General features: G+C 42.4%; 223 protein-coding genes, 7 tRNA genes, 3 rRNA genes and 24 pseudogenes (2 of these 257 only partly in view). 107 read left to right on the top strand and 150 right to left on the bottom strand.

Annotation, left to right across the window (positions count from 1 at the left end):
• On the top strand, positions 1–580 hold the 3' end of the coding sequence (locus AC4MDD_RS02635) for an efflux transporter outer membrane subunit (RefSeq protein WP_491882252.1). It extends 830 nt beyond the left edge of the window; only the last 580 of its 1410 coding nucleotides appear in the window; the start codon falls outside the window, past its left edge; the stop codon is at positions 578–580.
• Positions 581–604: 24 nt separating this feature from the next.
• Here the strand turns inward: AC4MDD_RS02635 and AC4MDD_RS02630 are convergent, their stop codons facing one another.
• From AC4MDD_RS02630 to orn, 6 genes are all read right to left on the bottom strand, one after another.
• Entirely contained in the window at positions 605–1021 is a 417-nt protein-coding gene (locus AC4MDD_RS02630; RefSeq protein WP_491882251.1) for a hypothetical protein, read from the bottom strand.
• Between the two features lie 259 nt (positions 1022–1280).
• The gene (locus AC4MDD_RS02625; RefSeq protein ID WP_212749327.1) at positions 1281–1655 is read right to left on the bottom strand and encodes a hypothetical protein; all 375 of its coding nucleotides are present in this window, start codon (positions 1653–1655) and stop codon (positions 1281–1283) included.
• Between the two features lie 26 nt (positions 1656–1681).
• Positions 1682–2269 carry a DUF6036 family nucleotidyltransferase gene (locus AC4MDD_RS02620; protein ID WP_004983475.1) on the bottom strand — a complete coding sequence of 196 codons (588 nt, stop codon included), beginning with the start codon at positions 2267–2269 and terminating at the stop codon, positions 1682–1684.
• A gap of 260 nt (positions 2270–2529) precedes the next feature.
• Positions 2530–3333 carry an enoyl-ACP reductase FabI gene (locus tag AC4MDD_RS02615; protein WP_491882250.1) on the bottom strand — a complete coding sequence of 268 codons (804 nt, stop codon included), beginning with the start codon at positions 3331–3333 and terminating at the stop codon, positions 2530–2532.
• A gap of 144 nt (positions 3334–3477) precedes the next feature.
• Entirely contained in the window at positions 3478–4212 is a 735-nt protein-coding gene (locus AC4MDD_RS02610; RefSeq protein WP_058952676.1) for a Bax inhibitor-1/YccA family protein, read from the bottom strand.
• A gap of 153 nt (positions 4213–4365) precedes the next feature.
• Positions 4366–4920 (bottom strand): oligoribonuclease, encoded by a 555-nt coding sequence (orn, locus tag AC4MDD_RS02605; protein WP_004697635.1) that lies wholly within the window; start codon positions 4918–4920, stop codon positions 4366–4368.
• Between the two features lie 124 nt (positions 4921–5044).
• Here orn and rsgA point away from each other — a divergent pair, with 124 nt between their 5' ends.
• The 4 genes from rsgA to secB all read left to right on the top strand — a co-directional run bounded on the left by rsgA (position 5045) and on the right by secB (position 7359).
• Positions 5045–6103 (top strand): ribosome small subunit-dependent GTPase A, encoded by a 1059-nt coding sequence (rsgA, locus tag AC4MDD_RS02600; protein WP_004983468.1) that lies wholly within the window; start codon positions 5045–5047, stop codon positions 6101–6103.
• A 97-nt stretch (positions 6104–6200) separates the two neighbouring features.
• The gene (locus tag AC4MDD_RS02595; RefSeq protein ID WP_004697633.1) at positions 6201–6608 is read left to right on the top strand and encodes a rhodanese-like domain-containing protein; all 408 of its coding nucleotides are present in this window, start codon (positions 6201–6203) and stop codon (positions 6606–6608) included.
• A gap of 19 nt (positions 6609–6627) precedes the next feature.
• Complete coding sequence (gene grxC / locus AC4MDD_RS02590; RefSeq protein WP_004697632.1) at positions 6628–6882, top strand: glutaredoxin 3; 255 nt, start codon at positions 6628–6630, stop codon at positions 6880–6882.
• A 27-nt stretch (positions 6883–6909) separates the two neighbouring features.
• The gene (secB, locus tag AC4MDD_RS02585) at positions 6910–7359 is read left to right on the top strand and encodes a protein-export chaperone SecB (RefSeq protein ID WP_004697631.1); all 450 of its coding nucleotides are present in this window, start codon (positions 6910–6912) and stop codon (positions 7357–7359) included.
• A gap of 60 nt (positions 7360–7419) precedes the next feature.
• On the opposite strand, the gene AC4MDD_RS02580 is transcribed toward secB, so the two are convergent.
• Positions 7420–7809 (bottom strand): cytochrome b562, encoded by a 390-nt coding sequence (locus AC4MDD_RS02580; protein WP_004697630.1) that lies wholly within the window; start codon positions 7807–7809, stop codon positions 7420–7422.
• 77 nt (positions 7810–7886) lie between these two features.
• The gene (gene coaBC, locus AC4MDD_RS02575) at positions 7887–9161 is read right to left on the bottom strand and encodes a bifunctional phosphopantothenoylcysteine decarboxylase/phosphopantothenate--cysteine ligase CoaBC (RefSeq protein WP_491882249.1); all 1275 of its coding nucleotides are present in this window, start codon (positions 9159–9161) and stop codon (positions 7887–7889) included.
• A 111-nt stretch (positions 9162–9272) separates the two neighbouring features.
• On the opposite strand from coaBC, the gene radC reads away from it, so the two are divergent.
• Together radC and AC4MDD_RS02565 are read left to right on the top strand one after the other, a co-directional pair.
• A complete protein-coding gene (gene radC, locus AC4MDD_RS02570) occupies positions 9273–9965 on the top strand; it encodes a RadC family protein (RefSeq protein ID WP_205667588.1) in 693 nt (230 codons plus the stop codon).
• A gap of 75 nt (positions 9966–10040) precedes the next feature.
• On the top strand, positions 10041–10952 hold the full coding sequence (locus AC4MDD_RS02565) for a bestrophin family protein (RefSeq protein ID WP_004983451.1): 912 nt from the start codon (positions 10041–10043) through the stop codon (positions 10950–10952).
• 67 nt (positions 10953–11019) lie between these two features.
• Here AC4MDD_RS02565 and AC4MDD_RS02560 read toward each other — a convergent pair whose 3' ends face one another.
• Positions 11020–11871, bottom strand: coding sequence for a PHP domain-containing protein (locus AC4MDD_RS02560; RefSeq protein WP_491882248.1), 852 nt, complete (start codon positions 11869–11871; stop codon positions 11020–11022).
• Positions 11872–11915: 44 nt separating this feature from the next.
• On the opposite strand from AC4MDD_RS02560, the gene AC4MDD_RS02555 reads away from it, so the two are divergent.
• From AC4MDD_RS02555 to mnmC, 4 genes are read left to right on the top strand one after another with little or no spacing between them, the layout of a single operon-like run.
• Entirely contained in the window at positions 11916–12530 is a 615-nt protein-coding gene (locus AC4MDD_RS02555; RefSeq protein ID WP_086210480.1) for a septation protein IspZ, read from the top strand.
• Between the two features lie 29 nt (positions 12531–12559).
• Entirely contained in the window at positions 12560–12862 is a 303-nt protein-coding gene (locus AC4MDD_RS02550; RefSeq protein WP_178928810.1) for a YciI family protein, read from the top strand.
• Positions 12863–12866: 4 nt separating this feature from the next.
• Positions 12867–13370, top strand: a complete 504-nt coding sequence (locus AC4MDD_RS02545) for an SH3 domain-containing protein (protein WP_491882247.1) — start codon at positions 12867–12869, stop codon at positions 13368–13370.
• Between the two features lie 30 nt (positions 13371–13400).
• Positions 13401–15314: a bifunctional tRNA (5-methylaminomethyl-2-thiouridine)(34)-methyltransferase MnmC2/FAD-dependent 5-carboxymethylaminomethyl-2-thiouridine(34) oxidoreductase MnmC1 gene (gene mnmC, locus AC4MDD_RS02540; protein WP_491882246.1), complete on the top strand. Its 1914-nt coding sequence runs from the start codon at positions 13401–13403 to the stop codon at positions 15312–15314.
• Between the two features lie 101 nt (positions 15315–15415).
• Here mnmC and AC4MDD_RS02535 read toward each other — a convergent pair whose 3' ends face one another.
• Positions 15416–15730, bottom strand: a complete 315-nt coding sequence (locus tag AC4MDD_RS02535) for a rhodanese-like domain-containing protein (protein WP_004983438.1) — start codon at positions 15728–15730, stop codon at positions 15416–15418.
• A 91-nt stretch (positions 15731–15821) separates the two neighbouring features.
• Here AC4MDD_RS02535 and AC4MDD_RS02530 point away from each other — a divergent pair, with 91 nt between their 5' ends.
• The 3 genes and pseudogenes from AC4MDD_RS02530 to AC4MDD_RS02520 all read left to right on the top strand — a co-directional run.
• Positions 15822–16310, top strand: a complete 489-nt coding sequence (locus tag AC4MDD_RS02530; protein WP_004697619.1) for a YajQ family cyclic di-GMP-binding protein — start codon at positions 15822–15824, stop codon at positions 16308–16310.
• Positions 16311–16338: 28 nt separating this feature from the next.
• Entirely contained in the window at positions 16339–16839 is a 501-nt protein-coding gene (locus AC4MDD_RS02525) for a DUF4442 domain-containing protein (protein WP_436906126.1), read from the top strand.
• A gap of 137 nt (positions 16840–16976) precedes the next feature.
• Positions 16977–17213 (top strand): annotated as a pseudogene (locus AC4MDD_RS02520) (nuclear transport factor 2 family protein); the annotation flags it as partial.
• Between the two features lie 139 nt (positions 17214–17352).
• On the opposite strand, the gene AC4MDD_RS02515 reads toward AC4MDD_RS02520, so the two are convergent.
• A complete protein-coding gene (locus AC4MDD_RS02515; RefSeq protein WP_005402020.1) occupies positions 17353–18507 on the bottom strand; it encodes an RNA-guided endonuclease InsQ/TnpB family protein in 1155 nt (384 codons plus the stop codon).
• Positions 18504–19118 carry an IS607 family transposase gene (locus AC4MDD_RS02510; protein ID WP_005402019.1) on the bottom strand — a complete coding sequence of 205 codons (615 nt, stop codon included), beginning with the start codon at positions 19116–19118 and terminating at the stop codon, positions 18504–18506. The genes AC4MDD_RS02515 and AC4MDD_RS02510 overlap by 4 nt, the downstream gene beginning before the upstream one ends.
• Before the next feature lie 44 nt (positions 19119–19162).
• Here AC4MDD_RS02510 and AC4MDD_RS02505 point away from each other — a divergent pair.
• A pseudogene (locus tag AC4MDD_RS02505) lies at positions 19163–19432 on the top strand (nuclear transport factor 2 family protein); the annotation flags it as partial.
• A gap of 73 nt (positions 19433–19505) precedes the next feature.
• On the opposite strand, the gene AC4MDD_RS02500 reads toward AC4MDD_RS02505, so the two are convergent.
• Genes AC4MDD_RS02500 through AC4MDD_RS02490 form a run of 3 tightly spaced genes read right to left on the bottom strand, consistent with a single transcriptional unit; the run spans position 19506 to position 21274 of the window.
• On the bottom strand, positions 19506–19928 hold the full coding sequence (locus AC4MDD_RS02500; protein ID WP_004697616.1) for an acyl-CoA thioesterase: 423 nt from the start codon (positions 19926–19928) through the stop codon (positions 19506–19508).
• Between the two features lie 17 nt (positions 19929–19945).
• Positions 19946–20377 (bottom strand): thioredoxin TrxC, encoded by a 432-nt coding sequence (gene trxC, locus AC4MDD_RS02495; RefSeq protein WP_279045053.1) that lies wholly within the window; start codon positions 20375–20377, stop codon positions 19946–19948.
• On the bottom strand, positions 20378–21274 hold the full coding sequence (locus AC4MDD_RS02490) for an alpha/beta hydrolase (protein WP_436906124.1): 897 nt from the start codon (positions 21272–21274) through the stop codon (positions 20378–20380). It abuts the gene before it with no gap.
• A 124-nt stretch (positions 21275–21398) separates the two neighbouring features.
• Here AC4MDD_RS02490 and AC4MDD_RS02485 point away from each other — a divergent pair, with 124 nt between their 5' ends.
• The 3 genes from AC4MDD_RS02485 to AC4MDD_RS02475 all read left to right on the top strand — a co-directional run bounded on the left by AC4MDD_RS02485 (position 21399) and on the right by AC4MDD_RS02475 (position 23740).
• The gene (locus AC4MDD_RS02485) at positions 21399–21734 is read left to right on the top strand and encodes a protein tyrosine phosphatase family protein (protein ID WP_176538309.1); all 336 of its coding nucleotides are present in this window, start codon (positions 21399–21401) and stop codon (positions 21732–21734) included.
• A complete protein-coding gene (locus AC4MDD_RS02480; protein ID WP_279045049.1) occupies positions 21727–22152 on the top strand; it encodes a protein tyrosine phosphatase family protein in 426 nt (141 codons plus the stop codon). Before AC4MDD_RS02485 ends, AC4MDD_RS02480 begins: the two co-directional genes overlap by 8 nt.
• A gap of 211 nt (positions 22153–22363) precedes the next feature.
• On the top strand, positions 22364–23740 hold the full coding sequence (locus AC4MDD_RS02475) for a dihydrolipoyl dehydrogenase (RefSeq protein ID WP_279045058.1): 1377 nt from the start codon (positions 22364–22366) through the stop codon (positions 23738–23740).
• A 580-nt stretch (positions 23741–24320) separates the two neighbouring features.
• Here the strand turns inward: AC4MDD_RS02475 and rrf are convergent.
• The 8 genes from rrf to AC4MDD_RS02435 all read right to left on the bottom strand — a co-directional run bounded on the left by rrf (position 24321) and on the right by AC4MDD_RS02435 (position 33028).
• A 5S ribosomal RNA gene (gene rrf, locus AC4MDD_RS02470) occupies positions 24321–24435 on the bottom strand.
• Positions 24436–24610: 175 nt separating this feature from the next.
• Positions 24611–27504 (bottom strand): 23S ribosomal RNA (locus tag AC4MDD_RS02465).
• 435 nt (positions 27505–27939) lie between these two features.
• Positions 27940–28015: transfer RNA gene (locus tag AC4MDD_RS02460), tRNA-Ala, on the bottom strand.
• Positions 28016–28082: 67 nt separating this feature from the next.
• Positions 28083–28159: transfer RNA gene (locus AC4MDD_RS02455), tRNA-Ile, on the bottom strand.
• A 61-nt stretch (positions 28160–28220) separates the two neighbouring features.
• Positions 28221–29758 (bottom strand): 16S ribosomal RNA (locus tag AC4MDD_RS02450).
• Together the 16S, 23S and 5S rRNA genes with 2 tRNA genes alongside form the textbook arrangement of a ribosomal RNA operon.
• A 437-nt stretch (positions 29759–30195) precedes the next feature.
• Complete coding sequence (locus tag AC4MDD_RS02445) at positions 30196–31269, bottom strand: DUF6670 family protein (protein ID WP_279045024.1); 1074 nt, start codon at positions 31267–31269, stop codon at positions 30196–30198.
• A gap of 27 nt (positions 31270–31296) precedes the next feature.
• Positions 31297–32127, bottom strand: coding sequence for a CDP-diacylglycerol--serine O-phosphatidyltransferase (gene pssA, locus AC4MDD_RS02440; protein ID WP_087011599.1), 831 nt, complete (start codon positions 32125–32127; stop codon positions 31297–31299).
• Positions 32128–32170: 43 nt separating this feature from the next.
• Positions 32171–33028 carry a 23S rRNA (adenine(2030)-N(6))-methyltransferase RlmJ gene (locus AC4MDD_RS02435; RefSeq protein WP_004691214.1) on the bottom strand — a complete coding sequence of 286 codons (858 nt, stop codon included), beginning with the start codon at positions 33026–33028 and terminating at the stop codon, positions 32171–32173.
• Positions 33029–33143: 115 nt separating this feature from the next.
• On the opposite strand from AC4MDD_RS02435, the gene AC4MDD_RS02430 reads away from it, so the two are divergent.
• The gene (locus tag AC4MDD_RS02430) at positions 33144–33746 is read left to right on the top strand and encodes a 2OG-Fe(II) oxygenase (protein ID WP_279045027.1); all 603 of its coding nucleotides are present in this window, start codon (positions 33144–33146) and stop codon (positions 33744–33746) included.
• 72 nt (positions 33747–33818) lie between these two features.
• Positions 33819–34346: a hypothetical protein gene (locus AC4MDD_RS02425; RefSeq protein ID WP_004691217.1), complete on the top strand. Its 528-nt coding sequence runs from the start codon at positions 33819–33821 to the stop codon at positions 34344–34346.
• Between the two features lie 84 nt (positions 34347–34430).
• Here AC4MDD_RS02425 and AC4MDD_RS02420 read toward each other — a convergent pair whose 3' ends face one another.
• The 5 genes from AC4MDD_RS02420 to AC4MDD_RS02400 all read right to left on the bottom strand — a co-directional run bounded on the left by AC4MDD_RS02420 (position 34431) and on the right by AC4MDD_RS02400 (position 39032).
• The gene (locus AC4MDD_RS02420; RefSeq protein WP_004691219.1) at positions 34431–34688 is read right to left on the bottom strand and encodes a DUF2789 family protein; all 258 of its coding nucleotides are present in this window, start codon (positions 34686–34688) and stop codon (positions 34431–34433) included.
• A gap of 105 nt (positions 34689–34793) precedes the next feature.
• Complete coding sequence (locus AC4MDD_RS02415; RefSeq protein ID WP_004691222.1) at positions 34794–35054, bottom strand: DUF2789 family protein; 261 nt, start codon at positions 35052–35054, stop codon at positions 34794–34796.
• A gap of 173 nt (positions 35055–35227) precedes the next feature.
• Positions 35228–36214, bottom strand: a complete 987-nt coding sequence (locus AC4MDD_RS02410; protein ID WP_004691225.1) for a malate dehydrogenase — start codon at positions 36212–36214, stop codon at positions 35228–35230.
• 169 nt (positions 36215–36383) lie between these two features.
• Positions 36384–36977, bottom strand: coding sequence for a ribonuclease T2 family protein (locus AC4MDD_RS02405; RefSeq protein WP_491882590.1), 594 nt, complete (start codon positions 36975–36977; stop codon positions 36384–36386).
• A gap of 87 nt (positions 36978–37064) precedes the next feature.
• Positions 37065–39032: a lytic transglycosylase domain-containing protein gene (locus AC4MDD_RS02400; RefSeq protein ID WP_491882245.1), complete on the bottom strand. Its 1968-nt coding sequence runs from the start codon at positions 39030–39032 to the stop codon at positions 37065–37067.
• Positions 39033–39341: 309 nt separating this feature from the next.
• On the opposite strand from AC4MDD_RS02400, the gene miaB reads away from it, so the two are divergent.
• The 4 genes from miaB (at position 39342) to AC4MDD_RS02380 (ending at position 42963) form a co-directional block, all read left to right on the top strand.
• The gene (gene miaB / locus AC4MDD_RS02395) at positions 39342–40799 is read left to right on the top strand and encodes a tRNA (N6-isopentenyl adenosine(37)-C2)-methylthiotransferase MiaB (protein ID WP_491882244.1); all 1458 of its coding nucleotides are present in this window, start codon (positions 39342–39344) and stop codon (positions 40797–40799) included.
• Between the two features lie 38 nt (positions 40800–40837).
• Positions 40838–41914 (top strand): PhoH family protein, encoded by a 1077-nt coding sequence (locus tag AC4MDD_RS02390; RefSeq protein WP_004977846.1) that lies wholly within the window; start codon positions 40838–40840, stop codon positions 41912–41914.
• 57 nt (positions 41915–41971) lie between these two features.
• Positions 41972–42451, top strand: a complete 480-nt coding sequence (ybeY, locus tag AC4MDD_RS02385) for an rRNA maturation RNase YbeY (RefSeq protein ID WP_151836985.1) — start codon at positions 41972–41974, stop codon at positions 42449–42451.
• 101 nt (positions 42452–42552) lie between these two features.
• Positions 42553–42963, top strand: coding sequence for a hypothetical protein (locus AC4MDD_RS02380; RefSeq protein ID WP_490768215.1), 411 nt, complete (start codon positions 42553–42555; stop codon positions 42961–42963).
• Between the two features lie 170 nt (positions 42964–43133).
• Here the strand turns inward: AC4MDD_RS02380 and AC4MDD_RS02375 are convergent, their stop codons facing one another.
• Together AC4MDD_RS02375 and AC4MDD_RS02370 are read right to left on the bottom strand one after the other, a co-directional pair.
• Entirely contained in the window at positions 43134–45281 is a 2148-nt protein-coding gene (locus tag AC4MDD_RS02375) for a TonB-dependent siderophore receptor (RefSeq protein ID WP_491882243.1), read from the bottom strand.
• Positions 45282–45570: 289 nt separating this feature from the next.
• Positions 45571–46416: an energy transducer TonB gene (locus AC4MDD_RS02370; protein WP_436906033.1), complete on the bottom strand. Its 846-nt coding sequence runs from the start codon at positions 46414–46416 to the stop codon at positions 45571–45573.
• A gap of 148 nt (positions 46417–46564) precedes the next feature.
• On the opposite strand from AC4MDD_RS02370, the gene AC4MDD_RS02365 reads away from it, so the two are divergent.
• The 7 genes and pseudogenes from AC4MDD_RS02365 to AC4MDD_RS02335 all read left to right on the top strand — a co-directional run bounded on the left by AC4MDD_RS02365 (position 46565) and on the right by AC4MDD_RS02335 (position 51642).
• A complete protein-coding gene (locus AC4MDD_RS02365) occupies positions 46565–46888 on the top strand; it encodes a helix-turn-helix domain-containing protein (protein ID WP_162622378.1) in 324 nt (107 codons plus the stop codon).
• A gap of 37 nt (positions 46889–46925) precedes the next feature.
• A pseudogene (locus AC4MDD_RS02360) lies at positions 46926–47318 on the top strand (transposase family protein); the annotation flags it as partial.
• Positions 47319–47640: 322 nt separating this feature from the next.
• Positions 47641–48318 carry a hypothetical protein gene (locus tag AC4MDD_RS02355; RefSeq protein WP_004977854.1) on the top strand — a complete coding sequence of 226 codons (678 nt, stop codon included), beginning with the start codon at positions 47641–47643 and terminating at the stop codon, positions 48316–48318.
• Between the two features lie 155 nt (positions 48319–48473).
• Complete coding sequence (locus AC4MDD_RS02350; protein ID WP_234951107.1) at positions 48474–49184, top strand: DUF3108 domain-containing protein; 711 nt, start codon at positions 48474–48476, stop codon at positions 49182–49184.
• A gap of 90 nt (positions 49185–49274) precedes the next feature.
• The gene (locus AC4MDD_RS02345) at positions 49275–49850 is read left to right on the top strand and encodes a xanthine phosphoribosyltransferase (protein WP_004691243.1); all 576 of its coding nucleotides are present in this window, start codon (positions 49275–49277) and stop codon (positions 49848–49850) included.
• 398 nt (positions 49851–50248) lie between these two features.
• Positions 50249–51055 carry a sensor domain-containing diguanylate cyclase gene (locus AC4MDD_RS02340; RefSeq protein WP_436906301.1) on the top strand — a complete coding sequence of 269 codons (807 nt, stop codon included), beginning with the start codon at positions 50249–50251 and terminating at the stop codon, positions 51053–51055.
• Between the two features lie 212 nt (positions 51056–51267).
• Entirely contained in the window at positions 51268–51642 is a 375-nt protein-coding gene (locus AC4MDD_RS02335) for a hypothetical protein (protein ID WP_005401257.1), read from the top strand.
• A gap of 29 nt (positions 51643–51671) precedes the next feature.
• On the opposite strand, the gene AC4MDD_RS02330 is transcribed toward AC4MDD_RS02335, so the two are convergent.
• Entirely contained in the window at positions 51672–53006 is a 1335-nt protein-coding gene (locus tag AC4MDD_RS02330; RefSeq protein ID WP_201953753.1) for an IS4 family transposase, read from the bottom strand.
• Between the two features lie 114 nt (positions 53007–53120).
• Complete coding sequence (wrbA, locus tag AC4MDD_RS02325; protein ID WP_005401258.1) at positions 53121–53714, bottom strand: NAD(P)H:quinone oxidoreductase; 594 nt, start codon at positions 53712–53714, stop codon at positions 53121–53123.
• 115 nt (positions 53715–53829) lie between these two features.
• Between wrbA and AC4MDD_RS02320 the strand changes: the two genes are divergently transcribed.
• Positions 53830–55080 (top strand): YihY family inner membrane protein, encoded by a 1251-nt coding sequence (locus tag AC4MDD_RS02320; RefSeq protein WP_436906093.1) that lies wholly within the window; start codon positions 53830–53832, stop codon positions 55078–55080.
• Between the two features lie 109 nt (positions 55081–55189).
• On the opposite strand, the gene AC4MDD_RS02315 is transcribed toward AC4MDD_RS02320, so the two are convergent.
• Positions 55190–56125, bottom strand: a complete 936-nt coding sequence (locus AC4MDD_RS02315; protein ID WP_491882242.1) for a DMT family transporter — start codon at positions 56123–56125, stop codon at positions 55190–55192.
• 104 nt (positions 56126–56229) lie between these two features.
• Between AC4MDD_RS02315 and AC4MDD_RS02310 the strand changes: the two genes are divergently transcribed.
• Positions 56230–57036, top strand: coding sequence for an AraC family transcriptional regulator (locus AC4MDD_RS02310; RefSeq protein ID WP_491882241.1), 807 nt, complete (start codon positions 56230–56232; stop codon positions 57034–57036).
• Positions 57037–57097: 61 nt separating this feature from the next.
• On the opposite strand, the gene AC4MDD_RS02305 is transcribed toward AC4MDD_RS02310, so the two are convergent.
• The 4 genes from AC4MDD_RS02305 to AC4MDD_RS02290 form a co-directional block, all read right to left on the bottom strand.
• Positions 57098–57742, bottom strand: a complete 645-nt coding sequence (locus tag AC4MDD_RS02305) for a fumarylacetoacetate hydrolase family protein (protein WP_491882240.1) — start codon at positions 57740–57742, stop codon at positions 57098–57100.
• A 42-nt stretch (positions 57743–57784) separates the two neighbouring features.
• Entirely contained in the window at positions 57785–58282 is a 498-nt protein-coding gene (locus tag AC4MDD_RS02300; RefSeq protein WP_004691260.1) for a YcxB family protein, read from the bottom strand.
• A gap of 262 nt (positions 58283–58544) precedes the next feature.
• Positions 58545–58621, bottom strand: a tRNA-Arg gene (locus AC4MDD_RS02295).
• 254 nt (positions 58622–58875) lie between these two features.
• Positions 58876–59904, bottom strand: coding sequence for an IS701 family transposase (locus AC4MDD_RS02290; protein ID WP_491882239.1), 1029 nt, complete (start codon positions 59902–59904; stop codon positions 58876–58878).
• A 68-nt stretch (positions 59905–59972) separates the two neighbouring features.
• On the opposite strand from AC4MDD_RS02290, the gene AC4MDD_RS02285 reads away from it, so the two are divergent.
• Positions 59973–60653, top strand: coding sequence for a hypothetical protein (locus tag AC4MDD_RS02285; RefSeq protein ID WP_491882238.1), 681 nt, complete (start codon positions 59973–59975; stop codon positions 60651–60653).
• Positions 60654–60718: 65 nt separating this feature from the next.
• On the opposite strand, the gene AC4MDD_RS02280 is transcribed toward AC4MDD_RS02285, so the two are convergent.
• The 3 genes from AC4MDD_RS02280 to AC4MDD_RS02270 all read right to left on the bottom strand — a co-directional run bounded on the left by AC4MDD_RS02280 (position 60719) and on the right by AC4MDD_RS02270 (position 61024).
• Positions 60719–60795: transfer RNA gene (locus tag AC4MDD_RS02280), tRNA-Arg, on the bottom strand.
• Positions 60796–60843: 48 nt separating this feature from the next.
• Positions 60844–60920 (bottom strand) — tRNA-Arg (locus AC4MDD_RS02275).
• A 14-nt stretch (positions 60921–60934) separates the two neighbouring features.
• Positions 60935–61024, bottom strand: a tRNA-Ser gene (locus AC4MDD_RS02270).
• Between the two features lie 264 nt (positions 61025–61288).
• On the opposite strand from AC4MDD_RS02270, the gene rnr reads away from it, so the two are divergent.
• The 5 genes from rnr to AC4MDD_RS02245 are packed head-to-tail and all read left to right on the top strand — an operon-like array spanning position 61289 to position 67459.
• On the top strand, positions 61289–63727 hold the full coding sequence (rnr, locus tag AC4MDD_RS02265) for a ribonuclease R (protein ID WP_213063781.1): 2439 nt from the start codon (positions 61289–61291) through the stop codon (positions 63725–63727).
• Between the two features lie 58 nt (positions 63728–63785).
• Positions 63786–64667: a VanW family protein gene (locus AC4MDD_RS02260; protein ID WP_436906091.1), complete on the top strand. Its 882-nt coding sequence runs from the start codon at positions 63786–63788 to the stop codon at positions 64665–64667.
• A 52-nt stretch (positions 64668–64719) separates the two neighbouring features.
• Positions 64720–66762 carry a M3 family metallopeptidase gene (locus AC4MDD_RS02255; protein WP_436906094.1) on the top strand — a complete coding sequence of 681 codons (2043 nt, stop codon included), beginning with the start codon at positions 64720–64722 and terminating at the stop codon, positions 66760–66762.
• 52 nt (positions 66763–66814) lie between these two features.
• A complete protein-coding gene (locus AC4MDD_RS02250; RefSeq protein WP_171262515.1) occupies positions 66815–67027 on the top strand; it encodes a YheV family putative zinc ribbon protein in 213 nt (70 codons plus the stop codon).
• Between the two features lie 12 nt (positions 67028–67039).
• Positions 67040–67459, top strand: a complete 420-nt coding sequence (locus AC4MDD_RS02245) for a hypothetical protein (protein ID WP_004691270.1) — start codon at positions 67040–67042, stop codon at positions 67457–67459.
• A 424-nt stretch (positions 67460–67883) separates the two neighbouring features.
• On the opposite strand, the pseudogene AC4MDD_RS02240 reads toward AC4MDD_RS02245, so the two are convergent.
• A pseudogene (locus tag AC4MDD_RS02240) lies at positions 67884–68423 on the bottom strand (TRAP transporter large permease subunit); the annotation flags it as partial.
• A gap of 146 nt (positions 68424–68569) precedes the next feature.
• Positions 68570–68945: pseudogene (locus tag AC4MDD_RS02235) on the bottom strand (TRAP transporter large permease subunit); the annotation flags it as partial.
• 34 nt (positions 68946–68979) lie between these two features.
• On the opposite strand from AC4MDD_RS02235, the gene AC4MDD_RS02230 reads away from it, so the two are divergent.
• Together AC4MDD_RS02230 and AC4MDD_RS02225 are read left to right on the top strand one after the other, a co-directional pair.
• Positions 68980–69285, top strand: coding sequence for an IS630 transposase-related protein (locus AC4MDD_RS02230; RefSeq protein WP_000122230.1), 306 nt, complete (start codon positions 68980–68982; stop codon positions 69283–69285).
• A gap of 47 nt (positions 69286–69332) precedes the next feature.
• Entirely contained in the window at positions 69333–69827 is a 495-nt protein-coding gene (locus AC4MDD_RS02225; RefSeq protein ID WP_005265831.1) for an IS630 family transposase, read from the top strand.
• Between the two features lie 3 nt (positions 69828–69830).
• On the opposite strand, the pseudogene AC4MDD_RS02220 reads toward AC4MDD_RS02225, so the two are convergent.
• The 5 genes and pseudogenes from AC4MDD_RS02220 to AC4MDD_RS02200 all read right to left on the bottom strand — a co-directional run.
• Positions 69831–71054 (bottom strand): annotated as a pseudogene (locus tag AC4MDD_RS02220) (TRAP transporter large permease subunit); the annotation flags it as partial.
• Between the two features lie 182 nt (positions 71055–71236).
• Positions 71237–71809 carry a rhombosortase gene (rrtA, locus tag AC4MDD_RS02215; RefSeq protein WP_004977887.1) on the bottom strand — a complete coding sequence of 191 codons (573 nt, stop codon included), beginning with the start codon at positions 71807–71809 and terminating at the stop codon, positions 71237–71239.
• A gap of 71 nt (positions 71810–71880) precedes the next feature.
• A complete protein-coding gene (locus AC4MDD_RS02210; RefSeq protein WP_436906287.1) occupies positions 71881–72918 on the bottom strand; it encodes a hypothetical protein in 1038 nt (345 codons plus the stop codon).
• 520 nt (positions 72919–73438) lie between these two features.
• Positions 73439–73825, bottom strand: a complete 387-nt coding sequence (locus AC4MDD_RS02205; protein ID WP_078389882.1) for a protein YgfX — start codon at positions 73823–73825, stop codon at positions 73439–73441.
• Positions 73826–73830: 5 nt separating this feature from the next.
• On the bottom strand, positions 73831–74088 hold the full coding sequence (locus AC4MDD_RS02200) for an FAD assembly factor SdhE (protein ID WP_436906286.1): 258 nt from the start codon (positions 74086–74088) through the stop codon (positions 73831–73833).
• Positions 74089–74280: 192 nt separating this feature from the next.
• Between AC4MDD_RS02200 and AC4MDD_RS02195 the strand changes: the two are divergent.
• Positions 74281–74922 (top strand): annotated as a pseudogene (locus AC4MDD_RS02195) (acyl-CoA dehydrogenase family protein); the annotation flags it as partial.
• Positions 74923–75052: 130 nt separating this feature from the next.
• On the opposite strand, the gene AC4MDD_RS02190 reads toward AC4MDD_RS02195, so the two are convergent.
• Entirely contained in the window at positions 75053–76207 is a 1155-nt protein-coding gene (locus tag AC4MDD_RS02190) for an RNA-guided endonuclease InsQ/TnpB family protein (protein ID WP_005402020.1), read from the bottom strand.
• Positions 76204–76818, bottom strand: coding sequence for an IS607 family transposase (locus AC4MDD_RS02185; RefSeq protein WP_005402019.1), 615 nt, complete (start codon positions 76816–76818; stop codon positions 76204–76206). The genes AC4MDD_RS02190 and AC4MDD_RS02185 overlap by 4 nt, the downstream gene beginning before the upstream one ends.
• A 38-nt stretch (positions 76819–76856) precedes the next feature.
• Between AC4MDD_RS02185 and AC4MDD_RS02180 the strand changes: the two are divergent.
• Positions 76857–77411, top strand: a pseudogene (locus tag AC4MDD_RS02180) (acyl-CoA dehydrogenase family protein); the annotation flags it as partial.
• Positions 77412–77445: 34 nt separating this feature from the next.
• Here AC4MDD_RS02180 and AC4MDD_RS02175 read toward each other — a convergent pair.
• The 31 genes and pseudogenes from AC4MDD_RS02175 to AC4MDD_RS02025 all read right to left on the bottom strand — a co-directional run bounded on the left by AC4MDD_RS02175 (position 77446) and on the right by AC4MDD_RS02025 (position 94610).
• On the bottom strand, positions 77446–78237 hold the full coding sequence (locus tag AC4MDD_RS02175; RefSeq protein ID WP_436905718.1) for an alpha/beta fold hydrolase: 792 nt from the start codon (positions 78235–78237) through the stop codon (positions 77446–77448).
• A gap of 131 nt (positions 78238–78368) precedes the next feature.
• Positions 78369–79859 carry a flavin-containing monooxygenase gene (locus tag AC4MDD_RS02170; protein ID WP_436905717.1) on the bottom strand — a complete coding sequence of 497 codons (1491 nt, stop codon included), beginning with the start codon at positions 79857–79859 and terminating at the stop codon, positions 78369–78371.
• A gap of 195 nt (positions 79860–80054) precedes the next feature.
• The gene (gene rplQ / locus AC4MDD_RS02165) at positions 80055–80420 is read right to left on the bottom strand and encodes a 50S ribosomal protein L17 (protein ID WP_004691290.1); all 366 of its coding nucleotides are present in this window, start codon (positions 80418–80420) and stop codon (positions 80055–80057) included.
• A gap of 18 nt (positions 80421–80438) precedes the next feature.
• On the bottom strand, positions 80439–81446 hold the full coding sequence (locus AC4MDD_RS02160) for a DNA-directed RNA polymerase subunit alpha (protein ID WP_004691292.1): 1008 nt from the start codon (positions 81444–81446) through the stop codon (positions 80439–80441).
• Between the two features lie 16 nt (positions 81447–81462).
• Positions 81463–82089, bottom strand: coding sequence for a 30S ribosomal protein S4 (gene rpsD, locus AC4MDD_RS02155; protein ID WP_004691294.1), 627 nt, complete (start codon positions 82087–82089; stop codon positions 81463–81465).
• Positions 82090–82101: 12 nt separating this feature from the next.
• A complete protein-coding gene (gene rpsK / locus AC4MDD_RS02150) occupies positions 82102–82488 on the bottom strand; it encodes a 30S ribosomal protein S11 (protein ID WP_001040166.1) in 387 nt (128 codons plus the stop codon).
• A gap of 19 nt (positions 82489–82507) precedes the next feature.
• A complete protein-coding gene (gene rpsM, locus AC4MDD_RS02145; protein WP_004691296.1) occupies positions 82508–82864 on the bottom strand; it encodes a 30S ribosomal protein S13 in 357 nt (118 codons plus the stop codon).
• Positions 82865–82971: 107 nt separating this feature from the next.
• On the bottom strand, positions 82972–83088 hold the full coding sequence (rpmJ, locus tag AC4MDD_RS02140) for a 50S ribosomal protein L36 (protein ID WP_000867907.1): 117 nt from the start codon (positions 83086–83088) through the stop codon (positions 82972–82974).
• A gap of 19 nt (positions 83089–83107) precedes the next feature.
• Entirely contained in the window at positions 83108–84427 is a 1320-nt protein-coding gene (secY, locus tag AC4MDD_RS02135) for a preprotein translocase subunit SecY (RefSeq protein ID WP_171054269.1), read from the bottom strand.
• Positions 84428–84472: 45 nt separating this feature from the next.
• A complete protein-coding gene (gene rplO / locus AC4MDD_RS02130; RefSeq protein ID WP_004691300.1) occupies positions 84473–84913 on the bottom strand; it encodes a 50S ribosomal protein L15 in 441 nt (146 codons plus the stop codon).
• Positions 84914–84916: 3 nt separating this feature from the next.
• A complete protein-coding gene (rpmD, locus tag AC4MDD_RS02125; RefSeq protein ID WP_004691302.1) occupies positions 84917–85093 on the bottom strand; it encodes a 50S ribosomal protein L30 in 177 nt (58 codons plus the stop codon).
• A gap of 6 nt (positions 85094–85099) precedes the next feature.
• Positions 85100–85597 carry a 30S ribosomal protein S5 gene (gene rpsE, locus AC4MDD_RS02120; protein WP_004691304.1) on the bottom strand — a complete coding sequence of 166 codons (498 nt, stop codon included), beginning with the start codon at positions 85595–85597 and terminating at the stop codon, positions 85100–85102.
• 2 nt (positions 85598–85599) lie between these two features.
• Positions 85600–85950 carry a 50S ribosomal protein L18 gene (gene rplR, locus AC4MDD_RS02115; protein ID WP_004650473.1) on the bottom strand — a complete coding sequence of 117 codons (351 nt, stop codon included), beginning with the start codon at positions 85948–85950 and terminating at the stop codon, positions 85600–85602.
• Positions 85951–85964: 14 nt separating this feature from the next.
• A complete protein-coding gene (gene rplF / locus AC4MDD_RS02110; protein ID WP_004691306.1) occupies positions 85965–86498 on the bottom strand; it encodes a 50S ribosomal protein L6 in 534 nt (177 codons plus the stop codon).
• Between the two features lie 13 nt (positions 86499–86511).
• Positions 86512–86907: a 30S ribosomal protein S8 gene (gene rpsH / locus AC4MDD_RS02105; RefSeq protein ID WP_004691308.1), complete on the bottom strand. Its 396-nt coding sequence runs from the start codon at positions 86905–86907 to the stop codon at positions 86512–86514.
• 12 nt (positions 86908–86919) lie between these two features.
• A complete protein-coding gene (gene rpsN, locus AC4MDD_RS02100) occupies positions 86920–87225 on the bottom strand; it encodes a 30S ribosomal protein S14 (protein ID WP_004691309.1) in 306 nt (101 codons plus the stop codon).
• A 9-nt stretch (positions 87226–87234) separates the two neighbouring features.
• Positions 87235–87771 (bottom strand): 50S ribosomal protein L5, encoded by a 537-nt coding sequence (rplE, locus tag AC4MDD_RS02095; protein ID WP_004691311.1) that lies wholly within the window; start codon positions 87769–87771, stop codon positions 87235–87237.
• A gap of 15 nt (positions 87772–87786) precedes the next feature.
• On the bottom strand, positions 87787–88104 hold the full coding sequence (gene rplX / locus AC4MDD_RS02090; RefSeq protein WP_004691313.1) for a 50S ribosomal protein L24: 318 nt from the start codon (positions 88102–88104) through the stop codon (positions 87787–87789).
• 9 nt (positions 88105–88113) lie between these two features.
• Positions 88114–88482, bottom strand: coding sequence for a 50S ribosomal protein L14 (gene rplN / locus AC4MDD_RS02085; protein WP_004657680.1), 369 nt, complete (start codon positions 88480–88482; stop codon positions 88114–88116).
• 92 nt (positions 88483–88574) lie between these two features.
• Positions 88575–88832: a 30S ribosomal protein S17 gene (gene rpsQ, locus AC4MDD_RS02080; RefSeq protein ID WP_004691314.1), complete on the bottom strand. Its 258-nt coding sequence runs from the start codon at positions 88830–88832 to the stop codon at positions 88575–88577.
• Entirely contained in the window at positions 88829–89026 is a 198-nt protein-coding gene (gene rpmC / locus AC4MDD_RS02075) for a 50S ribosomal protein L29 (RefSeq protein WP_004650482.1), read from the bottom strand. Before rpmC ends, rpsQ begins: the two co-directional genes overlap by 4 nt.
• Positions 89026–89439: a 50S ribosomal protein L16 gene (gene rplP / locus AC4MDD_RS02070; RefSeq protein ID WP_004691317.1), complete on the bottom strand. Its 414-nt coding sequence runs from the start codon at positions 89437–89439 to the stop codon at positions 89026–89028. The genes rpmC and rplP overlap by 1 nt, the downstream gene beginning before the upstream one ends.
• Positions 89379–90195: pseudogene (rpsC, locus tag AC4MDD_RS02065) on the bottom strand (30S ribosomal protein S3). The gene rplP and the pseudogene rpsC overlap by 61 nt, the downstream one beginning before the upstream one ends.
• Before the next feature lies 1 nt (position 90196).
• Complete coding sequence (rplV, locus tag AC4MDD_RS02060; RefSeq protein WP_004691320.1) at positions 90197–90526, bottom strand: 50S ribosomal protein L22; 330 nt, start codon at positions 90524–90526, stop codon at positions 90197–90199.
• 9 nt (positions 90527–90535) lie between these two features.
• Entirely contained in the window at positions 90536–90811 is a 276-nt protein-coding gene (gene rpsS / locus AC4MDD_RS02055) for a 30S ribosomal protein S19 (RefSeq protein ID WP_004281508.1), read from the bottom strand.
• Between the two features lie 19 nt (positions 90812–90830).
• Complete coding sequence (rplB, locus tag AC4MDD_RS02050; protein WP_004691322.1) at positions 90831–91655, bottom strand: 50S ribosomal protein L2; 825 nt, start codon at positions 91653–91655, stop codon at positions 90831–90833.
• A gap of 11 nt (positions 91656–91666) precedes the next feature.
• Positions 91667–91987 (bottom strand): 50S ribosomal protein L23, encoded by a 321-nt coding sequence (rplW, locus tag AC4MDD_RS02045; protein WP_004691323.1) that lies wholly within the window; start codon positions 91985–91987, stop codon positions 91667–91669.
• Complete coding sequence (gene rplD, locus AC4MDD_RS02040) at positions 91984–92586, bottom strand: 50S ribosomal protein L4 (RefSeq protein WP_004691326.1); 603 nt, start codon at positions 92584–92586, stop codon at positions 91984–91986. Before rplD ends, rplW begins: the two co-directional genes overlap by 4 nt.
• Before the next feature lie 11 nt (positions 92587–92597).
• A complete protein-coding gene (gene rplC / locus AC4MDD_RS02035; protein WP_004691328.1) occupies positions 92598–93236 on the bottom strand; it encodes a 50S ribosomal protein L3 in 639 nt (212 codons plus the stop codon).
• 60 nt (positions 93237–93296) lie between these two features.
• Complete coding sequence (gene rpsJ / locus AC4MDD_RS02030) at positions 93297–93608, bottom strand: 30S ribosomal protein S10 (protein ID WP_000070912.1); 312 nt, start codon at positions 93606–93608, stop codon at positions 93297–93299.
• Between the two features lie 264 nt (positions 93609–93872).
• Positions 93873–94610, bottom strand: a complete 738-nt coding sequence (locus tag AC4MDD_RS02025) for a type 1 glutamine amidotransferase (protein WP_078390007.1) — start codon at positions 94608–94610, stop codon at positions 93873–93875.
• 161 nt (positions 94611–94771) lie between these two features.
• Between AC4MDD_RS02025 and AC4MDD_RS02020 the strand changes: the two genes are divergently transcribed.
• The 6 genes from AC4MDD_RS02020 to AC4MDD_RS01995 all read left to right on the top strand — a co-directional run bounded on the left by AC4MDD_RS02020 (position 94772) and on the right by AC4MDD_RS01995 (position 101517).
• The gene (locus AC4MDD_RS02020) at positions 94772–95980 is read left to right on the top strand and encodes a PLP-dependent transferase (protein WP_491882237.1); all 1209 of its coding nucleotides are present in this window, start codon (positions 94772–94774) and stop codon (positions 95978–95980) included.
• Positions 95981–95988: 8 nt separating this feature from the next.
• On the top strand, positions 95989–97572 hold the full coding sequence (locus AC4MDD_RS02015; protein ID WP_491882236.1) for a helicase HerA-like domain-containing protein: 1584 nt from the start codon (positions 95989–95991) through the stop codon (positions 97570–97572).
• Positions 97573–97721: 149 nt separating this feature from the next.
• Positions 97722–98930: an NO-inducible flavohemoprotein gene (gene hmpA, locus AC4MDD_RS02010; protein WP_078390009.1), complete on the top strand. Its 1209-nt coding sequence runs from the start codon at positions 97722–97724 to the stop codon at positions 98928–98930.
• Between the two features lie 89 nt (positions 98931–99019).
• Positions 99020–99469, top strand: coding sequence for an RrF2 family transcriptional regulator (locus AC4MDD_RS02005; protein ID WP_004977913.1), 450 nt, complete (start codon positions 99020–99022; stop codon positions 99467–99469).
• Between the two features lie 103 nt (positions 99470–99572).
• Positions 99573–100433, top strand: coding sequence for a ribosome biogenesis GTP-binding protein YihA/YsxC (gene yihA, locus AC4MDD_RS02000; protein WP_004977914.1), 861 nt, complete (start codon positions 99573–99575; stop codon positions 100431–100433).
• A 139-nt stretch (positions 100434–100572) separates the two neighbouring features.
• Positions 100573–101517: a metal-dependent hydrolase gene (locus tag AC4MDD_RS01995; protein ID WP_078390011.1), complete on the top strand. Its 945-nt coding sequence runs from the start codon at positions 100573–100575 to the stop codon at positions 101515–101517.
• 54 nt (positions 101518–101571) lie between these two features.
• Here AC4MDD_RS01995 and AC4MDD_RS01990 read toward each other — a convergent pair whose 3' ends face one another.
• Both AC4MDD_RS01990 and AC4MDD_RS01985 read right to left on the bottom strand, forming a co-directional pair.
• Entirely contained in the window at positions 101572–102831 is a 1260-nt protein-coding gene (locus AC4MDD_RS01990; protein ID WP_279043855.1) for a dicarboxylate/amino acid:cation symporter, read from the bottom strand.
• A gap of 230 nt (positions 102832–103061) precedes the next feature.
• Positions 103062–103934, bottom strand: coding sequence for an acyl-CoA thioesterase (locus AC4MDD_RS01985; RefSeq protein ID WP_395442551.1), 873 nt, complete (start codon positions 103932–103934; stop codon positions 103062–103064).
• 291 nt (positions 103935–104225) lie between these two features.
• Between AC4MDD_RS01985 and plsB the strand changes: the two genes are divergently transcribed.
• From plsB to AC4MDD_RS01955, 6 genes and pseudogenes are all read left to right on the top strand, one after another.
• Positions 104226–106799, top strand: coding sequence for a glycerol-3-phosphate 1-O-acyltransferase PlsB (gene plsB / locus AC4MDD_RS01980; RefSeq protein WP_491882235.1), 2574 nt, complete (start codon positions 104226–104228; stop codon positions 106797–106799).
• A 324-nt stretch (positions 106800–107123) separates the two neighbouring features.
• The gene (locus tag AC4MDD_RS01975) at positions 107124–107564 is read left to right on the top strand and encodes a hypothetical protein (protein WP_491882234.1); all 441 of its coding nucleotides are present in this window, start codon (positions 107124–107126) and stop codon (positions 107562–107564) included.
• A 160-nt stretch (positions 107565–107724) separates the two neighbouring features.
• Positions 107725–108312: pseudogene (locus tag AC4MDD_RS01970) on the top strand (tetratricopeptide repeat protein); the annotation flags it as partial.
• Between the two features lie 266 nt (positions 108313–108578).
• Positions 108579–109241: an IS1595 family transposase gene (locus tag AC4MDD_RS01965; protein WP_152875444.1), complete on the top strand. Its 663-nt coding sequence runs from the start codon at positions 108579–108581 to the stop codon at positions 109239–109241.
• 96 nt (positions 109242–109337) lie between these two features.
• Positions 109338–109661 carry a helix-turn-helix domain-containing protein gene (locus AC4MDD_RS01960; protein ID WP_335999030.1) on the top strand — a complete coding sequence of 108 codons (324 nt, stop codon included), beginning with the start codon at positions 109338–109340 and terminating at the stop codon, positions 109659–109661.
• 37 nt (positions 109662–109698) lie between these two features.
• A pseudogene (locus AC4MDD_RS01955) lies at positions 109699–110091 on the top strand (transposase family protein); the annotation flags it as partial.
• Positions 110092–110753: 662 nt separating this feature from the next.
• Here the strand turns inward: AC4MDD_RS01955 and AC4MDD_RS01950 are convergent.
• Positions 110754–111569 carry an NAD-dependent epimerase/dehydratase family protein gene (locus tag AC4MDD_RS01950; RefSeq protein WP_491882233.1) on the bottom strand — a complete coding sequence of 272 codons (816 nt, stop codon included), beginning with the start codon at positions 111567–111569 and terminating at the stop codon, positions 110754–110756.
• Positions 111570–111602: 33 nt separating this feature from the next.
• Here AC4MDD_RS01950 and recG point away from each other — a divergent pair, with 33 nt between their 5' ends.
• Together recG and AC4MDD_RS01940 are read left to right on the top strand one after the other, a co-directional pair.
• A complete protein-coding gene (recG, locus tag AC4MDD_RS01945; RefSeq protein WP_491882232.1) occupies positions 111603–113648 on the top strand; it encodes an ATP-dependent DNA helicase RecG in 2046 nt (681 codons plus the stop codon).
• On the top strand, positions 113635–114282 hold the full coding sequence (locus AC4MDD_RS01940; protein WP_491882231.1) for a ComF family protein: 648 nt from the start codon (positions 113635–113637) through the stop codon (positions 114280–114282). The genes recG and AC4MDD_RS01940 overlap by 14 nt, the downstream gene beginning before the upstream one ends.
• Here AC4MDD_RS01940 and AC4MDD_RS01935 read toward each other — a convergent pair whose 3' ends face one another.
• The 4 genes and pseudogenes from AC4MDD_RS01935 to AC4MDD_RS01920 all read right to left on the bottom strand — a co-directional run.
• Complete coding sequence (locus AC4MDD_RS01935; protein WP_491882230.1) at positions 114283–114687, bottom strand: NUDIX hydrolase; 405 nt, start codon at positions 114685–114687, stop codon at positions 114283–114285.
• Positions 114684–114842: pseudogene (locus tag AC4MDD_RS01930) on the bottom strand (TIGR00730 family Rossman fold protein); the annotation flags it as partial. The pseudogene AC4MDD_RS01930 and the gene AC4MDD_RS01935, both read right to left, overlap by 4 nt.
• A 19-nt stretch (positions 114843–114861) precedes the next feature.
• A protein-coding gene (locus AC4MDD_RS01925; protein WP_100607965.1) for an IS4-like element ISAba1 family transposase occupies positions 114862–115952 on the bottom strand; the annotation gives its coding sequence in 2 pieces (ribosomal slippage) (positions 114862–115412 and positions 115412–115952; 1092 coding nt in all).
• Positions 115953–116022: 70 nt separating this feature from the next.
• Positions 116023–116472: pseudogene (locus AC4MDD_RS01920) on the bottom strand (LOG family protein); the annotation flags it as partial.
• 152 nt (positions 116473–116624) lie between these two features.
• Between AC4MDD_RS01920 and AC4MDD_RS01915 the strand changes: the two are divergent.
• On the top strand, positions 116625–117638 hold the full coding sequence (locus AC4MDD_RS01915) for a CorA family divalent cation transporter (RefSeq protein ID WP_491882229.1): 1014 nt from the start codon (positions 116625–116627) through the stop codon (positions 117636–117638).
• Positions 117639–117719: 81 nt separating this feature from the next.
• Here the strand turns inward: AC4MDD_RS01915 and AC4MDD_RS01910 are convergent, their stop codons facing one another.
• From AC4MDD_RS01910 to dxs, 9 genes are all read right to left on the bottom strand, one after another.
• Positions 117720–118007 carry an STAS domain-containing protein gene (locus tag AC4MDD_RS01910; RefSeq protein ID WP_395442549.1) on the bottom strand — a complete coding sequence of 96 codons (288 nt, stop codon included), beginning with the start codon at positions 118005–118007 and terminating at the stop codon, positions 117720–117722.
• A gap of 11 nt (positions 118008–118018) precedes the next feature.
• Positions 118019–118654 carry an MlaC/ttg2D family ABC transporter substrate-binding protein gene (locus AC4MDD_RS01905; RefSeq protein WP_491882228.1) on the bottom strand — a complete coding sequence of 212 codons (636 nt, stop codon included), beginning with the start codon at positions 118652–118654 and terminating at the stop codon, positions 118019–118021.
• 20 nt (positions 118655–118674) lie between these two features.
• Entirely contained in the window at positions 118675–119349 is a 675-nt protein-coding gene (gene mlaD, locus AC4MDD_RS01900) for an outer membrane lipid asymmetry maintenance protein MlaD (protein WP_224468200.1), read from the bottom strand.
• Positions 119349–120128: a lipid asymmetry maintenance ABC transporter permease subunit MlaE gene (gene mlaE, locus AC4MDD_RS01895; protein WP_491882227.1), complete on the bottom strand. Its 780-nt coding sequence runs from the start codon at positions 120126–120128 to the stop codon at positions 119349–119351. Before mlaE ends, mlaD begins: the two co-directional genes overlap by 1 nt.
• Positions 120125–120943: an ABC transporter ATP-binding protein gene (locus tag AC4MDD_RS01890; RefSeq protein WP_004691369.1), complete on the bottom strand. Its 819-nt coding sequence runs from the start codon at positions 120941–120943 to the stop codon at positions 120125–120127. Before AC4MDD_RS01890 ends, mlaE begins: the two co-directional genes overlap by 4 nt.
• Positions 120944–121344: 401 nt before the next feature.
• Positions 121345–123267: a DEAD/DEAH box helicase gene (locus tag AC4MDD_RS01885; protein WP_004977947.1), complete on the bottom strand. Its 1923-nt coding sequence runs from the start codon at positions 123265–123267 to the stop codon at positions 121345–121347.
• A 729-nt stretch (positions 123268–123996) separates the two neighbouring features.
• Positions 123997–125298 (bottom strand): IS4 family transposase, encoded by a 1302-nt coding sequence (locus AC4MDD_RS01880; RefSeq protein WP_039891156.1) that lies wholly within the window; start codon positions 125296–125298, stop codon positions 123997–123999.
• A 120-nt stretch (positions 125299–125418) separates the two neighbouring features.
• Positions 125419–126249, bottom strand: coding sequence for an inositol monophosphatase family protein (locus AC4MDD_RS01875; protein ID WP_004691373.1), 831 nt, complete (start codon positions 126247–126249; stop codon positions 125419–125421).
• Positions 126250–126365: 116 nt separating this feature from the next.
• Entirely contained in the window at positions 126366–128267 is a 1902-nt protein-coding gene (gene dxs, locus AC4MDD_RS01870) for a 1-deoxy-D-xylulose-5-phosphate synthase (RefSeq protein ID WP_491882226.1), read from the bottom strand.
• 305 nt (positions 128268–128572) lie between these two features.
• Between dxs and ribA the strand changes: the two genes are divergently transcribed.
• Complete coding sequence (ribA, locus tag AC4MDD_RS01865; RefSeq protein WP_004691377.1) at positions 128573–129175, top strand: GTP cyclohydrolase II; 603 nt, start codon at positions 128573–128575, stop codon at positions 129173–129175.
• Positions 129176–129234: 59 nt separating this feature from the next.
• Here ribA and hemN read toward each other — a convergent pair whose 3' ends face one another.
• Positions 129235–130599 (bottom strand): oxygen-independent coproporphyrinogen III oxidase, encoded by a 1365-nt coding sequence (gene hemN / locus AC4MDD_RS01860; RefSeq protein WP_491882225.1) that lies wholly within the window; start codon positions 130597–130599, stop codon positions 129235–129237.
• Between the two features lie 266 nt (positions 130600–130865).
• On the opposite strand from hemN, the gene hemF reads away from it, so the two are divergent.
• From hemF to aroE, 3 genes are all read left to right on the top strand, one after another.
• A complete protein-coding gene (gene hemF / locus AC4MDD_RS01855; RefSeq protein ID WP_491882224.1) occupies positions 130866–131807 on the top strand; it encodes an oxygen-dependent coproporphyrinogen oxidase in 942 nt (313 codons plus the stop codon).
• 286 nt (positions 131808–132093) lie between these two features.
• Entirely contained in the window at positions 132094–132300 is a 207-nt protein-coding gene (locus AC4MDD_RS01850; RefSeq protein WP_491882223.1) for a hypothetical protein, read from the top strand.
• A gap of 100 nt (positions 132301–132400) precedes the next feature.
• Positions 132401–133189, top strand: a complete 789-nt coding sequence (gene aroE / locus AC4MDD_RS01845; RefSeq protein ID WP_491882222.1) for a shikimate dehydrogenase — start codon at positions 132401–132403, stop codon at positions 133187–133189.
• A gap of 43 nt (positions 133190–133232) precedes the next feature.
• Here the strand turns inward: aroE and AC4MDD_RS01840 are convergent, their stop codons facing one another.
• Positions 133233–135650, bottom strand: coding sequence for a hypothetical protein (locus AC4MDD_RS01840; RefSeq protein WP_078389969.1), 2418 nt, complete (start codon positions 135648–135650; stop codon positions 133233–133235).
• A gap of 231 nt (positions 135651–135881) precedes the next feature.
• Between AC4MDD_RS01840 and AC4MDD_RS01835 the strand changes: the two genes are divergently transcribed.
• Both AC4MDD_RS01835 and AC4MDD_RS01830 read left to right on the top strand, forming a co-directional pair.
• Positions 135882–137705 (top strand): acyl-CoA dehydrogenase C-terminal domain-containing protein, encoded by a 1824-nt coding sequence (locus tag AC4MDD_RS01835; RefSeq protein ID WP_005401305.1) that lies wholly within the window; start codon positions 135882–135884, stop codon positions 137703–137705.
• A 210-nt stretch (positions 137706–137915) separates the two neighbouring features.
• A complete protein-coding gene (locus AC4MDD_RS01830) occupies positions 137916–138677 on the top strand; it encodes a substrate-binding domain-containing protein (protein WP_005401306.1) in 762 nt (253 codons plus the stop codon).
• Between the two features lie 123 nt (positions 138678–138800).
• Here the strand turns inward: AC4MDD_RS01830 and hchA are convergent, their stop codons facing one another.
• A complete protein-coding gene (gene hchA, locus AC4MDD_RS01825) occupies positions 138801–139670 on the bottom strand; it encodes a glyoxalase III HchA (protein ID WP_005401307.1) in 870 nt (289 codons plus the stop codon).
• A 424-nt stretch (positions 139671–140094) separates the two neighbouring features.
• On the opposite strand from hchA, the gene AC4MDD_RS01820 reads away from it, so the two are divergent.
• On the top strand, positions 140095–140952 hold the full coding sequence (locus AC4MDD_RS01820; RefSeq protein ID WP_490747354.1) for a hypothetical protein: 858 nt from the start codon (positions 140095–140097) through the stop codon (positions 140950–140952).
• A 78-nt stretch (positions 140953–141030) separates the two neighbouring features.
• Here the strand turns inward: AC4MDD_RS01820 and hemW are convergent, their stop codons facing one another.
• Positions 141031–142185: a radical SAM family heme chaperone HemW gene (gene hemW / locus AC4MDD_RS01815; RefSeq protein WP_005401309.1), complete on the bottom strand. Its 1155-nt coding sequence runs from the start codon at positions 142183–142185 to the stop codon at positions 141031–141033.
• Between the two features lie 124 nt (positions 142186–142309).
• Between hemW and AC4MDD_RS01810 the strand changes: the two genes are divergently transcribed.
• Entirely contained in the window at positions 142310–142771 is a 462-nt protein-coding gene (locus tag AC4MDD_RS01810) for a DMT family transporter (protein ID WP_005401310.1), read from the top strand.
• Positions 142772–142872: 101 nt separating this feature from the next.
• Entirely contained in the window at positions 142873–144174 is a 1302-nt protein-coding gene (locus tag AC4MDD_RS01805; RefSeq protein ID WP_155115835.1) for an MATE family efflux transporter, read from the top strand.
• Positions 144175–144229: 55 nt separating this feature from the next.
• On the opposite strand, the gene AC4MDD_RS01800 is transcribed toward AC4MDD_RS01805, so the two are convergent.
• Positions 144230–144439, bottom strand: a complete 210-nt coding sequence (locus AC4MDD_RS01800) for a DUF1737 domain-containing protein (protein WP_005401312.1) — start codon at positions 144437–144439, stop codon at positions 144230–144232.
• A 193-nt stretch (positions 144440–144632) separates the two neighbouring features.
• On the opposite strand from AC4MDD_RS01800, the gene AC4MDD_RS01795 reads away from it, so the two are divergent.
• Positions 144633–145931, top strand: a complete 1299-nt coding sequence (locus AC4MDD_RS01795) for an ABC1 kinase family protein (RefSeq protein WP_005401313.1) — start codon at positions 144633–144635, stop codon at positions 145929–145931.
• A gap of 129 nt (positions 145932–146060) precedes the next feature.
• Entirely contained in the window at positions 146061–146315 is a 255-nt protein-coding gene (locus tag AC4MDD_RS01790; protein ID WP_005401314.1) for a type B 50S ribosomal protein L31, read from the top strand.
• Between the two features lie 121 nt (positions 146316–146436).
• Here the strand turns inward: AC4MDD_RS01790 and crcB are convergent, their stop codons facing one another.
• Complete coding sequence (gene crcB, locus AC4MDD_RS01785; RefSeq protein WP_005401315.1) at positions 146437–146814, bottom strand: fluoride efflux transporter CrcB; 378 nt, start codon at positions 146812–146814, stop codon at positions 146437–146439.
• 389 nt (positions 146815–147203) lie between these two features.
• On the opposite strand from crcB, the gene AC4MDD_RS01780 reads away from it, so the two are divergent.
• Positions 147204–147536, top strand: coding sequence for a HopJ type III effector protein (locus tag AC4MDD_RS01780; RefSeq protein WP_004691410.1), 333 nt, complete (start codon positions 147204–147206; stop codon positions 147534–147536).
• A 218-nt stretch (positions 147537–147754) separates the two neighbouring features.
• Here the strand turns inward: AC4MDD_RS01780 and AC4MDD_RS01775 are convergent, their stop codons facing one another.
• The gene (locus tag AC4MDD_RS01775) at positions 147755–148315 is read right to left on the bottom strand and encodes a hypothetical protein (RefSeq protein ID WP_005401316.1); all 561 of its coding nucleotides are present in this window, start codon (positions 148313–148315) and stop codon (positions 147755–147757) included.
• A 175-nt stretch (positions 148316–148490) separates the two neighbouring features.
• On the opposite strand from AC4MDD_RS01775, the gene AC4MDD_RS01770 reads away from it, so the two are divergent.
• Positions 148491–149132 (top strand): class I SAM-dependent methyltransferase, encoded by a 642-nt coding sequence (locus AC4MDD_RS01770; protein WP_491882221.1) that lies wholly within the window; start codon positions 148491–148493, stop codon positions 149130–149132.
• 65 nt (positions 149133–149197) lie between these two features.
• On the opposite strand, the gene AC4MDD_RS01765 is transcribed toward AC4MDD_RS01770, so the two are convergent.
• Positions 149198–149671 (bottom strand): Holliday junction resolvase-like protein, encoded by a 474-nt coding sequence (locus tag AC4MDD_RS01765; protein ID WP_005401318.1) that lies wholly within the window; start codon positions 149669–149671, stop codon positions 149198–149200.
• A 123-nt stretch (positions 149672–149794) separates the two neighbouring features.
• Here AC4MDD_RS01765 and AC4MDD_RS01760 point away from each other — a divergent pair, with 123 nt between their 5' ends.
• From AC4MDD_RS01760 to AC4MDD_RS01740, 5 genes are all read left to right on the top strand, one after another.
• Positions 149795–150439: a ParA family protein gene (locus tag AC4MDD_RS01760; protein ID WP_004977991.1), complete on the top strand. Its 645-nt coding sequence runs from the start codon at positions 149795–149797 to the stop codon at positions 150437–150439.
• A gap of 137 nt (positions 150440–150576) precedes the next feature.
• Positions 150577–151698 (top strand): AI-2E family transporter, encoded by a 1122-nt coding sequence (locus AC4MDD_RS01755; RefSeq protein WP_005401319.1) that lies wholly within the window; start codon positions 150577–150579, stop codon positions 151696–151698.
• 145 nt (positions 151699–151843) lie between these two features.
• On the top strand, positions 151844–152395 hold the full coding sequence (sodC, locus tag AC4MDD_RS01750) for a superoxide dismutase family protein (RefSeq protein ID WP_005401320.1): 552 nt from the start codon (positions 151844–151846) through the stop codon (positions 152393–152395).
• A gap of 217 nt (positions 152396–152612) precedes the next feature.
• Positions 152613–154763 (top strand): YccS family putative transporter, encoded by a 2151-nt coding sequence (gene yccS / locus AC4MDD_RS01745; RefSeq protein ID WP_005401321.1) that lies wholly within the window; start codon positions 152613–152615, stop codon positions 154761–154763.
• 114 nt (positions 154764–154877) lie between these two features.
• Positions 154878–155177: a DUF3817 domain-containing protein gene (locus AC4MDD_RS01740; RefSeq protein WP_004977999.1), complete on the top strand. Its 300-nt coding sequence runs from the start codon at positions 154878–154880 to the stop codon at positions 155175–155177.
• A gap of 117 nt (positions 155178–155294) precedes the next feature.
• Here the strand turns inward: AC4MDD_RS01740 and craA are convergent, their stop codons facing one another.
• Together craA and AC4MDD_RS01730 are read right to left on the bottom strand one after the other, a co-directional pair.
• Complete coding sequence (gene craA / locus AC4MDD_RS01735) at positions 155295–156524, bottom strand: chloramphenicol efflux MFS transporter CraA (RefSeq protein WP_010327630.1); 1230 nt, start codon at positions 156522–156524, stop codon at positions 155295–155297.
• A 248-nt stretch (positions 156525–156772) separates the two neighbouring features.
• Positions 156773–157135: a pirin-like C-terminal cupin domain-containing protein gene (locus tag AC4MDD_RS01730; RefSeq protein WP_005401324.1), complete on the bottom strand. Its 363-nt coding sequence runs from the start codon at positions 157133–157135 to the stop codon at positions 156773–156775.
• 254 nt (positions 157136–157389) lie between these two features.
• On the opposite strand from AC4MDD_RS01730, the gene AC4MDD_RS01725 reads away from it, so the two are divergent.
• Positions 157390–158052 (top strand): IS1595 family transposase, encoded by a 663-nt coding sequence (locus tag AC4MDD_RS01725; RefSeq protein ID WP_491882220.1) that lies wholly within the window; start codon positions 157390–157392, stop codon positions 158050–158052.
• A 219-nt stretch (positions 158053–158271) separates the two neighbouring features.
• On the opposite strand, the gene AC4MDD_RS01720 is transcribed toward AC4MDD_RS01725, so the two are convergent.
• Together AC4MDD_RS01720 and AC4MDD_RS01715 are read right to left on the bottom strand one after the other, a co-directional pair.
• A complete protein-coding gene (locus tag AC4MDD_RS01720; RefSeq protein ID WP_004978014.1) occupies positions 158272–158643 on the bottom strand; it encodes a hypothetical protein in 372 nt (123 codons plus the stop codon).
• A 142-nt stretch (positions 158644–158785) separates the two neighbouring features.
• Positions 158786–160195 (bottom strand): FAD-binding oxidoreductase, encoded by a 1410-nt coding sequence (locus AC4MDD_RS01715; protein ID WP_004978025.1) that lies wholly within the window; start codon positions 160193–160195, stop codon positions 158786–158788.
• A 364-nt stretch (positions 160196–160559) separates the two neighbouring features.
• On the opposite strand from AC4MDD_RS01715, the gene serA reads away from it, so the two are divergent.
• From serA to AC4MDD_RS01700, 3 genes are all read left to right on the top strand, one after another.
• Positions 160560–161792 (top strand): phosphoglycerate dehydrogenase, encoded by a 1233-nt coding sequence (serA, locus tag AC4MDD_RS01710; RefSeq protein ID WP_004691438.1) that lies wholly within the window; start codon positions 160560–160562, stop codon positions 161790–161792.
• A 138-nt stretch (positions 161793–161930) separates the two neighbouring features.
• Entirely contained in the window at positions 161931–162806 is an 876-nt protein-coding gene (locus tag AC4MDD_RS01705; protein ID WP_005401326.1) for an EamA family transporter, read from the top strand.
• A 178-nt stretch (positions 162807–162984) separates the two neighbouring features.
• Positions 162985–163857 (top strand): EamA family transporter, encoded by an 873-nt coding sequence (locus tag AC4MDD_RS01700; protein ID WP_005401327.1) that lies wholly within the window; start codon positions 162985–162987, stop codon positions 163855–163857.
• A 41-nt stretch (positions 163858–163898) separates the two neighbouring features.
• Here AC4MDD_RS01700 and AC4MDD_RS01695 read toward each other — a convergent pair whose 3' ends face one another.
• The 3 genes from AC4MDD_RS01695 to truB all read right to left on the bottom strand — a co-directional run bounded on the left by AC4MDD_RS01695 (position 163899) and on the right by truB (position 166223).
• Positions 163899–164357 (bottom strand): hemerythrin domain-containing protein, encoded by a 459-nt coding sequence (locus AC4MDD_RS01695; protein WP_004978028.1) that lies wholly within the window; start codon positions 164355–164357, stop codon positions 163899–163901.
• 158 nt (positions 164358–164515) lie between these two features.
• Entirely contained in the window at positions 164516–165283 is a 768-nt protein-coding gene (locus AC4MDD_RS01690) for a sulfite exporter TauE/SafE family protein (protein WP_005401328.1), read from the bottom strand.
• A gap of 34 nt (positions 165284–165317) precedes the next feature.
• The gene (truB, locus tag AC4MDD_RS01685; protein ID WP_005401329.1) at positions 165318–166223 is read right to left on the bottom strand and encodes a tRNA pseudouridine(55) synthase TruB; all 906 of its coding nucleotides are present in this window, start codon (positions 166221–166223) and stop codon (positions 165318–165320) included.
• A 154-nt stretch (positions 166224–166377) separates the two neighbouring features.
• Between truB and AC4MDD_RS01680 the strand changes: the two genes are divergently transcribed.
• From AC4MDD_RS01680 to AC4MDD_RS01670, 3 genes are all read left to right on the top strand, one after another.
• Positions 166378–167409, top strand: a complete 1032-nt coding sequence (locus AC4MDD_RS01680) for a lipase secretion chaperone (protein WP_005401330.1) — start codon at positions 166378–166380, stop codon at positions 167407–167409.
• A 66-nt stretch (positions 167410–167475) separates the two neighbouring features.
• Positions 167476–168429 carry an esterase/lipase family protein gene (locus AC4MDD_RS01675; RefSeq protein WP_010327633.1) on the top strand — a complete coding sequence of 318 codons (954 nt, stop codon included), beginning with the start codon at positions 167476–167478 and terminating at the stop codon, positions 168427–168429.
• 173 nt (positions 168430–168602) lie between these two features.
• Positions 168603–168812, top strand: a complete 210-nt coding sequence (locus AC4MDD_RS01670) for a hypothetical protein (protein ID WP_005401332.1) — start codon at positions 168603–168605, stop codon at positions 168810–168812.
• Here the strand turns inward: AC4MDD_RS01670 and AC4MDD_RS01665 are convergent.
• Together AC4MDD_RS01665 and AC4MDD_RS01660 are read right to left on the bottom strand one after the other, a co-directional pair.
• A pseudogene (locus tag AC4MDD_RS01665) lies at positions 168809–169282 on the bottom strand (IS630 family transposase); the annotation flags it as partial. The gene AC4MDD_RS01670 and the pseudogene AC4MDD_RS01665 overlap by 4 nt on opposite strands.
• Positions 169283–169299: 17 nt before the next feature.
• Positions 169300–169647, bottom strand: a complete 348-nt coding sequence (locus tag AC4MDD_RS01660; RefSeq protein WP_039890557.1) for an IS630 transposase-related protein — start codon at positions 169645–169647, stop codon at positions 169300–169302.
• A gap of 35 nt (positions 169648–169682) precedes the next feature.
• Between AC4MDD_RS01660 and AC4MDD_RS01655 the strand changes: the two are divergent.
• Positions 169683–170462: pseudogene (locus AC4MDD_RS01655) on the top strand (esterase/lipase family protein); the annotation flags it as partial.
• Positions 170463–170520: 58 nt separating this feature from the next.
• Here AC4MDD_RS01655 and rplS read toward each other — a convergent pair.
• The 4 genes from rplS to rpsP all read right to left on the bottom strand — a co-directional run bounded on the left by rplS (position 170521) and on the right by rpsP (position 172637).
• The gene (gene rplS, locus AC4MDD_RS01650; protein WP_004691454.1) at positions 170521–170895 is read right to left on the bottom strand and encodes a 50S ribosomal protein L19; all 375 of its coding nucleotides are present in this window, start codon (positions 170893–170895) and stop codon (positions 170521–170523) included.
• Positions 170896–171035: 140 nt separating this feature from the next.
• Positions 171036–171776, bottom strand: coding sequence for a tRNA (guanosine(37)-N1)-methyltransferase TrmD (gene trmD, locus AC4MDD_RS01645; RefSeq protein ID WP_005401335.1), 741 nt, complete (start codon positions 171774–171776; stop codon positions 171036–171038).
• Positions 171777–171802: 26 nt separating this feature from the next.
• Entirely contained in the window at positions 171803–172351 is a 549-nt protein-coding gene (gene rimM, locus AC4MDD_RS01640) for a ribosome maturation factor RimM (protein ID WP_005401336.1), read from the bottom strand.
• A gap of 28 nt (positions 172352–172379) precedes the next feature.
• Positions 172380–172637 (bottom strand): 30S ribosomal protein S16, encoded by a 258-nt coding sequence (rpsP, locus tag AC4MDD_RS01635; protein WP_004718284.1) that lies wholly within the window; start codon positions 172635–172637, stop codon positions 172380–172382.
• A gap of 462 nt (positions 172638–173099) precedes the next feature.
• Between rpsP and AC4MDD_RS01630 the strand changes: the two genes are divergently transcribed.
• Complete coding sequence (locus tag AC4MDD_RS01630) at positions 173100–174032, top strand: IS5-like element ISAjo1 family transposase (protein ID WP_005401337.1); 933 nt, start codon at positions 173100–173102, stop codon at positions 174030–174032.
• Between the two features lie 214 nt (positions 174033–174246).
• Here the strand turns inward: AC4MDD_RS01630 and ispH are convergent, their stop codons facing one another.
• A complete protein-coding gene (gene ispH, locus AC4MDD_RS01625) occupies positions 174247–175197 on the bottom strand; it encodes a 4-hydroxy-3-methylbut-2-enyl diphosphate reductase (protein ID WP_004978047.1) in 951 nt (316 codons plus the stop codon).
• A 134-nt stretch (positions 175198–175331) separates the two neighbouring features.
• Here ispH and gmk point away from each other — a divergent pair, with 134 nt between their 5' ends.
• From gmk to bfr, 6 genes are all read left to right on the top strand, one after another.
• On the top strand, positions 175332–175955 hold the full coding sequence (gene gmk, locus AC4MDD_RS01620; RefSeq protein ID WP_005401338.1) for a guanylate kinase: 624 nt from the start codon (positions 175332–175334) through the stop codon (positions 175953–175955).
• 77 nt (positions 175956–176032) lie between these two features.
• Positions 176033–176314, top strand: coding sequence for a DNA-directed RNA polymerase subunit omega (rpoZ, locus tag AC4MDD_RS01615; protein ID WP_004978050.1), 282 nt, complete (start codon positions 176033–176035; stop codon positions 176312–176314).
• A 223-nt stretch (positions 176315–176537) separates the two neighbouring features.
• Complete coding sequence (locus AC4MDD_RS01610; RefSeq protein WP_005401339.1) at positions 176538–178637, top strand: RelA/SpoT family protein; 2100 nt, start codon at positions 176538–176540, stop codon at positions 178635–178637.
• A gap of 69 nt (positions 178638–178706) precedes the next feature.
• On the top strand, positions 178707–179090 hold the full coding sequence (locus tag AC4MDD_RS01605; RefSeq protein ID WP_004691470.1) for a RidA family protein: 384 nt from the start codon (positions 178707–178709) through the stop codon (positions 179088–179090).
• Positions 179091–179245: 155 nt separating this feature from the next.
• A complete protein-coding gene (locus AC4MDD_RS01600; protein ID WP_010327639.1) occupies positions 179246–179440 on the top strand; it encodes a bacterioferritin-associated ferredoxin in 195 nt (64 codons plus the stop codon).
• A gap of 251 nt (positions 179441–179691) precedes the next feature.
• Positions 179692–180156: a heteropolymeric bacterioferritin subunit Bfr gene (bfr, locus tag AC4MDD_RS01595; protein WP_004691472.1), complete on the top strand. Its 465-nt coding sequence runs from the start codon at positions 179692–179694 to the stop codon at positions 180154–180156.
• Positions 180157–180312: 156 nt separating this feature from the next.
• Here the strand turns inward: bfr and AC4MDD_RS01590 are convergent, their stop codons facing one another.
• The 13 genes and pseudogenes from AC4MDD_RS01590 to AC4MDD_RS01530 all read right to left on the bottom strand — a co-directional run.
• Positions 180313–181245 carry an IS5-like element ISAha2 family transposase gene (locus tag AC4MDD_RS01590; RefSeq protein ID WP_010327640.1) on the bottom strand — a complete coding sequence of 311 codons (933 nt, stop codon included), beginning with the start codon at positions 181243–181245 and terminating at the stop codon, positions 180313–180315.
• A gap of 33 nt (positions 181246–181278) precedes the next feature.
• Positions 181279–181464, bottom strand: a complete 186-nt coding sequence (locus AC4MDD_RS01585) for a hypothetical protein (RefSeq protein WP_010327641.1) — start codon at positions 181462–181464, stop codon at positions 181279–181281.
• 317 nt (positions 181465–181781) lie between these two features.
• A pseudogene (locus tag AC4MDD_RS01580) lies at positions 181782–182129 on the bottom strand (hypothetical protein); the annotation flags it as partial.
• Positions 182130–182744: 615 nt separating this feature from the next.
• Positions 182745–183305, bottom strand: a complete 561-nt coding sequence (locus tag AC4MDD_RS01575) for a TPM domain-containing protein (protein ID WP_005401342.1) — start codon at positions 183303–183305, stop codon at positions 182745–182747.
• Positions 183299–184372: a TPM domain-containing protein gene (locus AC4MDD_RS01570; protein ID WP_005401343.1), complete on the bottom strand. Its 1074-nt coding sequence runs from the start codon at positions 184370–184372 to the stop codon at positions 183299–183301. The genes AC4MDD_RS01575 and AC4MDD_RS01570 overlap by 7 nt, the downstream gene beginning before the upstream one ends.
• A 46-nt stretch (positions 184373–184418) precedes the next feature.
• Entirely contained in the window at positions 184419–185009 is a 591-nt protein-coding gene (locus tag AC4MDD_RS01565) for a LemA family protein (RefSeq protein WP_005401344.1), read from the bottom strand.
• Positions 185010–185157: 148 nt separating this feature from the next.
• On the bottom strand, positions 185158–186036 hold the full coding sequence (locus tag AC4MDD_RS01560) for a metal-dependent hydrolase (protein WP_005401345.1): 879 nt from the start codon (positions 186034–186036) through the stop codon (positions 185158–185160).
• 222 nt (positions 186037–186258) lie between these two features.
• Complete coding sequence (locus AC4MDD_RS01555) at positions 186259–187680, bottom strand: FAD-dependent oxidoreductase (RefSeq protein WP_005401346.1); 1422 nt, start codon at positions 187678–187680, stop codon at positions 186259–186261.
• 72 nt (positions 187681–187752) lie between these two features.
• Positions 187753–192228 (bottom strand): glutamate synthase large subunit, encoded by a 4476-nt coding sequence (gene gltB / locus AC4MDD_RS01550; RefSeq protein ID WP_171054262.1) that lies wholly within the window; start codon positions 192226–192228, stop codon positions 187753–187755.
• 447 nt (positions 192229–192675) lie between these two features.
• Complete coding sequence (locus AC4MDD_RS01545) at positions 192676–193515, bottom strand: hypothetical protein (protein WP_005401348.1); 840 nt, start codon at positions 193513–193515, stop codon at positions 192676–192678.
• 7 nt (positions 193516–193522) lie between these two features.
• A complete protein-coding gene (gene aroB, locus AC4MDD_RS01540) occupies positions 193523–194608 on the bottom strand; it encodes a 3-dehydroquinate synthase (protein WP_005401349.1) in 1086 nt (361 codons plus the stop codon).
• A gap of 30 nt (positions 194609–194638) precedes the next feature.
• Entirely contained in the window at positions 194639–195121 is a 483-nt protein-coding gene (locus AC4MDD_RS01535; protein ID WP_265937476.1) for a shikimate kinase, read from the bottom strand.
• An 88-nt stretch (positions 195122–195209) separates the two neighbouring features.
• Positions 195210–196487 (bottom strand): annotated as a pseudogene (locus AC4MDD_RS01530) (type IV pilus secretin PilQ); the annotation flags it as partial.
• 56 nt (positions 196488–196543) lie between these two features.
• Here AC4MDD_RS01530 and AC4MDD_RS01525 point away from each other — a divergent pair.
• Complete coding sequence (locus AC4MDD_RS01525) at positions 196544–197494, top strand: IS481 family transposase (RefSeq protein ID WP_490738195.1); 951 nt, start codon at positions 196544–196546, stop codon at positions 197492–197494.
• A 10-nt stretch (positions 197495–197504) separates the two neighbouring features.
• Here AC4MDD_RS01525 and AC4MDD_RS01520 read toward each other — a convergent pair.
• The 5 genes and pseudogenes from AC4MDD_RS01520 to AC4MDD_RS01500 form a co-directional block, all read right to left on the bottom strand.
• A pseudogene (locus tag AC4MDD_RS01520) lies at positions 197505–198251 on the bottom strand (AMIN domain-containing protein); the annotation flags it as partial.
• Positions 198252–198315: 64 nt separating this feature from the next.
• A complete protein-coding gene (locus AC4MDD_RS01515; protein WP_005401352.1) occupies positions 198316–198843 on the bottom strand; it encodes a pilus assembly protein PilP in 528 nt (175 codons plus the stop codon).
• On the bottom strand, positions 198843–199580 hold the full coding sequence (locus tag AC4MDD_RS01510; RefSeq protein ID WP_491882219.1) for a type IV pilus inner membrane component PilO: 738 nt from the start codon (positions 199578–199580) through the stop codon (positions 198843–198845). The genes AC4MDD_RS01515 and AC4MDD_RS01510 overlap by 1 nt, the downstream gene beginning before the upstream one ends.
• On the bottom strand, positions 199577–200233 hold the full coding sequence (locus tag AC4MDD_RS01505) for a PilN domain-containing protein (RefSeq protein WP_005401354.1): 657 nt from the start codon (positions 200231–200233) through the stop codon (positions 199577–199579). Before AC4MDD_RS01505 ends, AC4MDD_RS01510 begins: the two co-directional genes overlap by 4 nt.
• Positions 200233–201291 (bottom strand): annotated as a pseudogene (locus tag AC4MDD_RS01500) (pilus assembly protein PilM). The gene AC4MDD_RS01505 and the pseudogene AC4MDD_RS01500 overlap by 1 nt, the downstream one beginning before the upstream one ends.
• A 166-nt stretch (positions 201292–201457) precedes the next feature.
• Between AC4MDD_RS01500 and ponA the strand changes: the two are divergent.
• The gene (ponA, locus tag AC4MDD_RS01495; RefSeq protein WP_491882218.1) at positions 201458–203986 is read left to right on the top strand and encodes a penicillin-binding protein PBP1a; all 2529 of its coding nucleotides are present in this window, start codon (positions 201458–201460) and stop codon (positions 203984–203986) included.
• A gap of 31 nt (positions 203987–204017) precedes the next feature.
• Here ponA and AC4MDD_RS01490 read toward each other — a convergent pair whose 3' ends face one another.
• From AC4MDD_RS01490 to AC4MDD_RS01445, 10 genes and pseudogenes are all read right to left on the bottom strand, one after another.
• Positions 204018–204824 (bottom strand): putative RNA methyltransferase, encoded by an 807-nt coding sequence (locus tag AC4MDD_RS01490; RefSeq protein WP_039890567.1) that lies wholly within the window; start codon positions 204822–204824, stop codon positions 204018–204020.
• A gap of 69 nt (positions 204825–204893) precedes the next feature.
• Positions 204894–206012, bottom strand: a complete 1119-nt coding sequence (gene mraY, locus AC4MDD_RS01485) for a phospho-N-acetylmuramoyl-pentapeptide-transferase (protein WP_004691502.1) — start codon at positions 206010–206012, stop codon at positions 204894–204896.
• Entirely contained in the window at positions 206013–207422 is a 1410-nt protein-coding gene (locus AC4MDD_RS01480; RefSeq protein ID WP_005401358.1) for a UDP-N-acetylmuramoyl-tripeptide--D-alanyl-D-alanine ligase, read from the bottom strand. It lies immediately after the preceding gene.
• Between the two features lie 9 nt (positions 207423–207431).
• Entirely contained in the window at positions 207432–208928 is a 1497-nt protein-coding gene (locus AC4MDD_RS01475) for a UDP-N-acetylmuramoyl-L-alanyl-D-glutamate--2,6-diaminopimelate ligase (RefSeq protein WP_005401359.1), read from the bottom strand.
• A 7-nt stretch (positions 208929–208935) separates the two neighbouring features.
• The gene (ftsI, locus tag AC4MDD_RS01470; protein ID WP_010327652.1) at positions 208936–210759 is read right to left on the bottom strand and encodes a penicillin-binding protein PBP3; all 1824 of its coding nucleotides are present in this window, start codon (positions 210757–210759) and stop codon (positions 208936–208938) included.
• A gap of 12 nt (positions 210760–210771) precedes the next feature.
• A complete protein-coding gene (gene ftsL, locus AC4MDD_RS01465; RefSeq protein ID WP_004691506.1) occupies positions 210772–211104 on the bottom strand; it encodes a cell division protein FtsL in 333 nt (110 codons plus the stop codon).
• Positions 211104–212027 carry a 16S rRNA (cytosine(1402)-N(4))-methyltransferase RsmH gene (rsmH, locus tag AC4MDD_RS01460; protein WP_004978100.1) on the bottom strand — a complete coding sequence of 308 codons (924 nt, stop codon included), beginning with the start codon at positions 212025–212027 and terminating at the stop codon, positions 211104–211106. Before rsmH ends, ftsL begins: the two co-directional genes overlap by 1 nt.
• Before the next feature lie 187 nt (positions 212028–212214).
• A pseudogene (locus tag AC4MDD_RS01455) lies at positions 212215–213234 on the bottom strand (sulfate ABC transporter substrate-binding protein).
• Between the two features lie 252 nt (positions 213235–213486).
• Positions 213487–214383 (bottom strand): annotated as a pseudogene (locus AC4MDD_RS01450) (sulfate ABC transporter substrate-binding protein).
• A 2-nt stretch (positions 214384–214385) separates the two neighbouring features.
• Positions 214386–215444, bottom strand: a complete 1059-nt coding sequence (locus AC4MDD_RS01445) for an RNA-guided endonuclease InsQ/TnpB family protein (protein ID WP_005401363.1) — start codon at positions 215442–215444, stop codon at positions 214386–214388.
• A gap of 20 nt (positions 215445–215464) precedes the next feature.
• Between AC4MDD_RS01445 and AC4MDD_RS01440 the strand changes: the two are divergent.
• The 5 genes and pseudogenes from AC4MDD_RS01440 to tnpA (AC4MDD_RS01420) form a co-directional block, all read left to right on the top strand.
• A pseudogene (locus AC4MDD_RS01440) lies at positions 215465–215626 on the top strand (transposase); the annotation flags it as partial.
• A 76-nt stretch (positions 215627–215702) separates the two neighbouring features.
• Positions 215703–216131: an IS66-like element accessory protein TnpA gene (gene tnpA / locus AC4MDD_RS01435; RefSeq protein ID WP_005401365.1), complete on the top strand. Its 429-nt coding sequence runs from the start codon at positions 215703–215705 to the stop codon at positions 216129–216131.
• Positions 216132–216166: 35 nt separating this feature from the next.
• Positions 216167–216463 (top strand): IS66 family insertion sequence element accessory protein TnpB, encoded by a 297-nt coding sequence (gene tnpB, locus AC4MDD_RS01430; RefSeq protein WP_491882217.1) that lies wholly within the window; start codon positions 216167–216169, stop codon positions 216461–216463.
• Positions 216464–216537: 74 nt separating this feature from the next.
• Positions 216538–218163, top strand: a complete 1626-nt coding sequence (gene tnpC, locus AC4MDD_RS01425; RefSeq protein ID WP_491882216.1) for an IS66 family transposase — start codon at positions 216538–216540, stop codon at positions 218161–218163.
• 32 nt (positions 218164–218195) lie between these two features.
• Positions 218196–218459 (top strand): annotated as a pseudogene (gene tnpA, locus AC4MDD_RS01420) (IS200/IS605 family transposase); the annotation flags it as partial.
• Positions 218460–218531: 72 nt separating this feature from the next.
• Here the strand turns inward: tnpA (AC4MDD_RS01420) and AC4MDD_RS01415 are convergent.
• Entirely contained in the window at positions 218532–218774 is a 243-nt protein-coding gene (locus tag AC4MDD_RS01415; RefSeq protein WP_039890574.1) for a hypothetical protein, read from the bottom strand.
• A gap of 101 nt (positions 218775–218875) precedes the next feature.
• Positions 218876–219516 (bottom strand): annotated as a pseudogene (locus AC4MDD_RS01410) (transposase); the annotation flags it as partial.
• Between the two features lie 409 nt (positions 219517–219925).
• On the opposite strand from AC4MDD_RS01410, the gene AC4MDD_RS01405 reads away from it, so the two are divergent.
• The 5 genes from AC4MDD_RS01405 (at position 219926) to AC4MDD_RS01385 (ending at position 223482) form a co-directional block, all read left to right on the top strand.
• A complete protein-coding gene (locus tag AC4MDD_RS01405; protein WP_039890577.1) occupies positions 219926–220210 on the top strand; it encodes a hypothetical protein in 285 nt (94 codons plus the stop codon).
• A gap of 148 nt (positions 220211–220358) precedes the next feature.
• Positions 220359–221867: a glutamate--tRNA ligase gene (gene gltX / locus AC4MDD_RS01400; RefSeq protein ID WP_005401371.1), complete on the top strand. Its 1509-nt coding sequence runs from the start codon at positions 220359–220361 to the stop codon at positions 221865–221867.
• A 92-nt stretch (positions 221868–221959) separates the two neighbouring features.
• A tRNA-Glu gene (locus AC4MDD_RS01395) sits at positions 221960–222035 on the top strand.
• 152 nt (positions 222036–222187) lie between these two features.
• Positions 222188–222529, top strand: a complete 342-nt coding sequence (locus AC4MDD_RS01390; RefSeq protein WP_005401372.1) for a hypothetical protein — start codon at positions 222188–222190, stop codon at positions 222527–222529.
• A 149-nt stretch (positions 222530–222678) separates the two neighbouring features.
• On the top strand, positions 222679–223482 hold the full coding sequence (locus AC4MDD_RS01385; protein WP_491882215.1) for a DUF4198 domain-containing protein: 804 nt from the start codon (positions 222679–222681) through the stop codon (positions 223480–223482).
• 67 nt (positions 223483–223549) lie between these two features.
• Here the strand turns inward: AC4MDD_RS01385 and ettA are convergent, their stop codons facing one another.
• Positions 223550–225211 carry an energy-dependent translational throttle protein EttA gene (gene ettA / locus AC4MDD_RS01380; protein ID WP_491882214.1) on the bottom strand — a complete coding sequence of 554 codons (1662 nt, stop codon included), beginning with the start codon at positions 225209–225211 and terminating at the stop codon, positions 223550–223552.
• Between the two features lie 295 nt (positions 225212–225506).
• On the opposite strand from ettA, the gene AC4MDD_RS01375 reads away from it, so the two are divergent.
• The 4 genes from AC4MDD_RS01375 to AC4MDD_RS01360 all read left to right on the top strand — a co-directional run bounded on the left by AC4MDD_RS01375 (position 225507) and on the right by AC4MDD_RS01360 (position 228848).
• Positions 225507–226784, top strand: a complete 1278-nt coding sequence (locus AC4MDD_RS01375; protein ID WP_491882213.1) for an O-acetylhomoserine aminocarboxypropyltransferase/cysteine synthase family protein — start codon at positions 225507–225509, stop codon at positions 226782–226784.
• A 320-nt stretch (positions 226785–227104) separates the two neighbouring features.
• Positions 227105–227980 (top strand): SDR family NAD(P)-dependent oxidoreductase, encoded by an 876-nt coding sequence (locus AC4MDD_RS01370; RefSeq protein WP_238893368.1) that lies wholly within the window; start codon positions 227105–227107, stop codon positions 227978–227980.
• Positions 227981–228015: 35 nt separating this feature from the next.
• Entirely contained in the window at positions 228016–228435 is a 420-nt protein-coding gene (locus AC4MDD_RS01365; RefSeq protein ID WP_491882212.1) for a hypothetical protein, read from the top strand.
• Between the two features lie 95 nt (positions 228436–228530).
• Complete coding sequence (locus AC4MDD_RS01360; RefSeq protein WP_491882211.1) at positions 228531–228848, top strand: hypothetical protein; 318 nt, start codon at positions 228531–228533, stop codon at positions 228846–228848.
• Positions 228849–228905: 57 nt separating this feature from the next.
• On the opposite strand, the gene AC4MDD_RS01355 is transcribed toward AC4MDD_RS01360, so the two are convergent.
• Positions 228906–230686: the 3' portion of a Tex family protein gene (locus tag AC4MDD_RS01355; protein WP_491882210.1), read on the bottom strand. Its footprint extends 571 nt past the window's final position; the window shows 1781 of its 2352 coding nt (coding positions 572–2352); its start codon lies beyond the right edge, outside the window; its stop codon occupies positions 228906–228908.

The following is a 230686-nucleotide window of genomic DNA, read 5'->3' as shown; positions in this document are numbered from 1 at the left end:
TTTACCTGCCGACATCTTGTCGCGCCGTCCAGACTTAAAAGCGGCTGAGCTTCGTTTACGTGAAAGCTTAGCGACCAAAGATGCCACCACGGCGAGCTATTATCCTTCGATCAGTTTGACTGGGAATCTTGGTTCAAGCAGTACCTCACTCACCCAACTGCTGAAGAACCCAGCCCTAACCTTAGGTGCAAGTTTAAGTCTGCCGTTCTTGCAATATAACGACATGAAACGTGACCTTGCGATTAGTCAATTAGACTATGAAAAAGCCATCGTGCAATATCGTCAAACCTTGTACCAAGCTTTTGCCGATGTGGAAAATGCCCTGTCTGCGCGAACTGAGTTGAGCCAACAAGTACAATTGCAACAGCGTAATTTAGAACTTGCTGAGAAAGTGGAACGGTTGACCCAAGTGCGTTATCGCTATGGAGCTGTGGCTTTAAAAACTTTTTTGGATCAACAAGAAACCACGCGCACTGCGCGCTTAACGTTGGTCAATACCAAACAAAGCCAATACAACGCCTATGTGACGTTGATGCAAGCCTTGGGTGGAAGTCCTGTAAAAGAACTAGCAAAACAATAGTCCTCGCGCTATTGTTTTGTTCTCTTATTCTTTCACCAGATCTGGATTATTCTGGATCTGGTGAATACATTTAATATTGTCCTGATCATCAAAAACAACTTCATACGAAAGTTGCTGACCATCGAAATACATCTCGGCTGGAGAGCCAATCACTTCCCATAGACCAATCGAGGCAATATCCGCAGTCGTGTGCCATAACGTACGGCTGATTCTGGCTGCTTTTGAGTAGCCCTGTTGGAAAGTATAAATCTCTTTATGTTCTCCATTGACGTTTTCTGAGGTGACTGGTGCACCCAATTCAGAAATCACATAATTACGGTGTTTTCCAACCTCTAAAACTGTCAAATTCTTTTTATGCGGCTGGTTACTCGCCATCACCGCGGCACAACCTTGAAGTGAAAGAAGAGTGACTAATCCAAAAACAACAGTTATTTTTTTCACGCTTTAACCTACCCCGAAAGCTCAAAATTATATGCTTATTGACTTTATCTTTAGAATTTTAATTCAACAAAAACTAGGATTTATTAGCATATAAAATATTAGATGACAAATGATTAGGTATATTTTTCGATATGTTTATAAATATAGTTAATTATTAAATTGAGTATCACATTAAAATTTTTAGCTATAAATTGTTGTATAGTCGCAGTAATATATGCATAAATAAAAAAGCACCTCATAAGGTGCTTTAATTTATTGCTTAAGTATGTTTATAGTGTCTCGTTTGATATTCGAGAAGTTCTCGAACTTGTTGTTTCAGGTCTTCTGCTAACCCCCAGTTTTGAGCCAACTTATCACAATTTTTGACTTTAACTGGTGTGAAACTAAACTTCGCTTTAAGTTCTGTCAGTACATTTCGTAGTTTTGCTTTAAGCTCTTGAGAAACACAATTAAAGCGCATTAATTTATCTACTATATAACCAGCAGCTTTTGCAGAGAATTCAGATAAATGTTTCACTTGAGGTACGAAATTTTCATGCCACATAGCTAAAGCAACAGTCTTGACATCTTCAAAAGATACTAAACTGAACTCACTACTGACCAATCTATCAAAAACTTCTTGTGTACGTTTCATTGTTACAAACCTACGATGATTAATAATCATACTTCCTCTATGCATCTTATAGCATAGTCTACGTTCTTTTGCAAACTATCAGGCGTAGGACTGTAATACACAGCATCTCTTGCTACACGTTGAAAGTCTTCTAAACTAAAACGTTCTGCTTTATAAAGTGAAATAATATCTTTTAAATCATCTTCCGCCAATCTAGATAGCTTAGATACAGCAATATCAACCGCACTCACTAAGAATATATGTAATACACTGTCCTCACTTACTAAAGGTATAGCATTTTCTTTGTAATCAGGACCTAAGGATGGCAAACCAATATTAAAATTTATATCAAAATCTAGGCTTGACTCACCTGCCTCTGGATCATCAAAATAGACAGGATCAAGCTCTAAAATTATGCTGTTGATATCAAGTTTGTTTGCAGCGATTAATTCTGCATCTAAATCATTACTTCCACGTGCATTTGTATACAAGTGAACTGCACAACCTCCAAATATATAAGCAGTTATTGAACCAGCAACTAAGTCTCTGTGATTGTCTTTGATTAATTGAGCCAAATCATTGAATAGTTCAAAAATAGCCTTTGCTAAAGGTGTTTCAGTGTGTAGAGTGACCATGCGCTATCTCTAGATGAAGTATATGAGTTGACATTTTTCTTGTAAACTCAATCAAATTTTAAATCTTTTGAAAATGATTATCAACGTTTCAGCTCTTTAGTTTTAATAAATTTTTATTTTATAAAACAACAAATTAAATTAACTTTAAAGCAACAATATTAGGAGCTTAACATATTGCTATAATTTTTAGAGTCTCGCTACCATTTTGAAAACAAAGCCGCTATAAAAGCGGCTTTATCATATAACTTGAATCAGTCTAATTACTCATCGAGCATCAAGTCTGGGCTCATCCCCACAGTGTTGAAACCTGCATCGACATACATGATTTCACCAGTAATACCATTTGCCCAAGGTGAGCAAAGAAATAATGCGGCATTACCCACATCTTCAATGGTCACATTACGTTTAAGTGGTGAAATTTTTTCGTTTACATCTAACATTTTGCGGAACGATTTAATACCAGATGCCGCCAAAGTACGAATTGGGCCTGCTGAAATCGCATTCACACGAATCCCTTCTGCACCCAAACTAGAAGCCAAGTAACGTACGCCTGCTTCTAATGATGCCTTCGCCATCCCCATCACGTTGTAGTTTGGCATCACACGCTCAGAACCTTGGTAAGTCAAGGTCAATAAGCAACCTTGACGAGCTAAAAGTAATGGCTTCGCAGCACGCGCCATAGCAATAAAGCTATATGCACTGATGTCATGTGCCACTTTAAAACCATCACGATCCGTTACATCGGTAAAGTCACCATCTAAAGTATGCGCAGGTGCAAAACCAATCGAATGCACCACACCGTCTAAACCATCCCAATGTTTTGCCAATTCAACAAAAGTTTGTTCAATTTCAGCATCGACAGCCACATCACATGGTAGAACAATCGTTGAGCCAAATTGTGCTGCAAATTCATCTACACGTTTTTTCAGTTTTTCATTTGGATAAGTAAACGCAAGTTCCGCACCTTCACGGTGAAGCGCTTGAGCAATACCAAATGCAATTGATAATTTACTTGCAATACCCGCTACTAAAAAACGCTTTCCAGCCAATAGTCCTTGTGCCATGTGACTCTCACTCAAAATAATTTATCTGCATAATGCCAAGTTTAAGTTGAAACCGAAATTGCATAATGCGCCTTTTTTCAATTCATCAACATTCAATAACAAATACGCCCCAATGAAGGGGCGTATTTATTAAAACTAGGGAGATTAGTCGTCGCCACGCAACATGCTGAGTAGGCGTAGAAATGAATAGTACATCCACACCAAAGTTGCTAGTAGCGCAATACCACACAGCCATTCCATCGCTTTCGGAGCGTGTTGTGCCGCAGCACTTTCAATCAAATCAAAATCTAGAATTAAGTTCAGTGATGCAATCACTGCAACAAAAGCGGCAAAACCTAGGCCTAATAAGTTGTTTTCAAATAAAAATGGAATGCTTGAACCAAAAGCCAAACGCATAACCATTTGCACCACAAACACAATCGCGATGGCAATCGATGCCGACATCACTACCGATTTGAATTTTTCAGTGGCACGAATAATTTGAAAACGATACAGGCCAAACATCACTAAAGTGGTGACAAAAGTTGCCAAGAGCGCTTGTAAAGGTACACCCGGATATTTCAATTGGAAAATGACCGACACCCCACCTAAAAAAGCACCTTCAAACAAGGCATATGGAATGGCAAGGGTACGTGCGGTATTTGGTTTAAAAGTTGCAATCAGGCCTAAAATTAGACCACCAATCGCACCGACTAAGGTTGCAGCATAGGCTAGCGAAATATTTAAGGTCATGAAACAGTATAAAAACAGTGCTATACCGACCACAGCCGCAATCACTGTAAGTAATACAGACTTCTGAATAGCACCTTGAACAGTCATCGGTTGACTATAGTCCGCATGTGTTTCCACGCGGTTCAAAATAGGGTTATTACTTTGCATAACTCAACTCTTTGTTATAATTTAATTAATTTACTTTATCATAAAGCTTGTTTTAAACTTGTATAGCAAAAAAGTGTTTCTTTTTTCTACACAAATACCCTCAGCTCTATTCGATTTCAATAAAAAAGAGGCTAGCGCCTCTTTCTTTACTACTTATTTATTCATAATAAAAAAGTATTCACGATAATACTTCAGTTCCGCAATCGAATCACGAATGTCATCCATCGCTAAATGTGAAGCATTCTTTTTCAAGCCACTCATAATTTCTGGACGCCAGCGTTTTGCCAACTCTTTTACCGAAGACACATCTAAATTACGGTAGTGGAAATACTGTTCCATTTCAGGCATTAAACGGTGTAAAAAACGGCGGTCTTGGCAGATTGAATTGCCACACATTGGTGAGCTTTTTGGATTGACCCATTTCTTTAGAAATTCTAAAGTTTGCTGCTCAGCATCTTGCGCAGTCAATTTACTGCGACGTACACGTTCAATTAAGCCTGATTGACCATGTTGGCGAGTGTTCCACTCATCCATTGCATTCAGTACACGGTCTGGCTGATGTACAGCAAGCACAGGCCCTTCAGCTAAAATATTTAAGTTATCATCCGTCACAATTGTAGCAACTTCAATAATTTGGTCATTATCAGTATCGAGACCTGTCATTTCAAGGTCAATCCAAATCAAACGCGTATCAGCGGTGCTGCTCATAAATGTGCAATCTTATTCGGCTTAAAAACGATGATAGTAGCAAATTAATTGCTTCGATGCTGTAACTGATACCCTGCTTCGTGCTATTTTTGCCATCTTGAATTCATGGTTTTTTAGGATATGAATGGCTTTAATTCGTAAACGTCGTTTAACTGAACAGCAACAACGCCGCATTCAGAAACAACAGCAAACACGTCAAGAAGATATCGACACTTCAAATGACTTAGAAGGCTTGGTGGTACAACACTACGGTCGTCAGCTTGAAGTGCAAGCCCTTACGACTCCAGACCCACATCCCATCAAACCGACGGTACAAGCAGGTGAACCTGAACCGTTTTGGAAACCAATTGAACTCGGCAGCATTTGGCGCTGTCATACACGCACCAACCTCGAACTACTGGTCACAGGTGATCGTGTCAAATGGCAAGCCGACCCAAATACGGGGCTCGGGATCATCAATGCCATACAGCCACGTCAATCACTACTGACTCGTCCAGACCGTTATCATAAAGTAAAACCTGTCGCTGCCAATATCAGCCTGATTGTGATTGTATTTGCGCCACTGCCTGAGCCAGCACCAGGTCTGATTGACCGTTATTTGGTGGCCTGTGCCGATGCCAACATTCCAGCACTTTTAGTGCTGAACAAAACCGATTTGCTCAAAGACAATGACCCGATTTTAGCGTTGATTGCGGAATATCAAGCCTTAGGCTATGAAGTGATGCAAACACAAGCCGATGGTGATTTAACAGCACTGACTCAGCGTTTAAAAAATGAAACTGTGGCTTTTGTTGGCCAATCTGGCGTTGGTAAAAGCACGCTGATTAATGCCATCGTGCCAGACGCTGCACAGAAAACCAATGTGATTTCTGAAAACTCAGCCCTAGGGCAGCACACCACGACCTCTACCCGTTTGATTGGTTTTGGCGAAGGCGCTTCGCTGATTGACTCACCAGGAATTCGTGAGTTTGGTTTATGGCACTTAGATGCGGACAAAGTACAACGTGGCTTTCCTGAAATTGAAAACTTGTTGGGCTACTGTCAGTTCCGTAACTGCACCCATAAACATGAAAAACAATGTGCTTTACGCTTAGCTGCGGCAAATGGTGAAATTTTAACGCGCCGTTTAGACAGCTATTTACGTCTGATTGATGAAATTGCTGAAGCTCAGCAAAAAAATTAATTTTTATTCAACCTTAGCCCTTGAAGCGGTGATTTTGATCACCATATTTTATAAGCTATACTCTCTAGCAATTTTTGAATTGTAATTTAGGTGACTTGTGGAACGTTGGTTCGAGTTTATGGGGAATCACCCCTTCTTATTTGGAACACTTGCGGTATTGGTTGTTTTGTTTTTCGTACTTGAAGGACAACGCAATGGTCGCAAAATTTCACCACAATCTTTAGGTATTTTAGTGAAAGCTAAAAATGCCATGTTGATTGACTTACGTGATGCCAAAGATTTCCGTGAAGGTCATATCAGTGGAAGTCGCAACATTCCCTACAGCCAAATTACAAAACATGCTGAAGAGTTAAAAGCTGCAGATCGTCCACTCGTCTTCATCTGTAATTTAGGCCAAGTGGCAGGTACTGCTTTACAACAAGTTGCACATACTGACAGCTATCGTTTAGATGGCGGGATTAGCAACTGGAAGGCTCAAGGCTTACCACTGGTTAAAGCTAAATAATTTGCACAAGGAGAAACTCATGGCTCAAGTCACTATTTACTCAACGACTGTATGTCCATATTGCGTTCGCGCAAAGCAGCTCCTTGAGCGTAAAGGCGTTGAATATAAAGAAATTAATTTATCTAAAGAAGCGCCAGAAGTCCGCATTGAATTGATGCAACGCACCAATCACCGTACGGTTCCACAAATTTTTATTGATGACCAATTTATTGGTGGTTTTGATCAGCTTTATGCTTTAGAGCGTGAAGGCAAACTCGACCAACTATTGGCATAATTAGCTCAGCATATTAAGGATTAGAAAATGAGTGAAGCTCAACCACAACTTGCTTTAGAACGTATTTACACAAAAGATATTTCTTTTGAAGTCCCTGGGGCGCAAGTTTTTACCAAAGAATGGCAACCAGAGTTGAACATCAACTTATCATCTTCTGCTGAAAAAGTTGATCCAACTCACTACGAAGTTTCACTTAAAGTGGTTGTACAAGCAAACAATGCAGGCGACACGGCGTTTATTGTCGATGTTACTCAAGCGGGTATTTTCCTTGTAGATGGTGTTGAAGAAGAACGTCTTCCGTACATCTTAGGTGCATATTGCCCAAACATCTTGTTCCCGTTCCTTCGTGAAGCGGTGAATGATATGGTGACTAAAGGCAGTTTCCCACAATTGTTACTTACACCAATTAACTTTGATGCTGAGTTCGAAGCAAATATGCAGCGTGCTCAAGCAGCCGCTGTTGAAGGTCAAGCTTAAAACTTTAAGCTCTTCATACATAAAAAAGACCGCTTTTGCGGTCTTTTTTATTGTACTGAATTATTTAAATGCTTTATGGCCTTGCTGCTTAATAGCCTCAAACTTGGCTGAACTTTGTTTAGCTTCCGCAAGTTTCCCTGCCTGTACCAAATGCTGAGCATGTTCAATTTCTTGGGTTAATGCATCAAACTTTTGTTCATATTGTTTCACTTTAACACTGTCTTTGGGTTGTTTCACCAAAGTGTCAGGCTTGTTTTGCTTGGCAGTTGCCGCGGCTTTTTGCATTTCAGTTAATGCGGTATTCGCCTCTGTGGCAGTCTTGGCTTGAGCAAAAGCTTTTGAGTTTTTCGCCAAAGATTTCATCGCACCTTCTAGCACTTCCGACGCTTGTGCAAGTCCTGCCAAACATAAACCACTGCTCAACAGCACAACCTTTAATAATGTTTTCATTCTTATTCCTATGAGTTTGCAAAAAAAATGCAGCCTAAGGCTGCATTGAATATCGCAAAAATTAAGACCGATGTAAATTAAAAATCATCATCACTTTCAGGGTCTCGATGTAAAGCATCGTGAATCGCTTCAACCAACTGCAAAGCAATTTCTTGTTTCGATGCTTTTTCCAAATCGCGCTTGTCCATTTTATAGCTTTCTGCAAAAAAGACCGTCATCGCATTTTCATCAGACGCAAAACCAATATCAGGACGTGACACATCATTACAGGCAATCATATCGAGCTTTTTCGCCACCAATTTACCTGCGGCATACTCCTCGACATTGCGTGTTTCTGCTGCGAAACCCACCATGAACGGGCGTTTATCTTGCTGTGCAATGGTCGCCACAATATCAGGGTTTTTGATTAAAGAAACATTGAGCTCGTCCCCTGCTTTCTTAATCTTATGCTCTGCAACTTCTGCGACACGATAATCAGCAACAGCGGCTGTCGCGATAAACACATCACAGCCTTCATCTAACATTTGCATGCTGGTATCCAGCATTTTCATGGCAGATGAAACATTGATTCGGCGTACACCGTTCGGTGTGTCTAAGCTGACAGGACCTGCAATTAAAGTCACTTTGGCTCCTGCCGCATAACAGGCAGCAGCAATAGCAAAGCCCATTTTCCCTGTACTGTGGTTGGAAATATAACGCACAGGATCAATCGCTTCACGCGTTGGCCCAGCAGTAATGGTGACTTTTTTACCCGCCAGCATCCCAAATTTTTCAGCCATGGCACGCTGCGCTTTATGGAAGTATTCTGTCACTTGATGTGCCAAATCCTCAGGCTCAGGCATACGGCCTAAACCGACATCACCACAAGCTTGCGCACCTGCATCTGGCATGATTACATGCACGCCATCTTCCACCAAAGTCGCTAAATTACGCTGTGTGGCTTTTGCCGCCCACATTTGTTGGTTCATGGCTGGTGCGACCCATACAGGGGCTTTGGTGGCTAAATATAAAGTAGAAAGCAGATCATCGGCTAAACCCGCAGCAAACTTTGCGATGGTGTTGCAACTGGCAGGCGCAACCAAGAGTAAGTTTGCCCAACGTGCCAGCTCAATATGCCCCATGCCCGCTTCAGCTTCAGGATCGAGAAGTGCGGTATGGACAGGGTTGCCCGACAAAGCTTGAAAAGTTAGCGGCGTAATAAAAGCCTGTGCACCTTCGGTCATCACCACACGGACTTGAAAACCCGCATCTTTTAAACGGCGAACCAAAATGGCACTTTTATAGGCAGCAATACCACCCGTAACAGCTAAAAGGATATTTTTATTTGGAATTACACTGAGATCAAAGCTCACGAACAGGCTACCTTTCTGTTGCAGTGGCGCTCACAATAGCATTAAATAGTCTCGTACCCAATCATCGATTGGGCCCTGTTTCTCAGATTAAGAATAAAAAAGTATTAAATAATGCACTTATCCATAAAAAAATGGCCCGAACAAGAGCGGCCACGTGAACGCTTATTACAACAAGGGCCTGCCAGCCTCTCCGATGCAGAACTGCTTGCTATTTTCATCCGTTCGGGTTCAACGCAACATTCTGCGGTCGAATTGGCACGTCTTTTGTTGCAACATTTTGGCAGTCTGAATGCGGTTTTTGATGCTGAACTGCCCGAGCTCAGCCAATTTCACGGCATTGGTCCGACCAAGTATTCACAATTAATGGCCGTCAAAGAATTGGGGCGACGCTACAGTAGCCAGGAACTCAAGCAACAAAAGTTGGAACTCAATCATTCAGCTCAATTGCTCAAGTTTTTACAGTATGAATTTTCAGGCGAGAACCAAGAAGTCTTTGCGGTGCTCTGCTTGGATGCACATTTAAGAAAAATAAATTTTAAAAAATTGTTTTTTGGCGCAGTCAATTCTTGTGAAATATCGATCAATCAATTGCTCCGTTACTGTATTGCTCAACACGCTACCTTTATCGTGATTGCACATAATCATCCACTTGGAAAAGCTCAACCCTCCACGGCGGACATCGAACTGACCAAGCGCATTCTTCAAGCCAGTCAGCTCGTGGATATTCAACTGATTGATCATTTCATTTTATCACCCGAAGGTGCTTTTTCTTTTGCTGAACACGGTCTGATCCAATCCATTTAAATATGCAGACAAATGATTGACAAATACGGTGACAAATATGAAGATCAAGCAAAATTGTAAAAGAATTCTAATCACATGATTGTGCGTGATCAGCCCAGTATTTTTAAGGTGCTTTTTTCATGGCGTGGCACCATTCTTCCCAAAGTTTTACCCCCTTTGGGCGTGGTCATGTTGGTCTCTGCCATTATTGGCATTTTGTCCTATGTCGGCTATTTCCACTTCCCTGAACTGCCTTTGGTCGGCTTCACCCTCATTGGGGTGGTACTTTCCATTTTCCTCGGCTTTAAAAATAGTGCCTGCTATGATCGTTGGTGGGAAGCGCGTAAATTATGGGGTATTTTAATTGCCAATTCACGTCACTTTGACCGCGACTGTCGTATCTTGACTCAAGGTCGGCGTGAACGTGTGATTCAACATGTGATTGTGTTTGCCAATGTTTTACGTGACCGTTTACGCCATCAAACAGCCAATCCAACAGAACTGGTAGAAACTAGTGGCTTAAGTCAAAATGCGCTGACTCAGCTGTATCAACAAGCCAATGCCCCGCAGTACACGCTTAGTCTGATTCAGTGGGAGTTGATGCAAGCATTAAAAGAAGGTGAAATTAGCGACATTGTCTATGCGCAGTTGAATCAGCACGTTGCTGACTTGAGTGTGGTGCAAACTGGCTGTGATCGTATTGCGACAACACCGCTACCTTTTGCCTACTCTGTATTACTCAATCGTACGGTATATTTTTTCTGTCTCATTTTACCGTTTAGCTTAGGCTCAACCTTGGGTATTTTCACCCCGCTCTTGGTTGGTGTGTTGGCCTATACCTTCTTAGGACTCGATGCTTTGAGCTCGGAAATTGAAGAACCTTTCGGAACGCAAAGTAATGACTTGCCGCTGGACTCGATGGTACGGACTATCGAAATTGAACTGCTTGGAACTTTAGGTAAACCTACCCCTCCCCCCATTCAAGCACAAGACAATAACTTACTCTAATCAAGCGCACGCTGACCTTCTCTTATGCTAGATAACTCTTGGAGAAGGTGGGAATGACCAGTACTCTTTAAACAAAACTTTCCCAAATCCCCACTTGCCCGTCTTTAACTCTGGGAATATTGCCCAACTTAATCCACGGCATATTGTCGCCATGAAAGTCACTACCGACCGATACTTTTAAACCGTGCTCAGCAATCATCCTATCCACCATTTGGCGGGTAGATGTTGGTTCAACATTGGGGGGCAATTCAACCGCATCCCCACCAAACTGCGCAAATATTTCAATCAGATAACGAATGTTCGTAGCAGATAAGTCATACCGTGTCGGATGCGCCAATACGGCAAAACCGCCACTGGCATGAATCACCTGAATGGTTTCTTCTAAGCCCAGTCCATCAAATTTCACGTAGGCTTTTTTGCCTTCCTTAATATATTTATCAAACGCTTGTTGCGCACGACTCACATACTTTTTTTCAACCAAGGTCTTGGCAATATGGGTTCGAGTCACACGGTCAGGCATCTGTTCAACTTTCGCCAAAACATCGAGATAAATATCTTCACCAATCAGTGGAATCAATAAATCACAAATTTCTTTGGCGCGGCGCGCGCGGATTTGTTTTTGCTGTTCAAGACATTTTTGTAGTGGCTTTAAATCTTGCATATTCAATGCAACCACATGCACGCCATAGTTTTTCTTAGTCGAGGGTCTCGACCACTGACTGGAAATTTCTACACCTGAAATAATACGCATCGCATGCGACTTTGCAGCCAACTCTGCTAAAGCAAGGCCATCCATGGTGTCATGGTCTGTCAAAGCCAAGGTATGAATACCTTTTTCTGCTGCAGCATCAACCAATTGCTTCGGTGTGAAAGTGCCATCAGAAATATTGCTGTGAGTATGTAAATCTACGCCTTCCATCACTTATACTAGCTATTTATTTGAACAGATTTAGATACTCTAACATGAAAGCACTTTTAGACTTTGTGCCGCTGATCATTTTCTTTTATTTATATAAAACTGTAGATCCGAAAAATACTGATCACCCATTACTTCAATTGATTGGTTCTGCTGGGGGTGTCGATAATAATAATATTCTTGTAGCCACCACAGGTTTAATTATTTCGATGCTGATGGTTTACGGCGCACTGTTCTTCATGCAAAAGTTCCGTTTAGACAAACAACAGTGGATTGTGTTGTTTATGACGGTTATTTTCGGCGGTGTTACCTTAATGCTGTCAGATGACTTTTACATCAAACTTAAAGCGGCCTTGCTGAACATTATTTTCTCAGGTGCTTTCTTACTTTCTCCTTATTTTGGCAAAGAACGTAAACCGCTGATCAAACGTTTGTTCGGCCCAATCTTCAATTTAACCGACGCAGGTTGGAAAAACTTAAACTTTGCATGGGCTGCTATGTTTGCCCTCATGTCTTTTTTACACGTATTTTTCGCATTTTTATTTATGGACGGAAAATATTGGGGAGAATTCACGGCTTTTGGTGACATGATCGTGATGTTTTCCTTTATCATTATTCAGTTTATTGTATTGCGTAAATACTTTAAATCTTCTGAAGAGTAATTTAGCCAGAACATACATCGAGAACTCTTATGCCGCTATTCGTCGTCACATGTACCGATCAAGAAGGTACAGTCGAAAAACGTCTTGCCACACGTCCAGAACATCTTGCTCGTTTACAAAAGCTCGATGATGAAGGTCGTTTAATTGTTGCAGGAGCGATGCCGAAAGATCCAAGCAATCCACAAGCAGGCTTTTATGGCAGTACAATCATTGTTGACTTTGACTCACGTGAAGCACTCGATGTCTGGTTACAGGAAGAGCCTTTCTTAAAAGCAGGGGTTTATCGTCAGATTGATGTTAAACCATTTAATAAAGCATTCCCTCAAGGATAAGGTCATGCGCGTTGTTGTCACAAGCTTATTGGGCTTATCTCTTCTTTCTTCTATGGCGTGGGCTGTTGAAACCGCTCCTGCCCCGAGTGTAGCCCCTGCTGTACCAGCAACGACTGCCGTACCTGTTCAAGTGCAAGGCAGTACAACTCAGCCGAAAATCATTCCTGCGGTGGCCACAGTTAGTCCAACAGGCCAACCGCAAGAAGCCAAACCACTCACCGCTGAACAACTGGCTAAGAACAAAGCATTGCAAGATGCCAAAGTCAAAGCACTGGTCAAAGACCAAGCTTCACGTCTTGCACAATTGGAAAAAGCCAACCTTGATGCTTTGGCGCAAAACCAAGAGCTACAACTCAAAAATGATAGCCTCGGTGTACAAGTTCAAGTCTTACAAAGCGAACGCAGTGCGCAAATGTTCCTCTACGGCGCAGCAACCATCGCTGTTGGTGTATTACTGGGTTTCTTAATTGCCAGTTACGTTTATACCAAACGTCGTCGTCAGTGGTAAGCTAAGCCCTATTGAAAACAATAGGGTGCTGTGGTTGTGTCGCGTGCAATTCAAACTGCCGATTTAGAATGGCAACAGATTGATGGCATAGATGTGCCAGTCTCAAAACAATTTGGCGATGTCTATTTTTCCAAGGACAATGGTCTACTCGAAACTCGCCATGTGTTTTTAAATGGCAATGATTTACCTGAGCGTCTGTCCAATCTTCAGCCCTTTGAATATTTTAGTGTTGGTGAAACAGGCTTTGGCACAGGGCTCAACATCTTAGCGCTTTGGCAACTTTGGCAACAGGTGCGCCCAAATAACCACAGCCACCTTCATGCCATTTCAGTTGAAAAATTTCCGCTGTCTAAAACGGATCTAATACGCGCACTCAATGTCTGGCCTGAACTCAAACCGATTGCCGATCAACTAATTGCACAGTACCCGTACCCGATTGCAGGTTGTCATCGCCTGTGCTTCCCTAAGGAACGTTTCAGCCTTGACCTTTGGTTAGGCGATGCCCACGATGTTTTCCCCAGTATGGCAAAAACCAGTCGCGTTAACGCATGGTTCCTCGATGGTTTCGCACCTGCCTGTAACCCAGACATATGGGAAGAGCAAGTACTGAATCACATCGTTCGCCTATCTGGTATTGGAACGACATTTTCTTCATTTAGTGTCGCAGGCGTGCTCAAACGTGGTTTAACGCAGCATGGTATTTCTATTTCACGTCCGCGTGGCTATAAGCATAAACGCGAAATGCTGAAAGCCATCTGGTTAGCTGCTGAACCTGAAAACACATCAGACGCTATCGATACCCAATCAGTATTAAATCAAAATCGACCTGATCAAGTACTACACGCTTTTAAACAACGCCAAATTGCTATCATTGGCGCAGGGATTGCAGGTTTAAGTAGTGCATGGGCCTTTGCTGAGCGCGGGCACCAAGTCACGCTCTACGACCAATCTGAGCCACTTGCAGGAGGTTCAGGCAATCCTCTGGCCTTACTCAACCCCAAACTTTGTCCAATTGAACAAAGTCATGAGCATTTAATGACTTTGGCTTGGCAACATGCTTTACAGCACTATCCCAAGTTTCAGGCTTTTCGCCCCATTCAAGTACATCAACTGGCACTGAAAAAAGCCGAAGACTTACTCGATCTCGAACAACAATACCCTGCGGGTCTTCTGACAGCAGAAACTGCTGCTGATTCTGCGTTAATCACTGAATATCCAAGTCTGAATCTAACTGAAGCTGGCGCTGTCTCACCACATCAGCTCAGAGATCAAATCTTAGCGCATCCGCTGATTCAGTTCGTACAAGCCAAAATTACTCAAATCCATCCAGAGCACAATGAACTTTTCAATGAACAAGCTCAATCTCTTGGTCAATTTGATTACGTGATTGTCTGTTGTGCACGCCAGACGGCAGCTTTCTTTGAGCAATATCCTGTGCTGAAGCCCATTCGCGGACAAGTCAGTTGGGTGGAGAATACTGCGCAACCTTTAGCCCTCAATCAAGCTTATAGCTATGGCGGCTACTGTATGCAGCTTGATGCTCAACAATTCATTCTAGGTGCATCTTTCTATCCCAATCGAGATGACAGCGATGTTTTACTTGAAGACCATGTGCATAACTACGAGCTTATCCACAGTATCTTTCCACATTATGCACAATCACTTCCTGATGTGACGACTTGGCAAGGCCGTGCATCCGTTCGCGCGCAAAGTTTGGACTATTTTCCAGTCCTTGGAAAAATGTCTGAACAGACTGAAATTTATAGCTTTGCGGGCTTGGGTTCTAAAGGCTTTTTGTTTGCGCCTTTATGTAGTGAAATTTTAGCGGCACAGATACTAAAAGAGGCCTGCCCTGTTCCTGAGTCACTGCTACAAAAGCTCAGTCCGACCCGATTCCATAAAAAGCTCAAAGCCAAAAAGCCTTATTTTAAAGCGCAGTCTTAGTTCTGCTTATGACTCAAGTACAGCATATGGCGCTATAAATAGAGAAATGTAAATTTCTAAGACATTAAAAAAGCGCCTTACGGCGCTTTTTTTGCTTCTGCTTAATTACTTTGTTCTAAGGCTAAACCAGCATCACGAGCAGCACGGGTACCACCCATTAAAATCACATACTCACGCGCACTGTCAAAACCTTCGAGTAACTCTGCAGCACGTGGCGCTTTACTACCGCCACCACATAAAATGTAAATCGGTTGATCCGTCGACACTTGAGTAAGGCTTTGTGCTGAAAGTTCTGTGATTGGCTGATTAATCGCCCCTTTCACGTGTGCTTCAGCATAAGCACTTGAATCGCGTACATCCCAGATGATCGCATCCTCTGGGAACTCAAATGTTGTAATTTCTTGTTTACGGATCATTGCGCACTCCTTTGATGTAAACAACACTTGGCAAATGAAGAAAACATCCCTAGCATCTCAGATATTCTTTCCATTTGTAAAGGTTTAATCCATGCCATCTTTTGATATTGTTTCAGAATTAGAAATTTTTGAAGTAAATCATGCCGTTCAGAACACCCAAAAGGAAATCGCAACCCGTTTCGACTTCCGTGGTCAGGACGTTTCAATTGAACTCAATGAAAAAAACAAAGAAATCAAAATTTCAACTGAAAGTGATTTCCAGTGTGAACAAGTGTACACCATGTTAGAGAACCATTTCTTTAAGCGTAAAGTCGATATTCAAGCGCTTGATCCACAAAAAATGACTGCTTCAGGTAAAAATGTACTTCAAGTGGTGAAATTAAAAGACGGACTTGACTCAGATACCGCAAAAAAAATTAACAAGGCCATTAAAGAAAGCGGTATTAAAGTGCAATCTTCAATTCAAGGCGACAAAATTCGTGTGACTGATAAAAAGCGCGATACATTACAGCAAGTAATGACCTTTTTAAAAGAACAACAATTTGGTCTGCCTTTACAGTTCAATAACTTTAAAGACTAATACTCTTGTTTGATCATTTGAGGTAACTATGCCAAAGGCCAATCGCTTATCAAAACTTGTAAAAACCACGTCACGCTTGCCGAAAGCATTACGTACGCGATTATGGAATCAAGCTTTTGGTCGCATAGTTCCCATGGTCGGCAGTGCCAATATTCGTTATTTACAAGTCAGTCATAGCGAAGTCGTGGTCAAAATCGAAAATCACCGTGCCATGCAAAACCATATTGGTCAACTGCATGCCTGTGCCATGGCCTTAATTGCTGAAACGGCAACGGGTTTTGTAACAGGGATGAATGTACCTGATCATTGCATCGTTCTGATTAAAAGCATGCACGTTGACTTTAAACGTCCGAGTAAAGGTGCCATGACAGCGACAGCCACCTTAACACCAGAACAACAGCAGGTGATGCAAACCACCGCTAAAGGTGAAACTTTAGTTTCTGTGACAGTAATGGATGAATCGGGTGAAGCACCCGTTCAATGTGAAATGTTATGGGCGTGGCTCGACAAAGCATCATTAAAAAAGTAAAAATGTAAATATAACTTACTGTTTGGTAAGTATAAAATTTACAACAACACGCTAAAGCTGCGACTAAAACTTACTATATCTTTGTTTCGACTCAGCTCAAAATCATGCTACATAACATGAATATTTGAGCTGACTTGATGAAAAAAATACTAATTTTAGCGACTGCCTTATTTTCTTTGGGGCTGGTGGCCTGCCAACAGCACAACCCAGCCAACTCATCGGTTTCAACAACGCCGAGTCACCATTCTGCCTCTGCCCTGACTGAACAAAATAAAAAAATTATAGTGGACTTTTATGAAGGCGTTTTTAGCAAACATCAGGTTCAAACCTATTCAGACCGCTATATTGGTACACAATACATTCAACATAATCCGTTATTTAAAACCTACTTAAACCTACTTACGTGGGTTTAATGTTTAATTCCTACTTCATCATCAAGAACCAATTGCTATTGCGCTTGGGATTACCTCAATTCCATAGGCTGTCACGGTGTAACTCACCGCCATTGGTGGCTTATGTAGCCACCAATTCTTTATCTGCATGTTTTAGAATATTGATGGCAGCATTAATATCCCTGTGATGCAGGGTGTTACATGAACATCGCCACTCACGCATTGCAAGTGTCAGGTTTTGGTTTAATTCACCACAATTCGAACACATCTTGCTGCTTGGAAAGAATCGTCCAACAGAAAGTATTGATTTGCCATGCTGTTTAGCCTTGTAAATCAACTGTCGCTTGAACTCATAAAAGCCCATATCCGATATGGCTCTTGAGAGCTTACGGTTTTGTACCATACCTTTCACATTTAAATCCTCAATCGCAATCAGATCGAATCGCTTAACTAAATCAGATGTGACTTGATGAAGATTGTTTTTTCTCAAGCATGATATTTTGTAGTGCAAACGAGAGAGCTTGGTTTTCGCTTTTTCTCTGTTTTGACTACCTTTCTTTTTACGGCTAAAAGACTTAGCAAGTCGTCTTAACTTGGCAAGCTGTTTCTTTAGTGGCGCACTTGATGGAACAACCTCGCCATTAGATAAAGTGGCAAGACTGGAAACACCTAAATCAATACCAACAGATAAACCTGTTTTGGGGTGAAGTTTCTCAGGCTGATTTAATTCAACAGCAATCGAAGCAAACCACTTACCACCCTGTTTAAATATTTTCGCTGATAATATTTTTCCTTGATAACGCAAATCCTCAGTCATTTTTACCCAACCCAAGTTTGGGATACTAATTTTTCTATCTTTAATGCTGAATTGGTCATTTGATAATGAGAAGCGATCATCTACGCCTTTTTTTCTAGGCTTTGGATATTTGGATTGACCATTAAAAAAACGATCAAATGAACTACCCAATTGCTTAATCGCAAGTTGTGGCGCACATTTGGTCACTTTAAGCATGAAAGGGTATTTCTCACGCTTGAACGAGTTTAAGTGCTTTCTTATTTTAGCTTCGGATGGTTTATTTAGAAGTTTTTTATCCACCTGAACGCCATAATAGTCACACTGATCTCTATATTCCTTATCTGCTTTATATTGACGTTGCCATTCTTTTAAAGCCCAATTATACGACAAACGAGCAACACCACTCGCTTGAGCGAAATGACTTGCTTGCTTATTATTTGGCAGTAATTGGATTACATGCCCTCGTATGAATCGGCTCATAGTGCGTCTTTGACTGCCTGTATTAACTTTTGGTTTTTCTTACTACGACTACCATATAATCTTGCCGAAAACACTGTAATGATTTCCAAAACATCTTGAGCAAGTTCTTCCTCAAAAGACAAATTTTCACCCTTATTAAGAATGACGATCTCCACGCTTTTAGCTTCACATAAGGCAAAAACCAACTCAGCACCAAACCGCAATAAGCGATCTTTATGCGTTAAAACCAAACGTCCGATTTCATCATTCATGATTGCTTCTAGCAGCTTATTTAAGCCTTTTTTTCTATAGTTCATACCCGAACCAAGATCGGAGATTAATTCAAACGTCCAACCTTGATTTGCACAGTACATTTCAAGAACTTGTTGCTGTCGAATTAAATCTTCTTTTTGGTCATGACTCGATACCCTTGCGTATGCAATGGTTTTCCTTTGAAGTTGACTATCGGGCTTGTGTATTTGCTCAGGCGTGATCTTACTCAGATCATATCGTCTATGATTTTTAGGGGTTCGATCTGCAACCAAAGTGCCTTCTTCATCCCAACGCCTTAATGTTTGAATGGAAACACCTAATGTTTTAGCTGCAACGCTAATGCTTACATATTTACTCATGTTGTATATAATAGTATAGAAATAAGTAGATTTCAATTAGCAGTTACAAACCCTATGTTGCAGACGGCAAAGCGCCTTTTGTAAACTACTTCACCCAGTACTTTAAAGAACATCCTGATGCAAGAAACACCATCAAGCGTGTCGTAGCCGAAGGTGATTTGGTGGTGCTCCATGTACATTCCACTCAAAATGCACAAGATCGTGGTGAGGCCGTTGTCGATATTTTCCGCGTCGAACAAGGCAAAATTGTAGAACATTGGGATGTGATACAAAGTATTCCCGCGGAGTCCGCCAACCGCAATACTATGTTTTAATCCATCGGACTGCATTGAATAGCAATAAAAAGCCAGTGATTACACTGGCTTTTTTTGCAGACCAACTCAAGCTTTAGTTGGATTGGCTTGCAAGAAACTTTTCTTTAACATCCGCTGGAATCTGACGTTTATTGCCTTTGACATCAACCGCAACAAAGGTAAATACACCTTCAGTCACACGTACAGGTGGACGTGAACTGTCATGACTATCCCACACTTCAATTTCCATCTGAATAGACGTATTGCCCACTTTTAACAGTTTGGTATAACAACTGATGACATCGCCAACTTTCACTGGGACTAAGAACGTCATCTGATTAATTGAAATCGTTGCACAGCGTCCCTTACTAAAACGCTCTGCGTGAATTGCACCCGCCAAATCCATTTGTGACACAATCCAACCACCAAAAACATCTCCACTCCAGTTGGTATCGGCTGGCATTGCAATTGTCTGAAGAGACAACATCCCTTCTGGTTTCACATGAATCTCTGACACGTTGACTCCAATTTTCGTTATGACTGGGCTTGCAACTGTTGATCTAACCATTGTTGCAATTGTGGCGCACGGAGCGCACCGCTTATTCTAGCAATTTCCGTGGTTTTATTCATTAAAACCAAGGTCGGAATGCTGCGTACATTAAATGCACTGCTCAATCGCGGAGACTCTTCGGTATTTATTTTAGCAAAAATAACCTGCGGATTTTGCTTGGCCACTTCAGCAAAGTGCGGAGCCATCATTTTACATGGACCACACCACTCTGCCCATAAATCAATAAACACTGGCAAATCGCTATGGCTAATGTACTGGCTAAAATTCTGCTCATTCAATTCAATCGGCGCCGCAGGTAACAGCGCTGCGTGGCATTGGCCACAGCTCGGATTGGCACTCAATTTCTCTTCAGGCACACGATTTTTGGCCAAACAAGTAGGACAGACGATAATCATTTAGTTGACTCCAATATGTTGATGTAAGAATTCTAATTGGGTCGAAATGGCTTTTTCAAACCAACTGGCATGATAAATATCAAAATGCTGCATCTCCCATTCATGATATTGAACAAAAGGGGCAATATTGGTCGCGGCTTCACGACTGGATTCAATCGGAATTAAACTATCATGCTTGGCGGCAATGAAAAGTACAGGAATATTAATTTGTCTGACATTTTGAATCGGACGATAACGAATTAAATTAAAAAATAATCGGGCAGGTATCTCACCACTCCAATAATAATCAGGATTAATAATCGAACGATAACCCAAATACGCATCTTGCGTCGGTAAAAAACATAACTCTCGTGGATCAACCACAGGTAAAGTGGTCGGAGATATCCCCACTTTTCCACCCATATAATCTTGGCTCGATAGTTTTAAGGCTTTAGGGAACTGTTGCAAAGGATATAACTTAGCACTTGCTGCCCCATCTACAAAGGGTACTTGCGCCATCACTGCCTGTACATTCTTGAATTCTGCTGCAATATCGAGCACATAACCGCCACTGAGCGCCGTCCCCCACAGCACGATCCGTCGACTATCGATCGACTTACGTTCTTTGAGGTGGTTAATCATGGTCTGCCAATCTTCAAGCTGCTTCTTAATCGAGACCAACTCTCGTGGACGTCCAGTACTCCCGCCCCAATAACGGTAGTCAAATAATACGACTGCATAACCCGCTTGTGCAAAACGTTGTGCAAATTGGATCAGTTTGAATTGGCGAAGCCCAGCCAAACCATGGGCCATCACAATCACTGCTGGTTTCTCTTCGGTTTTCGGACGATAAAAATCCGCAGCAATGACCTCTTGGCCACTTTTGACATATAGCGGTTCAACGGTATAGGCGTGCATACCTGCTCCATTGCGTTATTTTATGGTTGTAATCGCTTATAAATATTTCAACAGCATAGGCTGAGCTTTCAGCTTAATGCTATCATAAAGCATATCTCGATTAGTTTAATTTTGGAGTGACAGCATGAGCGAAAATGTAGGCTTTGCAGGTCAAATTGGCCCAGAACATTTGGTTCAAGTGGTTGAAAAAGGGTTTAAATCTGTGATCAATAACCGCCCAGATATGGAAGGTGGTTCAGAACAACCAACCAGCGCTCAAATTGAAGAAGCAGCACGTGTTGCAGGCCTAGATTATGTCTATCAACCTGTGGTTGCAGGGCAAATCACAGAAGTGGATGTACGAACTTTTGCCAATCATTTCAATGAGCTACCAAAACCTGTTTTAATGTTCTGCCGTACAGGCAATCGCTCAAACAACTTATACCAACTAGCGAAGCAAATGGACCTGTTAGATGACTAAACGGTTGTTTAAAAGTGTCATCTGCACTGCTCTGATTTTAACGAACAGTGTATTGTGGGCGGCAACGAATAACCTGAGTCAAGCACTCAGCCCACAGCTCAGTATTTCAGGGGAAATGACCCAAGACAAGTTTCAACGGTTGATAAAACAAGGTTTTAAGTCGGTCATAGTCAATCGACCAGATCAAGAACAAGGTAATACCGTTCGCGTTGATCAACTGCGTAATATTGCGGAACAGTCCAAAGTCAGCGTAATTTACCAACCGGTTACCAGCAGTAAAATTTCTGAAACAGACGTGGTCGAATTTGCTAAATATTATAATGAATTGCCCAAGCCTATTTTAATGGTCTGTAAGAGTGGTGCTCGCTCTAGTCTGCTGTTCAATCAGGCAAAACAACGAGGATTACTCCATGAATAAACTGTTGCTGCTTTTACTCTGCTGTACCTTAATGACAGCATGTAGTTCAATGAATGTACGTCCTACCGTTGGGGTAAGCGTTGGTACTGGCTTATAAGTCAAATGAAAGTAAAGACGGCATCTAGTGCCGTTTTTTTTTACAAAATATAATCATCTACAGCCCTGAATATGTTAACTATAGAGTATGTCTCGCTTAGATAAACGTTTGCTTATGTATGATCTGATTATTATTGGGGCTGGAACTGCGGGTATCGCAGCCTACCAACAAGCCGTGAAGTCCACACAAAATCTATTAATCATTAATGATGGGCCATGGGACACCACTTGTGCACGTGTCGGCTGTATGCCCTCAAAAGTCCTGATTTCTACAGCAAATCGTATGCATGATATTCAACATGCGGATCGTGTCGGATTGCAAGTAGAGTCAAAAATAGACAATAGTCAGGTCATGCAACACGTACAAAAACTCCGTGATCGCTTTACCCACAACACCCTTAAAACCGTAGAGAGCTGGCCTGAGTCTCATAAAATTCAGGGCCGTGCTCGCTTTGTCGATTCAAAAACGGTCGAAGTTAATGGGCAACACTACCAAGCCAAAAGCTTTATTTTAGCTGTAGGCTCCACACCTAGCTTTGACCCAGCATGGAAGGATGAACTTGGTGATCGTCTCATCACCTCCGATCAAATCTTTGAACTCAATGCTTTACCCAAATCTTTAGCGGTGATTGGGAGCGGAGTCATCGCGATTGAACTTGCGCAAGCCATGCAACGACTTGGCGTCAATACCACAGTCTTTGCACGTAGTCGTAAAGTCGGCGTTCTGACCAGCCCGAAATTGCAGCAGTTGGCACAAACAGAAATTAGCACTGAACTTGAGATCAAGTTCGAAGTTTTACCCACTAAAATTAAGTATATAAACGATCAAGTTGAAATTAGTTTTATTGAAAATGGTCAGCCTAAAACACTCAACGTTGATTACTTACTGGTTGCCACAGGACGAAGTAGTCTTTTAAATACCCTTAAACTCGAAAATATCGATACCTCATTCACGGACTTAAAACATTTACCTGTTGATCCTGAGACCAAACAACTCGCCGACTATCCGATTTTTATCATTGGCGATGCACATACTGATACTCCATTACAACATGAAGCCGCTCACGAAGGTAAAGTTTCGGTCAAAAATGCATTGAACTTTCCCACTATAGAATCATGTAAGACCCTAACGCCTTTAGGTATCGTGTTTAGTAGCCCAGAAATGGCAATGGTTGGACAAAACTTTAAGCAACTACAAAGTGCACCTATCGATTTTGTCATAGGCGAAGTATCTTATGCTAAACAAGGACGTGCATTGGTTCTGGGTAAGAACCATGGGGCCATTGAGATTTATGTGGATAAAAGCAGCCGAAAACTACTGGGTGCTGAATTACTCACAGAGTCTACTGAACATTTGGCCCATTTACTGGCATGGATGATTGCAGAACAGCTCACTGTCGATGAAATTTTAGAAAAACCATTTTATCACCCAACCCTTGAAGAGGGTTTACGAACGGCATTAAAACATGCACGTCGACAGCTAGATACCTAAACTGCGAAATTCATGATTCATGTTCTTTTAATAAGGTTTTCTGTGTGCAATTAAACGATTTCATCAACGCTGGGCAGCAAGCTATAAACCATTCGCTGCATACGTTGATTTAATTACAAGACACACGCTTGGTAGATTTGCGGTAAAGTTCTTATTTTAGTGCGTAACTTAACTAATCTAAAACACATTAATGCCCCTAATAAACTATGAGTTGTAATATATTTATTTTCATCTCAGGAATAGCTATTTTCTCCAAATAATTGCTTAATTACTGAATAATTCCACAATATTCTTACTTTTGTTTAGAGAATAAATTTATTGCCACTATAGAAAGCATGCCAATCAAATAGTTTAGTGAACATTAAGAAAACTTAAAAGGTGCTCTATAACTTCTTGTAAATAAGACATAAAAAACCAGCAAATGCTGGCTTTTTTACCATTTTACCATTTATGCCCTTATAGATAGCTTATTTTCTGCTCTTTTCATCTGGTTACTTCTTCTTATTTTTCCCTATTTTCAACCTTCCTGCATAAAAAAATCCCCCTATCTCATTTGAGTTAGGGGGATTTAGAATTAATGAGCTGGCGATGACTTACTCTCACATGGATAACTCCACACTACCATCAGCGCTAAGAGGTTTCACTTCTGAGTTCGGGAAGGGATCAGGTGGTTCACTCTTGCTATTGTCGCCAGCACAACTGTTTATGACTATTCGTTGGGTCTAACCTCAGAGCAGTGCTCTTCGTGCCTAACTTTCATCAAATGAGTTATTAACAGGTATATTTGAGTTGGATATTTTATCTAGCTTTATAACTAAATCAAGTTGTTTGCAGTGATTTGAACCACAACACCAACTGTTTGGGTGTTGTATAGTCAAGCCTCACGAGCAATTAGTATTGGTCAGCTTCACATATCACTATGCTTCCACATCCAACCTATCAACGTCGTAGTCTTCAACGGCTCTTTAGAGGACATAAAGTCCTAGGGAAATCTTATCTTGAGGTAGGCTTCCCGCTTAGATGCTTTCAGCGGTTATCCCTTCCGAACATAGCTACCCGGCGATGCGACTGGCGTCACAACCGGTACACCAGAGGTTCGTCCACTCTGGTCCTCTCGTACTAGGAGCAGATCCTCTCAAATTTCCAACGCCCACGGTAGATAGGGACCGAACTGTCTCACGACGTTCTAAACCCAGCTCGCGTACCTCTTTAAATGGCGAACAGCCATACCCTTGGGACCTGCTTCAGCCCCAGGATGAGATGAGCCGACATCGAGGTGCCAAACACCGCCGTCGATATGAACTCTTGGGCGGTATCAGCCTGTTATCCCCAGAGTACCTTTTATCCGTTGAGCGATGGCCCTTCCATACAGAACCACCGGATCACTAAGACCTACTTTCGTACCTGCTCGACTTGTGGGTCTCGCAGTTAAGCGCGCTTTTGCCTTTATACTCTACGCGTGATTTCCGACCACGCTGAGCGCACCTTCGTACTCCTCCGTTACTCTTTAGGAGGAGACCGCCCCAGTCAAACTACCCACCAGACATGGTCCTCGTCCCGGATAACGGGACAGAGTTAGAACCTCAATATTACCAGGGTGGTATTTCAAGATTGGCTCCACCGAAACTAGCGTCTCGGTTTCAAAGCCTCCCACCTATCCTACACAAGTAAGATCAAAGTTCAATGTCAAGCTGCAGTAAAGGTTCACGGGGTCTTTCCGTCTAGCCGCGGGTACACCGCATCTTCACGGCGAATTCGATTTCACTGAGTCTCTGCTGGAGACAGCGCCCCCATCATTATGCCATTCGTGCAGGTCGGAACTTACCCGACAAGGAATTTCGCTACCTTAGGACCGTTATAGTTACGGCCGCCGTTTACTGGGGCTTCGATCAAGAGCTTCGCTTACGCTAACCCCATCAATTAACCTTCCAGCACCGGGCAGGCATCACACCCTATACGTCCACTTTCGTGTTTGCAGAGTGCTATGTTTTTAATAAACAGTTGCAGGGGCCTGGTTTCTGTGGCTGCCAATAGCTCAAGGAGTAAATCCTATCACCGTCGGCAGCGTACCTTCTCCCGAAGTTACGGTACCATTTTGCCTAGTTCCTTCAGCAGAGTTCTCTCAAGCGCTTTGGTCTACTCGACCTGACCACCTGTGTCGGTTTCGGGTACGATTCCTATGTAACTGAAGCTTAGAGACTTTTCCTGGAAGCATGGTATCAGCCACTTCACTGTACAAGTACAGCTTGCTATCAGTTCTCAGCATACAGTACCCCGGATTTGCCTAAGATACATGCCTACAACCTTCCACCTGGACAACCAACGCCAGGCTGACTTAACCTTCTCCGTCCTCTCATCGCATTACATAGAAGTATTGGAATATTAACCAATTTCCCATCGACTACGCCTCTCGGCCTCGCCTTAGGGGTCGACTCACCCAGCCCCGATTAACGTTGGACTGGAACCCTTGGTCTTTCAGCGTGCGAGTTTTTCACTCGCATTGTCGTTACTCACGTCAGCATTCGCACTTCTGATACCTCCAGCATACTTCTCAATACACCTTCATCGGCTTACAGAACGCTCCCCTACCACTTGCAATAAATTGCAAATCCGCAGCTTCGGCATATAGTTTTAGCCCCGTTACATCTTCCGCGCAGGCCGACTCGACTAGTGAGCTATTACGCTTTCTTTAAAGGGTGGCTGCTTCTAAGCCAACCTCCTAGCTGTCTATGCCTTCCCACATCGTTTCCCACTTAACTATAATTTTGGGGCCTTAGCTGGCGGTCTGGATTGTTTTCCTCTTGACTACGGACGTTAGCACCCGCAGTCTGTCTCCCGGATAGTACTCATTGGTATTCGGAGTTTGCATCGGTTTGGTAAGTCGGGATGACCCCCTAGCCGAAACAGTGCTCTACCCCCAATGGTATTCGTCCGAGGCGCTACCTAAATAGCTTTCGGGGAGAACCAGCTATCACCGAGTTTGATTAGCCTTTCACCCCTATCCACAAGTCATCCCCTGGCTTTTCAACGACAGTGGGTTCGGTCCTCCAGTTAGTGTTACCCAACCTTCAACCTGCTCATGGATAGATCACCCGGTTTCGGGTCTACACCCAGCAACTAAACGCCCTATTAAGACTCGATTTCTCTACGGCTCCCCTATGCGGTTAACCTCGCTACTGAATGTAAGTCGCTGACCCATTATACAAAAGGTACGCAGTCACCGAACATGTCGGCTCCCACTGCTTGTATGCATGCGGTTTCAGGATCTATTTCACTCCCCTCACAGGGGTTCTTTTCGCCTTTCCCTCACGGTACTGGTTCACTATCGGTCAGTCAGGAGTATTTAGCCTTGGAGGATGGTCCCCCCATATTCAGACAAGGTTTCACGTGCCCCGCCCTACTCGACATCATCATATCAGCCCTTTCGTGTACAGGACTATCACCCACTATGGTTGCACTTCCCAGAGCATTCCACTAAAACTGATATGACTTAATGGGCTTTTCCCCGTTCGCTCGCCGCTACTGAGGGAATCTCAATTGATTTCTTTTCCTAAGGGTACTGAGATGTTTCACTTCCCCTCGTTCGCCTCGTATGACTATGTATTCATCATACGATACCTGCCTTATGACAGGTGGGTTTCCCCATTCAGAAATCTCCGGATCACAGGATATTTGCCGCCTCCCCGGAGCTTATCGCAGGCTATTACGTCTTTCATCGCCTCTGACTGCCAAGGCATCCACCACATGCACTTAATTACTTGACTATACAACCCCAAACAGTCGTTAATCCCTACAAGTAGGATTAAGACAGTCTATGATGATTTCTCATCACTTCCTTACAGTTTGTTGTTCTGTGTACTTAAACACTGTACAGCTTCAATTCAATTCACATACCAAAACGCTTGATTCAGTTAATTTCGCTAGTAACTCATTTCTTCAATCTTCATCAATCAGTAATAAATCACTGTTAATGTCGATCTTAAAAACGAGTATGAACAAATTATTTCAACTCAAATATATTCTGTTAATGATTTTTCCAGCCTTCGTCAGGTCAGGAAACTGTGATAAATCACAGAAGTTAATAAGTTATCTACTTACTAATTTCTGTAATCCAACCTATCTGCGCGAAGCATAGCTTCTTGCTTAAATTTCAAGGAAAAGCCTTAAAGCAGTGCTTTAAGTTTTCTATTCTTAAAATTTGGTGGAGACTAGGAGAGTCGAACTCCTGACCTCCTGCGTGCAAAGCAGGCGCTCTACCAACTAAGCTAAGTCCCCAGCTTATCAATAAGTCAATGTTTCTGTTTTCTGTATTCAGCATTTAACAATGCTTGTTAGTCAGATTTGGTGGGTCTGACAAGACTTGAACTTGTGACCCCACGCTTATCAAGCGTGTGCTCTAACCAACTGAGCTACAGACCCTCAGATACATCGTCATGAAGAACAACTTGTTGTGGATTCTTACCAATCGTCAATCTTTCGTTAAGGAGGTGATCCAGCCGCAGGTTCCCCTACGGCTACCTTGTTACGACTTCACCCCAGTCATCGGCCACACCGTGGTAAGCGTCCTCCTTGCGGTTAGACTACCTACTTCTGGTGCAACAAATTCCCATGGTGTGACGGGCGGTGTGTACAAGGCCCGGGAACGTATTCACCGCGGCATTCTGATCCGCGATTACTAGCGATTCCGACTTCATGGAGTCGAGTTGCAGACTCCAATCCGGACTACGATCGGCTTTTTGAGATTAGCATCCTATCGCTAGGTAGCAACCCTTTGTACCGACCATTGTAGCACGTGTGTAGCCCTGGTCGTAAGGGCCATGATGACTTGACGTCGTCCCCGCCTTCCTCCAGTTTGTCACTGGCAGTATCCTTAAAGTTCCCGGCTTAACCCGCTGGCAAATAAGGAAAAGGGTTGCGCTCGTTGCGGGACTTAACCCAACATCTCACGACACGAGCTGACGACAGCCATGCAGCACCTGTATGTAAGTTCCCGAAGGCACCAATCCATCTCTGGAAAGTTCTTACTATGTCAAGACCAGGTAAGGTTCTTCGCGTTGCATCGAATTAAACCACATGCTCCACCGCTTGTGCGGGCCCCCGTCAATTCATTTGAGTTTTAGTCTTGCGACCGTACTCCCCAGGCGGTCTACTTATCGCGTTAGCTGCGCCACTAAAGCCTCAAAGGCCCCAACGGCTAGTAGACATCGTTTACGGCATGGACTACCAGGGTATCTAATCCTGTTTGCTCCCCATGCTTTCGTACCTCAGCGTCAGTATTAGGCCAGATGGCTGCCTTCGCCATCGGTATTCCTCCAGATCTCTACGCATTTCACCGCTACACCTGGAATTCTACCATCCTCTCCCATACTCTAGCTTCCCAGTATCGAATGCAATTCCTAAGTTAAGCTCAGGGATTTCACATCCGACTTAAAAAGCCGCCTACGCACGCTTTACGCCCAGTAAATCCGATTAACGCTCGCACCCTCTGTATTACCGCGGCTGCTGGCACAGAGTTAGCCGGTGCTTATTCTGCGAGTAACGTCCACTATCCTAGAGTATTAATCCAAGTAGCCTCCTCCTCGCTTAAAGTGCTTTACAACCAAAAGGCCTTCTTCACACACGCGGCATGGCTGGATCAGGCTTTCGCCCATTGTCCAATATTCCCCACTGCTGCCTCCCGTAGGAGTCTGGGCCGTGTCTCAGTCCCAGTGTGGCGGATCATCCTCTCAGACCCGCTACAGATCGTCGCCTTGGTAGGCCTTTACCCCACCAACTAGCTAATCTGACTTAGGCTCATCTATTAGCGCAAGGTCCGAAGATCCCCTGCTTTCCCCCGTAGGGCGTATGCGGTATTAGCATTCCTTTCGGAATGTTGTCCCCCACTAATAGGCAGATTCCTAAGCATTACTCACCCGTCCGCCGCTAGGTAATGTAGCAAGCTACATCACCCCGCTCGACTTGCATGTGTTAAGCCTGCCGCCAGCGTTCAATCTGAGCCATGATCAAACTCTTCAGTTAAAAATCATTAGTAGCTTATGGCTACAAATCTTGGCTCATCAATTTTCTGACAAATATTTCTCAAATAAACTTCGAGTAATTTCTACCATCAATCAATGAAATATTTTCGATCGATCAATTAGTAAAAATCCACACAAGTTGTTCTTCATAATCTCTTAATGATCTTCTTGCTGATTCGTCATCAGCAAGCTAGGTCGGCTATACTACTCTCTTTCAAGAAGAAGTCAACTGGTTTTGTTAATTATTTTTAAACTTATTCAAGACTCTCAGATTCTACCACTTGGGCTAAATCCTTGTTTCTTAACAAGTTTTAATCAACATCACCGCCGATGGATGTGCATTCTACAGTATTTCCAAACCAACACAACCCCCTTTACTCAATTTTTTATAAAAAAACTCCCACTTGTTTATTTATTCAGCAAAATATCGCTTTTTTCTTATTTTTTGAGTGAAAAGGGAACAATTTCTCCAATTTCATTTCGGTTTTTTTCTTGCGATTTTTTTTCTTGCCACTTTAATGCACGACAATCCACATATTCACAATAACCACTTTCGCCCTGTTCCTCATAATTATCCAGTTTGAGTTGATATTTAAAGCTACCTACATAACCCGCAGCCAAACCAAATTTAAAATCACCACGACTTTGAGCGTAAATATGAATGTTATGTCCCTGCTCATCTTGATAATGCCATTCAAACTCTCGCGGTAAATACATTTTTTGCCCATTGGGAGTTTTCACAGCAGGATAAACACGATGAACTTGAAAGCGCACCATCCGATCAAACATATGGGTTTGTTGTTTGTGCAAATCACGTATATAGATACGTGACTGTACAATTCGATTAAACGAATCCCGAATTTGTTCTAGCAATAGCTGGCGCTGATCCAGCAGATTAATGACTTGATATGTGAAAAAGGCCAAGGGTAAATAACTAAAGTCGATACTGCGCGCGTATTCAAAAGCCCCTAACTGGTCAATGTCATAGCGCTGTTCTTTATATTTAATTTCTCCCTGACATCGACACAATACGGACCAATGCTCGGCAAGACCAAAACGCAATTTGGTGAAATGTGAAATCAGCGGTGTTGTTGTTATTTCAATTTCAAAACTCAATTCGGTGTCTTTTCTTTGAATTTGAAATTTTGGGAAGGTTCCCATGAGCTGTTCTTTATTGGCAAATTTAAATGTTTTTTCTTGAAATGAACATTCCGCAGAAATTGAATAACGGTTCAGCTGCCCTGCCATATGTGGACTACTGCTGGCCAATACCGTAGCAGTATCTAAAGGTGTAGTTCTGATTGCACTGTTATTGCGAAACATAGGCGTATTGGGCTGACCAATCATGCTCAAAAAATTTAAATAATGTAATGGTGCAGGAAGATTGGGAATGGTTAAAGCTTGATGAATAATTTTATATTTTTTATTGGGTGGATGATAAGCAGGGAGTGACCGTGAAGGAGTCTGATTAAGTTGTTTAGACTGATCGAGAAAATCTTGAAACAACCACATATCATACTCCTTCTACATATCATTAACTCATGATGGGCTGTGCTGACGTCGTGCTAAAAACGTAGTAATAAAGCCAGATAATGCATAAATCAAGGAAATGACCAAAATACCGACAGGAATATTGTAAGTCATTGCAGCAAAAATAAAGACCGCGATAGGAAGGACAAAAAATGGTACTCGCTTACGATCTACCGTTTTAAATGAATAATATTTAATATTCGAAATCATGAGGAGTCCGACAGACACAATCACTGCTGCGCTGATGGCTTGAATACCCCGCTCACGAATATCAAAAATTTCTGGGAAATCTAGTCCGACCCAAACCAATGAAATAATAATAATGGCAGCAAGTGGACTAGCTACACCAATAAAGTAACGCTTATCGACCACACCGATTTGCACATTAAAACGTGCTAAACGGAACGCAGCACAGGCGGTGTAGACAAAACAACACGCCAAACCAATACGACCGAGCGAATCCAAACTCCAGCTATACATCAAAATAGCGGGTGCAACACCGAACGCCAATAGATCCGATAAAGAATCATACTGCTCACCAAAAGCACTCTGCGCACCAATGGCTCGTGCAACGCGGCCGTCCAAGCCATCCAACAAAGCTGCCAAGAAAATGGCATAAATCGCTTGCTGGAAGTTGCCATTCATACTGGCAATGATGGAATAAAAGCCTGACAACAACGCTGCCGTTGTAATCAGGTTCGGCCACAAATAAATACCTCGACGTTTTACTTTTTGACCTTCCTGTGTGTGCTCTTCTTCTTCCACCTCGAAAGTAATCCCATCAAAAGTAGGCGTACTGCGGGGTGAAGATTCGCTTTCAGGTTTATTTATATTTGTCATTCTCTGTCGATCCTAATGTAGCCTTTTCTCTTATAGTCTATCTTTATTCGCCAACTAACCAACGAACAGCAGCATGACCACCATTTTCACTCATACGCAAATGTGGGAATAACCATTGTAGTGCTTCATCTGCATCTTCAGAAAACTTCCAAGGTGGGTTAATCACCAACAGACCACAACCGTTTAAGCCCACAGGGGTATCATCTGGCCAAACACATACTTCACAGATCAACTGACGGCGAATACCGGTTTTAATCATTTTCTTTTCAAAACGGTCAATCATTGCTCGGTCTTTGATTGGATACCAAATTGCAAACACACCCGTTGGCCATTTTTTATATGCAGTCGCTATGAGATCAACCAATTGAGGGAAATCTTTACGCTCTACTTCGTAAGGTGGATCAATCATCACCAATCCGCGTTTTTCTTTGGGTGGAATAACGCCAAATAGCCCTTCATACGCATCGCGCTCATGTAAGCCTGCGCGTTTATCACGAACGTTGTAATACAACTGTTGGAATACATCACGCTGCATTTCAAAAATGGTGGCTTTATCGATTTCGCGCATGCCTTCCAGTGCAAACCACGGCGAACCTGGATAAGCGCCCTTACCTGAACCTTCACGCATTTTTTCAACAATTTTTAAATACTGCTGAACACCTTCAGGCGCATTACGCTTAATCGAGTCATCAAGTTTTACTAAACGGTGAATACCATTTAAGAACTCACCCGACTTTTGTGCTTCTGAAGTCGATAAATCATATTTACCAGCACCGCCATGCGTATCAATATAACGATACGGTTTATCTTTTTGATTGAGGCGAGTCAAAATCTGAAGCAAAAGGACATGCTTCATGACATCTGCAAAGTTACCTGCATGGAAGTGGTGACGGTAATTCATGTTTCTATCATTCCTAAAATCAATGAGTATTTTAGCATGAAAAATAGTTTCGTTCAGATTGCTTTCATACACTAGAATAACCGTGGCTTTTCTTTGTCTTTTTTAGGTTAATGTAATGGAAGCAGTTCTTCTCCCAAAGTCTTGGAATGTTGATCAAATCCTAGATGATTTAGATCAACATGGTTTTGCCACCATTGATGACGCCTACTCTAATGACTATATACATCAACTCATTGAAGAATGTACTTCGAACTTAAACCGCTTTCGTGAAGCCGCTATTCAAAACGGTGTCATCAGCAAGATCCGTAGTGATCACATTTTATGGCTCAATCCCGAGCTCGTTATTTCCAATCATCATGTTCAAGCCCTTTATAGTTTGGGTCAGGAACTAAATCGTGCCTTTTATCTTGGTATTCGAGACGTAGAAGCACATTTTGCTTGCTATAACGCTGGCGAGTTTTATGCCCTACACCGTGATAATCCTCAAGGCAAAAATGGCCGCATGATTTCTACGGTTTATTATTTACACGAAGACTGGCAAGACGATTGGGGCGGTGAACTTCATCTGCAAGATAAAAATGACATTTGGCATGTGCTACAACCCAAACCGAATCGTATTGCGCTGTTTCAAAGTGACTTACTGCATGAGGTCTTAGAAGCTAAACATCAGCGTTTATCGATTACTGGATGGTTACGGAGTGACAGTACAATCCTGTGATTCAAGCAAAAAGACTTTAAATTGTAAGAAGTATCCTCATATACTGAACATCAATTGATGAGGATGTAACCGATGCGTGCCAGCAGTCAACAAATTATTCAGCGTATTGGTGAAACAGATCAACTCTACCTACAAGGCAATAGCCCTGAATTAGCCCTTGAGCGCGCTGATTTGCGCTTACAGTTAGTCACACTGAGCCAACTGCGCCAAGAGCAAGTCCACTTTTTACAAGAAGCAGTAGTATTACTTGAGCAAGGTCGAATTGAGTTTGAGGAAATGCCTCTGTCTTTGTACCTCAATTTGTCTTTGCACCTTGCTAAGGCTTATATGTTGTACTTTGAAATTACCAAAGAAGATCGCTTTGCGTTGATTACACAGCAAATTTTAAAACCACTGACCAGCTATGGTCAGGGCGATATTTACCTGTTTTTGGCCTATGCCTCGGTCAGTAGAAAAGAGTCAGCATTGGCACGACACTGGCTTGGTAAATATGCGAAAAGCACCGAGTTTGATTTCGTTTTACTGCGTGAACATGCCGCTTTTGTTGACCTTCATCAAGAAGATTGGTTTATCAAGCTGATGCAAAGTAAATTACACTAAAATGCACAAATAAAAAACGCCTGAAATCAGGCGTTTTTTTATGGGTCAATTCTACTATTCAAATGACAACGGCATAAAATCAATTTAGGCAGTTTGAAGTTTATAAGCATCAAGATGTAGCTGTTGATTGAGTTCATCAACCATAATCGCCCAATCATCATCTTGAACCAAATGACTGATTAATAGCGCACGTTGTGCGGAATTCCAAAACGGTGCGTCGTGTAAAGATTGATGAGCAGGAAGTTGATGCGTACGAATATACAACTCGATGGCAGCCGCACTATTGGCGAGTCCCAGTTGCGAAAATAAAAGCTCTAAGGATGGTTTATGTTGACTGAGCATCTCGGCCTCCTTATCAATACTATTGTCAATTATTATTGAATTAACTTATATGTATTTTCTAAAAAAACCTAGTCATAAAACTAGGTTTGTTGTTTCAATTTGTGATTATAAATGACACGAACCTGAAAGCGTATGTTCTGTATGCAATTGTTCATTTAACAGGTCGACCACCATTGCCCATTCATCATCTTTTTTCCAATTACTGATAATGAAGTCATGCTGTGCTTTTGACCAAAAGGGTGCTTTATGTAATGGAACGTCTGAAGTAAGTTGGTGTGTTTCAATAAACTGATCGATTGCTTCCGCACTCGCATCAAGCCCCAATTGTTCAAATAAAAGTTCTAAAGTCGGTTGTTGGTCAAACATCATTGTTCTCCTCAAGCCCTGATCATGCCCTTTTAGAATAAACCTTTGCCCATCTACGCTCAGTTGTATCTACATCACAGCATGTTATTTTTTGTTCAATAAACACCCCATATAAAAAAGCACCCCAAATGGAGTGCTTTTTCAAAACAGATCTTAAACCGATCGGTTTTTAATTATTTAAGCATGTCAGCAATTGCTGCGCGCTCTTCTTCAAGTTCTTGAAGAGTTTTGTCCATACGCTCACGGCTGAACGCATCGATTTCTAGGCCTTCAACACGTGTGTATTCGCCATTTTCGCAAGTTACAGGAACACCGTACATTACGCCTTCAGGAATACCATAAGAACCGTCAGAAGGAATACCCATCGTTACCCATTCGCCATTTGTGCCAAGAGCCCAATCGCGCATATGGTCGATAGCAGCGTTCGCAGCTGAAGCAGCTGAAGACAAACCACGCGCTTCGATAATCGCAGCACCACGTTTACCAACAGTTGGAAGGAATACATTCGCGTTCCAGTCAGCATCGTTGATTTTGTCTTTTAAGCTTTCGCCGTTTACAGTTGCAAAACGGTAGTCAGCATACATCGTTGGAGAGTGGTTACCCCAAACAGTCATGTTTTTGATGTCTGCTACAGCAACACCCGCTTTTTGAGCAATTTGAGTCAACGCACGGTTGTGGTCAAGACGTAACATTGCTGTGAAGTTTTTCGCTGGAAGATCTGGAGCAGATTTCATTGCGATGTAAGCATTTGTATTTGCAGGGTTACCTACAACAAGTACTTTAACGTCACGGCTAGCAACTTCGTTTAGTGCTTGACCTTGACCGATGAAGATTTCACCGTTCACTTTCAATAAGTCAGCACGTTCCATACCAGGACCACGTGGACGTGAACCAACCAATAACGCGTAGTCAGCATCTTTAAATGCAACTTTTGGATCATCAGTACCGATCATGCCAGCCAATAATGGGAAAGCACAGTCGTCTAATTCCATCATTACGCCTTTAAGCGCAGCTTGAGCTTTCTCAAAAGGAACTTCTAACAATTGCAGAATAACTGGTTGGTCTTTACCTAACATTTCGCCACTAGCGATACGGAATAATAGGCTATAACCGATTTGACCAGCAGCGCCAGTAACGGCAACGCGAACAGGTTGCTTCATGTACTTATCTCCATTTGAGGAACGTTATATGATTAAATAGCTGTTCTATCTAATCTTAATAATCATAAACGGCAAAGATTGTACTCCAATACTTTGGCAGATGCATGTAAAAGAGAATGAATTCCAACAAAAGTATGATAGGAAATATAAATTAATTTAAGGAAAGAGATTAGTAAGAACCCTTGATCGCAAAAGAATTTGGGCAGTTTTCTTGTATATTCTCTGCACAGCCTTTGTACTGACCATTGGGTTTATAACAAACTTTGACTTCGGTCAAAATATTGGTTTGACGGTGAGTACGGCAGCTAAAACGTAACCCGCTTGCAGGCAGTCCAGGATTCAAACGTTGGAACTGTCCACGTAAGCTATGCAGTTGCGCGGTTTTATTTTCAGATGAAGTCAAATCTGCAGGGATTTTTAAACGTTCTGCATAATTAATCACGTTACGGAAATATTGACTGGCACTCATCGGCACACACCCCCCAATCTCTGCCCACAACTGACGACGTGCATGCTCATCGGGCATGACCCTAGCCACCACTTTAGTTTGAAGCGGAGACAATACAGCTGAAGACTTGGTCTGACACTCTCGTATCGTGGTTTCAGGGTACAAGCCTGTAATATTGAGTGAATAGCCTTCCAAACATTTCCGTTTCTTTGAGCCTTGGTTATCGAACAAACACACGGCGGGTGTCATTTGAACTTCCATCACATAGCCAAACACGGTCGGTGTTGCATGGGCTGATGTCGCAAAAAACCCCATAGCAATGCCGCTGCTGATCAACAGCAGAAGCTTTTGCGTTAAGACTGATTGGGATGACATCAAAACCATAAAATGCCTAGGCCTTTATTATTGACTTCTAAATGGAATATTTTGCATGCGCTGGGTGATTGACTGTGGGCCCTGTCCAAGCAGAACACCATAATGTGTCGCATTACTCATGACATGCTTAACGTAATCGCGAGTTTCAGTCAGAGGAATACTTTCTGTGTATTGATCCGCCGCAATCGGCTGATTATCAGGCTGCCAACGGCGCGCACGATTTGGCCCTGCGTTATAACCTGCTGTGGCAAGTACAGGACTGTTGCTTAATTGGCTTTGAATCATGGACAAGTAGAATGTGCCATAACGAACATTGGTATTCATATCACTCAGTGCAGCAGGATTATAGGTTTCACCCATTTGTCTAGCGACTAGTTTTGCCGTATCTGGCATGATTTGCATCAAACCACCTGCCCCCACATGCGAGCGAGCATGGGTAACAAATCGGCTTTCTTGGCGCATTAATCCATACGCCCATGCAGGATCTATGCCTGCATTGCGACTATGGCTGACCACATAGCTTTGATGCGGCATGGCATAACGATAACTGTAGTTATGTTGCTTGACGGTTCGATCGGCTGCATAGATCGCGCGGTCATACCATCCCATTTCGGTTGCACGTTTGGCAGCAGCCAAAATTAAGCCATCATCTTGTTTTAAATACGCTTGTCGAACTGCCCAATTCCATTCACGGTTGACATAATTGTCTGGCGCATTGACGTTGCGCAGTGCAAAAGCGCGGCTAAAGTGAATATCTTGGCTCAAACGCTGCGCATCCGCATTGCTCGGTTGGGTATTGGCTGGAATCGTTTGATAACGCTGACCAATACGATCTTTTGCCAATAAGTTATGATAATCGTCACCTACTGACAATTTTTTGAAGATCTCGCGCGCCAGTGCTTTTGACTTTGCATCACCACGTTGTTCTGAAGCTCGGGCTAGCCAATATTGCCAGCGGTCTTCTTGTTTCTGCGTCACACTCATGCCATCAATGGCACGAATGACACTCTCCCATGCACCGAAACGAATGGCTTGGCGTGCATAGATTTCAGCTTCTTCTTCACTCAGTGCTAAACCATAACTCCGATCGAAGGCTTGCAACACTTCCACATTAAAATTGTTTTTCATAACGGTTGTGCCACCGATATACCCCACAGCGCGATACAACGCTTTTTGCACCGACTCAGGTGTTCCTTCTGCAGCACGCTTGACCGACGCCAGTGCAGTATTTAGATCACTGTCGGCTAAACGGCCAATGGCATAAATTAAATACGCTTGATCTGCCGCCGACGCTTTCGGTGCTGACCAGAGATAGTTCAGCGGATCGGCTTGAATGCTATTCAGCTGGGCCAAAGACAGATTCATGTCAATGGTCTGTGCAGTTGCAATCGCTTGACCTGACTGCCCTGCACGTAGCTGCGCCCATAAACGTTGTTGTTTGTCTTGTTCCGTCATCAGTGGACTAGACAACATCATGCGCCCTAGCCCCGTACAAGACTCAGGCTGTGAATTGGTCGTGAGCCAAACATCTTTATATTCAGCAAAAACCAAAGGGTCGCCAGACTTGGCACGGACTTGTGCTATAGCACAACTTTCTGCGCGATCTGCATTGGACACATAGGCCAATACCGGCTGCGCAGAAGTAAAGTCGGCCATTTTGACTTTTTCTTCGATGTAATCTGCTGCTAACTTCTCAGCCATAGCAGATTGGGGATAGCGCTGTGCAAATCCGACAATATTCGCAGCAGGTTGCAATGCCAAATTACTGTTAAGCACCCAGTATTCAGGATAATAACCCAGTACATCACCCTGCATACTGCTTTGATATTGTTGTAATAAACCAACATTGCCTGCATTTGCTGCACGCAAGGCATCATTAAACTGTTCATCTGCGGCATGTGTCAATGCCGATAGACCTAAGGCAGCCACACCCAACGCAAACACTTGATAATATTTATTCTGTAATCGTTTTAACATGGGTTTGCCTTCAGTCATCTTTGGATTGCCTAGTCTCGTCTCATCATTTTCATTAGTTTAATAACTCATAACAGACTCTATTGTTCTCTTATGTAACCTTATGATTAGACAATATTAATTTTCCTGCATTTTCGCTTCACAAATCAATCTTTTTAGCTTCAGATTTAAAGCTATAAGTTTATTCAGATTTCCTGCTAAAATATGCGCCTTTCGTAGATTTCACATGGTGTTTGATCGCCCCTTTTTGTCGCCAGCCAAGCTCTGCTTTCGCCGCCACAGATACCGATCAGACACAAAAACCTAGATTTATCCCCCTTAGGAGCCTACATGACGGTTCAAACCTTCATTCCAAATGGTGCCCAAGCTGCCTCAGAAAACACTGTTACCCAGCCACAGCACACCCCAGCCATCGATGGATCAGTTAAAAAACTGTATATCGAAACGCAAGGGTGTCAGATGAATGAGTATGACAGTCACCGTATGGCAGACTTACTTGGCGACTCGCACGGTTATGTGCTGACCCAAGATCCGAAAGAAGCCGATATTCTACTGATGAATACCTGCTCGATTCGTGAAAAAGCCCAAGAAAAAGTGTTCTCTGAATTGGGTCGCTGGCGCAAGCTGAAAGACAAAAATCCAGACCTGATCATTGGTGTCGGTGGTTGTGTGGCCTCTCAAGAAGGTGACAACATTCAAAAACGTGCCAACTATGTCGACATGATTTTCGGCCCACAGACCTTGCACCGTTTGCCACAAATGCTGGATCAGCACTTTGATCAAATCGAAAAACCCAAGAAAGAAAAAATCAAATTGGTGGATATTTCTTTCCCTGACATTGAAAAATTCGACTTTTTACCTGAACCGCGTGTGGAAGGTTACAAGGCTTTTGTTTCAATTATGGAAGGTTGTTCAAAATATTGTTCATTCTGTGTGGTGCCCTACACTCGTGGTGAAGAAGTTTCTCGCCCATTGGATGATGTTTTAGCAGAAATTGCGACATTAGCCGAAAAAGGCGTACGTGAGATTTCTTTATTGGGTCAAAACGTGAATGGTTACCGCGGTGAAACGTTCGAAGGCAATATCTGTACTTTTGCAGACTTGTTACGTCTTGTTGCAGAAATCCCGGGGATTGGGCGTTTACGCTACACCACTTCACATCCGCTTGAATTTAATGATGACTTGATTGAATGTTACCGCGACCTACCGCAAATGGTGTCGCATCTGCATTTGCCTGTACAAAGTGGCTCAAACGATGTATTGCAAGCCATGAAGCGTAACCACACCATTGATGTGTATATCGACAAAATTGCCAAATTACGCAAAGTCCGTCCAGATATGCATTTATCCAGTGACTTCATCATTGGCTTCCCGGGTGAAACCGATGAGCACTTTGAAGAAACCTATCAATTCATCAAAGATATGGACTTCGACCATTCCTACAGTTTTGTCTATTCAAAACGTCCGGGTACACCTGCGTCTGACCTTGAAGACACCACCTCTGAAGACGTGAAAAAAGAACGTTTATCCAAAGTCCAAAAGTGGATTAAGCAATCGAGTATTGACAAGACCGATGCCATGCTCGGCACCATTCAACGCGTTTTGGTCGAGAAAGTTTCAGACAAAGATCCAAACCTACTGATTGGCACGGCGGATAACACTCGTTATGTGAGTTTTATTGGTGATGCAGCATGGGTCGGACGTTTCGCTGAAATCGAAGTGACAGAGATTAAAACTTTGAATTTTGTTTATGGTGAACTCTTGAATCTTGAGCCTGACGTGGCGTAATGTAAGGGAATAGATTCTGACTACTTAAAGGAATTCTCTTGACTGCAGCGATTCGACGTACAGTAACTTTTCCTGGGGTTTCAATAGAACGTTTAAAGAGCATGCTCGGTGCTTATAACGGTCATTTGAAACAAATCGAACAGCGTTTAGATGTCACTATTTCCCATCGAGGTGATGCATTTTATGTCGATGGTGAAATGGATGCAGTTGAGAGAGCCGAAGGTCTGCTCCATCGCCTGCATGAAGAAGCAGAAAATACGGCACAAATCAGTGCCGATACCTTACACCTCATGATTCAAGGCAGTCAGACTGACCGTGAATTGCAAGAAGACCTCGACGGGCAAGAGCACACTGGTTTAGATGAAGTGTGGCTCCAAACCCGTAAAGGTCGTATCAATCCACGCGGTGCCAACCAAAAGCGTTATGTGCAGCGTATTCTACAAAGTGATATTTCTTTTGGTATTGGACCTGCGGGTACAGGTAAAACCTATCTCGCAGTTGCGGCCGCAGTCGACATGCTAGAACGTAATGAAATTCAACGGATTTTATTGGTTCGTCCTGCCGTTGAAGCGGGTGAAAAACTCGGCTTTCTACCGGGTGATTTAAGCCAGAAAATTGATCCGTATTTACGCCCACTCTACGACGCCTTGTATGAAATGCTTGGCTTTGAAAAGGTAGCCAAACTGATTGAACGTCAGGTGATTGAAGTGGCACCACTGGCTTATATGCGTGGTCGAACTTTAAACCACTCTTTCGTGATTTTAGACGAAGCGCAAAACACCACGCCTGAACAAATGAAAATGTTTCTCACACGTTTAGGCTTTGGTTCGCGTGCGGTGATTACAGGCGATATCACACAGGTCGACTTACCACGTGGTCAGCAATCTGGTCTGGCGCATGCTTTACGCATCATCGACAAAATCAAAGAAATTCACATTACCCGCTTCCACTCTCGTGATGTAGTACGTCACCAATTAGTGCAAAAAATTGTTGAAGCTTATGAGGGATGGGATGCTGAACAACATCGCTTAACGGCTGAAGCTCGTGCTGAACGCAAAGCGCGTCAAGAGGCCTTAGTTGCTGAAAATGATGCCGCTGCCGATGCTCAGCATTAAGTTAAAGTCTGCGGGCATTTTAAAATGCCCGCAGATATCATTATTTAAGGATCTATTTTGAAACTGAGTCTTTCTCTACAACAGGACTTTCAAGCACCTGATTTGGTCTTGAAACGTGGCTATATCAAAAAAGTTGTAGAAACTGTTTTACGTCATATTGGCACACAAAGTAACTGTGAAATTGGCATTGCTTGTGTCGACCATGACGAAAGTCATAAATTGAATTTGGAATATCGCGGCAAAGATAAATCAACCAATGTATTGTCTTTCCCGAGCGACTTACCCGATGAAATGGCGCAAATCCTTGACTCATTTCCTATTGGTGATTTGGTCATTTGTATTCCTGTGGTGCTGTTAGAAGCGAAAGAACAAAACAAAGCGCCACTGACGCATTTCACCCATATGCTGGTCCATGGCACTTTGCACCTCATGGGCTATGACCATGAAACGTCAGAAGCAGATGCTGAAGAAATGGAAGGTATCGAAATTGAAATTTTGGCTAAACTTGGTTTTGAAAACCCTTATTTAGAACAATAGCTATTAGATCTGAAACAACTCACCCGATTCATCTCGATGTGTCGGGTTTATTTATGCTAAAAATAATACAAGATGAAAAAATAGATGAAGAGATTATAAAAATGCATACACCAATTTCAAAACTACTCTGCATTATCGCCCTATCTTGCACTACACCACTTTATGCCAAGAGCAATGATAAAAATCAAACATCCTGTCAAGAAGTGAAGTTTCAAGACACTGCTCAGGCGTGGGCTGGACATTATTATTTGCAGGGTGTTATGGAGGTCGGTTCCGAGCTTTTACTAGAGACCAACGGTAAATTTAAATGGTACTTAGCTGTCGGCTCTTTAGATCAATATGCTGAGGGGACATGGTGGAAAAATGGCAACTGCATTGGTTTAAAGGCTCTGCCGAAATATAGCAAGCATTTAGAAATCTTTCCTACCCGCCTAGATGTGGAAGAGTCTCATTTAACTGTGACTTGGATCGGTGGACGTCAAGACGGTGCCTATGTACGCGCAACCCAATAAACTGAGCGAACCCAAATAGCATAACAACTTAAAACCAATATACGGCCATTTAAGTCTGAAAATGAGAACATGCTTACTCAAGTCAAGACAGCATGTGAATAAGCCGAGACTTATCCACATTTTAATAAAAAACGGCTATTAATAAGCCGTTTCTGTATTTCTCAAGATTTTTAGAATTGATAGCGGAAAGTTAGCGTTGCATTACGTGGTGCACCATATACCATACTATTTTTACCTAAGCCTTCGTAATATTTCTCATCAAACAAATTGTTCACATTCAGTTGAAGTTTAATATTTTGATCAACTTGATAAGCTGCCATCAAGTTCGCCAACACATAGGCATCTTGCGTAATGCGCCCCGCAGCCTCATCTTTATATGCCTCGCTCTTATAGTTTAAGCCACCACCTAAACTCCATTTATAGAGTGTATATTTGGTAAATAGATTGGCTGAAGTTCTCGCAGCAGTCGTTTGTACTTTTTTGCCATTCGCATCTTCGACATTAAAATGAGCGACACCAAAACTCATGTCCCAGTTATTGGTAATTTTACCATCTAGTTCTATTTCAAACCCTTTACTCTCTACACTATCTGTACTGCTATAGACATCTTTGAATTCATCGCCAATCTTAATTGATCCAATTTTCTCAGCCACATTATCTTGCTGGGTTAAAAATACCGACATTGATGCATTAAGTTGTTTGTCAAAAAACTCTCCCTTCAAGCCCGTTTCATAGCTTTTACCTTCACGTGGGTCAAGATATTGCTGATTCGCGTCTTGCTTATTTTCTGGTTTAAAAATCTCGGTATAACTTGCATACCATGAGTAATCTTCTAAGAAGTCGTAAATCAATCCTGCGTATGGCGTCACTTTATTATTATATTTACGATTGCCATTGCCATCCTCACTTTCATACTCCCAGTTAGATACACGTACACCTGTTACTAACTTTAAAGGCTCTAACAAAGTGAACTTACCCGCTAGATAAGCCCCTGTTTGCGTGGTTTTATTAGATGGATTTGCGACATTATTATTAATGGATCCAATAATTTTTGATGGCGTAAAATTATTAAAATCAATCGTCCCATTATCTAAAGTTGGTGATCCATAATAACGGTCAGTCAGCTCACTTTGGTTATACATAAATCCAGCAACAACCTCTTGCTGTAGGCCACCCAAAGTGAAAGGTGCAGAAAAATAAACATCCGCATTATTTTGCGTAGTCTTTGAAGTATCTGTGTATGGATATAACCCGCCACTGCTATTGGTTGTTTTATCTACAGATTCGGACCACAGATATAATAATGCTGTCTCTGCATCAATTTCGCGGTAATCATAATTAACATTCAACGTAATATCATTAAACAACTTCTGCTTAAACTGGGCAAATGCTGTAGTTGTATTGGTATTCCAATAGGTCCAATCACTGGTTACCGTTAAATCACGATCAAAATCTGTTAGCGAACCATCATTATAAAATGCAGGTAAACCACCCCATTTAATGCCTGAACGATCAAGTTCCTGATAACTTGCACCGACGGACAGATAGGTGCTATCGGTCAGATCTGCATCAAGCACGCCATAAAATAAATTATTTTCTTTTTCGTACAAATCTGCGAAAGAGTCTGTGCTTTCATGTTTAACAACAACTCGCCCACGCACAGTACCATCCGCATTTAAAGGTGCAGAAATATCTGCCATGCTATTCCATGCATTCCACGAACCATAAGAGCTGCTTAATGTCCCCGTTAACTCTTTTGCATTGGCATGTTTTCGGATCATATTAATAGCAATTGCTGGGTTTCCTGCCCCTGTCATTAGCCCATTAGCGCCTTTCACCAATTCCACACGATCATACATACTCAGGTCTGGATCACTTGCAATGTCCAATTCAGACGAACTCGGAACACCATCAAATAAATAGTAATCCACATCAAACCCACGTGCTGTCGGATATTGACGTTCATCCCAGCGATTGGTAGTGACTCCTGTCACGCTGTTCAACATATCTTGGAAAGAATTAATATTTGCATCATCTAAATACTCGCGGGTTAAAACTTTAACCGACTGCGGTGTTTCGCGAAGCGACAAATTTAATTTGGTAGAGGTACTGGCACTTTTAGCAGTATAGCTCTTAGTTCCTTCTGTTACGGCTGGATTCTCTTTCTCAGCTTGAACAGTAATGGTTTCAAGCTGTGTACTTTCATTGCCTACTGTAGATGCTGCAGATACAAACGTCGGGAGAAATACCGTTGCTGCTGCCATAGCTAACATCAGTGGGCTAACTTTGAAGCGATTCAATGTTGGAGAGTTGTACATAAAACTATGTCCTTATAACAGGGATCGAATATTTAAAGGCATGCACACTCTCACCCCATCGCTTCGCTATAAAGAAAGATGCCTCAATGCTTAAAAATATTTAACAAAAAACACACTGCAAATGATAATTATTTTTATTATCAATTCAAGTTTTAAAAAGTAAACCTAATTTATTGTTTTTTATTACTTAAAATAATTAAAAGCCAAAACAAATAAATAACATATTGTTTTTTAAAATTTTATTAAATTTAAATTAATTATAATAATTTCGCATAAAGAAGTGCACAGTTCAGTGCACTTCAAACTCTGCCTCTGCTGGATCAAAACGCCATGTACGCACAATGCGTAACTCAGAAATATCCTTCATTTTGGCATCAAATCCACCAAATGGTGCAGCCTTGCGCACCGAGGCTTTTGCAGCCTCATCGAGCATCTCATGACCTGAACTATCAATCAGGCGAATAGCTCGGATGCCTCCTGATGCATTTAGAATCACCATTAAACGTACTTCACCCGCCAGCCGCTGCTGTTTAGCAGCTTCTGGATAGTAACGGTTGCCATAAAATTCCACTTTCTGACGGAACTTTTCAAGATAGGCGGCCGAAATATCTTGCTTGGCTTGAATACCATCGACTGTTTTAATTTTTTGCTGACGGCTAAAGTTTTGTTGGCGTTGTAAATATTGCGCTTCAAGGCTGGCCACCATTGCTGCTTTGGCTTGAAACTGACTGTTCATTTCTTCCATGGCTTTTTTGCGCTGGTTATCCTCAGCTTGTTTTTGCCAACTCAAAGTCGTCATTAACAGTTTTTCTTCAAAATTCAGCTCACGTTTTTGTTGGATCTGTTCTAAAGTTTCACGCTGCTGTTCGCCTGTACTTTGCTCAAGCATCGGTGCGGGCATGTCACTCGACATGCGATGTGACTCACGAAAGGTCCCTGAACCTTGTTGATCGGCTTGTGCTAAAAAATCTGCATTTTCAATTTTTTGATCAGAAGGACGCAAAGTAACGGCAATTTCTTTCACTGCCGCATCATTTTCTTGAGGCATCGCAAATTGCAAAGTCAAAATCACGAGATGCAAAAATACCGCCAGTACGACAGTCGCTGTAAAAATTAGACTTCCGTCATAAATCAAAAAACGTACAATTTATTTGATCTTAAACTAATCAGCAAAATTATTTAATTCAAGAGATAATCCTTGGATGAAATTCAAAGATATTCAAAAATTATCAGACGTTAAGTTTCGTAGGCTTACCGGTGTTAGTTGGGCTACATTTAACCTCATGTTGGCCGAGCTAAATAAGCATTTACCTGGTCATATTGGTAAAGGACGACCGCATAAATTACCGTTGGAAGATCGTTTGCTCTTATGTATAGAATATTGGAGAGAATATCGAACATTTTTCCATCTTGGTATGAGTTACGGTGTATCTGAAACGAGTGCAATTCGTATCACACGTGTTATTGAAGATACCTTAATCCGTTCTGGAAAATTTAACTTGCCAAAACAACTTCCTAATCGAGATGAAGTGGATTGGGAAGTTGTTGTGATTGATGCCACTGAAATATTAGTTCAACGTCCAAAAAAAACAGAAGAAATGGTATAGCGGTAAAAAAAAGCGACATACCTTTAAATTTCAGCTATCTATGCACTATACAACAGGTGAAATACTGAGTGTATGTGGAAGTCATGGAAGCATGCATGATTTTAAAATATTTAAAAAAAGCATGAGGAAATTAAAATTTAAGCCCTTTTTTATCGTTGATAAGGGGTATTTAGGGATAAAGAAATTGGGTTTTGGATGCCTCATGCCATCTAAAGCAAAGAAAACTGAAAAACTAGATTCTGAATTAAAAAAGTTAAATAGAGAGATTGGTCGTAGACGAATTCAAGTAGAGCATGTATTTGGAAGGATGAAATGTTTTAAGATTTTATCTTGTGTATATAGAAATCGTCGTAAAAGATTAAACCTGCGGTTTAATTTACTTGCTGGCATATACAATTTAGATTGGGTGAAAGATAAACAATTAAATTGATTGAAAAATGATTTATGAAGGAAGTCTATTGGGTCTTTCCACCAATCATGAGCCAAAGGCATTACATTTATTTTTCTAAGCATCACACCAAACCGACAATTTGTCTTGTTCCCCAAAGCGCAGGCGCGCAGTATAAAATAGACACAGTCTTCATTTTATTGCGTAGAATGAGACCTTGTGCCATTTAGATTCACTGTTTCATAAAATCATGAAAATGGTGCAATTAATTTTGCTAAACTGCAAGGTTCATGAGCAGTATTTTTCAAACATTTCGACCAGAGATCTGATCGCTCAAACACGTTGATTCGCTAGGACGCCTCTTATGCAAACGCTTATTTCCAACATTTCAAATCGTTTACGCCAAGTTTATCAAAAGGCGGAAGGATTTATTGAGGATGAGCGCGAGTTTCCAATGTCTCAAGTCTTTTTAAATGCCACTTTTCAACGTTTTGTGACCGACAACGTGAGAATGTTGAAAGACCTGCATGCCGACTTACATGATGATTGGTTACGTTTATATGCCACGCTCGACTATAACGGACTCAAACTCACGCTTTCGGTAGATTTGAAGCTGGCACAAATGGAATTAAATAAAAAAACGCAGTTGATCGTATTTGAGCAAATCAGTGACACCAGTGTGCTGGATGCTGAATACCCAACGGTATTTCATAAAATGGGTGTGCGCTGTGCCCTATTCTTTTATCAAAAAGTCCTGAACCAAGACCCCTTAGGCATGATTTTAGAAAAACTAAATGTGATTAAAGTCAAAGATGATCTACTGCATTTGGATCTGAATCGTTGGTTAGGAAAAAATCGTTCTATTATCGATACCTTAGGTAAGGTCCATGTCAATCATGCTGTATTGCGTGAAGCAGAATTGGTGGTGATCGGTAATGTCAACTTAACGGCATTGTTCAATAAGTTTTCGCAAACCTCGATCGATGACTTGATTGAACCCAATCTAGACGAAAGCACGGTCTCGCCAATTCGACAAAAATAACTCGGGATGCTGCGACTAAAATGTGACTTAAGGTGGGTAAAAGAAACATAAAACTACAGTTTGCCCTATGTTTCGAATTTTTTCTTCATAATCAACGTGCATAATATTTCTATGCAAAAAATTTGTGCCTACAACTGAATAGGAAACTTTTTCTTATGGCTAAATCAATGTTGAAAACAGTCGCAATGGCAACAGGTGTCAGCACCTTGCTCTTTGTCGGTTTCTCAAGTCAAACCTTTGCCATGAGTCCATTCCAGGCCAGTTATCAATTTAACTATAATGGCAAAAACATGGGCTCAGCGACGCGTACGTTATCGAAATCGGGCAACAACTGGAACTATGTCTTTGCAGCCAAAGCTGGTGGTATCGCCTCTGCAACTGAAAGTAGTCGCTTTAGTTTTAATGGTAAGCAAATTCAGTCCAGCAGCTTTAGTCGTAGTAGTAAAATTTTGGTGCATAACAACACCATGAGTATTAACTTCAATCCAGCGGCAAAAACCATCAATACCAAGAAAGACAAAGAAGCGCGTTCTTTCGCGTGGAAAGTAGGCGTACTGGATGAACTGAATGCTGAATTACAGCTTCGGGAAGACATCAAAAATGGCGGTTTAAAATCAACTTATTATTTGGCCGATGCCAAAGAAGTGGAAGCACGTAAATTTGTAAAGCAAGGTTCTGAGTCAATCAAAACCGACTATGGCACCTTTGACACCATTAAAGTGGTCATGAAACATGACAAACCTGGCCGCGAAACCATTTTTTGGTTAGCACCTAAATTGGACTACCTTCCAGTCAAAGTCAGCCATGTGGATAAGAAAACATCCTATGGATTGCTATTAACGGGTTATAAAGGTGCAAGCAATTAGTCATTTTGACGAATTTTACTTGCATTTTTTCAGGTGCTTCCTAAAATACGCTTTTGCTTGAAAAAGCACCTGCCCCTAGAGGATTCTCCCGTGTACGCACTAGAACAGAAAATCTTAAGCGAAGGTATCGTTCTATCTGATGAAGTTCTGAAAGTTGATGCTTTCTTAAACCACCAAATTGATCCAGTTATGATGCAATTAATCGGTAAAGAATTTGCTGCTCGTTTTAAAGATGCAGGCATCACTAAAATCATCACGATTGAAGCATCAGGTATTGCACCTGCAATCATGGCAGGTTTAGAACTGGGCGTGCCTGTTATTTTTGCGCGTAAATACCAATCTTTAACCTTAAAAGATGACCTTTACCGCTCAAAAGTCTTTTCGTTTACCAAACAAACCGAAAGCACGATTGCAATTTCAAATAAGCACATCAGCTCAGCAGACAAAGCCCTCGTGATTGATGACTTCTTGGCCAATGGTCAAGCGGCATTGGGTCTGATTGACTTAATTCACCAAGCGAAAGCAGAAGTTGTTGGTGTGGGTATTGTGATTGAAAAATCATTCCAACCTGGTCGTGACATTTTGCTTGAAAAAGGCTACCGCGTTGAATCTTTGGCACGCGTAAAGTCATTGGCAAATGGCACTGTTGAATTTGTTCGTGACTAATCACGGCGTTTAACTTCAAAAAAGAGCACTTCAGGTGCTCTTTTTTTGTCACTCAGATGACCCGCGGGTCATCCACATGTAAATGCCACATTTGCGCTGTAGGTTATTTTTAATTTAAAGTAAAAATATATCGTTTTTTTCAATTTAATTACACATTGAAGTTGGAGAAATGCGATTTATATAGCATGATCAAATCTAAAAGGTAATGTCCACTTTCTAAGAGCAAAACAAACAAAGACTAAATTGGATACTATTTTATAGAGATACCGAATTGAATGATAAACAAGAATCAATTAACTGAATGATCATTTACCCCAAGCCAATTATCTGGCTTTGATGGCGCGCACTCCATCCAACTCCCTGTAGACTTCATTCACGACTTGAGTAAAGCAGACTCCTTGCAAGCTGTTCTAGATACCATTGCTTACTGGATTTCTCACGTGTTTGATGCGGATCGGGCCAGTATTACCCTGCAAGATACTGAAGAATATCTCAAGCTGTATTCGATCTCAGGCAATCATGCGATTCCGATGGATTTTAAAATTCCGATTGGGCAGACTTTTGTCGGACGAGTTTTTGCCTGCGCAAAGCTAATCATTTGCGATGACCTCGCTCAGTCGGATGAGCTGGATTGTAGAATGCTTTCTGAGCATGGCATGGGAACCTGTATGGATGCACCCATGATTCACAATGGCGTGTGTATTGGTACCTTAAATGTGGCAGATCAACGTAAGCATCACTACACCCTACAACAAGCGATTCTTTTACAGAGCCTCGCCACATGGTTAGCTTTAAACATTAAATTGCATTTACAAGTGCAAGAAATGGCGGTCTTAGCGTCCGCAGATGAGCTTACAGGAACCTTTAACCGTCGTGAATTTGTGCAAGAAAGCAATCAAACCATGCAACATTTCAGCCATGCTCGCGTGCCATTTACGATAGGCATCTTAGATATTGATCACTTTAAACAGCTGAATGGCTGTTATGGGCATACCGCAGGTGACCATGTGCTGAAAAAGATGACCAAAAAAATAAAAGATATCCTACGTGAGGGCGATTTTTTAGCTCGTATTGGCGGTGAGGAATTTGCGATTATTTTACCTGCCTGCTTGGGTGATGAAGCCATGCGTGTCTTTAAACGTGCAGATAAAGCCTTGCACTGTGCCAAGCAAGCAGGACGAAACCGAATTCACTTTGCCAACTAAACCATATTTAAAAATTCAGCATAAAGTACTTAAGAAAATTACAAGTTTAATAAATATTATTGCTGCAAGTTCAACTAAGATTTACTCTAGATTTAGTTGTTTAGATCTTTCAAATTCAAGCGCAAAACACGGTTGTTCTGCGCAACGTGTCATCCACACCGTAAAACGGCTGCCAGCTTCAATCACTGGTCACCCGAATAGGCCAATAGACTATGGAAAATACAATTCTCTGCCCAAAATGTGGCTTTAGTGAGGTTGAAAAACGCAATCACGAGCAACAACTGACTAAAATTGGGGGCGTATTGCTCAGTTCGGCAGGTGCTACCGCTGGTACCGTCGGTGGTGCAGCATCTGGGGCCTCTATTGGTGCAGCGATCGGTGCAGCGGCTGGACCTCTTGGGGTGATTATGGGTGGTACCATTGGCACTTTTGTCGGTGCAGTCAGTATTGGTGTAACAGGCGGGTTTTTAGGACATCGTTTTGGTAAAAAAGCGGGTGTGATTGTCGATAAAAATGTATTTCTTGACTATAAATGTCTCAAGTGCGGTACAAAGTTCAAAGAACAGCATCTGACGCCAGCTCAATAATAAAAAGCCCATCATGGATGCAATGCTGTTCACTTAAGAGGAGCAGCATTTCGATCTACTGGATAACGGGTTTTTGACATCTTAACCGTTCGGGGTGTTGTTGCCCTCGAACGCCTTTCCAGAAACAGGCTACCTATCCCTGATCTCAGCTCCGATAGCCGCCTGCCAGTTCTTGATAATGGGTTGGCATTCGCCATCACGATCAGCTGAACGGCTATGTACTGGCATACAGGCTTGAAACGGATATCCGAAGGTGAACGCCCAAAGGCTACCGCTGCAAATGCCGCTTCTCGCCGGATAATATTGTAGGTCAGCAATAGACCCCACAGCTCTTGATAAACCAGCTCTACTGTCTTGCTGCGAAGCGTGATGGCATTATGCTGCATCGAGCTTTTGATATCCCGAAAACCTAATTCGATTTCCCAGCGTTCTTGATAGAGTCTAGCGATATCCTTTGCAGGATACTGATCGGCCGGCAGCGAGGTCAGAACCGTCTTTATTCGTCCCTTATCCACAGCATAACTGACTTGCCTGACTTCCCAGTATTCGGGGAGCATCGGGTTGTTCTTTCTTGCTTGGGGTGATACTTTCATCCGTACCCGCACGTCATCTTCTGCATACGTCTCGATCACCTCACTTTTCAGATTTTTGCGTTCCGGAATCAACCAGTGACGACCTTGACCCTGCATCGAGAGTGAAAGCAATAAGTCCGCACTCCAAAAACCCTTGTCAAACAAGGTGATCGAATGATCGGGAATCTGGCTGAGAAACTTCGACGCCAGAGGAATCTCCCCCCGGCGATAGGGACTGATCTGCGCATCGACTAATATATGCGAGCGCACATTCATCAGTGCGACGAGCCGTAGCATCGGAAATGGCGTCTGGCGCTGCGTGGAAGTATTCCCTGAGCCAAAATGCTCACGAAGATCATTTGTATCTTGGGTTCGCAAGAGTGCACCGTCGACAGCAAAGACCTGAAGCCCCTGCCATTGATCATCTGGGTAACGCTCATGTCCCCAGTGCTGACCTGTCTGGCGAAACAGCCACTCCACAGGATCTGCACCCAAACGCTTACGTGCTTCAGTTACCCCGCTGCGTGCCAACAGGTCAAGAGAGGCCAGTCCTTGAGCGCAAATATTTAGTCTTCTTGCCACTTCATGGACAGGCTCATCACGAAAAATCGCCATTCCGAGAACCAGCCAAAGAACCTGATCTGCGGGCAAGCGTCGCCTGCGGATAGTAGCCGAACTGCTCAATTTAAGTGCAGATTCAACCCACTCAATGGGGATATTATGAGTAAATGTATTCAGATCCGAGAAGTTAAACAGACTGTTGAGGTCGAGAAGATCCTGCTGAAACACCATAAAAAATCCAATGCCAAACCCGACATCGGATTCTCTAACAAACTCCGCCACGCTTCAATTGCTTAAGTGAACAGCATTGCCATCATGGATGGGCTTTTTTCATGTCTCAGTGTTCTAGGCTTGTAGTTTCTTCACAACTTCCCCAAGACGCTTACCTTGAGCTTCGCACAGCACTTTTTCATCTTGGCTTAAGCTTTGATCATGTCGAGGCCCGCTGACATGGCTCGCACCATACGGTGTTCCACCTGTTTTAGTATGTGACAATGCGGGAATGGCATTGTTCAACCCTAAAATCATCATGCCATGATGAAATAACGGTGGCAGCATGGTCAATAAAGTACTTTCTTGGCCACCATGCATCGAACCTGATGAGGTAAACACACAAGCCGGCTTGCCATGCAGTGCTCCATTGAGCCATAGACTGGTGGTCTGGTCGAGGAAATATTTCATTTCAGAGGCCATGTTACCAAAACGGGTTGGTGAGCCTAGTGCCAAACCTGCACAGTTTGCCAAGTCCTCTAAACTACAATAAATATCGCCTTCTGCAGGAATACTCGGCTCTGCTTCCTTCACCACAGCCGCAATATTCGGCACCGTTCGAATTTTAACTGCAACACCACTGGCTTCAATTCCATTTGCAATCAGATGCGCCATTTCACGGGTACTGCCGTATTTGCTGTAATATAAAACTAAAACATAGGTTTGCATGAATAGAGTTCGGCGACAGAAAAAATAAAACTATACGGTATTTTTCCTATTTTTTGGTTAAGCTTAGAGTGAAAAATGTAGAAAAGATGAAGAAAACAAAAGAGATACTTTGCCTATGTTAGAACAGTACTTAAGAAAACTTCCTTTCTATGAGAAAACTTGGTTTCAGTTCGTTTTATTTGTACTGCGACGCTTTGAGGCTGATCGATGTCGTGAACAAGCAGGTTCACTAACCTATACCACCCTGTTTGCCGTCGTTCCGATGCTGACCGTTTTTTTGGTGATCATTTCCTCAATTAAAGCGCTTGAACCTGCACGGCAGCAATTACAACAACTGATCTATAGTAATTTTTTACCGAAAACCACGATTGCTTTTGATAAGGCCTTAAATGCGTTTACCGATAAATCCAGTAATTTAACCATTATTGGGATCTTATTTTTATTCGTCACTACCGTCATGATGCTAACCAGCATTGAAAAAGTCTTTAACCGTATTTGGCGAGTCCGCGAAACCCGCGGCGGCATTATTGGCTTTATGCGCTATTGGACCATTATTTCTTTGGGCCCTATTCTACTCGGTAGTGCCTTTGTTATTTCGTCGACGATGGCTTCCCTCAATGTTTTGAGCAATAATTTTGCAGGCTATGAACTCAATGGCGCATTTGTCCTGTGGTTGATTTCTTTCTGTCTAACGGTTTTAGGATTTTTTATCCTGAATTGGACTATTCCAAACCGAAGTGTCCCAATTAAATCCGCTTTGATTGCAGGCTTATTTAGTGCTGTCGTGTTTGAACTCCTGAAAAATTTGTTCGGCTTTATCATGTCAAACTTCACCAGTTATGAAGTCGTTTATGGTGCCTTTGCTGCGATTCCTATTTTCTTATTATGGATTTTTTTGTCGTGGAATATTGTCCTGATCGGGGTCGAAATTAGTTATGCACTGACCGCATTTACTTCCCATAAAGAGCAAAAACGGCACCCTGTCATTATGCTACTAGATTTGCTGGAGCTGTTTTATAAAAAGCAACAGCAAGGACTCAGTGTCTCTGATGATGAAGCTTTAGATGTTTTAGGAAGAGATGAATTGGGCCGTTGGCCGAGTTACGTGTTTATGCTTGAACAGCAAAACTTAGTCAAACGTACCGATGACAACCAATTTGTACTAGTACGTAATTTATCTCAAGTCGATTTTTGGAGTTTTTACAGCAGACTTCCTTACCCTTTACCAAAGCGTAAAGATTTGGGTAATGTGCATCCTGATGATGTCTGGATACAGAAAATTGGCCCAGCGTTAGTTGAGTCGGATGATTACTTGGCGGCCAAACTCGCCATTCCGCTGTCTACAATTTTTGATGATAAATCTTAAGACTTCATATAAAAAACGTGTCCAAGACACGTTTTTTATATGTTGAATCAAAACAATCTAAGTTCAACCTTCACCTTGAATTTAAGACAGATTCAAGCCGACTCAGTATTTACTGCAAAGCCATTTTAAAGGCCTGTATATACTGCTTAATTTTGTGATGCAAACTCACCACCATCACACCCATCAACACAAAGCATGTTCCCACCAAAAAGTTGAGTTCCAGCCGTTCATTGAGTAACACCACACCAAAACACATCCCAAAGATTGGGGTCAAAAAAGAAAAGACTCCCAACTGGGATGCCAAATATTTTTTCAACAGCCAAAACCAAATCAGATAACTGGCAAATGACACGACAACGGTATGGAAAAGCAAACTTGTAAGGGATAATACAGACCAGTGAATCGTCGCTTGTCCCATGAAAAAAGCCACAGGCAATAACACTAAGAAAGCGATAAAGAGCTGATAAAACAAAGTTTGGGTCGCAGGTGCTTCTGCTAGTTTAGTCAACCGAACTGCAATGGTCGTGGCTGCCCACAATACCCCTGCCAAGAGTGCTAAAGCATCGCCCCAAAGTGCAGAACTTGCGGCTGCTTGCGAAGCTGCAGGGCGAAATAAAAATGCAATCACGATCCCGAAAAATGCACATGCAATGCCCAACCACTGGATAAGTGATAAACGTTCTGAAGGCAGCTTCCAGTGCAAACCCAATGCGACAAAAATAGGCGCGGTATAAAGCAAAACCACGGTATGCGCCGCTGAGGTAAAACGTAAAGCTTGAGCGACCAGAAAAAATTCTGCTGCAAATAAAAGCCCAACTAAAATTCCTGCGGGTAAGTAGTCTCGCCCCCACAAAGATGTGCCCTTTGCCAACTTGATCATGGGGTAAACCATCAACGCAGATAAACCTGAGCGAAGCGCAATTTGCATCACTGCAGAAATATCGGGGGCAGCAAGCTTTAACACCACTTGTTGTAATCCCCACAAAATACACAGCCCAAACATAATCCCTGAAGCTTTACTGTCCAGCGCTTGACGACTACTCACGACCTGCTCCACTGAAAAAGATCAAAGCTCACTATAGATTTGTCTGAAATAAAACATATAATTTAAAACAGACAAGAGATCTTCTTATTCAGGCAATTTCAGCCATGCCCCAACGACAACAAAAAAAGAGCGTGCCACTCAAACAATTACCGACCAATGATCATATTGATAAATTATTGTGGATCAGCTTTCGCGAAGACCCCGCGCAGTCGGTTTATCCTGTGCATGGACATGCATGGGGCGAATTTGTATATGCCTTTAATGGTGTGATGGAGGTGAATATCAACCAGATTGACTACCTTACCCCGCCACCTTATGGCATTTGGCTTCCCCCCAATGTGGCTCATAGCAGCTTAAATCGTACCGATGTTTCGCATGGCACCTTGTATATCCATGAAAGCTTATGCACTCATCTGCCTCAACAAGCAGGTATTATGCTCAGCTCACCTTTGGTCTCGGCACTATTTAAGCATTTGAGACAACATAGCCTGCCAGATGATGCACCTGAACACATGCGCTTACTCTATGTCTTGCTTGACCAATTACACCATGCAGAATTGGTCAGTAGCTATTTACCGCACTCTGAACACCCGACCCTAAAAAGCATTTTAGATTTTTTACATATGCACCCTGCGGACAACAGTTCTTTGCAACAACTGGCAGTACAGCACAATATGACTGAACGCACACTCGCACGTTATAGTCAAAAAGAACTTGGCATGTCCTTGAATGAATGGCGACAGCGCTTAAAAGTCATGAAAGCCATGAGCATGCTGACAGAGGGAAAAAAGGTCGAAAGTATCGCACTGGATTTGGGCTATGCCAATGCATCGGCCTTTATTAATATGTTTAAACGCTGGATGGTATATACCCCCGATCAGTTTCGCAAACTGTACCATAGTCACCAATAACGCTAAAAAAAAAGATCACCGAAGTGATCTTTTGAATGATGAAGGTTTGAAAGTCTGCAAATTAAGCTTTGACAAAGGTATTCCACGAATAGTCTTGTTTTTTGCCTTTTAGGGTCATTTTCAACTGCTCACCCGCCTGTAATGCAGCGACCCCAGCAGGTGTGCCTGTCATGACCACATCGCCTGCTTCCAAAGTGAAGACTTGGCTAATGTCGGCCAGCAAGGTGCCAATGTCAAAAATTAAGTGTGCAGTGTTGCCCGCTTGGCGCAGCTCATCATTAACATGAAAACTGTAATGCACATCATCCCAGTCCTGTACCACATCGGAAACAGCAACCCAGTCTGCCAGCACACACGAACCATCAAAGGCTTTAGCACGTTCCCAAGGCTGGCCTTTGGTTTTTAAGTCATCTTGTAAGTCACGCAAGGTTAAGTCCAAACCTAAAGTCACAGCTCCCACCGCTTGCAGGGCTTGAGCTGGATCGGCGGCTTTGCTTAGGCGATGGTCAATGCGTAAAACCAGTTCACATTCATAATGGCAGCTGCCCCATGCAGGATTCCAAGAAATGCCCGCATCTAAACTGAGCAAACTGCTCGGTGGTTTGATAAATAAAACGGGACGATCAGGAATCGCATTGCCTAATTCTTTGGCATGGTCTGCATAACTACGACCGACACAGACAATTTTAGATGGACGTGTACTCATGATCTTCCTCTGATTTGTTGATGGTGTTATGGAACAAAATGCTTATTTTTTGAAAGTATTTTCAAATTTTGCTTGATCCGCACTATCGGCCAACGCACGCTTAGGCACAATCACCACAGTACGGTTTTTCAGCTCAAGCATATAGGTCAACTTGCCACTGGCAAACTTTTGCACTTCATTATAATGGACCACTTGCTTGCGACCATTGGCATAAATTTCCGCATAATCTTGGTATAAATCGATGCCTTGCTCACTTTTACCAAACTGATATTTCACAAATTGGCGCTTAAACATCATCGGCAGAAACCAATAGCGCATGAGAATTTGTAAAACCAAGAAAAATATACCCAACGCCACATAGTAGCGACCGACACCTGAAAAGCCGAGCATAAAGCCCCACACAATAATCCCGACACTAATCAACGGCGTGATAAAACGCGTCATTTGCTTTTTACCAAAGGTCGCTAAGGCAAAACCATCTTGGGACTCTTCTAAAGTGAGGAAATAACGTGTCGATAATGCAGGCTTGTTCTCTGACATAGGGTCATATCAAATAGCTAAAAATATTGTGCTCAATACTACAACACAATCGGTCATTTTTTTAGGACTTTAGCAGATCGATGTTGATTAGTGGCGATCCACTTAAGCCGAGGCCATACCGATATCAGAGCCACATTATAAAACTGAGATGTAAGAAACAACTGCATACATACGCAAAAAGATCCATCCCTGCTATGGATTTCTACTGAACAGAAAGTGCAGGCACAAAAAAACCGCAACATGTGCGGTTGATTGTTCAAGTTGGTGCGCTCAGAGAGATTCGAACTCCCGACCCCTTAGTTCGTAGCCAAGTGCTCTATCCAGCTGAGCTATGAGCGCGACGTCTTGATGGGGTGCATTGTATATGGTTTATTTCATTTTGGTAAGTCATTTTGTAGTAACAAACCATCAAATGTTTATTAATCGTACATAAATCAGATTAAGTCGCTAAAAAATATATAAATAATTACAACATTCACTCAATACATTAAAAATTAGTGCAAATTCACAAACAGCAACCACAACTAGTATGAGATTCTTTATAATCAAATAGAAAAATTACATAAAATTAATTTAATAGGACTTACGCACTATTATTTATAGATTCTCTGTGGTAGCAGATGATTTTTATCGAGAATAAAGTCATCAATGAAGTTTTTGATAACTGGTCTAAATAATTTCTTCTGCCAACGATATACATTTTCAAAGATCCGCTCAAACTGGTTCTTTTGTATCTCGACGTAGGCCATCAAGGCTGAAAAAATATGATTCAAAATCAGTTTAGATCGTCTTACTTGAAACTTTTCAATATGACAAACCTGTTTAATCACTCGGTGATATTGTTCTATTTTCCAATGACTTGAATGTAATTCATGAAAACCCTCAAAGGACAATAAATCATCTTCATCTTGATGCACAATATAAAACCTCTGCTGTTCTTTTAACTGAGTCTTAAATAATTGTACAAAGCCAAAATCTTTGAGCCAGACCACTTGACCCTGATGGAAATTCGGCAATAAACGCAGTTGAAACCATTGTCCTTTTTCTGGGGAAACCTTACGGTTACAGTCGATACCAAACATAAATCGAATACCATATTTTCTTATGGTTTTTAGATTTGCAGTCGATGAATACCAACTATCACCTGTAATAAATTGAATCTTTGCACCCCAACTGAGTACTTCACTTAACATATCCATAAAGTAATCATTCTTGGTTTTACCTTCAGATTTGTCATAAATTCGGAAATTAATTGGAATATTTTGACCATTTTGATCTGTCGCATACAAGGTAATGAGATTAATACCCTTGACGGATCGGTGGTGTTTGCCTGACCAAAAATAGCTAACTAAGTCCATATGCTGACTATATGGTTTATCTAAAACAGTATCATCAATACTGACTATAAGTTTATTATTATCAATATGTTGAATTGCTTCTTGATATAGGTCGTGAGGTGTGTAGTCTTCACGTTCTAGAAAGCGATTTACACTATCATGCGAGATGTTATAAGTCTCGGCAAGTTGTGTGCAGCTAATAGAGTTCGGTTCTGTCATGAGAAAGCCCATATAAATGGGTAGAGTACAAGTTGCTGTAGAAGCATTTTTAATTCGTCTGATCACAGATACTTTATAAAGTATTTTAATACTTTTTTGAATCCGTCAATGCGTAAGTCCTATTTAAGATACAAATGCCAAATCAAGCAGATCAATCAACTTTAAACATGAGTAAAATTGGACCAGCAATAGCATCTGTACTTATCCTGCTCATCGTCATTGGCTATTCTATTAAAACAATAAAAAATCAAGTTCGATATATTGAAAGCTTACACTCAAACGAATGGCACGTATTTGAAAGGCATATGACTTCAAACTATTTTTTTACCGTGTCAAAATTTCGAGATAATAGTAAAAGCCTATATATAAGCCAGAATGGTGACGTATTTTATTCTCAACTTTGCACTAACAAACTAAAAAATATCTGTAAATTAGCTTATTCATCTGAAATAAAAGTTGAAAGTGTACTATTTTATGCTCAAATACATAAACGGACAGGGCGATATACTTCACTACATTTAAAAGACATCATTTTCATAGATCAAAATAATCGCCAACAAACATTTAATTATTTAACTACTTCTCCAGATGATCAAAACTCTATTTCTAATAAAAAAAATAGCGTATGGATTTCACTCATACTCATATTTATAAGTTATTTATTCTTCGGATCTGTGGCATCTTTTCAGATTTCCGATAGCATTCCTCAAAATATTAAAATGCAAAAAAAGATCAATAAAACTATTATTATCGCAATCTGTATATGTTACTGCCATTTAATTGCAATCACATTAATTACATTCTTGAGAAATTAATATTTTTCAAATATAAAACGATCAGACACAAAAAAACCGCAACATGTGCGATTGTTTGTTCAAGTTGGTGCGCTCAGAGAGATTCGAACTCCCGACCCCTTAGTTCGTAGCCAAGTGCTCTATCCAGCTGAGCTATGAGCGCATTACTTGTGTGCCCATTCAGGCGATACGTTACATACAGTTTACTTATTGGTGCGCTCAGAGAGATTCGAACTCCCGACCCCTTAGTTCGTAGCCAAGTGCTCTATCCAGCTGAGCTATGAGCGCGACATAAGTAAAGTTGGCGGTGAGAGAGGGATTCGAACCCTCGGTACAGTTACCCGTACGCATCCTTAGCAGGGATGTGGTTTCAGCCACTCACCCATCTCACCGTAACGTGCGGCCATAATACAAACTTCATGCTAGCACTGCAAGCACAGACACTCAATTTTTTGCATATTTCTGTTCAATTAAATACTTTTTAAACAATTTAGAGCGGATTCAGCCGAATTTATTCTTTTCTCTATATCTGCATGTTGAATAAAACAGCAGATATTCTAAATTGCCGACATAAAACACAATATTGCAATCATTTGCGTGCAGTCTGTCTTCGCATGACTTATGCTAATCCTATCTACTGACATACAGCCAAAGACATTATGAAAAATTGGGTCGATCCTGAAGCAAAAGCTGAAGCTGAACGTTATGACAACCCTATTCCGAGCCGCACGCTCATTTTAGAAACCATCGAAGAAAAAAAGACGGCTTTATCGCATGCGGACTTGGTCGAAATTTTTGAAATTGCAGATCAAAAAAGCATTGAAGCGCTCAGCCACCGCTTAATTGCGATGGTTCGTGATGGTCAACTGATGAAAGATGGCTTCAAGTTTCAAATTGCCGAAGAGCAACCTGAACATGAAGCAACGGTTTACATCAACAGTAAAGGCTTTGGCACGGCGAATATTGCAGGTCATGAAGACTTACTTCTACCTGAACGCGAACTGCGCCAAGTGTTTAATGGTGACCGTGTTAAAGTGCGTCAAACCTCAGTAGACCGCAAAGGTAAAGCTTGGGGCTTTATTACTGAGGTAGTGCAACACCGTGTGAAGCAAATCATTGGTAAAGTATCAATACATGATGGTGAATACTTTATTCAGCCAGCAAATCCGAATGCGCACCAACCGATTACTTTAGAAAAAGAGTTAATCGAACACGCACAAGTCAAAGTGGGCGATTCGGTTCGTGTCGCAATTGATGACTACCCAACCAAAGATGAGTTGGCGACAGGTCATATTGTGCAATCGATGGCAGACAAGGCCGACACTGAAATTATTATTCCGCAAACCATTTTAGAGTTTGGTTTGCCTTATGAGTTCCCAGAAGAAGTGATTAAAGAAGCAGAAAGCTTTAAAGAGCCTTCAGCGCAAGACCGTGAAGGTCGTATTGACCTACGTGATTTAGCCTTAGTCACTATTGATGGTGAAGATGCACGCGACTTCGATGACGCGGTCTATGCAGAAAAACGTCCAGGCGGCGGTTACCGTGTGGTTGTGGCTATTGCAGATGTCAGTCACTATGTCCGTTCTGGCAAACCACTGGATGATGAAGCCCAAGAACGGGGTACATCGGTGTATTTCCCGCATTTTGTTTTACCGATGTTGCCTGAAGCTCTTTCGAATGGCTTATGCTCACTCAATCCACATGTAGACCGTCTATGTATGGTCTGTGATCTAAACCTGTCACGTGCCGGTCGCGTCACCAAGTTTGAGTTCTACCCGTCTGTGATGCACTCAAAGGCACGTTTAACCTATACCAATGTTGCCCAATACTTTGAAGGCGACAGCAGTGCCATTCCTGAAGACCGTGATGTGCGCAAATCCTTGAACACCCTGTTCCAACTCTATCAAGTCCTCAAAGGTTTACGTGCTGAACGCCATGCCATGGAATTTGAAACCGTTGAAACCTACATGACCTTTGATGAGCTCGGTGGCATTAAGGAAATTTTACCGCGTACGCGTAATGATGCGCACAAATTGATCGAAGAATGTATGTTGTTGGCAAACGTAGCAGCGGCTGAATATGCGCTACAACATGATGTGCCAATGTTATACCGTATTCATGAGCCACCTGAGTTTTCACGTATTCAAAAAGTACGCGACTTTGTCAAACTGCTAGGTCTACCGTTCCCAGAACAGCCGACTCAGAAAGACTACCAAGCCGTGATTGATGCAACCAAAGACCGTATTGATGCTCCAAGTATCCATGCAGTACTGTTACGTTCAATGATGCAAGCCTACTACGGCGCGAATAACGCGGGTCACTTTGGTTTGGCATATGAAGCATATACGCACTTCACTTCTCCAATTCGTCGTTACCCAGACTTGTTGTTACACCGTGCCATTAAAGCCAAGTTAAAACATAAACCGGCACCTCTTTCAGGGGCTGCTTTGGATGATGCTGGTCAACATTTCTCGGCGACTGAACGTCGTGCAGATGAAGCGTCTCGCTCTGTCACAACATGGTTGAAATGTCATTATATGCAGCAGCATTTGGGTGAAGAATTTGTCGGTACCATTTCTGCCGTAGCGGAATTTGGTCTGTTTGTGACACTCAAAGACTTATATGTTGACGGCATGATCCATGTCAGCCAACTAGGCGATGACTACTTTGTCTATGACCAACCAAGTCAGAGCTTGATTGGGCAGGCACGCGGTCAAAGCTTTAGCTTGGGCGATGAAGTGAAAATCAAAGTTGCAGCAGTGAATTTAGAAGACCGCAAAATTGATTTTGAATTATTGCAGCAACTCTCACATGGTGGTCGGCCCATACGTAGTCGAGCACCCCGTGTTGGTAAAGCCAAAACAGCACGAAGCGAAAGTAAAGAAGAAGTCTTCAGCGAGTCGACAAACGCCTCTCCCAGTAACAGCGGAGACCAGCCCATACGACGCAAAAAAGATAAATCCCAACCTAGCTCCTACAGCAAAAAGCCTGGTAAAAAATCTTCATCAAAGTCTGAAACAAAGGTTAAAGATAAAGTGAAGAAAAAGTCGAAACCTAAAAAGAAAAAATCAAACGCAAAAGCGAAAACTGAGTAAATGATGTAAAAGGTGCTAGGGCTTAATGTGTCCTAGCACCTTTTTTCATAGGGCCAACATGAATTTTTTGCGTTTATTTTTAAGCAAACCCATCAGCCAATACCATCCCCTGCTTTATTTCATGGCGACGCGTAGCCGACGTATGAGGCGCTATTGGCAGTGGAAAACAGATGGGAAAGACTATGCCCATTCATTTTCTGACGTCCCTTTGGCTTTTCGCGTCAAAAAGCATCAGTCCGTTCTGATTCGTAAATTAGGCGACAGCGATCAACACTGGCAACACAATAAACTCATCAATCTCAAAATTGCCAGTCCGTGTATTTCCGGGATTTTAATCCATCCACAACAGACTTTTTCTTTTTGTCAGTTGGTAGGACAACCAACAACTCAAAAAGGCTATGTTGAGGGAATGGAACTCAGCTTTGGTCAAGCACGCGGTGGTATTGGTGGCGGTATTTGCCAAATTGCTAATCTCATTCACTGGCTTGTCTTGCATAGCCCATTGCAAGTGGTACAACGTTCACAGCATTCCTTTGACCCTTTTCCAGATCATGGTCGTGTACTTCCATTTGGTAGTGGCGCTGCAATTTTTTATAACTATATTGATTATCAATTTTACAACCCCACCCCGCATAGCTTTCAAATTCGGCTGTGGTTTAGTGAGAAATGCCTAGAAGGTGAACTGCGTTGCTCAGTCGATTTAGGCTATGTCTATCACGTGTTTGAACAACAGCATGCCTTCCTAAAAATCGAGACGGACTACTACCGACAAAACGAAATTTGGCGACACCGCAAAGAAAAATATAAAAGCGGTGAAATCTTAGCAACTGAATGTATGACCCGTAACTTTGCCAAAGTGCTTTATCAGCCCTCACGCATTGATCAGCACTACCCATCATGGGCTGAATTTCAAGCGGCGCAAAACATCAAAACCAATTAAAACTTGATTTCCCGCGGCATCACCCTTACATCTAGTGATAACTGAACATTTAATTTGGCTTAAACGCATGACATTAGAAAAAGCAACCTTGCCTGTTCCACAGTTTGATCAAATCACCTTAGTACAACTCCAACAGCAGATCGAACAAGCCATTCAACAGGGTCAACATTTCTTAAAAGACCTGAGCGAAGTCCCTGAATCAATTCAGGCACAGCTTGCGATCTTAGAACAAGTTGATCATTTAGAAAATAATATGAGTGAAGCATGGGGCGTACTGTCCCACCTCAATGCGGTCATGAACAATGCCGAGACTCGTGAGGTATACCAGTCACTATTACCAAGTTTAAGTGAATACTATACCGAGTTAGGTCAACACACAGCGCTGTATCAAACCTATCAACACATTCATGATGCTGCGCAATTTGATCACCTCCCTGAAGCCCAACAAAGTGCGATTAAACTTGCACTGCGCGACTTCAAACTGTCAGGGGTGGCTTTAGAAGGTGAAGCCAAAAAACGTTATGCAGAAATTTCGGCACGTTTATCACAACTGTCTTCAGACTTTTCCAACCATGTTCTTGATGCAACACAAGCCTATTTCAAACCTTTAGCGGACCACGAACTGGCAGGCTTACCACAAAGCAGTGTAGATCTATTAAAACAATATGGTCAGCAGCGCGAACTGGATCAACCCGTTGCCACTTTAGACTTCCCGTCGTATCTGGCAATTATGACCTACGCGGAAAACCGTCCTTTACGCGAAGAACTGTATCGTGCCTATACCACACGTGCATCAGATCAGTCTGAACACGCTGAGTTTGATAACACCGCAGTGATGGAAGAAATCTTAAGCCTACGTCTGGAAATGGCTGCACTGTTAGGTTTCAATAATTATGCCGAGCTTTCATTGGCCAGCAAAATGGCGCCAAATGTAGCAACGGTAGATCAGTTCTTACGTGATTTGGCTGAACATTCACGTGCCCCTGCGCTCAAAGAAGTGGCGGAGCTGAAAGCCATTGCCGCTGAAGATGGCATTGATGATTTAAAACCGTGGGACAGCACGTATTATTCGGAAAAATTGAAAGTCCAACAGTTCAATTTATCTCAAGAAGCACTCAAGCCCTACTTCCCTGCACCCAAGATTTTGCAGGGCTTATTTAGCATTGTGAATCGTCTTTATGGGATTCAAATTGTGGAGCGTGAAGCCCCCGTTTGGCACCCAGATGCACGCTATTTTGAACTAGAAGATCAAGGCGCAGTGGTCGGTGGATTCTACTTTGACCTCTATGCACGTCAGGGCAAACGTGGTGGCGCATGGATGAGTGGTTTCCGCTCTCGCACCCAAACAACGCACGGCCTACAAAAACCGATTTGCTATATGGTGTGTAACTTTACGCCACCAGTGGGAGATCAAGCAGCGCTACTGACACATGATGAAGTGATCACATTGTTCCATGAATTTGGACATGGTTTACATCATATGTTGACAGAAGTCGACAATATTGCGGTTGCGGGGACACACGGCGTGGCATGGGATGCGGTAGAGTTACCAAGCCAATTCATGGAGTTTTGGGCATGGGATACCGAAAGCTTAGACCTGCTCAGTGCACATATTGAGACCCAAGAAACCTTACCAGAAAGTCTACTGAAAGCCTTGCTGGACGCGCGTTTCTTCCAATCTGGCATGCAAAGTTTACGTCAAATTGAGTTTGCCCTGTTCGATCTCAGCATTCATAAAGCAGCCCCTGCTTTGAAAGCAGATCAGATCCAAGCCACCTTAAATGACATCCGTGCACAATACGCTGTTTTAGAGACTACTCCTTATAACCGCTTCCAACATAGCTTCAGCCATATTTTCGCAGGCGGCTATGCAGCGGGTTATTATTCTTATAAATGGGCGGAAGTTTTGGCCAGTGATGCCTTCGATCGTTTCGAAAATGAAGGGATTTTTAATACTGCCACTGGAAAAGAATTTCGCCAGTTTATTCTAGCAGTTGGCGGAAAAGATACAGCGCTTGATGCATTTATCAATTTCCGTGGGCGCGAGCCAAAAATAGATGCTTTACTTCGTCATCAAGGTTGGACGAACCGCTAAAAAAGTGAGTAAACTAGGCGCCTAAATTGTTCAGAAGGTAAGTCTAATGACTATTAAACGTCGTTTCATTGCAGGTGCAAAATGTCCTAAATGTCAGGCGATGGATCGAGTTGTTATGCTTACCTCGAATGACGATGAATGGATTGAATGTATCGACTGTAGTTATTCTGAGAATCGTCCAACTCATGTAGACGAGCCTCAGATCCCCGCTATCCCTGACGAGGTTGGGGTCATTCAATTTAAACCACGTCAATCCAAAGAATAAAGGTTGAATCGAATGTCGTCCGTACAACACAACAACCCTAAATTACTCTGGGGTATTACAGCAGGTTTAGTCGCAATCATTGCGATTTTTGCACTTTATCAATGGTTGTTTGCTGCACAAGAGTCTGCAACACCGATGCACCAAGCGGAGTTGATTCAACCGACCGTGAAGGCGCTTCCAGAAGCTGAAAAAGCAGCTTCGACCGCCATGGCTGACAACACCATTAAATTGGTCGAAGAAGATATTTTAAAAGCACCTGTACCTGAAAATGCCTCACTTGCCAAAGAAGAAGTGGCGAAACTGGACGATATTCAAAGCCAGTTGAAGGAACAGGAAAAGAGCTTGCAAGCACAGCACAAAGATGCCGATGAACTGGTAAAGCTCAAAGAAGAACAAATTAAACTGTTAGAAGCCCAATTGGCTGCTCAGTAAAATACGGTTATTATTTTAAAGACGTTAGCCTATCGACTGATATGCTAACGTCTTCTTTTGCCCTGCTGCTTCACCCACCTATTCAATCAGCGCAAAGCCATTACACAACTCATCATCTCTTTTGAACTACCTCCACTAATAAAGTCTCTAGTCGCTATACATCACAACCCCTAGCTCATGCCAAGGATATCTTTTAGATGGACTTTATTTGTCGATTGGCTCTTATCATTGAGCCTAAGTACGGGCTGATTTTTTAAGATAGGATGCTTAGCAATATCGTTGTACTTTGATTTGATATAAGTGACGATTTGAGTGGGTAATTCCTAGAAAGAAGCTATTTTCTTCAGAAGTATCTCCAATAACTCCAAAACATAAAAAAAGCATCCGAAGATGCTTTTTTTATGTTCTAACTCAAGTTCACAACTTAGTGATACCAGCCAAATAACTTAAAGAAGTATGGAACATAAGCAATGATCAGCATCGCTGGGAACAACACGATCAAGGGTAAAATCCAACGTTCATAACGATAATAGAAAGACAAATGACGCACTTCCTCATCGGCCTCATTCACCTCGGCATCACCAATGGATTGTCTTGCTAAAAGATGATTAAGGGCCACAGGTGGTGTCACATAGCCCAACTCAAAGCCAATCAAGGTGATCATCCAAAAATGGACAGGATGAATACCATATTGATAGGCCACAGGTGCAACCGTCGCAGAAATCAAGATCACGGCGCCAAACGGATCCATAATCATCCCAACAAAGACCATCAACCCCAAAATCAGAGTAATGACCAAGAACGTACTGCTAATATCAGTTGGGAAGAAACTCATCACCTCCGTACGTTCAAGCAATCCGCCCACGCTCACCGACAGCGCCATTAAAATGACCAAAGCACCAATGTGTCCAACGGTTTCACTGGTCGAGATATGCATCGACTTCCAAAAACCGACTTGGCGTAACACGTCCATGGAACTAGATTGAACCACCCCATGATTCACCACTTGTCCATCATCTGCGGCATTACCATGTAGCCCTTCACGGTATTCTGCATGGGCAACTTGAGCCCCTGCCAATACAGGTTCACCACCCGAGTTATAATTTGCGCTGAGTGTCTCATCCCAATGCCCCACAGCAGGCAAAGGCGCAGGCTGATGACGTAATTTATCAAACAACACGATCATCAATAAAATCACAGGCATCATCACGGGTGCAGTAAATTCATTTAGGTCAGTGTCTAATAAGAATTTATAGAACATCCACGTGAGGACAAAAATCACGATATAAGGCACAACTGCTAGGAATGCGCGCCCTGATTTCGGTGCGGCCAAACTCGGTGCCGCGATGCGGAATTTACTCTCTGCAAAGAAGAGTGAAACTACTAAAAACAGTGTTGAGGTCAGTAAGAACGTGTAAACACCATATTGATAAAGCAGGTCCGTCGTGACTTCTTTGTTTAAGGATGCCACCACGACAATCAATATAGTCAAATCATTATAAAACTAATACAATGGTGCAATGAGTTATTCAGAACATTTTAGACGTAAAATTTTAGCTAAGCTTGAGGAAGGTTATTCTATTCGAGCGGTAGCTGCACAATTTGAAATTAATAAAAATACCATTGTTGAATGGAAGAAACGTATAGAGATTAAAAAAACTCGTGTACGTAAACCTTCTAAAATTAACGATGATGCTTTACGTGAAGATGTTGAAAAGTATCCTGATGCTTATCAATATGAACGTGCTGCACGTTTTAATTGTGGTGTTTCATCTATTGGTGCTGCATTAAAGCGCTTAAATATTACAGTTAAAAAAAGACGTTAAGCCATCCTAAAGCAGATACAAAGCTTAGGGATAAATTTATTCAGCAAGTGAATGAATTAGAAAAAACCCACCCGATTATTTATCTGGATGAAAGTGGTTTTAAGTCACATGATTACAGACCTCATGGCTACTCACGAAAAGGAGTACCCTGTTTAGGGCAATATAATTGGCAATTAAAGAATCAGACCAATGCCATTGGAGCAATCCATAAAGGGTATTTATTTTCAGTAGGTTTATTTGACTGCAAAATCAATTCAGATGTTTTTCATTTTTGGATTGAGCAATTCCTCATACCAGCATTACCTGAAAATAGTGTAGTGGTTATGGATAATGCAGCATTTCATAAAAGAGCAGATATTCTGGAGTTATTGGAACAACAAGGGCATAAAATTCTTTGGCTTCCTGCATACAGCCCTGATTTAAATCCTATAGAACAGATGTGGGCATGGGTTAAACGTAAGCGTAAAGAATGGTTGATCGACTCAGTCGATGAATTATTTCGAGTTTTTTTCGAATCCTGTATGGATAATAAAGTAGTTTGACTATAAGCATGGACGCAAAACTACACCCAGCGAACCCGACATTGCCGTTGCAGCCAAAGCAAACTGACGACGTCCACCTGCATTCCAGACTTCTTTATAAATAATCGCCCCTGCTGCAATCACAAAGATCCCCGATGCACCGGTATATGCGGTCGGTAAAGCCGCAGCGATTAAAATCAACCAAGTTAAAGTTTTAGGCGCCAAATTCCATGGACGCAAAATATTTAAGAACAGATCCACGACACGAGTTTGTTTCAACAACATACCCGCCCAAATAAATAGGGCTAAATTCAGGAAAATACTGGAGAATTCAACCAGCTGTCCCAAGTAAATCCCTTGCCCCATGGGGTAGTCCATGAAGAAGATAAACGCCACACCCGTAATCACCGCCATGTAGGCATACAGAGGCACACTCAGGAAAGCAAAGCCTAGACGCCCGCCGGCTTTGGTCTCTTTCGGTGGGCTAAACAGCTGCCACACACTTATCAAGGTGAGTACCGAAAACAGAATCATCCACAGCCAATAAATCAGCTGGGTTTCGCCATTCATCGGTACACCCGAGTCTTTGACTGAGTTAAATTGGCTAATACTCGAGTAAGTCAATAAACCATTACCCAGTGTCATCAGTAGGCTATAAACTCGATAATCCAGCTTGGTTGCAGGGCCACGCAAACCAATATGATGGATTTTTAAGGTGGCACTAATCGCAGCTAAAACCACCATAAAAATTAATAGAATGGCGCGATTTTCTGTTCCAAACTTAAAAATACCAAAAAAAGTGGTTTCAAAATTACGATAGGCACGGATACTTGGATGTGCCTCCATATGTTGCATGGCTTTATCATAAAACTGATACTTTTCTTCACACTGCTGCACACCTGCCAAAATGGACGCACGCACATCAGCCTCCGAAGCCGTACCAAAAAAGTCTGCGAACTCATCTGCAGCGTTGGCTTGCATTTGAGTCTTGACCAAAGCATCCACATTCGGCTGACGATTACACTCTGGCTTGGCTGGCTCTGCCCTTAAAAAAGAGTACTGCATACCCGTGGCTGGATCGCCATATAAGCGCTCACCCATACGCAGTAATTGGCCATGAATCATTTCACCTGTACCAATTAACAGCGTAAGTAACAGTAAAATCAGAATGACAAAAGTAGAAATCCACTCGGTCCATATATACTTCAGCAGATCGAGTCCTGATCTGCGCTGTCCATGATTCTGCATGTTGTTTCCTATTTTTATTACCGCTCTGTCCAGCGTTATGCACCGCAGAACCTGTCGTTTTAGTCGGCTCGAGCTTGTCCTTTCTCTATACCTTTAGATTTTTGTTTTGTTTATCTTTGCATCAAATTTATATTTTTGAATATGACAATCTGGATTTTCTTTTTAGAATTTAGGTCAATCCTCTATTCATCAAATAGATTCACCCCGATTAAATACAAAGCTGCAATCACAATTCCCCAGATCACGCCCAACAAATGTGCTTCAACCAAAACTGGACTCCCGATCAGTTCCGCCGTAGCACTCTCGCCAAAGGTGTTTTCCCAAATCAATTTGCCTAAAATAAGAAACAACACCAAACTCGCAAACATCCGTTCTTTACGGTATAGCAAATGGACAATGGCTATGGCAGTGAACATTCCATGCAGCACACCAGACAGCCCTGCATAAGCTTCAATATCCGCCAGAAAATAATAAAAACTGAGACTAATCAACGGCGGTAAAATCAGCAATAACGCCACAAAATGCCAGACACGGGCCCGTGGAAAAATAAAAGGCAAACACATAAAAGCCAGCATATTGAGTGCAAAATGAATCCATCCCACATGCACCCAGTGCGCGGTCCACAAGCGCCAAATTTCAGGAAAAATATCCACTCGCCAATAAATAAATTGATCTTTAAAAATCTGTAGGCATGCCGAGATCGACACGACAAACGCAATCAAAATGATTTTTCGATTCAGAAATTGATCATGCATCACATGTCCTTATCGTGTTGCTCATTTATTTATTGTTATTTTTTCTGCGCTGCGGCTCAGTTTAAAATTGGTTAACTTTCACTAAACAACTCATCTAGCTCAGAGCGGTCTTCTTTTTCATCCCAGAAATGCGCCATACCACCATCCCCAGTTCGTGTCCCCGTGTGTTCAGTCCAATAACGATCTGAAATCCCCTGAACCATACTCGAGGCCATACTATCAATCAGTTTAAATTGTGGATTGCTCTGTTTTTCATCGCTATAGGAAGCCGCATAACTTTTCAATGCATCACGAATCTTGGCATCGTCACCACTGGCTTGAGCCGCTACAGCATACATTGCATGAGATAAACTAACCCCTTTTTGCTCCCCAATTTGCATCGATTGTTTCAAGGTCTGATACGGATCAGGTTTGCCTTCACCCGCACCTGGCAATAAGGTCCAAATCACCGCACGTGTTGCATTCGGTGCACCCCAAAACTTTTCATTGTCTAGACACACCATCCCACGTTCAACAATAGCCGCAATGTCTTTAGGAACATTGACTGCACCACCTGAGTTAATATCATTGGTCATGGCTTGTAGCCCACTCAACATCCCCAGCATATATACAGTTTGATCCAAATCGCTGTTCATTTTTGGACAGCCTTCGCCCAATGGTTTCTTATATTTCTTTTCCCAGCGGTTTTGAAAAAGTTGATAACCAGTATATTGCCGTTGTGCTGCTGTCGCCGCCCAACGCTTTTGTTCAATTCGAGCATCCTGTGCTTCAGAGACATTGCCTGCTTTCGAGGCACGCAAATAACGTAACTCTGCCTCAAGCGCCTGATTCTCCGCACAAATACCTGATGCTGAATAAAGTAGAACCGCCACACGAGTTGGATCTGCCCCCATGTCTTTGGTCGACATAATCGCAGGAGTCAAAGCATTGCCTGAGTTACACACCATCTCAGCGTCTTCCATGGCTAAAATAGGCGGTACTATATGTTTTTCACTAAACCCAAGCGCAACATTGGCACCTGTTTTAACCACTTGTGAACAACCCGAAAATAATAAACTTGTAAGCGCTACAACAGCCACACCTTGGCCTATTTTTTGGACTTGCGACATTTTCCTGTCCTCTATTTGTATAATTGTATGTGTCCATGCTGACAAACATAGCAGAAGCATTTTCCGAAGAAAAGAGTATTTACTCTAAATCAGATCACTACTCTGCCATGAAATAAAAAGCGGAAAATTGACTAAAATGACGCCTCAACTTTTTTTTAGGCAAAAAAAAGTAGCATAGCGACGGTTCGGCACATGCTACTTATCAACTGGGAAGCCTAGCTAGGCTTTATTTGGTGCAAATCGTTCCTTCAGCACAGTTCCTAATCGTCCTATAACAATCGCTAACACAATTGCTACCACTAGAAACATCCAAGTTGGGACCATCATACGATTTTCCTTGTTTGCTGTTGGTGATTTGAATGTACATTTTAAAATCAAAAAACTGTAGGAAAGTTGTCTGACAATCCCAAAAAGCACATCAGTTTCTTCAGATATGTCAGACAAAGCAAGACTCCATATATTTATACTTATTATTTTTCAATAACTTAATTAAATTGTATGAGTTAAAATTGTCCAACAATTATTGCATTTTAGTGAGTATTTTCAGAGCTTTCCATTGTGTGATGGGTAACTGATCACACCAAACCAACATCGGTTTTGCTCTAAAGTGTTGAAAATAAATCACAATATAAGCACGATGATCAACAATATGGCTGATTTGCACTCGTTGCACATTGGTTTGTTTCTGAAGTGACAAAGACCAATCACGGCCATCTAAATGCTGAAGCTGAAAATGTCGCGGCCCACGTAGAAAAAACAAATACAGCACAAAGCCTGCAACCAAAGCGATCAGCCACACTCCTAAAGGAAGTAGCTGATACAAGACCAGCATCAGAACGGCATAAATCGACAACTGAAACACATAAGCCAGACGGCTGGGTTTAAGTTGAAAATGACGATGTTCCATTGCACTTATCCGTGTACATAATGCTTTAATTTTTGAATCAAGGTTTTCATTTCAGGGCGTGGCGGCTCAGAGACTTCCATAAACCAATCCAACAAATCTGGATCTTCTTGTTCAACCAAGGCAGCAAATATGGCCTTTTCCGCAGGATCTGCCTGAAGATAATAATTTTTCACATAAGGGTCAAAGTACACATCAATTTCTTTTAAACCACGACGTGCACGGTAGATTACTTTACGTTCTTCCAAGCTCATTTCTTCAGACATTACATTCCCCAAATTAATTGAAACGGCTTAGTTTAACCGATCACACCGCCCTCGCCACTAGTTAAATGTCGCAATTTTAACAACTGGCAAAACTCATCAAAAAATCAAATAGATTTGAGCATTCAGTCCATTGTCGCATGTCCTGCTTTTCACTACTCTCTTAGCAAAATAACAACATCAGGATGAGCTTCCATGCAATCAGGCGCAATTCGCCCGTTAAACAATATGCTGCCGCGCAACTTATTTAATACTGAACATGAGGCATTTCGAGAAACTGTGCGAAAGTTTTATGCCAAAGAAGTTGTTCCAAATATTGAAAAATATGAACAACAGCAGCATGTAGATCGTGAGCTATGGAATAAAGCAGGTGCCATGGGGCTACTGTGTGCCACCATGCCTGAAGCTTATGGTGGCTCGGGTGTAGACCGCTTGTACAGTATGATTTTGATTGAGGAGCAAGCCTATGCCATGGATTCCTCAACTGGGTTTTCACTACACTCGGACATTGTCGCAAACTATATCAATAACTTTGGCAGTGAAGCACAAAAACACCATTGGTTAACGCGGATGGCTTCGGGTGAAGCCGTCACAGCCATTGCGATGACTGAACCTGGTACAGGCTCAGACTTGCAAGCGGTACGAACAACGGCTGTTTTAGACGGGGATGACTATATTATCAATGGCTCCAAAATCTTCATTACCAACGGCTATCTCTGCGATATGGCGATTGTGGTCTGCAAGACAGGCGACAGCGAAAAAGGTTCAGCCAACCTCTCATTAATCATCGTTGAAGCTGATCGTATGGGATTCAGTAAAGGTAAACCGTTATTTAAAACCTACTTAAACCTACTTACGTGGGTTTAATGTTTAATTCCTACTTCATCATCAAGAACCAATTGCTATTGCGCTTGGGATTACCTCAATTCCATAGGCTGTCACGGTGTAACTCACCGCCATTGGTGGCTTATGTAGCCACCAATTCTTTATCTGCATGTTTTAGAATATTGATGGCAGCATTAATATCCCTGTGATGCAGGGTGTTACATGAACATCGCCACTCACGCATTGCAAGTGTCAGGTTTTGGTTTAATTCACCACAATTCGAACACATCTTGCTGCTTGGAAAGAATCGTCCAACAGAAAGTATTGATTTGCCATGCTGTTTAGCCTTGTAAATCAACTGTCGCTTGAACTCATAAAAGCCCATATCCGATATGGCTCTTGAGAGCTTACGGTTTTGTACCATACCTTTCACATTTAAATCCTCAATCGCAATCAGATCGAATCGCTTAACTAAATCAGATGTGACTTGATGAAGATTGTTTTTTCTCAAGCATGATATTTTGTAGTGCAAACGAGAGAGCTTGGTTTTCGCTTTTTCTCTGTTTTGACTACCTTTCTTTTTACGGCTAAAAGACTTAGCAAGTCGTCTTAACTTGGCAAGCTGTTTCTTTAGTGGCGCACTTGATGGAACAACCTCGCCATTAGATAAAGTGGCAAGACTGGAAACACCTAAATCAATACCAACAGATAAACCTGTTTTGGGGTGAAGTTTCTCAGGCTGATTTAATTCAACAGCAATCGAAGCAAACCACTTACCACCCTGTTTAAATATTTTCGCTGATAATATTTTTCCTTGATAACGCAAATCCTCAGTCATTTTTACCCAACCCAAGTTTGGGATACTAATTTTTCTATCTTTAATGCTGAATTGGTCATTTGATAATGAGAAGCGATCATCTACGCCTTTTTTTCTAGGCTTTGGATATTTGGATTGACCATTAAAAAAACGATCAAATGAACTACCCAATTGCTTAATCGCAAGTTGTGGCGCACATTTGGTCACTTTAAGCATGAAAGGGTATTTCTCACGCTTGAACGAGTTTAAGTGCTTTCTTATTTTAGCTTCGGATGGTTTATTTAGAAGTTTTTTATCCACCTGAACGCCATAATAGTCACACTGATCTCTATATTCCTTATCTGCTTTATATTGACGTTGCCATTCTTTTAAAGCCCAATTATACGACAAACGAGCAACACCACTCGCTTGAGCGAAATGACTTGCTTGCTTATTATTTGGCAGTAATTGGATTACATGCCCTCGTATGAATCGGCTCATAGTGCGTCTTTGACTGCCTGTATTAACTTTTGGTTTTTCTTACTACGACTACCATATAATCTTGCCGAAAACACTGTAATGATTTCCAAAACATCTTGAGCAAGTTCTTCCTCAAAAGACAAATTTTCACCCTTATTAAGAATGACGATCTCCACGCTTTTAGCTTCACATAAGGCAAAAACCAACTCAGCACCAAACCGCAATAAGCGATCTTTATGCGTTAAAACCAAACGTCCGATTTCATCATTCATGATTGCTTCTAGCAGCTTATTTAAGCCTTTTTTTCTATAGTTCATACCCGAACCAAGATCGGAGATTAATTCAAACGTCCAACCTTGATTTGCACAGTACATTTCAAGAACTTGTTGCTGTCGAATTAAATCTTCTTTTTGGTCATGACTCGATACCCTTGCGTATGCAATGGTTTTCCTTTGAAGTTGACTATCGGGCTTGTGTATTTGCTCAGGCGTGATCTTACTCAGATCATATCGTCTATGATTTTTAGGGGTTCGATCTGCAACCAAAGTGCCTTCTTCATCCCAACGCCTTAATGTTTGAATGGAAACACCTAATGTTTTAGCTGCAACGCTAATGCTTACATATTTACTCATGTTGTATATAATAGTATAGAAATAAGTAGATTTCAATTAGCAGTTACAAACCCCTCAATAAAATTGGAATGAAAGGACAAGACACCTGCGAATTATTTTTTGATCATGTCCGAGTCCCCAAAGAAAATCTACTGGGTATGGAAGGCATGGGCTTTATGATGCTGATGAAAGAACTGGCTTGGGAGCGCATGTTGGTGGCCATTATCTGCCAAGCGGGTGCAGAAGCAGCACTGGCGCATACCGTTCAGTACACCAAAGAGCGTAAAGCTTTTGGAAAAACGATTTCGAGCTTTCAAAATACCCGCTTTAAACTGGCGGAGTTACGTACAGAAATCGATTTTTGCCGCGCTTATCTTGACCGCTGTATGCAATTGCAACTGGAAGAGAGTCTCGGTATTGATGCCGCTGCAGCCGCCAAATATAAAATTTCCGAGATGTTTTCTAAAGTTGTCGATGAATGTCTACAACTGCATGGCGGCTATGGTTATATGCTGGAATACCCGATTGCACGAGCTTATCTAGATAATCGTGCCAATCGCATTTATGCAGGAACCAATGAAATTATGAAAGAGCTCATTTCACGTTCTCTTTAACTCAAATAGCCCATCTTTGGATGGGCTTTTACTTTTAACAATGTGTTTGATGAAACTCCGCAATCAAAGCAACCACCAACTCTGGTTGCTCTTTATGTGGCATATGATGTAAACCTTCTAATATGTGCAGTTCAGCCTGCCCAGATACCCCTTCAAAAATCTGCTGAGGTTGTGCCGTACTGCCATATTCATCCAGTTCACCATGAATAACCAACGTTGGACAACACACACCATCAATCACTCTGGCCAAATTCCAATCTTGAAAAGCGGGCGATAGCCATGTTTCAGTCCATGCATCAAGCACCCACTGCGCCTTTTCAGGGTGATATTTCTCCAAACGTTCCATTTGTCCCGCTTGTTGAAAACCAACTTTTGCTTCACTTATACCCGCCAGTGTTAGCGCTTCAACCGCATACTGTGCAGAGATTGAAATTAATCCTTGGCAACGCTCTAGATAAGCCGCAGCAATCGCAACAGACATCCCCCCACCCACGCTATGCCCGAGGATGACAAAATCCTGGATCGAAAAATAATCCAATACAGCTTTAAAGGTCTGTTCTGCTTCAGTGATGACGAAACTATGTGCCAGTGGCTGCGTACTCGGATCAGATAAACCAAAACCTAAGCGATCATAGGCATAGACCACACGCGCGGTCGCTTGTGCCAGTTGAGCAGGAAAATCCCGCCACAAAGCCACACAACCTAATGAATCGTGCATTAAAATAATCGGAGCTAAAGCATGATCTGCTACATCAGTGTGCCATTTTTTGGCATGAATCATATTCGACGCAGATGGGACTTGGTAACTTTGTTCTAAGATATTCAAAATATTCCCTATTCTTTATCTTTTAAGTTTTTAAAATCATCCAACAGTTTAAGAAAGTAAAAACAGAACACCCTAAAGTCATTTCCTTAAAAAAAGGAGCGCTACGCTCCTTTTAAAATCAACCACTCAACCTAGGATACCAGTTTAGGTTTCTGATCCAATGCTGCATCACGTTTAGCAAATTTCAGTACTCCATCCTCAAAAGAAGCACTTTTCAATATTTTCCGATCCGCAAGATAATTATTGCTGACTTTCCATGGTGCATGTTTACCCTGTTTTGGCATTACATTAGCAGCACGTGCAATATAACCCGAACTCAAACTACCCATGACCGTATCGTCCATCAGCTCTGTCGCATCCCCTTGCGGGATCACTTCAGCCCACTGCTTTTGATCCATATAGTTGAGTAAGCGGCAAATATATTCAGCTGCAATATCCACTTTCAAGGTCCATGACGCATTAATATAGCCAATAATCATCGCCATATTCGGTACATCACTGACCATCACGCCCTGATACAACATATGTTTAGAGGTATCTAACGGTTTACCGTCAATGGTCGCTTGTATACCACCCAAGATTTGAATTTCTAGACCAGTGGCTGAGACGACAATATCGGCCTCTAAATGCTCACCAGACTTTAATTGGAGACCCGTTTCAGTAAAGCGCTCAATCTGATCTGTCTCAACACTGGCTTGGCCTGAACGAAGAATTTTAAATAAATCACCGTCTGGCACCACACATAAACGTTGGTCCCAAGGATTATATTCAGGGGTGAAGTGTTTCATATCCACTTTACCTTTGAGCTGCATCTTAATCGACTGGAGCAGCAGTCGGCGTAGCAATTTCGGTTGCTTCTGCGCAAGTGCATAAATCCCACGTTGCATCCCAATATTACGTGCCCGAGTCACTTTATAAGCCACATCTTCAGGCAACACTTTACGCATTTTGTCATAAACAAAATCGATCGATGGCACCGAAGCAATATAGGTTGGCGAACGCTGTAGCATGGTGACATGCGCGGCCCCACCTTTCGCCATCGCAGGCACCAGTGTAATCGCAGTCGCACCACTACCTATGATCACCACTTTTTTGCCGCGATAATCTAAGTTTTCAGGCCATAACTGTGGGTGAATAAACTGCCCTTTGAATTCCTGTTGATTTGGAAAATCAGGTTGGTAGCCTTGGTCGTAGTTATAATAGCCGGTACAGCCAAACACAAAATTTGCAATCCAGTTTTCTTTTTTGCCTTTTGCATTCTCAATCACCACCTGCCACTTTTTCTGAGCAGAATCATAATTGGCGCTGAGTACGCGATGCTTAAAATGAATTTTTTCTTTGAATTTCTGTTCATCAATGACTTCCGCCAAATAGCCCTTAATCGAAGAACCATCTGCCAAAACACTGGCTTGTTGCCACGGTTTAAAATTAAAACCAAAGGTCGACATATCTGAATCAGAACGAATACCTGGGTATTTAAACAAATCCCATGTTCCACCAAAGCTGTCACGACGTTCAATAATTTCAAACGAACGTTGTGGACAATGCTTGGTTAAATGTGCCGCAAGGCCGATACCTGAAATACCAGCACCTACAATGAGCAGATCGACGTGCTTATCCATGTTGTTTTTATCCTGTCTTATATTCTGTTCTTATTAAACCATAAAACTGACAATATATAATGTCAAGTTTAAGCAGATCTTTCGTAAAATATGTCACTACAGGCCAAAATACAAAGATTGTCGAACAAAAACCCATAAAAAAAGACCAGTGAAACACTGGTCTTTTTCTAAGAACAACTGAATAGTTCTACGAAATTATTTAACTTCGCGATCTACTAGTTCAACGTAAGCCATCGGCGCAGCATCACCTGCACGGAAGCCCGCTTTAAGAACACGTAGATAACCGCCGTTACGTTCTTTGTAACGAGGGCCAAGAACGGTAAATAATTTACCAACAGTTGCTGCTGAACGAGTACGAGCAAACGCTAAGCGACGGTTTGCAACAGTATCGTTTTTAGCTAAAGTGATTAAAGGCTCAGCTACACGACGTAACTCTTTTGCTTTAGGCACAGTTGTTTTGATCAACTCGTGCTCAAACAAAGAGTTAGCCATGTTTTGAAACATCGCTTTACGATGGCTGCTTGTACGGCCTAATTTCACACCACTATTACGATGACGCATGGTGATAGTCCTACTTAATTAACGGCTACGATAGGCGAAACGATCGTCCATACGGAGACTAGCTGGTGGCCAGTTCTCTAAACGCATGCCGAGTTGTAAGCCTTTTGAAGCCAGAACATCTTTGATCTCAGTAAGCGATTTTTTACCAAGGTTAGGAGTTTTGAGTAACTCAACCTCAGTGCGCTGTACAAGATCACCAATGTAGTAAATGTTTTCTGCTTTCAAACAGTTAGCAGAACGAACAGTAAGCTCTAGATCATCTACTGGACGAAGCAAAATCGGATCAACTTCTTCACGAGGTTCTTGAGCAACAGGAGCTTGATCTTTCTGAAGATCAACAAAAATTGCAATTTGTTGTTGCAAGATTGTTGCCGCTTTGCGGATCGCTTCTTCAGGATCAACTGTACCGTTGGTCTCAAGATCAATGACCAATTTATCAAGGTCTGTACGTTGTTCTACACGAGCGTTTTCCACTGTGTAAGACACACGTTTGATTGGGCTATAAGAAGCATCTAACTGTAAGCGACCTACAGGGCGAGTTTCGCCTTCTGGGAAACGCGAGTCAGAAGTTTCATAACCACGACCTTGAGAAACTTTCAAGCGCATTTTTAATGAGCCTGAAGCACTTAAAGTACCGATCAAATGTTCAGGGTTAACCACTTCAACATTATGAGGTAAACGAAGGTCAGCGGCAGTTACGTCGCCAGGACCTTGTTTCTCTAATGTCAAATAAGCTTCATTTTGATCGAACAGCTTAATAGACAATCCTTTTAGGTTCAGCAAGAGCTCGACGATGTCCTGCTGCAAGCCTTCCAAAGTACTGTACTCGTGCTCGACACCTTCAATCTCAACTTCAACCACAGCAGCGCCAGGTAAAGAAGAAAGAAGGATGCGACGTAAAGCATTGCCCAGAGTATGACCAAAGCCACGCTCTAAGGGTTCTAGAATAACTTTTGCCGAGGTCCCGCTAACCGCTTCGACCTTGATCGCTTGCGGAGTTAGAAACTCATTTGCAGTACGCGTCATATTGCTACCTCAAGGATTATTTAGAATACAATTCTACAATCAAGCTTTCGTTGATTTCAGCAGGTAAATCTGAACGATCTGGTGCAGCTTTAAACGTACCTTCCAACTTAGAATGGTCAATTTCCATCCAAGAAGGAATACCACGTTGTGCAGCTAATTCAACTGCGTTTTTGATACGCAATTGTTGTTTAGCACCTTCATGCACAGCAATTACATCACCAGCTTTAACTTGGATAGACGCGATGTTAACACGACGGCCATTCAAAGTGATCGAGCGGTGAGATACAAGCTGACGAGCTTCTGCACGTGTAGAACCAAAACCCATGCGATAAACGACGTTATCAAGACGGCTTTCAAGCAGTTTCAACAAGTTTTCACCAGTTGCGCCTTTCACACGAGCAGCTTCTTTATAGTAATTACTAAATTGACGCTCTAAAACACCGTACATACGACGTACTTTTTGTTTTTCACGTAATTGTAGTGAGTACTCAGATTGTTTACCACCACGCGCTCCGCCATGTTGGCCAGGAGCTTTAGCAGCTTTTTTAGTTTTGACGTCAAATGGTTTAACGCCAGATTTTAATTGCAGGTCTGTCCCTTCGCGGCGAGAGAGTTTGCATTTTGGACCAATATAACGAGCCATGAATGTTTCTCCTTACACGCGACGTTTTTTAGGTGGACGGCAACCGTTGTGCGGGATTGGCGTCACATCGGTAATGCTGTTAATTTTATAACCCACTGCACCTAAAGCACGAACCGCAGATTCACGACCAGGACCAGGACCTTTTACAAGGACGTCCAAGTTTTTCAAACCGTAGTCTAAAGCAGCTTTACCAGCAACTTCAGCAGCTACCTGAGCAGCAAACGGAGTTGATTTACGTGATCCACGGAAGCCTTGTCCACCAGAGGTAGCCCAAGCCAGTGCATTACCTTGACGATCGGTAATAGTCACAATGGTGTTATTAAAAGAAGCGTGAATGTGTGCAACACCTTCAGAGACGGTACGAGTGACCTTCTTGCGTGTGCGAGTATCTTTAGCCATCTTTTAGCTTCCAGAAATCTTATTTCTTAATAGGTTTGCGCGGACCTTTACGGGTACGTGCGTTAGTTTTGGTGCGTTGTCCACGGACAGGCAAGCTGCGACGATGACGAAGACCGCGGTAGCAGCCTAAATCCATTAAACGTTTAATGTTCATGGAAATTTCGCGACGTAAATCACCTTCGGTCGGAACCTTAGCAACTTCTGCACGAATCGCATCAAGCTGAGCGTCATCTAATTCACGGATCTTTGTAGTCGGCGCGATACCAACAGCAGCTAAAATATTTTTAGCAGTGTGGCGACCTACACCAAAGATGTACGTTAGAGAGATAACAGCATGCTTGTTATCCGGAATGTTTACACCGGCAATACGAGCCATTCAATTTTCTCCAAAAAGGCAGTTAAGACAATCAACCGCCCCACAAAAATCTTGAGGGGCGGATAATAACCTAATTAGCCTACTGAAATCAACAGGTCTTGATCAGATTAACCTTGACGCTGCTTATGACGAGGTTCTGCGCTACAAATTACGCGAATAACCCCATTACGACGGATAACTTTACAGCTACCACAAATTTTCTTTACAGAAGCTTGTACTTTCATGATGAAACCTCAAGTGCGCTTATCCCTTAGGATGAGCAGTCGTTTTTCTCATTAACGTTTGATTATCGTACTGATGCGAGGTGAGATGTGCTTGCAGCTGAGCCATAAAGTCCATCACTACCACCACAACAATAAGCAAAGATGTTCCACCTAAAGAGAATGGAATACCAAATGAGCTTTGTAAAATCATCGGCATTAAGCAAATGATGGTGATATAAATCGCGCCAATAAATGTCAAACGGTTAAGAATATGATCTAAGTAACGAGCAGTTTGCTCACCTGGACGAATACCAGGTACATAAGCCCCGCTGCGTTTCAAGTTTTCCGATACTTCTTTCGGGCTAAATACAAGCGCTGTATAAAAGTAACAGAAAAAGATAATTAACGCACCAAAGAGCACCAAATACAACGGCTGACCAGGCGAAAGCACCAATGCCAAATCTTGCAAACTACGTTTGATAATACCCGCATTCGGATCTGCACTACCCACCCATTGACCTAAGCTCGCAGGGAACAAAAGCAATGAACTTGCGAAAATCGCAGGGATCACACCCGCCATATTAATTTTTAATGGCAAATGCGACTGTTGTGCAGTAAATACACGACGTCCTTGTTGTTTTTGAGCATAGTTTACTGGAATACGACGTTGCGCCTTCTCAATAAACACAATTGCAGCTAATACAGCCAGAGACAACACGCCAAAAATTACCAAGCCGATTAGACTGGTCTGACCATTATCTACTGATGATATTGATTGCAGAATTAAATTCGGCAAACCTGCAACGATACCGGCGAAGATGATCATGGAAATACCATTGCCCACCCCACGTTCAGTAATTTGCTCACCCAACCACATCAAGAACATTGTACCTGCAACCAAAGAGGTTACAGCTGGTACGTAGAAAGCCAGACCTGCAGTTAAGGTAATCCCTTGACTGATCAGACCAGCACACATCCCAATTGCCTGCACGAGTGCAAGGAACAATGTACCCTGTCGCGTATATTGATTAATCTTACGCTTGCCTTGTTCGCCTTCTTTCTTTAAAGCTTCCAGCGAAGGAATAACTGTAGACATTAACTGCACGATAATCGATGCAGAAATGTACGGCATAATCCCAAGAGCAAGAATGGACATACGCTCTAATGCACCACCCGAAAACATGTTAAACAAACCAAGGATCGTGCCTTGGTTTGCATTAAAAAGATTTTCAAGTGCGGCATTATTAATGCCTGGTACTGGAATATGTGCTCCTAGTCGAAAAACCAATAATGCACCGATGAGAAACATCATGCGGCGAATAATTTCACGGTATTTCACATGAAATGGCTGGCCTTTCATCATATTGACATGACCTGAAGAACTAGGAGACATAGACACTAGCGATTACTCCTCGACTTTACCGCCAGCAGCTTCAACAGCAGCTTTAGCGCCTTTAGTCACAGCAACACCTTGAACAGTGAATGCACGAGTAATTTCACCAGAAAGTACGATACGAGCACGTAACATATCTTTACGTACAACGTTTGCAGCTTTTAAAGTTTCTAGGCTAACGATGTCGCCTTCCACTTTAGTAAGCTCAGATAAACGTACTTCAGCAGTTTTCAAAGCGATTTGGCTAGTGAAACCGAATTTAGGTAAACGACGATATAACGCAGTTTGACCACCTTCAAAGCCTGGACGAGTACCACCGCTCTTACGTGAATTCTGACCTTTGACACCACGGCCACCAGTCTTACCAACGCCAGAACCGATACCACGGCCTAGACGACGATTTTCACGTTTTGCACCTTCAGCAGGTGCAAGCTCATTTAAACGCAGAGTCATGGCTTATTCCTCTACACTAACCATATAGTAGACTTGGTTGATCATACCACGGTTAGAAGGCGTATCTTGCACTTCTACAGTATGACCAATACGACGCAGACCTAAACCTTGTAGGCTAAGCTTGTGATTTTTCAAGCGATGCGCAGAAGATTTAGTCTGGGTAACTTTAATCGTTTTCATGATTGATTACCCTTGAATTTGTTCTACTGTAAGACCACGTTTCGCAGCAACCTTCTCAGGAGAAGTCATATCACGCAGACCGTTAAAAGTCGCGTTTACTACGTTTGCAGCGTTAGTAGAACCATAACATTTTGTTAATACGTTACGTACGCCTACAGCTTCTAGAACTGCACGCATAGCACCACCAGCGATTACACCAGTACCTTCAGAAGCAGGCTGCATGTAAACACGGCTTGCACCGTGACGCGCGTTAATAGGGTGCTGTACAGTACCGTTAACAAGGTCAACAGTAATCATGTTGCGACGAGCAGCTTCAAGTGCTTTAGAAATAGCAGCTGGAACTTCACGTGCTTTACCACGACCAAAACCTACACGACCATTACCATCACCAACCACAGTCAATGCTGTGAAAGAGAAGATACGACCACCCTTAACAACTTTGGCTACACGATCAACGGCAACCAGCTTTTCAACAAGACCTTCGTTTTGTTCAACTTTAGCCATGATTAGAACTCCAAGCCGTTTTCACGAGCAGCATCAGCCAAGGCTTTGATACGACCATGATATTTGAAACCAGAACGGTCAAATGCAACTTTAGTAACACCAGCTGCTTTAGCGCGTTCTGCGATTAAAGCACCTACTTTAGTAGCTGCTTCAACGTTACCAGTTGTGCCAGCACGTAAAGTAGCATCTAAAGTTGAAGCTTGCGCTAAAACTTTGCCACCATCTGCTGAAATAACTTGAGCGTAGATGTGACGCGGAGTGCGGTTTACACACAAACGAGTCGCACCCAACGCACGGATGTGCAAGCGTGTGCTTTTCGCACGACGCAAACGGGATTGTTTCTTTTCGTTCATAAGAACCTCGCGCCTTATTTCTTCTTAGCTTCTTTACGAAGTACAACTTCGTCAGAATAACGAACACCTTTACCTTTATAAGGCTCTGGTGGACGGTAACCACGGATATCTGCAGCAACCTGACCTAAACGTGCTTTATCAGCAGATTTAAGAACAATTTCAGTTGCGGTAGGAGTTTCAGCAGTTACACCTTCAGGAAGCGTATAGTCGATCGGGTGAGAGAAACCAAGGTTAAGGTTAACAATGTTACCTTTAACCGCAGCTTTATAACCAACACCGATAAGTTGTAACTTACGTTCGAAGCCTTCGCTCACACCTTTTACAAGGTTGTTAAGCACAGCGCGAGCAGTACCAGCTTGCATCCAAGCGTCTTTCGACTCAGCTTTTGGAGCAATCGCTAAAATACCGTCTTCCTGTTTAAGCTCGACCAGCGCATGCAGGGTGAAAGACAAAGTACCTTTGCTACCTTTCACTTCGACCTGCCGGCCGTTCTGAGTAACTGTTACACCGTTAGGTACAGTTACTGGGGCTTTAGCCACACGAGACATGAGGAATCACCTATTAAGAAACAAAAGCAATAACTTCACCACCGATACCTGCAGCACGTGCAGCGCGATCAGTCATGATGCCTTTGCTTGTAGAAACAATTGCAATACCTAAACCTTGCTTAACGCTCGGAAGTGCATCTTTACCGCGATACTGACGTAGACCTGGACGGCTTACGCGTTTCACAGTTTCGATAACTGGTTTGCCTTCGAAATACTTTAAAGTCAAAGTAAGAGTTGCTTTGCCTTCAGCATCAGCAACTTCTACGTTTGAAATGTAACCTTCTTGTTGAAGAACGTTTGCAATAGCAACCTTCAACTTAGAGTTAGGCATAGAAACTGTTTGTTTCTTTGCCATTTGCGCGTTACGAACACGAGTTAACATGTCGGCAACGGTATCTTGCATACTCATCTATAGCGCTCCTTACCAGCTTGCCTTAACAACGCCCGGTACATCACCTTGCATTACTGTATCGCGTAATTTGTTACGGCTTAAACCGAACTTACGGAAGTAACCATGAGGACGACCAGTTAAACCACAACGGTTACGTAAACGTACTGGAGACGCATTACGTGGTAATGCTTGGAATTTCATCATCGCTTCGAAACGCTCTTCGTCGCTAGCATTTACGTTTGCAATAACAGCTTTTAATTCAGCACGTTTTGCAGCGTATTTAGCAACAGTAGCTTCGCGTTTCAATTCGCGATTAATCATACTTTTCTTAGCCATATCGACCTCTTATTTGAACGGGAAGCCGAATGCACGCATAAGCGCACGGCCTTCGTCATCGGTGCGAGCAGTCGTAGTGATGGTAATATCCATACCACGAATACGATCAATCTTATCAAAATCGATTTCAGGGAACATGATTTGTTCCTTAAGACCCATTGAGTAGTTGCCGCGACCGTCAAATGATTTCGCAGAGAAACCACGGAAGTCACGGATACGAGGGATCGCAATCGAGATTAGACGGTCTAAGAATTCGTACATACGTTCGCCGCGTAAAGTAACTTTACAACCAATCGGCCAACCATCACGGATTTTGAAACCAGCGATTGATTTGCGAGCTAACGTAAGAACTGGTTTTTGACCAGCGATAGCTTGCATATCAGCAAGAGCACCATCAAGGAGTTTTTTGTCAGCAGCAGCTGCGCCAACACCCATGTTGATCGTGATTTTAGTAATGCGAGGAATATCCATCACATTTTTAACGGCTAAAGTCTCTTGTAATTGAGCCTTAAGTTCGTCGTTGTAACGCGTTTTAAGTCTGGCCATTGCCTTTTCAACCTATTACTTCGCTACCGCCACTGATTCACCATTTGACTTGTAAACGCGAGTTTTCACGCCTTCAGTCACTTGGTAACCAACACGGTCAGCCTTTTGGGTTGTAGCATTAAAAATTGCCACGTTAGAGATATGAAGCGAAGCTTCTTGTGTAACTACAGCGCCTTCAGCACCTGTTGCACGGTTCGGCTTTTGATGCTTCTTAACCAAGTTAAGGCCTTCAACCATAACACGGTCATTTGAAACAGACAGAACAGTACCCTGTTTGCCTTTTTCTTTACCTGCGATCACAATAACTTGATCGCCTTTTTTAATCTTAGCCATGATTGCCTCTTATAGAACTTCAGGAGCCAGTGAAATAATTTTCATGAACTGTTCAGTACGAAGTTCACGAGTCACTGGTCCGAAAATACGAGTTGCAATCGGCGCTTTGTTGTTGTTCAAAATAACAGCAGCGTTATCGTCGAAACGAATCACTGAACCGTCTGGACGACGGATACCGAATTTTGTACGAACTACAACAGCATTCATCACGTCACCTTTTTTAACACGTGCGCGTGGAATAGCTTCTTTTACAGTAACTTTAATAATGTCGCCAACAGAAGCATAACGACGGTGTGAACCACCAAGTACTTTAATACATTGTACGCGGCGAGCACCACTATTGTCTGCTACGTCTAGCATACTTTCGGTTTGAATCATTGCCCTACTCCAAAACCGAGCATCACCGGTCACAATTTCGAAAGGCTCAAAGAGTACTCGAAATTAACCGATGATGCAACAGATACGTCTAATTACTCAGCAGCAGCTTCAACAACTTCAACTAGAGTCCAAGACTTAGTTTTAGAAATTGGGCGGCTTTCTTTGATAGTCACAACGTCGCCAGTTTTAGCTGTGTTGTTCTCATCGTGAGCATGTAATTTAGTTGAACGGCGGATTGATTTGCCATACAACGGGTGTTGAACGCGGCGTTCGATAAGTACAACAATAGACTTGTCCATTTTGTCGCTTACTACTTTGCCGGTTAACGTGCGAACTGTTTGTTCACTCATTGTCCGTTCCCCTGTTTTTCGGTAAGGAGTGTCTTAATACGAGCAATTGTCTTACGAGTAAGTGCAACTTCGTGCGATTTACCCAATTGACCAGTTGCTTTTGCCATACGAAGACGGAATTGGTTAAGCTGTTGCTCATCAAGCAAAGCTGTCAACTCTTCTACCGACTTTTCACGTAGATCTTTAGTTTTCATTACATTACCGTCCGAGTCACGATAGTGGTTTTAAACGGAAGTTTAGCAGCTGCAAGCGTAAACGCTTCGCGAGCCAATTCTTCGTTAACACCATCAATTTCGTACAAGACTTTACCTGGTTTGATTTGACAAACCCAGTATTCCACAGAACCTTTACCTTTACCCATACGCACTTCAAGAGGCTTAGAAGTAATCGGCTTGTCTGGAAAAACACGGATAAAGATCTTACCACCACGTTTAATACGACGGCTGATTGTACGACGCGCTGCTTCAATTTGACGAGCAGTCATTTGACCACGCTCAACAGATTTAAGTGCGATTGTACCAAAAGATACCGAGCTACCGCGGTGAGCTAGACCAGTGTTACGGCCTTTCTGCACTTTACGGAATTTAGTACGTTTAGGTTGTAACATGGATTATTCTCCTTTTTCAGCAGAACGATCATTGCGACGACCACGACGCTCTTGACCTTCACCACGACCACGACCGCGTTTAGCTGGACGCTCTTCAGCTGGAGCTGGGTTCATGACTTGTTTCATGCCACCCAAGATCTCACCACGGAAGATCCAAACTTTAACACCAATCGTACCGTAAGTCGTTTCAGCACGCATAGTTGAATAATCGATGTCTGCACGAAGTGTATGCAAAGGTACGCGACCTTCACGATACCACTCAGTACGAGCAATCTCAGCACCACCTAAACGGCCTGATACTTCAACTTTGATACCTTTAGCACCAGCACGCATTGTGTTTTGAACCGCACGCTTCATAGCACGACGGAACATTACACGTTTTTCTAATTGAGAAGCGATAGCTTCAGCAACTAAACGAGCGTCTAAGTCTGGGCGATCGATTTCATTGATGCTAACTTGCGCTGGAATACCCATAATTTGAGTAAGTTCACGCTGTAGTTTCTCAATGTCTTCGCCTTTTTTACCGATAACGATACCAGGACGTGCAGTGCTAATAGTTACTTTAGCAGCGCCCGTAGGACGTTCGATAAGAATATTGCTGATCATTGCATTCTTAAGTTTTTTAGTTAAAAACTCACGAACTTGAAGATCTTTAAGCAAGTATTCAGCGTATTGTTTCGGACTCGCATACCAGTTGGCGTTATGACGTTTTACAACACCAAGGCGGATACCGATTGGATGAACCTTCTGACCCATATCAAACCCCTACCTTAACGGTAATGTGACAAGTACGCTTAGTAATACGATCTGCACGGCCTTTAGCACGTGGCATAATACGTTTAAGGCTAGTGCCTTCATCAACGTAAATCGTAGTAACCTTAAGGTCGTCTACATCTAAACTGTTATTGTGTTCAGCGTTTGCAATTGCAGATTCCAATGCTTTTTTAACCAAAACCGCAGCTTTTTTGTTGCTGAAGTTGAGAATATTAAGCGCGTGAGCAACAGATTTGCCACGGATTAGGTCTGCAACCAAACGAGTTTTTTGTGCCGAGATAGCGGCACCGCGTAATTTAGCAGTAACTTCCATCATAGCACCTTAACGTTTAGATTTCTTGTCAACACCGTGACCACGATAGGTACGAGTTGGCGCGAATTCACCAAGTTTGTGACCAACCATATGTTCAGATACGATCACTGGAACATGGTTACGGCCATTATGTACAGAAATTGTTAAACCAACAAAATCTGGGAGGATCATCGAACGACGCGACCAAGTTTTGATCGGCTTACGGTTATTAGCCGCGATAGCCGCTTCAACCTTAGCGAACAAGTGCGCATCGACGAATGGGCCTTTTTTCAGAGAACGAGGCATTGTCAGATTCCTTTACTTGTTACTTAACGCGACGGTCGCGAATAATCATCTTAGTCGTACGCTTATTGGTACGTGTCTTGTACCCTTTAGCTTTTTGACCCCATGGGCTTACAGGTTGAATACCTTTGCTACGACCTTCACCACCACCGTGCGGGTGATCTACTGGGTTCATCGCCATACCTCGAACGGTAGGACGAACGCCACGCCAGCGTGCTGCACCTGCTTTACCAAGTGAACGAAGGTTGCTTTCTTGGTTAGAAACTTCACCAAGAACTGCACGGCACTCAACGTGAATTTTACGCATTTCACCAGAACGTAAACGAACGATAGCGTAAGAACCGTCACGACCCAACAACTGAACTGAAGTACCAGCAGAACGAGCTAATTGCGCGCCCTTACCGATTTTAAGTTCGATGTTGTGAAGAGTAGAACCGATAGGCATGTTGCGAAGCGGTAAACAGTTACCTGGACGAATTGGAGCATCGTTACCAGATTGAACTTTATCGCCAGCGCGAAGGCCTTTAGGCGCGATGATGTAGCGACGCTCACCATCAGCATACAATACTAATGCAATGTGTGCTGTACGGTTAGGATCGTATTCAATACGCTCTACAGTTGCAGGAATACCATCTTTGTTACGCTTAAAGTCAACTAGACGGTAGTGCTGCTTGTGACCGCCACCAACGTGACGAGTCGTGATGTGACCGTTGTTATTACGACCACCAGTACGTTTTTTAGCTTCAACCAACGGAGCATAAGGCGCACCTTTGTGAAGATGGTCGTGAACGACTTTCTCTACAAAGCGACGTCCAGGAGACGTTGGCTTACATTTTTGAATTGGCATAATTCTCGTCCTTATTCCGCTGCGCTTTCAGCGGTATCGCCCAAGTCAGCCATTTCAACATCTTGGCCAGCTTTCAGGGTGACGTATGCTTTTTTAACATCAGAACGACGTCCTAATGTTTTACCAAAGCGTTTAGTCTTACCTTTAGTGATCGTTGTGTTAACTTTAACAACCTGAACACCAAACAATTGCTCAACAGCTTTTTTAATTTCAAGTTTGTTTGCATCAAGTGCAACTTTGAAAACTTGAACACCAGCAGTTTCGCCTAAAACTTGTGCTTTTTCTGAGAATACAGGTCCTTGTAGGACTTGATAGATACGTTCGTTGTTCATCCGAGTTCTACCTCAATTTTCTTAGCAGCAGCTACAGACATAACAACTTTATCGAACGCAATCAAGCTAACAGGATCGATAGCAGCAGCATCAACCACATCAACGTGTGGAATGTTGCGCGCTGCAAGGTATAGATTCTCATCTACAGATTCTGTAACGATCAATGCACGAGTAGCATTCAAGTCGTTAAGTTTTGCAAGCAACTCTTTAGTTTTTGGAGCAGCAACAGCAAACTCTTCAACCAATACAAGACGATCTTGGCGAACAAGTTCAGCTAAGATACATTGCATTGCACCGCGATACATTTTGCGGTTAACTTTTTGAGACCAATCTTGTGGGCGAGCAGCAAAAGTTTTACCACCACCTACCCAGATTGGGCTACGAATAGAACCAGCACGAGCGCGACCAGTACCTTTTTGACGGAATGGCTTTTTGCCACCGCCAGAAACGTCTGCACGTGATTTCTGAGCTTTTGAACCTTGACGGCCACCAGCTAAATAAGCTGTAACAACCTGGTGTACAAGAGCTTCATTGAATTCACGACCGAACGCAACTTCTGATAATTCAACAGCAGAGCCGGAAACAGTATTTAAATTCACGTTATTTCCCCTCAGGCCTTGATCGTAGGACGAACAGTTACGTCACCACCAGTAGCGCCAGGAATTGCACCTTTCACTACTAAAACTGAACGTTCTGCGTCGATAGATACAATTTCTAGACCCTGTACAGTTACGCGTTCAGCACCTAAATGGCCAGCCATTTTTTTGCCTTTGAATACGCGACCAGGAGTCTGGTTTTGACCTGTAGAACCCAGAACACGGTGAGAAAGTGAGTTACCGTGAGTAGCATCTTGCGTACGGAAGTTCCAACGCTTAACACCACCTTGGAAACCTTTACCTTTCGACTGACCAGTTACGTCAACAACTTGACCAACTGTGAACATGTCTACACCGATAGTTCCACCAACTTCACGACCTTCAAGATCAGCTTCTGTTGCACGGAATTCTTGAACTAGACGACCAGCAGCAACACCCGCTTTCGCGAAGTGACCTTTCTGAGCGTTAGTTACGCGAGATTCGCGACGTTCACCAGTAGTGATTTGAATCGCTTGATAACCATCAGTTTCAAGCGTTTTGATTTGAGTGATGCGGTTAGGATCAACCTCAATCACTGTAACAGGCACAGAAACACCAGCATCTGTAAAGATACGTGTCATACCGCACTTGCGACCGACTAAACCAATAGCCATGTGCATAAACCTCTAAAAAAGCGGCCTAATTAACTTAGAGCGTTAATTAACCCGAAAGCCTTAACCCAATGCGATCTGAACATCAACACCAGCTGCAAGATCTAACTTCATCAATGCATCTACAGTTTTGTCTGTAGGTTGAACGATGTCGATCAAACGTTTATAAGTGCGGATCTCGTATTGGTCACGCGCATCTTTGTTAACGTGTGGTGATGTTAAAACGTTAAAACGTTCAATGCGTGTAGGCATTGGAATTGGACCACAAACTTGTGCGCCAGTACGTTTTGCTGTTTCTACGATTTCTTGAGCTGATTGATCAATTAAACGGTGATCAAAAGACTTCAAACGGATACGAATTCTCTGGTTAGACATACCAGTAAACTCCAAGCCAAATATATAAAGAATCACTCCTGACGCATCTCACCCCACTAAAAGGTAAGTGTCAAGAGCAGTGAAATATCACTAAGGTCATGATCGATGCCACGACTGTCACGATGTTAACTACTTTATTCGCAGTTAACCCCCTTTCATTAAAGGGTCGCTCATTATAGCCATTGTTTAATGCATAAGCAAATCCATTTTTGATTTTTTACAATATATTCAATTTGTTTGGATTATCAGTAGCTTAAAAAAGCATCAATAGACTGTTTGCCGCAACACATAATCAATTGCACTATTAAGAATTTGATTTCCCTCAATAAAATTTAATTTTGGCGATTTTTTCAATTCGGTTTCAGTTGCCACGTATTGCCCCGAAAACTTATTCAGCTCGTCATCATTTTCTAAAAAGAGTGCCAAGGTTTCTGGCACGATCTCTGGGTGAAATTGAAAACCCAATACATTCTTTCCAATTTGGTACATTTGATTACGACACACGGTATTTTCAGCCAAATGTACAGCACCTTTTGGAATTTCAAAGGTCTCGCTATGCCATTGCATTACATTAAACTGTTCAGGCAATTCAAAGCATTCTGTTGGGACGTGCTGGATTTTACGTACTGTCGCCCAACCCAACTCCTGTTGTTCATTGCGACTGACCGCAGCACCGAGCGCATTGGCAATCAATTGCCCACCCAAGCATAAACCAATCGCGGGTTTTCCTGCGGCCAAGTAACGTCTTAACCAACGCTTCTCGATCTTTAACCATGGAAAATTCACTTCATCATTCACACTCATGGTGCCCCCCATAATGATGAGTAAGTCAACATCCTCAACACTCGGTAAAGCTTCTATCTCTAAGGCTTGATCTATAGGTAAAGCAAAAAACTCTGTTGCACTGATTACAGCACCTTGTTGTTTTAAATATGTATAGCAACTGCCGAACCCTTCACCAGCAATATGCTGAAAATAATGTACTTTTAAATGCGACGTCATGCGCTTATGCCTTCTTTTTACTATCCTTATCGATGATTTAGCAAAATTGAAGCCAACTTTTTATTTTGTTTACCTTTATTCACATTTGTTCAATTTTCTCGCCTATTTAGAAACTTTCTCTTAAGCTAAAAACAATTTATCGCTTTATGATGAGTCGATTCGTGAAAAAAAAACCGCAAACCGCATTGGTTCATGCACCAAGACAAGCGCCTCAGTACATTTCAACGGTCCAACCTCCCCTGTATCGTGCATCGACGATTATTTTTAAAGATACCAATGCACTGTTTAATCGCCATTGGACCGATGACTATGACTATAGTTATGGTACCCATGGCACCCCCACCACATTTACATTGGGCGATAACATTGCACAAATTGAGGGTGGAAAGTACTGCCTACTCGCACCAAGTGGTTTATCTGCCATTAACCTAGTGAACTCATGTTTTTTAAGTCATGGTGATGAAGTTTGGGTAGCGGATAATATTTACGGGCCAAACATGGAGCATCTTCGTAATCTAGAAAAACGCTATGGCATTGATGTTCGTGTTTATAACCCTATTGATGTGTCTTCTTTCCAACCGACGGAAAAAGCTAAACTGATTTGGCTAGAAGCCGCAGGGTCGGTCACACTGGAGTTTCCAGATTTGGTCGGACTGGTGAAAAAGGCACAAACGCATCATGTGCTCACTGCTTTAGACAATACGTGGGGCGCAGGTCTTGCCTTTAATGCTTTTGATTTTAGTGATGCGCACTTAAGTGTAGATGTGACGGTAAATGCTTTGACCAAATACCCAAGTGGCGGCGGAGACATTTTAATGGGCTCAGTCGTGACACGCGAGCGAGCTTTACATCATCAACTCTTTCGCACGCATGCCATTCAAGGCATTAGCGTCTCTGGGGATGATGTTGCTCAAGTCCAACGCAGTCTAGCATCAATGCGCATTCGTTATGCCGCACAGTCTGAAAGTGCGCTGCAACTCCTAGCATGGCTAAAACAACAACCGGAATTTGTGCAGGTCTTACACCCTGCTGACTCGAGTGCTGCGGGTCATTCATATTGGAAAGACATTTGTGTCGATCAACACAGTGCAGGTTTGGTCAGTGTCATTTTCAAGCCCGAATTTGATCTGCAGGATATTCGTCAATTTTGTGATGCCCTATCACTCTTCAAACTCGGCTTTAGTTGGGGCGGTCCTGTCAGTTTGGTGATGCTGTATGACGTCAAAGACATGCGTGCACTTGAGCATACACATTTACAACAAGGTTTATTGGTTCGCTTTTGTATAGGACTAGAACATCCTACCGATTTAATTCAAGATATAGAAAATGCACTAAAACAACTGAATAACCATCACAAGAAAATTGAATAGGAAGAAGTATGAGCACCCCGATCATCATTGCTAAGAAAACCACAAATACCCAACAAGATGTTGTTCTACACTCGAAGTTTGCCAACCGTCATGGCTTAATTGCAGGGGCAACAGGGACAGGTAAAACCGTAACCCTGAAGGTGTTGGCTGAAAGTTTTTCCAGACTCGGGGTGCCCGTATTTTTAGCCGATGCCAAAGGCGATGTTTCCAGCTTAGCGCAGGCAGGCGCATCCAATCCCAAATTTGATGAACGCATTAAAAGTTTAGGCATCGACAGCATTCCCTTTGCTGCATCCCCCGTGGTGTTTTGGGATTTATTTGCTGAACAAGGTCATCCTATTCGTACCACGATTACCGAAATTGGCCCGCTGTTGCTGGCACGTATGCTGAATTTAAATGACACCCAAGAAGGGGTACTTTCTGCGGTATTTCGTATTGCAGATGATCAAGGCATGTTACTGATCGACTTTAAAGACTTAAAAGCCATGATTGGTTATGTCAGTGAACATGCCGCAGAGTTTAAAGCCGAATATGGCAACCTATCTCCTGCCAGCCTTGGTGCGATTCAACGGAATTTATTGGCACTAGCTGATCAAGGCGGTGATCAATTCTTCGGAGAGCCCAGCTTAAATATTCTCGACTTTATTCAGACCGACAGTAATGGTCGTGGCTATATCAATATCCTAGCCGCAGACAAACTCATGAACACCCCAAAGCTCTATGCCACTTTTCTGCTCTGGATGCTTTCAGAATTATTTGAACAGCTGCCTGAGGTTGGCGATATGGACAAACCTAAGCTGGTGTTCTTTTTTGATGAAGCGCATTTGCTATTTGATAATGCCAGTGCAGCGCTGCAAGAAAAAATTGAACAAGTGGTGCGTCTGATCCGCTCCAAGGGGGTGGGTATTTACTTTGTCACGCAAAACCCACTGGATTTGCCTGAAAGCGTGTTAGGGCAGCTCGGAAATCGCGTACAACATGCCTTACGTGCCTTTACCCCGAAAGATCAAAAAGCAGTTAAAACAGCTGCAGACACCTTCCGTGCCAATCCTGAATTTAAAGTTGAGCAAGCCATCACTGAACTAGCTGTGGGTGAAGCTTTAATTAGTTGCCTAGATGAACAAGGCACGCCGCAAGTCGTAGAGCGTGCATGGGTGATGCCACCCTATTCGTCTTTCACTCCGATTAGCCCAGAGCAACGTCAAGCCTTGATTTCACAAAGTATCGTGGCAGGCATTTATGAAAAAAGCCTAGACCGTGAAAGCGCTTTTGAACTTCTACAAAATAAAGTGGTTGAACGCCAACAACAAGCTGTACAGATAGAGCAAGAGAAACAACAAACCAAAGAACAAGAGGCGCTAGCGAAACAGAAGGCCAAAGAAGCTGAAACACTAGCGAAGCAACAAGCACGTGAGCAAGAGCGGATTGCGAAAGAACAGCAAAAAGAAGCTGAACGTGAAGCAAAACAGCGTGAGAAGCTAATTCAAGACACAGTAGGAACTTTTGCCAAAAGCGCCGCACGTAGTCTCGGGGGCAGTACGGGACAAAAAATCGTCCGTGGTTTACTCGGCTCATTGTTTGGTCGTAAGTGATCTACTTTTTAAATCTAAAAATCAAAATTTATAGGATATTCATATATCCCATATAAAAGTTAAGCTTTTCTTTAAAGATGTATTTACATTACATCCTTAAAGGTATATTTTAAATACATCTTATAAATGATAGCCAAGAGAGATCAAACATGACTCCGCAGCAAATTGAACTTGTAAAAGCAACTGTTCCTGTCCTTCGTGAAAATGGTGTCGCACTCACAGGTTATTTTTATAACCGCATGTTAGGCAACAATCCTAATTTAAAAGAAACCTTTAATATGGGGCATCAACGCAGTGGTGCTCAAGCCCAAGCTTTGGCGGGTGCTGTGTTGGCCTATGCAGAAAACATTGAAGATCCTTCAGTATTACTCCCTGTGGTTGAGCTGATTGCCCACAAACATGTCAGCTTGAATATTCAAGCACCCGACTACAATATTGTTGGGGAAAACCTCCTCCATTCGATTAGTGAAGTTTTAAGTATTTCAATGGAGGATCCATTGATTGATGCTTGGGCTGCGGCGTATGGTCAATTGGCTGATTTATTCATTAGCACTGAAAAAGCGATTTATGAGCAACATCAACAAACCAAAGGGAGCTGGTTAGGCTGGCGCAACTTTAAAATCGCGAAGAAAGTGGTTGAAAGCGATGAAATAACTTCTTTCTATCTTGCCCCTGTGGACGGTGGTGATTTACCAAAATATGAAGCAGGTCAGTACATTTCAGTACGTGTATTTGTTGAGGAACTTGGTCTAAAACAACCTCGCCAATACACCCTTTCAACCAGCCCTCAAGCTGACTATTTACGTATCTCGGTCAAACGCGAAGATGAAAAAGGTGATTTGGCGGGAGGCTGGGTGTCAAATACTCTGCATGGTTTAGCCGAAGGTGCTGAAATTGAAGTGTCTGCACCAACAGGTAACTTCTACCTGATTGACCCAAATAAACGCAATGTCTTTATTAGTGGTGGTGTAGGCCTCACGCCAATGGTGGCGATGCTGAATCAATTGGTGACTTTGGATATGCCAGAGCCTGTGACTTTTGTGCACGCCTGCCGTAGCAAACAAGTGCATGCCATGAAACAACATATTCATGACTTAAAAGCCAAATATCCACGTTTAAGTACCTTTACTGCATATGAGTTCCCACATCAAAGTGATGTTTTGGGTCAAGATTATGATGCGAAGGGTCGCCTTGATTTGAGTACCATTGATAGCGCAATTTTACCTGTTCAAGCAGACTACTACTTATGCGGCCCAATGCCATTTATGGCAGAACAACAAAAAGCCCTGATTGCCCGTGGTGTTCCTGCTGAAAATATTCACAGTGAAGCTTTTGGCACAGGTGGTGTTCACCACTAACCCATGCCATCAGCATAAAATAGAGAGGGTTAGTCAGGTTATGCTAGGCTAGCCCTTTGTTTTTTTGCTTATCAACGATCAGTACCCTCATGCAGCTCAATAAATTTACCGATTATGCTTTGCGAATTCTGATGTATGTTTCACAGCCGAAAGCGCTGCCGCATACCATCGCAGAACTGGCACAAGCTCTACAAGTGTCTGAAAACCACTTGATGAAAATCGTACACTTTATGGCGAAACAGCAGTGGATTATTACCGCACGCGGTCGTGGCGGTGGGATTCGACTCAATCCAGAAACCCTACATTTAAGACTGGGCGAAATTGTGCGGGTCTTGCAAGCGGATCAGAATATTGTGGAATGCAATACCCCGCCTTGCGTACTCCGTTCGAATTGCGGACTGAAAGGGATCTTAGATCAAGCGCTAGACCAGTTCTATCACAGCTTAGACCAATATACCTTAGCGGATGTACTGGGTACTGAAGCTCAGAATAAGTTCACGACCCACTCGCCGATTAACCTGATCAATCTCGCCGATTAAGGTCTTTTATAGACAAGATTGCGGACTTTACGCTGCAAAGGTCGATTGCCCGCTCGACTTCCATTATAATGGCTGATTGTAGATCATAAATTGAAGTTGAGTTATGCACCACAGCCGAGGAAAATCCAAAAACAGTAAAATTGCTGCTGCCCCAAAGCAAAAAATTAGCTATGAAAAAAAGGTAGATTCTGCAGTTACTGAATATGCTGTGCGCGCTCTCAACTGGCTGCGTAAAGCAGAGTTTTTAATGAGTGCTCCGAAGCTCAACCTGTGTGTAGAAGATACAGGCTATGAAATTGCCTTTGCGGGTCGTTCAAATGCAGGTAAGTCTAGTGCTATCAACGCCTTAACCAACCAAAAGCAATTGGCTCGTGCCTCGAAAAGACCGGGTCGTACGCAGATGATTAACTTTTTCAGTCTGGGTAATCCTGACCAACGTCTCGTCGACTTACCTGGTTATGGTTATGCAGCCGTGCCTGAAGCGATGAAAATCGTGTGGCAAAAAGAGTTAGAAAATTACCTGATTCAGCGTAAAAGCTTACAAGGCTTAGTCTTGTTGATGGATATTCGTCATCCACTACAGCACTTTGACGTGATGATGTTGGAATGGGCTTATTCACGTAAATTGTTTGTGCATGTACTGCTAACCAAGTCCGATAAACTCAACCGTGGCCCTGCCTCTAAAGCATTGCAAGAAGTTAAAGCCCAATTGAAAAAGATGAAACTGGATTTCTCAATTCAATTGTTCTCTTCCCTCAATAAACAAGGCCTAGAAGAACTGGCAAGTGTGATGGGCGGACGACTGAATTTTACTTTAGACCAAGCCCAACACTTTGACTTAAGCAGCATTCCAGATGCAACAGCCGATGAGCTGGATGCAGACGAATTCGATGAAGATCCTGAAGCCGCTATGGATCTTGATGCTGAAGACGATGTGGAAACCAAACCACAGCCTGAGGCTTAAGTTTTAAACGCCAACCTAAAAAAGCATCATCTATTGCTGTATCTGTGTCCCCTATTGCTAATCGCAATCGGGGACTTTTTTTATACTGACTTTATTCAGCTCGTGAAAAAATTCAACACATATAAAAATAGGTCAGCATATGAAATTATGGTCTCGATTGAAAAAAAACAAAATTCGTTCCTCTATTGCCTACACAATTAAGCCCCGCAAAGTTAAATTTGAGTGGCAAGACAGTCCGATTGATTGGATTCCCAACCAACCTTTTGCCAGCTATTTCATCAATGAAATTAATATGATCCTGCCCGCAGGTGAGTTCTGGTTCTGCCGCCTCTATAACAAAGTCTTACCACAAATTAGCGATGAAAAACTGAAGCAAGATGTACAAGCCTTTATCCGCCAAGAAGCCATGCATGCGCAGGCACACAACTCAGCCAATAAAGAGTATCTCAGCCAAAGAAAGATTGATGTCTCCCGTAATCTAGAGTTGATGGATTTCTTATTTGGAAAATTACTGGCCGATAAACCACTAGATCTCACTGTACCTAAAGCACTTGAGCACCAGTGGGATCTGTTTCGACTCGATATTATTGCCACGGTGGAACACATGACCTGTGTCCTTGGAAAATATGCACTGGACAACACCGAATGGGAGAAAATGGGCGCTGACCCTGCGATGTTAGACTTGATCAAATGGCACGGCGCAGAAGAAATTGAACACCGTACCGTCGCATTTGATTTGTACCGACATTTAGGCGGGGGTTATATTGCGCGCTATTATTTGAGTCTGGTGGTGATTGCTGCCGTTCTGGGCTTATGGGTCGATGGTGCAGCTCATATTATGAAACAAGATGACCGCTTTAAGTCGATTCAACCCAGTCTGTTTAAACCTTGGATTTGGCGTGAGTGGCTGTCTATTTCTAAACGGAATCATCAAGTTTTACCAAGTCCGTTATGGCTCATCTCACAGCAATTTGGCTATTTAGTGCCGTGGTATGACCCTGTACACGAAGCCAAAACAGAAGATGCGATTGCCTACTTAGACCAATCCCCAGCGGCTAAACGTGCCATGCTCAAAGTCGCTTAAATCCTAAAATAAAAAAAGCAGCTTAATAGCTGCTTTTTTATTTTAGAGCAAAACTTAAGACGGATTCGATAAATTGGGCAAAGGTGCATCCAGATCCTGGGTATGTCGATCCACCACCACACTAATCATCATGTCACCTTGTACATTCACCACAGTACGCACGGTATCCAGTAAGCGATCAATCGGTAATAAAATCGCAATCGCTTCAGCAGGAAGCCCGACAGACTGCAATACCATAATCATAGTGACCATGCCTGCACTCGGAATCCCTGGAGCACCTAAAGAAGCAATCATCGCCGTCAGACACACCACCAGCTGCTGACTCAAGGTCAAATCGAGTCCCATCAAGTTGGCAATAAACAAAGCCGCCGCTGCCTCATACAGCGCAGTACCATCCATATTGAGCTGCGTCCCCAACGGAATCACAAAGCCTGCCGTTTGCGGACGTACACCAAGATTTTCTTGCGCACACTTGAGGGATAAAGGCATAGTTGCCGAGCTTGAACTGGTGGCAAAAGCCGTAATCAACGCCACACGCGTGCCTTTAAAAAAGGTCATCGGGTTCATCTTGCCAAAAATCCACAGTAATAGCGGCAAAACCACCAGACCATGAAAAATGGTAGTGCCCGTTACCACAGCCGCAAACTCTGCCAAACGACTCAATACAGAAATGTCTTCAGTGGCAATCAACTTAGCAAGTAAGGCAAAAATTCCTAGCGGGGCTAGCTTCATCACCCAACCAATCATCAACATCATGATGTCAAAGAACTGTTGACTCAGCTTACGTACGGTACGGAATTTTTCGCCGCCCTTGACGAGTGCCACACCTATGAACAACGCAAAAACCACTACCGCTAAAACATTGCCTTCGGCAAAGGCTTTGAAGGGATTAATCAGCGTATTTTGAATAAAGTTGGTGAAGAACGAAGATGGGGTGAGCGTATCTGGAGTTTGATGAGCGGCCATGGCGTCTTGGAACATGGCGATATCGACACCTTTGCCGACTTCAAATAAATGCGCGCAGCTTAAACCCAATATCAAGGCCAAAGTCGTGGTGGTGACACAGCATGCCACCGTAATTTTCCAAACACGGGAGAGCTGTCCGCCCGCTTGCAAGTTGGATACTCCCACCACAATTGAGCTAAAAATGAGGGGAATCAATAGCATTTTTAACAGACCAATAAAAATACTGCTGACCACCCCGATTCCATACAAACTCATCTCTAAAAAAACGGTACCCGGGAAAAGATTGAGAACAAATCCGAAGATGACCCCAAAGATCGCTGCAATTAGAATTTGCGTGTTTAAGCTCATAGCTTCATGCTTTTCAAAGATTTCTTTGGGAAACTATGCCATGTGAACAGGTGAGAATCGAGCATTTTTTTGTCACAAGTACTGCACATTTCCCCATATACCTCTCCCCAAAAGATGAGACCATTACAATTCAAGCTCAACTTCTAGCTCTGCTCTGACCACCTTTCAGTCATAAAGTCGGTCATAAAAAAAGCTGAGTCATATCACTCAGCTTTTTCTGTACTTAGGCTTTATTGGGCTTCGATTTCACGGAGCCGAATCAAACCTTCTTGAGTGGTACTACACACCAACTCACCGTTTTGCCACATTCGTCCAAAGTTTAAACCACGTGAACTGGCACTGACTGTGGCGTCCATGTCATACAGCATCCAGTCATCTACACGAAAGGGTTTATGGAAATACATAGCATGGTCGATACTCGCACACTGCAAACTTGGCGAAAGATAACTTAAACCATGTGGGCGCAGTGCCGTGGTCATTAAAGTGAAATCTGAATAGAATGCTGCAATTGACTGATGCAACGAAATTTCATCCACTTCTGCTGCAATGCGGTCATGCGTGCGAATATAGTGCGCATACACAGGTGCTTCAGGCTGCGGTTGATACGGGTTCTGTGGATTGATGGGACGAATTTCCACATGACGATCCCGCATGAAACTTGCACGCACATTTTCAGGCACAAATTCCACCATCATTTTTTTCAGTTCAGCCTCAGACTTTAAAGACTCTGGTGCTGGATACTCAGGCTCACCGATTTGGTAATTCAGCCCTTCTTCATTGTCAGCAAAAGACACCATGCACATAAAGATGGTTTTACCATGCTGAATAGCACGCACTTGGCGACTGACAAAACTACGGCCATCACGAATTCGATCAACTTCATAGATAATCGGCGCGTTCACATCGCCACCAAATAAAAAGTATGCATGTAAAGAATGAGCTGGACGATCCGTCGTATATGACGCCGCACGTAGGGCCTGACCTAAGACTTGTCCGCCAAAAACACGCTTCCCAACCAAATTACGGCTTTGTCCACGAAAGATATTTTCCTCAATTTTTTCGAGGCTCAGTAATTCAACCAACTCTTGGGTTAAGGCATTCATAAGCAACCTACTTAATGGTGAGAGACCAGATTTTTCTGTAAAGTGATGAGGTGTGATATCGATATTAAAATCTATTTTGCCATAAATTCAGACTAAAACCCTATAGATTACTTGACTGAGTTGTCATAAGTTTTTTTCGTTATTTCCCACTAAAAATACGATTTTTAACGATAAAATTCACCATATAAAACAAATTTGTCAGGAAATGACATACGGTTTATGTTTACAATTACGCAAAATAAATACCCCTTCAGACAAACTGCGGGATTGGTCATTTAAGCAGGAGTGTATATGTCCAAAAGTGGCTTTGGTCAAATGTATAGAAAGCTTTCAAGTAAGCTTCTTGACCTCATAGTAACCCCACATGTATTGGGTGAGGTTCCAACAGAACCGACAGCAACAGATGCTGACCCAGCAGCTTCAGGCCATCCCAAAAAAATTGTCTGTTATGTGCTTCAAAATCACTCACGCAGTAACGCGCTGTTGGTGGATGGTGAAACACGTCGTTTAAAGCTTGCTCCTGCACTCGATCCTTTGGTCGTGGGGACACATCAAGAAAAAGCATCGATCGTGTTTTTACAGCATAACGATGAAAATAATTTACTTAACCCTTCACCACACACCTTTCCACCGCGCTTATTACGTCTCGTTGAAGCTTTAGAACAACAACCCGATTTAGACGTGGAACTGGTACCTGTGACGGTACTGTGGGGACGTTCACCAGATAAAGAAGACTCTTGGTTTAAATTGTTATTTACCGACACTTGGGCAACTCCAAGTACGGTGAAACAGCTGATGAATATCGGTTTACATGGTCGTCAGTCATTTTTAGAGTTTCATGAAAGTCAGTCTTTACGTGCTTTGGTTGACTTTGCAAAAACCACCTATCCGAATTTATCCCCTGCGACCTACATTCTAAATACCTTAAATAATCAGCTCGATGCACACCGTGAAGCGGTACTCGGTCCCGATCTTTCGGACCGTCGCAACGTGATGCATTCATTGATTAAAGCCAATGATGTACAAGATGCGATTCGCCGCGAAAGTATCCGCGGCAAAATTAGCATGTTGGATGCTGAACGTCGTGCCATTGGTTATGTCAATGAAATCGTATCGGACTACTCACATTCAACCATCCGTTTTGCGGAAATGGCGCTGGCACGATTATGGACGCAGCTCTATGACGGGGTTGAAGTTCATAACTTCAATACGGTCCGTGAGCTGGCTAAAGACTACGAAATTGTGTATACCCCATGTCACCGTAGCCATATCGACTATTTACTGCTGTCTTATGTGGTGTATAACCGTGGTTTGATGGTGCCTTATATTGCTGCGGGCGATAACCTGAATATGCCATTTGTTGGGCAAATTTTACGTGGTGGCGGTGCATTCTTTATTCGCCGTACTTTCCGCGGTAACGCGCTCTACACTTCGGTCTTTAAAGAATACCTATATAGCATTTTGTCGCGTAACACGCCTTTGGAATACTTCATCGAAGGTGGTCGTTCACGTACAGGTCGTCTGCTACCACCAAAGACAGGTATGTTAGCCATGACGGTGCACAGTCACTTGCGTGGGCGTGCCAAACCGATTGTCTTTGTTCCGACCTATATTGGCTATGAACGATTGATGGAAGGTGCAACCTACGTCGGCGAGATGAACGGTAAACCAAAAGAAGCCGAGTCTGTCTTTGGGATTCTGCAAACCTTACGCAAAATTGAACGTATTTTCGGAAAAGTCCATCTCAACTTTGGCGAGCCTGTTTTCCTCGATGACATGCTGAAAAAGCATGGCGCTGAGAATGTGCAAATTGCTAAAAATGATGATCCCATTCCGCAAGAAGTCTCTGATGCAGTCAACAGTTCAGCACATGCAATTTTAGAAAATATTAACCGTGCAGCTGTGGTGAATCCTGTTTCACTCTTGTCTTTGGTTCTGTTGGCCACTGAGAAGCATACGCTGGATGAAGAAATCTGCATCAAACAGCTTGATACCTATCGTAAGTTGTTGACGACACTTCCTTATGATGAGCGCCTCTTGGTCACGCCATTATCAGGTAAAGAAATCATTGCTTATGGTTTAAAGCTAAAACTGATCAAGCGTATCAATCACGTTCTTGGTGACATTATTGCGATTGCGGACAATCAAGCCGTACTGCTGACCTACTTCCGTAATAACATTTTGCATGCCTTTGTCTTGCCATCATTAGTTGCTGCTTTGGTTGAACACAATGGAACCATTGGCCGTGGTGATTTAATCAATGTGATTCGCACGCTATATCCATTTTTAAAAGCAGAATTGTTTTTAAAATGGGAAGATGCTGAACTCAAAGATCAAATCTGTGCCTATGTAGATGGTTTGATTCAAGCCAAACTGATTTCTGAAGATACTGAAGGTCACTTGATTTCTCCTGCTCCAAACAGTGAAGATCATAACCAATTGGTGGTATTGGCGGCACCAGTCATGCAGAGTCTTGAGCGTTACTACATGACGCTTGCGCTCATTACACAGCGCGATTCTGGGAACATTTCAGCACGTCAGGTGGAAGAGCTTAGTCATTTGGTCGGTCAGCGTCTATCTGTCCTATATGAGTTCAATTCGCCTGAATTCTTTGATAAAGCCCTGTTCCAAAGCTTTATTAAAGTGCTGACGCAACAGGGTTATATCAGCACCAACTCAGACAACGCGATCGTGTTTGATGAGAACTTCCAAAACGTTGCTCAATATGCCAACTTAGTACTAGATGATGTCACGCTACAAATGTTGCAACACATTACTACTTTCAGCGATGAAGAGCTGAAAGACACGCTAGACAAAGTGGCTGCTGAACAAGCGAAGAAGCGTTTGAAACGTAAGAAGAAGTAATTTCTTTTTTTAAAGCATAGGTATCTACAAAATGTAGGTGCCTATGCTGTTCAACAAGAAAATACTAAATAAAAAATTTAAGCCAATATAGGTTAAATAGATAAATAGTTGAGGAATACTTTTTATAAATTTGGACTTTACCTAATTCTATTTATGATCCATATATCCATGAATTAGCAAGAAATATAAACTTTAAAATTAAATACTGAACAACAAGCTAGTACAACCAATCATTAATGATCCAGTAGGATATAGATTAGTTTCAAATATAACTCTAATTCCAGTAGTTCCACTGCTTTTTTTAATTTACCAAAGTATACAATAATGAAATATATAGTTTTTTTAAGTATTTTATTGGCATCACTCTCAATTATAGGTTGTAAAGAAAAACGTGTTCGTTATTTTAAATACGAAATTGTAAACAATGAAAGTATTTGTTCATTGAAACCTAAGGAATTTTTTGATTCTAAAGAGCTTTCAATGTTCGATACATTTTTTAGAGATATGGATGGAAATCCTAATGATGAATTATCAGAAACTTTTTATAAAGAAAGTTTAAAAAATCTATCTAATACAAGTAGTAAATATATTTTTTGTTTTCCAAAGAGTAGTTTGAAATCAGATTTTTTAGAAACGCATATTCAAGTTGAACTACAAATAGGGAAAACTTTTCAACAATACGAATTTAAAAATTATTTTTGCATAAAGAATAATAACTTAATTAATTTTACTAAAAGAGAAAAAAGTATAGAAGTATGCGAATAATGTTGTTTTTTATACAGTTAACATAACACCTCTTACATTATATTATTAATTTTTTATATAAATACCAAAACTTTAATTAAAATATACCCAAGAGCTCATCTCACTAAAACCAGTTGTTACTGAGCTTTTACTAACAACGCCAAATAATCATCAAAGCAATGGAAATGCTGTCATTCAAAATGATTTAGCAGCCATGTTAACTAAGGGAATAGGTGCAGATAAAAATCCTGAGAAAGCATTGTTTTGGCTTAATAAAGCCGCGGAACAAAATTTTCCCGAAGCTCAATATAATTTAGGGTTAATGTATGATTCAGGGAATTACGTTACTAAAGATAGAAAAAAAGCCTTAGAATTTTATCAGTTAGCAGCTAAGTCTGGATTAAGTAAAGCTCAATATAATTTAGCTAATGCCTACTTCTCAGGCAATGGTATTGATAAAGATCCTAAGAAAGCGATAGAACTTTATAAGCAATCTGCAGAGCAAAATTTACCAGAGGCTCAATATAATTTAGCTAATGCTTATCGTGATGGTGTAGTTGTTCAGAAAAATGAAGAAAAGGCTCTAGAACTTTATCTTAAAGCAGCAGAACAAAACCTACCTGAAGCTCAGAATAATGCAGCATATATATATGCAAATACTTATAATGATTTAGAAAAAGCAAAATTTTGGTTTACTAAATCATATGAAAATGGCAATGCGGCAGCAGGTGAAGCTTTAAAAGAGTTGAATAAACTATCTTCTAATTAAATCATAGAATAACGCACATGAAACAACTATAACTAGAGTAATAATTACTCCTTGTATTTCAAATAGTATAGATAAAAATGAAGATGTACCAATTTTAAATAAATCATTTGAAATTAGTAGACTTCCGTCATAAATCAAAAAACGTACAATTTATTTGATCTTAAATTAATCAGCAAAATTATTTAATTCAAGAGATAATCCTTGGATGAAATTCAAAGATATTCAAAGGCTCTAGACTAGCAGAATAGATATGTTAGTCTAGAATCATGATAGAAAACAGTAAATTAAGTCACTATAAGATTAAAAAAATTATTCAGTGCTTTTGCATTGATATTCCTGCTTCTAAAACAGCCTTATTGCTTAACTTGAACCGTAATACCATCAACTATTGGTACATGCTTTTTAGAGAAGCAATCTACGATCATCAAACAGATTTAAGAGCAAAGTTTGTAGGTTCTATTGAAGTTGATGAGAGCTATTTTGGAGCAAAAAGACAACGTGGTTTTCATGGGAAATTGAAGCGAGGTCGAGGTACTTTAAAACAACCTGTATTTGGAATATTTGAAAGGAATGGTCGAGTTTATACAGAAATAGTCCCTGATTGTAAAAAGACTACATTACAACAAGTTATCTTAGGTAAAGTTGCACTTGAAAGTGTAATTTATAGTGATGGTTGGCGTGGATACAATGGTTTGGTAGATGTTGGTTACTCAAAGCATTTTAGAGTAAATCATGGAGCGAATGAATTTGCCAGAGGACAATGTCATATAAATGGAATAGAATCATTCTGGAGCTTTTGTAAAAGAAGGCTAGCAAAGTTCAACGGTATATCAAAAGAGTATTTTGATTATCATCTTAAAGAAACAGAATGGCGTTGGATGAGGGAGCCTAATGAGCTAGCAACAGAGTTGTGGGACCTCATTAGGTAAAACTAAGTGCAAATCTGCTAGTCTAGAGCCATTCAAAAATTATCAGACGTTAAGTTTCGTAGGCTTACCGGTGTTAGTTGGGCTACATTTAACCTCATGTTGGCCGAGCTAAATAAGCATTTACCTCGTCATATTGGTAAAGGACGACCGCATAAATTACCGTTGGAAGATCGTTTGCTCTTATGTATAGAATATTGGAGAGAATATCGAACATTTTTCCATCTTGGTATGAGTTACGGTGTATCTGAAACGAGTGCAATTCGTATCACACGTGCTATTGAAGATACCTTAATCGGTTCTGGAAAATTTAACTTGCCAAAACAACTTCCTAATCGAGATGAAGTGGATTGGGAAGTTGTTGTGATTGATGCCACTGAAATATTAGTTCAACGTCCAAAAAAAACAGAAGAAATGGTATAGCGGTAAAAAAAAGCGACATACCTTTAAATTTCAGCTATCTATGCACTATACAACAGGTGAAATACTGAGTGTATGTGGAAGTCATGGAAGCATGCATGATTTTAAAATATTTAAAAAAAGCATGAGGAAATTAAAATTTAAGCCCTTTTTTATCGTTGATAAGGGGTATTTAGGGATAAAGAAATTGGGTTTTGGATGCCTCATGCCATCTAAAGCAAAGAAAACTGAAAAACTAGATTCTGAATTAAAAAAGTTAAATAGAGAGATTGGTCGTAGACGAATTCAAGTAGAGCATGTATTTGGAAGGATGAAATGTTTTAAGATTTTATCTTGTGTATATAGAAATCGTCGTAAACGATTAAACCTGCGGTTTAATTTACTTGCTGGCATATACAATTTAGATTGGGTGAAATATAAACAATTAAATTGATTGAAAAATGATTTATGAAGGAAGTCTAGTATTTTACTATTACTTGTATTTGCATATAATGGATAATTATTCTTATTGCATTCATTCCATAGCACTTCATTTTTTTCTTTAAGTTTTTCACAGTTGTCTAAAAGATTGATTCTATATACTCCAAAAAGTTTTTCGTTTTCTTCAATATATTTCCTTTTATCAAAAGAGTATTCATACTTGATGTATCGATAAGCAGCTCTATCGATGCCCCTCCTCCAAGGTTCACTTGAACAATAAGTATATGTTTCCATAATCTTAAAATTATTAACTTTAACCCAATTACTATGAGTCATTAAAAAAAATTATTTTTTAATAGTGGCGATGATGTTATAAAAATAATAAGTATCAATATCGATAAAATAAACATTAGATAAAATTTGTAATTTCTCATCTTTTTCCTATCATCAATTTTTTGAATTTTGAGTAGTACATAATTTAGGGGATTATCAATACTTTTAAAATCAAAATAATACACCTTATACGAAATTCTTAAAATTTTCCTATAAGCATCAATATCTTAATAAAAGCCGTTCTAGGGTTAAGCGCACTGGAACGGATTTGTCATGATTCTTCACGTTCCACAGCCATTTTCCAAACGATGCTTCACATTTTTTATGAGTAAAAATAAAAAATTATTTTGACTCACACTCTTCTAACAACGCCAAATAATCATCAAAACAATGTGGATGCTGTAATTCAAAATTCATCTGCTGCATACGCGTAGCATGAATTTGTTTGCCTGATGACACAGCACTTTCCAAAATCAAAACTGGCAGTCCTAACTGCTGTTGAAACCATTGGATGATTTCATGTAAAGGCAGTGGCTGGCTATCGCTACAAATATAAGACTTTTCAGTATGTTCCACGTGAAGCAAGTACACTAAAAAAGCAGCCAAATCATCAACATGAATTCGGTTTGACCAATGCAGTTTTGGATAAGATTTTGTGGTTCCCGCAAGTTTAATCATACGAGTAACTGAGGTTCCATAAATGCCTGTTGGGCGTACAATCACACACTCAGAGGGATAAGCCTGTTGCCATGCTGCTTCCATGTTCAATAGCACCTGCCCTTGCGCATCGCTCGGCTGAGGATAGGTCTTATCATCAACTCGCTCCCCTGCACTTTCACCATAAACACGTGTGGAAGAAACCACGATCACTTTTTTTAAAGGATGATTTTTTAAGGCATGTAGCATGGGTGCAATCGAGTCTACAAAAGTTCGCTGATACGCCTCCACCGTACTGCTCTGAGGTGAGAGTAAGACATACACAGCATCAATCGGTGCAACTTGAAACAAATCCAACTGATGAATATCTTGGATCAAATGCTCAGCCCAATCATCTGATTTCGGACTTCGGCTAATTGTGGTAATTTGATGGCCTTGCTGAAATAACTGTTTAGTAACACGCTGAGATGTTTTACCATAACCTATAAATAAAATATGCATTTAGCACCAAATCACAGACAAAGTTGAGGGAACATGGCTGCAGTCCATCAGTTGCAGGGGGTCGGAGCTGCCTCTGCTGCACTACTTGAAAAGTTGAATCTCTTCACTACAGATGATCTGCTGTTTCATCTGCCACGAGACTATGAAGATCGTAGCACGATCATCCCCATGAACCAATTGACGGTTGGGCGTAGCTACTTACTTGAAGGCACGATTCAAGGCGTGGACTTTCCGCCGGGTAAACGTAAATCGATGGCGATTGGACTGCAAGACGACTTTGGCAAAGTGACTTTGCGCTTTTACCATATTTATAAAGGCTTAACGGACCGTGCAAAGATCGGTAATCGTCTACGCATTTTTGGTGAAGTCCGTGTGGGTGCACGTGGCTTGGAAATGTATCATCCCGAAATCCAACTCATTACAGAACATACGCCCCTTCCACAAACCCAACTAACTGCGATTTACCCCAGCACAGAAGGTCTGACTCAGCCTAAGTTTCGTGAATACATCAAACAGGCTTTAGCCAAGCACAGTGATGATTTACCTGAACTGCTACCCGCAAAATTTACCAATGGCTATGCACTTAAACAGGCGTTGGACTACATCCATCACCCTCCTGTAGATGCCAATATGCTGCAACTGGGCCAAGGCTCACACCCTGCCCAGCAACGTTTGATTTTTGAAGAGTTGGTTGCGCATCAGGTCAGTCTATTAAGCCGTCGTGCCTATATCCAACAGATTGAAGCACCACGTATTTCTGCCAGTCGTCAGTTTGCCAAACAACTGCTCAGCAGTCTGTCTTTTGAAATGACCAATGCACAAAAGCGCGTCTCCAAAGAAATTGTACACGACTTAAAACTCAATAAACCGATGTTACGTTTGGTTCAAGGCGATGTCGGTGCAGGCAAAACCTTGGTCGCAGGAGTCGCAGCCTGCCATGCCTTAGAAGAAGGTTGGCAAGTGGCGTTAATGGCACCGACTGAAATTTTGGCGGAACAACATTATCTCAATTTTAAAAAATGGTTTGAGCCTTTGGGACTCAGTGTATCTTGGCTTTCAGGTAAACAAAAAGGCAAAGCCCGTGCCGCAGCCGAACAAGCAATTGTCGATGGCACAGCGCATCTGGTGGTGGGTACACACGCCCTGTTTCAAGACAATGTCCACTTTGCCAAACTTGGATTAGTAATTATTGATGAGCAGCACCGCTTCGGGGTCGATCAGCGTTTAGCCCTGCGTAATAAAGGCGCACAAAATATGACCCCACATCAATTGGTCATGACCGCAACGCCTATTCCACGAACTTTAGCCATGTCCGCCTATGGAGACTTGGACACATCTGTGATCGATGAACTTCCACCCGGACGAACGCCTATTCAAACCGTAACCATTCCACTTGACCGTCGAGAAGAAGTCCTACAGCGTATTGCCAGCAACTGCCTCGAAGGCAAACAAGCTTACTGGGTCTGCACCTTAGTTGAAGAGTCTGAAACCTTAGATGCTCAAGCTGCTGAAACAACCTATTTAGAAATTAAAGAACGCTTCCCTGAGCTCAACATTGGCCTTGTACATGGCAAAATGAAAGCCGACGAAAAACAAGCCGTGATGCAACAGTTTAAAGCCAATGAATTACAACTCTTGATTGCGACCACAGTGATTGAAGTGGGGGTCGATATACCGAATGCCTCGATCATGGTGATTGAAAATGCGGAACGTTTAGGACTCTCTCAATTACACCAATTACGTGGCCGTGTCGGTCGAGGTGCCAAAGCTAGTTTTTGCGCTCTGTTATATAAAAGCCCGCTGTCTCAAAATGGACAAGAACGCTTACGCATCATGCGTGAAACCAATGATGGCTTTTTAATTGCCGAAAAAGATTTGGAAATCCGCGGTCCCGGTGAATTGCTTGGCACCAAACAAACGGGTGATATGGGCTTTCGTGTAGCGAAACTGGAACGCGATGATCATTTGCTCAATCAAGCCCATTTTGTCGCAGCACAGATTTTAAAAGACTATCCTAGAAATGCTGAAGCCTTACTGAAACGCTGGCTACCTGAAGCACCACGCTATGCCTATGTTTAGTCATTTACTGCACACCGCCAAACAGTTGCTACACAAAGCACAGCCTTGCCACTTGTGTGGCATTGTACGCGCAGATCTGCACTCGGTCTGTTTGGACTGCTGGCAACAACTTCCACTGCATCCACAGACCATTGAAAAACAAGAGCTGAGTATTCATGTCGCAGGGCAGTATCAATATCCTTTAGATCATCTAATTCAGCAGTTCAAATATGAACAACAACTGCATTGGCAACCTCTACTGTCAGGCATTCTTCAGCAAATTCGCTTACCTAAAGTACAAGCAATTGTCCCAATGCCGATTTCAACCCAACGTTTAGCGGAACGTGGCTACAACCAATCAATGATCCTCGCCAAAGACTTAGCCAAGCAGTTAAATGTTCCCATTTGGCAGCCTGTGATACGACTGCATCAACATTCGCAAAAAGGACTCAGTCGACTGGAACGCTTAGATCAAATTCATCAACAGTTTAAAATCGATCCACAGCAACGTCAGTACGTAAAACTCTACCGACGTGTTTTGATTTTGGATGATGTCGTGACCACAGGCAGCTCGATTCAGGCACTGACTTTACAGCTAGAACAATTGGGTTGTCATAAAGTCAGCGCCGCGTGTATTGCCTATGCACTTGAATAATTAGACTACGTCAATCAGCAAATGTTCACGTACCCATGGCATGACCACCTCAGTGGTTAGCGGTGCAAGTGCAGCCTGCTGGTCATTCAAACTGACCCACTTCATTTCTGCAATTTCAGCCGCAATTTGCGGCGCTTGCTGAAGCTGAACATGGTAAACATAGCTCACCAATTTAAAATCAGGTTCATTGGCGGTGGCTGTTTCAAAACGACCAACAAACTGTTCAATCGTCGCATCACTTCCAATTTCCTCCCGAATCTCACGCAGCATGGTTTGCTCAGGTGCTTCATTGGGCTCAAGCTTACCGCCCACTTGCATAAAACACGCGGTGTTCTGCTTACGCACCAACAAAAGCTGCTGCTGTTCATTCACAATAATAGCCGCAGCGACCGTAATCGCCTTCATGCTTTGACATCCAACAACTCAGGATCAACCATGCCCCACTTCGGTTCAGGTGCTTGGAACTGATCCATCTGCTTTAAAATGGCTTTCACCGAATCCGATACAATCAGGCTATCGGTAAAACGTGCATGGGTAAAACCTTTGCTGGTTGTCATTTTTCTCTGTACACGACAAATTTCACAGAACCCTTATCCTATCAGGATTCTGCCTTCTTAAAATTGCCAAAATTTCCTTAAACTCTTCTTTTTTCCCAAAACCAATTAAACGCTGAATCGCCATTTGAACATAGTCTAAACCATAGCGAAATAAACTCATTGAGAGTCGTCCATGCTTCTTTATTTTTATCGCTTTTTTTTGATCATGTTGCCATTCACCCGTTAAGTAACACCAACAGAAGCTTATAGCTAACACCGCAATCAATTTTTTCACTCGTCTAGGGTCTGTCAAGCGCGTATTTTCAAGATTAAACCCGCGTCCTTTGAGACAACTGAATAAGGTTTCAATTTCCCAGCGTAATGCATAATCCTGAATAGCATTGGCATTAAACTGAGGAGAAACGACGAGTAAAAGCTCTCCATTTTCTAACTGTAGTGCACTTATATATAGTTTCACCCGACCAACCAAAATCCGTCGTTTACGACATTCAATTTGACCAACTTTAAGATGGCGAAATAAATCACTAATTTTATGATTCTTTCCTAAATGATTGGTGACAATGAAGTTTTTTTAACACGAATGCAGAAGTTGATGTCTTGTTCAATTAACCATGTAAACCACTGCTCACCGATAAACTCTCTGTCTGCGAACACATTCACAATACGGTCTTTACCAAAAATGGCTATAAAGCGTTGAATCAAAGCAATGCGCTCTTTCGTATCTGAATTTCCACGTTTATTAAGCAATGTCCAAAGGATAGGTATCGCTATTCCACGATAAACGATTGCGAGCATCAGGATATTAATATTTCGTTTTCCCCATTTCCAATTGGTTCTATCTAAAGTCAGTTGCACTTGGTCGAATGAAAACATATTGAAAATCAACTGAGAAATTTGACGATAATCAAAATACTGACCTGCAAAGAAGCGCTGCATACGTCGATAAAATGATTGTGGTAAGCACTTGATGGGCAAGGCTTTAGATGCAGAAGAAAGATTACATGTTTGCTTTAAAATAATCACAAGCATGATGAGCGCAAAGCACTTTAAATGTGACTTGTTCCATTTTAGAGATTTGTTTAAGATAAGATATAACTCATTGAGATGTATCATAGTATTCGTCGTTAGAAAACAATTATTGTGACATTATTTCAATGAGTTATCTATTTTTGTCGTGTACAGAGGTCATTTTTAGAAACTTGATTAAATCATCATAAAAGCCATTTACATTTAAAAAGGCATTCGGCTTAAGGTGAATGCCGAGCTGCGCCCACGTCCATTGTTCAAAAATTTCTTCTAAAGTCCCTGCGCCGCCAGGCATTGCAATAAATCCATCCGACAAAGCTGACATTTTCAGTTTACGCTCTTGCATGTCTTTGACGACATGTAACTCGGTCAGGCCTTGATGCGCCAACTCACGATCCACCAGCACGTGTGGAATCACGCCAATCACTTGACCACCTGCCTCTAAAGCACTGTCTGCCACAATACCCATTAAGCCCGAACGGCCACCACCATAGACTAAGGTTTTGCCTTGTTCTGCAATGGCGTGTCCAACCTGACGTGCTGTTTCGGAAAAGATTTGATCTGAACCTAATGCGGAACCACAAAAGATCGCAATTGAATTTGTCATTTTTTACTCTGATATTTAATTGTCATGCAACTTCACTAAAATGAATGGATATTTTTTAGCAATTTAACCATTCGATCAGTGTTTTTATTGCAATCCTTGTCTAAAATACACCCATCCACTTCAACCATTACTGCGCAAAGGAGAAAGACGGCATGCTTGAAGCCTTTTACGCCACAGAGCGCGGTAGCTTAGAAGACATCACCATTAATGGCGATTTCGATCTTCAGCCCGATTTGGTCTGGCTTGACCTTATTGCTCCCTCCCAAGAAGAACAACAGTGGATTTTAGATGCATATGAACAAAATTTACCTACGCTAAAATCACTCGAAGACATTTCATCTTCAGCTCGATTCTACCGTGATGACGACGGTATTTTGCATATCAGTACGTATTTTTTAACGAAAAATAAAAACTATCAAGTCGATGGTGAGCCTGAAGAAAGCAGCGGTGCCCTTGCCACGGTACAAACTGTGGCTTTCATTTTGCATAAAGAACGGCTCTTTACCCTTCGTGGGGAAAAATTGGTGGCGTTCCGTGCCTTTCGTGCGCGTGCGCGCCGCAATGACTACGAAATCGACTATAAAGATCCAACGTGGATCTTACTCGGTTTACTCGAGGCCAAGCTGGACGAGCTTGCGGATATCTTAGAAGATATCCACAAGGACTTGGAAAAGTATTCCACAGAAGTACTGAATAACCGTCACCGCGAGATGATTCTCGACTTAGATGACATGATTACCCGTCTGGCACACTTGGAAGATATGCTTGGAAAAGCACAGTTGTGTTTGATTGACTTACGCCGTGTACTGACCTTTCTATCACGCCCACGTGCTTTAGGCAGTCATATTTATGATGCGGATATTCGAGAGCTCAGTGAAGACGTTCGCTCACTGGTTGAGCACGATGCCTTCTTGTTCCAAAAAGTGCGATTCTTACTGGATACCACCTCAGGCTTCATTAACACCGAACAGAATGACACTATTCGTCGCTTCTCTATCTTACCCAGTATGCTCGCTCCACCAATGCTGATTGCCAGTATTTACGGCATGAACACCGATGTGTTGCCTTTTGCCAAAGGCGGCACCAGTTTTATTGTGGTGAGCCTGATCTTAATGACCTTCTTGATTGGTCCGCTCATTTACTTCCGCTGGAAAAAATGGATTTGAGTACACGTTAAGACATTACTTTTCAAAATAGATTTAAGAAACGCAACATATAAAAAAAGCACCTTAAGGTGCTTTTTTTATTTAAGGGATTAACTTTAAGTCATCCTGTAAATGACAGGCTTGAATCACTTTCATCATTTTTTCAGGTATAGCTTTAAAATGTAAACTATGTGCATCGGGTGTTTGACGCAACCAACGCACCAAAACTGCCAGTGCCAATGTACTACCATGCTCAAGCTGGGCCAGATTCACCACCACAGGATAAGACTGTGACTGAATCACCTTCAAACCTTGTTGATAATAGCTTTCAGCATTGTCATATGTAATCTGACCTGAAAGCTGCATTTCCTGATTGCTAAAGTTAATCACCTTTCACCTACTTATTTTTTCTTTTCAACCGCCGCTTCTGCATCAGGTTGGAAATTTGCAATCGCTTTATCTAGGTCGCCGCCATTACGTTTAACCGTTGCCGCGAACTGATTACGGAACTGTAAACCAAGGTCTATACCCGACACATTGATATTACGGATTTTCCATTGGTTACCTTTATCCGCCAACTGGAAAGACACTGGGATTTTTTCGTCTTTGTTATTAAAGTCGATCGTCACCACAGGGTTTTTGCTATTGGTTTCTTTATACGGACGGATGGTATATGTCTGATTGCTGAACTTCGCAAATGCAGTACCGTAGTTTTCAATCAGTGTTTCACGGAAATTGTTTTCAAACTTCGCGCGTTGTGCAGCTGTACTGTATTGATTGGTTGCATAAGTCCCCATCACAATACGTGAAAACGCTTGTGAATCCACATACGGGTCTAAGTTTTGACGAACAATCGTTTTCACAGCAGCTGGGTTGTTTTGTAGCTTGGCATGATCCGCTTTTAAACGCGCAATCAAGCCATCTGCCACTTTTTTAACAAAAGCAGGTGGTGCTTCACTTGGTGCTGCAAAAGCAGTACCTGCAAACATTGTAGTTAAAATGCTAGCTGTCAGTGTTTGTTTCAATAAAGTATTCACTACAATTGGTCCTCTTCAAATCATTCAACAAATGACACATTGGCATCTGCTGTTTCAGCGGTTTCAGGTTGCTCAGTTGTTGCTGAAGCATCTTTCGATTTACCTGCACCACCCGTAATAAATTTAGTAATTAAGTCTTCTAGGTCCATTGTGCCTTGGGTATTGCCAATGCTTTCACCACGTTTCACGTAGTTCAAACCGCCCCCTGGAACAATTTTCAAGTACTTCTCACCTAGCAGACCATTGGTTGCCACCATAATATAAGCATCTTCATCAATGCTGGTGATGGACTTCATGTTCGCAATAAGTTGCTTTTCCATTTCTTTTTGTTGCGCAGCATCCGCAGAGGTATAGTCGCTACTGTAACGAAGCTCTTCAAGTGCATTCTTTTCAACTTCTTTGAGTTGTGCTGCATTAAAGGTCGTTAATTTACCATCTAAAGAAAAAGAAACCGTCGCTAAACGTGTCACAGGATCTAAGCTAATTTGATCAACTTGACCAATTTTCACCCCACTCATCGTCACTTTCGCACGTGGTTTTAAACCATTTACATTATCGAAGGTTGCACTCATTTCATAGCGATCACTGAGATTTGATCCCACCAAACCACTCACTCGCATCGCAATAAAGAACAAAGCGATACCGAATAAAATGACAAATATGCCGACTGCCAGCTCACTTGCACGTGATTTCATTAAACACCTCCAAACATGACCGCAGTCAACACAAAATCAAAACCTAAAACACAGAGCGATGAATACACCACAGTGCGTGTGGTTGATGTCGCAATACCTTCAGATGTCGGTTCACAGGCATAGCCTTGATACACCGCAATCCATGTACAAATTAAAGCAAAAACAAAACTTTTAATGATGGTGCCATTCAGGACATCTTTATAGAACTCTACGCTACTTTGAATGCCACTCCAGTAAGAACCCTCATCTGCACCCAAGAAGTCCACACCCACCATTTTACCACCCATAATCCCCACCGCAGCGAAAATGACAGACAACATCGGTAAACTGAAAATACCGGCCCAAAGTCGCGGCGAAATCACACGTTTAAGTGGATCAACCCCAATCATTTCCATACTGGACAACTGCTCTGTGGCTTTCATTAAGCCAATCTCAGCCGTCAATGCAGAACCCGCACGACCTGCAAACAGCAATGCTGCAACTACAGGTGCTAACTCACGAAGTAAGGTCAACGCAACTGCTGTACCCAGCATCGCTTCACTACCAAAGGTCACCAAGATGCTATACATCTGTAAGCCCAGTACCGCGCCAATAAATAGCCCTGACACCACAATAATAAGCAGTGATAACACTCCAACACGGTACATTTGATAAACAAATAACCGAACACCTAAAGCAGTGGGCATCGAAAATAAAATTTGTAATAACATCAGGCTGGCAACACCAATGCCACGAATCCGTTCAATCACGCGTCGACCTAAGAGTGCTATCGCATTCATGCTTGCACCTCAGTATTTAGATATGCCTTATGGCTAAATTGATAATCGACAGGCCCTTCAACTGCACCTGTTAAAAACTGTTTAACAAACGGAGAGGCATTCGCCTGCAACTGTTCAGGCGTGCCTTCACCTTGTACCTTACCTTCCGCAACAACATAGATATAGTCTGCGATCGATAAGGTTTCAGCCACATCATGCGAGACAATAATTGTTGTTAAATCAAGAGCTTCTCGCAATGACCGAATCAGACGTGTAAGTACACCCTTCACAATTGGATCTTGTCCTGCAAATGGCTCATCGTACATGATCAGCTCAGGATCTAGCGCAATTGCACGTGCCAAAGCCACACGACGGTTCATCCCGCCTGAGAGCTCAGAAGGCATCATCTGTTCTGCGCCACGTAAACCGACAGATTCTAGTTTTAAAGATATAATTTCTGACAGTAAATGCTCAGGCAGCTTGGTATGTGCTCTTATCGGAAAGGCCACATTTTCATAAACCGACATATCGGTAAACAATGCGCCACTTTGAAAAAGCATACCCATACGCGCACGCGCAGCGAATAACTCTTTGCGTGACATTTTCGCAATATTTTGCCCATCAAAAAGCACTTCACCTTGGTCAGGCGTCAATTGACCGCCAATTAAACGTAGTAAAGTGGTTTTACCTGTACCCGATGGTCCCATAATGCCCGTAATTTGACCTTGTCGAATTTTTAAATTGACCTGATCATAAATGACACGTTCCCCTCGTTTAAAGCTCAGGTCTTTAACCTCAATGAGGGCTTGAGCAGTCAGAGGCGCTTGATTATTCATAGCTGTGCGTTTTCCTGCATTTTTTCAGCATGCATACTATAAAGGATTAAAAAACGATATGTTAGCGTATTCCGTGTCTAATTTTGTGCACGAATTGATTTCAGTTGGTTGTATTTATATTTATTTGAACGGCGAAAACAAGCTACATAAGATGAATTGCTTCATCCATAACGACCATAGACAAAGAAAAGAATGTTGCAAATAAGCAAAAAGAGTCCGAGATAATGTGCCATATTGACCTCTTTCACGTCAGAGAGTGTGGCGATTGATTCAACCTCATTATTGTGCATCATTATTATCAATACAATTAAAATATGACTCAGTATACATTTTAATTTATTTTTTTACAGCCGTAGACAAAAAAAACCAGTGTTTCCACTGGTTTTTTTATTCATTCAGACTTAGTCGTTAAACTTACGACGTGGGCGGTCAAAACCACCTTCAGTACGTGGACGATCTGAATTAAATTCACGCTTCGGACGGTCTTCGCCACCAAAAGTACGCTTAGGACGGTCTTCACCACCGAAAGTACGTTTTGGACGGTCATCACCAAAAGAACGTTGTGGACGGTCACCAAAACCACCTTCACGACGTGGCGCTGGACGATCACCAAAATCACGTTTTGGGCGGTCACCAAAAGAACCTTCACGACGTGGTTTGTAGTCTACACGGTTACCGCGGTTGTCATCATTCGAGTCAAAACGTGGTTTATCGTTGAAACCGCCTTCGCGACGTGGACGATCAGAGTTGAATTCACGCTTTGGACGATCATCAAAAGAACGTTGCGGACGATCACCGAAACCGCCTTCACGACGTGGCGCTGGACGATCACCAAAATCACGTTTTGGACGGTCATCAAAAGAACGTTGTGGACGATCACCGAAACCGCCTTCACGACGTGGACGATCATTATTAAACTCACGACGTGGACGATCTTCACCACCAAATGATGGACGATCACCACGAGGTTTGTCATCGTAGCTACGACGTGGACGGTCATCACCACCTTCACGACGTTTAAAGTTAGACTCACCTTCGAAACGAGCACGACCGCCGCCATCGCGACCACCGAAACCACCGCGACCACGACCGCCGCCATCACGACCACGACCATCACGACCACGACCGCCGCCATCACGACTACCGCGTGCAGGAGGTGGAGATGGCTCAAGGCCTTCAATTTCAGATACATTCAAACGCGCATCTAAGAAATCTTCTAAAGCACGGATTTTACCGCGTTCACGGTAAGTTGCTAAAGTGATTGCTTTACCAGTACGACCCGCACGACCTGTACGACCAATACGGTGTACATAGTCTTCGTTCTTCATTGGAAGACCGAAGTTGATTACGTGTGAAATGGTTGGTACGTCAAGACCACGTGCAGCAACGTCAGTCGCAACTAAAATTTTTGCACGACCTTCACGGATGCTACGTAAACGACGGTTACGCACAGTTTGTGGCATAGCACCATGAAGTGCTACAACTGATAAACCTGCTTCAGCAAGTTCTTCAGCCAACATATCGGTGTCTTCTTGAGTAGAAGCGAATACAACAGCTTGATCTACGTCTTCAGCACTTAACCAATGCGTTAGTAATTTTTTCTTGTGCTCAAAGCCATCAGTCCAGTGTAAAGTCTGAGTGATGTCAGTATTCGTAGAGTGACCAGTTTCGATTGCAATACGTTGTGGATCATTCATCATGCGTTCAGCAAGTGTAATGATACGACCAGCAAATGTTGCAGAGAACATTAAAGTCTGTTTACGATTTGCAGCAAGATCGCTAATTGCTTCTAAGTCTTCAGAGAAACCTAGATCAAGCATACGGTCTGCTTCGTCAACAATAAGCGCATCAACTTGGTCTAATTTAATTTGACGACGGTTTACAAGGTCAAGTAAACGACCTGGTGTTGCAACAACAACTTGCGCACCTTTTAACTGTTGGATTTGCTTACCAAACGGCATACCACCCATGATCGCTGCAATACGTGCACCTTTCATGTGACGGACAAATCCAATCGCATCTTGGCTTACTTGCTGCGCCAACTCACGAGTTGGGCAAAGAACCAAAATATTTGGTTGAGTAATTGCTTTCATACGTTCTTTGAACGGAACAAAAGTCTCTTGGGCTGCAAGTGCGTTTAACGTTGGAAGTAAGAACGCCGCAGTTTTACCTGAACCTGTTTGGCTAGATACTAAAAGGTCTTTACCTTCTAAAGCTGCAGGAATCGATTGTTCCTGTACAGGCGTAGGAGAAGTAAAACCTAAGCTTTGTAAAGCTTGTTGTAACGATTCATGTAAAGGAAAATCAGCAAAAGTTTTGCTCATAGAGTATTTCACCCGAAAAATGGGTGCTCCATTAAATATATGGTCTGATGGACATCGGCAAAAAGCGGCACAGCAATAATCGCTGAAAATATAGAATCAGCGGCGATCCGAGAACGACGATGCGTATAACGCACATTTGATTACAGCCGCAACCTGAAGGAATCGCTTAAGCGATTGGGTGGGGCGCGAAATAATGTCCTCTCTTTGGACCGGACGCGCATACACAATGATAGAAGAGAATGTTCAGGTAATGAACGAAATTTAGTGCGTGGGCGGAGTATAGCAGGATATTTTTAAAAGTCACCTCTTTTCGTGAAATTGATACAATATTTTCCTCAAAGATTGAATAAATGCAGGTTTTCACTTTAATTTTTTTGACCATCTAGAAAAATATTGAATAGCATTCTACGTTCTATCCCTCAACTATCAGCCATAAAACGCAATTAATTGTACTAGCTCTTTTTCTAATGCTGCCGTGATTTGACATGGTATCTGACCTGTAATGAACATTACACACAGCAAGCTTAAATAGGTGTCTATACGCTGGCTAATTTTAACCCACTTTATTTCTGAGATAGAGTGATCTTCATTCAGAGTTGATCAGAATCTGGCACAGCCTATGTTTTACAATTGAATAGAAGTCAAAGCCATAAAATAAATCACTACAAAGCCTTTATTTTTTTCATGTCTCATCAAAGAAAAAGCCCTCTTATGAGTAATGCCAGTCAGTTAAGAAATTGACTGGCATTTTCTTGGGTACTTTTGAGGCTTTATTTTGACGACTCTAGGGCATTGCCTTGATCTTCTTTCAGGCAAAACAAACATTTTAGACTGTTCCAGCAAACGCTCTAAATGCTTGGGCAAATTCCCTGCCGATTCCAGCGGAGTATGCCTTAATATATTGATAATGCTGATTGAAGCAATATGGAAACTGATACGCAAAGGGCTGACTTTCGCCCGTTGAGCCATAAATTTCATTTGCCTTCTAAGAATATTATAAGCAATCAATACACCCCATAATTCCTGATACACCAATTCAGGCTGCTTGCTTCTTAAATGCATCCCATCTTGCAGGTCGCTCTTGATTTCACGGTAGCACATCTCGATTTCCCAGCGCTGAGCATACAGCGTACTGACCTCTTCCAGAGGATAAGCCTTTGAATCTAATAATGATGTAACGTATCGTCTAACCCTTCCAGACTGTTCAGTTTCAATCAGGCGGGCTTCCCAATAGTCACCTAAATCCGGATTCAGTTTCTTCGCTCTTGGAGAAACAGGCATTCTGATTTGAAAGTCATGCGCTGAGTTTTTCCTGATAATTTCATAGCGCAGATTGTCTTTAGCCCGCATAAGCCAATGGCAGTTTTCCCGAGACTGCCACCCTGATAAGAAATCAGCAGAGAAGTAGGCCCGGTCAAATAAAGTCAGGCTATTTGCAGGCACTTTCAATTTCTTCGCTAAAGTCAGCTCGCCTTGATCCATACTTCCAATCCCGGCATCAATCACTTCATGAGTATTGGTGTTGATCAGGCAAACCGCTCTGGCTTGCGGCCAAGGTGCTGCTATCGTTTTGCCTTTGGAAGAACCGAAGTGCCTGAAGTTCTCATCTGTGTGGGGCATGGACCAGACGGCTCCATCTACAGCGCAGATGCTTAGGCCATGAAAGGCGGAATATTGCGGCTGAGAATCTTCAAACCATGTCTGACTCAGTGTATTGAACAGGACATTTAAAGGCTCCAGACCCAAGCGCTGTCTGGCCTGCACTGATGCGCTTGGGGCGCAGCTTTCAGCCGTGCCAAAAACCAGCTGCAGCTGCTGAACAACATACCAGATGGGCTGGTCGCGGAACAATGCAAGTCCAATAACTAGCCATACAGCATGCTCTGCGGGGAGTTTTCTTTTTCTGACCGATGCTTTCCCGGTCCGTTTTAAACAGTCTTCAATCCAGTTTAAATCAATTAATTCGCTAAAATTAGAAAGTGAAGGAGCTGTCTGCTGAAATGCTGAACTTAAATTCTGAGAAAAAGTCATAAAAAAATGAGCGTATCTGGATACGCTCATTTTTACCGCATTTCAGCTATTTTGTCTTAACTGATCAGCATTACTCTTATGAGGGCTTTTTCAATGTCTTAAAACACGATCTACATGCTATTACTTAGCAGCCTCACCCCAAGCAGGTACAACTGCTTTCATCAGAGGTTTCAACATTTTCATAGAACATGCCAGTACTTGGCCATTTTCCATAGATTCGCTACCACCACGTGCATCAACTACTGTACCGCCCGCTTCTTTCACGATCAACTCACCAGCTGCGATATCCCAAGGCTTTAAGCCAAGTTCGAAGTACGCATCGAAACGACCTGCTGCAACATATGCCAAATCTAATGCTGCAGAACCTGTACGACGGTATTGCGCGCCAGCTTCAGTCACATTTAACAATGAATCAAAATGATTTTTTGCATAAGAAATCACTTCACCATTACGTTTTGCACGGTAAGCATGACCCACAGACATGAATGTATTTTCAAGGCTGTCTTTCACATTTACACGAATACGGCGTTGGTTCATCATGGCACCACGACCACGACTTGCAGAGAACAACTCATCTTTCACAGGGTCGTAAATTACGCCATGTTGAGTAATGCCTTTATGTTGAACTGCAATAGAGATACAGAAGTGAGGAACACCGTTAATGAAGTTTAGAGTGCCATCAAGTGGGTCGATGATCCAACACCAATCTGCGTCGTGACCTTTACCTTCTTGAAAACCAAACTCTTCACCAAGGAAGCTGTGATTTTTATAGCTTTTACGTAGGGTATCGATAGCCAATTGTTCCAAATAACGGTCTACACGCGTTACAGGACCATCAATTCCTTTTTCTTCGACTTGTAGATCGAGCTTATGACGATTTTGATGCGCTTTTAAAAGCTCTTGACCGACTAATTGAGCCGCACGCGCAGCCATCACCACCATAGGTTCCATTGAACACCCACTACAATTTGAAGATATTGATAAAGAATAATGCATAAAAGCCCGCGCATCTTATCAAAGATCGGGGCTTTTAGGGAAAAAATGTTTCTAAAATTTAAAAACGGTGCTTAAACCATGTGTACAAGTTTTGACCATGCTTGGCGCACCGAGCTTTCAATGCCTTCTGCATCTAGTCCCGCCTGATGCAACATTTGCGCATGAGTCGCTTGATGCATGAATGTATCCGCTAATCCGAGATTTAACATCGGTTTCACGATTTGAGCTTGTACCAAATATTCATTGACCGCACTGCCCGCACCCGCCATCACCGCATGTTCTTCAACCGTAACAAATAAAGCCGTTGATGGTGCTAAAGTCGCTATCATCTTTTCATCAAGCGGTTTAACAAAGCGCATATTCACCACACGAACCGCCAAATCTTGTTCAGCTAATTTCTGTGCTGCCTCTACTGCGGCCTGAACACGACTACCAAAAGCGAGAATGCTAATAACGTCGTCTTGGGCATCATTAAAGCTCGCTACAATTTCAGCCTGACCAATTTCCATCGGGGTCATCTGTTGTTGAATTTCAACACCCAAACCATTGCCACGCGGGTAACGCACTGCAGCAGGACCATTATATAAATAAGCGGTATGCAACATTTGACGACATTCATTTTCGTCTTTTGGCGCCATAATCACCAAATTCGGTACGGTACGCATAAAGGCATAGTCATAGGCCCCAGCATGAGTCGGGCCATCTTCACCCACTAAGCCTGCACGGTCGATACCAAAGGTAACATCTAGATTTTGCAGGGCCACATCATGAATCAATTGATCATAGCCACGCTGCAAGAAAGTCGAGTAAATGGCCACCACAGGTTTTAAGCCTTCACACGCCATACCCGCCGCCAAAGTTACGGCATGCTGTTCTGCAATCGCAACATCAAAAAAGCGCTGTGGATACTGTTTAGCAAAATCCACCATCCCTGAGCCTTCGCACATGGCAGGGGTAATCGCCAGTAAACGCTCATCTTGTGCGGCTTCATCACATAACCATTGACCAAAGACATCTGAATATTTGGGCGCCGTTTGCGGAGCAGACTTGGCATTTATTTTTGTAATCGCGTGATATTTGATTTGGTCAGCTTCAGCAGGGGCGAAGCCTTTCCCTTTTTTGGTATAGATATGAATTAAACGTGGCCCTTTACGTTTTTTCAATGCGGTAAAGACTTGTGTCAGCTGTTCGACATCGTGCCCATCGAAAGGCCCAAAGTAATCAAAACCAATCGCTTTAAAGACGTTGTCAGCCGCATCTGTCGCTGCACTGTGTAAGCGTGAGTTATAGGTCCATTCAGGATGTGGCTGTACATAAGCTTCGCCATCCGCTGAAATATTAATGGACTGACCACTTTCCCAAATCGAAGCCAAATGTTTAGCAAAACCACCTGTGCTGCATGAAATCGACATATCGTTGTCATTTAGCACCACCATCAGGTCCGCATCATGCGCGACTGCATCATTCATAGCTTCAAAGGCCATACCTGCTGTCATCGCCCCATCGCCAATGATCGCGACCACTTCACATGGATTGTTTTGATAACGACGTGCCAGCGCCATACCTAGCCCTGCTGAAATCGCAGTCGAAGAATGTCCGACTCCAAAGGTATCAAACACCGATTCATCACGCGCAGGAAAGGCAGCCAAACCATCTTTAGCACGAATAGTCGTGAGCTGTTCACGGCGGCCCGTCAAGGCTTTATGCGGATAAGCTTGATGACCGACATCCCAAATTAAGCGGTCATTCGGTGTGTTAAAGCAATAATGTAATGCCACGGTGAGCTCGACTACACCGAGGTTTGCACCAAAGTGTCCCCCACTTTGTCCTGCGGCATACAGAATAAATTGACGTAGCTCGTCTGCCACTTGTGCTAATTGACTTTGCTCAAGCGAGCGAAGTTGTTGAGGATGATCAATCGTATCCAACAACGGTGTTACAGGGCGATGAGCTGGTATTTCTGTATACAACATAATATGGCAAAGCCTTCTAAAGCCTGGCAAATCTAGCTAGGTCAAATGGGTAATTCGATCATATCGTCGAATGCTATCACCTTCAATCAGCCATATTTCTAGCGATGCAGTTTTGAGCAGTGCTCTCACTGGGTGTTCGTTTAGTGCAGGTGATTATCCTGAATAATCTTACTATTTATCAACTATTATCGTTCGCTTTATACAAAAAAGAAAATCTTCTGCATAAATTCGTGGATGCAATTCTACCAATGTCGATGCATTACGCTATACTTTAGCCAATTTCTGAACTATTTACAGGTTTAGCTGTGCCTATTGAATTTGTTGCCACATCCCGTTTACCGACTGCTTTTGGTGAGTTTAACATCACCGTATTTCAAGATCCTAAGACCGGTGAAGAACATGTTGCACTCTCAAAAGGTTTGGATCAGCCGATCATTGAACCCGTTTTAGTCCGTGTTCATTCCGAATGTCTCACGGGCGATGCCTTTGCTTCCTTGAAATGTGACTGTGGCCCACAATTGCAAGCCACGCAAAAACTGATTAATGAAGCTGGGCAAGGCGTGATTCTGTATTTGCGCCAAGAAGGTCGTGGCATTGGGCTTACCAATAAAATTCGTGCTTATGCGCTACAAGATCAAGGGCATGACACGGTCGATGCCAACCTAATGCTCAACCTACCTGCCGATGCACGTCGTTATGACATGGTCAGCATTATGTTGGATCATCTCAATATTCAACAAGTCCGTTTGATTACCAACAATCCATTGAAGATTGCAGCACTGCAAGAGCAAGGGATCAATGTGGTGGATCGTGTACCATTGACGGTCGGTTTAAATCCTTTCAATGAAGAATATTTAAAAACCAAACATGAACGCATGGCACACTTGTACAAGAAAGATGATTTTTAAAATTTAATCATTTGCTCTAAGCCTACTTGAAAAAGCCGGTTTAGAGCGCTTCAATCAGATTAGATGGTCATGGAGAAAATACGACTCTCAGGTCGACGGCGTTTTAAATGCAAATCGAACGCCATACAAATGTTGCGTAAAAAGGCTTTGCCCTGCTCAGTCACCCGTATACTGTGTGGTCTAATCTCTAATAAACCATCGTCCCGCATTTCTTCCAGTTGTCCCAAGACCTCAGCCAATTCAGGAAACTGCATACTTGGATCCGCCCACGACGTCTGAAAGCTACACATCAAATTTAAAATGTGACGACGAATCATCAGATCTTCAGCATTCAAAATATGCCCGCGATAGACCGGAAGTTCATTGTTTTCCAGTCGCGCATAATAATCTTCGAGTTTTTTTTCATTTTGCGCAAAGCTATACCAGCTGTCGCTGATCGATGAAATCCCTAAACCAATCATCACTTGAGTTTTCGATGCGGTGTAACCCATAAAATTGCGATGCAGAATGCCTGCCTGAAATGATTGATACATGGCATCACTTTCTAAAGCAAAATGATCCATACCAATTTCATGATAACCTTGTGCAAGTAACTTATTTTTTCCTTCCTCATAGCACTGCCGTTTTATTTCATCTTTCGGCACATCATGATCTTTAAAACCACGTTGCCCATTGCCTTTGATCCAAGGCACATGCGCATAACTATAAAAAGCCAGACGATCTGGGCGTAAACGATTGGTTTGATCAATGGTGTTGAGCACATCATCAAGGTTTTGAAAAGGCAGACCAAAGACCAAATCATGTGAAATTGAGCTATAGCCTATTTCACGTGCCCACTGCGTCACTTGCTGGACATTTTCAAAAGGCTGTATCCGATGAATGGCTTTTTGTACGGTTTCATTATAATCCTGTACTCCATAACTGACACGGCGAAAGCCCAAGTCATACAAGGCTTGCAAATGCTCCCGAGTCGTATTGTTCGGATGCCCTTCAAAGCTAAACTCATACTGCTCGGCAATCTCTGCTTGCGCAAGGATGCCTTCAATTAACTGAGTTAAATGTGCTGGAGAAAAGAAAGTGGGCGTTCCTCCACCCAAATGAATTTCTTTAATGCGCGGCTTTTCTTCAAGCCATTCACAATAAAGAGACCATTCCTTTAAAACGGCCTGAATATAGGGCTGCTCCATCTCATGCTTTTTGGTCACGCGTTTGTGGCAACCACAAAAAGTACAGAGACTTTCGCAAAAAGGCAGATGAATATACAGACTTATGCCTTCAGTCGAATTAGATTCAGCAAACGATGTTTTCAGCGTCTGTTTCCATTGATCTAAGGAAAACTGCGCCTCTTCCCAATACGGCACCGTTGGATAACTGGTATAACGTGGACCAGGAACATTGTATTTTTGAATCAATGAATCGCGCATATTTACCATCAGCTCTTCCGTATTCAGAAGATGCAGCCTATTCTGCATCGCCAAACTCGGGTCTGTACTGTGGTTATTCTGCTGAGCTTAGAATCAGAATTCAACCTAGCGAATTGGTCAGGTTATTTTCGAATGGCAGCATTTCATTTTTGAATTGCTTCACAACATCGAATGCTGCAGTAGGACTCTTCGGAAAATATTCTTAATCTTTTTGCTGTTTTATGTTTTGATGTAAGCAGTTTTCATCTTTTCCCATGAGGCTTTTCATGCAGCACCCAACGTCTGCGGATATCCAACGTGTTCGCGAATTTCTCCTCGACTTACAAGCTCGTATTTGTGCCGCACTTGAACAACAAGAACGTGCAGGTGGCGGGACTGCGCAGTTTGAAATAGATGATTGGGAGCGTCCTGAAGGCGGTGGGGGTCGTTCACGCGTACTGCAAAATGGTACGGTGATTGAAAAAGGTGGAGTGATGTTCTCACACATCAACATCTCTAAACTCCCTGCTTCAGCGACTGAACGCCATCCGCAAATTGCAGGCGCCAAAGCGCAAGCAATGGGCGTGTCTCTGGTGATCCATCCAAAAAACCCGAATGTCCCGACGTCACATGCCAATGTACGCTTATTCGTGGCTGAAAAAGAAGGCCAAGATCCAATTTGGTGGTTTGGGGGTGGTTTTGACCTCACACCATTTTACCCAAATGATGAAGATGTACTGTCATGGCATCAGGCGGCACATGACTTATGTGCGCCCTTTGGCGATGAAGTCTATGCCGAACATAAACAATGGTGTGATGACTACTTCTATTTAAAACACCGTGACGAACAACGTGGTGTCGGTGGATTGTTCTTTGATGATCTCAATCAATGGGACTTTGAAACCTGTTTCCAATATATTCAAGCAGTCGGCAATGGCTACCTCAACGCCATTCTTCCAATCTTCCAGCGCAACCAAGACAAGCCTTATAGCGAGGCGCAACGCGACTTTCAAATCTATCGTCGTGGTCGTTATGTCGAATATAACTTAGTTTATGACCGCGGCACGCTCTTTGGTTTACAAACAGGTGGCCGGATTGAATCGATTTTAGTGAGCTTGCCGAATTTGGCGGGTTGGTCATATCGACCTGAATGGGAGGCCGATTCTGCTGAGAAAAAATTGACCGACTTTTACCTGAAACCCCAAGATTGGCTCAAGCTACTCAAATAGACACACAGGCTTACAATTTTATATCCCCCACGCATGCCCTTTTCACCAGATTAGGGCAGCTTATATATTAAATTTTATATATTTCCCGATCAATTCCTCGTAGAATGGCCACTACACAAAGCGTCATTTCTTTGCATTTATTAAAGCATTGTCACAGGTTTAAAACAGCAATTGGGTTCTTTTAAGTTCGCAAAAACCGTAAGCTAAATTAAGTCATTTTCAATGTATTCATTTTAATGACATCAACCTTTAGTATCCTCCTTTGCTGTTCTCTGAGGTCCCAAACATGTTCGCAAAAAGAGTTAGCTCGACCACCATGGTTCTTTTCTGCTTTGCTATTGTGTTGCTAAGCTCGATCAGTACCACGATTTTTTCTGAAAGTGCGTTTAATGACAATGCATCCATCAGCATCACCGTATTTGCAGTTATCGGCTTAACCCTGACCGCAGCAAAATTATTGTTTGATGCGATTCACAGCATCTGTAACCCATAAGTCGCCTTTCTTTTTTCTGTTGATAAAAAACCACTGAACCCTTTAGCCTGTGTGTAATTTGCCGTATATTGAACGGCATTTCTCACATGGATTTGGTGCGATGAACAAACAATTCGCTGTCATTGGCAACCCGATTGAGCAGTCTCGCTCACCTGAACTTCACCATGCGTTTGCACAAAAAATGGGGCTCGACCTCAACTATAGTAAACGTCTTGCGCCACTCGATGGCTTCCTCGCCAATATCCAAGAATTTTTCTCACAGGGTGGCATTGGTCTTAATGTCACGGTCCCGTTTAAAGAACAAGCCTTTACAGCCTGCGCAGTCCTCACTGAACGCGCTAAAATCGCAAAAGCAGTCAATACGCTGTGGATGGTCGATGGTCAATTACATGGTGACAACACCGATGGACAAGGGCTAGTCGATGCCATTCATGCTTTGAACTGGAACTTAGACCAGACAGATTTACTGATCATCGGTGCAGGTGGTGCAACTCGCGGCGTCATTTATCCACTGGTCCAAGCAGGGGTGAAAAAAATTGTGATTGCCAATCGTACCCTTGCTCGTGCTGAGCAACTGGTTGCTGACTTAAAAACAGCTGTGCCGCAAGCCGAATTGCAAGCCATCGGCTTAGATGCGCTCGAAGGTCAGTTTGACTTGGTGATTAATGCAACCTCTGCCAGCCTAAGTGGCGATGCCCTCATTCTGCCTGAAGCTTTGCACTTTCAACATGCTTATGAAATGGCCTATGGCAAACCCTCAACCTTTTTAGATCAAGCCAAAGCTCGCGGCGTACCTACCTCAGAAGGCTACGGCATGCTGGTTGGTCAGGCGATTGAATCTTTTTCAATTTGGAATAGCGTCAAACCGAACCTGAAAGATTTTTTATAAGCACAAATAAAAAAGAACCTCCGCAGAGGTTCTTTTTTTCAGATTAGTTCATGTGTTTCTGTACGGCTTTATAGGTCTCGTAATAGGTCGAATCGCTAAAGAAGTCGTCATGTTCAAGCTTCAAACCTTGCAACGATTTTTCTGTCAATTGACCTTTTAAGTCATCTGCAAATGCTTTAGCAAAGACGTGTGCAGACTGAGTCAAATATGCAGTTTGCTCTTGGTCAATCTCATAGGTATCGGTGAATTTGTCTTGATAGACCTGAGCAAAAACCGCTTGCTTGGTTTTGTATTTCTTCGCCAAATCCTTCCATTGCTGATTTTCTTGTACATCTTCCAGTGCATCATTAACGATATTGGCGATACTTTCTCCCAGCTCATCAAAGTCTTGTTCGTGCTGTAAAGCATGTTTTTGACGTAGCTGAGTCAGACGCTTAAGTGCTGCACCCTTCGGCTCTGCAACATCCATGAACTCATAGGCATACACTTCTGAAATTTCATTGATGGTCGCTGAGCTATAGTAACGAATATACTCTGGACGTTGTGCGGCAAACATCAAAGCAAATACCGCTTGATACGCTTTAACTTCAGAATGATGACGTGCATAGCTTTGCTGCGCTGCCTGCTGGTAATAATCTGAAATAGCCTTAGGTAATTCTGTTGTACTTGATGATGCGCTCTCTACACTTGATGAATCTGCACCTAACGGGCCCAGCATGCCTTTCACTACATTTTCCAGCAGTGAACCTTTAGATACTTCCTCAATCGATTTGGCATTTCTTAAAGCTTGACGGTCAATGGCGGTCGCACTGCCATAATTAAACACCTGATTGGTGCTCTTAATTTGTAGCTTACCAATTTGCTCATCGCTAATCACAATGTTGTAATCCATGTTTTGCGCACGACCTTTTTGGTCGAGTCCAACATCCATCACAAACGGTGAACGCTCGCTACCCAGCTGTGCCATGATCGGTGTAATTTCAGCCTGATGTTTTTGCCAAAGTTGTTTAAAGCTTTGTGCGTCTACCAGTTGCTCTGTTTGATACGCGCTAAAGAGTGGTTTCAACTCTTCCAAAACATTGGTCGCTGCTTGTCCAAAAGTCTCTTCATCTATAGATTCATTGGTTACTTTAGGTGCAAGTACATCAATATCTTGATAATCACGGCATGCGGTCACTTTACCAATAGGAATGTTCTTGCTGTTGATGAGCGCATCGCAAGCTTCTTCAGATAGCGTATTTGGTGCTGCAGAAGCAGTCACTTCAGTTGCTGTCTCATCAGCATCTTCTGTCGCGGCCTGCGCATAAGCCACATCTGCTGCTGCATCAACCGTAGCATCGGCAGCGGCATCTACAACAATGTCTTGTTCATCGCTCTGCCCATAACCACTCAAGTTCTGCATTTTTTGGTTCACCAAATGACTGACACGTTCGAGTGAATCATAGGCTGGGTCTTCACTTGCGCTACTTGCAGCAATCTCTGCTTCTTTCGCCGCCTGCATTGCATCTTCCGCTGCGCTTGGTGTTTTTGCAGCATCCTCAATCAGACGCTCAGCATCAAAAGCTTGTATCTGCTGGGTATAGTGCAGTTTATTGACGTATTCAAACAAGCCCAATTGTACTTGTGCTGTTTCTAAGTCACCCATATAGCGAATTTTTTTGCTTAGGCCTGCTTCTTTTTCTGACTTGCTTAAATCAACACTATGCACTTGATTTGGCTCTGCCAAAGCATATGGCAGTGCATTCATTTGCTTTAAATATTCTGCAAACTTTTTAAAATCAATATGACCGAATGCGTCTTTATGCTTAGAAAAGTCAATATAGGCAAAGCGATCCTGACTTTCACGGTTTACCATAAACGGCATAAAGGCAAAGTAGTTGGTGTAAAATTTATAGTCATTAAAATCAACCACCATCGGCAACTGTGCTTGCACTTGTAAGGTTGGTTTTTGATAACTTAACTGCAAAGTCAATGCTGCCAATTTTTGACGGAAATGCACAGAGCCCTGATAACTAAACTGTAAGTCATTGAGTAAATTTACCAAAGATTCTGCGATTTGAACCTTAGCAGAACGTGATTCACCACTGCCATACAGCGATGCATACGGATTTTGTTCACGTGCAAGTGCATCATATAAGGCTTGTTTTTCTTTGGCCGTAAAAGAAATTTTTTGATTTTTTAATAGTTGATCTAATTGTTTTTTCAACTCTGGATCTAAGTTCGTCCCATTTGACTGAGTATTCGACTTAGAATTTAGCTTGGACTCATTAAAATTAAAGTCAGATTGAATAGAGAACTGACCTTTAAAATCATAGCTGGCATTTTCAAACATGGCATTAAGGCCTTGCGTGGCTTGTTGCCCGAGCTGCTGATCTGAAGAGGCATTGGATTTAATGACATGCTGAGTACACCCACTGATACTCAAACCCAATAAACAAAGTGTTATATATTTTAAGCGCATAATACTTGCTGAAAACCTGAGTTAATTATAGTTTATTAAAAAAGTACATGATCAAAAGACCATCGAGTCAGTGTAACAGAACTGTCTTTTTAGATTGATGATTTTATCTACAAATTCGCCTTTCTGACATTTTCTCAAGTCGGATCTATCAATGTATTTTGATACGATGTATGAATAATGAAATGATCGATTTAAATAATCCAATACTATTTCTAAATTAGGATTACACACATGCCTGCATATAAAGCTCCCTTACATGATATTCGCTTCTTAATGAATGAAGTGCTGGACTATCCTGCACATTATCAAACCCTATCGAATGGTGAAGCTGCCGACGCTGATACGGTAGATATGATCTTAGAAGGCGCAGCAGATTTTTGTGAAAATATTTTATCTCCCTTAAACCAATCGGGCGATGAAGAAGGTTGTACCTTCGACAATGGTGAAGTGAAAACACCAAAAGGCTTCAAAGACGCTTACGACCAGTTTGTCCAAGGTGGCTGGCAAGGTTTGTCTTTCCCTGAAGAATTTGGCGGTCAGAACCTGCCTCAATCTTTAAATCTGATTAAATCGGAAATGATGGGCACCGCAAACTGGTCTTTCCAAATGTACCCAGGTTTAAGCATCGGCTGTATGAACACCATTTTACAGTTTGGTACAGACGAACAAAAAAATCTGTATATGCCGAACTTAGTGGCAGGTACATGGTCAGGTACCATGTGTTTAACTGAACCTCAGTGTGGCACCGACTTAGGCCAAGTAAAGACCAAAGCAGAATTAAATGCCGATGGCACTTATAACATCTCAGGCACCAAAATCTTCATCTCTGCAGGTGAGCAAGATTTAACTGAAAACATCATTCACATCGTACTTGCTCGTCTTCCAGATGCACCTACAGGCACCAAAGGCATTTCACTGTTCATTGTGCCTAAATTCTTGGTCAATGCAGACAGTAGCCTTGGTGAACGTAACCCTGTGACTTGTGGTTCAATTGAACATAAGATGGGGATTCGCGCTTCTGCAACCGCAGTGCTGAACTTTGACAATGCTGTCGGTTACTTGATTGGTGAGCCAAACAAAGGCTTACATGCCATGTTTACCTTTATGAACACCGCACGTATCGGTACAGCAATTCAAGGTATTGCACATGCTGAGCTTTCTTTCCAAGGTGCACTTCCATATGCCAAAGAACGTATGTCGATGCGTGCACTTTCTGGCAAGAAAGACCCTGAAAAAGTCGCTGATGCCATTATTCATCACGCTGACGTTCGCCGTATGTTGCTGACACAAAAAGCGATTGCTGAAGGCGGTCGCTCAATGATTTATTACGCAGCGCAAATTGCCGACAAAATGGCAGATGCGCTTGAACGTGGCGATACTGCTGCATTTGAAGCACATGATGATCACTTAGGATTCTATACCCCAATTTTAAAAGGCTTCTTAACTGAATTAGGCTTGGAAGCTGCAAACCATGGTATGCAAGTCTATGGCGGTCATGGCTACATTAAAGAATGGGGCATGGAGCAAATTGCACGTGATGCACGTATTGCGACATTATATGAAGGCACAACAGGTGTTCAAGCACTGGACTTAATTGGTCGTAAAGTACTTCTGACCTCTAAAGGTAAAGTGATTCGCGACTACACCACTGAAATTTTAAAATTCTGTGGCCAACAGGCACGTAACAAATACATGCGTCGTTTTGCATGGGACTTAACCAAAGTATGTGCACAGTGGAATGCCTTAACTGTTCGCATTATGCTTGCAGCTCGTAAAGACCGTGACGTGGTATCTTCAGCTTCTGTCGATTTCTTGATGTTCTCTGGCTATGTGATGATGGCGTATTTCTGGGCACAACAAGCGGCTGTGGCTTCAGAAAAACTGGCTTCTGGTGATGGCAAAGAATCTGCTGAATTCTATAAAGCGAAAATTAAAGTCGCTGACTTCTACTTCGACCGTTTATTGCCACGGACCCAAGGTCATGCCGAAGCAATGGTCAATCCTTCAAAAACCATGACTTCTTTAGCACCTGAACACTTTAGCTTTGACTACTAATTAATAGTGTCAAAATGATAAAAAGAGCGCCTAGGCGCTCTTTTTATTTCTTGGTCGACCTTACAATTCAACTGTCCTGCAACTTCGCAGTTGCTATTGTTTTCTGTCCACATGTTTAAAAAATCATTTAACAAAAAAAATAATATAAAGATTCAAATACATCAGAAAAAAAATATGATCAGCGTTCAAATATCAATAAAGGAAATAACAATGTTAAAAATGTATAAGCTGAGCTACTATATCTTTCCGCTCATGCTGGGCTTTTTATCAATGGACACTATTGCGGCAATCAATGTTTATGGTCCAGGTGGGCCAGCACCAGCGATGCATGAAGCAGCGAAACAATTTAAAAATAAGACAGGGATAGATGTCCATGTAACCGCTGGTCCTACTTCACAATGGGCCGACAAAGCCAAATTCGATGCCGACGTCATCTATAGCGGTTCGGAAGCCATGATGTCAGATTTCGAAAGCGTATTTGCCAACAAAATCGTAAAGGACTCAATTGAGCCACTCTACTTACGCCCTGCCGCCATTTTAGTCAGAAAAGGTAATCCCAAACATATTCAAGGGTTTAAAGACCTAAGCAAACCAAACACTAAAGTTTTGGTCACACATGGCGCAGGCCAAGTGGGCATGTGGGAAGATATTGCGGGTAGAACCGGTAATATTCAGCTCACAAAATCATTCCGTAAAAATATCGCCATGTATGCACCCAATACAGGCGCAGCGAAAAAAGCATGGGAAGCGGACAGCAGCTATGATGCATGGTTAGTGTTTAATATTTGGGGGGTCAGTAATCCAGACATTGGGCAAATTATTCCGATCGAACCTGAACTGGTGATTTACCGTGATGCAGGTATCGCCCTGACACAACACAGTCTAAAAAATCCTGAAGCGAAAAGTTTTATTACGTTTTTAAGTTCTGCTCAAGGCAGTGCGATTTTTAAACAGTTTGGTTGGAACAAATGAGTGCTTAATTTTAATCTTTTTTCCACATAAAAGATCAGTTTCCAATCTTAAATACTAGAACTTTTAACAAGTAAATTGGACATAAAAAAGAGCGCCACGGCGCTCTTGATTGAAAAAATATAACTACTGAACCTCGGCCAAAAGCGCCTGTGCTGCCATTTTACCCAAAGTGTTTGAGGCCAAAGGACTATCTCCTGTAATTAACTTACGGTCTTGAATACACTGTCCCGACATCTCTTTATTGACCACTTCGACACTCAACTTTTCTAAGCGATCTGCCAGCAACCATGGTAATTCCCCCGGCATATAACCAATGTCTAAGTTTGCCCCTTGGTCGAGTGCGTCGGGGAACACACACATTTTATAGCCTTTAAAAATATAGTTTTCAGGGGTTTCATTAACCGCGGCAGCCAATAAGCCTGCTGGCCCATGACACAGCGAAATGACAAATTTATCTTTTGCCACCGCCCACTTCAGTAAGGTTTTTAAGTCTTCACTGTCAGGTAGACCAATTAAAGCACCATGCCCACCGGGAATAAGGACAGCCAAATAGGGAGAGTCATCACCTAAACTATTTTTCAGTACATCTGCCAGTTTTAAAGGTTTCTTAAATTGGGCTAAGTATTTTTGGAATGTTGCAGGCACAACAGCATCTTCATGGGGCATCGCCCACATTTCAAGTTTAACTGGATTGCCGGATAACGTCGCAATATCAATGTCAAAGCCCGCGCGGTCTAAATGATACATAGGCAGTAAAGTTTCTACTGGGTGGTTGCCTGTGGAGAAGAACTTGCCATTTTTCATCAGTAGATAACGCTCATCGCTTGCGACCATCAAAACTTTTTTATGCCCAATATAGGGTGTTGGATAGTCAGTTCCATCGAAGTCGGTTTTACTGGCGGTATATTGGGAAAGTGAATAAGGTGATGGAAAAAACGCATTATCTTCAGCTAAATCAGGGCTTGGATTACGGTCTTGGCTGGTCTGTGCCATGCTGATTCTCCTTTATTATTGCTTGGTTATTTTCAGTTTTACGAAACCTAGAGTTCTGTACCACAGCTCATTTATTCAGCATAACAAAGTTTCAACGTGGCTCTGTTTTAAGATGTAAATATAAGCTTGCCTATATGACAAGATAAACATTTGGACAATAAAAAACCCCGACATCCTGTCGGGGTTTTTCGTATTAAGTGCTGAGGTACGACAGGAGTCATACCTTCGTCCTTGAGCTAATCTTTATTGTTATTCTATTGGAGCATCCTGCTCTCTATGGTTCTATATTAAAAAACTTACATGCAGGCGTATAGGCGCAAAAAGCGGGAATTGATGTAAGCTAATTCGTACAAATTAAATAGAATTCATCTTATTATAAATTTTAAGACTTCCATAAAAATCTAAAAATACTCAGGATTAATCAATGATCACTTATGGTATCTACGGATATGAAATTACAAAAACTGCTGAATTAAAGGGTTTCAAACTGATCCCACGCTCTCAAAACCATAGAGAAGTTAAAAAATTAGCCGCAGATCGAGATCATTATCATTTAACGGGATTTCTTGAAATAGATGAAAATCAAATTTTAAATCAACACACTTTAATTTTTGATTTACAGGGTATCTTATCTTTTATTGATCAAAAGAATGTGATTATTACCCATCCCTTACGCCCGCATGAAACCGATCAAACATTAGATCAAGACTATCCCTTAAAAATTACTTTTATTGGACGATTAAATGGTATTGGGTCTTTGATTTTAAGAGATACAGTTAGCCCTGAATCTAGAAAAGATTGTATACAAAAAGCTCTCAATAATTTGAAAGAGTCTGACCAAAACCAAGGAGTTTTTCGTAGTGCTTTTTTTAAATCTATAGAGCCGTTTAGAGGCAGTGAGAGCTTCATTGATGTAAATTATTATCTGCTTTTTTCTGCATTAGAATCATTAAGTCGATATCATCTTGATGATTATGATTCAAAGAATGTCTCCACTCCTATTGCAAAATTTCTTAAGCCATATAACTTTGATATATCTCAAGACAATGTCAAAAATTTAACACAATCCGTTTCCACATATACCCATTTACGCAATGCTTTATTTCATAATGGAAAATTGGAATGTGAGCCAAATATAAATGGAACATATATAAAACTCGAAATGTCAGAATATTATGCTAATTTCAGTATGCTAGTCCCACTGGTGATGTTGAAATATATCGGCTTTGATGATGGTTATACTAATTGGAATTCTTGGCTTGATCGAATGCCATTTAAGTAATCATCCAAGTTAAAAAATTGGCTTGAGATCTTCACTCAAGCCATGATGGCAACTCACACAAGCATGGCTTTATAAAACTTAGATAAATTCTTCCAACACTGAGTTTAAAAATACATGCCCTTGCTCGGTACATGCTAAGCGCATGGCATCATCCACCATTAATTTTCGACTGCGTAGTGAGTCTAACGTTTCAGCCAAACTATCCAGATTCAAACCTGTACGCTGCGCATAATATTCAGCTGCAACCCCATCATTTAAACGCAAAGCATTCATCATAAATTCAAATGGAAGTTCGTCGGCTTCAATTCGCTTAAACTGTACATGCTCCGCAGGGACTTTCGCCAAATAGTCTTTGGGTAAACGAGTTTTTTGGAACCGATAAACCCCATCTGGCTGGGTCACTTTGGCATGTGCACCAGCCCCAATTGCTAAATAGTCGCCAAACTGCCAATAATTCAAATTATGCGCGGAAGGCTGCTCTTTACGCCATGCCGAAACTTCATAATTGATAAAACCCTGCGCTTTTAAATAAGCTTCACCTTGGGCTTGAATCTCTTCAAGCACATCGTCCACAGGTAAGACAGGCTTGGTTCTAAAGAACACGGTATTCGGTTCAATCGTGAGTTGATACCATGAAATATGGGTTGCACCATTGTCCACGGCCAGCTTTAAATCCAGTAAAGCTTGTTCTAAAGTTTGCTCAGGTAAACCATGCATCAGGTCGACATTAATGCGTTTAAAGCCTGCATCACGCGCAAGGTCAATCGCAGAAATCGCATCGGTATTGCTGTGAATTCGTCCCAATTTGGTTAAATGTTCAGTATTAAAACTTTGAACCCCTATCGATAACCGATTGATACCAACCGCCAAATAATCGGCAAAAGGATCATGTTCGACTGTACCTGGATTGGCTTCTAAGGTAATTTCACAATCCACCTCAAAAGGCAGTAGTGCTTTTAACTGGGCAAATAACCATTGATACCCTTGCGCTGAAATCAAAGACGGCGTTCCGCCGCCAATAAACACACTATGAATATGACGCCCTTGAGCAAACTCGAGTTGAGTTTTAAAGTCTTCCACCAAAGCATGTAAATATTCTTGCTCTAGATCTAAAGACAGTTTGCCATCTGGCACCGCATGCGAGTTAAAGTCGCAATAGGGACACTTACGCACACACCACGGCATGTGAATATATAAAGACAACGGAATATTTGCAGGATGTAAATCAGTCAAGGAAGAGACTCTAAAGCACAGCGGTAATCTTGCATATTTTAACATGACTGCATCAAGACACTTATGAAATCTGTGTCTATTTGGATTAGACTGATAAAAAGACAAGAAGAATGAATGGTTTAAAATGATGAAAATATCGAGCCACTTGCTGTTTATGCTACCACTGGCCTTTGGTATTGGCATTGCTATGACTTTTCAAACGGCGCTGAATACACAGCTCAGAGAATATTTTTACTCTCCACTACAAGCCGCATTGTTATCCTTCTTCATTGGAACCTGCGTTTTAGCACTTTTGGTTGTACTCCAACCTGTGGACAAACCGCAGTTACATGATTTTTCCAATATTCCATGGTACTTATGGCTCGGTGGTTGCTTAGGGGTTTATGCCATCAGTATAAGCATCTATACTGCGCCTAAATTAGGCTTTCTCACGTTTTCAGGTTTGGTTATTTTTGGACAAATCCTGACCTCGATGATTTTTGACCACTATGGTCTACTTGGTACCGAAAAAACCCCTGTCAATTGGCAGCGTTTACTTGGTGGCGTCGTAATTTTTATTGGTGTGCTTCTCACTTTACAACGCTGAATTTATTTAGACCAAGCACATGATGAATATGAGTAATTTTTGTGTCGACTACAAGTAAAATCACGTCCCATCGTTTCGAATTAAAAAAGTTATTGGTGTTAATGCTGCCCATCCTGATCACGCAGTTTTCTCAAGCGGGTCTCGGGTTGATTGATACCATCATGGCGGGACATTTATCTCCTACTGATTTAGCCTCGATTGCCGTCGGTGTCGGTTTATGGATACCAGTGATGTTGCTGTTCAGTGGCATCATGATTGCGACAACACCATTGGTGGCTGAAGCCAATGGTGCACGTACCCCTGAAAAAATCGCCACCATTGCCCGCCAATCCCTTTGGGTGGCCTTTATTTTGGGGAGCATTGCGGGTTTAATTTTACAAAGCATGCCGCTCTTACTGCCACTCATGGGTGTACCTGCAAACTTACTGCCGAAAGCCAGCCTATTTTTACATGCCATTGGCTTTGGCATGCCTGCGGTGACTATGTATGCAGCACTGCGTGGATACTCTGAGGCACTCGGCCATCCACGTCCTGTGACCGTCATTAGCTTAGCGGCCTTGGTTCTTTTGGTTCCACTGAACTTTGTCTTTATGTATGGTTTCGGCCCGATTCCAGCACTCGGTTCAGCAGGCTGTGGATTTGCCACTGCAATTTTACAGTGGATCATGTTTTTCACCTTAGCCGCTTATATTTTTAAAGCCTCGGCATATCAAAAAACTCAAGTGTTTAGCACTTGGGAGAAGATGGATCGCTACTGGATCGAGCGTATTTTAAAACTTGGTCTACCCATTGGCTTAGCTATTTTCTTCGAAGTCAGTATTTTTAGTACCGCTGCAATTATTCTCAGTCCATTGGGTGAAACCATTGTGGCGGCGCATCAAATTGCGATGTCGGTCACCTCTCAGTTGTTTATGATTCCGATGTCCCTTGCCATCGCCTTAACCATTCGTGTTGGGACCTACTATGGCGAAAAAAACTGGGAGGCTATGCGAAAGGTTCAAAAACTCGGACTGGCGACAGGTACAGTTTTGGCACTGATGACCATGCTGCTGATTGCACTGTTTCGTCCTGAAATTGTGGCGATTTATACCTCGGATCATGAAGTATCAGAAGTTGCGATGTATTTACTGCTGTTCGCACTCGCCTACCAGCTGATGGATGCTTGGCAAATTAGTGCCGCAGGCTGTTTACGCGGCATGCAAGATACCAAAGGCCCAATGTGGATCACAATGGTCGCCTATTGGATCGTGGCTTTCCCAGTCAGTATCTATTTGGCACGCTACACCAACATAGGTGCAGCAGGTGTTTGGATTGGACTGATTGTCGGTTTAAGCGTGGCGTGTGCCCTGCTCTTGCTCAGACTTTATAACAACAATAAACGCCTCAGTCAGGACTATCCATAAGTCATGCATGGCACTGAATAGGAAGGAGGCCGTTTCTTCTCCTATTCCAGCTATTTTACTGCTGTGCCAAAGCGTCTTTCAGACCTTGTGGCACTTCACTTTCATCCTCAACGTCTTTAACCACCACTTGCCCAACGATCACCTCACTACCATTAAAGGTCATGGTAGGTGAACCATACAGACTATAGCCTTCATTGAGTGCTTGGGTGACGCGCGCACAAAAATGCACATCATCCTTGCCTGTAAAATAACGATAAACTTTCATTTATTTCATACTCAAAATTTTTTGCACAGTGTAACGCGATTTTTAAATACAAAAGCATCCTGTGTGCAATTCACTCAACTGACCACTATTATTTAAATAGAAACATCAGCTTAACAATTTAAAGTAGGCAGTTTTGCATTTGTCGCCTATGATCAAATCTGAGATGTAATGAAGATGCCCCGAGGAATATCGCATGGCAAATACGACTCGTACGCCCGGTCGTCGCTTTATGAAACTTGCCAGCATGACGGCAAGTATCGCAACCAAGACTGTGACCAATTCAATTAAAAACTTCAATGCCGATGAAGATAAAAAAAATGCGGCGCGCAGTCAGCTTTTTCAGGACATTGGACTTCAAATTGCAGACACCTTAGGTGAAATGAAAGGTGCCGTGATGAAAGTCGGGCAAATTGCATCTCAATACAAAGATATTTTCCCGCCTGAAGTGGCACGTGCGATTAGTAAATTACAACGTCAAGCGCCTGCGATGCCTTTTCAAGAGATCAAAGCTCAAGTTGAAAAAGAACTCGGCAAGCCGCTCAATCAAATTTTTACAGCCTTTGAAGAACAACCCTTTGCCGCGGCCTCCATTGGCCAAGTGCATAAAGCCACTTTACCGAGTGGTGAGCAAGTTGTGGTTAAAGTTCAATATCCGGGTGTAGAAGAAGCCTGTGAAAGTGACTTAAAACAAGTACGTTTAGCGCTTCGCTTGATGGGTGTGCTCAAAATTGACCGTAAGCTGCAAGATCAACTCTTTATAGAAATTCAGGACAGTTTAGACAACGAACTAAACTATCAAATAGAAGCGCAAAACTTAGAGGTCGCACGTACCTTTCATCAAGCTTTAGACCCTAAAATTATTATTCCTCAAGTCTATAAAGACTATTCAAGCCGCCATATTTTAACCTTAAGCTTAGAGCACGGCGAAAGCATTGAAACTGCCAGTACATGGTCACAAGACACACGCAATGAACTGGGGCGTCGTTTATTTCGTGCCATTGGCCGTGAGATTTTCTTCTTAAAGCGCTTCCACTGCGACCCACATCCGGGCAACTTTGCTTTCCGAGAAGATGGTAGCGTGATCGTATATGACTATGGCGGTGTAAAAACCCTATCGACTGAAATCGTGATGCATTTTAAGCAGCTGATTCAAGCAGCGCGCGACAGTGATATCTTGGCCATGGAACAGCAACTGACTGCTTTGCACTCTATGTCTGAGCAAGGCAAGTTCCCTGCCGAACTGTATGAAGCATGGTTAGAAGTGCTCATGCGTCCACTGACCACTTTGTATGACTTTGCCGAAAACTCAGCGCATCATGATGGTATTGAACTGGTCAAACCATCGCTAAAATACTGGGATGTGTTTAAACCCTCACCCGATACACTAATGGTCAATCGCACAGTCTCAGGACATTATTGGAACCTGATTCATCTCAAAGTGCACGACAATCTCAATGATCTATTTGAAGAGTTGGTGCCACCTCCTGCCTAAATAAGAACTGCAGGCACGATAAAATCACTACAACTCAATAAACCCAGTTACATAAAGTCACTGGGTTTGTTTTGACTTATTTATTGTTATATTATAACATTTCAAAATAACACATTTAAGGAGAAGTCTATGCGTGCCAATATTCATCCAGAGTATCGTGAAGTTCTGTTCCACGACACCAATGCCGACGCGTTTTTCGTGATCGGCAGTACCTTACAAAGTCATCAAACTCGTGAGTATGAAGGCAAGGCTTATCCTTACGTCAGTTTGGATATTTCAAGTGCGTCACATCCGTTTTATACCGGTGAGCAACGTCAAACCAGTAATGAAGGTCGTGTTGCAAGCTTCAATAAACGTTTCGCGCGTTTCAAACGCTCACAATAATTTCATTTTTCTTTAAGCTATACGCGTTATAGTAAAGATATCAAGAAGCCTAAGACCTCCTCCAGCTTAGGCTTCTTTTTTATGCGTTCTTTTCTGGTTCTGATTTTGACCAGCTTTTTTCTTAATGTTTAAGCACACTATCCAACAGATAAAATCCGATCCCAAGCACAATGACACCCACCACTAAACTCGACAGTGCATAACTCAAAGCCAGCACTGTTTGTCCCTGTCTAAATAACTGAAAAGTTTCGAGGCCAAAACTCGAAAATGTCGTAAAACCGCCCAATATGCCCACCATCAAAAATAAACGCGCTTCTTGTTGTAGTACTGGAAACTTCTGGCTAAAAGCAAAGAAAATACCCGCAGCAAAACAACCGACGATGTTGATCCACCATGTCGGCCATGGAAAACTCATACTGGGTTTAAACAACCATAATCCGGCACCGTAGCGTAAACAGGCTCCTATTCCCCCCCCCATTGCCACCAAGATCCAATTCATTGACCTATCCTATTCTTTACAAAATGCGGTATGGATAAGTCCGAAGTTATCCACAGTTCATCAACTATAATGCTATTAAACCTGAATCAATCCTCGCACTTCAAGGTTTTTTAACATCGGTTGTTGATCCTTACATATCTTCTTGTCTCACTCTCATAGTGAGCATCAGCATTCAAACTCACACATGCTTTACATGGGATATTGAAAACCCACCATCGCCGAATATCTTTACTTCACCCTAGTGTGCTCTATGACCAAGACAACATAGATTCCCAAAATCACTAGCATCCGTTCTTCATGCAAAACAGACGGTTTTATCTCAGGTAAAAACTCCCAATCGTGCAGTTTTTGGGTATGATGTGGACATAAATTTAGTCGGAAATAGACGCATGGCACAGGTATTATTGGCTCAGCTTGCAGCGGGCGAAGCAAAATTTTCAGATGTATTGGCTTTTATTGAAGCAGCCTATACACATACACCAACTGCATTTAAAAATGGTTTGCAGCACAATGCGGCAACTGAAAACCAAGGCAGCGCAAAAGTGTTTTCGTTTGCACAACTTCAAGGTCTCGATCAAACGCAAACTTTAAGCCTATTTGCAGAACACTATGCTTCTGTTTTAGCCACACCTGATGCAACAGATCATCAAAATATTCGTCAGTTCATGTTGAATGGATGGGACGGTATTGAATTTGACGGTACGGCATTAACTGCAAAATAAAGATAAAAAACCACGTTCAAGTTACTTGAGCGTGGTTTTAAACAAATACAAGATTAATTTTATTATCAGATATTTATAAACACTATTAACATTGATACACCTATAAGCATCCACAGATTTGACCAATAGGTTTCACGTGGAGCAAGACGTCATATGGGTGTTAATCAACTATAAAACATTAAAACAGCACGATGAAGTAACCCAGCGCTACTTTCACATTACCCCTTTACCCGTTCAATCCATTGGATTGAGTTGACCCGAAATACTTCACACGCACCATCGCCCGTATCAGTCGGGGTTAAGGATGAGGTCCAGACCATATCTTTGTCTTTAATTTCAACCAACTCACCTTTTAAACGAACCAAATCACCACGTTTCACGTGTTTAATTTGTTTAGCAATTTCTGGGTTGGCTGGAATAATGTGCATATTCGACACCATTTGCATAGCTTGCTCGGCAGGCACAGGCAAACGATCGATTTTCCAGTTGAGATAACGGTCGTATTGATTCACCGTAATATGGCGTGCAATTTCAGGTTCAGCAAATAAGCCCCAACTCACGGCGTAGTCAATCGGAGAGAATTTGGCTTGTGCATCATCCGAATACATTTTAGAACCTAAAATTCGAAAATCACCTTTAAACGGTTTCAATACCGAAATCGATTGATCTTTAGAGGTCGGCGCTAAACCTTTGGCAATGTTGTAATCCACAGTGGCACTTGCACTGATGGGCAACAGCAAACTGCTGAGTAAACCGAGCAGGATAAATTTAGATTTCATTGCAAACCTCATTCCCATCGACCTAGGAAAATACGAACCAATTTCATCTTAGTCCAGTTTCCTGAAAAGAAGCTTATGAACTTAGTAACATTGTGAACGAATTATGCAGTCTACTTTTAGCCACAGCACTTTTCAGTTAGGCTAGAGCTGAAGAACAGAGCCCCAAAAAACAATCATGCTTTATAAATACTATCAACAGCACATCTTTCCGCATGTCCTGAATCAGGTCATGCAAGTACCAAGCTTAATGGACAAGCGCCGCGATCTGCTTTTGCCAATTCAGGGAGGGGTATTGGAAATTGGTTTTGGTACAGGACTGAATCTACCCTTTTATCAAAATGTCGATACTGTCTTTGCCCTTGAACCCAGTCCTGAAATTTATCATTTGGCTTTAGAGCGGGTACAAACAGCAGCATTTGAAGTGCATCATGTACAAGCCCGTGCGGAAAAGCTGCCTTTTGCTGACCAGACCCTTGAGCATGTGGTCAGTACATGGACTCTGTGTAGTATTGCTGAGCTAGAACTGGCTTTGGCGGAAATATTACGCGTGCTCAAACCGGGTGGCACCTTACATGTAGTCGAACATGTATTAAATACAAATAACCTTTATATTCAACGTCTACAACACTTACTCACACCTGTGCAAAAGCGTTTAGCCGATGGTTGCCATCTCAATCGAAACATTGAACAGGCCTTAAAAGCAGCAGGTTTTAATTTGATAGAACAACACTACTTTTATGCCGAAGGTATTCCTAAACTCGGACAATTGATGTTTTTTGCACGTGCTCAAAAGCCACACTCAAGCGATGGGTCATGATAGTCATGTAGAAGGTATCTGTTCTATATCAAGCAAGATACTTTCATGGGTAGACATTATCAAGCTTATTCGATCGTATCGAAGTCGATGCGGACCGTTTCAAAACGAACCCGCCCTGCTTGAATCGCTTGCGCAATGGCAACTTGTCCTTTGGTTAACCTCGCCCCACCGCTTTTAATATCAATGAGAACAATTTCAATATCCTCTGGTCGCCCTTCACCATCTCGTAGGTCGGTATAACCATCAAAGACCACATAGTCGACAGGATCACCCAAAAACTTGGCATCACTGGGTAAGTATTCAAACTGCGGCATAATCGGTGCCAGTTGCTCCGCCATTTTACCTTTGAGCACTGCACGACTGGTATTGACACTGCGCTTTTGTGCTTGAGCCAAAGCCTGCTGATGCTCTAGTTCTAATTCGGCAATGTAGCGCTCATATTCTGCTTTGATGCGTCCATTTCGGCTGTGACTTAAAATAAGGGTGGTCAATACCACACCAATTGCTGCACCGATCAACATTGCCATCCATATGGACATGGTTCTTTCCTAATTTTGTGCTACAGGTAGCAAGATTTAAACTTACAACTTTGGTTTGGTGTCATATGCGACACACAAAAGAATGATATGCTAGGGGTGAGCAGAATAAAATCATTTAAGGTCATGAAAACGATATTAATCGCCAACCAAAAAGGTGGCTGTGGCAAAACGATAACCGCAATCAATTTAGCTTCGGCACTCGCACAAAAAGGTTATAAAGTGGCTTTGGCCGATGCCGATAATCAAAAATCTGCTCGTCAGTGGTTAAAACAGCGTCCAGAGCAAGTGGCGCATATTCAAAGTTTAGATTGGCGCCATGAGAAATCGATTGGTGAAGTGCCTAAAAATATTGAATATTTAATTATCGATGCACCAGGTGCACTGTCTGGTGAGCATGCCGAACAACTGGTCAGTGAGGCGCACGCGATTGTGACCCCACTGCAACCCTCGTTTTTTGATATTGACAGTACCCGTCGTTTTTTAAAGCATTTACAAGACATTAAACGCATTCGTAAAGGCAAAGTGCAAATTTTGCTTTTGGCCAATCGTGTCAAAGCCAACAGCGCCAGTGCCAAAGACATCCAAGATTTTTTTGCGAAAATTGAACAGCAACCTGTAGCGTGGATTTCAGAACGTACTGCATATGGTCAGTTGGCAATGCAAGGTTTAAGCGTATTTGATAAAACACAAAAGAATTACCTCTCCATTCAAAGCCAATGGCAACCGCTACTCAACGCCATTGTCGATGATCCAAGTGCTTGGTTCTAAAATATTTTGCTATAGATAAAACGGGGCTATTCCCTATTTATAGTCGGTTATTCACGAGAACTTACCAAGGGTACGTTCTCGTGCGCATTTTTTTCAGTTAATATGACTTTGACCTTAGAGATATAGCAGTGAATACCGTGCAACGATACGCACCAGCCTTACAAAAAGTATTGTTATTTGGACTGATTTTTATTCTGTTCTATTTGAGCTTTCAAGTCCTGAAATACTTTATTGTACCTGTGCTTTGGGCTGCGATTATTGCCTACATCACATGGCCTTTATATCACTCAGTGCAGAAACTCTGTGGACCACGTCCAACCTTAAGTGCCACTATCATGATCAGTATGGTGGTGTTAGTTGTCGGTATCCCGCTGACCTTTGCCATCTTTATGCTGCAGCATGAAGGTCGTAATCTATTTTATGAACTGCAAAGACAAGTGTTCTCAGGTCATTTAGATGTTCCGCAATTTATTCGGGACTTGCCCATTATTGGCAAAGAAGTCACCCGTACTTTAAAAGAAATCAACACCGATCCGAACAGTATTGTACAAAATGTCTCGGGCTGGTTTCAAAGCCACTTAAATTATGGTCGTTTGGTGCTGAGTGAAATCAGTAAGAATATTTTTAAACTCTGTTTTGCGGTGATGTCGTTATTCTTCTTCTATCGTGACGGACAAACCATTTTAAATCAGGTCAGTAAAGCGCTAGAAATGGTGATTGGCCCACGTATCCACCACTATTTAGACACCATTTCCGAAACCACGCGTGCTGTGGTCTATGGAGTTGGCCTGACTGCAATTGCGCAAGCACTCTTGGCAGGCCTGAGCTATTTTGTTGCTGGTGTCCCAAACCCAATGGTACTGACCATTGTAACCTTTATCTTTGCACTCATTCCTTTTGGCCCACCTGTGGCATATAGCGCCGTGTCTTTATGGTTATTCTCTCAAGGGCAGACTATTGAAGCGATTGGAGTGATGGTGTGGGGGGTTTGTGTGGTCAGCACAGCAGACAATGTGATTCGCCCATTGGTGATCTCAGGTGCAACGCAAATTCCATTCTTACTGATCATGTTTGGTGTATTGGGTGGTTTAGCCAGCTTTGGTATGGTCGGCTTATTTGTCGGCCCCGTGATTCTAGCGGTACTGTTAGCCATTTGGCGAGAATGGCTACATGAACAAGTCCATGACCCCCTAATGATGCCGAAAGCGACATTGGCTTATGATCCACCTGAAGAGCCTTTAGATACGCCCAAAAAATAAGTTCAGTGAAATGACTTGAGCGCATGCTTTCCTCTAAAGTATGCGTTTTTTTATGTCAGATACAAAAACGCTGTACGGACAACATTGAACCGAAGCCCTGCCTTTGTTTGAATGGTTCTGAATTTTAAGGAAAAAAGGATCCAACATGTTGTCTTCTGCTTTCAAACTAAGCGCACTTGTGACTTTAATCGGTTTAGGGACTGTGGCATGCACCACTACTCCCACTGAAACCAATACGATGGTTAAAGATGTCGATGTACACGCCGTTTCAACTGCAGGTGTGGGACAAAAAATTGGCACCATTCGTTTTATTGATAGCCCTGTTGGTTTGGCGATTCAAACCAATTTGACTCAACTTCCACCCGGCCCACACGGTTTTCATATCCATGAAAAAGGTTCGTGTGATGTAGCTGAAAAAGAAGGAAAACCTGTGGCTGCTTTAGCCGCTGGGGGACACTTTAACCCAGAAAAAGCGCCAAACCACGGCACACCACTCAATGGCCATATGGGTGATTTACCAATCTTGAATGTCGACTCAGCAGGTAATGCAAAAGTCAATTTACTCGCTCCTCGCTTAAGTTTAGCCGACGTTGAAGGCTTAGCCGTAATGGTACATGCAGGTGGTGATAACTATTCAGATACCCCTAAACCACTTGGCGGTGGCGGTGACCGTATCGCCTGTGGCGTGATTAAGTAACTCTATCGCCCCGTGCACTGTGAATAAAGTAGTGTTCTGACCTCGTATCTGTGGATAAGTTTCGACTTATACACACAATGCAGCGGAGTCATGTTCCGCTGCATTTTTATTGTCATAGGTGAATTTCTGATGTGATGGACCACAGCATTAAATTGACAGTGCCCTGAAAAAAGTTCAGGCTAAAACTAAAATAAAACTAAGCCTAGACTATTACATCGTGAACAATCTTCGTCAGTGGTTTCAGTCCTTTCAGTCCAATGCAATTTTTATGTATTGCTTGCAAATTTTGATTGTGCTGAGTGGTACAACCTTAGGTTTATATTTCTTAGGACTGCAACAGCTCATCGTTCCGACCACATTAGGTGCAATTGCAACAGCCCTGACCGACTTCGACGATCGGCTCAGTATTCGTCTCAGAAACCTTGCCTATGTCTGTGTCTTGTTCTTTAGCGTCAGTAGCATCTTAGATTTTTTGCATCCTTATAAATTCTTCTTCATCTTATATTTATCACTGTCTAGTGCTTGTTTTATTTTACTGGGGGCACTGGGGCAACGCTATGCAGCGATGAGCTTTGGCACCATTCTACTTTCCCTATACAGCATGTTTGGCCTAGGTGAATATTCGGTTTGGTACTTTCAACCCAGTTGTTTTGTCTTGGGAGCATTGTGGTATGGCTGTACCGCCATTGTGTTTTATATTCTTAAACCCACCTTGGCCGTTCAGGACAACTTAGCCCGCTGTTTTAATCAAGTCGCCGATTTGCTCAACGCAAAAGCACGTCTATTCGACCCAGACAATCGAGACAATGTAGAAGCGCTGCTCTATGATTTATCCTTACAAAACAGTACTGTGGTACAAAGTTTTAACCACACCAAAAGCTCACTACTGACGCGACTAAAAGCATCTCGCGCCAACCAAAATATAATTTATTGGCTCAACCTCTATTTTCTCGTTCAAGACATTCATGAACAAGCCAGCTCTAATTATTTGCACTATGAGCAGTTACATCAAAACTTTAGCCGAACTGATCTCATTTTTCGTATTCAAAAAAATATTCGACTGCAAGCCCTTGCCTGTCAGGCTTTGGCACGGTGTATTTTGAACAATCAAACCTATGTATCAGATCCAACGACCACTCAGGCGTTGCTGAATTTACACAGTTCCATGCAGGACTGGATTCGAGATCATCCACACAATATTGAAGTCAAAAATCTACAACTGATTTTAAATAATTTGGACAGTGTGCATGAACGTTTTCAGCACCTCAACGAACTACAATCGCGCCAAGAACAGCGTTATCAACAGCATATTGATAACCTCAATTTATATGATGATGATATCCATGATTGGCATGATCTGTGGCTCAAACTCAGTCAACATCTCACCCCCCAATCCGCACTGTTTCGCCATGCGGTGCGTATCGCCTTTGTCTTTACTGTAGGTTATGGCATCTCACTGCTACCCTTTGCGCAACATGGCTATTGGATTTTGCTCACCAGTTTATTTGTTTGCCAAATGCGTTATTTCGCCACCAAAAGCCGCTTAAAAATGCGAACCTTGGGCACTATTTTGGGCGTTGTCTTAGGGGTTCCACTGCTGTATTTCGTCCCAAGTATTGAAGGACAACTGCTACTAACCATTATTTTTGGCGTGTGCTTTTTCTATCTCAGTTCCAAGAAATATGCCATGGCGACCCTTATGGCAACACTCATGGTGCTGCTGATTTTTAATTTAAAAGGTGCAGGTTATGCCATTATTTTACCGCGAATTATAGACACCCTCATTGGTTGTGCCATTGCTTGGTTCGCAGTGAGTTTTATTTGGCCGGATTGGGACTTCCGCAATATTTCCAACACCATTAAAAAAGCATCCGATGCAACCCTCAACTATTTCAATGCCATCTGTGAGCAATATCAACACGGTAAAAATAATAGTCTGGCTTACCGCAGTGCGCGTCGTACTGCGCATAATGCCCAAACCGAACTGGCGAACATGATCTCCAGTCTCAGTACCGAGCCCAATCCCAACCCAGAACTGGTACATCATGCTTTTCGCTACTTGGTATATAGCCACAGTCAACTCAGTTATATTTCTGCTTTGGGAAGTCACCGAGATTTGGTGCAGGATACGCAAGTGTTGGAACTGATGCTGTGGTGTCAAAATACGCTGAATCATGTACTGCTCCATCAGCAGGCATTAGCTGAACTCGACATCCAGCAAAAACTGGCAGAGATTAAAAGCCTAAATGCGCAAGAAACAATGAGTCCGAATTTACACTTGGTCCTCAAACAAATCAGTCTACTACTGGAAACTCTGCCCGAATTGCTGAAGTTAAAAACTGAACTGCTGGCCCGAGACATTAAATAAAACGGACGATACAACGAAGATCTTTAAAAGCGTCATGATGTACGGGTGTATTGTGGTTCATTTTTATCTGGTTCTTGCGTACACTCGAGCTTCATTCTCATAGATTTTTTGACCATGAACATTCAGACATTACGTGTTGTAGGATTTTTAGAAGGGATTTCTTTTTTACTGTTGTTATTCGTTGCGATGCCAATGAAATACATCTTTGATAACCCGATCCTAGTCAAATACGTGGGTATGGGGCATGGCGTATTATTTATCTTGTTTCTCATCGTGCTGTTTGTGGTCTGTGAAAAACAAAAATGGTCTTTGAAGATGTTTATTTTAGGTTTGATCGCTTCAATCTTACCTTTTGGGCCTTTTGTGTTTGATGCCAAAATTAAAAAATTGGAACCAGAGCAAGCTGAAGCCTAAGTTTAAAAAAACTGGCTTTAAAAAGGATTTTTTAAAGCAGTAATAAAAAAGCGCCCATTCAAATGAATGCGCGCTTTTTTTATAATGTGAACTTAGCTGAATTCAGCGAATAAAATCTTAGTAAACACCACTCTCAAGACGTTTTTGCATCACTTTTTTCACGGTCGCACGTGGAAAGCTAAACCACAACGCAATTAAACTGAGGCAGACCAAACTGTAGGCCCAAAGACCAAATGCCACATAAGCCATACGCACCAGTTCAATCACGAAGAAAAACGTAAACATCATCAGTACCGAAACGGCTGCGGCAACCGTCCCTTTGGACACCTCCGATGACATCAACGCAAAGCGATATAACACCGAAAAACTGATACCTTCGCCAAAGCTCACCAAAGTCATCCCCACAATCAGTAACGGCAAGAAATAGCTTTGGAAAATGGTGCCGAGCACCACCAACAGCGTACCGACGAACATTAAAGGCAAACCGAGTAACACAGTTTTACCGAGTGCCATTTTGTCGATGACTTTAATCAATACAATGTTGCCCAGAATGAGACCGCCCAAGACGGGGAACTGTGCCAAGCCATATTGCATACTGCTCAAGCCAAGTTCTTCTACCAAGATCACAGGCGACAGCGCAATCCACAGCATCAAAGGCATCGCGACCATCGGTAGGCCAAAGGTGAGCGCCAAAAAGGTCTTATTTTTATAGACCGTTTTATAGTCATCCCAAATATAGCGCAGCGGCTTTTTAGAATGACGCTGTTGTGTCGCAGGCATTTTGGCTTTTAAACCAAACCAACTTAAAAAAGCCAAAAAGGCGATGCCAATAAAGCCCCAATGCCATGACACATGGTCAATCATAAACGCGCCCACTACAGGGCCAAGCAGCGGTGCCAGCAGAGAAATATTGGCCATGAGTGCCATGACTTTAATGGCATCACGCTCTTCAAAACTTTCCTGTACTGCGGCATAACCCACAGCAGAAATCATCGATAGTCCCACGCCTTGTAAAAAGCGGAGCGCCAAAAAAGACTCAATATTTTGAGTGAGTAAAATCGCGAGGCAAGTCAGCACAAAAAATGCCACACCTGCAAGCAACACTTTTTTACGGCCTAAACGGTCTGAGAGTGGTCCAAGCAGCCACGCGACACAAGCACCGCCCAGTAAGTAAAAGGACATAGAGGATGGTGCCCACGCACTGCTTACTCCAAAGTCTTGGGTAATCGCGAGCATAGCAGGCTGGACTAAATCGTTACCGATATAGACCGAAAATTCGAATAAAACCAATGTCAAAGGAAACATCAATGTGGCACGGCTTAACTTTAAAGTTTGTACGTTTTGCATTGTTATCTACATATAAAATGCGTACAAGCCTGAGCAAAGTCAGTTAGAGGGAGAGACGACTAAGCCCAATGGCAAGCACTGTAAAATTGAATAAAAAATGTATGGGTGCGAGAAATGCACACTGGTTTTACGCTGTATTCACAAAGCGTTTTTAGAAAAGGTGTTATTAAAATAGACTGAGCGGTGACACTGACAAAGCTCAGTTAAGCTATTTTAGCAGTGTTGCATCTGTTTGTATTGTTACTTTTTTAAGTTTCATCTGTCGCATTTGGTTTTGTATTAGGCGCAATAAAATGCCCTTGTTTTAAGTCCTCATACGCCTGTAAAACTTCGTTGAAGGTGTTCATGACAAAATAACCGCGTCCATAAATCGGTTCATTTAAAGGCTGCCCACTGAGTAATAAAAAAGCGCTGTCTTGTACCGCTTGTATTTCGAGATGCTCACCATGATTAGACATGACTGCCATCTGCTGTGCTTCTATCATTTCTCCGCTATTGAGCTGAAGACGACCACTACGGATATACAGCAGTGTCGTCTCACCTTCCGATACAGGTAAAACTGTTTTCGTACCCGCTGTAAGCTGAACATCCAACACGGGGCTTTGTTGCACAAAGATTTCATAACTATATGATTTTAAAAGTTTTGATTATTTTTTGATCCAAAATTAAATTTATTTAAATCAGATGCTTACATATTTATGCAACAAAGCCTTTTCAGTCTTATAGATTACTTTTGTTTTATCAAAAAAATAGCTTTCTTTCTCATATAAAGCACCAAACAGATCATCAAAATTCATGTCACCTTTTAACACATCCCAATTTTCTAGGCTCTAGACTAGCAGAATAGATATGTTAGTCTAGAATCATGATAGAAAACAGTAAATTAAGTCACTATAAGATTAAAAAAATTATTCAGTGCTTTTGCATTGATATTCCTGCTTCTAAAACAGCCTTATTGCTTAACTTGAACCGTAATACCATCAACTATTGGTACATGCTTTTTAGAGAAGCAATCTACGATCATCAAACAGATTTAAGAGCAAAGTTTGTAGGTTCTATTGAAGTTGATGAGAGCTATTTTGGAGCAAAAAGACAACGTGGTTTTCATGGGAAATTGAAGCGAGGTCGAGGTACTTTAAAACAACCTGTATTTGGAATATTTGAAAGGAATGGTCGAGTTTATACAGAAATAGTCCCTGATTGTAAAAAGACTACATTACAACAAGTTATCTTAGGTAAAGTTGCACTTGAAAGTGTAATTTATAGTGATGGTTGGCGTGGATACAATGGTTTGGTAGATGTTGGTTACTCAAAGCATTTTAGAGTAAATCATGGAGCGAATGAATTTGCCAGAGGACAATGTCATATAAATGGAATAGAATCATTCTGGAGCTTTTGTAAAAGAAGGCTAGCAAAGTTCAACGGTATATCAAAAGAGTATTTTGATTATCATCTTAAAGATACAGAATGGCGTTGGATGAGGGAGCCTAATGAGCTAGCAACAGAGTTGTGGGACCTCATTAGGTAAAACTAAGTGCAAATCTGCTAGTCTAGAGCCTTTTCTATTGCTTCCATTGCGACCATAAAATGGTCGTACTTCGTCGGCAAATAGTGCAACAAATCAAAACCGTTCCCAACAATCAAAATATTCATTTTTATAAAACCCCAAAAAGCAAAAAAACGCATCAACCGATACGCTTTTTATGAGGCAAAATTGTCTAAAGTTCAACCATAAATCAAAGATTTATTATGAACACTTCGCTGTTTGGAAGTTCTTGGTATTTTTACCGCGCGCACATTGGTAAGAGGTTTTCGTCGCAGTTTTTTCCCAGTCGCCATCGACCAACTTAAAGTTATACACGGTACGCACCGACTTTACCGAATCATCTAACAACCCTGTTTCAGTCACTTTGACTTCTGCCGCGGTCGGTGACTCCACTGTATTAAAGTATTGACGGATTTCAACCGTAGCCAACTCATTACGCAAATCTGGACGCTCTTTAAGTACCTGAGCCAACGGCGTATCTGACGAACCGACTTTATTCACTAACTCTTTGGTCGTCGCACAACCTGACAAAAGTCCCACACATACGGCTGAAGCTAAAATAAGACGCAACATAAATCCCACCCAAAATTTATTATTTATCAATCTATCATGCCTTTTTTAAGCCTATTACACTATTTAGTAAATGTAATTCAGTCCCTTCAACCATAAAAAAAAGCGCATCACGATGGATGCGCTTTTAAAACTCAATTCAAACTTAAAGGTCGAATAATTTACCAGGGTTCATAATGCCATTTGGATCGAAAACTTGCTTCAATGCCTTCATATATTCAATTTCTTCTGCTGAACGGGTGTAGTCAAGGTATGGCTTTTTGGTCATACCAACACCGTGCTCCGCAGAAATTGAGCCGTCGTATTTTTTCACAGTTTCGAAGACATATTTATTCACCACCTGACATTTGGCAAAGAACTCATCTTTGCTTAAGTCAGCAGGTTTTAAAATATTTAAGTGTAAATTACCGTCACCAATATGACCGAACCAGCAGATTTCAAAGTCTGGGTAGTTACTTGCCACAATCGCATCAATTTCTTTAATAAATGCAGGAACGTGGGTAATCAAAACTGAAATGTCGTTTTTGTATGGTGTAAATGGAGCAATCGACTCAGAAATGTCTTCACGTAAACGCCATAAGCTTTCCACTTGATCGAGGCTTTGGCTCAACACGCCATCCAGTACCCAACCTTGTTCCATGCAGTGCTCAAAAATTTCCATCGCCTTGTCCATAATTGGCTCAAATGGCGCTTCAAATTCTAACAATACATAGAATGGACATTCGGTTTCGAATGGACGTTGTACATGACCATGTGCCAACACTTTTTGCATTGCCAGTTCACCAAAGAACTCAAATGCAGTCAGGTCAATTTTTGCTTGGAAAGCATGAAGTACAGGCATTACAGCATCAAAGTCAGGCACGCCCAATACCATTACTTGAAGGTCTTGCGGTTGGCGTTCCAATTTGATTTCAGCTTCAGTCACTAAGCCTAGTGTCCCTTCACCACCAATGAATAAATGTTGTAGTGCATAACCGGTTGCGTTTTTGATCATGCCTTTGTTCAAACGCAGCACATCACCCTTACCCGTGACTACAGTTAAACCGAGTACCCAGTTACGCGTCATGCCATATTTAATGACTTTAATACCGCCTGCATTGGTGCCAATGTTTCCACCAATTTGACTCGAGCCCGCAGAAGCAAAATCGACTGGGTAATACATGCCTTGCTCTTCAGCATAGTTTTGCAGCTGTTCAGTCACCACACCTGCTTGAACGCGAACCATACGGTCTGCTGGGAAGAATTCCAAGATTTGGTTCATCTTGTCCATGCTTACCACAATTTCACCATTGGCAGCGACTGCACCGGCAGATAAGCCAGTACGACCACCTGATGGTGTAATGGCAACATTGAACTCATTTGCAAGTTTCACAACGGCTTGCACTTGTTCCGTGCTCGATGGAAAAACGATGACTGACGGGTTTGGATCAAAATGTTTGGTATGATCGCGTCCCCAATTTTCAAGGCTATCCGCATCGGTTTTAATGCGGTTTTCACCTACAATTGCTGTCAATTGGGTCAATAACTCTGGGGTTAAAGCGACTGGAGCATTCATCGTTTTCAGACCTTGCAAGAAGTAAACAAGTTGTTTGTGGCGCTAGGGTTCTCTGCATGAAAAGCGCTTCATTTCAGTCTTTCCATGCCCTAAGGCTCAGGCAGTTCGTGAGGATTTAAGCAGCAGTGTGCAACTGGCTTATTTTCACGGAGTCATATTATAAGGCATTTTTTCTGTTTCCCGCAGAAAAAGCTGTTTTATTCAGGATACCTTTGAAATGATTAGTTTAATTAGACCAAAAAGACTTTTTTACGCACTATAGAGGCTAAAAATACCCAGCAGAGTCCGCATAAAGGAAATGTATATCGGGCGCGGTACGTGCTATTATATCGCCACTAAATTTGGCCTTTGTAGCGGAGCCGTAATGAGCCAACATCTTTCACTTCCTAAAGATAAAATTCGTTTCTTGTTGTTAGAAGGCGTTCACCAAAACGCAATCGACACACTAAATGCTGCCGGATACACCAACATCGATTATCGTAAAACAGCGCTTGAAGGTGAAGCGTTGAAAGAAGCGATTAAAGATGCACATTTCATTGGTATTCGTTCCCGTACACAACTCACTGAAGAAGTGTTTGAAGCAGCGAATAAATTAATCGCTGTTGGTTGTTTCTGTATTGGTACCAACCAAGTGAACTTAAATGCTGCGATGGTTCGTGGTATTCCAGTATTTAACGCACCATACTCAAATACACGTTCAGTGGCTGAACTTGTACTTGCTGAAGCTATTCTTCTTCTTCGCCGTGTCCCTGAAAAATCGACAGATACACATGCAGGCGGTTGGAACAAGTCAGCTGTTGGTTCGTTCGAAACTCGTGGTAAAACTTTAGGGATTGTCGGTTACGGTTCAATCGGTTCACAACTTTCTGTCCTTGCTGAAAGCTTAGGTATGAAAGTGATCTACTTCGACACAGTAACGAAACTACCATTAGGTAATGCACGTCAAGTCGGTAGCTTAAACGAACTTTTAGCCAATGCTGATGTCGTTTCTTTGCATGTACCTGATGTTCCTTCTACACGTAACTTCATGACCAAAGAAAAATTTGCACAAATGAAAGAAGGTGCAATCTTCATCAATGCTGCACGTGGTACATGTGTCGTGATTGAAGACTTAGCAGATGCCTTGAAATCAGGTCATGTTGCTGGTGCTGCGGTTGACGTGTTCCCGAAAGAACCAAAAGCCAATGGTGAAGAGTTCATTTCTCCACTACGTAATATTCCAAACGTGATCTTAACCCCTCACGTGGGTGGTTCGACTATGGAAGCTCAAGCGAACATTGGTTTAGAAGTGGCTGAGAAATTCGTTTCTTATTCAGATAAAGGCATGACTTTATCTGCGGTGAACTTCCCAGAAATCGCGTTACCATTGACCGAAGGCAAACACCGTTTACTTCACATCCACAAAAACGTGCCAGGCGTGTTGTCAAAAATCAACAACTTGTTTGCTGAACACGGCATCAACATTTCTGGTCAGTCTCTCATGACCAAAGGTGATGTTGGTTACTTGGTGATGGATGTAGACGCAACAGCATCTCAAGAAGCTTTAGATACTCTACAAGACGTTGAAGGCACAATCCGCGTTCGCGTATTGTTCTAATTCGACTCTATTTAAAAACCACAGCTGCCAAGCTGTGGTTTTTTTATTTTTGAATACTTGTTAAAATTTTATGTGCGACCCAAGCACATTCTCCGCTACTTTTTCCAAGTATTCACTTCCCTATCTAGTATTCCAATAATGCCAAATCTAAAAAGTACTCCCCACCTCCAAGCGACCTTTTTATTGCTGATTGCAATGCTTAGCTTGCAAAGTAGTGGTTCACTGGCCAAAGTTTTGTTTGATCAATTTCCCATTTTAACTGTTTCCGCCATGCGCTTGCTGTTGGGATCAATCATCTTGGCCGTGCTGTTTAAAATTTGGCAGGTTGATTTTAAGCAAGTCAAATATAAAGCCATTCTCAGCTATGGTTTTGCTTTAGCAGGTATGAACCTATTGTTTTATTTATCCATTGCTCGCCTGCCACTCGGCATTGCAGTGTCGTTTGAGTTTATTGGCCCGCTCAGTGTTGCGCTGTTTTATGCCAAACAACGCTTTGACTTTGTTTGGGTCGGGCTGGCTATTTTAGGCTTGGTTTTACTTTTTCCTTTCGACCAAGCAGCTCAACCTTTAGATCCTCTTGGGATCGCATTTGCCCTAGGTGCAGGTGCATGTTGGGCCTTGTATATCGTGGCGGGGCAGCGCCCATCGGGTGTTTCGGGCAACCATACCGTGTGCTTGGGCATGTTTGTCGGCATGCTGATATTAATGCCGCTTGCCCTATTCAGTGGTTTACCCACAAATGTGTTTGAACCCTCAAACCTGATTTATTTCGTGGCTTTAGCAGTTTTAGCCAGCGCTTTGCCTTTTAGCTTGGAAATGATTGCGCTACGCAATTTAACCGCTCTAAGTTTTGGAACGCTCATGAGCCTTGAGCCTGCCATTGCAGCACTATCTGGTTTTGTCTTTCTAGGCGAGCAACTATTGTGGTCACAGTGGCTTGCACTTAGCGTGATTATCATGGCATCTATTGGTTGTACCTATACAGCTCAGAAAAACCGCCAAGCTACAGTTTAAACGATGTAATCCAGAGTTTGAATTTAGCTTTTAAATCCAACGGCTCTATCGATTACTTTTAAATTCATGTCGTTGCATTTCAAAAAATCAGCTTATTCAGCATCCAACTTGGGTTGTGAATCGTTATACTAATCCACCTTCTTAAAATAACAGGTCGCCATGACCTGATGTGTGCATGATGCCTAATTCTCAACTGATGGCAGTGATGTTCATGGTCTTGTCCATGCTGTCCTATCAAATCAGTGCTTCTTTTGCCAAGCAGTTGATTGCCATCCTTGACCCGCTAACCGTGGTGACCCTTAGACTGTGCTTTGCGGCAATTTTAATTGTGCTGATGTTCCGCTCATGGAGCATCATGAAACGCCTACCGCATTTAAAGTGGAAAGATTTACTCAGCTACACGGCAGCCTTATGCCTCATGAATATTTTATTCTACGCTTCGCTGGGTAAACTGCCGCAAGGTATTGCCGTCGGTTTAGAGTTTTTAGGTCCTTTAACTTTAGCGCTACTCTCGATTAAACAACGTCGTGATTATATCTGGGTCGGATTAGCGATTTTAGGCATTGCACTGATGGTGCCGTGGCATCAAGCGAATGCAACCAACTTCTCTTTCTTAGGTGCTGCATTTGCGGTTTCAGCGGGTGCGTGCTGGGCGCTGTATATTTATTTTGGGCAAAAAGTCGTCCGTCAAAATATCGGCATGCATGCCCTCAGTATTGCTATTGTGATCTCAGCCTTGGTGCTACTGCCCATTAGCGCCACGCATAACCCTACAGCGCTAATGCAAACGGAATACTGGCCCAAAGCCTTATTGATTGCACTACTCGCCACAACCATTCCCTATGCTCTAGACCTCATGGCGTTGAAACGTTTAAGTAAACTCAGCTATGGGACGCTTTCAAGTTTGTCACCGGCTTTAGCAGCCTTGGCAGGTTGGTTACTACTGAAAGAACAAATTAGCATGTGGCAAACGTTGGCGCTGGTTTGCATTATGATTGCCTCTGTTGGGGTTACCTTTAGAGCCAAACAGCAAAGTGATGACGCGATTTAATCACAAAAGATGGCACTCGCCATCTTTTGTTTAAAATGGACTTAAACCAAACTGTCTTTTTCAATTTTTTTGTACTTTTTGTATTCCTGCTGATACTGCTTGGCGAGCGCAGTCTTTTGAGCATCGAGTAAAATTTTTCCGGCTTGCTGAAAAAAACCATGCTCCTCTTCTTGTAAGTGATGATGTACAGTTTCCGATAATTTTTTTGCAATTGCCAACCAGCCCGGATTGGAGAACTCCGTCTCGGTCAATTGTTCCAATAACTCATCCATTTTATGGTGTTCTGCCAAAGCATGGCGGGTAATGTTAAGACCCGAATCAGTCATCATTAAAGGGATATAAAAATAACGGTCTTCTGCCACAGCATGGGCAAATAATTCATTTTTAAGGCGTTCAAATAGCTCACGGCGCTCAGGCGTATCCCCTGAAGTTTGGAGTAGTCGTTCAGCCAAATTTCGTTGTATAACGTGACTTTCTCTTAAGGCTTCAAATATATTCATTCTATGCTCCAGTTCAGTTCAACTTAAAACATCATTTTTTATTGAAAAGCTTCTTGGCACAGCATTGAGTGCGCTGTATTGATCTTAAATGCAATAAACGAGAAATGAGGTCACAGACTGCGCGTTTTTTGTAATGAAGTTTTAAAGGTATCGCACCATTACATCAAAAACATTTGATAGCTCAATCTGAGAATTAAAATAGTTACCAAAATAAGAAATAAAATACGAATAAAGCCGCTGCCATATTTCAGCGCCATTTTTACCCCACAAATAGACCCGATCATATTTGCGACGGCCATCGTGCCTCCTACAGCAAAGAGCACATGCCCCGAGGGAATGAAAAAGCTTAGCGCCGCAAGATTGGTCATCACATTGCCAATTTTAGCCAATGCCGCCGCATGCAAAAAATCAACGCGTAAATAGCGAATAAAATAGAAAATAAAGAAACTGCCCGTGCCTGGGCCAAACAAACCATCATAAAAGCCAATGGCTAAACTTCCGAGACCCGCCAACAACAAAATTTTAGGCGTCACAGTTTGCGCCATATGCACTTGCCCAAATTGCTTCTTCATGAGGGTATAGACCGCCATCACAATCAACATGAGCAAGACAAAGGGTTGGAGAACCTCTTTTGGAATCATAGCGACACTAGCCGCGCCCCCAAATGAACTGATGGTGGCACATACTGCGACCACAGCCAAAAGTTTCCATTCAAAGCGAACTTTACGGGCAAAGGAAACGGCTGAAGTGGCTGTACCCACCACTGCCGCTAATTTGTTGGTGCCAAATAAAGTGGCAGGCGCCATCGACGGAAAGGCATTCATCAAAGCGGGAATTTGGATCAGCCCACCACCGCCAACGGCAGCGTCAATTGCGCCTGCACAAAAGGCAAAAAAGATCAGACTGATAATAATGTCAATGTCCACGCCTTATCCTTTTTTACCGAGTGATATATTTCGATTATAGATTTAAAACCCGCTTTGGAACCAATCTTTTCTTATCCGTAACTTCAGCTAAGCCTAAGCATTTTTCCCCATCGAAAACCAAGACCTGTGCTTCGGCCGTATGCTCAGTATTACTTTCCATACCGCGACTAAAGTATTCACTGCGTCCTTCTGGAACTTGTACTTTAGGAAAATGATCTACAGGTGCATATACAGGTAACAACAGTGCTTCGCGCTCTTGTTCAGACAAACTTTCCAAATACTCAATGGTATAACTTGGAATCAGATCAAAATGACCTGTTTTAATACGGTGTAAATAAGTTAAATGACCATAAGTACCCAATGCCTTCGCAATATCTTCGCCTAAAACACGAATATATGTGCCTTTCGAGCAGGTAATATCAAGGGTGACGCTGTCTGCTGTGAATGAAAGCAACTCAATCGCAGAGATGGTAACCGGACGGGCTTCACGCTCAATTTCAATCCCTTTACGGGCTAGCTCATATAAAGGACGACCATCTTTCTTCAAAGCGGAATACATTGGTGGAACTTGCTTAATATCACCCATAAACTGAGCCAAAACGGCTTCAATCAAATCTTCGGTTAACTCAGGTACAGCCTGCTTTAACAGTTGCTCACCTTCTACATCACCTGTGGTGGTACTGTGACCCAGCTGAATGGTGGTTTGGTAGCGCTTCACCGAGTCCAACAAAAAGTGTGAAAACTTGGTCGCTTCGCCCAAACAAATCGGCAGCAGTCCCGATGCCAATGGATCAAGCGCTCCCGTATGCCCCGCCTTTTGCGCACGGTATAACCAACGTACTTTTTGCAATGCCGCATTTGAACTAATCCCCAATGGCTTATTCAATAAAAATACACCATTCACGGCACGGCGCTGGATTTTTGAAGCAGATGATTTCATAACATAGACACGTCTTAAAGCTGCCGCAATACTATCAACCGCTTGTCTAGTTTTACAACTTTTCTGTTGTTTATTTGCTCTTTTGTTTCAGAATAAACTGAGTTCATTCATATGAACCAAATAAAAAATACAATAGGGATGTTAGGCATAGGATATGCAAAAAAAGAAATTATGGCTCATTTTCGCCGTGATCATCGTTGTCATTCTTGGTTTTCTCATTTGGCTCGCACCCAATGCAACTGTTGGCTCAAACCAAGGGCCGATTCGCTCTAGTGCTCAAAATACGACAGGCTTATTACCCGCAGCGTCAGACTTGCCACATGCATCGGGGCTGCCTTTTGTCAGCAACAGCCAACAGGACACTGAAGTCAACTGCCAACTGGTGCTCGACCAAAATAATCGCTTAGTTGTTAATGAACAAACACGTAACTGTTTTGAATATTTCATTACCCAATATGGTGAAAAAAATATTGACCAGATCAAGCAAGATTTTAAAGCCTATATCCAGCAAGGTTATCAAGAACCTGCGCTTAAGCAGATTTTAGATCTTTGGACTCGCTATATAGATTATCGTGTGCAATTGGGTAGCCTGAAGGAGCCAAGCCTAAATAAAGAAGACCCTGAGTACTATCGTAAAATTTTTACTTTGATGAAAAACCTACGTAGCCAGTTCTTTTCCGACTATGAAATCGAAGGCCTCTTTGGCGCTGAAAATACCTACCATGAATATACCTTAGACCGCATGAGCATCATGGCAGATCAGTCCTTAACTGAAGTACAAAAAGCGCAGAAACTGAAAGAGTTGTTTGCTCAACTGCCTGAAGATTGGAAAGAAAACCTAGAACAACTCTCCAAACTCGAAGATCTGCGTAAACTGACCTCAGATATTAAAGCGCGCGGCGGCTCTGCCGAAGAAATTCGCCAAATGCGCCAGAATCTTGTCGGTGCCGAAGCGACCGTACGCTTAGAAAAACTCGACAAAGATCGAAACAATTGGAAATCTCGGGTCAATACCTACTTAGAACAACGCGACAGCATTCTCAACAGCAACATGAGTCAAGACGCGCAGCAGCAAGCCATTCAAAAACTACGTGATCAACAGTTTAATAATTCACAAGAACAACTTCGACTAGGAGCCTTTGAAACCACGCATGACACGGGAGGAAAACTTCCGTTCGCAGATTAAAGCTATACCGTGTTTGACTTTTTCAGGATGAAAAAAATGTTTATAACGAAAAGAATGATACAAACAATGTCACTCGTAGGTCTGGTTACCAGCCTTGGACTCAGCGCAACCACAGCCACAGCTGGATTGCAGACGGTGACTGCAAGCGTAAAAAGTAATTATGCTCAAACTAAATATCCATTGCTATTTACTCATGGCATGTTTGGGTTCAGCCGAGTGGGCGTTGCCGAACTTGGACTAGATTACTGGTATCAAATTTTACCCGACTTGGCTCGAAATGGTGCGACCACCTTTGCAGCACAAATTTCCCCTTTAGAATCAACTGAAGTACGAGGTGAACAGTTACTACAACAAGTTGAAGAGGTCATCGCCCTAACCAATAAACCTAAAGTCAATTTGATTGGGCATAGCCATGGTGGACCAACCATCCGCTATGTAGAAGCAGTTAAACCGCAATATGTGGCCTCACTGACAGGTGTGGGGGCAACGTTTAGAGGTTCAAAAGTCGCGGATAAACTTCTCGCCAATCAAGGTGGAACGCAACTACTCAGTCTAGCGGCGGATTATATTATTGGTCCTATGCTTGCTTATGGGCAAAGTAACCCTGCCTTAAAAAGCAATTTAACAGCATCACTCACCTCAATTAGTGAGCAAGGTTCCAGTGTTTTTAATCAGAAATATCCAACAACAGCACTGGCTTCGGACTGTAACAAGAGCGGTGCAACATCCAGCAATGGCGTGTATTACTATTCGTGGACTGGTACGTCTCAAGTCACGAACATTCTCGATGTCGCAGATAGTGCGATCTCACTGTTGGGGCCTTTGGCCTATGGACATTTAGACAATGATGGTTTAGTGGCACGCTGTAGTACACACTTCGGTAAAGTCATCCGTGATAACTATGACTGGAACCATTTAGATGAGGTCAACCAAGTTATGGGACTACGTGGACTATTTAGCGCAGACCCTGTTGATGTCTATCGCCAACATGCCAATCGCTTAAAAATGCAAGGACTCTAGTTCTATTTTTCCCTTCGAATCTTTAACGTTTCGGAGGGATGCCTCCTAGAATTATCCAGTTACAAACTGTATTTAATTTAATCGGATTTCTCTACGCTCCTCCTCCCTCACCTTTATACTCATTTTTGACAACTTAAATTGTCGTCATAAAAACTAAAAAACGAGGATGATCAATGAAATATGGATTATTGATAGCTGGACTGCTGTCGACCTGCGCACTTGCTGTTACACAAACGCAAGCAGCTGCTTCACAAATTAAATCAAACTACGTTGCCTCTAATTATGCAAAGACCAAATACCCTTTGGTTTTTGCACATGGTATGGGTGGCTGGATTCGAGCAGGAACCGATGAACTTGGTGTGGATTATAGTCAAACCGCTTAATTACCCATACACTCGTTAAAGAAACGACTAAAAAGCTTATCTATTGAGTTAACCAACCATTTTTTCCTTTTTGCTTTCACCCATGCCCACATTTTTTCAATAGGATTAAGGTCAGGACTATAAGGTGGTAACCAAAGTATTTGATGCCCATGTTGGCTTAATAGATCTTGTATATCTGGTCGTTTATGGAAGGCTGCATTGTCCATGACAATTACACTATTCGAGGGTAGTTCTGGTAATAAAAACTGATCTACCCAAAAATAAAATACATCCGAATTTACTTTGCTATCAAATAAACCCACTGCAAATAACTTACCCTCATGGATTGCTCCTATTGCATTGGTTTGATTTTTTAATTGCCAATTATATGTTCCATAACAAGGAGTTCCCTGTTTTGAATAACCATGAGGTCTATGTTCATGAGATTTAAATCCACTTTCATCAAGATAGATGATCGGGTGTTGATACCTTAATCGGTTTAAATCTTTTAAATACTGCTCTCTGAGTTCTGTTTTTGCTTTCGGGTGCCGTAAGGTCTTTTTTTAACTGTAATATTTAGACGCTTGAGCGCATCTCCAATTGTAGAAGTAGCACAACCAAAACGAGCAGCGCGTTCATATTGATAATCATCGGGATATTGCTCAACATCTGCACGTAAGGCATCATCATCAACTTTAGATGGTTTTCTTGGTCGAGTTCTTTTTATTTCGATTCGCTTTTTCCATTCGACAATTGTATTTTTATTAATTTCGAAGTGCTGAGCAACCGCTCGGATAGATTGACCTTCTTCAAGCTTGGCTAATATTTTTTTTCTAAAATGTATTGGATAACTCATATCAGTATTGTATTGGTTTTTTGACGTGTTGACTATATTGGTATCAAATCTTGCCAGATTTAGCCCGTAACGGTGCAAACGCATGGGCAACACGCGTTTCTCCATTCAACACATCTGAAGTTCGTGGTGAACAACTGCTGCAACAAGTTGGTGAAATCTTAGCGATTACAGGAGCACCCAAAGTCAATTTGCTTGGGCATAGTCACGGCGGGCATAGTATTGCTTATGTCTCAAATGTTATGCCCAATAAAATCGCGTCTGCAACAGCCATTTCTAGTCCTTTAAAAGGCTCTCCTGTGGCGGATTTGATTATTTCCGCGCAAGGTACACCGCTAGAACAACCACTGGTGGGCTTAATCAACTTTGGGTCCAAGGCTATTGTTTGGGCACAACAGCAAAACCCAAACTCACTTCCACATGATGCACTCGGTGCGGGTAAAAGTTTAAGTCAAGCTGGGGCTAAAGCTTTTGCACAAAAATATCCACTGGGTATGCCAAAAACAAGCTGTGGTGAAGGTTTAGCGAAAGAAAATGGAATTTATTTTTACTCTTTCTCTGGCAACTCAACGTTGACGAACGTACTTGATCCAGACTCATTACTGGCGGCGACAGGCTTACTCATGCAAGCGCCCAATGATAACGATGGCTTAGTTTCACGTTGTAGTGCCAAGTATGGTAAGACCGTGCGCGATAACTATAATTGGAACCATTTAGATGTGATTAACCAGTTCTTTGGATTACGTTCTATTTTTGCTCCAGACCCTGTTGATGTTTACCGACAACACGCCAACCGATTGAAGCTTCAAGGACTCTAAAATTTAGGCATAAAAAATGCGCCATTGGGCGCATTTTTTACTCGTATAAAACTTAAAATTAAGCTTTAACTTTACGAGCTGGTAACTTTTCACGAATACGTGCAGCTTTACCAGACAATTCACGTAGGTAGTAAAGTTTAGCACGACGAACGTCACCACGACGTTTCACTTCGATTTTAGCAACGATTGGAGAGTGAGTTTGGAAAACACGCTCAACACCAACACCGCTAGAAATTTTACGTACCGTGAACGCAGAGTTCAAGCCACGGTTTTTCTTCGCGATTACAACACCTTCAAATGCCTGAAGACGCTCACGGTCACCCTCTTTTACTTTAACCTGAACGATAACTGTATCGCCTGGTGCAAAAGCTGGGATGTCTTGTTTAAGCTGTGCATTTTCAACAGCTTGTACTAAAGGATGCTTACCGCTCATGGGGTATCTCCAATATGTGCGGGTCAGAAGAGGTCTGATATCCGCTGGGTATAGAGGCTAAATCGCATAGACCCGATTATCTTTCTCTTTATGCTTGACCACTTCAATGCACAAAGAGCCTATTAAAAGAATACTCTGAATTAAGTATTCAAATCTGTTAGCCATTTCTTTTGCTGCTTCGTCAACTCTACATTGTCCACCAACTCAGGTCGGCGTTGTTGTGTTCGTTGATAACGCTGCAAAAACCGCCATTTCTCAATATTGGCATGATGTCCCGACTTTAAGACTTCAGGGACATCCAAACCTTCAAAATGGTCTGGCTTGGTATATTGTGGGCAGTCCAAAAGACCATCCACGAATGAGTCTTGCACATGAGACTGTTCATCAGACATTGCACCCGGAAGTCTCCGAATAATACTGTCTAATAAAACCATCGCAGGAAGTTCTCCACCCGATAAAACGTAATCCCCTATGGACCATTCCTGATCAACATATTTTTGGATCAAACGTTCATCGACCCCTTCATAACGACCACACAGCACAATCAATCCATCATAGTCGACAAATTGTTGTACTGCAGGCTCATTTAAGGTTTTTCCTTGCGGTGACATATACACCACAGGAACATGAACTGCACCTGCTTGCATGGCAAGCTCTTTGGCATGTTGAATTGCTTTTGCCAGAGGCTCAGCCATCATCACCATACCTGGACCACCACCAAATGGACGTTCATCCACTCGTTTGTAGTTGCCCTCAGCATAATCACGAGGATTAATACAAGTTACTTGTACTAAATCACTTTTTGCTGCACGCCCGCTAATACCGTAGGCTGTAATCGCTTCAAACATTTCAGGAAAAAGCGTAATGACTGCAAAAAACATCGCAGACCCCCGTATTTCCAAAATAATTAGTAATCTACGCCCCAATTAACGTAGATACGACCAGCTTCGAGATCAACGCGGTGCACCACATCTTTATGCCATGGAATCATACGTTCTTCAGTATCAATACTGTCTGGTGTTGCGTGAACCACCATCACATCATTGGCACCTGTCTCAAACATTTCATGGATTTTTCCGAGATTTACTTCTTGTTCTTCATCATCCAAACCTAACACTGTTAAGCCTTTCAAATCTGACCAGTAAAACTCATCCATTCCTGCTTTAGGAAGTTGCGCTTTTGAAATCCAAACATTTGCGCCAACTAGGTTATCTGCTGCAGTGCGATCAATGACGCCTTTGAGCGAAACAACTAAGCCTTTGCCATGCGGTTTCCAACGTTTTACATCTATTGTTTGCCAACCTGCTTTGGTTTCAATGTACCAAGGCAGATAGTCAAAGATGTTGCTCATCGGTTCTGTATTGGAATAGATCCAGAGCCACCCATTTAATCCATATGCTGAACGTAACTGTCCAATCTGAATACGATCTTCGGGAACATTCTGTGTTGGTGTCATGGGCTACCTACTACTTAATTAGCAAAAATTATGCAGTAGCTGCAGCTTTCTTAGCTTGAGCAGCTAAAGAAGCAACACGTTCAGATGGTTGAGCACCTTGAGCAACCCAGTGTGCAAAACGATCAGCATCTAAACGAAGTTTTTCTGCTTTACCTTGAGCTGTTGGGTTGAAGAAACCAATACGTTCGATGAAACGACCGTCACGTGCATTACGGCTATCAGTTACAATAACTTGATAGAACGGACGTTTTTTAGCACCACCGCGTGCAAGACGAATAACTACCATGATACAACCTTATAGTTTTTACGGATTATCCCTGCCCCGACCACCGGAACATTTCAAACCCCTTTCATAGAGGGCAATATTTTACGTTATCTTTACTGCGAAAGGAAGATCAAAATTTGTTTATCCACAATTTTGAATTTGGATTTTATCTGCCGTCCCAGTTGGAGGTGGCTGAAGGAGTACAGGCAGAACCGCTATTAATGTCTGTTCCTTTGTGATGTGTGCTGAAATAATAGGACACTTCCACTTGGGAGATTCTAGGCAGCCAACTTGTAAAAGTCCTCTGCCATTTAATTTGGTGTCTTAAAATCTAATCCTTTCTGAATTCTCTGCTGATTATAAAATAGCTCTATCTATGTATTTTGTAATATCTGCTTTAGCTTCTTCTCTAGTTTTATAGTTGCGATGGGCTTTGTTGCACAAAGCTATTCTTAAAGGCTTCTTCAGCAATATAATTTCCAAATGAAGAATCCTGCATCTAAAATTTATCGCACAACGAATTGGTCCTCTTATAACCAAGCTCTAATCAAGCGAGGAAATATTTCAACTTGGTTCGATCCTCAGACTAAATGGTATGCTCAGCCACAGGCTAAGCATGGAAGAAATCAAACTTATTCTGATACAGCAATTCAGTGCTGTTTGATGATCAAATCTATCTTTCGACTTTCTTTGCGTATGGTCACAGGCTTTGTGCAAAGCCTAATTCAACTCAGTGGGTTAAGTTGGACAGCACCAGATTATTCCACACTTTGCAGACGACAAAAGCAGATTGATATTGCGATCAGCTATCAAAAAAGTCATGAAGGATTACATCTATTGATAGACTCAACTGGCCTTAAGTTTTTAGGCGAAGGTGAATGGAAACGTAAGAAACATCAGCCTGAATATCGTCGGCAATGGCGTAAATTACATATTGGTATAGATGCTAGAACCTTGCAAATACGAGCTGTACAGCTGACAACAAATAATGTCAGTGATTCGCAAGTCCTTGGAGATTTACTTGATCAAATCCCATTGGATGAGCAGATTGATTCAGTCTATACAGACGGGGCTTATGACACCAAACAATGCCGTCAGGTCATTGCAGATCGGCAAGCGTATGCAGTGATTCCACCCAGAAAAAATACAAAGCCTTGGAAAGATAACAAAGTTCATTCGCGAGAGCGAAATGAATTACTTCGAACAGTTAAACGTTTCGGCAGGACACTATGGAAAAAATGGTCAGGCTATCATCGGCGAAGTTTGGTCGAAACCAAGATGCATTGCATCAAATTATTGGGGGATAAACTCAGTACGAGAAACTTTCAAAGTCAAGTCAATGAAATGCATGCACGTGTGGCAGTATTAAATAAATTTACGGAGTTAGGTCGACCTCTCACCCAAGTTGTCACTTGAATTTGAGTAGAACAGGGTAAATTTAACTTTTAAATCTTTATGCAACAAAGCCATGTTGTACTAGGAAATTCTGATGCTGCTGGCAACTCTATCCCAGTCACAGTTAAATCCGTCACCCCATCCTCTATCAGTTATCAATAACTAAATGCCCCCTTTTTTTAAAGAAGGGGCATTTTCAACTACATATAAAAACTTATTAAATGAAATTAACACTTTAGGCTTGAGTTACTGCAATACGTAACTCTTTTGGCAAACTAAAGGTAATATTTTCTTCCGTTCCGGCCAGCTCTTGTGGTGGTGTTGCACCCCAGTCTTGTAATCGTTGAATCACTTGCTTAATTAAAATTTCAGGTGCAGATGCACCCGCTGTGACGCCAACTTTAGCAATATTTTCAAACCATGCCTGTTGAAGTTCATCTGCATTATCGACCAAATAAGCCGCTTTACCCATTCGCTCGGCCAATTCTCGTAAACGATTTGAATTCGATGAGTTTGGTGAACCGACCACCAACACCACATCACATTGGGTTGCTAAATCACGCACCGCATCTTGACGATTTTGAGTCGCATAACAAATGTCATCTTTACGCGGCCCTTGAATCTCAGGAAATTTCGCCCGTAAAGCATCAATCACTTTTGCAGTATCATCGATCGATAAAGTTGTTTGAGTCACAAAAGCCACTCGCTCAGGATGATGCACTTGAAGCTCAGCCACGTCTTGTTCATCTTCAACCAAATAAATCGCACCACCATTTTTCAGGTCATATTGCCCCATGGTACCTTCAACTTCAGGGTGGCCTTCATGACCAATTAAGATAGCCTCAACTCCCTCACGAGCATATTTAGTAACTTCAATATGAACCTTGGTCACCAATGGACAGGTTGCATCAAAAACTTTTAAACCACGACGCTCGGCTTCGATCTGTACCGCTTTAGAAACCCCATGCGCACTAAAAATTACAATATTGTCATCGGGTACTTCATCTAGCTCATCGACAAAAATTGCACCCCGTTGACGTAAATCGTCCACGACAAATTTATTGTGTACCACTTCATGTCTTACATAAATGGGGGGATTAAAACACTCAAGTGCACGATTTACGATGGCAATCGCACGGTCAACACCTGCACAAAAACCACGTGGATTGGCCAATACAATTTCCATATGTTCCTCGATACCACTTTTCAATCAGCGGAAACTAATAAAATAAATGCAAACAAAGTGACGCCTTGCTATTTCGTTTAAACCTTGTCTGCTCTAAAATAGAGAAGATATTTTATCATATCAGGAAAAATATCATGTCGGGTCTCTTGTTTGTCGTTTCTGCAGCTTCAGGAACAGGCAAAACATCCCTCGTAAAAGCCCTCCTCGATCGTGTAACGAATCTTCACGTTTCTGTTTCTCATACTACACGTGGGCAACGTCCCGGCGAACTTGATGGTGTACATTACCATTTTACCGAAAAAGACTCATTTTTGGCCTTGGTTGAACAAGGTGGTTTTATTGAATACGCTGAAGTCTTTGGCAATTACTATGGTACAGCTCAAGCTACTGTGAAAGAACAACTCGCGAAAGGTCATGATGTTCTATTAGAAATTGACTGGCAAGGCGCACAGCAAGTTCGCAAGCTTTTTCCTGACTCTAAACAAATTTTCATTTTACCACCAAGCCAGTTTGATCTGCGTCAGCGTCTGTCTAACCGTGGCACAGACTCGGTTGAAGTGATTGAGCGGCGTTTAGGCTGTGCAGTTGAAGACATGCAACAATATGTTAACTTCGACTATGTCATTATCAACGATGACTTTAATAAAGCTTTGCACGATCTTGAGTCTGTGATTATTGCCAATCGTTTAGTCATTACTCAGCAAGCAAGTCGTCATCAGAAAATGATTTCTGAGCTGATCACCCCAGTTGAAAAGTGATTAAAACTTGAGTCTACAGACAAAGCACTTTATACTGCACAGTCTGTTTAATTTTAGCCTTTGTAACGAGAACTCTTATGGCACGCGTAACCGTTGAAGATTGTTTAGACCATGTAGACAACCGCTTTGAGCTTGTACTAGTGGCAAGCAAACGCGCGCGTCAATTGGCACGTCAAGGCATTGAACCTACTGTTGAGTGGGACAATGACAAACCGACTGTTGTTGCATTACGTGAAATCGCAATCGGTCATGTTTCTAAAGATATTTTGAAACAACGTGAGCAAGACTACCAAACTTCGAGTCTTGATCTTGCACTTTCTGCAAACAATTTGAATTTAGATGGTTTTTCTTTCCAATAAGAAAAATTTATCGCTTAAAAGCCTAGTTTTTAACTAGGCTTTTTTATTGGATAACTTTTATATTTGTGCAATACACGTTATAACTAGAAGATAGGATTCATCGTGGTTTAGGTGTATCTTTTTTGCTTTTCTCTCAATGAAAAATTTGACAACTCATGCAATATGTTTTTCATTAGAGGATCAGTAAAATTTTCTTGTAATTGCTACGTCTTAAAGGTGTTTTATGCCAGGCCCAATGGTCAGCCAAGCTAAACAACAGCTCAAAACTATTATCGATGCTTACTTAACTGAAAGCGACGTCGAACGAGTGCTTGCGGCCTGTGATTATGCGGATATTGCCCATGATGGTATTACCCGTAAAAGTGGCGAACCCTATATTTTGCACCCGATTGCGGTAAGCTGCATTTTAGCGCATATGCGTCTAGATCCCGAAACCCTGATGGCGGCACTTTTACATGATGTGATTGAAGACACAGACTTTAGCAAAGAAGATATTGCAGAAAAATTTGGAAAAACCGTTTCCGAACTGGTCGATGGCGTCACCAAACTTAGTCAATCCAGCGATAAAGAATATAATAAAGCCGCTTCTTTCCGAAAAATTCTGCAAGCCACATTACAAGACCCACGTGTCATTATTATTAAACTGGCTGACCGCTATCACAACATGACTACCTTGGATGCACTACGTCCCGATAAGCGTGCGCGTATTGCTCAAGAAACCTTTGATATTTTTGTCCCAATGGCACGTATTGTTGGTATGAATGAGATGGGCGATAACCTCGAACATCTGTGTTATCAAAACCTTGATCTCGACATGTATAACAATGTCCAAGAAGCCCTCCTGCAAACCAAACCCAAACGCTGTGAATATCAAAGCAAATGGGAAAATAATCTTACTGAGCTATTAAAAACCCATCAAATCTCAGGTCGAATTAAAAAGAAAAATAATAATATCGAACTGTTACGTCACTTTGTAAAAAATGACATTGATCTACATGAACTTACGCATAGTCATGCCTTTGAAATTATTCTAAATAGTATTGCTGACTGTGACCGCTTAGCCGATGTGTTGCGAGAGAGTTTTCAAGTTTTACACTTTGCAGACCATATTCGTAAACCACTCCCAGGTGGTAACCAATCGCTACTACTACGTTTAAAAGGTGAAAACACAACCTTATCAGTCACCATTCAAACCGAACTGATGCGCAAAGCTGCGCGTTTTGGTGTAGTCCTAGGCGATAGTGCTCCGCAAGCTTGCCGCTCTGCGATTCAAGCCTCGATGCAGAACTTGAATGTCTTGATCGATGGAGCCTGTGCTAAAACCACTTTTAGCGAACTGCTCGATTATTTACACCAAGAGAAAATTTGGGTGTATACCCCACAAGGTCATCTACACGAGTTACCACAAGGTGCAACGGTAGTCGATTTTGCCTACTCTGCTAGCTTATTTTTAGGTAACCATGCGGTAGGTGCGAAAATCAATGGGGAAACTAAACCACTTTCTACGCCATTGCACAGTGGTCAGGTGATTGAAATTATTACTGATGTCTTGGCCACCCCAAACCCAGATTGGCTCAGCTTTGTCAACACGCAAAAAGCCCGTCGTGCCTTACAAAATATACTGCGTGAGCAAGACATCGAAGAACAACGCCTTGTTGGACAACAAGCTTTAAATCGCGCTTTAAAGCTATTCAATGTATCCATTAAAGATTTAACCGAATCAGATTGGTTAGAACTTTTACAATGGCGACATATTGAAAGTAAAGACCAACTCTTTGAACAAATTGCCGTGGGCGATTTACTGCCGCAATTGGTTGCGAATCATTTGTTTGCGCATGACCAAAGTGCACAGGAATCTGACAGACTCATTCAAGGTACTGAGGGTGTCGATGTTAAATACGCACATTGCTGTAACCCTGTGTTGGGTGACCCAATTCAAGGACATTTATCACGCCGCGGTCTTATTGTGCATCGTGCACGTTGTCATAACCTCCTACATGAACAACATCTGCACCCTGAAAATATCATGCCGTTGCAGTGGACTAACGAGAATGAAGAAGAAATTAGTTTTACTGCATATTTATTGATTAACATGGCCATGGATGACGAACAAATTTCTGACCTAATTTATCAATGCCGTAAAGAAAAAATCGGGGTCGAAATGGTGTGTAATCAAGATGATAAGACTTATGTCAATGTTGTGGTGCACAACCGTAAGCAAATTGCAAAAATCATTCGTGATCTACGTATGCATTTTGGCTTCCCACGTATCAGTCGGTTGGCTCAACCTGTTAGTATTGCGGAAACATCGATTGCGAGTTAATTGTTTAAATCCACACATTTTAATGCCAATCTAGGCTATGATTGATGGTGAATATAATAGGAGAACACGATGTCCCGCCAAGTAATTCATACTGAAAATGCCCCTGCTGCGATCGGCACTTATTCGCAAGCAATCTTAGTCGGCAATACACTTTACCTTTCTGGTCAGATCGGTTTAGACCCATACAGTATGGAGTTGGTTGAAGGCATTGAAGCACAAATTCGTCGTGTGTTTGATAATTTAAAAGCTGTCTGTGAAGCTGCTGGTGGAACACTGGCTGATATCGCGAAGTTGAATATTTTCTTAACCGATCTTTCAAACTTCCAGTTGGTCAATCAAATTATGGGCGAGTATTTCGCACAACCTTACCCTGCACGCGCTGCACTCGGTGTGGCTAGCCTACCTAAAAATGCATTGGTTGAGATGGATGGCATTGTGATTATTAATCAATAAGTTATATTTTTTTAAGAAAAAGCCACCGATTGAGTGGCTTTTTTTTATCCAAAATTCCAATAAAGACAAATGAGATTTCAAATGATTTTTATTGACAAACGATAACAATTATCAATAATATCACTTATCTTATTTCATTCATGTGGCTTGCTGAAATGTACGTGTGCTTATGCCGTGGTATTACAGATCAAGATATTAAAGACGCTGTTGAAAATGGTGCGGGCAGTTATCGCGAAGTTCGCGAGATGCTGGATCTCGGGACATGCTGTGGTCGCTGTGCACCAGAAGCACGCTCAATCATCAGCGCAGAAGTCTCTGCGATTGCCTCACGCTTAGCTATTGCTGCCTAGATATTTTATTCGTTTTTAGAATAACCATAATTATAAACGTACTCTTTATGAGTAGCTCCTCCCCCGCTTATGACTCTAAGCGGGTTTTCCTTTTAAATGCCTAAAAATCCAATTTCCACCTCGTATGCTTTTGATTGCGATTTTCATTTGCTGTTCTATAAATTACTCGCCAAAATCCACTTTGTTGTTTAAGATATTTCTCATAAGTTATTGATATTATTTTTAAGCCGCAGTTTGAATGGAGCTTTCTCATGAAAGGCAATCGTGATGTAATTAATCAGTTAAATCAGGTGCTTTATCATCATTTAACTGCCATTAACCAAAATTTCCTGCACTCTCGTATGTTTAATGATTGGGGAATTGAGCAACTCGGTTCAGCTGAATATAAAGAGTCAATCCGTCAAATGAAGCATGCTGACAAAATTATTGAGCGCATTCTTTTTTTAGAAGGTCTACCAAACTTACAACACTTGGGTAAACTCTATATCGGCCAACATACTGTTGAAGTTCTAAACTGTGATGTCCGTAAAGTTAAAGAGAACATTGAATCCATTCAAGCCGCTGTTAAGCTTGCCGAAGAACAACTGGACTACGTTACTCGAGATCTTGTTCAAGAGATTTTAGAAAAAGAAGAAGAGTGGTTAGATTGGACAACTACACAACTCGATTTGGTTGAAACCGTCGGTGTAGAAAATTATATACAGAGTCAAATTTAAGACTTTTCTACTGTTTAAAAAAAACCTGCATATGCAGGTTTTTTACTGTTTATGCTTATTTCCAAAGATAAAATAATCATTAATTTTGAGTACAGTTCTCAGGGGCTTTGTTGCACAAAGATTTAAAAGATAACACTCTGCTCATTTGAACAGAATTCAAATGACAACTTGGGTATGAGGACGACCTAATTCTGTAAATTTGTTCAATACGGCTATGCGTGCATGAATCTCATTCACCTGACTAGAAAAACTCCTTGCTGTTAATTTATCACCTAATAGTTTGATGCAATGCATCTTGGTTTCAACTAAACTTCGACGATGATAACCAGACCATTTTTTCCAAAGCGTTCTTCCTAAACGTTTAACTGTTTTCAGTAACTCATTCCGCTCTAAAGATCTCAATTTCTGATCTTTCCATGGTTTTGCATTTTTTCTTGGCGGAATGAGCGCATGTGCATCTCGATCTAGAATGACTTGTCTGCAGTGCTTCGTGTCATAAGCACCATCGGTATAGACCGAATCAATTCGTTCATCTAAGGGAATTTGAGCAAGTAAATCACCGAGTACTTGCGAATCGCTCACATTATTTGTAGTAAGCTGTACTGCACGTATTTGCAAGGTTTCAGCATCGATACCAATATGAAGCTTACGCCATTGGCGACGATATTCAGGTCCATGTTTCTTACGTTTCCACTCACCTTCACCTAGAAACTTTAAGCCAGTTGAGTCGACGAGTAGATGTAGCCCATCACTACTTTTTTGATAGCTAATCGCAATATCAATATGTTTTTGTCTTCGACAAAGCGTACTGTAATCTGGTGCGGTCCAATTTAATCCACAAAGTTTAATCAGACTTTGAACAAAACCTGTGACCATGCGTAAAGAGAGTCTAAATAAAGATTTGATCATTAAACAGCATTGAATAGCCGTATCGGAGTAAGTTTGATTTCGACCTTGCTTGTTTTGTGGTTGTGCATACCACTGAGTGTTTGGATCAAACCAAATGGAAATGTTGCCCCAATTAATGAGAGCGCGATTATAGGAAGACCAGTTGGTTGTACGATAAGTTTTAGGAGTAGGTTTATTCATTTTGAAATTATAGGACTGAATAAACCTTATAGGCTAGGTTTGTGCAACAAAGCCATTTGGATCTAATTCAGGTTGGTTTTGCAATTGAGTGATTGCCTCAACATCCATATCTAGCACTATTGCGAGCGGAGACTGACTAAGGGAAAGCAGTTTAGCAGCCCTAAGTACTGACTTTCCCAATACAGCTGCTGGTACTACCTGCTGTTCCAATAACGTCATAGCATCACCTCAAGCTCTAATTTTACTGATCAAGCCTTAAATCTAACAATATCATACAAATTACTAGATAAAACGATCACCTATTACTGTTCGTAGCATACCAGTTATTCTTACTTGTTAGACGACCAGAAATAGTCACATAAGCTAATTTTTGCCAACACCTGATGATTCATACTTACACCACGCCCTGCTGCTTCCAAGGCAAGTTTTTGATGAACAATGATGGAACACGAACAATAAATCGACCACTATATTAACCAAGGGGGGCAGTTTTTAAATGCCGTTAGGGGGGCATTTTTACACTGCCGCTAACACAGCTATCTTCCTAATTTTTTAAAATAGGTTTCACATTTTGAAGCGGGGCCAAAATTATATTTTAAAGCGGTATTGGCTCTAGCTGTTGCATATTCAATACCTTGAATTTCACGCTGCTGAGCAAAAACTTGAATCGCAGGATGTAACTGTTCTGAGCAACTGGCATCGTTGCTAAAGTATTTTAAAGTCTTGGTATTGGAAAAATATATTGCAGCAAACAATCGCCCATCTTTAAACACAATCGCGGATGAAGCATCTAAAGTGCTTCCAGACCGACCTTCATAATACAGCGCCTCATCTGTTTTCAGTAAATATGGCGCTGAGTAATTGTCAAAATTAGATTGAAATTTGGTGGTGTTTCAAAAAGTATACTGATTATATTTTAACCACAATTGAAATCTCATAAAGCATTAAAAATATAGTGAATTTAATTTACTTATTTTCAATTTCTCTATTGACAGAATTAACTAGCATACTTTTTGAAACACCACCTGAAATTTTAGATAATCATGCTTTAACAATGTTTGAAGTTCTGTTTGGATTTTTGGATTCAAAACAATTTGAGGAATTGATGAAATATCTGAATATTGAATGAAGTCTAGTTCTTGAGCATGAGTAAAACCGGAGATTGAAAAAAGTAGAAAAAGATAATAGTGATTCTTCATATCAAATTTATTATTTTTATGTCCATATTGACTTACTTATGGATTGTTCATTTTATATGGACACTTATGGAGTATCAATAAGAGTGAAACCCTTTTGAGCGTTCATAACATTCTCCACAAATGTTTTGTTAATTTTTTATAAGCTTTTTAAGCTACTTTGTAATTAGCATGTATTATGCCAACTTTTATTATATTTATTTTTAAATAAAAAACAGCACTTTATTTCACTATTTAAAAATTTATTTTTGAGCATTGTGTTTTTATGTAAAAAACTGACAAATATTGTCAGTTTCCCTCTTTCTAGTTCAACATAATTGGCGAATTGCTCAATTCATCAGCTTTATCCTCTATTTTATTGGCATAGAAATGATCCAAAATAGTCCCAACTTCAGTAACGGCATCGACTAAAGCCTGCCGATACTGTTGCTGTGCCATTTTTGCAATAATACTTTGGCAGACCTCGTCCCACACCTGCTGTGTAGTAGCTAACTGTATTCCACGGTCAATGACAATCTCGACTTTACGCTCACACAAGTTTAAGTACAGTAAAATCCCGCTATTCAACTCGGTATCCCACACACCGAGCTCAGCAAACAGTTGTTTCGCACGTCCACGAGTATCTAAATAATAGGCTTCTCGAGCAGGCATGTGCCCTTCGATCACCACTTGGATTTCACCAATGTGCCCATGTTCAGCAGCAGATACCGCTTGCGCAATCGCATGTTGATCTTGCTGATTAAAAAAGCGTTTACTAGCTGGCATATGTAATAAATGCTTTAACCAACGCTTAAAACTCGGTTGTACAACTTCATCTAGCTTTGGTTTAGTAACGATGTCCGTCGTTTCAGTTGTTGTTACCATGACCCTGATGCTCCTCCACCGCCGAAGCCGCCGCCCCCGCCACTATATCCACCTCCACCAAAACCGCCGCCGCCACGACCTCCGCGCCCACCTCCACCGCCAGAAGAGAGAAAGAGCTGAAATATCGTTTGGGCTAAGGCCGTGATGAGTAAAAAGAAAATCCCACCACCAATTAGCAAACTGGTGACTAAACCAGCTCCATTGACCAAGCCTGCCACGATGCCTGCAACTGCAGCCGTCGAGGCACTTAAACGCTTCCCCACCACAAATGAGCCAATTGCGCCAGCAATTAAGATAAATAAAGCAGTACTAAAGGTTTTACTTTTGGCTTCCTGCTCTCGAATGGCTTGGTCTTGGCGTTCTTGTAATTCCTGCGCTGCTTGGGCTGCAACTTCAGGGTCAAGATTTAAAATACGTTCAATTTCAGTAAGCCCTGCATTGATCCCTTGAGCATACTGAGCTTGTTTAAAATACGGTGTGATTTGTTGATTAATAATGCGATTCGCAATAATGTCAGGAATGACGCCTTCCAAACCATAACCCGTAAGAATTTGCATACGTCGGTCATTAACGGCAATTGCAATCAGCAAACCGTTGTCCTGCTTTGCTGAACCGAGCTGCCATTGGTCTGCAATACGCATTGCAAAACCAAAAATATCCTCTTGACCTGTGGTCGGGACAATCACTACGCCTATTTGGGCTTTTCCTGTGTCATGCAAGGCACGAATTTTTTGGCCAATAGCTTCCTTATCTTCAGCACTTAAAATATGTGCTTGATCGATCACGGGTTCATTTAAGGTCGGTAACGCCCATATCAATTCACCTTCTGCCATATCATTGGCAATGGGTGGTTGTGGCACGGCATCAGTATTGGTAGAGCTTACCTTATTAGAACTCGCTGCTTGCTGACCTTGAATCATCTTTCCAGCAACGATTGTTTCCGCAGCACCATCTGTTGCTGTAGCAACTTCCGCCCATGTTAAAGAACTTAGACACAGCAGTCCTGATAAAATGAATGCAAGCATCCATTTATAGGAAAACCGTAAGAACTGCTGCCGTCCTATCATTCATTCACCCTATAGCTACGATTGCGTGAGATCACTGAGGTTTCAACTAGTTAAATGATACCGTTGGTGCTTTTTGCGCACTTTGCTCCGCACTAAAGTTCGGTTTGGTGTCCATCCCAATCACCTTCGCAGTCATGACTTGTGGGAACTGACGTGCATAGGAGTTAAAGTCTTGTACTGTACTAATGTAGCGATTACGCGCTACCGCAATACGGTTTTCGGTACCTTCGAGTTGAACCTGTAAATCACGGAATTGCTCATTGGCTTTTAAGTCTGGATAGTTTTCTGAGACCGCAATTAAACGCGACAATGCACCTGTCATTTGCGCCTGAGCTTCTTGATATTTTTGGAATAATGCAGGGTCTTCTAATACTTCTTTATCGACTTTTAAACCTGCCACATTGGCACGAGCCTGTGTGACCTCAGTTAGGACTTGCTCTTCATGCTTAGCATACCCCTTCACTACATTCACCAAGTTCGGCACCAAATCTGCACGGCGCTGATATTGGTTTTGTACTTCCGACCAAGCAGCTGTAACTGCCTCATCTTTGACCTGTAAGGTATTATAACCACAGCCCGATAGCGTTAACGTGCTCACAAGGGCAACAACGACAGCAGTTTTTTTCATAAAATTCATTCAGCTATCCTCTTTCTTTTGTATTTATTGCAATAACCTGATTGTAAACACATTTGATTATCCTTTTGTTACTTTTAGTTAAAGTAGCTAAAAATGAAAGAACCGAGCGATATTCACTCGGTTTTGATTATTTATTTTTATACTTAAACTAAATAGCCGCGTGCAATTCCTGCTGAAAACCTTCGAGTTGATAGTTGTCTGCCAAACGGGTTTTCCAGTATTTCAACAGTTGGGTGTAATCAATATCTGAGGGATGAAAGTTGCTTTTGTAATAAGACAGATATTCAGGCAGCAATTGCACAAACATCTTCGCCAGTAAATACAACCCAAAGAGATTCCCACCCAATTTCGGTATACTCTTTTTGTGGTCTTGTAAAAATAATCGACTGGCTGAGTAAAAAGTTAAACTGGCGAAACCTGTCGTTACACTGCGCATAATTAAACGGCGAATCTTGTCATCACCATACACATCTTGATAAACATCGAAGGCAACCGCACGATGCTCAATTTCTTCAATGGCATGCCACACCCAGAGTTTAACCGCATCATCATCCAAGGTGCTCAATACCTCAGGATGCCTTAAGATATAGCCGCCTAGCAGTGCCGTAAAATGCTCAAAAGCACAGGTGATTGCGAGCTGAATTTTAGGATGCAGGTTTTTCACATCATCATCTTTACGCGCCAACCATGCCTGAAAACGGTCGAGATTATAATCATCACGGCGCCATGCAGCATTAAATGCCGTGTGTGCTTGAGAATGCATCGCCTCTTGACCAATAAATGCCGCAATCTGCACTTGCAGATTTTCATCCTTCACTTGGTCACGTACATTACGCACGCTATGCACAAAGAACTGCTCACCTATGGGAAAAGTCGAAGACAATGCCGTCAGCAAATGTGACATGACCGGTGAATTGGCAAAATAATGCCTGCGAATGGCTTTGGGGTTGAATTGCAAACGTCGAATCGTAATACCCTGAGCTTTTGGACGATGTTGATATAGTTTTTCTGTCGTCACTTGAGTCATGTCTATTTCCTAACATTTAACCGAGCGATCTTCAGTATCTGAATTTAGAGACCGTTCACATATGGCAAAAGTGCTTAGTACGTTTGCAAATTCGTCCATTTTTATCGGACTCTCCACCAGATCTTTTTCGATTTATCCCGATCCACCTCTTTCATATCATCTCAAGCAAACAGTGATCATAAAAAACCCGCCGAAGCGGGTTTTTGTGTTGAACGATTTAGATTAAATGTCTAAATAATCCAAAATACCTTCAGCTGCTTGACGGCCTTCCCAAATCGCTGTGACAACAAGGTCTGAACCACGAACCATATCACCACCCGCAAAGATTTTCGGATTTGAGGTTTGGAATTTATAGGTTTGCTGTTCAGCCGCAACTACACGACCTGAACCATCAAGGTTAATATTCACATTTGTAAACCAATCCGCAGGGCTGGTACGGAAACCAAATGCCAATAAAACTGCATCTGCAGGTAAAATTTCTTCTGAACCCGGAATTGGTTCTGGGCTGCGACGACCACGGCTATCAGGCTCGCCAAGTTGAGTCGTAACCACTTTTACGCCTGTGACTTTACCATTTTCACCTACAATTTCAATTGGTTGGCGATTAAACAAGAAGTTCACTCCTTCTTCTTTGGCATTTTGCACTTCACGACGTGAACCTGGCATATTTTCTTCATCACGACGGTATGCACAGCTCACCACTTCTGCACCCTGACGAATCGAAGTACGGTTACAGTCCATTGCAGTGTCACCACCACCTAGGACAATCACCTTTTTACCTTCAACACTGATGTACTCGCTTGGGTCTTTTTCCCAACCTTGAGTACGGTTGACATTGGCAATCAAGAAATCCAAGGCATCATAGACACCATTTAGATCTTCACCTGCGAAGCCACCTTTCATGTAGGTATAAGTACCCATACCCATGAACACCGCATCGTATTCAGTAAGCAATTGATCGATGGTGACATCTGTACCAATTTCAGTATTTAAACGGAATTCCACGCCCATGCCCGTGAAGATTTCACGGCGACGCTTCATCACATCTTTTTCCATTTTAAATTCTGGAATACCAAAAGTCAGTAGACCACCAATTTCAGGGCGTTTGTCGAATACTACAGGTTTAACCCCACTACGCACCAAAATATCAGCACAGCCTAGACCAGCAGGGCCTGCACCAATGATCGCGACTTTTTTATCTGTCCACTTTACTGAAGACATATCTGGACGCCAGCCCAGTGCAAACGCAGTGTCATTGATATATTTTTCAGCGTTACCAATCGTCACTGCACCAAAACCATCGTTTAAGGTACAAGCCCCTTCACATAAACGGTCTTGCGGACAAACACGACCACACACTTCTGGTAGCGTGTTGGTTTGGTGACACAGTTCTGCTGCTTGGAAAATACGGCCTTCAGCAATCAACTTTAACCAGTTTGGAATATAGTTATGTACTGGACATTTCCATTCACAATATGGGTTACCACACCCTAAACAACGGTGGGTCTGATTTGCTGCCACTTCCGCTGTAAAAGGTTTATAAATTTCCACAAACTCTGCTTTGCGGACCTGAATCTCTTTTTTCTCTGGATCTTGGCGTGCTACATCCAGAAATTGAAAGTCATTGTTTAGGCGCTCTGCCATGTCTCTCTCCGTGGGTAGGTGCAGCCCGTTTATCTATCGTCTGCACCTGCCTATGTATCAGCAGTAGTGGAATTATTGTGGATCAGCTTGAGTGGTTTTCAACAAAGTCTGTAAGTTGGCAGCTTTCGGTTTCACCAACCAGAATTTACGACTGTAGAAATCAAACTCGTTACGGATCTTGTACGCCCAAGCACTACCAGTCTCAGCAATGTGTTCATCTAAGATACGGCTTAAGAACTCTTTATGTTCTTCCATCGATTCAGTCGAAATACGATTCAGCTCAATCAGTTCGTGGTTGTAATGATCAACGAAGTCATTATCAAGGTCAAGAACGTAAGCAAAACCACCTGTCATCCCTGCACCGAAGTTGTGCCCCACTTTACCAAGTACAGTCACGATACCACCTGTCATATATTCACAACAGTGATCGCCTGCACCTTCAATTACAGCGAAAGCACCCGAGTTACGTACTGCAAAACGCTCACCTGCTGTACCTGCTGCGAACAATTTACCACCCGTTGCACCATATAAACAGGTGTTACCAATGATTGCCGTTTCTTGGGTTTGGAAAGGTGAACCTTTTGGTGGGAAGATCGACACACGACCACCTGCCATGCCTTTACCCACGTAGTCGTTCGCATCACCTTCTAATCGAATGTGCAAACCACCCGCATTCCAAACACCGAGGGATTGACCCGCAGTACCCACCAAGTTCATCTTCACTGGGTGCGCTTCCATGCTGAGGTTGCCATAACGACGCGCAATCTCACCTGAAATACGTGCACCAATTGAACGGTCACAGTTACCAATGGTGAAGTGATATTCACCTGTGGTCCCAGCTTCAATTGCTGGTAGCATTTCAGCAACCATTTTCTCAGCAAGCAAGCCTTTATCAAACGGTGCGTTACCTTCAACTTCACAGTACTGCGCCTTACCTTGCGCAGAAGGATGTGACTCCAGTAATGCGCTCAAATCAAGGTGCGCATGTTTCTCCGTTTCACCTGGAAGCATTTCAAGCAAATCTGTACGACCAATCAAGTCTTTGAGGCTTGAAACACCCAACGCTGCCAGCCACTCACGTGTTTCTTCAGCAATGAAGGTGAAGAAGTTGATGAGCATTTGTGGCTCGCCAATATAATGTTCTTGGCGTAAATGATCTTGTTGAGTCGCAACACCCGTTGCACAGTTATTCAGGTGACAAATACGCAGGTATTTACAACCTAAAGCAATCATTGGTGTAGAACCAAAGCCAAAGCTTTCTGCACCTAAAATGGCTGCTTTCACCACATCTAGACCTGTTTTCAAACCGCCGTCGGTTTGAACACGAACTTTACCACGTAAGTCATTGACACGAAGTGCTTGATGCGCTTCAGAAAGACCCAACTCCCAAGGCGAACCTGCATGGTGAATTGAAGACAATGGAGAGGCTGCTGTACCACCGTCATAACCTGAAATAGTAATGAAGTCAGCATAGGCTTTTGCCACACCTGCTGCAATGGTACCTACACCCGGCTCAGACACCAGTTTTACTGAAACCATCGCTTGAGGATTGACTTGTTTTAAGTCAAAGATCAATTGTGATAAATCTTCAATCGAGTAAATGTCATGGTGCGGTGGTGGAGAAATGAGGGTCACTCCCGGCACAGAATAACGTAAACGTGCAATTAATCCATTCACTTTACCACCTGGTAATTGACCACCTTCACCCGGTTTAGCCCCTTGCGCCACTTTAATCTGCAAGACTTCAGCAGAGGTTAAATACGCAGGTGTTACACCAAAACGACCTGATGCAATCTGTTTGATTTTCGAGTTACGAATGGTGCCATAACGCGCTGGATCTTCACCGCCCTCACCCGAGTTTGAACGACCACCAATGGTGTTCATCGCAATCGCAATCGCCTCATGCGCTTCAGGAGACAATGCTCCTAAAGACATGCCTGCAGAGTCAAAGCGCGGTAAAATCGCTTCTACAGACTCCACTTGATCTAGAGCAATCGAGTTATCTGTTTTTAACTTTAATAAGTCGCGAATTGTTGCCACTGGACGGTTATTCACCAGCTCAGCATATTCTTTAAAGTCTGCATATTGACCAGAACGCACTGATTTATGCAAGGCATTGATTACGTCTGGGTTGAACGCATGGTATTCCTTATCAAAGACAAATTTCAGCAAACCACCTTGATCGATTGGTTTACGTGTTTTCCATGCGGTATCGGCCAATTTCTTTTGGTCATTTTCAAGGTCAATAAAGGTTGCACCTTTGATACGGCTCGGTACACCCGTGAAGCATTTTGAAACCACTTCTTCAGACAGACCCACCGCTTCAAACAACTGACCACCACGGTAAGAGGCAACCGTAGAAATCCCCATTTTTGAAAGGACTTTTAACAAGCCTTTTTCAATGCCTTTACGGAAATTCACTTGTGCTTGAATTGGGTCACCTAATAGCTCGCCTTTTGCAACCAAGTCATTGATCACATCATAAGCAAGGTAAGGATAAATTGCTGTCGCACCAAAACCGAGAATAACCGCAAATTGGTGCGGGTCACGTGCCAGTGCTGTTTCAACAATAATGTTGGCATCGGTACGTAAACCGACATTAATTAGATAATGGTGCACAGCACCAGTTGCCATCAATGCATTGGCAGGCAAGAAACCTTGACGAATTTTCTTATCAGACAACACCAATAAGGTTTTGCCGTCACGAATCGCTTGCGCTGCTTCTTCACAGATACGCGCAATTGCAGCTTCTAGACCTTCATCTTCCGCATAATTTAAATCGATATCTGCAATCTCATAACCCTTACGACCCAGCGTACGGATTTGATGCATTTTCGAATTTGACAACACTGGGCTTGAAATGATCAAACGATCCGCATGCTCAGGGCTTTGTTCAAAAACGTTTTGCTCACGACCTAAACACGTTTCCAATGACATCACAATCGATTCACGTAATGGGTCGATTGGTGGGTTGGTGACCTGAGCAAACTGTTGACGGAAGTAATCCGACACATGACGTACTTGGCGAGACAAAACTGCCATTGGCGTATCATCACCCATTGAACCCACTGCTTCCTGACCACTTTCAGCGATTGGACGAAGCAATTGATCACGTTCTTCAAAGGTCACCATAAACATTTTTTGTGATGCTTTAAGGTCGTCGCCTTTTAAGCCTTGATCACATAAATATTCTTCAAGCTCTGGACTACCTTGTACACGAACTGAGTTTTCACGTAACCATTCACGGTAAGGACGCATTTTTTTCAAATGCGTGCTGACATCTTTAGTGTCGAGCATTTTACCTGTGAAGGTATCAATCACTAGGATTTGACCTGGACCGACACGACCTTTAGAAATTACATCTTCAGGCTCGTAGCCCCATACACCAATTTCAGACGCCAGTGTGATGTAACCATTTTTGGTAATCACCCAACGTGCTGGACGTAAACCGTTACGGTCCAACATACAAATCGCATGACGACCATCTTGAATCACGAGACCAGCAGGACCATCCCACGCTTCCATATGCTTCGAGTTAAACTCATAGAATGCACGTAAATCAGCATCTAAAGTTTCCACGTTCTGCCATGCTGGAGGAACCAACATACGCAGTGCACGGAACAAGTCCATACCGCCGCCCACAAGAATTTCAAGCATGTTATCTAAGCTTGAAGAATCCGAGCCAGTACGGTTCACGATTGGATTGAGCTCAGTTAAACCAGGCAATAATGGGTTTTCAAACTTTGGCGTACGCGCCATCGCCCAGTTACGGTTCGCAGTAATGGTATTAATTTCACCATTGTGTGCAAGATAACGGAATGGCTGAGCCAAAGGCCAACGCGGCAATGTATTGGTCGAGAAACGTTGGTGGAACACCACAATATGTGACTCAAGACGTGGGTCTGCCAAGTCTGTGTAGAAGTCAGCAATCGCTTCAGGCATCATCAAGCCTTTATAGCTAATCACTGTTGAACATAATGTGGTTACATAAAATGAAGGGTCATTAGTAAGCTGCTGTTCTGCACGGCGGCGTGCCAAGAAGAGTTTACGGTTAAACTCAACTTCAGACACACCCATTGGGCAGTTCACAATAATTTGCTCAAATGCAGGAAGTGACTGCATCGCAATCGAACCTAAAGCATCGTTATTGGTCGGAATCACACGCCACGCCAATACTCGACAGCCTTCAGATTCAATTTCTTTAGTTAGAATTTGTTTTGCATGTGCTGCAATTGCTGGATCGAGGCTTAAAAACACCGTGCCGACAGCAAAAACTTCACTGAGTGTAATATCACTGAGTTTTTTCGCTTCTTCACGGAAAAACTGTTTTGGCATTGCTAAGAGTAAACCGCAACCATCCCCTGTCTTACCATCTGCAGCAATACCACCGCGGTGGGTCATACAGCTCAGACTGTGCATAGCAGTCTTGACAAGATCATGGCTTGCATCACCCTGCATATGGGCGATTAAACCAAAACCACAGTTATCTTTAAACTCATCCGGTTGGTATAAACCTTGAGCGGGAGCTACAGTATTAGGCGATGGCATGTGCATAGCGTACCCTTCTTTCTACAGGCCCTGTCGGGCGTCTAACAATCTAATTACTTCTTGCCGATTCGTTCAATTGACTCATATTCAGATTCTGATTGAAGTACAGCATTTTTTCTTCACACCCAAGATAGACTGATTTTCGTCTTTATGCATGTCTTAATTGAAAAAATGTATGCAGCAGTCACGCACTTTTATAAGGCACTTGGCCGCTACTATTTCGCTCATAAATCGAATCTTTTTTGCGCCAAAACAGTGACATCAACTCAATTCATGCACCATTAAAGCAAGTTTTATGCCAATTATTTATTTTGTGTGTTAAGCGCTTTAGTTTTATTAGGTTTGTGTTTTTTACGTAAAAAACTAGTTCGAGGATAATCCATTTATTGCACCATATCTGTGCACATATGGAATTTACATTTTTTGATGCGCCATAATGATCCAATTTTAATTAAATGGGTCGGTCACTTCAGGTTCATTTGTTTTATTTTGTGGCGCATTCTCTACGGTCGTTTGTGACTTTTGCACATCAACCACATTTCCATCCGCATCACGACGAGTAACCGTTGTCGATGTGGTCGATTGTTTATTTTGTTCAACTGCTGCACGTGCCGCTTGTTGACGCGCAGCAAGCGTAGCTTCATCAATCACAGGCACAGCGGCTGGTTTCAACTGCACGGCATAGAGCTTATTGCTAAGTCCAAGTTCATCAGAACCGAGATCATTGACATATTCAGCATAGCTTTCAATTTTTTCAACTTTGGGTTGCACCGACTTCGGCAACGTCAGTTTTAAATCCGCCAATGCCTTTTGCGCCTCATTGGCATTTTTATACACACCATAGATCAGCACATATTGCTCAATTTGGTTTTCACCCGTCAGTCTTAAGTAACTAAACGCTTGACGATCAGATTGTCTTTGCAAAAAGCGCTTAATAATCGCCTCTTCTGAAACTCTAAACAACTCAACTGCACTGTTCTTTTTATTTTCCTGAATAAATTTGGTCCCACGGAATTCAGCTTCATGCTGCGCGATTGCTACAACACGTGTCGTCATATCCAAAGGTTTTACTTCATCGAGGAATGAACCTAAATGTGCGGTTGTTGCGACTTTTTCTGGCTGAATTTGTAACTCAACTTCAGATTCAGCTTTTTTTTCAACTTCAACCACAGTCTCTTGATCTGTAATGGCCCAAAAGACTAAGGCGCCAAACAAGCATACCCCTCCGAATGCAAGCCAAATATAATTTTGCTTTGTCTGCCACTGGGTTCGAAGGGTTGTTGCCATAATAAAGTTATGCCTGCTCTTGGTTGGCTAAAATCGCCTGTTTCATCAATTCTACATCAAATGTTTTGGTAATGATGGCCTGTCCTACCGCTTGCATCAAAACCAAACGCAGTTGCCCGTTCAAGACTTTTTTATCATGAGCCATATACGCCAAAAAGTCATCGAGGGGAATCTGCGGACATACTATCGGTAAATTCGCGCGTTGAATGATATTTTTTGTACGCGCCAAATCTTCTGCACTGATCCATCCCATACGCTGCGATAAATCTGCTGCCATCACCATACCTGTTGCCACAGCTTCACCATGGAGCCATTCACCATAGCCTAGATAAGATTCAATCGCATGTCCAAAGGTATGCCCAAGATTCAATAAGGCACGCTCACCTTGCTCTTTTTCATCATTGGCAACAATACGCGCTTTATGGGCACAAGAACGATACACAGCTTCAGCCAGTGCAGCTTCATCACCCTGCACCAAATCATCTATATGTTGTTCCAACCAAGTGAGAAAGTCTGTATCCCCCAAGAGTGCGTACTTAATCACTTCTGCCAAACCTGCGGATAACTCACGTGCTGGCAGCGTTTTAAGTTGAGACATATCCGCCAAGACCACTTGCGGTTGTTGAAATGCCCCGATCATGTTTTTACCCAGCGGATGATTAATCCCTGTTTTACCACCAACACTCGAATCAACCTGTGAAAGAAGTGTCGTTGGCACCTGAATAAAATAGACCCCACGCTGGAAGCATGCTGAAGCAAAGCCCGCCATATCTCCAATCACACCACCACCTAAAGCTAAAACTGTACAATCACGGTTGAAGCCTGACGCTAGCAATGCATCAAAAATCAGGTTGAGGTGCTCAATATTCTTATATTTTTCTCCATCAGGCAAAATACAGGTTGCAACTGTTTTTCCCAACGCTTCAATTGCTGCCACGTAACGCGCTAAATACAAAGGCGCGACCGTTTCATTACTCACAATCATCACTTGGCGACCATGAATATACGGCTCAAGTAAAGCGTTTGGATCTAAATCACTACCAATAAAGATCGGGTAACGGCGTTCGCCAAGTTCAACATATAAGGTTTGCATGGATCAAATCACTTCAAAACTGAATCAAAACTACTTTAAAAGAATCAAGTTTAAGATACGCTGCGCAAGATCACGTGCAGCCCCTTGATTGGTCTCAATAATATAATGGGCAACTTCACGATATAAAGGATCTCGAACGCTGAGCAAGTCAGTTAACTTTTGTTCAGGATTCTCCACTTGAAGCAGTGGACGATTTTTATCACGATAGGTTCGCTGTAGTTGAATCTCTACAGGAGTATAAAGATAAACAACAATACCACGTTGTTTGAGAAATGCGCGATTTGGAGCCTGAGTCACCGCCCCACCACCTGTGGCCAAGACCAAGTTGGGTCGAGAGGTTAACTCATCGATTACAACCGTTTCACGACTACGAAATCCAAGCTCGCCCTCTTTTTCAAAGATCCATGGAATCGTTGCCCCTGTTTTACGCTCAATCTCATGATCGCTATCAAGAAACTCTCGTCCTAACAGTTCAGCTAAATGTCGTCCTACCGTTGTTTTTCCAGCCCCCATAGGCCCTACCAAATAAATATTTGGTAGGGTTTCAAACTCTTTGCTTGGCAAGGAGTCACCTTTTAGATTTGTTCAAATTAAAAATATATTAATGATTTCTTGAAACACTGTCATTAACAATTCGTGGTGTCACAAAAATCAATAACTCAGTTTGCGCACTAGATCTGGTGTTATTTTTAAATAAAGCACCCACTACAGGCAAATCCCCAAAAAATGGAACTTTCTCATATTGATTTTGCTTAATGTCATCAAAAATACCGCCAAGTACGACTGTTTCACCATCATCAACCAAAACATTAGTTTCAAGTTCATTTGTATTAATTAAATACCCTGCTGATGTTAGTGTACCAACTGTATCTTTTTCAATTTTTAGCGCCATTTGAACTTTACCATCAGGGGTGATACTTGGAGTCACCTCTAACTTTAAGTTAGCCGCACGGAATTCGGTTTTTAAGCCTTCCGTCGCACTCCATGTTTGATAAGGAATCTCTGTACCACGCAAGATATAGGCTTTCTGTTTATCACCAGTCAGTACTTTAGGTGCTGATAACACTTCACCATGACCATCCGCTTGAAGTGCGCTTAACTCAAGGTTTAACATATAATCTGAGATCTTCAGTAAACCAAAGTTAAACGTACCAGCCGTGTTTGTTGCTAAATCCACCCCCAAATCAAAACTTGGCTGGAAATCTCCGCCCCATACTGGGCTATTGCCCAGCTTCTTCGCGCTCCACTTAATCCCCAATTCGCGAGAAAAATCTGTTGACGCCGTTACAATACGGGCTTCGACCATCACCTGTTTAACTGCGACATCCAGCAAGTCAATCATGCGACGAATCTTGTCAATATTTTGCTGCCTATCATTAATAATTAAAGTATTGGTACGCGAATCAGAAACCGCACTACCACGAGCACTCAATAAACTTTCCAAAGCTAAGGAGTCTGAACCCGCTGTTCGGTTCGACTCACCTCCTTTACTATCACGAGAGTCCTCCAATAACTTCAGTACATCCGCCGATTTAGCATAACTCAATTGAATATAATCGGTTTGAATAGGTGAAAGCTTAATACTTTGCGCGATGGCTTTCGCCTCTTCTTCCTCAGATTTAATCAGCTCAGCTACAGGTGCAATCCAAATCACATTACCATTGCGTCGCTTATCCAAATTCTTGGTTTTCATTATGATATCAAGTGCCTGATCCCAAGGTACATCTTTAAGGCGCAAGGTAATATTACCTTGTACCGTATCCGAGGCCACCATGTTAATGCCTGTAAAATCAGCTAAGAGCTGTAATACACGGCGTACTTCAATATCTTGGAAATCTAAAGAAATCTTTTTGCCCGTATAAGCACTTGGTGCTTTAGGTGTTTAGTCCCAGATTTTAATGGTGCAATATTCTCAGATAAATGGAAGGAAGCACTATGGGACAAGTTCTACACAGCAGCGCCACAACGACACAGGCAGTGCGTCGAGCAATACAAAATAGTCAAGAGAGCTTAAGAACGCTAGCCAAGCGTTACGGCATCAATCAAAAGACCGTCGCAAAATGGAAGAAACGTACTTCAGTAGATGATCTTACAACCGGCCCAAAGAATCCTCGCTCAAGCGTGTTATCGCCTGAAGATGAGGCGGCAATTGTTGCTTTTCGAAAACGCACTTTGTTGCCGCTAGACGATTGCTTTTATGCATTGCAGCCGAGTATTCCTTATCTGACACGCTCGTCGTTACACCGCTGCTTACAGCGGCATGGTATTTCACGACTGCCTGAGGTACAAGGTGATCGCCCTGTCAGGAAGCGCTTCAAGAGCTACCCCATTGGTTACTTTCATATCGACATCGCTGAGATGCAAACAGCACAGGGTAAGCTTTATCTCTTCGTTGCCATTGATCGCACTTCCAAGTTTGCGTTCACTGAATTGCATACTAAAGCCAGTAAGATGGCAGCCGCGGAGTTCATGCGCAATCTGGTTAAGGCTGTGCCCTATAGAATCCATACGGTGCTAACAGATAACGGCATCCAGTTCACGAACCGCACCTGTGATCGCTACGCCTCTGAGCACATCTTTGATCGGGTTTGTACTGAATGTGGCATTGAACATCGTCTTACCAAGGTTAAGCATCCATGGACCAATGGACAGGTCGAGAGGATGAACCGAACGATTAAAGAAGCTACTGTCAAACGGTTCCATTACGACGATCACACTCAGCTATGCATTCACCTTGCTGATTTTATTGCTGCATACAACTTCGGCCGCAGACTCAAAACACTCAGGGGCCTGACTCCCTACGAATTCATCTGCAAACAGTGGACAGATGAACCTGAACTTTTTAAAATTGATCCGATCCATCAAATGCCGGGACTAAACACCTAGGCTTCATTGGATTTTTATCTTCAGGACGCTTTAAACTAATGGTGAGCTTATCTTCTGCCTGATAAGCCATATATTCAAAACTGCCATTCGATTGGATCGTGATCAGGCCGTTACTGCCATCATTTTGTGCATCAGTGGTCGATACAGGCGTTGCGAAATCATTCACATTGAGACGGCGCGATAAGTGGGCAGGAATTTTATTCCCCAAAACGCGCACCACAATTTTACTGCCTTGTTGTTTCACATCGACAGGGGTATTGCTACCTTTTAAATCAATGACAACTTGGCCTTCGCCGTCTGAACCACGTTGGAATCCAATATTTGAAATACCTTGCTCTGAACGCGCTGCAGCAACAGGTGTTGCTAGCGCTGGGTTCGCTGAGTTAATTTTCAGAATAAAAGTATTACCTTCAACACGTGTAGTAAATGCACCAGCATCAGCCAAATTTACAGTTAAACGTGAACGCTGCGCAGCTGAAGTTACATCTACTGTACTTGCTTCAGCCGTTGCCACCGCAATACTGCCTTGTTTTAAGCTCTGCTGCGCTTTATCAAAATCCAAAACCAAACGTGATGGCTGTTCCAACTGATAGGCTTGCGGCTGTGGTGGCAAACCGTTGAACATGACACGAATTTCTGTTCCCTGTCCCGGAATTTGCATCGGCACAATATTCGTAATACTGACTTGCGCACTTGCAGCCTGCATCACCGCCATTGCAATTGCACCCATTGAAAACTGACGGAACATATGGTTCATCGTATTGCCATCCCCAAATATAAAATCTTTAGCACTATTTTTCATTTTTATTCCTTTTCCTTTTTTAAGGCGCCGGCCCAATTAATACTAGGCTTCTCGGGCGCTCGACATAGCCCTCACGCCCATCCAGAATAATTTCAATCAAATCAATTTGTGTAGCGGTGATATTAATCACACGACCATGATTCATCCCCAAATAACTACCACGCTGCACGCGTTCAATTTCACCATCCGGTGTTTGAATCAACGCCAAAATTTGTCCATTTTGTCCGCGCATGCTTCCTTTCATGTTAAGCGATTCAATCGCATAACTTTCCAAGGGTTGTAATTGGCGCGATAGGTTTAGATAGACACGCTTTCCAGCCATAATCTTCAGTTCAGCCGCTAAAGAGCTTGGCATAAACGGGCTCTTTAATTGGTGCGCAGCATAGTTAAAGGTCGGTACAGGTGGGAAATCTGGCGCTGGCTCAATCGGCAATGGTGGCTGATTGCGAATTTCAGCCATTTGCATATTGACCGCATCAATACGTGAATCACAACCGACAAGGAATAGTCCTACGCAGAGACTAAGTAAGAGGTTTTGATGTTTCATTACTTGGCACCTCCCGCATCGGCTTTCTTATCATTTTTTGTATCTTTTACATCAACATCCGTTATAGCCGTTGCCCCGACATAACGGTAGGTTTTCGCTTTTACACTATATGAAATTTGCGGAATATCCGTCTTTTTATCATTGTTACTTGATGCTGAGATATCGAAGTCATGCAAGGTAACAATACGCGGTAAAGCTGCAATTCCACTGACAAATGAACCAAAAGAATGATAATCACCCGTCGCTTCAATGGAAATCGGCTGTTCGATAAAGAACTCTTGGCGAATTTCTGGTTCTAAACGAATATTTTTAAACTTTAATCCAGAATTTACGCCGCTCACGTTGATATCTTCAACCAAGCCAGGAATTTCAGTTTCTTTCGGCAGCTGTTCTAACTGCTGATTAAAATTGGCTTCCATTTCTTGCAATTGCACTTGATATTGCTGCAAATTACGTAATTTTGAATCTTTTTCACGAAACTCATTCAGTAAATTTTGTTCTTGTGCATGTGCATTTGAAATCGCATCAAGCTTCGGCTTAATCACGACAAAATAACCCAATGCCCCAATCACTAAAATGATAAAGATCCAACAAGTCAATTTGACTGAAAAGGGCCAACTACCGTAATTGTTTGGATCTAAGGTATTAAACTGTTGAAAAAATTTATCAACCGTCATTTTTTTCTTGGCTACAGCATGGTTTTCTGATGTTAATTCTTCAAATTCATCGCGACTCATTGTGCTGCCCCCGCTGTTGAATTATTAACTGTGCTTGCGGCTTCAGGTGTAGTCGCATCAGGCGCTACTGGCTGTGCAATCTCATCTAAATCTGCCGTGACCACAAAGGTGCCATAGGTTTCTTCAACACGTGGCACGATAGAACTTGGTGCTTTATCTTTTTTCTCTTCAGCAACCAAGAATGAATTCATAAAGGCATTGCGATACCACGCAGATGCTTCGAGATTACGTAAGAATTCCGCAACTGTATTCGGGCTTTCCGCTTTACCTTCAATGGTAAATTTATCACCTGTACGCACAAACTTAGTAATGTACATATTACTCGGTGTAACACGTACCATTTCATCGACCAAACGCACAGCCACAGGACGTTGACCTTGCAAGCCTTGGATCAACTTCATCCGTTCAACAATCGCATTTCGCTGTTCTTGCAAACCTTCCAATGACTTTAATTGGACATCTAAGTTTTGATTGGTACTCACCACCAACTGATTGGCTTGTTCTTGATCTTCAAGTTTTTGACTGTAAAAAAACCACGCCAAAGCAACAGCTAAAACCCCAACTAATGCAGCCCCAACACAATAGGCAATAAATTCTTTTTTTCGTTTCTCTCTTAACGCATCACGCCAAGGGAGTAGGTTTATTTTTGCCATTAATCAAAACTCCTCAATGCCAATCCACATGCCACCATGAGTGATGAAGCATCATTTTCAATTTTTTTAATGTCGATTTGTGGAGAAAAGCCCATCTGTAAAAATGGGTTGGCAATGGTGACCCGATAACCTAATTTTTGTTGTAATAACTTCGCCAGTCCTGGAATATTAGCATTCCCCCCTGCCAATAAAATATGGTCGATCTCATTAAATTGAGAGGACGCAAAGAAGAACTGCATAGAGCGTGCAGCTTGCTCCACTAAAGCTTCAAGAAATGGCTCAAGGACTTCAATATCATAATCATCAGGCAAAGTACGGCTTTTTTTGGCACGCCCTGCTTCCGCAAAAGATAAACCATAACGGTTTTGAATTTCCTGGGTCAGTTGTTTCCCCCCCGAACACCTGCTCACGCGTATAAATGACTTTATTATTTCTCATAACGGACAAGGTGGTCATGGTATGACCAATGTCTAAAATCCCAACGGTATTTACGCCCATTGGAAGCGTATCTGAAAAGACTTTGAATGCATTTTCAATGGCGAAACTTTCAACATCGGCAATCTTAGGCGTTAAACCGCCCAACTCCAATGCTTCGGCACGTGCCTCTACATTTTCAATGCGGGTTGCAACGAGGAGTACATTGACACGATTTGGATTGGTAAACGGTCTGGAAGGACTTCAAAGTCCAAACTCGCCTCATCTAATGGGAATGGAATATATTGCTCAGCATCATCACGAATCTGAATTTCACGTTCGTCATCGTTCATATCGGCATCCATTTCAATGATTTTAGTAATCACCATGGAAGTCGGAACTGCCAGCGCTACGTCTGTCGATTGAACATTGGCCAAATTTACCGCACGCTCAAGGGCATCACCAACTGCTTCTGGATTCAATATATTTTTTTCGACCACACTTCCTTCTGGTAATGGGACTAGTGCATAGCTCTCCACCCAATACCGATTGTTTTTAACAGAAAGTTCCAATACCTTAACAGAAGTCGAACTAATATCTACTCCTATTAACCCCTTACTTGGCTTACGATATAACCTGAGCACAGTATCATTCCTATTATTTTTTTATCCCCCAAAAAAAGTAACCCACTAATTAGTCCGCGTCTATAATTTTATACGGATACAATAACTCATCTAACATTCCGTATGTGTACAGGATATACTGACCGCTAATTAGTTTGCCATTAGCTCTTATTAAAACTTACTTGTTATGAAAAAGCTATCTTGTTCGGGCCGTGTTCATCCATTTTTTTTGATCATTATTATAATGTTGGTCTCAATTCCAATGGGTTTTTATGGCATGTATCTCTATATTGCCCCATCTTTGCCGCAAATGACAACTCTAAAAAAGGCGCCATTACTAAAACCTTTACAAGTTTATAGTGCGGATAACCAACTCATTTCGGAATACGGTGGCAAGCTATCTGTACCCGTAGATTACGATCAGATCCCACGAAGTTTTATTCATGCCTTCTTAGCGGCGGAAGATTCTTCTTTTTTTGAGCATAGTGGTATCAGTTTTAAAGGTTTAGGACGTGCAGTCAGTGAAAGTATTACTGGCTCAAATGTCCAAACGGGTGGCTCGACCATCACCATGCAAGTGGCAAAAAACTATTATCTCAGTCCCGAGCGTACATTAAAACGTAAATTGACTGAGGTTTTTCTAGCCCGAAAAATTGAACAAAATTTGACGAAAGAGGAAATCTTAACCCTCTATGTCAATAAGATTTTCTTAGGTAAAAATGCCTACGGTATCGCAGCGGCAGCTAAAATCTACTACAACAAAAGCTTAGATGAACTCAGCATTGCGCAAATGGCAATGATTGCAGGTCTGCCTAAAGCGCCGTCTAAATACAATCCAGTGGTCAACCCCGAACGTGCTTTAGAACGTCGTAACTGGATTTTGGGTCGTATGCTCCAGCTAGGCTACATTAACCAAAGCCAATATGAAAAAGGCATTGCAGAACCAATTAACCTCGATATGCCTGACCGCGGGGTAAGCAACCGATTTCCCTACATCGGTGAAATGGTCCGTAGCGAACTGATTGAAAAGTTCGGCGAGCACGCGATTGACTCTGGTTATAAGGTTTACACCACCATCAACAGCGAACGCCAAGCCTATGCCGAACAAGCGGTACAAGATGGTTTAGAAGCCTATGACCGTCGTCATGGTTGGCGTGGTGCGGAAGCCCATGACAAACCCTTAAGTAGCTTTAGTGCTTTTGCCAATACCTTCCCTGCCGAAGTCACCCGTGTGAATCAAAATAGTTTTGATGCCTTAATGCAAGATGGCTCAACAGTAACCGTGCCATGGTCTGGCATGTCTTGGACACGTCCTTATCGCAACGCGAATGCCGTAGGCGGTACACCATCAAGAGCATCTCAAATTGTTAAAGTGAAAGACATCGTACGTCTGCGCCCCAATGACAACAAAACCTCATGGGCTTTGGTGCAACTGCCTAGAGTTCAGGGCCAACTGATTGCACTTAACCCAAACAATGGCGCTGTAGAAGCACTGGTTGGTGGTTATAATTTTTATCAATCTAAATTTAACCGAACCACCCAAGGCTGGCGCCAACCAGGTTCAATTATTAAACCCTTTGTCTATGCACTCGCTTTAGAGCGCGGTATGACACCGTATAGCATGGTCAATGACAGCCCAATCACGATTGGGAAATGGTCACCACGCAATGCCGATGGCCGCTATTTAGGCATGATTCCCCTGCGTCGTGCACTCTATTTATCGCGTAACACCGTGTCAGTTCGACTCCTGCAAACCGTGGGCATTGAACGTACACGCCAATTGTTCATGGACTTCGGCTTAACTGATGAACAGATTCCACGCAACTACACGATTGCACTCGGAACACCTCAGGTTTTACCAATTCAAATGGCTACTGGATACTCAGCCTTTGCCAATGGCGGTTATCGTATTCAACCGCACTTCATTAATCGTATTGAAGATGCCTATGGCAAGATCATTTATCAGAACAACCCTGAATATGCATGTATCAGTTGTATCTCTCAACAAGAATCAAAGCCTCAGTCTGCTGACACCATCACGCCTGATGATGAAGTAATTGAAGTCACCAACCAAGAGCTGAACCCTGCTGAAAAATCGGCAAATCCTGTTGAGATCAACAGTGACTATCGTCAAGCGCAACGTATTTTAAAATCTAGCTCTGCTTATGATATGGCGAATATTTTAAAAGACGTGATTCAACATGGTACAGGCCGTGCTGCGCTGCGTATTGGACGAGATGACTTGGGCGGTAAAACAGGAACCACCAATGATGCAAAAGATGCTTGGTTTGCCGGCTTTAATGGCAAATTGGTCACTGTAGCGTGGGTTGGTTTCGACCAACCAACAACTTTAGGACGCCGCGAATACGGCGGTGTGGCTGCGCTTCCAATTTGGACGGACTTCATGGGCAAAGCCTTACAAGGCACGCCTTCGGCGTGGGTTCAACTCGATGCCAAAGCCAAAGCACCGATTCAACGCCATCAGAAAGAAACACCTCAGAGTAACTTAGGCCCAACCCCACCTTTGGCGCAGCCGTTGTATCGCCCTGCACCGGTGGTAGTTCCACGTGCTCCTGAGCATGACTTTGATGATTTGCCGGGTGAAGAGGAAACGCTGGTTCCAAAGAACAGCACCCCACCCACCATGCAAGCACCCAAAGAACAACCAAAACCTAAATCGGATGCGCTCGATCATTTGATTGATCAAGTCCAATAATAAAAGCCCGCATCTGCGGGCTTTTTTATACTTATGCTTTTTTCTGAAACAGTAAAATTTGATACTGTGCCTGTAGTTCAAAAGCTGTTTGAGCCTCTAAAGCTTCACGGCGCTCTTGTTTCGCCTTATAGGCATAAGGTGTCATGGCAATCAGGTTTTTTAAGTCCTGCTGATTAAGCTTAAGATCAGCATCAACAACATCATCACTCACCAAATCAAACGCATCACTCAACTGCTCTACAAATTTGCTCGGTTCATGCGGCTTCACCTCTTCGAACAAAGCCTCACGCATGGCATATAAATGCTGAGGCGCAGGCGTCACCACCAACAAATATCCTTGCGGTTTGAGTACCCTTAAAATCTCTTGTATTGGAATCGGGCTAAACAAACTACTACATAAATCAATCGATTGATCCAACACGGGTAAAGTTGCTCCTGTACCCACTACCCACGTGATATTTTTATTGATTTTCGCAGCCACTTGCACTGCATTTTTTGCAATATCTACACCGACACATTGCAGTACCTCCGACTGCATTGCATCGGTGTAATAGCCTTCACCACAACCAATATCGAGTAAATTTTCAATACGTAACTCACGTACCTTATTGATCACTGCTTGCTGTAAAGGCGCGTAATGACCTGCACTTAAGAAGGCACGGCGGGCTTGTACCGACTCACGCGTATCCCCCGGATTTTTGCTGTGCTTGTGTTGAACGACATGCAAATTGACGTAGCCTTGTTTCGCCACATCATAACTATGTGAATTCGCACAGCGCCATGTTCTTTCGTTTAAAGTTAAAGCCTCACGACACACAGGACACATGAGCAGATTCATTATTTTCTCCAAGACCTTACCTCAGGCATAAAAAAAGCCGGCAAATACCGACTCTTTTCATACTTTTGCTTAACGCAATTTTAAGGTCATTAGACCTAAAACTACCAGCATAATTGTGATAATCCAAAAACGAATCACCACTTGGGTTTCACGCCAGCCTTTTTTCTCATAATGGTGGTGTAATGGTGCCATCAGGAATACCCGTTTATTGCGCATTCTGAGGGAACCAATTTGCAAGAAGACTGAAATCGCTTCGACCAAAAACACACCAGCCATAATGGCAAAGACAATTTCCTGACGAACCATGACCGCAATTGTACCGAGCATTGCACCCAATGATAATGCGCCCACATCGCCCATAAAAACCTGTGCAGGGTGTGCATTAAACCAGAGGAAGGCTAGACCCGCGCCAATCATGGCTGCACAAATCACCACCAACTCAGAAGCAAAGCGCACATAAGGAATATGTAAATAATTGGCAAAACGGACATCACCAGCCAAATATGCAAATACACCTAAACCCGCTGCAACAAGCACTACAGGCATAATCGCTAAACCGTCCAAACCATCGGTCAGGTTCACGGCATTTGATGCACCATTAATTACCAAATAGGTGAAAATGATAAAACCAATACCCAACGGAATCACCGACAAAGGAATACTTAAATCTTTAAAAAATGGAATCAGCAGATCCAGCATATTTGCGGTATGCACAGGATTGCTCTGTTGTTGCGCAATTACATATAGCGCAATACCTGCGCCCAATGATGCAAGCGACGTCCAAAAGAACTTTTTACGGGCAGGTAAGCCTGCATTGTCTTTATAGCGAATCTTGATCCAGTCATCGGCCCAACCCACTGCACCAAAAATCACCATCACTGCCAAGACAATCCATACATAAGGGTTGGATAAATCTGCCCACAACAGTGTGGAGATACCAATTGAGAGTAAGATCAACACACCACCCATGGTTGGTGTGCCCATTTTTTTGGCATGATTTTCAGGAGCATATGAACTCACGGCTTGACCATATTTGAGTGCTTGCAACTTGCGAATCATCACAGGACCGAGCACTAGACCAATGGTCAGTGCGGTTAAAACACTGAGCAAAGAACGCAATGTTAAATAACGAACCACCTGAAACGAACTATGGTAGCCCGCCAGTTGTTCAAACAACCATAACAACATTTAGAGTTTCTCCATCAAATCAGCCATCAACGTTTCCATATGGGTATAACGAGAACCTTTAAACAGGAAACTCATAGACTGGGGTTGATGTGTTTCAATTAAACTGAGTAAGAACGGCAAAGCCTGCTCTTGAGTTAAAAAAGCCTGCATTTTTTTGCCATATTGGGTGCTGCGTGCACCTTCTTGTGCCGCAGGTGCAAATTCACCGACAGCCACCACGAAGTTCAGCCCTTTCACTGAGACCAAATCGCGCCCCAGCATATAGTGCTGCTGTGCAGCAGAGCTACCTAGCTCACCGATATCACCCATCACCATCACTCGAACCCCCTCTTGCTGTGCAAGCACTTCAGCAGCGGCACGCATAGAGGTTGGGTTGGCATTGTAGGTATCATCAATCAACAAATGACGGCCTTGTTGAATAAAGTTCAAACGCCCTTTTGCACCGACCGCTTGCTCAAGGCCAAGCACAATATCATCCAAGCTAATACCAATCGCTAAAGCAAAAGCTGCCGCAGCAGTTGCATTTTGAACATTATGCTCCCCAGCAAATGGTAAATTCACCTGACGCACGCCTTGCGGGGTATTTAGCTTAAACGTTGCAGATTGTGCCTGTAACTCAATCTCAGTGGCAAAGATTTCACCACCCGCACCAAAGCTGAGCACCTGTTCAGTTTGCACTGCTTGGCGAATGCTATCGGCAAAATCATCGGCTGCAGGAACAATTGATGTGCCATTTGGAGCAATATGCGCATAAATCTCAGACTTAGCACGGCAGATGCCATCGCGTCCACCAAACTCACCCAAGTGTGCTGTACCAATATTGATAATGCCTGCAACCAAGGGCTGGACCAAATTCGAAGTATAGTCAATTTCACCTTGATGGCTTGCACCCAACTCCATCACTGCATATTGATGCTCTGGATGTAATTCCAATAACATGACTGGCACACCCAAGTCATTATTCAGATTGCCACGGGTCACCAACGTTGGTGCTATACGTGACAAAATACTGCCTAACATTTCTTTGGTGGTGGTTTTACCACTACTACCCGTCAGCGCAATCACTTTTAGCTGTGGGTTTTGTGCACGGCGATAAGCCCCCAGTTGTCCCAATGCCAAACGTGTATCGGGCACCACCAACTGACAAACCTCTGCATCTATAGGCTGACTCACAATGGCCACTTGGCAACCTTGTTCAGCAACTTGCGTAATAAAAGCATGTGCATCAAAACGTTCGCCTTTGAGTGCTAAGAAAGCATCTCCTGCTTCTGCATCACGTGAATCCGTCAAAATGCGTTTAATTTCAGTATTTGGCGCTTGATCATTTAGCCAATAACCTTGGGTAGCTTCGAGCAACTGTGCGGCGGTCCATGACACTAAAGGCACTGTGCTTGTTGTTGAGGTATGCATACGACTTCCTTAGTGTGCAGGATAAGCAGAATCAGTAGTGTGGTGCTGTGTATCAATCGCGGATTGCACTTCGACGACATCGTCAAACCAATGCCGAACACCCTCTATTTCTTGATAGTTTTCATGACCTTTGCCTGCAATCACGACAATATCACCCGCTTGGGCCTGTTGAACGGCAAATTTAATCGCTTCACGACGATCATGGATTTCATGAACCACACGGTTTGAGAAATCAATCCCCGCTTTCATATCGGCAAAAATTTGCTCAGGATTTTCTGTACGTGGGTTATCTGAAGTCAACAACACCACATCTGCTCCGTTTAATGCTGCTTGGGTCATGAGTGGCCGTTTGCCACGGTCGCGGTCTCCACCACAGCCAAATACTGCCCAGAGTTGCTGTTCCACATGGCGCTTCAACGTACTTAAGACTTGCACCAGAGCATCAGGCGTATGCGCATAATCAACCACAAACAAACGCGCATCATCACGAATCACTTGCATACGACCTGGCGCACCCTTGAGCTGTGCTGTTGTAGCAACCACATCGGCTAAATCAAAACCCGCTTGTTCAACCATAATTAAACTGGCGACCAAATTTTCAATATTAAAATGACCCAATAATGGGTTCTGTACCTGATATTCGGCCTGTGCCGTACACAAGCTAAAGTTTGCACCCGTCAGGCTATATTGAATATTCTTTACCAGATAGTCTGCAGGCTGCGTGGTTGAATAAGTTAAAATTTTCGGTTGGGCTGGATTATTTTGTGCCGCTTGAATCATGACTCCAGCATGCTCATCATCCAGATTGATGACTGCAACTTTCAATGATGGAAATTGAAATAAGCGAGATTTAGCTTCGGCATAGACCTCAAGCGTGCCATGGTAGTCCAAATGGTCGCGACTTAAGTTGCTATATGCAGCAATTTCAATTTCACTGCCCGCTAAACGGCCTTGTTCCAAACCATGTGAAGAGGCTTCAATCGATGCAAATTCAGCACCTTGCTTGGCATAGCTATGTAGTGCATTTTGTAGATGCAGCGCATCCAAGGTGGTATGCGACGATGCTTCTAAATTGGGCAAAATGCCATTACCTGTCGTGCCCATTACCGCACATGATTTGCCTTGTAGCATCAACAGTTCTGCGACTAAACGAGAAATGGTGGTTTTACCATTGGTTCCTGTCACCGCTAAAATACGAGCAGGCTGTACTTGGCTAGTGGCCAACAAAAATTGCTTTTGCCAGCCTCCCATCAAGTGACGCACATTCGGCACCACAATACTGTTTGCAAGTGCAAGCTCAGTTTCACTCACCACTGCTAAAGCCCCTTTGTCCAAGGCTATTTGCGCAAACTGCTCTGTTTTCTCAGGTTGTGAAAGTGATGTCAGCGCAATAAAAATTTGCCCTGCCTGTACTTTACGACTATCAAGAACAAAACCTTGAAATGGCTGTGCCATCCATTCAGCGCTTAAGTTAGCGGTGTAGAGTTGTTGAAATGTAATGGACATTCATCACCTATCTCTTGATTACAGGAGCATCTAAAGGTTTATCTAAAGGCACGTTCATTAAACGTAAGGATTCTTGCATAACACGGGCAAATACAGGCGCAGACACCGTACCACCATAGTAGGTCCCTTGCGGGTTTTCGACCACAACCACCATCGCTAAACGCGGGTCGCTGACTGGTGCAACACCGGCAAAAAGTGCACGATATTCATTGGTTGAGTAGCCTTTACGGTCAGCACGTAACTTATGCGCGGTTCCTGTTTTACCACCTACACGGTAACCCGGAATGGTTGCACGAGTCGCGGTACCACCCGGTAAGGTTGCCGTTTCCATCATCAACAAAACTTGATCCGCAATTTTTGGATCAATCATTTGTTCACCACGGGGAGGCGCATCTAACTTATACAAACTCAAAGGCATTTTCACACCTTTGTTAGCCAACATGGCATAAGCATCCACCATTTGCAGCACAGTCGCATTTAAGCCATAGCCATACGCCATGGTCGCCACTTCCGATACATTCCATTTACTTGGTGGAAGAATTAAACCACCACTTTCACCCGGGAATTTAACAGCTGAACGCTGACCAAAACCGAGACGTTTATAAAAAGTCGGTAAAGTTGCATAAGGGAGAGACAAAGCAATTTTAGCCACACCCACGTTAGACGATTTTTGAATAATTCCACCCAAAGTCAGTGGACCATAGTTATGTGTATCTCGAATGGTGTGGTTGCCGACTCGCATCGAACCCGGAGTGGTATTAACCACAGTATTCGGCATGTATTTGCCGCTTTCCAAGGCCATTGAAATGGTCAAAGGCTTCATGGTTGAACCCGGTTCGAAAGAGTCAACCGCACCACGGTTACGCATGGCGTCTTTATTGGACAAACTGTTTTTATCGTTCGGGTTATACGACGGCCACGACGCCATCGCTAAAATTTCACCCGTTTTCACATCGACCGCAATTGCTGTGGCAGAACGAGCATTATTGGCTACACCCGCAGCGGTCAGTTCACGGTACATAATGTACTGAAGGCGCGAATCAATACTGAGCGTAATATTTTCGCCCGGCTCAACTTCTTTAACCACCTCGGCATCTTTAAAACGATTGCCCTTTTTATCTCGAACAATTTGCTGCTCACCATCAATACCCGACAAGCGTTGATTCAGCTGCATTTCTAAACCTTCAATGCCCGAACCTTCACTGTTGGTCAAACCAATAATTTGCGCATTCGGTTGTGGCTGCGGATAGTAACGTTTGTAGTTCTTTTCGGTATACACACCTTGGAACTCACGTTTTGCAATCAGTTCGGCTTGCTGAGGTGGCACTTCTTTTTTCAAAACCAAGTAGCGCGAACGCGGACGTTCATTGAGTTTCCGCTTCAGTTCCGCACGATCCATGCCCACGGCATCAGCCAGTTCATCCAGATTTAGATTTTTGTCTGGTAATTGACGCTTCAATTTACGATTGTGTGGATCTTTGGCTAATTCAGCGGTAATTTCATCAAATAGTTTTTTATTATCAAAATAATCACGTGGGTCAATCACCACTTTCATAATCGGCGTACTGATCGCCAAAGGCACACCATGACGGTCATAAATCACACCGCGCATGGCCTTAATTTTTTCAGTTCTTAAAATATTGGCATTGGCTTTATTTTGCAAAAATTCGGTATTAATGACTTGTACGTAAAAAGCACGTCCAACCAAAGCAATAAAGCAGGCTAAAACCACCGCCCACATGAGATAAAAGCGCCACATTTCAACCTGTAGAGCCGATTTTTCAGTCACCGCTTGCTGTTTTTTACGAGTGGGTTTACGCTTTTCTACCATGTTACAGCGGCCTTATTTTTTGTCTTCTGAAGTCGTGGGTAAAGAAATCACTACGGTTTGCGCCGCAGGTGGTGAATACATCCGCAGTTGCGTCACCGCGCGCGTTCCAATTTGTGCAGTTGCGCCAAAAGTTTGCTGTTCAATCAGCAAACGGCCCCACTCTGCATTTAAGTCATCACGCTCGCGCATAAAAGAGCTCATTTCGCGATAGTCATGACGGTATTCAAACACTTGGAACACCACCATCATGGCACTGATAAACACCAGCACCAATAAAATGACATAGGCAATCAACTTCTTAAACTTTAACTTTGTTGGAATTTTTTCAACGACTTCAGTTTTCATTATTCGCCTTTAAGTGCTAAGCGCTCTGCAACTCTAAGCCATGCACTACGTGAACGTGGATTAGCTTTAACCTCTGCATCACTTGCTTTCACACGTGATACTTTCTTTAAACGACGCGTATCTGGTCGTTGTTGTGGCATACCCCAACCCATATCTTCCTCAAGTGTCGACTCTTTTTGAATAAATTGTTTAATTAATCGATCTTCTAAGGAATGGAAGCTAATCACAGCCAAGCGACCATTCGGTTTTAATACTTCTACCGCTTGCGGTAGGAAAACTTCAATATCTTCTAATTCTTTATTAATGGCAATACGAATTGCTTGGAAAGTTCGTGTTGCGGCATGTTTATTTTTTTCCCATTTCGGGTGCGCTACTTTCACAATTTCAGCCAACTGCGCTGTGGTTTCAATCAATCCGGCCGCTTTAATCGCTTTGGCAATACGACGGCTATAACGCTCTTCACCATATTGAAAAATAATATTGGCTAACGCCTCTTCCTCAATATTAACCAACCACTGCGCTGCGGTTGGACCTTTTGAATTGTCCATACGCATATCCAGTGGTCCATCTTTCATAAAACTAAAACCACGCTCCGCCTGATCAAGCTGCGGTGAAGACACGCCCAGATCGGCCATAACCCCATCGACCAAGCCAATGCCGCGTACTTCTAACTCATGTTTAAGGTCAGCAAAGCTGGCATGAATAATTTTAAAACGTGGATCTTCTTGTTCTAAAATCGCGGCTGTTTCCAGTGCTTGCGGGTCTTTATCAAAACCATAGACACGTGCATTTTCATCTAGCTTAGACAACAGCAAACGCGTATGTCCGCCACGACCAAACGTCCCGTCAATGAAAATCCCTGTATTGCGATCTGCTACCAAAGCATCAACAGTTTCGTGAAGTAATACAGAAATATGCGACATAAAGACTCAATATGATCGGAAGGAAAAATGTAACTGCACATTATTACCTTGTTTTAACAAAGCTCCAAACGACTTTTTGTAGGGAAATATTACTTTTCATAGACAAAACCGTTTTTAAACGGCATTCATTATCAAAAAAGCCTCCCAAGGGAGGCTTTGTAAGCAGCAGCTGAAATAATTAACTGGATTATTTACGGCTATTATAGATTTGGTCGAAAGTCGCCCCATTCACAAAGTGGGTCTTTTGAGCATTGGCCCAACCACCAAACACTTCATCAATGGTGAAGGTTTTTAACGGTGGAAATTGCGCTTTATATTTTTCTAAAACCGCAGCATTACGTGGACGATAGAAGTGTTTCGCCGCCATTTCCTGACCCAGTGGTGAATATAAATAGTTGATATAACCCTGTGCTAACCACTTGTTGCCATTTTTCGCCACGGTCTTATCCACGATTGCCACCGAAGGCTCGGTTAAAATCGAGATCGATGGATAAACAATATCGAACTGATTTTTACCTAAAGTTTTTTGTGTCACTAAGGCTTCATTTTCCCAAGTCAATAACACATCACCAATGCGACGTTCTGCAAAGGTGGTCATAGACGCCCGTGCCGCAGAGTCCATGACTTTCACGTTATGGTACATTTTACCTACGAACTCTTTGGCTTTGGCCTCATTGCCACCAGGTTGTTTCAGTGCGTAACCCCAAGCAGACAGATACACCCAACGTGGTAGACCACCTGTTTTAGGATTAGGCGTAATAATTTGTACACCCGGTTTGGTTAAATCAGACCAGTCCTTAATTTTTTTCGGGTTGCCTTTGCGTACCATGAACACAATGGTCGATGTATAAGGTGCAGAGTTATTTGGGAACTCTTTTTGCCAACCCGGCTGAATTTGACCTGATTTGACAATTTCTTCAATGTCATTGGCTAAGGCCAAGGTCACCACATCCCCTTTTAGACCATCCACGACCGAACGGGCTTGTTTACCTGAACCCCCGTGTGACTGTTTAAAGTCAACCGTTTGCCCTGTACGACTTTACCAATAAGCACCAAAGGATTTATTGAACTCATCGTAAAATTCACGTGTTGCATCATAGGAGACATTGAGCATAGTACGGTCAGCTGCTTGAGCTGATGTCATACTGAATGTCAGACCTGTTGCCACTACGGCAGCAGCCCAGAGAGATTTCAAATGCGTTTTCATAGCGTATTAAATTAAATATCAAGAATTATGCTAAATATATGAAACAAAATCATAAATCGCAATTCGCTTTTGTTTTTTAAATACACATTATTTTTACATCACTAAGACTTAATGAATTGTTTTTATTTAAAATAATAGCAAACACTTTACTTATTCTTATTATATACATTTTTATGCTTAAAATATAATAAAAGTGGATATGCGTATATCCACTTTTATGTCCGAACGTGATCTCATTAAACCGCAGCACGTTTATTTTTCAGTATAAATTTGATCAAAGATCGCACCATTTACAAAGTGAGTTTTCTGCGCTTTGGCCCACCCTCCAAAGACATCATTAATATTAAAGGTTTTTTGCTTTGGAAATTGCGCAAGGTATTTGTTCGCCACTTGTTTATTTCGTGGACGGAAGAAATGCTTCGCCGCCAACTCCTGCCCTTTTGGCGAATACAGATAGTTTAAATAGCCCTTGGCCAAATTTCGATTGCCATTTTTGTCCACGGTTTTGTCTACAATCGCAACTGACGGCTCCGCTAAAAACGAAATAGACGGATAAACAATATCGTATTTGTCTTTACCTAGGCCTTGAGTTGCCAGTAAAGCTTCATTTTCCCAAGACAACAACACATCACCTATGCCCCGTTCAGCAAACGTGGTCAATGAACCTCGCGCGCCTGAATCAAGAACTTTGACATTTTGATACAGTTTTTCACCAATTCTTTGGCTTTAGCATCATTACCTCCAGGTTGTTTTAACGCATACCCCCAAGCAGATAAATAGATCCAACGCGGCGCATCGCTTGTTTTTGGTTTTGAGGTAATGATCTCACCCCCAGCTTGGTTAAATCATTCCAGTCTTTAATTTGTTTGGATTACCTTTACGCACTAAAAAAACAATGGTTGAAGTATAAGGTGCAGAATTATTTAGAAATTCTTTTTGCCAGTTTTTATCAATTTGTCCAGTATTCACAATTTCATCAATATCATTGGCCAAGGCCACCACATCTGCTTGGAGACCCGTTGCAACGGCACGTGCTTGCTTGCCCGATCCACCATGAGACTGTTTAAAGTTGACCTCCTGCCCAGCTTTGCTTTTCCAATACTGATACTGTCCAAAGGCTTGGTTATATTCTTGTTGACATCCTCCCAGACCTAAAGAACGGGGATTCCTCCTCCGAGACGCTCATGTCCGAGCGCAAGAATATTCAGTGCGGAATTTATATCCCGATCATGGAGCGTACCGCACTCCATACACTGCCATTCTCTTATTCCAAGACCTGCTCTACCTTTCGGACTGCTAGAGCGTGAGCCACAGCACGAACATGTTTGGGTCGTATAGGCTTCGTTGACTTCTCCATACCATACTCCTGCGTTCTCGCATTTATACTTGAGCATGGTTCTTAGTGTTGTCCAACTGGCATCTAACACTGACTTCGCTAATCTAGTTTGTGCTAATGCTTTAGCATTCACATTGCCAACAAAGATTGCTGCATGTGCATTCACCAGTTTATGGCTGAATTGATGCAACATATTTTGGCGTATATTTTTAATCTTGGCGTGAATCGCTTTGACACGTTTCTTATTTTTTGCTCTTTGAGCAATGCCAAGTTTTTCCTCATATTGGCGATAGATTTTAGGAGCTTCGAGTTTCACACCATCTGAACAAGTGGCTAAATCTTTCAAACCCAAGTCTATGCCAATTGAGCCTTTAGCTATAGCTTTAACTTGTTGAATATCATCAACCACAAGGCAAACATACCAACGTCCACGACTGTCTTCTACAAATGAGCCTGTTTTGACGTTGTATTTGCTTAGTCCGTAGCTGTCCCATAGTTTGAATTGGTGCTTGCCATATTGCACATAGCCATCGGCGTATTTAATGGCTACTTTCTTAAAAGGTATCCAGCCTAATGAGCGTCTTGCAGATTTGTTGTTACTGACACGCCATTTTAGCTTGGCTTTTTTAAACTGCTTTCTTCGTGTAACTAATTCTTCTGCAATTGCCTGTATGGTTTGGCTATGTAAGTTACATTCTTTTGATGTGCCTTTCGTGTATTGAGCAATATCGTATGCTGAAAAGAATTGTTGTTTACGTTGTAGGTGCTTGAAACACAAATCATTGACATAATTCCAAACAAAGTTCACCTCTACTGCTAGTTGGTCTAGCATCTTGCAATGTTTGTCTTTTATTCGTAATTTAAGTGTTTTCATTACTAAAATATATTTGGTCTATGAGCAATAGTCAAGAGATTAGAACAGGTCGTCATTGTGTTTTTAATATGCACGTTCATTTAGTCTTTGTCGCTAAATATCGTAGAGATGTTTTTACCAAAGCAATGCTTGAAACAATGCGTGAAGTGTTTGAGCGTGTTTGTTTAGACTTTGAAGGTAAGCGTCCGCTGAACCCCACTTTTTCTAACTCATTAATACCGCGATAGTGTCCACTAAAATTTAAGTGGACACCTATTTATGGATTTAAAGACAGTTATAGACAGCACACCAACCCTAAAAAAGCCCCGTCGAACCTTCACGGCTGAATTTAAACATCAACTTATTCAGCAATGTCAGCAGCCAGACACATCAGTGGCCAAGGTGGCAATGCAACATCAGGTCAATGCGAATCTGTTGCATAAATGGATTCGTCAGTCCAGATCAATGGTTCCATCATTAACACCCCCATCTATTCCACAGACCGACTTCCTTCCCGTCATTCTTCACCCGACTCCAGTCAGACAAGAAGCACCTCCGCCACCTGTACCAGAGAAGAAAGTTGTCGCTCATATTAGGATTCCACTACATGAGGAACCAGGTTCCGTAAGGGGTCAGATGATCGAGATCGACTGGCCGGTGGAGTCAGTAACTGAATTACTGGTGCTGATCCAGGGTTTGACTCAATGATCCGTATTGATGAAATCTGGCTTGCTACCCAGCCGATGGATATGCGTGCAGGTATGGATACTGTCATGACTCAGGTGCTGAGAGCCTTTGGCTACATCAAACCGCATTGCGCTTACCTGTTCTGTAATAAACGTGGCCATCGCATGAAACTGCTGGTACATGATGGATTGGGTATCTGGCTGTGTGCCCGGCGGCTGGAACAGGGAAAATTCCACTGGGTTCAGCTTCATCAGGGTGAAACCCTGGCACTCAGTCCAGAACAGTTACAGGCACTGATCCAGGGTTTGCCTTGGCAGCGCATTGGACGACAGCAATTGGTCACAATGCTCTAAACTAGCTTGGTCCATTCTGCTATTCTCCAAACGTTCTATTTCATTCTTCTCATGACCTCAGGCATACTGCGGTCATGAATACACTGCCTGATTTAAGCCAACTGACCCATGAACAACTGCTGGAATTTACTAGACAGTTGGCAATGCAACATCAGTCTCTGGCACAATCAAACCAGCAATTAGATGCCAAAGTTCAGCATCTTGAAGTATCCAATCAGCAATTAGATTCTAAAGTTCAACATCTTTCCATTCTCACGCAAAAATACGAGCATGAGCTCGCACTATTTAAACAGCACAAATTTGGCAGTAAAAACGAACATCTCACCGCAAAACAAATCCATCTGTGGGATGAAGCGGTCGAAGAAGATATTGCCGCTGTTGATCTGGAACTGGAACGGCTGAATGCAGATAAAACTGATGCAGCGACACACAAAGCCACAGTCAACAAACCTAAACGTCGACTGCTGCCCGATCATCTACACACCATCCGTATCGAGCATGAACCAACATCAACCCAATGTGCTTGTGGCTGCACCTTGCGTCGTATCGGCGAAGATATCAGTGAAAAACTACATTTCAGACCGGCACAGTTCTATAAGGAACAGCATGTGCGTGGCAAATGGGTCTGTGATCAGTGTGACACCCTGACTCAGCAAGCGATGCCCGCCTATGTGATTGATAAAGGTATTGCCAGTCCTGAACTACTGAGCCATGTGTTGGTCTCGAAATACGCAGATCATTTACCGCTGTACCGTCAACGTCTGATCTATCAGCGGGCGGGAATCGAGCTTTCTAGATCAACTTTATCTGACTGGATTGGACGCTGTGGGGTAGAACTTGAACCTCTGACCAATGCCTTAAAACAGCTTGTGCTTCAACAGCGGGTGATTCATGCAGATGAAACACCAGTCATCATCATGCAGATGGGGGATGATGAGAAAAAACCGAAGAAAGGTTATGTCTGGGCCTATGCCACCACACAGTACAATCCAGTTCAGGCGGTGATCTATGACTTTCAAGATAGCCGTTCAGGTCAGCATGCTGAAGAGTTCCTGAAAGGCTGGCAGGGGCATCTGGTCTGTGATGATTACAGTGGTTATAAAGCACGCTTTAAATCAGGCCAGGTCATTGAGGTGGGCTGTATGGCGCATGCACGTCGTAAATTGCATGAACTGCATGTGACCAAAAAAAGTCAGGTCGCTGAACAGGTATTAGTGCTGATTCAGAAACTGTATGCCATAGAAGCAGAACTCAGGAAAAAGACGGATGGTACAGCAGAACACCGCCGCGAATACCGACAACAGCATAGTCAACCAGTGATGCAACAACTATATGAATGGCTCAACCAACATCATCTGACAGTGGCATCGAGTTCTCCCACCGCCAAGGCCATCAATTACACTCTGAAGCGTTGGCCAGCCTTAAGCCGCTATCTGGATGATGGCAATTTACCTATAGATAATAATTGGGTTGAGAATCAGATGCGTCCCTGGGCGTTGGGGCGCAAGAACTGGCTATTTGCAGGTTCGCTGCGTAGTGGTCAACGAGCGGCCAATATCATGACCCTGATCCAGTCAGCAAAACTGAATGGGCTGGATCCGTATGCCTATCTCAGTGATGTGCTGAAAAGGTTACCGATCCATAAAGTGACCCAAATAGAAGAATTACTGCCACACCGCTGGAAATCCAACCCAAGTTAAAAAATAGCTATGGGGTTCAGCGCACGCTTACCTTTGAAGCCGAGTTGGCAGAATTTGATGGTGAAGATGATCATGTCCATCTACTTGTGCATTATCCGCCAAAGGTCGCTATTTCTAGCTTGGTAAATAGTTTAAAAGGTGCTTCCAGTCGTATTTTACGAACCAAGCACCCTGAAATTAGAAGCAAGTTATGGGGTAATGCTTTGTGGTCGCCTAGCTATTTCGCTGCATCATGTGATGGTACACCTATTGGGATTATCAAACAATATATTCAGCAACAGCAAACTCCGCATTAGCAATCCTAGCTAATCCCCACAAGGGGACTAGCGGATTGCAGCCTTACATCCCCGCCCTGAAGGTATAGGTATCTACACATCTTCGTGTGGATACCCCAACGCAATTTTAGCCATTTCCTTTAACTCATCCACCGAATAACTTTCCAGTAGCTTCAAGGTGTTTAATAAGATTGAAAGTCCAGCAAGTATTGATGGTGCACTTTCTCTTTTCCCTCGCTTTTGCTGTCGCCCAGATAGTCGTGTTAGTACGGCTCTTACTCGAGTAGTTTGTTCATCATTACAGCGTTTTATTCGCCATGTCAGTACGCAGGCCATACTCGCAACAAGTAGTTTTCTTAAAATTGCTTGAGGGGTCGTTTGGAGCCACGATTCAACATCATGACCCGCTTGTTTTAGAAGCTTGAAGTAGCTTTCAATTGACCAACGCCAAATTGACGATCCAACAAGTTAGGCGCTGTAGGCAAACGATGGTTTGAATCAGTCGTATGCTTGTATTTACGTGCAATCCTGCTACGTAAACCAAGCTTTTTAAGCATTCTTCCAACGGTTCGTTCGCTCATGCTGTAACCTAAATCATGCATGTCATGTACCAATGAAGGTGCACCCAATCGTGCATGATGCTGCCAATATACGGCTTTTAAATCATTATATTTCTGCGCTAGATTGGCCTGGCATTTTCGCCAGGCATAATAGCCTGAAGTGCTGACACCCAGGCATTTACAGGCAGAAGATACAGTGACTTCATTCACATCCAGATCTTGAATTACCGTGTACTTTTCTTGGCATGATCTGTCAGAAAGTACACATGCGCTTTTTTTAAGATGTCATTGGCGTCCCTGAGCTGTTTGACTTCTTTCTCTAATTCTAAAATCCGCTGTTGTTCTGATGAAAGTTGGCGTTTGCTTGAACCCACTGGATTGGCTTCACGAATCCATTTATCCAATGTTGAATAACCAACACCTAATTTCTGGGCGATTGCAGCTATAGGTTCGTGGGGGTTTGAAAGTGCATAATCAATCGCTTGCTGTTTAAATTCAGGACTAAAACGTTTAGCCATTTCTTGAATCTCCAAAGATTAAAGTTACGTTATCTTTAGAGGGACGTGCTGTCCATTATTTTGGCTAGGATCATAGATACCTATGCCCTGAAGGCGAGGTTTTACGGCTATACTGATAAAAAGATATCTCTAAAAGGACTATTTTGTGCACTTTTAAGGATAACCCATATCCACCCTCCACAGATCAAGCTCAAAATCTCCATGCTATCTCCACAGTTATTTGGTACAAAAAGCCAAATGATTTATATTTGATGTTTAAATGTCAATTTAGCCCAAATTTGTTTATAATTTTGTAAATTGTGTGACACGGTTCTACTTTTTTATTTGTGAAATCGGTTAAATTGAAACTAGATTACCAATGACTTTAATAAAAATCTGTTCCAATACCATGTTGAGAGGGGAAAAGGACATGAAAGCAACATTTTTACATACCGTTACGTTGAGTATCGGCTTGGCTTGTTTTAGCCAACTGGGACATAGTGCAGCCATTCAAAGCAATGATAAAGCGACGATGCCCACTGAGAAAACATCGTTGATTGAAAAAGCGCTCAGCCAACAAAAAGGCAGTGACCGAACCACGATGATGGATAATGATTTAAAAATCATGACCTCAATCAAAGTTGCACCGACACAAAATTTCTTTGCTACACAAAACCAGCGCTTTAGCCGTTTTGTGCAATCATTGTTCCTCTAAACTAAAAATAAGCCACAGTGTCGTAACCTCTCTCAAGTTATGACATTTGCGCACAAAAGCCTGATCACTGAATGTTGAATTAAGCATTAAGTGGTCGGGCTTTTTCGTTATAATAGACCTCAATTTACATTCTGAATCATAATTGGCTATGACTGTTCGTACTCGTATTGCACCCTCTCCAACTGGCTTCCCGCATGTGGGCACAGCATATATTGCGCTATTTAACTTATGCTATGCCAAGCAACATGGTGGTGAATTTATTCTGCGTATCGAAGATACCGACCAACTTCGTTCGACTCCTGAATCGGAAAAAATGATTTTAGATTCATTGCGTTGGTTAGGATTGAATTGGTCTGAAGGTCCGGACATTGGCGGGCCATATGCACCGTATCGCCAGTCTGAACGCATGCATATTTATAAACAATATGCACTGGATTTGGTTGAAAAAGGTCATGCGTTCTACTGCTTTGCTACGAGCGAAGAGTTGGATCAAATGCGTGCAGAACAACAGGCCCGTGGTGAAACACCAAAGTACGATGGTCGTGGTTTAAAATTATCTGCTGAAGAAGTTCAAAGTCGCCTTGCTGCAGGTGAGCCACACGTGATTCGTATGAAAGTGCCCGAAGAAGGCATTTGTACAGTCAATGACTTACTGCGCGGGGAAGTAGAAATCCCTTGGGCACAAGTGGACATGCAAGTCTTGCTTAAAACCGATGGTTTACCGACATATCACCTTGCCAATGTGGTCGATGACCATTTGATGCAAATCACCCACGTTTTCCGTGGCGAAGAATGGTTGCCTTCTGCACCTAAACATCAGTTGCTGTATCAATACTTTGGTTGGGAAATGCCTGTACTGGGTCATATGCCATTACTACGTAACCCAGACAAATCAAAACTGTCGAAACGTAAGAACCCAACCTCTATTAACTACTACAAAAATATTGGTGTCTTGCCTGAAGCCTTGTTGAATTACTTAGGCCGTATGGGCTGGTCGATGCCAGATGAACGCGAAAAATTCACATTGGCCGAGATGATTGAACACTTTGACATTCAACGTGTATCCCTCGGTGGTCCAATTTTTGATGTGGAAAAACTGAATTGGCTCAATGGTCAATGGATCAAAGGCTTAAGCCCTGCTGAACTGTTAGATACCCTATTGGCATGGAAAGCAGATCGTAAGATGCTCGAAGACATCGCCGCAGCAATTCAACCTCGTATCAACTTACTTTCAGAAGCGGTGAACTGGTCTGCGCATTACTTTAACCAGTTCCCAAGCTTGACCAAAGAACAGTTTGAAAGCAAGAAACTGAGCGAAGAACAAGTTCGTCAAAGTCTGCAATTTGCGATTTGGCGTTTGGAAAGCATGTTCACATGGAACAATGACACCGTAAGTCAAACCTTGATGGACTTAGCCAACCAAATGGAAATTAAGCTCCGTGACTTTATGCCAGCGTTCTTTATTGCGATTGCCGGTTCAACCGCTTCGACTCCAGTGATGCAAACCATGGTCACCATTGGCCCTGACTTAACCTTCGCGCGCTTACGTCATGCCCTTGAAATTGTCGGTGGTCCAAGCAAAAAAGAAGCAAAAGTTTGGGAAAAACTCAATGAAAGCCTAAAATTGCCGAAAAATGACGCAGTTGATGAAGCTTAATTGATTTTTTAGTTGACGCATGGGCGTTATATCCCTAATATAGCGCTCACACAGAGAGACGGTGTTAACCACTCAACGTGATGCCTCAATAAGTCCCTATCGTCTAGAGGCCTAGGACATCGCCCTTTCACGGCGGTAACCGGGGTTCGAATCCCCGTAGGGACGCCATATTTAAGATGGCAACATCTGGTAAAAAACCCAAGCATTATGACTTGGGTTTTTTATTGCCTCAAAATTATCAGCACTTCATTACCACGCTTTTTTGGCTTTCTGCTCCAATCCGATTAGAATACGGCATAGATTCGAATTTTGGAGTTGTAATGCAATATCGTTGTCCTCAATGTCAAAGCCCAAAAATTATGCCAGTTGCTCAAGCAGGGGTTCCAGCAACGCGCCCTGTTGTGCCTAAAAGTCTGGTTTTTTTGGTTCCAGCCATTTTTGTATTATTACTTTTGGTGCTCATTAGCATCGCAATGTGGCTATTTGGGGATGGCGCTGGCTCAACACTACAAATTGCAACGGTTGTGGTTTTCATCGTGTGTGTAATTGCAGGCTTCTTATTTTACCGCGACCTTCCTGATTTTAAGATTTCAATGCAAGGCTTCATGCAGTCTCAGAAAAAATGGAAATGCCGCGAATGCGACCATGAGTGGGAAATCTAAGCCTTAACTTAGAACCTGCATCCAAAAAGGGAGTCTATGTACTCCCTTTTTATCTGCTCAAAGAATAAATAATAATTATTATCACCTGTTAGTTTTTCTCGATATAATCAAAAACCTCATCTTACGAAATATTTTTAGGCCTAGTCTCTATGAAAAACGCTCTACTCTGCACACTCTTGTTCTTTTCAGTGGCTCAAGCACATGAACCCTACGTCGCTCCACTGGCGTATCACACTGAAAATACCCAAGTCCCTGTATTGAGCGCCTATGCGGAACAAGCCTTTCATCCTGAATATGCCCTAAAAGATATTTCATTCAGCGTTTTCCAACCCAACCAAACACAGACGACGATTCAAGCACAAAAGCACTTAGAATCTGCAACTGCATTTGATCTTAAACTACCAGAAAAAGGCACCTATACCATTTTCGCCAAAACATCATATCCAATTGAATATGTACAACATAATCGTCAATGGAAAATCTTTGCTGATGTTGCTGCAGATAAAGTCCCTGCCCTAAGCGAGCGTGACTATGTCATTCCAAGTGACTTTAAAGGCAAAGTTCCAAGTAAGGTCTCTACGGTTCGCGAATGGAGCATTCAAAGCTATGTGAGCAAAGACAGCACCTCACCTGTTGCTGTAACGCCAGCCCCAATTCAAGTCAACTTCAAAACCCATCCAAATGAAATCACGGTGCAACAACCTATACAACTGCAAATTACTCAAGCAGGCAAAGCCCTCGCACATGCAGAACTCATGATTCGCGCTCAAGGTGAGCTTGAGCAGCAAGCGAAAAGCACACCTGTCGACGCACAAGGCCATGCCACACTCACTTTTGCACAAGCTGGGCAATACCTGATTGAAGTGAGCGAAAAAGTCGATGCTAAAGCAAAACCTAAAAATCAGTATTACACCATTATCAGCTTACAAGTGAATGCCCCTAAAACGCATTAAGAGGCAATTGCTAAGCATAAAAAAACCAGCCCGAAGGCTGGTTTTTTTAATTAAATTAACGGAAGCATTAACCGCCAATTTTCTTGTATTTGGTGCGTTTTTGAACTGCAGCATCACCCAAACGCGCTAAACGATAGGCTTCATATTCAGCATAGTTGCCTTCATAGAATTCAGGCTGTTCGTTCTCAAACGACAAGATGTGCGTTGCAATACGGTCAAGGAACCAACGGTCGTGCGACACCACCATTACCGTACCTGGGAATACAAGAATTGCATCCTCAAGTGCACGTAAGGTTTCGATATCCAAGTCGTTCGATGGCTCATCCAGCAAGATTACGTTTGCGCCCATTTGCAGGATTTTCGCCAGTTGTAAACGGTTACGCTCACCACCTGACAACTCACCTACACGCTTCTGCTGGTCTTGACCTTTAAAGTTAAAACGACCGATATAAGCACGCGATGCAATTTCGTATTCGCCAATTCTTAAGATATCTAAACCGCCAGAAACTTCTTCCCAAACGGTTTTGTTGTTATCCAAAGTGTCACGAATCTGACCCACATACGCCACTTTAACCGACTCACCCAAAGTCACCGTACCTGTGTCTGGCTGTTGTTCACCCGTCATCATACGGAATAGTGTGGTTTTACCCGCACCGTTTGGACCCACGATACCCACAATTGCTGTAGGCGGTACGGTAAAGCTTAGGTTTTCGTACAGCACGCGACCATCAAATGATTTACTGATGCCTTCCACTTCTACGACTTTATTTCCTAGACGTGGACCAGGTGGAATATAGATTTCAGAAGTTTCGTTACGCTGTTGGAATTCGCGTGAGTTAAGCTCTTCAAAACGCTCCATACGCGCTTTGTTTTTCTTTTGCTGACCTTTCGCATTTGAACGAACCCATTCAAGTTCTTTCTTCAATGCTTTAGCAAAAGATTCTTCTTGTTTGTTCTCTTGCTCTAGACGCGCATTCTTCTGCTCTAACCAAGAAGAATAGTTGCCTTGATATGGAATACCCATACCGCGGTCAAGCTCAAGAATCCATTCCGCCACGTTATCCAAGAAATAACGGTCGTGCGTAATCGCCACAATCGTGCCAGCAAAGTCTTTCAAGAAACGCTCTAACCAAGACACAGATTCTGCATCCAAGTGGTTCGTTGGTTCGTCTAGAAGTAACATGTCTGGCTTAGATAAAAGCAAACGACACAATGCAACACGACGACGCTCACCACCTGAAAGCAAGCTTACATCCGCATCCCAAGCTGGTAGATTCAAGGCAGCTGCAGCTTGATCCATTTGGTTGCTAAGGTTATGCGCATCCCATGAATGGATAATCGCTTCAAGTTTTTCTTGCTCTTTTGCCAATGCATCAAAGTCTGCATCTTCTGCTGCATATTCAGCAAACACTTCGTCCAAACGTGCCAAAGCATCCAATGGTTCACGTAAACCATCTTCTACGTTTCCACGGACATCTTTATTTGGATCAAGTGGCGGTTCTTGTTCTAGGTAACCAATTTTGATACCCGGTTGCGCACGCGCTTCACCAGAGAAATCTTTGTCTACGCCCGCCATAATACGAAGCAAGGTCGATTTACCTGCACCGTTTAAACCAAGTACACCAATTTTTGCACCCGGGAAAAATGACAAAGAGATGTCTTTTAAGATTTCGCGCTTAGGCGGAACCATCTTAGACACTCGGTTCATCGTATAAATATATTGGGCCACGTAGGACTCCTCAATAGAAAAACCAAAAAATCGCAAGAAGCGAAAAAATATTTGCGGGCATTATACGATGAATACGTTGAAAAAATAAGGCATGAAACCGATCTTCAATGCAATGTTACAACTTTCAGTGCGGTTGTTTTTTAAACACCCTCTTTATCTCACTTTTCCGCAGCCAAGTAGCTGATCGCAGCTCATCTTTATGAATTTTTTAGATAAATATTCATTATTTTCACACTTTCACTCATATTCATTGATGGTAGACTGTGCAATATTTAACTCACGCAGATGAAGTCCCATGACCTATAAAGATGAAACTTTGGCTATCCATGCTGGTTATAGCCCCGAAGCCACCACCAAAGCAGTGGCCGTACCGATTTATCAAACCACGTCTTATGCCTTTGATAATACGCAACATGGTGCGGATTTATTTGACCTTAAAGTCCAAGGCAATATTTATACCCGAATTATGAACCCGACCACTGCGGTGCTAGAACAACGTTTGGCTGCACTCGAAGGAGGCATTGGTGCGTTAGCCTTAGCCTCTGGCATGGCAGCCATTACTTATGCCATTCAAACCATTACCGAAGCAGGCGACAACATTGCTTCTGTTTCGACCTTATACGGTGGCACCTATAACCTGTTTGCCCATACTCTACCGAAACAAGGCATTGAAGTCCGTTTCTTTGATTATCAAGACCCAGAAGCCCTACGCGGTTTAATTGATGAAAAAACCAAGTTGGTCTTTGTTGAATCGATTGGCAATCCACTCGGCAACATCATTGACCTAGAAGCGATCGCCAAAATCGCGCATGAATATGGCGTGCCTGTGGTGGTCGATAACACGGTTGCAACGCCTGCACTGCTGAAACCCTTTGAATATGGGGCAGATATTGTGGTGCATTCCTTGACCAAATATATTGGTGGGCATGGTAACTCGATTGGCGGTGCGATTGTCGACAGCGGTAAATTTCCTTGGGGCAAGCATCCTGAGCGCTTTAAAGTGCTGAATACGCCAGACCCAAGTTATCACGGCGTGAACTATGTCGAAGCTTTAGGCGAAGCAGCTTATATCGCGCGTGCCCGCGTGGTACCACTACGTAATACTGGCGCTGCGATTAGCCCTTTAAGCGTGTTCTTGATTCTACAAGGCTTAGAAACGCTAAACCTGCGTATGGAACGTCATACTGAAAATGCGCAGAAAGTCGCAGAATATTTACAAGCCCACCCCAAAGTGAAATGGGTCAACTATGCTGGCCTGAAAGATCACCCTCAGCATGGCTTGGCGCAAAAATATGTCAAAGGAAAACCTTCGGCAATTTTATCCTTTGGGGTACAAGATGGCCGTGAAGGTGGCACCCGCTTTATTGATGCTCTGCAACTCTTCACTCGCTTGGTCAATATTGGCGATGCCAAAAGTCTGGCCTGCCACCCCGCCACCACCACACATCGCCAACTGAATGAAGCAGAATTAAAGTCTGCTGGAGTAAGTCTTGATATGGTGCGTTTATCTGTAGGTATTGAACATATTGATGATTTGATTGCAGATTTAGAGCAGACCTTGGCTCAAGTCTAAAATACAGACTGCTAAACTTAAAACCTCAATCACATGATTGAGGTTTTTTATACGCTTGTCTTTTATATTTATAGCCCTTTCACTTCACTTGAATTCGTGGTAAAAACAAGTAATTAGAACCAATAAAATAGAGCTTTTACTCTAATTTTATTTATTATTTCAATAACTTATGCAGTGATATTTTTAAGCAGTTTAGGTATTATACCGTGAAGGAAAGCCGCTACATTTCTCAGAAAATGTAGCCTTAATAATCGAATATAAAAATAGCCATAACCCTCAAATATTTGACTTAGATCAGGAATGATAACGTGAATTCAAGAATGGATAGACTTTTTAAAGAACGCGTAAATGGAAAAACCGTCTTAATTACAGGCGCTTCAAGTGGTATTGGTTTAACCGTTGCACACAAACTGGCTGATGCAGGAGCACACGTCCTTTTAGTTTCGCGCACCAAAGAAACACTAGAAGAAGTTAAAGCAGAAATCGAAGCCAAAGGGGGTTCAGCCTCTGTTTTTCCATGTGACCTAAATGATTTAGACTCGATTGATGAAGTCTCTAAGCAAATTTTAGCTTCAGTCGATCATATTGATATTTTAATTAATAACGCAGGTCGTTCGATCCGCCGTGCTGTACATGAGTCAGCAGAACGCTTCCACGACTTTGAACGCACCATGCAGCTCAACTACTTTGGTGCTGTACGTTTAGTCATGAACATCCTGCCACAAATGATGATTCGTCGTGATGGGCATATTATTAACATTAGCTCGATTGGTGTATTGGCAAATGCCACTCGTTTCTCGGCTTATGTGGCGTCTAAAGCCGCATTAGATGCATTCAGTCGCTGTCTTTCTGCTGAAGTGCATTCACATAAAATTGCGATTACTTCGGTGTATATGCCTTTGGTACGTACGCCAATGATTGCGCCGACGAAAATTTATAAATACGTCCCGACTCTTTCGCCTGAACAAGCAGCAGATCTAGTTGCTTATGCGATTGTGAAACGCCCGAAGAAAGTCGCAACCAACTTAGGTCGTTTGGCATCGATTACTTATTCAATTGCACCAGACATCAACAATAAGCTCATGTCGATTGGTTATAACTTATTTCCAAGTTCTACCGCGTCTGTAGGCGAACAGCAAAAACTCAACTGGGTACAAAAAGCATATGCACGCTTGTTCCCAGGTGAACACTGGTAAGTTTTCTTACAATTTACCCAACCTTTGATTAAAGGTTGGGTAACTCAATTTTTCACCACTCTTTTATAGCCCTTAATATTCGCTTAAGAAAAAAAGTCCACCATAAGAGCAACAATAAAAGGGGAAAAGAAATGCAGGCACTTTATTTATTCAAGCTTTTTTGCTTCATCTTTGCTGCAATCACTGCTTTTAATCTGTATACAGAACTTACTCTTTCTCATATTTCAATATGGCAAGTGCTGATTCATGGCGGTTTGCTGATGATCTTGCTCGAATTTGGCTTTAAGAGCCAACACGTATCGCAACAGCCTACCCTACCAACGAGTGAAATACACTCGCTAGAAACAAAAAACAAGCCAACCTCACAACCCTCAAGCATGTATAGCAATATTTTTTCAAAAATAGGTTTAGTCTCCATTTTTTCCAGCCTGATTGCACAAAGCCTAATCAGTTAAGACTCATACCTTTTTTTGTGGACAAAAGATAAAGACGACGTAACCCTTCTACTTTTTGTGTTATAAACAGCCGTCTTTTTTTATCTTGTGAATTTATGCGCGCTTTTACTTTCGTACTGCAATATGTGTGTATCGCTTTTGCGATTTATCTCTGCTACCGAGTAGGCAGTAGCCTGTATTTACAAGATTATGTGATGATGGATATCGTGGCCAATGTCGGGACGATTCTAATCTGTATCGATCTTGCTGTTTTCCTGTGGCATAGCCGCAGCACCCAAGCCATAAGCCTCAAAGATTATGCCACTCGACTGGAACAACCCGCTCCAACTTTTGTCAAAGTTTGCCGAAAGCTTGGGCACTTTGGCATTATGCTGATTATCACCAGTTGGATCGTGCCAATCATCACCGGATAAAAGTAACCATAAAAAAAACCTCCCACTTGGGAGGTTTTTTTATTCAAATCTTAAAGATTATTTCGAACCTTTAATCCCTGCTTGAAGTAACAATGCACCTAAACCACCAATTTTATTTTCTTGAGGTTTAGCCGTTTGCGGCTTCTTATTTGTTTGAGCACGCTCGCCTTGAGGACGTGTTTGTTGTGGACGTTTACCTTGTGGTTTACGTTCACTACGCTCTGTATTTTCACGACGTGGTTGACGCGGAGCTTTAGCCGCTTCAGCACCTTCCGGACGCATCGACAAATTCACACGATTACGCTCAGCATCTACTGTGAGCACACGTACTTGCACAATTTGCCCCGGCTTCACCACTTTATGCGGATCTGCAACGAATTCATTGGCCAATTCTGAAATATGAACTAAACCGTCTTGGTGTACACCCACATCCACAAAAGCACCGAAGTTCGTCACATTGGTCACGACACCTTCAAGCTGCATGCCTTCAGTCAGTTGCGCAACTTCGGTAATATCTTCACGGAATTTTGCTGTACGGAACTCTGGACGCGGGTCACGACCTGGTTTTTCCAGTTCAGACAGTACATCTTGAATAGTTGGTAAACCAAATTTCTCATCTGCAAATTCTTCAGCATTCACTTGGCGAATGATTTCAGAGTTACCAATGATATCCTTCACTGTCGTCGCTTTCGCTTCAACAATTTTACCCACCAGCGCATAAGACTCTGGGTGAACAGCAGAAGCATCCAGTGGCTCTGAACCATCTTGAATACGTAAGAAACCTGCCGCTTGTTCAAAAGTACGCTCGCCTAAACGTGGCACTTTCTTCAAATCTTGGCGGTTGTCAAAACGGCCATTTTCTTTACGGAAATCAACAATTTGCTGCGCAATCGACTTATTCAAACCTGCGATATAACCCAAGATAGCAGATGATGCAGTATTAACATCCACACCTACCGAGTTCACACAGTCTTCAACGACTGCTTCAAGGGTTTTAGCTAAACCAGTTTGGTTCACATCATGTTGGTACTGACCTACACCAATCGATTTTGGATCGATTTTCACCAGTTCAGCCAATGGGTCTTGTAAACGACGTGCAATCGACACTGCACCACGAATCGACACATCTAGCTCTGGTAACTCCGCAGAAGCCAATTCAGATGCTGAATAAACCGATGCACCGGCTTCTGATACAGAAACACGCGTCAATTTAAGATCGCTATTTGCAGCCATCATTTCAGCCACAACGCTTTCTGTTTCACGGCTTGCTGTACCATTGCCAATGGCAATCAGGTCAACATTGAACTCGCGACATAAACGGGCAAGTTCTGCTATTGAACCCGCTTTATCATCTTTGGGTGCAAATGGATAAATCGTGCTATGTGCAAGTACATCACCTGATGCATTCACCACAGCCAATTTCACCCCTGTACGGATGCCAGGATCTACACCCAACGTTGTACGTGCGCCCGCGGGTGCAGACAACAGCAAATGACGTAAGTTTTCAGCAAAAACATCCATTGCTTCAGATTCAGCTGCAAGACGTTTTTCGGTGAGCAACGAATGTTCGATACTTGGACGAACCTTACCTAACCAGAACAATTTAGCTGTTTGTTTTAAATAGTCTTGACGTGCTTGCGGCTGTGCAGTTTCAAGGCTGTATTCATTTTCAATACGCGCCACTGGTGCATCATCTTCGCCATCAACTTTTAAACCTAAAACGTTTTCTTGACGGCCACGTAACATAGCCAATAAACGGTGTGACGGGACTTTATTTAAATTTTCAGAAAAGTCGAAGTAATCGCGAAATTTTTTGCCAACTTCTTTTTTCTCATCAC

Source organism: Acinetobacter sp. CAU_H_29a_1 (assembly GCF_058599505.1).
Note: the sequence above shows the minus strand (reverse complement) of the source record. Positions and strands in the feature narration are given on the sequence as shown.

Excerpts from the sequence above, each read along its gene's own strand:
- AC4MDD_RS02625 (WP_212749327.1), bottom strand. The coding sequence starts at position 1,655 with ATGAAACGTACACAAGAAGTTTTTGATAGATTGGTCAGTAGTGAGTTC.
- AC4MDD_RS02620 (WP_004983475.1), bottom strand. The coding sequence starts at position 2,269 with ATGGTCACTCTACACACTGAAACACCTTTAGCAAAGGCTATTTTTGAA.
- AC4MDD_RS02615 (WP_491882250.1), bottom strand. The coding sequence starts at position 3,333 with ATGGCACAAGGACTATTGGCTGGAAAGCGTTTTTTAGTAGCGGGTATT.
- AC4MDD_RS02610 (WP_058952676.1), bottom strand. The coding sequence starts at position 4,212 with ATGCAAAGTAATAACCCTATTTTGAACCGCGTGGAAACACATGCGGAC.
- orn (WP_004697635.1), bottom strand. The coding sequence starts at position 4,920 with ATGAGCAGCACCGCTGATACGCGTTTGATTTGGATTGACCTTGAAATG.
- rsgA (WP_004983468.1), top strand. The coding sequence starts at position 5,045 with ATGGCTTTAATTCGTAAACGTCGTTTAACTGAACAGCAACAACGCCGC.
- grxC (WP_004697632.1), top strand. The coding sequence starts at position 6,628 with ATGGCTCAAGTCACTATTTACTCAACGACTGTATGTCCATATTGCGTT.
- secB (WP_004697631.1), top strand. The coding sequence starts at position 6,910 with ATGAGTGAAGCTCAACCACAACTTGCTTTAGAACGTATTTACACAAAA.
- AC4MDD_RS02580 (WP_004697630.1), bottom strand. The coding sequence starts at position 7,809 with ATGAAAACATTATTAAAGGTTGTGCTGTTGAGCAGTGGTTTATGTTTG.
- radC (WP_205667588.1), top strand. The coding sequence starts at position 9,273 with ATGCACTTATCCATAAAAAAATGGCCCGAACAAGAGCGGCCACGTGAA.
- AC4MDD_RS02565 (WP_004983451.1), top strand. The coding sequence starts at position 10,041 with ATGATTGTGCGTGATCAGCCCAGTATTTTTAAGGTGCTTTTTTCATGG.
- AC4MDD_RS02560 (WP_491882248.1), bottom strand. The coding sequence starts at position 11,871 with ATGGAAGGCGTAGATTTACATACTCACAGCAATATTTCTGATGGCACT.
- AC4MDD_RS02555 (WP_086210480.1), top strand. The coding sequence starts at position 11,916 with ATGAAAGCACTTTTAGACTTTGTGCCGCTGATCATTTTCTTTTATTTA.
- AC4MDD_RS02550 (WP_178928810.1), top strand. The coding sequence starts at position 12,560 with ATGCCGCTATTCGTCGTCACATGTACCGATCAAGAAGGTACAGTCGAA.
- AC4MDD_RS02545 (WP_491882247.1), top strand. The coding sequence starts at position 12,867 with ATGCGCGTTGTTGTCACAAGCTTATTGGGCTTATCTCTTCTTTCTTCT.
- AC4MDD_RS02535 (WP_004983438.1), bottom strand. The coding sequence starts at position 15,730 with ATGATCCGTAAACAAGAAATTACAACATTTGAGTTCCCAGAGGATGCG.
- AC4MDD_RS02530 (WP_004697619.1), top strand. The coding sequence starts at position 15,822 with ATGCCATCTTTTGATATTGTTTCAGAATTAGAAATTTTTGAAGTAAAT.
- AC4MDD_RS02525 (WP_436906126.1), top strand. The coding sequence starts at position 16,339 with ATGCCAAAGGCCAATCGCTTATCAAAACTTGTAAAAACCACGTCACGC.
- AC4MDD_RS02515 (WP_005402020.1), bottom strand. The coding sequence starts at position 18,507 with ATGAGCCGATTCATACGAGGGCATGTAATCCAATTACTGCCAAATAAT.
- AC4MDD_RS02510 (WP_005402019.1), bottom strand. The coding sequence starts at position 19,118 with ATGAGTAAATATGTAAGCATTAGCGTTGCAGCTAAAACATTAGGTGTT.
- trxC (WP_279045053.1), bottom strand. The coding sequence starts at position 20,377 with ATGATTATCGTCTGTCCTACTTGTTTGGCCAAAAATCGTGTGCCTGAA.
- AC4MDD_RS02490 (WP_436906124.1), bottom strand. The coding sequence starts at position 21,274 with ATGCACGCCTATACCGTTGAACCGCTATATGTCAAAAGTGGCCAAGAG.
- AC4MDD_RS02485 (WP_176538309.1), top strand. The coding sequence starts at position 21,399 with ATGAGCGAAAATGTAGGCTTTGCAGGTCAAATTGGCCCAGAACATTTG.
- AC4MDD_RS02480 (WP_279045049.1), top strand. The coding sequence starts at position 21,727 with ATGACTAAACGGTTGTTTAAAAGTGTCATCTGCACTGCTCTGATTTTA.
- AC4MDD_RS02475 (WP_279045058.1), top strand. The coding sequence starts at position 22,364 with ATGTATGATCTGATTATTATTGGGGCTGGAACTGCGGGTATCGCAGCC.
- AC4MDD_RS02445 (WP_279045024.1), bottom strand. The coding sequence starts at position 31,269 with ATGTGGTTGTTTCAAGATTTTCTCGATCAGTCTAAACAACTTAATCAG.
- pssA (WP_087011599.1), bottom strand. The coding sequence starts at position 32,127 with ATGACAAATATAAATAAACCTGAAAGCGAATCTTCACCCCGCAGTACG.
- AC4MDD_RS02435 (WP_004691214.1), bottom strand. The coding sequence starts at position 33,028 with ATGAATTACCGTCACCACTTCCATGCAGGTAACTTTGCAGATGTCATG.
- AC4MDD_RS02430 (WP_279045027.1), top strand. The coding sequence starts at position 33,144 with ATGGAAGCAGTTCTTCTCCCAAAGTCTTGGAATGTTGATCAAATCCTA.
- AC4MDD_RS02425 (WP_004691217.1), top strand. The coding sequence starts at position 33,819 with ATGCGTGCCAGCAGTCAACAAATTATTCAGCGTATTGGTGAAACAGAT.
- AC4MDD_RS02420 (WP_004691219.1), bottom strand. The coding sequence starts at position 34,688 with ATGCTCAGTCAACATAAACCATCCTTAGAGCTTTTATTTTCGCAACTG.
- AC4MDD_RS02415 (WP_004691222.1), bottom strand. The coding sequence starts at position 35,054 with ATGTTTGACCAACAACCGACTTTAGAACTTTTATTTGAACAATTGGGG.
- AC4MDD_RS02410 (WP_004691225.1), bottom strand. The coding sequence starts at position 36,214 with ATGAAGCAACCTGTTCGCGTTGCCGTTACTGGCGCTGCTGGTCAAATC.
- AC4MDD_RS02405 (WP_491882590.1), bottom strand. The coding sequence starts at position 36,977 with ATGGGGTTTTTTGCGACATCAGCCCATGCAACACCGACCGTGTTTGGC.
- AC4MDD_RS02400 (WP_491882245.1), bottom strand. The coding sequence starts at position 39,032 with ATGACTGAAGGCAAACCCATGTTAAAACGATTACAGAATAAATATTAT.
- miaB (WP_491882244.1), top strand. The coding sequence starts at position 39,342 with ATGACGGTTCAAACCTTCATTCCAAATGGTGCCCAAGCTGCCTCAGAA.
- AC4MDD_RS02380 (WP_490768215.1), top strand. The coding sequence starts at position 42,553 with ATGCATACACCAATTTCAAAACTACTCTGCATTATCGCCCTATCTTGC.
- AC4MDD_RS02375 (WP_491882243.1), bottom strand. The coding sequence starts at position 45,281 with ATGTACAACTCTCCAACATTGAATCGCTTCAAAGTTAGCCCACTGATG.
- AC4MDD_RS02365 (WP_162622378.1), top strand. The coding sequence starts at position 46,565 with ATGTTGGCCGAGCTAAATAAGCATTTACCTGGTCATATTGGTAAAGGA.
- AC4MDD_RS02355 (WP_004977854.1), top strand. The coding sequence starts at position 47,641 with ATGCAAACGCTTATTTCCAACATTTCAAATCGTTTACGCCAAGTTTAT.
- AC4MDD_RS02350 (WP_234951107.1), top strand. The coding sequence starts at position 48,474 with ATGGCTAAATCAATGTTGAAAACAGTCGCAATGGCAACAGGTGTCAGC.
- AC4MDD_RS02335 (WP_005401257.1), top strand. The coding sequence starts at position 51,268 with ATGGAAAATACAATTCTCTGCCCAAAATGTGGCTTTAGTGAGGTTGAA.
- AC4MDD_RS02330 (WP_201953753.1), bottom strand. The coding sequence starts at position 53,006 with ATGGTGTTTCAGCAGGATCTTCTCGACCTCAACAGTCTGTTTAACTTC.
- wrbA (WP_005401258.1), bottom strand. The coding sequence starts at position 53,714 with ATGCAAACCTATGTTTTAGTTTTATATTACAGCAAATACGGCAGTACC.
- AC4MDD_RS02320 (WP_436906093.1), top strand. The coding sequence starts at position 53,830 with ATGTTAGAACAGTACTTAAGAAAACTTCCTTTCTATGAGAAAACTTGG.
- AC4MDD_RS02310 (WP_491882241.1), top strand. The coding sequence starts at position 56,230 with ATGCCCCAACGACAACAAAAAAAGAGCGTGCCACTCAAACAATTACCG.
- AC4MDD_RS02305 (WP_491882240.1), bottom strand. The coding sequence starts at position 57,742 with ATGAGTACACGTCCATCTAAAATTGTCTGTGTCGGTCGTAGTTATGCA.
- AC4MDD_RS02300 (WP_004691260.1), bottom strand. The coding sequence starts at position 58,282 with ATGTCAGAGAACAAGCCTGCATTATCGACACGTTATTTCCTCACTTTA.
- AC4MDD_RS02285 (WP_491882238.1), top strand. The coding sequence starts at position 59,973 with ATGCCAAATCAAGCAGATCAATCAACTTTAAACATGAGTAAAATTGGA.
- AC4MDD_RS02260 (WP_436906091.1), top strand. The coding sequence starts at position 63,786 with ATGAATTTTTTGCGTTTATTTTTAAGCAAACCCATCAGCCAATACCAT.
- AC4MDD_RS02245 (WP_004691270.1), top strand. The coding sequence starts at position 67,040 with ATGTCGTCCGTACAACACAACAACCCTAAATTACTCTGGGGTATTACA.
- AC4MDD_RS02230 (WP_000122230.1), top strand. The coding sequence starts at position 68,980 with ATGAGTTATTCAGAACATTTTAGACGTAAAATTTTAGCTAAGCTTGAG.
- rrtA (WP_004977887.1), bottom strand. The coding sequence starts at position 71,809 with ATGCATGATCAATTTCTGAATCGAAAAATCATTTTGATTGCGTTTGTC.
- AC4MDD_RS02210 (WP_436906287.1), bottom strand. The coding sequence starts at position 72,918 with ATGTCGCAAGTCCAAAAAATAGGCCAAGGTGTGGCTGTTGTAGCGCTT.
- AC4MDD_RS02205 (WP_078389882.1), bottom strand. The coding sequence starts at position 73,825 with ATGGAACATCGTCATTTTCAACTTAAACCCAGCCGTCTGGCTTATGTG.
- AC4MDD_RS02200 (WP_436906286.1), bottom strand. The coding sequence starts at position 74,088 with ATGTCTGAAGAAATGAGCTTGGAAGAACGTAAAGTAATCTACCGTGCA.
- AC4MDD_RS02190 (WP_005402020.1), bottom strand. The coding sequence starts at position 76,207 with ATGAGCCGATTCATACGAGGGCATGTAATCCAATTACTGCCAAATAAT.
- AC4MDD_RS02185 (WP_005402019.1), bottom strand. The coding sequence starts at position 76,818 with ATGAGTAAATATGTAAGCATTAGCGTTGCAGCTAAAACATTAGGTGTT.
- AC4MDD_RS02170 (WP_436905717.1), bottom strand. The coding sequence starts at position 79,859 with ATGGATAAGCACGTCGATCTGCTCATTGTAGGTGCTGGTATTTCAGGT.
- rplQ (WP_004691290.1), bottom strand. The coding sequence starts at position 80,420 with ATGCGTCATCGTAATAGTGGTGTGAAATTAGGCCGTACAAGCAGCCAT.
- AC4MDD_RS02160 (WP_004691292.1), bottom strand. The coding sequence starts at position 81,446 with ATGACGCGTACTGCAAATGAGTTTCTAACTCCGCAAGCGATCAAGGTC.
- rpsD (WP_004691294.1), bottom strand. The coding sequence starts at position 82,089 with ATGGCTCGTTATATTGGTCCAAAATGCAAACTCTCTCGCCGCGAAGGG.
- rpsK (WP_001040166.1), bottom strand. The coding sequence starts at position 82,488 with ATGGCTAAAGATACTCGCACACGCAAGAAGGTCACTCGTACCGTCTCT.
- rpsM (WP_004691296.1), bottom strand. The coding sequence starts at position 82,864 with ATGGCTCGTATTGCCGGTGTAAACATTCCGGATAACAAGCATGCTGTT.
- rpmJ (WP_000867907.1), bottom strand. The coding sequence starts at position 83,088 with ATGAAAGTACAAGCTTCTGTAAAGAAAATTTGTGGTAGCTGTAAAGTT.
- secY (WP_171054269.1), bottom strand. The coding sequence starts at position 84,427 with ATGAAAGGCCAGCCATTTCATGTGAAATACCGTGAAATTATTCGCCGC.
- rplO (WP_004691300.1), bottom strand. The coding sequence starts at position 84,913 with ATGACTCTGCGTTTAAATGAGCTTGCACCTGCTGAAGGTGCAAAACGT.
- rpmD (WP_004691302.1), bottom strand. The coding sequence starts at position 85,093 with ATGAAAACGATTAAAGTTACCCAGACTAAATCTTCTGCGCATCGCTTG.
- rpsE (WP_004691304.1), bottom strand. The coding sequence starts at position 85,597 with ATGGCTAAAGTTGAACAAAACGAAGGTCTTGTTGAAAAGCTGGTTGCC.
- rplR (WP_004650473.1), bottom strand. The coding sequence starts at position 85,950 with ATGAACGAAAAGAAACAATCCCGTTTGCGTCGTGCGAAAAGCACACGC.
- rplF (WP_004691306.1), bottom strand. The coding sequence starts at position 86,498 with ATGTCTCGTGTGGCTAAAGCCCCAGTAACTGTACCTAACGGTGTAACA.
- rpsH (WP_004691308.1), bottom strand. The coding sequence starts at position 86,907 with ATGAGTATGCAAGATACCGTTGCCGACATGTTAACTCGTGTTCGTAAC.
- rpsN (WP_004691309.1), bottom strand. The coding sequence starts at position 87,225 with ATGGCTAAGAAAAGTATGATTAATCGCGAATTGAAACGCGAAGCTACT.
- rplE (WP_004691311.1), bottom strand. The coding sequence starts at position 87,771 with ATGGCCAGACTTAAAACGCGTTACAACGACGAACTTAAGGCTCAATTA.
- rplX (WP_004691313.1), bottom strand. The coding sequence starts at position 88,104 with ATGGCTAAGATTAAAAAAGGCGATCAAGTTATTGTGATCGCAGGTAAA.
- rplN (WP_004657680.1), bottom strand. The coding sequence starts at position 88,482 with ATGATTCAAACCGAAAGTATGCTAGACGTAGCAGACAATAGTGGTGCT.
- rpsQ (WP_004691314.1), bottom strand. The coding sequence starts at position 88,832 with ATGAGTGAACAAACAGTTCGCACGTTAACCGGCAAAGTAGTAAGCGAC.
- rpmC (WP_004650482.1), bottom strand. The coding sequence starts at position 89,026 with ATGAAAACTAAAGATCTACGTGAAAAGTCGGTAGAAGAGTTGACAGCT.
- rplP (WP_004691317.1), bottom strand. The coding sequence starts at position 89,439 with ATGTTACAACCTAAACGTACTAAATTCCGTAAAGTGCAGAAAGGCCGT.
- rplV (WP_004691320.1), bottom strand. The coding sequence starts at position 90,526 with ATGGAAGTTACTGCTAAATTACGCGGTGCCGCTATCTCGGCACAAAAA.
- rpsS (WP_004281508.1), bottom strand. The coding sequence starts at position 90,811 with ATGCCTCGTTCTCTGAAAAAAGGCCCATTCGTCGATGCGCACTTGTTC.
- rplB (WP_004691322.1), bottom strand. The coding sequence starts at position 91,655 with ATGCCAATTCAAAAATGTAAGCCAACGTCTCCTGGACGTCGCTTTGTA.
- rplW (WP_004691323.1), bottom strand. The coding sequence starts at position 91,987 with ATGAACAACGAACGTATCTATCAAGTCCTACAAGGACCTGTATTCTCA.
- rplC (WP_004691328.1), bottom strand. The coding sequence starts at position 93,236 with ATGGCTATTGGTTTAGTCGGTCGCAAGTGCGGTATGACACGTATCTTT.
- rpsJ (WP_000070912.1), bottom strand. The coding sequence starts at position 93,608 with ATGTCTAACCAGAGAATTCGTATCCGTTTGAAGTCTTTTGATCACCGT.
- AC4MDD_RS02025 (WP_078390007.1), bottom strand. The coding sequence starts at position 94,610 with ATGACGTCGCATTTAAAAGTACATTATTTTCAGCATATTGCTGGTGAA.
- AC4MDD_RS02015 (WP_491882236.1), top strand. The coding sequence starts at position 95,989 with ATGAGCACCCCGATCATCATTGCTAAGAAAACCACAAATACCCAACAA.
- hmpA (WP_078390009.1), top strand. The coding sequence starts at position 97,722 with ATGACTCCGCAGCAAATTGAACTTGTAAAAGCAACTGTTCCTGTCCTT.
- AC4MDD_RS02005 (WP_004977913.1), top strand. The coding sequence starts at position 99,020 with ATGCAGCTCAATAAATTTACCGATTATGCTTTGCGAATTCTGATGTAT.
- yihA (WP_004977914.1), top strand. The coding sequence starts at position 99,573 with ATGCACCACAGCCGAGGAAAATCCAAAAACAGTAAAATTGCTGCTGCC.
- AC4MDD_RS01995 (WP_078390011.1), top strand. The coding sequence starts at position 100,573 with ATGAAATTATGGTCTCGATTGAAAAAAAACAAAATTCGTTCCTCTATT.
- AC4MDD_RS01990 (WP_279043855.1), bottom strand. The coding sequence starts at position 102,831 with ATGAGCTTAAACACGCAAATTCTAATTGCAGCGATCTTTGGGGTCATC.
- AC4MDD_RS01985 (WP_395442551.1), bottom strand. The coding sequence starts at position 103,934 with ATGAATGCCTTAACCCAAGAGTTGGTTGAATTACTGAGCCTCGAAAAA.
- plsB (WP_491882235.1), top strand. The coding sequence starts at position 104,226 with ATGTCCAAAAGTGGCTTTGGTCAAATGTATAGAAAGCTTTCAAGTAAG.
- AC4MDD_RS01975 (WP_491882234.1), top strand. The coding sequence starts at position 107,124 with ATGAAATATATAGTTTTTTTAAGTATTTTATTGGCATCACTCTCAATT.
- AC4MDD_RS01965 (WP_152875444.1), top strand. The coding sequence starts at position 108,579 with ATGATAGAAAACAGTAAATTAAGTCACTATAAGATTAAAAAAATTATT.
- AC4MDD_RS01960 (WP_335999030.1), top strand. The coding sequence starts at position 109,338 with ATGTTGGCCGAGCTAAATAAGCATTTACCTCGTCATATTGGTAAAGGA.
- AC4MDD_RS01950 (WP_491882233.1), bottom strand. The coding sequence starts at position 111,569 with ATGCATATTTTATTTATAGGTTATGGTAAAACATCTCAGCGTGTTACT.
- recG (WP_491882232.1), top strand. The coding sequence starts at position 111,603 with ATGGCTGCAGTCCATCAGTTGCAGGGGGTCGGAGCTGCCTCTGCTGCA.
- AC4MDD_RS01940 (WP_491882231.1), top strand. The coding sequence starts at position 113,635 with ATGCCTATGTTTAGTCATTTACTGCACACCGCCAAACAGTTGCTACAC.
- AC4MDD_RS01935 (WP_491882230.1), bottom strand. The coding sequence starts at position 114,687 with ATGAAGGCGATTACGGTCGCTGCGGCTATTATTGTGAATGAACAGCAG.
- AC4MDD_RS01915 (WP_491882229.1), top strand. The coding sequence starts at position 116,625 with ATGCTTGAAGCCTTTTACGCCACAGAGCGCGGTAGCTTAGAAGACATC.
- mlaD (WP_224468200.1), bottom strand. The coding sequence starts at position 119,349 with ATGAAATCACGTGCAAGTGAGCTGGCAGTCGGCATATTTGTCATTTTA.
- mlaE (WP_491882227.1), bottom strand. The coding sequence starts at position 120,128 with ATGAATGCGATAGCACTCTTAGGTCGACGCGTGATTGAACGGATTCGT.
- AC4MDD_RS01890 (WP_004691369.1), bottom strand. The coding sequence starts at position 120,943 with ATGAATAATCAAGCGCCTCTGACTGCTCAAGCCCTCATTGAGGTTAAA.
- AC4MDD_RS01885 (WP_004977947.1), bottom strand. The coding sequence starts at position 123,267 with ATGAGCAAAACTTTTGCTGATTTTCCTTTACATGAATCGTTACAACAA.
- AC4MDD_RS01880 (WP_039891156.1), bottom strand. The coding sequence starts at position 125,298 with ATGACTTTTTCTCAGAATTTAAGTTCAGCATTTCAGCAGACAGCTCCT.
- AC4MDD_RS01875 (WP_004691373.1), bottom strand. The coding sequence starts at position 126,249 with ATGGAACCTATGGTGGTGATGGCTGCGCGTGCGGCTCAATTAGTCGGT.
- dxs (WP_491882226.1), bottom strand. The coding sequence starts at position 128,267 with ATGTTGTATACAGAAATACCAGCTCATCGCCCTGTAACACCGTTGTTG.
- hemN (WP_491882225.1), bottom strand. The coding sequence starts at position 130,599 with ATGCGCGATTCATTGATTCAAAAATACAATGTTCCTGGTCCACGTTAT.
- hemF (WP_491882224.1), top strand. The coding sequence starts at position 130,866 with ATGCAGCACCCAACGTCTGCGGATATCCAACGTGTTCGCGAATTTCTC.
- AC4MDD_RS01850 (WP_491882223.1), top strand. The coding sequence starts at position 132,094 with ATGTTCGCAAAAAGAGTTAGCTCGACCACCATGGTTCTTTTCTGCTTT.
- aroE (WP_491882222.1), top strand. The coding sequence starts at position 132,401 with ATGAACAAACAATTCGCTGTCATTGGCAACCCGATTGAGCAGTCTCGC.
- AC4MDD_RS01840 (WP_078389969.1), bottom strand. The coding sequence starts at position 135,650 with ATGCGCTTAAAATATATAACACTTTGTTTATTGGGTTTGAGTATCAGT.
- AC4MDD_RS01835 (WP_005401305.1), top strand. The coding sequence starts at position 135,882 with ATGCCTGCATATAAAGCTCCCTTACATGATATTCGCTTCTTAATGAAT.
- AC4MDD_RS01830 (WP_005401306.1), top strand. The coding sequence starts at position 137,916 with ATGTTAAAAATGTATAAGCTGAGCTACTATATCTTTCCGCTCATGCTG.
- hchA (WP_005401307.1), bottom strand. The coding sequence starts at position 139,670 with ATGGCACAGACCAGCCAAGACCGTAATCCAAGCCCTGATTTAGCTGAA.
- AC4MDD_RS01820 (WP_490747354.1), top strand. The coding sequence starts at position 140,095 with ATGATCACTTATGGTATCTACGGATATGAAATTACAAAAACTGCTGAA.
- AC4MDD_RS01810 (WP_005401310.1), top strand. The coding sequence starts at position 142,310 with ATGATGAAAATATCGAGCCACTTGCTGTTTATGCTACCACTGGCCTTT.
- AC4MDD_RS01805 (WP_155115835.1), top strand. The coding sequence starts at position 142,873 with ATGCTGCCCATCCTGATCACGCAGTTTTCTCAAGCGGGTCTCGGGTTG.
- AC4MDD_RS01800 (WP_005401312.1), bottom strand. The coding sequence starts at position 144,439 with ATGAAAGTTTATCGTTATTTTACAGGCAAGGATGATGTGCATTTTTGT.
- AC4MDD_RS01795 (WP_005401313.1), top strand. The coding sequence starts at position 144,633 with ATGGCAAATACGACTCGTACGCCCGGTCGTCGCTTTATGAAACTTGCC.
- AC4MDD_RS01790 (WP_005401314.1), top strand. The coding sequence starts at position 146,061 with ATGCGTGCCAATATTCATCCAGAGTATCGTGAAGTTCTGTTCCACGAC.
- crcB (WP_005401315.1), bottom strand. The coding sequence starts at position 146,814 with ATGAATTGGATCTTGGTGGCAATGGGGGGGGGAATAGGAGCCTGTTTA.
- AC4MDD_RS01780 (WP_004691410.1), top strand. The coding sequence starts at position 147,204 with ATGGCACAGGTATTATTGGCTCAGCTTGCAGCGGGCGAAGCAAAATTT.
- AC4MDD_RS01775 (WP_005401316.1), bottom strand. The coding sequence starts at position 148,315 with ATGAAATCTAAATTTATCCTGCTCGGTTTACTCAGCAGTTTGCTGTTG.
- AC4MDD_RS01770 (WP_491882221.1), top strand. The coding sequence starts at position 148,491 with ATGCTTTATAAATACTATCAACAGCACATCTTTCCGCATGTCCTGAAT.
- AC4MDD_RS01765 (WP_005401318.1), bottom strand. The coding sequence starts at position 149,671 with ATGTCCATATGGATGGCAATGTTGATCGGTGCAGCAATTGGTGTGGTA.
- AC4MDD_RS01760 (WP_004977991.1), top strand. The coding sequence starts at position 149,795 with ATGAAAACGATATTAATCGCCAACCAAAAAGGTGGCTGTGGCAAAACG.
- sodC (WP_005401320.1), top strand. The coding sequence starts at position 151,844 with ATGTTGTCTTCTGCTTTCAAACTAAGCGCACTTGTGACTTTAATCGGT.
- AC4MDD_RS01740 (WP_004977999.1), top strand. The coding sequence starts at position 154,878 with ATGAACATTCAGACATTACGTGTTGTAGGATTTTTAGAAGGGATTTCT.
- craA (WP_010327630.1), bottom strand. The coding sequence starts at position 156,524 with ATGCAAAACGTACAAACTTTAAAGTTAAGCCGTGCCACATTGATGTTT.
- AC4MDD_RS01725 (WP_491882220.1), top strand. The coding sequence starts at position 157,390 with ATGATAGAAAACAGTAAATTAAGTCACTATAAGATTAAAAAAATTATT.
- AC4MDD_RS01720 (WP_004978014.1), bottom strand. The coding sequence starts at position 158,643 with ATGTTGCGTCTTATTTTAGCTTCAGCCGTATGTGTGGGACTTTTGTCA.
- AC4MDD_RS01715 (WP_004978025.1), bottom strand. The coding sequence starts at position 160,195 with ATGAATGCTCCAGTCGCTTTAACCCCAGAGTTATTGACCCAATTGACA.
- serA (WP_004691438.1), top strand. The coding sequence starts at position 160,560 with ATGAGCCAACATCTTTCACTTCCTAAAGATAAAATTCGTTTCTTGTTG.
- AC4MDD_RS01705 (WP_005401326.1), top strand. The coding sequence starts at position 161,931 with ATGCCAAATCTAAAAAGTACTCCCCACCTCCAAGCGACCTTTTTATTG.
- AC4MDD_RS01700 (WP_005401327.1), top strand. The coding sequence starts at position 162,985 with ATGCCTAATTCTCAACTGATGGCAGTGATGTTCATGGTCTTGTCCATG.
- AC4MDD_RS01695 (WP_004978028.1), bottom strand. The coding sequence starts at position 164,357 with ATGAATATATTTGAAGCCTTAAGAGAAAGTCACGTTATACAACGAAAT.
- truB (WP_005401329.1), bottom strand. The coding sequence starts at position 166,223 with ATGAAATCATCTGCTTCAAAAATCCAGCGCCGTGCCGTGAATGGTGTA.
- AC4MDD_RS01680 (WP_005401330.1), top strand. The coding sequence starts at position 166,378 with ATGCAAAAAAAGAAATTATGGCTCATTTTCGCCGTGATCATCGTTGTC.
- AC4MDD_RS01675 (WP_010327633.1), top strand. The coding sequence starts at position 167,476 with ATGTCACTCGTAGGTCTGGTTACCAGCCTTGGACTCAGCGCAACCACA.
- AC4MDD_RS01670 (WP_005401332.1), top strand. The coding sequence starts at position 168,603 with ATGAAATATGGATTATTGATAGCTGGACTGCTGTCGACCTGCGCACTT.
- AC4MDD_RS01660 (WP_039890557.1), bottom strand. The coding sequence starts at position 169,647 with ATGAGTTATCCAATACATTTTAGAAAAAAAATATTAGCCAAGCTTGAA.
- rplS (WP_004691454.1), bottom strand. The coding sequence starts at position 170,895 with ATGAGCGGTAAGCATCCTTTAGTACAAGCTGTTGAAAATGCACAGCTT.
- trmD (WP_005401335.1), bottom strand. The coding sequence starts at position 171,776 with ATGTTTTTTGCAGTCATTACGCTTTTTCCTGAAATGTTTGAAGCGATT.
- rimM (WP_005401336.1), bottom strand. The coding sequence starts at position 172,351 with ATGACACCAACACAGAATGTTCCCGAAGATCGTATTCAGATTGGACAG.
- rpsP (WP_004718284.1), bottom strand. The coding sequence starts at position 172,637 with ATGGTAGTTATTCGTCTTGCACGCGGTGGTGCTAAAAAACGTCCGTTC.
- AC4MDD_RS01630 (WP_005401337.1), top strand. The coding sequence starts at position 173,100 with ATGAAGAATCCTGCATCTAAAATTTATCGCACAACGAATTGGTCCTCT.
- ispH (WP_004978047.1), bottom strand. The coding sequence starts at position 175,197 with ATGGAAATTGTATTGGCCAATCCACGTGGTTTTTGTGCAGGTGTTGAC.
- gmk (WP_005401338.1), top strand. The coding sequence starts at position 175,332 with ATGTCGGGTCTCTTGTTTGTCGTTTCTGCAGCTTCAGGAACAGGCAAA.
- rpoZ (WP_004978050.1), top strand. The coding sequence starts at position 176,033 with ATGGCACGCGTAACCGTTGAAGATTGTTTAGACCATGTAGACAACCGC.
- AC4MDD_RS01610 (WP_005401339.1), top strand. The coding sequence starts at position 176,538 with ATGCCAGGCCCAATGGTCAGCCAAGCTAAACAACAGCTCAAAACTATT.
- AC4MDD_RS01605 (WP_004691470.1), top strand. The coding sequence starts at position 178,707 with ATGTCCCGCCAAGTAATTCATACTGAAAATGCCCCTGCTGCGATCGGC.
- AC4MDD_RS01600 (WP_010327639.1), top strand. The coding sequence starts at position 179,246 with ATGTACGTGTGCTTATGCCGTGGTATTACAGATCAAGATATTAAAGAC.
- bfr (WP_004691472.1), top strand. The coding sequence starts at position 179,692 with ATGAAAGGCAATCGTGATGTAATTAATCAGTTAAATCAGGTGCTTTAT.
- AC4MDD_RS01590 (WP_010327640.1), bottom strand. The coding sequence starts at position 181,245 with ATGAATAAACCTACTCCTAAAACTTATCGTACAACCAACTGGTCTTCC.
- AC4MDD_RS01585 (WP_010327641.1), bottom strand. The coding sequence starts at position 181,464 with ATGACGTTATTGGAACAGCAGGTAGTACCAGCAGCTGTATTGGGAAAG.
- AC4MDD_RS01575 (WP_005401342.1), bottom strand. The coding sequence starts at position 183,305 with ATGGTAACAACAACTGAAACGACGGACATCGTTACTAAACCAAAGCTA.
- AC4MDD_RS01570 (WP_005401343.1), bottom strand. The coding sequence starts at position 184,372 with ATGATAGGACGGCAGCAGTTCTTACGGTTTTCCTATAAATGGATGCTT.
- AC4MDD_RS01565 (WP_005401344.1), bottom strand. The coding sequence starts at position 185,009 with ATGAATTTTATGAAAAAAACTGCTGTCGTTGTTGCCCTTGTGAGCACG.
- AC4MDD_RS01560 (WP_005401345.1), bottom strand. The coding sequence starts at position 186,036 with ATGACTCAAGTGACGACAGAAAAACTATATCAACATCGTCCAAAAGCT.
- AC4MDD_RS01555 (WP_005401346.1), bottom strand. The coding sequence starts at position 187,680 with ATGGCAGAGCGCCTAAACAATGACTTTCAATTTCTGGATGTAGCACGC.
- gltB (WP_171054262.1), bottom strand. The coding sequence starts at position 192,228 with ATGCCATCGCCTAATACTGTAGCTCCCGCTCAAGGTTTATACCAACCG.
- AC4MDD_RS01545 (WP_005401348.1), bottom strand. The coding sequence starts at position 193,515 with ATGGCAACAACCCTTCGAACCCAGTGGCAGACAAAGCAAAATTATATT.
- aroB (WP_005401349.1), bottom strand. The coding sequence starts at position 194,608 with ATGCAAACCTTATATGTTGAACTTGGCGAACGCCGTTACCCGATCTTT.
- AC4MDD_RS01535 (WP_265937476.1), bottom strand. The coding sequence starts at position 195,121 with ATGGGGGCTGGAAAAACAACGGTAGGACGACATTTAGCTGAACTGTTA.
- AC4MDD_RS01525 (WP_490738195.1), top strand. The coding sequence starts at position 196,544 with ATGGGACAAGTTCTACACAGCAGCGCCACAACGACACAGGCAGTGCGT.
- AC4MDD_RS01515 (WP_005401352.1), bottom strand. The coding sequence starts at position 198,843 with ATGAAACATCAAAACCTCTTACTTAGTCTCTGCGTAGGACTATTCCTT.
- AC4MDD_RS01510 (WP_491882219.1), bottom strand. The coding sequence starts at position 199,580 with ATGAGTCGCGATGAATTTGAAGAATTAACATCAGAAAACCATGCTGTA.
- AC4MDD_RS01505 (WP_005401354.1), bottom strand. The coding sequence starts at position 200,233 with ATGGCAAAAATAAACCTACTCCCTTGGCGTGATGCGTTAAGAGAGAAA.
- ponA (WP_491882218.1), top strand. The coding sequence starts at position 201,458 with ATGAAAAAGCTATCTTGTTCGGGCCGTGTTCATCCATTTTTTTTGATC.
- AC4MDD_RS01490 (WP_039890567.1), bottom strand. The coding sequence starts at position 204,824 with ATGAATCTGCTCATGTGTCCTGTGTGTCGTGAGGCTTTAACTTTAAAC.
- mraY (WP_004691502.1), bottom strand. The coding sequence starts at position 206,012 with ATGTTGTTATGGTTGTTTGAACAACTGGCGGGCTACCATAGTTCGTTT.
- AC4MDD_RS01480 (WP_005401358.1), bottom strand. The coding sequence starts at position 207,422 with ATGCATACCTCAACAACAAGCACAGTGCCTTTAGTGTCATGGACCGCC.
- AC4MDD_RS01475 (WP_005401359.1), bottom strand. The coding sequence starts at position 208,928 with ATGTCCATTACATTTCAACAACTCTACACCGCTAACTTAAGCGCTGAA.
- ftsI (WP_010327652.1), bottom strand. The coding sequence starts at position 210,759 with ATGGTAGAAAAGCGTAAACCCACTCGTAAAAAACAGCAAGCGGTGACT.
- ftsL (WP_004691506.1), bottom strand. The coding sequence starts at position 211,104 with ATGAAAACTGAAGTCGTTGAAAAAATTCCAACAAAGTTAAAGTTTAAG.
- rsmH (WP_004978100.1), bottom strand. The coding sequence starts at position 212,027 with ATGTCGCATATTTCTGTATTACTTCACGAAACTGTTGATGCTTTGGTA.
- AC4MDD_RS01445 (WP_005401363.1), bottom strand. The coding sequence starts at position 215,444 with ATGAAAACACTTAAATTACGAATAAAAGACAAACATTGCAAGATGCTA.
- tnpA (WP_005401365.1), top strand. The coding sequence starts at position 215,703 with ATGGATTTAAAGACAGTTATAGACAGCACACCAACCCTAAAAAAGCCC.
- tnpB (WP_491882217.1), top strand. The coding sequence starts at position 216,167 with ATGGATATGCGTGCAGGTATGGATACTGTCATGACTCAGGTGCTGAGA.
- tnpC (WP_491882216.1), top strand. The coding sequence starts at position 216,538 with ATGAATACACTGCCTGATTTAAGCCAACTGACCCATGAACAACTGCTG.
- AC4MDD_RS01415 (WP_039890574.1), bottom strand. The coding sequence starts at position 218,774 with ATGGCCTGCGTACTGACATGGCGAATAAAACGCTGTAATGATGAACAA.
- AC4MDD_RS01405 (WP_039890577.1), top strand. The coding sequence starts at position 219,926 with ATGAAAGCAACATTTTTACATACCGTTACGTTGAGTATCGGCTTGGCT.
- gltX (WP_005401371.1), top strand. The coding sequence starts at position 220,359 with ATGACTGTTCGTACTCGTATTGCACCCTCTCCAACTGGCTTCCCGCAT.
- AC4MDD_RS01390 (WP_005401372.1), top strand. The coding sequence starts at position 222,188 with ATGCAATATCGTTGTCCTCAATGTCAAAGCCCAAAAATTATGCCAGTT.
- AC4MDD_RS01385 (WP_491882215.1), top strand. The coding sequence starts at position 222,679 with ATGAAAAACGCTCTACTCTGCACACTCTTGTTCTTTTCAGTGGCTCAA.
- AC4MDD_RS01375 (WP_491882213.1), top strand. The coding sequence starts at position 225,507 with ATGACCTATAAAGATGAAACTTTGGCTATCCATGCTGGTTATAGCCCC.
- AC4MDD_RS01370 (WP_238893368.1), top strand. The coding sequence starts at position 227,105 with ATGGATAGACTTTTTAAAGAACGCGTAAATGGAAAAACCGTCTTAATT.
- AC4MDD_RS01360 (WP_491882211.1), top strand. The coding sequence starts at position 228,531 with ATGCGCGCTTTTACTTTCGTACTGCAATATGTGTGTATCGCTTTTGCG.